Genomic DNA, 226,569 nt, shown 5'->3' with positions numbered 1-226,569 from the left:
TAACCTGATTCAGGCTCAGCGTGATTACTTTGGTGCGCACACCTATAAGCGCACTGATAAAGAAGGCATTTTCCACACTGAGTGGTTAGATTAATATTTATCTTATTAGGCCTCCAATAATTTATTGGGGGTCTGATGTTAAAGTACATATATAATCAAGTTCTATTCTGACAAATAGCGGAAAATTAAGACTTTCGCTATTTGTTTTTATAGTGTTCCTTCGATATTATCCCCATAAAATTACATCTCAAACATTTTAATATGGAGATGTATGCAATTATTTTCTTTTTGCATGAGTAATCAAAGGTAAATAAAATATGAAGATTCTTGTCACCGGTGGTGCAGGCTTTATCGGCTCTGCTGTGGTTCGTCATATCATTGAAAATACCCGGGATGAAGTCCGCGTGATGGACTGCCTGACTTACGCCGGCAACCTCGAATCCCTGGCGCCGGTGGCCGGGAGCGAACGCTACTCGTTTTCCCAAACCGATATCACGGATGCTGCTGCCGTGGCGGCCCAGTTCAGCGAGTTCCGTCCGGATATTGTGATGCACCTGGCGGCGGAAAGCCATGTGGACCGTTCCATTGATGGCCCGGCCGCCTTCATCCAGACCAACGTGATCGGCACCTTCACTCTGCTGGAGGCGGCCCGTCACTACTGGTCCGGCCTTGGGGAAGCGCAGAAACAGGCCTTCCGTTTCCACCACATCTCCACCGATGAAGTGTACGGCGACCTGCACGGCACCGATGACCTGTTCACCGAAGAAACCCCGTACGCGCCGAGCAGCCCGTACTCCGCTTCCAAAGCGGGCAGCGACCATCTGGTTCGCGCCTGGAACCGCACCTACGGCCTGCCGGTGGTGGTGACTAACTGCTCCAACAACTATGGTCCGTATCACTTCCCCGAAAAATTGATCCCGCTGACCATCCTCAACGCCCTGGCAGGTAAACCGCTGCCGGTGTATGGCAACGGGGAGCAGATCCGTGACTGGCTGTATGTTGAGGACCATGCCCGTGCGCTGTACAAAGTGGCGACCGAAGGCAAGAGCGGCGAGACCTACAACATCGGCGGTCATAACGAGCGTAAAAATATCGATGTGGTGCGCACCATCTGCGCCATTCTCGACAAGGTGGTGGCGCAGAAGCCGGGCAACATCACCCACTTTGCTGACCTGATCACTTTTGTCACCGACCGTCCGGGACATGACCTGCGTTATGCCATTGATGCCGCGAAAATTCAGCACGATCTGGGCTGGGTGCCGCAGGAAACGTTCGAGAGCGGGATTGAGAAAACCGTGCACTGGTACCTGAACAACCAGACCTGGTGGCAGCGCGTGCTGGACGGCTCCTATGCCGGCGAGCGTCTCGGCCTCAATAACTGATATCTGACTGATTAAGGAATAGATTTATGAAAGGTATTGTTCTGGCCGGCGGCTCCGGCACGCGTTTATATCCCATCACTCAGGGCGTCTCCAAGCAGCTGCTGCCAATCTATGACAAGCCGATGATCTTCTACCCGGTGTCTGTCCTGATGCTGGCGGGGATTCGTGACATCCTGATCATCTCCACCCCGGACGACATGCCTTCCTTCCAGCGCCTGCTGGGTGACGGGTCGCAGTTCGGGGTGAACTTCAGCTACGCTATCCAGCCGTCGCCGGACGGCCTGGCGCAGGCCTTTATCATTGGTGAGAAGTTTATTGGCAACGATGCCTGCGCCCTGGTGCTGGGGGATAATATCTACTTTGGCCAGAGCTTCGGTAAAAAGCTGGAGGCGGCAGCGGCGAAAACCTCCGGTGCCACGGTGTTTGGTTATCAGGTGCTGGATCCGGAGCGCTTCGGGGTGGTGGAGTTTGACGAGAACTTTAAGGCGCTGTCCATCGAGGAGAAACCGCTGAAGCCGAAATCCGACTGGGCGGTGACCGGGCTCTACTTCTACGACAACAACGTGGTGGAGATGGCGAAGGACGTGAAGCCTTCGGAGCGCGGTGAGCTGGAGATCACCACCCTGAACCAGATGTATCTCGAGCAAGGTGACCTGCATGTTGAACTGCTGGGGCGCGGTTTTGCCTGGCTGGACACGGGCACCCACGACAGCCTGATGGACGCATCACAGTTCATTCACACCATTGAGAAGCGCCAGGGGATGAAGGTGGCCTGCCTGGAAGAGATAGCCTACCGTAATCAGTGGCTGTCGGCGGAAGGGGTGGCGGCTCAGGCGGAACGCCTGAAGAAAACCGAGTACGGTGCTTATCTGAAGCGCCTGCTGAACGAGCGTTAATGCCTTCTTCGTCAACGACAGGATACAGAGAATGAAGATTTTACTGATTGGCAAGAATGGCCAGGTGGGCTGGGAGCTGCAGCGTTCCCTGTCCACCCTCGGCGACGTGGTCGCGGTGGACTATTTTGACAAAGAGCTGTGCGGCGACCTGACGAATCTGGAAGGCATCGCGCAGACCGTGCGTACCGTCCGCCCGGACGTGGTGGTGAATGCCGCCGCGCACACGGCCGTGGACAAGGCAGAAAGCGAGCGGGAGCTCTCCGACCTGCTGAACGACAAAGGGGTGGCGGTGCTGGCGGCAGAGTCGGCGAAGCTGGGTGCCCTGATGGTGCACTATTCCACGGACTATGTGTTCGACGGCGCCGGCAGCCATTATCGCCGGGAAGATGAAGCAACCGGCCCGCTGAACGTCTACGGTGAAACCAAACGCGCCGGTGAACTGGCCCTGGAGCAGGGCAACCCGCGTCACCTGATTTTCCGTACCAGCTGGGTGTACGCCACCCGCGGCGCCAACTTCGCCAAAACCATGCTCCGCCTGGCGGGGGAGAAAGAGACCCTCACCATCATTGACGACCAGCACGGGGCGCCCACCGGCGCTGAGCTGCTGGCAGACTGCACGGCGACGGCAATCCGTGAAACGCTGCGTAATCCGGCGCTGGCCGGCACCTATCATCTGGTGGCCAGCGGCGAGACCAGCTGGTGCGACTACGCCCGCTATGTTTTTGAGGTGGCGAGGGCGCACGGTGCAGAGCTGGCGATCCAGGAAGTGAAGGGCATTCCGACGACGGCCTATCCGACGCCGGCGAAGCGTCCGCTCAACTCACGCCTGTCGAATGAAAAATTCCAGCAGGCATTTGGGGTGACTCTCCCGGACTGGCGTCAGGGTGTGGCTCGCGTGGTAACGGAAGTCCTGGGCAAATAAACGGGTGACAAAAGATGAACATTATTAAAACAGATATTCCTGACGTGCTGATTTTTGAACCGCGCGTGTTTGGTGATGCGCGGGGCTTCTTCTTTGAGAGCTTCAGCAGCAAGGTGTTCAATGAGGCGGTGGGCCACCAGGTGGATTTCGTCCAGGACAACCACTCCCAGTCCCAGAAAGGCGTATTGCGCGGGCTGCACTATCAGCTGGATCCGCACGCCCAGGGCAAACTGGTCCGCTGTGTGGAAGGTGAGGTGTTTGACGTGGCGGTGGATATCCGTCGTTCATCGTCCACCTTTGGCAAATGGGTGGGCGCGGTGCTCAGCGCAGAGAATAAACGTCAGCTGTGGATCCCGGAAGGGTTCGCCCACGGGTTTATGGCGCTGAGCGATACGGTGCAGTTTGTCTACAAGGCGACGAACTACTACGCGCCGCAGTCAGAACGGAGCATCATCTGGAACGATCCGGAGATAGGGATTGACTGGCCGGCGCTGAACGATTGCGCGCTCTCGCTGTCGGAGAAAGATCTGCAGGCGCATACTCTGGCCACCGCAGAAGTATATAAATAATTAGGATGTTTTTTCCTAAAATGGCGGGTTCCGGATGGAGCTCGTCATTTTTATTGATTAATCAGTTGGGTACCCGGCTGACTTGACTTACCTTCCTTCTCAGCGTAAAACCGCCACCAGTATTATTGAAATTCGTGGCTATCCGCCATTACTCAGTTAACTGATTAAAGTGTAATCGAATGAAAATAGCTATTGCTGGTACCGGTTATGTGGGTTTATCGAACGGTGTCCTGATTGCGCAAAACCACGAAGTGGTTGCCCTGGATATCGTACAGGCCAAAGTGGATATGCTTAACCAGAAGATCTCTCCGATTGTGGATAAAGAGATTCAGGAATATCTGGCAGAAAAACCGTTAAATTTCCGTGCCACCACGGATAAGCACGACGCCTATCGTAATGCCGACTACGTGATCATTGCGACGCCGACCGATTATGATCCCAAAACCAACTACTTCAACACCTCTACAGTGGAAGCGGTTATTCGCGATGTTACAGAGATTAACCCGAACGCGGTGATGATCATTAAATCGACCATCCCGGTGGGGTTCACCCGCGACATCAAAGCACGTTTAGGGATTGATAATGTGATTTTCTCTCCTGAGTTCCTGCGTGAAGGCCGTGCGCTGTACGACAACCTGCATCCGTCGCGTATTGTCATCGGTGAGCGCTCTGCGCGTGCCGAACGTTTCGCAGACCTGCTGAAGGAAGGCGCGATCAAGCAGGATATCCCGACTCTGTTTACCGACTCCACCGAGGCGGAAGCGATCAAACTGTTCGCTAACACCTATCTGGCGCTGCGTGTTGCCTATTTCAACGAGCTCGACAGCTATGCTGAAAGCCAGGGGCTGAACAGCAAGCAGATTATCGAAGGGGTATGCCTGGATCCGCGTATCGGCAACCACTATAACAACCCGTCCTTTGGCTATGGCGGCTACTGCCTGCCGAAAGATACCAAGCAGTTGCTGGCGAACTACGAATCGGTCCCGAACAATATCATCGCGGCTATCGTAGATGCTAACCGTACCCGTAAAGACTTTATCGCGGATTCTATTCTTGCCCGTAAGCCGAAAGTGGTGGGTGTGTATCGCCTGATCATGAAGAGTGGTTCGGACAACTTCCGTGCCTCTTCTATTCAGGGCATTATGAAGCGCATCAAGGCAAAAGGTATTCCGGTTATTATCTATGAACCGGTGATGCAGGAAGATGAGTTCTTTAACTCCCGCGTAGTGCGCGACCTGGATGCCTTCAAACAAGAGGCGGATGTGATTATCTCTAACCGTATGGCGGAAGAGCTGGCGGATGTGGCGGACAAGGTATACACCCGCGATCTGTTTGGTAACGATTAATCCTGCCTGTCTGACACTGGCGGCTCCTCGCCGCCAGTATGCTTCTTTATCTCCCCGCTATATCCCTCACTGCATGTATTTCTCGCGCATCCAGATTAACCTCAATAAATTGTGATGGACATTACGATCCTGCTTAAAAGCCGTTGCGGGTTGAAAACAGGTCCGATAAGTTAAACTTACCTTGTGAAGAGCTACCGTCACTGTGATGTAGATGCCGGAGATAAGCGCCGGGAGGTAAAACAAAGCCTGCAACGCAGGCTTTTGTTATTTATGCCCTGGGGAAATACGAGGGACAGGGCGCGAGTAGCGTTATTTTTTCTTGCCTTAAGGCCACGCCAAAACGCAGAATGAACGGTCATTCTGTCATATCATTTTTTTATCTCTTAATATTATCTTAATCTAATTGCAATATGGAGCGGGCCTTACCACTTGCGTTTATTAAACGTCAGTTTCGTTTTCTTTCTGTCTTTTAAATAAGAAATCAAGAAATAAACGGAAACCGCAAGTAGTATGGCAGCCACCACTAAGAAAAATAGGTTTTCCATAATATCTACCACAGAGCGTATGTTGATTGAATTATTAGTTTGATAAGCCATGCACCAGTTTTGTTCTGTTGCATGGCTTGCTCTAACATATCCTGGATTTAGGAAGATTCCTACAGAGGGTAATGTTTTTGCTCAATCAGCATATAATTCTGTTTCCGCTCACCAAATTGGGATGGATGTCAGAAAAGTCTGAGTGACTGGCGCGCGGACATTTGCTTTTGTGAAATAGGCTGGATGAAACTGGTTTCAGGCAGGCGAGAAAAAAGGCAAAAAAACCATCTATAGCACAAAATATTATATATAAAACAATGAATGTGCATTCAGTCGACATATAGTCAGGATAACGGAGGTTCCGTAAAAAAGGTTGCCGCAACCTGAGGATTGCGGCAGGGCAGGGGATTAGATCTGATAGTAATCCTTATACCACTCGACGAAGTTCTTCACGCCTTCCTTCACTGACGTCTGCGGCTTGAAGCCCACCAGGTCATACAGCGGTTGGGTGTCTGCGCTAGTGTCCAGCACATCGCCCGGCTGGATCGGCATCATATTCTTCTTCGCTTCCATTCCCAGCGCCTCTTCCAGGGCGGTGATGTAGTCCATCAGTTCCACTGGCGAGCTGTTGCCAATGTTATAGACCCGATACGGCGCGGAACTGGTGGCCGGCGAACCACTCTCAACGGTCCAGTCGGCATTGGCCTTCGGGATCACATCCTGAACACGCACAACCGCCTCGACGATATCGTCGATGTAGGTGAAGTCGCGCTTCATTTTGCCGTAGTTGTAGACGTCAATACTTTTCCCTTCCAGCATCGCTTTCGTGAACTTGAACAGCGCCATATCCGGGCGTCCCCACGGACCATAGACCGTAAAGAAGCGCAGGCCGGTAGTCGGGATGCCGTACAAATGGGAATAGGTATGCGCCATCAGCTCATTGGCTTTCTTGGTGGCGGCGTACAGGGAGACCGGATGATCGACGGAATCCTCCGTGGAGAACGGCATTTTGCGGTTAAGGCCGTAAACCGAGCTGGAAGAGGCGTACACCAGGTGTTTCACTTTGGTATGACGGCAGCCTTCCAGAATGTTCAGATACCCCATCAGGTTAGCGTCCGCGTAGGCATAGGGGTTTTCCAGCGAATAGCGCACGCCCGCCTGGGCCGCCAGGTGGATCACGCGGTCAAACTGTTCTGCGGCGAACAGCGTCGCCATCCCCTCACGGTCGGCAAGATCCAACTGCTGGAAATGAAAGGCCGGAGATGACAGTCGATCCAGGCGAGCCTGCTTCAGGCTGACGTCGTAATAGTCGTTCATGTTGTCGATCCCGACAACAGCATGCCCTTCATTCAGCAGGCGTTGCGCGATATGAAAGCCGATAAAACCTGCGGCACCAGTGACTAAAAACTTCATATTTTTCCTCCGGGGTGTGGATATCCCGTTCTACATAAGTGCCGATTTTACACTGGCTTGCGGTTGGGATCACTTGCTTTACACTTGCAGAGTGTGCGTTGCCTTGAAGCGGGCCGGGAATATCAAATGCTTTAATGCAAATGATTTGCATTTGAAATCGAGTCAAACCATCACTATGGTTGCACTGTAAAAAACAGTTTGCAGGAATCAGCCCATTCAAGTTCGATATCGTGAAAAAACATGACATGTATTTCCGAATGAAGAGGTATTGTTGTTCGTGAAATACGAATTAATTAGTGTTGTTGTCACCAGAGATAACTTGTAATCAAAGGATGTATAGCAAGCTATTGAATGTTTTAACATTGTATCAAAAGTGTTCCATTCATACCTTGAATTAATTCATACCGCTTTTTGATTTTTATTCTGTATAACCAGCGCTATAATGCGGCGCTACCTTGTTGGGTACTAAGCTATGTTGAGTGTGCTGCACTTCGTAATGGTGATAGTGCGGCTTTGCCATGATATCAACGACCGAAGTGATGCTGAGAGGGATGATAGCCCGGCACTGAGCGCATCTCTCTGCTTCAGAGAGATTCCTTTAGCTGTTTGGGAAAGTCCTGATAGCGAAAGGACATAGAAGCAAGCAAAGTGACTGCTGTTTGGCCGATTTGCCGTTTCCAGCACAATGAGAGCGTGGTTCATGTTCCGCTAACTTTAGCTGATGACATATACAAATTACTGCAGGCACTACGCATTTTGGTTGCGAAAGCCAATGGCGGTAGCGTGCCTGCGGTTGTTTGCTACTTCAGAAAATTGTATGTAATTCATTGAAAAACGAGAGAGAGTATGAAGATTCTTGTCACCGGGGGTGCAGGCTTTATCGGTTCTGCCGTGGTTCGTCATATCATTGAAAATACCCTGGACGAAGTCCGTGTGATGGACTGCCTGACCTACGCCGGCAACCTTGAATCCCTGGCGCCGGTTGCCGGGAGCGAACGCTACTCGTTTTCCCAAACCGATATCACCGATGCCGCTGCCGTGGCGGCCCAGTTCAGCGAGTTCCATCCGGATATCGTGATGCACCTGGCTGCAGAAAGTCATGTGGACCGTTCCATTGATGGCCCGGCCGCCTTCATCCAGACCAACGTAATCGGCACCTTCACTCTGCTGGAGGCAGCCCGCCACTACTGGTCCGGGCTTGTAGAGGAACAGAAGCAGGCCTTCCGCTTCCATCATATCTCCACCGATGAAGTGTACGGCGACCTGCACGGCACCGATGACCTGTTCACCGAAGAGACTTCGTACGCCCCGAGCAGCCCGTACTCCGCCTCCAAAGCGGGCAGCGACCATCTGGTTCGCGCCTGGAACCGCACCTACGGCCTGCCGGTGGTGGTGACCAACTGCTCCAACAACTATGGTCCGTATCACTTCCCGGAAAAACTGATCCCGCTGACTATCCTTAATGCCCTGGCGGGTAAACCGCTGCCGGTATATGGCAACGGGGAGCAGATCCGTGACTGGCTGTATGTTGAGGACCATGCCCGTGCGCTGTACAAAGTGGCGACCGAAGGCAAGAGCGGCGAGACCTACAACATCGGCGGTCATAACGAGCGTAAAAATATCGATGTGGTGCGCACCATCTGCGCCATTCTCGACAAGGTGGTGGCGCAGAAGCCGGGCAACATCACCCACTTTGCTGACCTGATCACTTTTGTCACCGACCGTCCGGGACATGACCTGCGTTATGCCATTGATGCCGCGAAAATTCAGCACGATCTGGGCTGGGTGCCGCAGGAAACGTTCGAGAGCGGGATTGAGAAAACCGTGCACTGGTACCTGAACAACCAGACCTGGTGGCAGCGCGTGCTGGACGGCTCCTATGCCGGCGAGCGTCTCGGCCTCAATAACTGATATCTGACTGATTAAGGAATAGATTTATGAAAGGTATTGTTCTGGCCGGCGGCTCCGGCACGCGTTTATATCCCATCACTCAGGGCGTCTCCAAGCAGCTGCTGCCTATCTACGACAAGCCGATGATTTTCTACCCGGTGTCCGTCCTGATGCTGGCGGGGATTCGAGACATCCTGATCATCTCTACACCAGACGACATGCCTTCCTTCCAGCGCCTGCTGGGTGACGGGTCGCAGTTCGGGGTGAACTTCAGCTACGCCGTCCAGCCGTCGCCGGACGGCCTGGCACAGGCCTTTATCATTGGCGAGAAGTTTATCGGTAACGATGCCTGCGCCCTGGTGCTGGGGGATAATATCTACTTTGGCCAGAGCTTTGGTAAAAAACTGGAGGCGGCAGCGGCGAAGACTTCCGGTGCCACGGTGTTTGGTTATCAGGTGCTGGATCCGGAGCGCTTCGGGGTGGTGGAGTTCGACGAGAACTTTAAGGCACTGTCCATCGAGGAGAAACCGCTGAAGCCGAAATCGGACTGGGCGGTGACCGGGCTCTACTTCTACGACAACAACGTGGTGGAGATGGCGAAGGACGTGAAGCCTTCTGAGCGCGGCGAGCTGGAGATCACCACCCTGAACCAGATGTATCTGGAGCAAGGTGACCTGCATGTTGAACTGCTGGGGCGCGGTTTTGCCTGGCTGGACACGGGCACCCACGACAGCCTGATGGACGCATCACAGTTTATTCACACCATTGAGAAGCGCCAGGGGATGAAGGTCGCCTGCCTGGAAGAGATTGGTTACCGCAATCAGTGGCTGTCGGCGGAAGGGGTGGCGGCTCAGGCCGAACGCCTGAAGAAAACCGAGTACGGTGCTTACCTGAAGCGCCTGCTGAACGAGCGTTAATGCTTTCTCCGTCAACGACAGGATACAGAGAATGAAGATTTTACTGATTGGCAAGAATGGCCAGGTGGGCTGGGAGCTCCAGCGTTCACTGTCCACCCTCGGCGACGTGGTCGCGGTGGACTACTTTGATAAAGAGCTGTGCGGCGATCTGACGAATCTGGAAGGCATCGCGCAGACCGTGCGTACCGTCCGCCCGGACGTGGTGGTGAATGCCGCCGCGCACACGGCGGTGGACAAGGCCGAAAGCGAGCGGGAGCTCTCCGACCTGCTGAACGACAAAGGGGTGGCGGTGCTGGCGGCAGAGTCGGCGAAGCTGGGTGCCCTGATGGTGCACTATTCCACGGACTATGTGTTCGACGGCGCCGGCAGCCATTATCGCCGGGAAGATGAAGCGACCGGCCCGCTGAACGTTTATGGCGAAACCAAGCGTGCCGGTGAACTGGCGCTGGAGCAGGGCAACCCGCGTCATCTGATTTTCCGTACCAGCTGGGTATATGCCACCCGCGGCGCCAACTTTGCCAAAACCATGCTCCGCCTGGCGGGTGAGAAAGAGACGCTCTCCATCATTGACGACCAGCACGGGGCGCCCACCGGCGCTGAGCTGCTGGCAGACTGCACGGCGACGGCAATCCGTGAAACGATGCGTAATCCGGCGCTGGCCGGCACCTATCATCTGGTGGCCAGCGGCGAGACCAGCTGGTGCGACTACGCCCGCTATGTGTTTGAGGTGGCGAGGGCGCACGGTGCAGAGCTGGCGATCCAGGAAGTGAAGGGCATTCCGACGACGGCCTATCCGACGCCGGCGAAGCGTCCGCTCAACTCACGCCTGTCGAATGAAAAATTCCAGCAGGCATTTGGGGTGACTCTCCCGGACTGGCGTCAGGGTGTGGCTCGCGTGGTAACGGAAGTCCTGGGCAAATAAACGGGTAGCAAAAGATGAACATTATTAAAACAGATATTCCTGACGTGCTGATTTTTGAACCGCGCGTGTTTGGTGATGCGCGGGGCTTCTTCTTTGAGAGCTTCAGCAGCAAGGTATTTAATGAGGCGGTGGGCCACCAGGTGGATTTTGTTCAGGACAACCACTCCCAGTCCCAGAAAGGCGTATTGCGTGGGCTGCACTATCAGCTGGATCCACATGCCCAGGGCAAACTGGTCCGCTGTGTGGAAGGTGAGGTGTTTGACGTGGCGGTGGATATCCGTCGTTCATCGCCCACCTTTGGCAAATGGGTGGGCGCGGTGCTCAGCGCAGAGAATAAACGTCAGCTGTGGATCCCGGAAGGGTTCGCCCACGGGTTTATGGCGCTGAGCGACACGGTGCAGTTTGTCTACAAGGCGACGAACTACTACGCGCCGCAGTCAGAACGGAGCATCATCTGGAACGATCCGGAGATAGGGATTGACTGGCCGGCGCTGAACGATTGCGCGCTCTCGCTGTCGGAGAAAGATCTGCAGGCACATACTCTTGCCACAGCTGAAGTCTACGCATGAGTATAAATTTGCTTGTTAGATTATGGATATCACAAGTGGCTATTTAAAAATAATAATAAAAAATTTATCCTAAAGGTAATCGATTAATGACTTATAAAGCAATGAAGCCAAAAGTTATTGCTTCTATTGTATTATTTAATCATTCCTATGATGATATTAAAGATACGCTTCTCTCGTTATGCCATGAAGAGAGCGTTGAAAAAATTATCTTCGTTGATAATGGTGGTTGTCAGTGGGCTGCATCATTGAATGAACCAAAAGTGAGCTATATTAAGTCTCCTCGTAACTGTGGTTTTGGTGCCGGACATAATCTCGCCATCAAAGCAAGTTCAGAATTTGATGGCTATTTTTTAATATGTAATCCTGATATCAGTTTTGATAAGCAGTCTCTAGATAAATTAGTATCGTTTGCGTGGGTAAATGAATATAATTTTGTATCCCCGCAAATCATCTATAAGAATGGTGAGCGTCAATATAGTTGCCGCCTGTTGCCAACGCCCAGTAATCTCTTCTTAAGACGCTTTCTTCCTACCACTGCTATTAAGTATGATGCTACATACGAGTTAAAGGATGCCGAGTATGATAAGGTATTTTCACCTCCTTCGGTATCTGGCTGTTTTATGCTTTTGACGAATGTTCTATTACAAAAGTTGAATGGCTTTGATGAACGCTATTTTATGTACTTAGAAGATGTAGATCTATGTCGTCGTGCTTTACAACTTACGAAGATCTATTATTGCCCCGAAACAACAATTGTTCATGTTTTCAATAAGGGATCTTATAAAAGTAAATTGTTGCTTTGGTATCATGTTCGTTCTGCCATTACCTATTTTAATAAGTGGGGATGGTTTTTTGATAAAAAACGATATGCTTACAACGAATCAGCATTGCGTAATATCCCAAGAAAGCTAAGTTAATTTATTTGGTATTATTTCAGAGCTAAAAATGAAAAATCCACATCAGAAACCGTCATTATCTCCATTAGACATAGTTAAGAGTATATATACTCACCGTAGTATTATTTTGCAAATGACTAAACGAGATGTTATCGGCAGATATAAAGGTTCAGTAATGGGAGTTTTATGGTCATTTTTGAATCCTTTATTCATGTTGACTGTGTATACCTTTGTTTTTTCGGTAGTATTTAAAGCCAGATGGTCGACTGGTGGAGATGAAAGCAGAACACAATTTGCAATAATATTATTTGTCGGTATGATCGTCCATGGCTTTTTTGGTGAGGTAATCAATAGGGCACCACAGATAATATTAAATAATACAAACTATGTAAAAAAAGTCATTTTTCCTTTAGAGACGTTATCTGTCATATCCTTGGTTGCTGCGTTATTCCATACTACTATTAGTCTACTGGTTCTACTAACCGCTTTTGTTATATTTAATGGTTTTATACACTGGACAATAATATTTATTCCTTTAGTTTTTCTTCCTCTTGTTATTTTTAGTCTTGGCTTATCATGGATTTTGGCTTCATTAGGCGTATTTTTGAGGGACGTTAGCCAAACTACAGTCATCATCACGACGGTTTTGATGTTTTTATCGCCAGTATTTTTCCCTATCAGCGCGCTACCTGAAAAATATCATATTTGGATCATGCTAAATCCTGTGACATTTATAATTGAACAGGCTCGGACTGTGTTGATTTGGGGGGGGCTACCTAATTTTATGGGTATTTTGCTCTATACTGTTGGAGCATCCATTGTCGCCTGGCTTGGCTTTGTGTTTTTCCAGAAAACAAGAAAAGGATTTGCTGATGTCCTCTAATCAAATCGCGATAAAGGTAACTAATTTAAGCAAATGCTATCAAATATATTCCCAGCCATGGGACAGATTGAAGCAATTCTTTGCCCCAAAAATAAAAAGTGTAATTCGCCGTGAAAGTCGCAGCTATTTTAAAGAGTTTTGGGCACTACGAGATGTTTCATTTTCGATAAATCGTGGCGAAACCGTTGGTATCATTGGGCGAAATGGTGCTGGGAAGTCGACATTATTACAAATGATTTGCGGTACGCTTACTCCAACTGTCGGTGACATTGAAGTTAACGGCCGAGTGGCTGCGTTACTTGAGTTGGGCGCTGGTTTTAACCCAGAGTTTTCGGGCCGTGATAATGTATATCTAAATGGTAGTGTATTAGGTTTAAGTAAGTCGGAAATTGATAAGAAATTTCAAGAGATATTAGATTTTGCTGACATTGGTGATTTTATTGATCAACCGGTAAAGACCTATTCCAGTGGTATGTATGTACGTCTGGCATTTGCTGTTCAGGCATGTATTGATCCCGAAATACTGATTGTTGATGAAGCATTGGCTGTAGGTGATATTGGTTTTCAATATAAGTGCTTTAAGCGCATGGAAATGCTTAAACAAAAAGGAACAACCATCATTATGGTCACGCATTCCACAGGTAGCATATTAGAATATGCAGATCGCTGCCTTGTAATGAGTGATGGCATGTTAGTCGGTAATACGACTGATGTATTGGCTGCCGTTCTTGCCTATGAGAAAGGTATGCTGATGACAGAGCGCACTGATACAGCAGCGAAAAAAGAAGCTGTTTCCCCGACGGGTGAAATTGCATCTGCTGATGAATTATCCGCAATACAAAATACGCAAACCAATTCCGAAGTTGATGAAAAACGGTTTGGTAGTGGTCGAGCTATAATTGAAGACTTCTCAATTATGAAAGCAGATGGCACACCTCTCTCTGAAAAGCCACTTGTAAAACCAAATGAAGAAATTTATTTTTCTTTCAAGCTAAACTCATCAGAAAATATAAATGATGTAGTCTTAGGCGTTTCACTATCTCGGACCCAAGGCGGGGATATCTGGGGGGATAATAATATTTTTGCCGGGCATAAGATTGACTTGGCTCCAGGGCTTCGGAAGCTTAAATATAAAGTTAAGCTACCTATCAATACTGGTGACTATCTCGTTCATTGCGGTTTAGCTTGTTTTAATAATGGTGAGCGCGAGGAGCTTGATCAGCGACGTCCAATTGCAAAAGTAAAATTTTGGTCGTCCAGAGAACTTGGTGGTGTTATTCATTCTCCTGTAAATGTTATAGAAGGAGATGAACTATCATGATTGGCATTTATTTACCTGCCTTTCCGTTCCGGGGTGTAAAAGCTCCGTATTTGTGGTTTTTATATAAAGCCATGACGGCTATTAAAGAGCCGTTGGCATTGATTACGACACAAGATTATCTGTTACCCTGTACAAAGTGGCAGGAAGAGGGGCGCTGGGAGGTTACTGATGACGGTCAGAAACGGCTAGGTTACGAACTTCCTGATTTTTCAGCTCGTCAAGATGATAACGTCTATATTGTTAGTGAAGATTCATTATCTGAAGCGTTAACTGAGTGTGGCGGTAATAGTAATCTCCTTTTTAAAAAATTTCTGACGGAAATCATTCCTGATTTTAAAAATGCTTTAATCGCGACATTAAAAAAACAAAACGACATTGAATGTATTCTGACCATATGCAATTGTCCATCACTTAATGCTGCAGCAGAAAAATATAATATTCCAGTTGTAAATCTTGAATTAGGTCCTTTGCGTTCTCCGACGTATCTTTTTACTGGTTATTTTGATTTCTCTGGAGTCAATGGCAACACTGAAGCTGAAAAAAGATATTTTGCTGCTAAACAAAAAGATGTTGTCTTTAATAAAAATAATCATATATCAGCGTTACGTGATTTCTTTATTAACAGTCAAAACGATAAGCGCCAGATTGAACCAGAATATGATGTTGGTATAGTTTTACAAGTTGAGAATGATTCCAATATTCTTGCTTTTAGTAATAGTTTCGATAATCAAGCCTTATTGGACTATGCTGAAAGTACTTTTATTGGAAAGAAAATAGTGCGACCGCATCCAGGAAGTCATTTTAGATTGCATGAGAATCCTGCATATGAAATTGATAATAACAATTTGTCAATCATCAATTTCCTAAAAAAATGTCGCAAAATACTAACCATTAATTCCAGTGTCGGTCTGGAAGCAATGCTAATGAATATTCCTGTGAAGATTCTAGGAGATTGTTCGTATGCATTTTGTAATGTTGATGATGTTGATGAGCGACTTGAACGTTTAACCTTCTATTTATTTTCTTATTTAGTTCCATTTGATTTATTATTTAACGCTGAATATATCCGCTTTCGGTTGACCTCTCCATCCGAACATGAAATTTTAAGTAAGCATATTCTTTATTATATGTCATCACGAATAAAACAGAGCATTATTGATATGAAAACATCTACTACAGATGTCGTAGAACATGGAATATATGAGCGAGGTCTCCTGAAAGAGCTCGAAGAGTTGAAGCTTAAAAATCTAGAGTTGAATGATATCGTGAGCAGGCTAGAGTTAGAGTTACAGCAAGAGAAGATGTTGCAAGCTGAGAATGATAATAATGACATACTTGTTGATGTTATTGTACCTGTTTATGGTGGTTTACAGGAAACTCAGGAGTGTATAGAGTCAGCTATATCAACTCTCCCTTCATGGGCTGAATTAATTGTTATTAATGATGCTTCACCAGAACCTGAATTGACAGATTGGCTACGTAACCGTGCACAAGACAAAAGTTTTAAGCTGCTCGAGAATGAAAATAATTTAGGTTTTGTTGCAACCGTCAACCGTGGAATGAAATTGCATTCGAAGCGGGATGTTCTTCTCTTAAATAGCGATGTTGAAGTTGCTAATAAATGGCTGGAACGCATCTATGATGCAGCTTATAGTCGTGAGCGTGTAGGGAGTGTAACTCCCTTTTCAAATAATGCCACGATTTGTAGTTTTCCCAATTTCTGTGAAGATAATGAGTTATTTGCCGGAATGGATGTCCAGGCACTCGATGATGAATTTGAAACTTATGGCAAAGAAAATAATCTAGTGGAGATACCAACAGGTGTTGGTTTTTGTATGTACATTCGTCGTGACTGCTTAAACCAGGTTGGATATTTTGACGAAGAGACTTTTGGTCGTGGTTATGGTGAGGAAAATGACTGGTGTCAACGTGCGGCAAAAGCCGGTTGGCCGAACTTTCATCAATTGAATGTCTTTGTTTATCACAAAGGCGGAGTAAGTTTCGCTGGCGAGCAGAGCCCGCGTAAAATACGCGCGATGGAACTCCTCAATGAATTACATCCAAACTATACACGTGATGTTATGGAGTTTATTTCAAGAGATCCTGCTAAGCAAGCTCGCCAGCGAATGCTGCTGCGCATTCTGGCGAAAGCAAATCTTCAGAAAATACTGCTGGTTTCTCATCATATGGGAGGCGGGACAACTTACCATCTCGAAGAGTTGTCTGATTTTTACAAAGGAAAAGCGTGCTTCTTTATCTTAAAGCCTAATGCAGACAACAGTAGCGTAGTGGTCTCTTTGAGTGCTGACGGCCGCACATGCAAAGAAAGTATCTCAGTTGATATTGAAAACGGCTATGATGATCTGCTGAGGTTATTACGCTTTTTAGGCATATCGCATATTCATTTCCATCATTTGATGGGAATTCCTGAGAAGATCAGAAAACTGCATCTAGATTTAAAATGCTCCTATGACGTCACAATTCATGACTACTTCGCAATAAATGGAAACCCATCGCTAACTGACAAGAATGGTCTTTTTATTGGCGATAATACCACTAATATGGACGAATTATGCGCGGCGACATATCCATTGCCTGTTGGAATATCCGCCGCTACATGGCGTTCAAATATGAATGCATGGTTATTTGGGGCTGAGCGAGTTATTTTCCCGTCGGCAGATACTAAATTCCGGTTTACAAGATATTTTCCCGATATATCTGAGAAAGCTGTCATCGCATGGCACCCTGATTACGAAAAAAATGCTCCATATCCCGATGTCAGAAAAACTTACACAGGTGATCGGAAACTGAAAGTCCTTGTCCTTGGCGCGATCAGTCGTGAAAAAGGTGCTTTCATGCTGGATGAGGTGGCGCATGCACTTAAAAGAGAAAACATTGAGTTCCATCTTCTTGGCTACGCCTGTAATACGCTAAACGATGCGGTTATTTGCCATGGTGCGTATTCTAATCAGGATTTAGAGCAAAAACTCAATGATATTGCTCCGGATGTAATGTGGTTCCCTGCGCAATGGCCTGAGACATATAGTTATACGTTGAGTGCTGCACTTCAATATGGATTACCAGTTGTTGTACCAAATATTGGTGCCTTTGGCGAACGACTCATTGGACGAAAATTTACCCGGATTATTAATTGGGATATATCTTTCCAAAGAATGAGTGAGTTATGGCGACAAGCTATTGCAGATTTCGATGGATTTTTCCAGCAACAGAGTGTTGATCCAATGCCGGATGTTTCGTCAGAAACACGTGTTGATCATTTCTATCGAGATTACTATATTCGTGATTCATGGTGGCGTGAAAGCGAGCTTGGCAGAATTGATTTTAAAACTTTGATAGATAGTTTCTATTCGTCAGACAACATCACTATTGTTGAAGAAAAAATATCGCAACCTCAAGGAAGGAAGGAAAAATTATTGGCCATATTATGGATGTTGCGGCAAAATCCTGCATTATCCTGGGTAACCAAACTTATCCCCTACCGTTTGCAACGATATGTGAAACGACAATTATCGCGTCGTGCATTACATGAAATTGTTCGATAAGCATCAGAACCACTCATTAGGCCAGATAGTATAATATTGCCTGTCATGTTACTTTCTCTGTCAAAAGTAAATGGAGAAGAGAAGGCGCTATCGGGCAAGCATTTTGTGCTTGCCCAATACTATATGATTATTTTATCGATGCAACAGCGTTACACTCATTATTCTTTCATTATTTTCTTTAGGGCATGATAGAAACTTGATGAATAATAGTTTGTGTTATTTTCATTGATGCTGAATTTTTCGTGTTCTTTATCGACGCCAAAACTATCTGGCTTAATTTCTAAATAGTAAGGGCTAATGAATATTGCACCATTGTTATGATGATGTTCTAATGCATCATAGATGACTTCTTCGTTTTCAACCATAGGGTGCACTTCTGGGATTCCATAACGTTCAATTCCAGACGTCTTCAACCAGTTAAATAAATAGTCGCCATAAAATGCTGAACCATAGGTATTTAATCCAATATTGTAATGATTATTCTTTTTAAGTGAATCTTCAGCTGCAATTTTTTCCTCATTCCAGTCTGCATTAAACATTGGCGCTATTTGGTGAGAAAAGGTTCTTTCCCTCCCAATGCATGATGAGCTTACGATATCAGCATATTTTTGTATCTCACTTGCTACCTCTTTTTTTCTAAAGTTATAAAATTCCTCGGACAATGGATTGTAATACACTGGTTGTAATGACTCAGGATAATCATTCCAGAACTTCATGCTTTTCTCTTCGGGCAACTTTATGCCTTCTCCGACACGAACAAGTTTTGTTTGTTGTCGATCCATTACCGGCACATCTATACTTTTCATTAATGTCAATTTCCCTTTCTCGTCATGGACGATATCGACAACATGAATTCCTTTACTCATCTTTCTAAAATCAAGATAATATCGATAACCCACAGCAGAAGTGCCCAATGTTGGAATGGCCTGATATACATCCATTCGACTGAGCCCGCTTTCTGCATACCCTACATCTTTTCCATCTATATAAATCCTGATTTTTGCTGGACCTTGACCGTTTCCTGCTGCCCAGCCATATATTGCCAACCTTCCCGATGAGGCATAATCAAGGTGCTCAAAAAAGTTGTTCAGATGCAAAGCGTTTATATCTTTTGATGGTGGGTTGACATCATCAAATGATTTGTATTCTGAACCAAATTTATCATTGAGTGATTTTATATTTTTATATTTATCAAATAAGTAATTTCTGAATCTTTTAATGGATTTTTCTGAGTAATCGGTGAGTTGCATTTTACCACGATAACCCATTCCATTAAAAAAGTCGGGGAAGGTATAATGAACTTCACCAAGGACGGTCACTGCTCTAATTTTTTGCTGGTCTACTATATCTAAAGCACAGACTTGCGATAAAACCTCATTAATTGCGTCTTTGCGTATCTTATCAATTAATGAGTTGCTTGCATTAATTGCCCATGGATATGTTTTGCTGGAAAAATAGTTGTCGACTGGAACTATGCCATTGCTTAATTGCATCATGTTTTTGCCATCTATTTTAGAAATTAATTCTTCAGTTTTTGCACCCTCGGAAACGGAGAAGTGGTTCGAGAAAAGATAAATGACAGCTTGTCTTTTTGTGTCCTTGAGTAATTTTAAGCGATAGCGTATTTTTTCTTTGTCAATCTCATACGATCCATCGTTATGCATCTTAACATAAGATAATAAAGGAAAACTTAGCATGTAGCCCATCTGAAATTTTCCATCCTTACTTTTTTCAGGACCAAATTCAGATAGTTTTCTCTCGATAAGAGAGGACGAGGTTTCATTTATTGACTGGCAGTATTTTGCTGCTTCATATGTATTGGTAATTCCTTTTTTTATTGCGGATTGACAGATGTCAATACCTCCAATCATTGGTGATATCAGAGTGCTTTCAGAAAATACAGTAACAGGAAAAATACTCATAGCTAAAATGAAAATAGTTTGTTTCATATTTGTTTGCTGACCTTTATATATGATTGCTATGTATTTTAGCGGAGATTGGGCATGAGAGCATGAGCTACATATCAAAAAAGCTATGATTACGCTGAAAGTGTGTCGTAAATCAAAAATGCGTATTGAATGTATAATTTACTGTTGAAAACAGTTTATATGAATCTTGCTTATGGTAATGAGTATTTGAAAAGGGCATTCATAAATGACGAATGCCCTTTAAAGAAAAGATAATTATTAATTTACTGATATAAGGTAAATCAGAATCAGTTTCAGTTCAGAACAAAGCGTTTTCTCAGTGCCGACTCTTCAGATTATCAATCACTTCCCCGAGATCCAGCCCCTGGTCCTGCAGCAGCACCAGCAGGTGATACATCAGGTCCGACGCCTCATTCTTCAGCTCGAAGCGGTCGTTCACCGTGGCGGCCAGCGCGGTCTCTACGCCTTCTTCTCCCACTTTCTGCGCGATGCGCTTGGTGCCGCTGGCATACAGCTTCGCCGTGTAGGAGCTCTCCGGGTCGGCGTGCTTACGCTCGGCCAGCAGCTGCTCCAGCTGATACAGGAACAGCCACTGGTGTCCGGCGTCGCCGAAGCAGCTGGTGGTGCCTTTGTGGCAGGTCGGCCCGATCGGGTTCACCAGCACCAGCAGCGTATCGTTGTCGCAGTCCGGTGTGATGCTCACCACGTTGAGGACATTGCCCGAGGTTTCACCCTTGGTCCACAGCCGCTGTTTGGTGCGTGAGTAAAAGGTGACCTTGCCGGTGGCTTCGGTTTTCTCCAGCGCGTCCTTATTCATGTAGCCCAGCATCAGCACTTCGCCGGATACGGCGTGCTGCACGATGGCTGGCATCATGCCGTCCGTTTTTTCCCAGTCCAGCTGTTCAGTCAACATACCCTTATCTCCACGCCCTGTGCCGCCAGGTACGCTTTCAGTTCGCCAATATTAATAATCTGTTTGTGGAATACCGAGGCCGCCAGCGCGCCGTCAACGTCGGCGTCGCGGAAGGCTTCGAGGAAGTGTTCCATGGTGCCTGCGCCGCCGGAGGCGATCAGCGGCACATGGCACACCGCGCGGACCTTCGCCAGCTGCTGCAGGTCGTAGCCGTTGCGCACCCCGTCCTGGTTCATCATATTGAGGACGATCTCGCCCGCGCCGCGCTTCTGCACTTCCTCCACCCAGTCGAGGGTTTCCCACTGCGTCACCCGGGTGCGGCTCTCGTCGCCGGTGTACTGATTAACGTGATACTTGCCGGTCTGTGCATCAAACCAGGTATCGATCCCCACCACGATGCACTGCACGCCAAAGCGGTCGGCAAGGCGGGTGATTAGCGTCGGGTCGGCGAGAGCAGGGGAGTTAATCGAGATCTTATCGGCGCCGAAGGAGAGGATCTGCGCCGCGTCTTCCAGCGACTTGATCCCGCCCGCCACGCAGAAAGGAATATCGATTACTTCCGCCACCCGCGACACCCAGCTCTTGTCGACCACCCGGCCGTCGCTGGAGGCGGTGATATCATAGAACACCAGCTCGTCGGCGCCTTCGTCGGCATAGCGCTTAGCCAGCGGGACGATATCGCCGATGATCTCGTGATTACGGAACTGCACGCCTTTCACTACCTGGCCGTCGCGGACGTCGAGGCAGGGGATTATCCGTTTTGCCAGCATTGAATGGCCTCCGTTACGTTGAATTTGCCTTCCAGCAGCGCGCGACCGACAATCACGCCGCGCACCCCGGTGCCGCGCAGGGCGGCAATATCATTGAGATCGCCGATGCCGCCGGACGACTGAAACGCCACCTGCGGGTAGCGGGCGCAGACCTCCTCGTACAGCGAGACGTTGGAGCCCGCCAGCGTGCCGTCGCGGGAGATATCGGTGCACAGCACATGCTGCAGGCCGACCGGCAGATAGCTCTCCACCAGCTCCTCCAGGGTCACGCCGGAGTTTTCCTGCCAGCCGCTGACCGCCACCTGCTTATTGCCGTCGGCGTCGATACGCACGTCGAGGGCCAGCACCAGCCGCTCAGGGCCAAAGCGTTTAAACCAGCCTTTCACTTCCTCCGGGGATTTCACCGCAGTGGAACCGACCACCACGCGGGCGACGCCGGCTTCAAGCAGGGCCGCGACATCCGCCTCGGTCCGCACGCCGCCGCCGACCTGCACCGGGACGTCAACGCCGGCGACCAGCGATTTCAGCAGCGGGATCTGGCGCTTCGCCGGATCCTTCGCCCCGGTCAGGTCGACCAGGTGCAGGACTTCCGCTCCCTGAGCGGCATAGGACTGCAGGCGCGGCAGCGGATCGCTGCCATAGTCGCGCTGCTGGCCATAATCGCCCTGGTGGAGACGAACGACGGTGCCGTCGATTAAATCTAAAGCAGGAATAATCATCACATCTCCAGGAAGTTTTTCAGCAGCTGCGCCCCGGCGCTCCCGGAGCGCTCCGGGTGGAACTGCACGCCAAAGAAGTTATCTTTCTGCACCGCGGCGGTGAACGCCTCGCCGTAATTGCACTGGGCGATGGTGTACGGGTTGACCGGCATGGCGTAGCTGTGCACGAAGTAGAAGTAAGCCCCTTCTTCAATGCCGCGGAACAGACGATCGCCTGCTTTGGCATACACCCGGTTCCAGCCCATGTGCGGCAGCGGCAGGCCGTAGTCGGTCATCTTCGGCACCTCTTCCTCGATAATGCCCAGCAGATCGACGCCGTTGTTCTCTTCACTGCGCTTGCCGAGCAGCTGCATGCCCAGGCAAATCCCCAGCACCGGCTGGGTACAGGCTTTGATCAGGTCGATCAGTTCGCGGTCGCGCAGCTGGTCCATCGCCGCCTGGGCGGTGCCGACGCCGGGAAGAAACAGTTTATCGGCACGCAATACCACCTCCGGGTCGCGGCTGACCACCGGCTCATAGCCGTGGCGGCCAATCGCCGATTTCACCGAATTGAGGTTGGCGCACCCGGTATCAAGGATCACCACATTCATTACAGCACCCCTTTGGAAGACGGCAGGGCATCGCCCTGGACGCGGATCGCCTGGCGCAGCGTACGGCCAAAGGCTTTGAACAGGCTCTCCACGCGGTGGTGATCGTTCTTGCCCTTGGTTTTCAGGTGCAGCGTCACCGCCATGGTGTAAGAGAGCGAGCGGAAGAAGTGTTCCACCATCTCGGTGCTCAGATCGCCGACACGCTGATAGGTGAAGTCTGCCTTATACTCCAGGTGTGGACGGCCGGAGATATCCAGCGCGCAGCGGGCGAGACACTCGTCCATCGGCAGCACGAAGCCGAAACGGTTGATGCCGCGCTTGTCGCCAAGCGCCAGCTTCAGGGCTTCGCCGAGGGCCAGGCCGGTATCTTCCACCGTGTGGTGATCGTCGATGTACAGATCGCCGCCGACGTTGACCTCCATGCGGAAGCCGCCATGGGTGGCGATTTGGTCGAGCATATGGTCAAAAAAGCCGACGCCGGTGTGGATCTTGCTGCCGCCTTCGCGGTCCAGCCACACTTTCACATCCACCTGGGTCTCTTTGGTGATGCGCTCGACGTGGGCATAGCGGTCGCGGCGGGTCAGTTGCTCGCAGATGGTCGGCCAGTTCAGCGTCTCGCGGTCATAGCGCAGACCGATAATCCCCATGTTATCCGCCAGCTCAAGGTCGGTGGCCCGGTCTCCAATCACATAGCTGTGGGCTTTATCCAGTACGCCCTCTTCCAGCCACGGCAGCACCAGCTGGGTTTTCGGCTTGCGGCAGTCGCAGTTGTCGCCCGGGAAGTGCGGACAAATCAGCACTTCTTCAAAGTTAACGCCCTGCGAGGCGAAGATCTGCATCATCAGGTTGTGCGGGCCATCAAACGCCTCCTGCGGCAGGCTGTCGGTGCCCAGACCATCCTGGTTGGTGATCATCACCAGCTTATAGCCTTCCTGCTGCAGCTTCAGCAGCGCCGGGATCACCTGCGGCTCAAACGCCAGCTTGTCGAAACGGTCCACCTGGAAATCCACCGGCGGTTCGGAAATCAGGGTGCCGTCACGGTCAATAAAGAGATACTTCTGGGTCATACATTCTCCGCAGTCAAGGCGTCAATCACGCGCTGGCTCTCGGCACGGGTACCGATAGTGATACGCAAACAGCCGCTCAATGAAGGTTGTTTATTCTGGTCACGTAAGATAATGCCCTGATCCCACAAAGATTTAAACACTGCGCTGGAGGCGGTTATCCGCGCCAGGACGTAGTTGGTTTCGGAATCGAAGACCTGCTCCACGCAGGCGATGTCGCGCAGCTGTTCCACCAGGTAGCGGCGTTCGTCGAGGATCTGCACCACGCGCTGACGCATCGCGGCGATCCCTTCCGCGCTCAGCGCCTGGGCGGCGATATCGGCCACCGGCGTGGAGAGCGGGTACGGGGCGATCACTTTCAGCAGCACGTTGATCACCTCGGCGTTGGCGAGGGTGAAGCCGCAGCGCAGGCCGGCGAGGGCGAAGGCTTTAGACAGCGTGCGCAGCACCACCAGGTGCGGGTAGTCGCTGAGCCAGCCGGCGAGCGTCGCCTGCGGGCAGAATTCAATATAGGCTTCGTCGGCCACCACGATAGCTTTGCCGCGGGTCATCTCCAGCAGGTCGCGCATCGACTGCGGGTCGATAATTTGCCCGGTCGGGTTGTTCGGGCTGCAGACGAAGACCACCTTCACCCCGTCCAGCTGCGCCTCGATGCCCGGCAGGTCGAGCTGCCAGTCGGCCAGCGTCGGCACGGTGCGGCACTCGACGCCGATGGTCTCGGCGCTGACGCTGTACATGCCGTAGGTGGGCGGGCAGTAGAGCACGGCGTCTTCGCCTGGCTCGCAGAAGGCGCGGATCAGCAGCTCAATGCCTTCGTCGGCGCCGCGGCTGACCAGCACCTGCTCCGGTTTAACCTCGGCGTAGCGGGCGTAGCTCTCAATCACCGCCTTCGGCTGCGGCTCCGGATAGCGGTTCAGCGTCTGCTCGGTCAGCTGGAAGGCCACGGCGGTGGGGAATTCGTTGGCGTTGAGCCAGACGTCGCCTTTCCCGCCCAGGCGGCGAGCGGATTGATACGGGGTCAGCGCGCGAACGTTGGCGCGGGCTAAATCTTCAATGCTCATGCTTGCTCCTTCAGGGCGGCAACGCGCAGCGTTACGGCGTTTTTGTGGGCGTCAAGGCGCTCGGCGGCGGCCAGAATCTCAATCGTCGAGGCGAGGGCGGCAAAGCCGTCGCGCGACAGCTCCTGCACGGTCATCCGTTTCTGGAAATCGGCCAGGCCGAGGCTCGAGCAGGTGGCGGTATAGCCATAGGTCGGCAGGACGTGGTTGGTGCCCGAGGCATAGTCGCCCGCGGATTCCGGCGACCAGTCGCCAAGGAAAACCGAGCCGGCGCTGGTGATGCTGTCCACCAGCTCACGGGCCTGGCGGGTCTGAATGATCAGGTGCTCCGGGCCGTACTGGTTGGAGATGGCCACGCACTGCGCCAGGTCGCGGGCCACGATGATCCGGCTGGCGGAGAGCGCCACGCGGGCGGTTTCGGCGCGCGGCAGGGCGGCCAGCTGGCGCTCCACGGCCTCGGCGACGCGGTTGCCCATCCCGGCGTCCGGGGTCAGGAGGATCACCTGCGAGTCCGGGCCGTGTTCCGCCTGCGACAGCAGGTCGGAGGCGACGAAGTCCGGGTTGGCGCCGCTGTCGGCGATCACCAGCACTTCCGACGGGCCGGCCGGCATGTCGATGGCCGCGCCGTCCAGACGCTGGCTGACCTGGCGTTTGGCCTCCGTGACGTAAGCGTTACCCGGGCCAAAGATTTTATCCACCTTCGGCACCGACTCGGTTCCGAGGGCGAGGGCGGCGATGGCCTGCGCGCCGCCGACGTTAAAGATGGTTTTCACGCCGCACAGCTGCGCGGCGTAGAGGATCTCATCGGCAATCGGCGGCGGCGAGCAGAGCACCACCTGCTGACAGCCGGCGATGCGCGCCGGCGTCGCCAGCATCAGTACCGTGGAGAACAGCGGCGCCGAGCCGCCGGGAATGTACAGCCCGACGGAGGCGATAGGGCGGGTGACCTGCTGGCAGCGCACCCCCGGCAGCGTTTCGACATCCACCGCCTGCAGCTTTTGCGCGTTGTGGAAGGTCTCGATGTTTTGCACCGCCACCGCCATCGCCTGCTTCAGCTCGTCACTGAGGCGCTCGCCGGCGGCGGCGATCTCCGCCTCGCTCACCTGCAGCGCGGCGACGGTGGTTTTATCAAACTTCGCGCTGTATTCGCGCAGCGCCGCATCGCCATTGGCTTTGACGTTATCGAGGATCTCCGCCACCGTTTTACTGATGCTGTCGGAGGCGGAAATCGCCGGGCGCGTTAAGAGTTGTCGCTGTTGGTCAGCGCTACAGCCGTTCCAGTCGATGATTGTGTTGAAGCTCATGATTGTTTTCCCCTGTGTGTCCCGTGACCGGCTGGCCGATTACTCCATCATCTTCTCAATCGGCAGCACCAGAATGGAGCTGGCTCCCAGCGCCTTCAGTTTTTCCATGGTCTCCCAGAACAGGGTTTCGCTGCTGACCATGTGCATCGCCACGCGCTGCTTGTCGCCTGCCAGCGGCAGAATGGTCGGACGCTCGGCGCCCGGCAGCAGGGCAACCACTTCCTCAAGGCGTTCGGTCGGGGCGTGCATCATGATGTATTTCGACTCGCGGGCCTGGATCACCCCCTGAATACGGGTCAGCAGGCGGTCAATCAGCTGCTGTTTGGCGTCGGCCATTTCGCCGTCGCGCTGGATCAGGCAGGCTTTGGAGCGGTAGATCACTTCCACTTCGCGCAGGCCGTTGGCTTCCAGGGTGGCGCCGGTGGAGACGAGGTCGCAAATGGCGTCGGCGAGGCCGGCGCGCGGCGCCACTTCCACGGAGCCGTTCAGCAGACAGGATTTAAAGGAGATACCTTTTTGATCGAGGTAGCGCTTCAGCAGGTGCGGGTAAGAGGTGGCGATACGTTTGCCGTCCAGCGCCGCCGGGCCGTTCCAGGCTTCATCCACCGGGGTCGCCAGCGACAGGCGGCAGCCGCCGAAGTCCAGACGGCGCAGGGTGAAATAGCGCGGGTCTTCGCCCTGGGCGCGGCGGCTGAGCAGCTCTTCTTCCAGCACGTTTTCGCCGATAATGCCGAGGTCGACAACACCGTCCATCACCAGGCCCGGGATATCGTCATCACGCACGCGCAGAATGTCGATTGGCATATTTTCCGCCAGCGCAATCAGACGCTGGGTGTGCAAATTGACTTTAATGCCGCAGCGGCTGAGTAATTCGCGTGAATCTTCGCTTAAACGGCCTGATTTCTGAATAGCTATGCGTAAACGGGTGTTGTCTAACATTGTTCTTTTCCTCTGAATACCTGTCTGAATCTGTCCGAATTTGGTCCAAAAAAAAGCCCCCGGAAGTGAATCTTCCGGGGGCTCTCTGCGCGTTCATGCACCACTGGAAGATCCAAATGTCTTCCAGCACACATCGCCTGAAAGACTAGTCAGGATGATGGTGATGATGGTGGTGTTTAAATTGAACGCGGTTCATAAAATTCTCTGTGAATGACTATGCATTTGATGTCCTTTAACCTAAACCACTTCCGCCGCAGAAAGCAAGGGCTTTTTTCTATCATTAATTCATTTCACATTGAGCGAAGAAATTGTCAGTTGCCGCTGGCTGGCGTAGCCTGTAATCAGCACAGCGAAAGAGTCAGGAGCCTGGGATGAAAAAGGTCGCGATAGTCGGTTTGGGATGGCTGGGGATGCCGCTGGCGCTGTCGTTGACGGCGCGAGGCTGGCAGGTCACCGGCAGTAAAACCACGCAGGATGGCGTGGAGGCGGCGCGGATGTGCGGGATCGACAGCTATCCGCTGCGCCTGGAGCCGCAGCTGGTCTGTGATACCGAGGACCTCGACGCGCTGATGAACGTCGATGCGCTGGTGATCACGCTGCCGGCCCGGCGGACCGGCGCGGGGGAAGGGTTTTATCTGCAGGCGGTGCAGGAGATCGTCGATACCGCGCTGGCGTACCATATTCCGCGGATCGTCTTCACCAGCTCCACCTCGGTGTATGGCAACGTCAACGGCACGGTGAAAGAGAACTCCCCGCGCCTGCCGGAGACCGCCAGCGGGCAGGTGCTCAAGGAGCTGGAAGACTGGCTGCACAACCTGCCGGGGACGTCGGTGGATATTCTGCGCCTGGCCGGGCTGGTGGGGCCGTCCCGTCATCCGGGACGTTTTTTCGCCGGCAAGTCGGCGCCGGATGGCCAGCATGTGGTCAATCTGGTGCATTTGCAGGATGTGGTGGCCGCCATCGAACTGCTGCTGCAGGCTCCGAAGGGCGGGCACATCTATAATCTATGTGCGCCCCGCCATCCGGCACGCGGCCTCTTTTATCCGCAGATGGCCCGCGAGCTGGGGCTGCCGCCGCCGGTGTTCAGTGATAGCCCGGACGGCGGCCAGGGCAAGATTGTGGATGGCAATCGAATCTGCAATGAGCTGGGGTTTGAATACCAGTACCCCGATCCGCTGGTGATGCCGATGGAGTGATTCGCCAGCGGTGATTCGCATACCGTAAGGGGGTAGCGATGAAACCACTGCTGGATGTCCTCGTGATCCTCGACGCACTGGAAAAAGAGGGGAGCTTTGCCGCGGCGTCGGCAAGGCTCTTTAAAACGCCCTCGGCGCTGAGCTACACCATTCACCGGCTGGAAAGCGATCTCAATATTCAGCTGCTCGACCGCAGCGGTCACCGCGCGCGCTTTACCCCCACCGGACAGATGCTGCTGGAGAAAGGACGGGAAGTGCTGCATATCGCCCGCGAACTGGAGATCCGGGCGGTTAAGCTGCAGCAGGGGTGGGAGCATACCCTCCGCCTGGCGGTGGACAGCACTTTTCCCGTGGCGCAACTCTCGCCGCTGATCGCCGCATTTTATCAACAGCAGCCGCTGACCCGGCTGCACTTCACGCTGAACCCCTCGCTGCTGGACTGGCGGCCGCTGACTGAAGGGCAGGCCGATCTCCTGCTGGGGGCGCTCGGCGAGCCGCCGCCGCTGAGCGGCTATGATTATCTTCCCCTTGGCGAGCTGGATCTGGAGCTGGTGGTCTCCCCGCAGCATCCTCTGGCGGAGCGTCGCGCCCCGTTGAGCTGGCGAACTCTGCGCCGTTACCGCGCGGTCGCCACCGGCGAGGGCGGGGCGCTGCTCGGCGATCAGGAGACCCTGACGGTATGTGACGTTACGGCGCAGCTGGCGCTGCTGCGCATGGGGCTGGGGTGGGGCTGCCTGCCGCGTTACCAGGTGCAGGGGCTGCTGGAGAGCGGCGAACTGGTCAGCTTGACCGTGCGCGGGCAGTCGCCTCGTCAGCACGCGTGGATCGGCTGGAATGACGCTACCTGCGGTTTGGCTGGCAAATGGTGGCGGGAAACGCTATTAGCAAATAGTGCTATTTTTACAATTTATCATATGGAAACCGTATAGATATTAGCACGTTAAAAAATATGCTTACGCAATGAACTTCATAACATCTTGTCAACGCCGTTGAATTTGTTGCAAAATATGCGGCCTGAAAACCAGAGACTAGCCGACGCTTTTTTTTAAAGTGTCGGTTATTTTTTTGGTCGAAAGACACATCATTCAATACCAAGAGGCCGGGCTTCGTACCGGATAGATATTTACTAAAAACCGACAGTCGTTGTCGCTGAGGAATAGAAAGAAATGGGGCAATTTTTTGCTTACGCGCTGGCGTTCACCGTAAAAGGGGATAACTATGTCGCATAACGCTACTCCAAATACCTCTCGCGTGGAATTACGTAAAACACTTACGCTAGTTCCGGTTGTAATGATGGGCCTGGCCTATATGCAGCCGATGACGCTGTTCGATACGTTTGGTATCGTCTCTGGTATGACCGACGGTCACGTGCCGACGGCCTACGCCTTTGCGTTAATCGCTATCCTGTTTACTGCCCTGAGCTATGGCAAGCTGGTACGTCGTTACCCGTCCGCCGGCTCGGCGTATACCTATGCGCAGAAATCCATCAGCCCGACCGTTGGCTTTATGGTGGGTTGGTCCTCGCTGCTCGACTACCTGTTCGCGCCGATGATCAACATTCTGCTGGCGAAAATCTATTTTGAAGCGCTGGTGCCTTCGATTCCGTCGTGGGTGTTTGTTATCGCGCTGGTCGCCTTTATGACCGCCTTTAACTTGCGCAGCATTAAATCCGTGGCCAACTTCAACACCGTGATCGTGGTGCTGCAGGTGGTGCTGATTGCCGTCATTCTCGGCATGGTGATTTATGGCGTGTTTGAAGGCGAAGGCGCCGGTACGCTGGCCAGCAGCCGTCCGTTCTGGTCCGGTGACGCGCACGTGATCCCGATGATTACCGGGGCGACGATCCTGTGCTTCTCGTTTACCGGCTTCGACGGCATCAGCAACCTGTCTGAAGAGACCAAAGATGCAGAGCGCGTCATTCCGCGCGCGATCTTCCTGACCGCGCTGATCGGCGGCCTGATCTTCATCTTTGCCACCTACTTCCTGCAGCTGTACTTCCCGGATATCTCGCGCTTTAAAGATCCGGATGCGTCACAGCCGGAAATTATGCTCTACGTGGCAGGTAAAGCCTTCCAGGTGGGCGCGCTGATCTTCTCCACCATCACCGTACTGGCTTCCGGTATGGCGGCGCACGCTGGCGTGGCGCGTCTGATGTACGTGATGGGGCGTGACGGCGTGTTCCCGAAAAGCTTCTTCGGCTACGTCCACCCGACCTGGCGCACTCCGGCGATGAACATCATCCTGGTCGGCGCTATTGCCCTGCTGGCGATTAACTTCGACCTGGTGATGGCGACGGCGCTGATTAACTTTGGTGCGCTGGTGGCGTTTACCTTTGTTAACCTGTCGGTAATTTCGCAGTTCTGGATCCGTGAGAAACGCAACAAGACGCTGAAAGACCACTTCCAGTATCTGTTCCTGCCGATGTGCGGCGCCCTGACCGTCGGCGCGCTGTGGGTCAACCTGGAAGAGAGCTCGATGATTCTGGGCCTGATCTGGGCCGGTATCGGTCTGGTCTATCTGGCCTGCGTGACCAAAAGCTTCCGCAACCCGGTGCCGCAGTACGAAGACGTGGCGTAAGGCGTAGCGTGATCTGAATGAGAAAAGCCGGAGGGAAACCTCCGGCTTTTTTTCGTTTGGCCCGGTGCTATATCTTTTGCCCGGCGGCGCTGCGCTTGCCGGGTCTGGGGGATATAAGCTGACGGCAGGTCTTTGCAGGACGGGTCAGGCGCAGTGGCTACCCGGCACAAAAGCGGCTCCGTGCCCGCTGTCCTTGCCCGGCAATATGTTGGCCACGGAAACGACTGCCGGACGGTTCCCTCTCCCCCCGGGAGAGGTTAGGGTGAGGGAAAGCACTGCTGGGAAGTCTTTTATGTTATCTGTGGCTTCAGCGGGCATTGCGCTCCCGGTAAGTCTTCTGCGTTATGTCTCTCATGGCGCAGGGAGCGCACAGGGGGCGGCCAGTCGCCGCCGCCCCCTGTACCCCCGGGCTCCGGCCAGCAAAATCGCCGCTACGCGGTACCTTCGACTTATCCCTGCAGGCTTCGGGTCGGGCCGAGGCAGCGTCCATGCAAAACACGGCCCTCAGCCCGCATCCATGCGGGCTGCCCCGGCCTTCCGGGAACGTCTCAGCGATTTTGAGGCCGCCAGCACCGGCAGTTTCAGTCACGCAAGTGGGTAAATCAAGGACAGGTCGCACGAACCCTGTAGGCCGGGTAAGCGAAGCGCCACCCGGCAGATATTCGCGTAAAGCGGTAAAACAGAAGCAGTATTGGGTTAGCGGTCAGGACACCTGCGGGTTGTTTATTGCGGCGGCGGTTCGAAGCAGAGGCTGCGCTCCAGGCACTCGTCGCAGCTCGGCGAGCGGCAGACGATCTCCCCCTGCGACTGCAGGCAGCGCTGGCGATAAAAGAACTTTTTCCAGCGCATATGGTGGACGTTCTGCGCCACCAGCTGCGGAAAGCAGTCGCGCATCAGCCGGCCCAGTTCCGCCCGCGAATCCAGACCCAGATCCTCCCACAGATGATTAAACGCCAGCGCCGCCCCGGCGACGATCGGCGCCATCGGTTCGGCTCCCGGCGCCATCCACTCCGCCAGCCACCGCGCCAGCTGGCGGCGCTCTTCGTCGCGGGTGGCATTCAGCTCCGTCATCAGCCGGCGGCGGCTCAGCGCCTCGCTGTCCAGCGGCGTCGCCATCTCGCCCAACCGCTGCTGCAGGGCCAGCCACGCCTCGACGCTCAGACCCATCCGCAGCGGAAAGCAGCCTTTTCCGGCGTGATACAGTCGCCACAGGCGGGTCAACCAGTCAACCGGCGCCATCAGGCGACCCCCTGACGCAGACGCGATGCCGCCAGACTCTGTCGCCGCCGCTGCCACCAGGCGGGCAGCACCTCGGCGACCGACCGCCACGCGCCGTCCACCTGCGGCTCAATGCCCTGTCGCTCGAGCTGTTGCCATGGCGTATGGCCGATACGCACGCAGAACACCGCTTTCACGTCGGCGAGCAGCGCGATGAGCGCCGCCAGTCTGGCCTCGTTCTCCTGCGGCTCGCACTCCTCCGCGCCGCGGCAATATTTCGGCGTAAAGCGCTCGCCTACCAGCACCATGCCGGCGGCCGACAGGCTGTAGATCGAGAAGCGGTCGGCATGGCCAAAATGACAATCAATCACCTCGCCGCGGCTGGAGGCTACCGCCACCAGACAGGCGTCATCCGCCTCCGACTCTCCCCGGGTGGCGAGGCTGGCATGAAGTTCGGCGCGTTGGTGGAGGATGGGCAGCCAGTCGGGGAGGCTGTCCGGGTCCGGAAGCTGGGTAAACTGCTGGCTGCAATCTTCGCCCAGCATGCCGATGGCGTCGGCGCGGCACTGGTGGCAGTGGGTCATCTGCGGCATCGCGGCCCCGCACTGGCTGCGGATCGCGGCGAGCATCCCGGCGTCTGGCTCTGGCTGGCCGTTGAGGCCAAAGACCGTGCCGTGCTCCGGTCTGGCAATCAGCGGCATAATATTGTGAATAAACGCGCCGCTTTCCCGCAAACAACGGCTGACCTCGGCCATGCCGCTGTCGTTGATCCCCGGGATCAGCACCGAGTTTATCTTGACCAGCACCCCGGCGTTGGTTAGCCTGCGGACCCCCTCCAGCTGGCGGGCTATCAGGATCTCCCCGGCTTCCCGGCCGCTGTAGCGTTCGCCGTCGAGCCACAGCCAGGCGTAGATTTGCCCGGCGATCTCGGCATCCAGAGTGTTGATGGTCACCGTAACGTGATCCACGCCGACCTCCAGCAGGCGATCCACCGCGTCGGGCAGCATCAGCCCGTTGGTCGACAGGCATAATTTCAGGTCCGGAAGCTGGTCGCGGACCAGCTCCAGGGTGCGGAAGGTGCGGGTCATATTGGCCAGCGGATCGCCGGGCCCGGCAATGCCAACCACCGACAGCTGCGGGATGGCCTGGGCCACCTGGCGCACTTTCAGCACCGCCTGCTCGGGGGTCAGCAGCGTCGAAGACACCCCGGGGCGGGATTCATTGCTGCAGTCGAATTTACGGTTGCAGTAGTTGCACTGCAGATTGCAGGCCGGGGCGACCGGGAGATGCATCCGGGCGAAACGGTGGTGCCCGCTGCGGGAGTAGCAGGGGTGCGCGGCGACCTTGTCGGCCACCCGCGGCGCTAGCGCGCTGGCGTCCGCCGACTGACAGGCGTTGCCGCCGGAAAAAGAAGAGCAGGAAGTCATGGTCGTACCTTCTTGGTTGGGCGATACCTTCCTGCTGCAAAGGGCATACCAGAGAGGTTTTTTTTATCTTTCTGAAAAGAAAGGTGTTATTCCGCATCCCTGCGGCAAAATATTGTCGTGTTCCCGCCGCACGGGCGACAATGTCCTGAACCTGACACCGCGGCCTACAGACGCGGCAGGGTGATATCCATGATCTGGATCCGGTAGGCGACCTGGCGCGGCGTCATCCCCAGCAGCCGCGCCGCCTTGGCCTGCACCCAGCCGGCTTTTTCCAGCGCGGCGATCAGCCGCTGGCGTTCATCCAGGCTGTTGTCCAGCCAGCTGTCTTCCGCTGGCCCGCTGGCGGGCAGGGCTTTGGCCGGACGTTCCTGGTGGGTGAAGAGGATCACGTCGCGATCGATCAGGCCGCTCTCGGACATCACCGCCGATCGTTCGAGGCAGTTCTCCAGTTCGCGGACGTTGCCCGGCCAGCTGTACTCCATCAGCAGGCGGATCGCCCCCTCGCTGATCCGCAGCGTGCGCCCCTGATGCTGGCCAATTTTGCGCACCAGAAAGTGCGCCAGCTCGGCGATGTCCTCCTGACGCTCGCGCAGCGGGGGCAGGGCGATGGGCATCACGTTCAGGCGATAGTAAAGATCCTCGCGGAAGTGGCCCAGCCGGACCTCCTCCTCCAGGTGGCGGTTGGTGGCAGCGATGATGCGGACATTCACCCGCAGGGTCTCATCGCCGCCGACCCGCTCCATCTCCCCCTCCTGGAGGATGCGCAGCAGCTTAGCCTGGAATGAGGCGCTGCTTTCGCCAATCTCGTCGAGAAACAGGGTGCCGCCATCCGCCAGCTCAAAACGCCCCTTACGCTGGCGCATCGCCCCGGTAAAGGCGCCTTTTTCATGGCCGAACAGTTCGCTTTCCAGCAGGTTGTCCGGCAGCGCCGCGCAGTTAAATTTGACGAAGGCGGCGCCAGCCCGCGGCGAATGGTGGTGGATGGCATTGGCGATCAGCTCCTTCCCGGTGCCGCTTTCGCCGCGCACCAGCACGGTGGTGTCCCAGCGCGAAACCTGGCGGATCACCTCCACGATCTGGCGCATCGCCGGGCTCTTGCCGACCATATTGTCAAGGCCCACCCCGCGCGACGACGAGCAGGCCGGCGGCCGTTCCACCTTCGGCGGCTGGCGGCCCGGCAGGGTGGCGGAGGCCGGGAGGATCATCAACCGGATGGTCTGGGCGATGAGGTTGGCGACGGTTTCGAGAAAGCGGGTGCAGGCCGGCAGCCGCTCTTCCTGGCGCGCCATCGGCTGGGCCGCCAGCACTCCCATGGGCCGGGCGTTGGGCCCCATCAGCGGCACGGCGATAAACGGCAGGTCATAATCGTAGAGGCTCAGACGGTCGAGAAAACGCTGATCGTCGGCGACCCGCGGCAGCACCAGCGACTGCCCCTGGGCCAGCACCGTCCCCACCAGCCCCTCGCCGGGACGATAGCGGATCTGCGCGCTGCCGGGGAGGGTCTGCTGCTCGGTTTGCTGCAGCGCTTCGATACTGAGGATCTCCTGCTCGCTGTCGTACAGACAGATCATCCCGTGCTGCATAAAGGCATCGTTGTGCAATACGCTGAGCACCTCCTGCAGCGTTTTGCTGGCCTCGGTGGCGCGGCTCAGCACCACGCTTATCCGCTGCATGGCGGTGAACTGCTGAGAGAGGTCGAAGCGTCTGACGGTGGTGTCCGGGTCGGATTCGGGGATCATGCTTCACCTCCGTTCAGGGCGTTAAACAACGGGAAACGCAGGGTCAGGCAGGTGCCGCCCTGCGGCCGGGAAGCCAGCTCGATGGCCCCGCGATGGTGCGCCACCAGGGTCTGGATCAGCCGCAGCTCCATGCCTTTGCCCGGCGAATTCAGCGCGTCGGGGGAGTGGGCGTAGCGCACCTGCAGCAGCGGCACGTTGTCGGTCAGGTACAGCGCCAGCCAGCCGTCGTTTTCCTCGGCATAGAGCTGCATCGCCAGCGGGACGGAAGGCAGCTCGGCGGCGAGGGCCAGGGTGCGGTCGAGCCACAGGCTTAAGCACGCCAGCAGCTGAGTGCGCTGGCCAAAGCCGATCAGATGCGGTGAGGCCATGTCCAGCTGTAGCCCCTCGGGATCGAAGCGGGTGCGGTAGAGGGCGCACAGGTCGTCGAAAAAGGGCTGCAGCGGCCAGACGGCGGGGCTTTCGAGTTCCAGCGACGGGCGACAGCGCTGGAGCCGGGCCATCGCCTCTTCCCCTTCTCGCCAGGCGGCCTCCAGCGCCACGTTGCCGCTGCTCTCGCCGTTCAGCCGACGGGCCGCCGCCAGCATGTTAATCGGGCAGTTCAGCTGGATCAGCGCGGCGTCCAGCGACTCGCGGATCGCCGCCAGCAGCTTGCCGGCGGTCATTTGCTGCTTCAGCCGGTCGAGGCGGCCCTGCTCCTGCTGCTGGCGCTGCTGGGTACAGTCGGCGATCACCACCAGGCTTCGCGCCAGGGCGCTGTCGATAAAGTAGCGGCTGGCCTCTTCGCTGACGCCGGGCAGCGGCCAGCAGGTCACCGACAGCCAGCGCGCGGCCCCGCGGATCGCCACCGGCAGGATCTGTTCCACGCCGGGCGTCATTCGGCCAGGGGAGACCTGCAGCTCGGTGAGCAGCTCCCGGCCGCCGCAGTCGGCGCAGAAGGTTTTATAGGCGAGGTTGTCCATCACCACCCGATCCTGCTCGTCCACCACCACCACGGCGGCGGGAATATTATTCAGCACCGCCTCCATCAGGGTCATATGGTTGCGCAGCCGCTGCTCCAGGGTATAGCTGACGCTGATATCCCGCTGCATCGCCAGATAGTGCTCCAGTTCCCCCTGCGGACTGAGCACCGGAGTGATGTCAATCTCCACCAGGTACAGGCCGCCGTCACGCCGCTGGTTAATCAACTGGCCGCGCCACGGCTGACGCTGGAGCAGGGTGTGCCACATCTCCTGATAGATCTCGCGCGGCGTCTGGCTGCTGGCCAGCAGGCGCGGGTTCTGATTTAACAATTGCGCCAGCGAATAGCCGGTCTGGCGGCAAAACGCCGGGTTGGCGTAGATGATCCTGGCGCTGGCGTCGGTGAGGGAGATCGCCACCGAGGCCTGTTCCACCATGGTAAAAAACAGCCCCGGATGTTGTTGAGTCAGCGCGCCGGCGATGGCTTCCGGCGCGGCGTTATCGAGCATCATATTCAGGGTCATCGTAAACTCCTGTGTCGCAGTTATGACAAATTGTCCGACACCGTGCGCGGATCGCGGCGGGCTGAGCCGAACCCAGATAACCATGCAAACTGTGCGCCCTTATCGAAACGACCGAACGAAACATTGATCCGACAGGGGGAAAATCCGCTGATTTTTACCTTTAGGCCCGCCGGGGGCGCCTTTCGCGGGCGCTGCTGCGGCGGGAAGCGATCCTGATGGGGCAGGGATGGGCCGTCACGGTGCAGGGCAACCTGGCACAGCCTTCGCAATACCCCTGCGGTTATCCCTATTTCCGACACCATTCCGACAGGAGCGTACTATGGCGAACATTGGCATTTTCTTTGGCACCGATACCGGTAAAACCCGCAAAATCGCGAAAATGATCCACAAGCAATTAGGGGAGGCCGCCGCCGCCCCGGTCAATATTAACCGCGCCACGCTGGCGGACCTGCTGGCCTACCCGGCGCTGCTGCTGGGCACGCCGACGCTTGGCGACGGCCAGCTGCCGGGCCTTGAGGCCGGGGGCGAGAGCGAGTCGTGGGCGGAATTTCTTCAGACCCTCGGCGACGTCAGCCTGCAGGGGAAAACGGTGGCGCTGTTTGGCCTCGGCGATCAGCGCGGCTATCCCGATAACTTCGCCAGCGGGCTGCGGCCGCTGTACGACGCCCTGCGCGCCCGCGGGGCGACGATGATCGGCAGCTGGCCGAACGAGGGGTATGAGTTCAGCGCCTCATCGGCGCTGGAGGGGGAGCGGTTTGTCGGGCTGGTGCTGGACCAGGATAACCAGTTCGACGAAACCGAAACGCGCCTGGCGACCTGGCTTGAGGAGATTAAACCGCACCTGCTGTAAACGCTGGCGGGTGGCCTGTCGGCTACCCGCAAAGCCCCGGCTGGCGCGCTAACATCTCAGCCAGCCACTGGCGCTGGTGGCGGCGCTGGCTCTGTTGACTGAGGTAATCGCGGGCGCTTTCCAGCGCCTGCTCAGGCGTCATCGGCGCGGCGGGGCGGATGGCTTCGCACCATACCAGGTGCCAGCCCAGCTCGCTGGCCACCGGCGCGCTCAGCGCGTTTTCCGTCAGCGCGAACAGGGCCTCCTCCAGCTGCGGATAAAGCAACCCCCGGCCGATCCACCCCAGCAGTCCGCCGTCGAGGGCGCTTGGACAGTGGGAGTGTCGCTGGGCCAGCGGCGCAAACGCCTCGCGGGAGGCCGCGATTTGCCCATGAAGCGCCTGGATGCGCGAGTAAACCGCCTGGTCGTCGCCATCGACGGTGAGCAGCAGATGGCGGGTCAACCGCTGTTCCGGGCGGATAAACTGCGCCTGATGCCGCAGATACCAGGCCTGCACCGTGGCGGGATCCGGCTGCGGCGCCTGGCTGGCAATCCCGGCGAAGGCGGTTTCCAGCCGGGCATGATGCAGGACGATCGCCGCCCGCTCCGGCGGCGTAAACCCGCCCTCATCCAGCCAGGCGCCCAGCGAAGCGGCGAGGCCTTCCCGTAGCGCGGCGGGGATCGCCTCCGCCGCAATCTGGCCGACCAGCGCCTGCTCCACGCTGGCCTGACGCTGCCAGGCCGCCTCGAAGGCCTCCCGGTCCGCCGCGGCGATGGCCGCCGGTTCGCAGTTCCAGCGGCTCTGCGCCAGCCGCCGCCGGCCAAATCGTTGCCATGGCTGCATTATTCTTCCTCCTCTGCCAGGGCCAGCGCGGTCACCGGCACCTGGAACCAGCGGCCGCCGAAGTCGACGATATAGCCGTCGCCGCGCTCGCCCCGATCGGTGGCTTCAATGCGCCCCTGCTGACCGACGTTGACCACCACTTCGCCCTGCAACGTCAGCGCCGTCTGGCAGGTGACGTTATCGCCATACTGCAGATTCCCCGCCAGCCAGGGCCGATCGCCGGCAATCAGCTCCTGTTCGCGGCAGCCGACAACCCGGTCACAGTCCGGGAAGTGGATCTGGTAGATGATCTGGTCCTGCAAGAACACCCCCCAGTCGCGGACATAGCCGATGCTGCCCCGGCGCACCAGCAGGGCGCCGGATGGCAGGCCCGCATAGGTGCCATCGTTGCGGATGGCGCGCACGACGCGGACCGCTTCGCTAAAGGTGAATGTGGGTCTCATGGCCTGTTCTCCTCGAACTGTTGCTGATAACTCTCCGCCAGCAGCCGGCGCGCCAGCAGCCAGTGCGCGCGCGGGTTCTCCTCCAGCTGGTTGAGCAGAGGCACTTCCGCCTTCAGCTTACGGTGAAAGGCGGCCAGCACCGGCAGGCTGCAGTGGGCCAGACGCTCGGGCTGGTAGGGAACGGCGAAAAACTGAAAGAAGGCGTCGGCGGAGCGCAGGTCGTCTACGCCGGGGATCTGATAAAACCACTCCATGCTTACCCCCTGGCCTGCAGCGTTTCGGCGCCGCAGAGCGCGTGAAAGATTGCCGCCAGCTCATCATCCCGCGGGCTGCGTTTACCGGTTTCCGCAAAGTGGCGGAGCGCGGGCAGCAGCTGGTCAATTTGCGCTGACGTCAGGTGATAGCCCATCCGGTCGAAGACGCCGTTAACCGCCTGGCGACCAGAGTGTTTGCCCAGCACCAGCCGATAGCCGCGGCCCAGCAGGGCGGGGTCGATCGCCTGATAGCTCTCGCTGTCGCGCAGCAGCGCCGCGACGTGCACGCCGGATTCGTGGGTAAAGACCAGCTCACCCACCAGCGGCTGCTGGGGATCCACCGGGCGGCGGGTGGCGAGGGCCACCTGTTCGCACAGCGCCGGCAGGGCGGTGAAACGCACCCCGGTCTCGACGCCCAGGCAGCGCTCCAGCCCGAGCGCCACGGTCTCCAGCGCCGCGTTGCCCGCGCGTTCGCCCAGGCCCAGCACGGTGGTGTTCACGCTGGTGGCCCCGGCGCGGACCGCCGCCAGGGTGTTGGCGGTAGCCAGGCCCAGATCGTTATGGGCGTGCATCTCGAGTTCGCCGGGCCAGACGCGGCGCAGGGCGGCGATCTGCGCCGCGGTAGTGAACGGGTCGAGGATACCGAGGGTATCGGCATAGCGCAGACGGGTGGCTCCCGCCTCGCCGGCCTGCCGGGCAATGTCCTGCAGCGTCGCGTCGCTGGCTCGCGAGGCGTCCTCACAGCCAATGCAGACCTTCAGGCCAAGGGTGTGGGCGAGGTGGATCAGGGCCGCCAGCCGCTCCAGCAGCAGCGGTAAGCTCTCGCGCAGTTTGTACTGCCGCAGCTTGTCGGAGGCGGGAATGGAGATATCCACCCAGTCCATGCCCAGCTCGGCGCTCTGGCGAATTTCGCCGGCCTGCATTCGGCACCAGGTCATCAGCGTGGCGCCCGGGAGCTGACGGCGCACCAGCCGGATACGGGCGCACTCCTCCTCGCCCATCGCCGGGGTGCCGACCTCCAGCGCCTCGATCCCCGCCGCGTACAGCGCCTCGGCGATGGCGATTTTTTCGCTGGCCTGGAAGGCCACGCCGGGACTCTGTTCGCCATCGCGCAGGGTGGTGTCATTGATCAGTACGCGTCCCATTTTCGTCTCTCCGTCTTAACCGTAGACCGGCGTGAAGGCGCCATCCTGCAGGTGCGGCTGGCCGTTCCGCCAGTAGGGCGACAGGGCGCGCAGCCGGTCGATAATGGGCGGCAGGGCGGCGATGACGTAGTCGATCTCTTTTTCCCGGGTGTAGCGCGAGAGGGAGAAGCGAACGGTGCCGTGGGCCGCGGTGTAGGGGATATTCATCGCCCGCATGACGTGCGACGGCTCCAGCGAGCCGGAGGTGCAGGCGCTGCCGCTGGAGGCGGCGATCCCGGCCTGATTCATCAGCAGCAGGATCGCCTCGCCTTCAATGCACTCGAAGGCCAGATTAAGCGTGCCGGGCACCCGCGGCTGGCTGCCGCCCATCACCGTTACCGCCGGGATAGTGGCCTGGAGATGGTGTGCAAGGCGATCGCGCAGCTGGCTAATCTGCGCCATGCCCGGGAGATGGACCTGCGCCAGCTCGCTGGCGGCACCCATCCCGACAATGCCGCTGATATTTTCCGTACCGGCCCGCCGGCCATGCGCCTGGTGGCCGCCGCGCAGCAGCGGGCGAAACCGCGTTCCCCGCCGCAGCCAGAGGCAGCCCACCCCTTTGGGGCCGTGGAATTTATGCGCCGAGCAGGAGAGCATATCGATCCGCGTCTGGCTGAGCGCCATCGGGATTTTGCCCACCACCTGCACGGCGTCGCAGTGAAACAGCGCGCCCTGCTCATGGGCCAGCTCCGCCAGCTCGGGCACCGGGAACATGACGCCGGTTTCGTTATTGGCCCACATAATGCTGACCAGCGCCACGCGCGGGCTAAGCGCCGCCCGAAACTGCGCCATATCGAGGGCCCCCTGCCGATCCACGGCGATACGGTGGATCAGGTATCCCTGGCGCTCCAGCTGTTCGCACACCGCCAGGGTGGCGGGATGTTCGACCACGCTGGTGATGATCTCGCGCCGCTCCGGCATCAGGGCCACCGCCGAGGCGATGGCGGTGGTGGTGGCCTCGGTGGCGCAGGAGGTAAAGATGATCTCGCTGGGGTAGTCGGCTCCGAGCAGGGCGGCCACCTGTTGGTGCGCCCGTTCAAGGGCGGCCTGCGCCGGCAGACCAAAATCGTGTATCGACGAAGGGTTGCCGTAAAAGTCGGTCAAAAAGGGCATCATCGCGTCGAGAACCATCGGGTCGAGACGGGTGGTGGCGTTGTTATCGAGATAAACAGGTTTCATCGTATCCCCCTTGGGTTAGTTAACCGCGGCCGGGGCCGCCACCACGTCCATGTAACTTCCGGTACGCTCCATCAGCTTCTGCTGCAGCCAGGCGAGGGTCATGTCGGTCATCATGCAGCCGCTGCAGCTGCCGGAGAGGCTGACGGTCACCTGGCGCGGGGTGACGCTCACCAGCGTCATGTCGCCGCCGTCGGCCTGAATGTGCGGGCGCAGCTCGTTGATGGTATCGACCACGCTTTGCCAGTGCGCATCCTGGGTCGTCTCCGCCGGCAGGGGGGCGGGCGGCTGTTGGGCGAGGATCGCCGCCAGCGCCAGCTCAATTTTTTCATGGCAGGCGGTACAGCCCCCGCCGGCCTTGGTGTAGTTGATCACTTCCTCGAGGGTGGTCAGGCCGTTGTTCACCACGGCCCGGCGAATATGCCCTTCGTCGACGCCGAAGCATTTACAGATCAGCTTGCCCTCCTCATGCTCCTCCTCAAGGCTTTCGCCGCGAAAATGGGCGATGGCCGCACGCAGCGCCTCCTGGCCCATCACCGAGCAGTGCATTTTCTCCGGCGGCAGACCGTCGAGGTAGTCGGCGATCTGCTGGTTGGTGATCTGCCCGGCTTCGGTCAGGGTGTGGCCGATAATCAGCTCCGTCAGCGCGGAAGAGGAGGCGATGGCGCTGCCGCAACCGAAGGTCTGGAAGCCGGCCTCCTCGATGATCTCGGTGTGCGGATCAACCCGCAGCATCAGGCGCAGCGCATCGCCGCAGCTTAATGAACCCACATCGCCCACCGCGTTGGCGTTGTCGACCACGCGCGCGTTGCGGGGATGAAAAAAATGGTCTTTCACTTTCTCGGAGTAGTTCCACATGCTGTCAGCTCCAGGGATGATGACGAAAACGCCGGGGCGCGGTGCACCGCAGACTGGCGGTGGTACTGTTCCCCAAGCAATTGCAGTACCAACGCATAAAAACCTTATTTATTAATTACCTGGCTGAATCAGCTCCCCCGACAGAGCCGACACTGTTGTGGCGTTTTGTGGGCTTTGTCACATAAACGACAGGCTCAGGGCTGCGGGTCGGGCTCCTCCCGCCATGTCTGCTCCTCCAGCAGGCGGTTAAAGCGCTGCGGGTCGCGTTGCCGCGTGCTGCGGCGCTGCGCTTTTTCATACCAGGAGAGCTGGATCTCCTGCAGTAAGCCGAGGATGGTGGTCTGGTCGGGAACCCGTTCGGCGCGGACGCCCACCTGCAGCAGCTGGCGAAAAACCGCCTCGCCAATCGCCACGCAGAACAGGGTGACGCAATCCTCCAGGGCGTGGACACGCTCGGCTATCTTCTCGGTCTGATGGCCGCTGACGACCGGGAACTCCACCACCCGCAGCAGGGTGACCCGATCCGCCTTGACGCCGTAGACCACCAGCCGCGGCGTGGCGCCAAAATGCTGATCGACGTGGCGGTAATCGGAGCTGGCGAAGGCGACTTTCATCGACCACTCGTCGGCGTGGACCATCTCAAACTGTCGGTTAATGGGCGGCATAAGCGTCTCCTGAAGCCGGCTGGGGGTCGGCGCCCTGGCGAAGCGGCGAGCGGTAGAGGGCGGTGTGGTGATGGCGGTCGCGCAGCAGATTGGCCAGCTCAAACAGCGTGTCGCGCATGCCGGCGTACCCCTGGCGGACCCGGCGAAACTCGCCGAGTCGGTCGAAGATGGGAAAGCCGACGCGGATCAGCGGCAGGGCAAACTGCTCCGCCAGATCGCGGGCGTGCGAGTTAGCCACCAGCAGATCGGCGGGTTGGTGGCTCAGCAGCTGCTGGAGATCCTCAAGATCCCCCGGCACCACCTGCTCGACCGGCAGCTGGCGCAGGCTGGGGTGGCTGGTGGGGGCAACCAGCGGGCCGGGCTGGATCCCCTGGCTGCGGGCGAAATCACACCATGCCGCCAGCAGGTCGCCCTCCGCGGCCATCGCCATGCGCTGGCCCTGCAGCCACATATGACAATCGATCATCGCATCCTGCAGCTGGCCGCGCTGGCGCTCAATCCAGGCCGGTACGCGGCGTCCGGACAGCTTCGCCAGCTGATGGATAAAGGTATCGCAGTGGTCGAGAGTCATCAGGTGCGGCAGGGCGATCACGTCCCCCCGGCTGCGCTGGCTCAGGAGGGATGCCGCCCGCTGCATTGACACGCCGATGGCGAAGCTGCCCAGACTCTGGCCAATCTGCGCAATCTGGCGCAGCGAGGCGCCGCCCTGGGTCAGGGGCGTAAAATCCCCCTGACCGAGGTGGCCATCCATCGACAGCGAGAGGTCCGGCAGGACCACCGGCTGCAGGCCAAAGGCCTCCACGCAGCGGCTCAGCCATTCGATATCCCCTGGCGAACAGAGGTGGCTGACCAGCAGGTTGACCCGCCGGGGGCGCTGCCCCGGCCGCGGCGTCGGCGCCACCCACTGCTCGATGATGCTCTCGATCACCGCGCTGTAGCCGTTTTCCATAGAGCCAAAAAAATCCGGGGTGTTGACGGTGAGGATCGCCACCCCGTTATGGCGGGGATGCGCCTCGCGAAACTGGCGCACCACCCGGGCGATATCGCTGCCCTGCGCTTCCGCCAGACCGGTGCTGAGCAGCACGATGGCCTGCGGACTGTGGCGCTGGCAGAGGGTGTCGAGCGCGGTGAAGATATTGCCGTCGGCCCCCATGATCGTGGCGGTCGGATCCATGGCCGTCGACTGCAGCGGCACCGGGTCATGGAAATGCTGAATAAAGAAAACTTTGGCGAAGGCGCTGCAGCCCTGGGCGCCGTGGACCAGCGGGATGGCCTGGGCCAGCCCGAGGCTGGCGAGGATCGCCCCGAGCGGTTGCCCGGTTTTAATCGGGCTCACCGCCAGCGGTTTTTCGCTACGGATAAGGTCTGCCATGGTGTTCTCCTAGCGCCACGGGGCGCGGGCATGCGTTTGCGGCCAGACGGGGCTGGCGAGGGTCAGACAAAGCTGGCGGGCGAGGGTGATGATGCCCTGGTAGCCAGCGTAGGCGTGCTCCCGCTCCTGATTGATATCGAGAAACGGCAGCCGGGCTTTCCAGGCGGTGTACATATTGCGTCCGCCGGCGATCATCAGATCCGCCTGATAGCGGTACACCACGTCGAGCAGGGTGCGGGCGTTGCCCTCCTCAAGCATCACCGCCTCGTCGCCCATCAGCTCCCGGATCCGCTGTTTATCCTCCTCGGTGGATTTCCGCGTGCCGGTGGCCACCACGGTCATGCCGAGATCCTGCAGGGCCGAGACCACCGACCAGGATTTCACGCCGCCGGTGTAGAGCAGCACCTTGCGCCCGCGGAGCTGCTCGCGCCACGGCGCCAGCGCCTGCTCCGCCGCTCGCTCCTCGCGGGCGATCAGCGCCTCGGTGCGGCGGCACAGGTCGTCATCCCCCAGCAGCGCCGCCAGCTGGCGCAGGGCGTCGGAGGTGGCGCGGATCCCGTAGAAGCTGCCTTCAAACCACGGCGTGCCGTAGCGCAGCTCCAGCCCCCGGGCGACGTTGATCAGCGCCCGCGAGCAGACCAGCATATTGGCCTGCGCCCGGTGCAGGGTCTGGATCTCGGCAAAGCGGCCGTCGCCGGAGAGGCTGCCGAGGACGCGGATCCCCAGCTCGTCGAGCAGCGGCTGGACCTGCCAGAACTCGCCGGCGATATTGAATTCGCCAATCAGGCCGATATCGTGGCGCTGGGCCGGGGCAAAGGGCGTGTTGTCCGGCCACGGGGCGGGTTCGCGCTGGCCAATCACCTGCCTGAGCATCACGTCGCCCGCCATCCGGTTGCCAAGATTTTTGCTGCCGTAGAAGCCGGCGGCGTCAATGGCGATGACCGGGACGCCGGTGGCGGTCTGCGCGGCCTGGCATACCGCTTCGATGTCATCGCCCTCCATCGCCGGTACGCAGGTGTTGTAGATAAAGACCGCCGCCGGGCGATAGCGGTCGACGATGTGACGCACGGCGTGGAACAGACGGCGTTCGCCGCGGCCCATAATCACATCCTGTTCGTTGAGATCGGTGGTAAAGCCGAGCCGGTTGAGGGCCGGGCCGGCGCTGACGCTGCCACGGTTATCCCACGAGCTGCCCGCGCAGCCGATGGGGCCGTGCACCAGGTGCGCGACGTCGGCGATGGGCAGGAGCGTTATCTGCGCGCCGTCGAAGGCGCAGCCGCCGGCGGTGGCGCCGGGCTTAGGGGCGCTGCAGCCGGATTTTTGCTTCTGGTTGTGCTCGCAGGCGGGTTCGTCCAGCAGCGCCAGAATTTCCTTTCCCTTCATAGTGACCTCGTTGACGGTGGGAGACCGGAGAGGTGATGCAATTCGCGCTCCAGGGAGAGGGGGATTGATTTTTAAGGAAAAAGGGTTGTGGGTTTTGCGACAAAGGCAACAATCGGACAAGGGGGGGCATGATTTATCGCGCTGATAACTGGATTTACCGCGACAGTATTGCTGCAGACTGGTGAATGGCGGGAAGGGTCGATAAGGTGGAATATTCCGTTCACCGACCTTCCTCTCTATTTCATCGCGCCCTCTGCGGGTGAACGGCATGGGGGGCGTTTCGCCCGCCCCCCATGACCCCCCGCATGGCGCTGAAAATTGCCGCTGCGCGGTCCGCTCCACTCCGGCTTCATCTGGCGGAACGGGCGGACTCGACATCCCTGTCTCGACCGCCCTCTGGCCGCCGTCCTGGCGGCCAGTCCTGGATGCGCGCCTGCGTTCTCGCCAATTTTCCTGATGCGCCCAACCCCCCGCTGTCACTTTTGTCCCTGTCCTGCGGCGCTTGCCTTGCTGAAAGAAAGGATGTCCCTGCAGGGGTAAAAAAAGGCCCGCGGGGTCGGCGGGCAACAAGCACAACATTTCCTGATGCGCCTAACCCCCCGCTGTTACTTTTGTCCCTGTCCTGCGGCGCTTGCCTTGCTGAAAGAAAGGATGCCCCTGCGGGGGCAAAAATAAGCCCGCGGGGTCGGCGGGCAACAAGCACAACATTTCCTGATGCGCCCAACCCCCCGCTGTCACTTTTGTCCCTGTCCTGCGGCGCTTGCCTTGCTGAAAGAAAGGATGCCCCTGCAGGGGCAAAAAAAGGCCCGCGGGGTCGGCGGGCAACAAGCACAACACAACGATTAAAAAACACGTTCCTCCAGAGGGTTATCCCGGTTGAGGCGCTTCGCCAGCCACGGCGGCAGCCGACCGGCCAGCATCGCGCTCACCGCGGCGCACTGCGCCTGAATCGTCGTGCCCGGTGGCGCTTTCATCGGATGGATCTGATGGCGGATCAACCTCGCGGCGGCAGGCCCGCCAATCTCCTGACAAAACAGCAGATGGCAATCCTCCAGTAGCCTGGCGCGCATCTCGCTGGCGTCAGACGCCGCCGAAGGGGAGGCATAGCGGCGCAGATCTGCCAGCCAGCCGCCCTGGTCATCGAAGGCATAGATAAAAAACAGCCGGTTCTGGCCAAAATGACCATTGATGGTCAGGCCATCCTGCGAGCAAAAAGCGACCCGCAGCTGCGGCGTTCGCTGAGGGTGGCGGGCGATGCGTAAATGGCCGGGCAGCGCCCCCTGAAGGCAGGCGATGACCCGCGCCCAGCGGGCCGGGGACATCACCGCCGTCGCCGAAGGAAAGCTGGCGGCCAGCTGAGGCTGCGTCAGGGTGGTTAAGCGTGCCGGGGTCAAGGTCTCGCCGCACTCCTGCGCCAGCCAGTCGACGACTTGTACCGGCTGCAGCTCCGGCAGCGTCTGGAACAGCGCCAGCAGACGCCAGAAAAGGGTATCGTTATCGGACATTTCCAGCTCCTTATAGCAGCGTGCTGCGGGTGGCGCGCAGGCTTATCGGGAAGACCGGCCGCCCCGGCTGCGGATTGACGTAGTAGCGACGTCCCCCTTCAAGGGCAATCGCGCCGCCCCAGCGGTCGGTCTCGTCATGTTCGACCTGGAGCACCCGAGCCTCCAGATCCTGTTTGGCGATATAGGCATACAGCGCCTCGCCGCGCTCACGGAAAATCACGATGGGCATACTCCCTCCTGGCCCCGCCTGCGGCGGGGCGCCTGATGGTTAACGAACGAGGTCGAAGCTGTAATCGGTTTTGCCCAACTGGCTGGTGTCGTGGTCCAGTTTTTCCAGCACGGCGTTCACCAGCGTCGTGACGATGTTCATCGCGCCTTCATAGCCCCAGGTGGTCTGGCGGTGCAGATGATGGCGGTCGAACAGCGGAAAGCCGAGACGGATCAGCGGCACTTCGAAGGCTTTGCCCTTCGCCAGGGTATCGCGCTGGATAAACTTGCCGTAGGAGTTACCGATCATAAAGTCCGGCTGGCGGGTGAACATCAGCGACCGGAAGTGCCACAGGTCGCAGTTGATGAACACTTCGCTGTCCTGGCCGTACGGCGAGGCATCGAGCATTTTCTTCATCGCTTTTTGCCAGCGTTTATTGGCGTTATGGCTGAGGATCACCGTCGGCTCGCAGCCCAGCTCCAGCAGGAAGCGCGTCATGCCCATCACGAAATCCGGATCGCCATAGAGGCCGAATTTTTTGCCGTGCAGCCAGGTGTGGGAGTCCAGCATCATGTCCACCAGCCGGCCGCGCTCCAGGGTCAGGGCGTCGGCGATCGGTTTGCCGGTTAGCTGACTAACGGTCATCAGCAGCGCGTCGGTAGCGGCCAGACCCAACGGAACGGCCACCTCCGTCGCGGGCTGATTCCACATCTCCTGAACCACCTTTTTGCTTTTCACTAGCTGCCACGGCTGCAGCAGCAGGGTGTCAATGGCGTCCGGCGCGGTTTTGATCTCCTGCTGGCTGGTGCCGCCGGCGTACATCCGGTAATGGCCGTCGGCGGGGGTGTCGAGCACCTCGGATGGGTCGGAGAGCAGGCTGCACGGGACATCCATCTGCGCCATCATCCGCTTCAGCACGCGGAAGTTGCCGAGATAGGTCTCAAATCCGGTCACCAGATTGAGCTTTTGCAGTTTGCCCGGCTGCCCGGCGTAGTCAGCGGTAAAGGTCTTCGCGAACCCTTCGAACATATTGTCCCAGCCGGTGACATGGCTGCCGATAAAGCTGGGGGTATGGGCGTAAGGAATGGCGATGCTGTCGTCGACAAATCCCTCTTTTTTGGCATTGGCGATAAACGCCTGCAGATCGTCGCCGATCACCTCGGCCATGCAGGTGGTGGAGACGGCGATAATCTCGGGTTTATACAGCGCGCTGGCATTCTGCAGGCCCAGATTCATGTTGTTGTTGCCGCCGAACACCGCCGCGTCCTCGGTCATGGAGTCGGAGACGCAGGCCACCGGCTCTTTAAAATGGCGGTTAAAGTAGGTGCGAAAATAGGCGACGCAGCCCTGGGAGCCGTGCACGTAGGGCAGGGTGCCGGCGAACCCCAGCGCGCAGAGTACGGCGCCGAGCGGCTGGCAGGCTTTGGCCGGGTCGACGGTCAGTGCCTCGCGCTGGAAGTTCAGCGCTTCATACTCGGCGGTGGTGGTCCAGGCAAACACCTCCTGGACGCGCTGTGCGTCGTGCGCCTCTTCAAGGCTCTTTTTATTCTGGAACAGGGTCTGGTATTCATCCTGTTCAAACAGCGGATAACAGCTGTGAATTTTATCGATCGTTTGGCTCATGGTGTTCTCCTCCCGCGCCACAAATCGGTGGACTGACGGGACAGTGAAGGGGCAATCACGCAGACTTCAGCCACGGGGCAGTCAGTTCGTTCCACGCCGGATTGTTCAGGGTCATATCCATATCGCGGGCAAAGATGGCGAAGCCGTCATAGCCGTGATAGGGGCCGGAATAGTCCCAGGAGTGCATCTGGCGGAACGGCACCCCCATTTTCTGGAAGATATATTTCTCTTTGATCCCGGAGCCGATGAGGTCGGGCTTCAGCGCTTTGACGAAGGCCTCCAGCTCATAGCTGCTGGCATCGTCAAACAGCAGAGTGCCCTCTTTCAGGTCCGGCAGGGTGCGGTCGTAATCATCGTTATGGGCAAACTCGTAGCCGGCGGCGATGATCTCCATCCCGAGATCCTCATAGGCGCCGATGACGTGGCGCGGCCGCAGCCCCCCCATGTACAGCAGCACTTTGCGCCCCTCCAGCCGCGGGCGATATTTGGCGATGATGGCCGCCATCTGCCCCTCATATTTGGCGATCACCGCTTCCGCATTGGCGCGAATGGTGTCATCAAATTGATCGGCGATTTTGCGCAGTGATTCGGCGATTTTGGTCGGGCCGAAGAAGTTATATTCCATCCACGGGATCTGATGTTTCTCCTCCATATGGCGGGCGATATAGTTCATCGAGCGGTAGCAGTGGACGAGGTTGAGCTTAACGAACGGGGTGTTCTCCATCTCCACCAGGGTGCCGTCGCCGGACCACTGCGCCACTACGCGCAGCCCCATCTCTTCCAGCAGAATGCGCGAGGCCCAGGCGTCGCCGCCGATGTTGTAATCGCCAATGATGGCAACATCGTACGGGGTGCTGGCAAACGGCTGCCCTTCGCGATTGTTCAGCACCCAGTCGCGCACCACGTCGTTGGCGATATGGTGGCCCAGCGACTGCGATACGCCGCGAAAGCCTTCGCAGCGCACCGGGATCACCGGTTTATCCAGCGCCTTGCTGCTGGCGTTGGCCACGGCGCTGATGTCATCGCCGATGAGGCCCACCGGGCACTCCGACTGGATAGTGATCCCTTTGGTCAGCGGGAACAGCAGCTCCATCTCTTCGATCAGTTTGCTCAGCTTTTTATCGCCGCCGAAGACAATATCGCGCTCCTGAAAATCAGAGGTGAAGTTCAGGGTGCCGAAGCTGTCGACACCGCTGACGCCGGTATAGTAGTTGCGCCGTCCGGCGCGCGAGTACTGGCCGCAGCCGATGGGGCCGTGCGAGATATGGGCCATGTCTTTGATTGGCCCAAACACCACCCCTTTCGAGCCGGCGTAGGCGCAGCCGCGCACGGTCATCACCCCGGGCTGCGATTTACGGTTCGAGATAATGCACTTGCCGACGCTCTCCATCTGCGGATCGCTGATCATCATGTGCTTTCTGCGCTCTTTGCGCGCGGTTTCGGGAAACACCTCCAGGACTTCCTGGATGAGCGCAAGGTTACGTTCGCCTGTTGCGTTGGTCATGGTGAGGATCCTGTACTCAGGCCGCGTTTTCTTCAGCGGCGGTTTTACCAATGATGCTGGTGTCTTCTTCTTCCATGATGCCGAACTCCATCAGCAGCGACTCCAGCTCGTCCATGGTGCAGGGGGTCGGCACCACTTTTTTGGTGTTATTGACGATCTTCTGCGCCAGTTGACGATATTCGTTGGCCTGCTGACAGGTCGGGTCGTACTCGATCACCGTCATCCGGCGGATCTCCGCGCGCTGCACAATGTTGTCGCGGGGAACGAAGTGGATCATCTGGGTGCCAAGCTTCTCCGCCAGGGCGATGATCAGCTCATCTTCGCGGTCGGTTTTACGCGAGTTACAGATCAGGCCGCCGAGGCGTACCTTGCCGGATTTGGCGTACTTCACGATCCCTTTGGAGATATTGTTGGCGGCATACATCGCCATCATCTCGCCGGAGCAGACGATGTAGATCTCCTGGGCTTTGTTTTCGCGGATCGGCATAGCGAAGCCGCCGCAGACCACGTCGCCGAGGACGTCATAGAAGACGAAATCCAGATCTTCTTCATAGGCGCCTTCTTCTTCGAGGAAGTTGATGGCGGTGATCACCCCGCGTCCGGCACAGCCGACGCCTGGCTCCGGGCCGCCGGATTCGGCGCAACGGACATCGCCATAGCCGATTTGCAGCACGTCTTCGAGCTCCAGATCCTCGACCGAGCCCACTTCCGCCGCCATCTCCATGATGGTGTTCTGGGCTTTCGCATGGAGGATCAGACGGGTGGAGTCCGCCTTCGGATCGCAGCCGACGATCATCACTTTCTTACCCATCTCGGCGAGAGCCGCGACGAGATTCTGGGTGGTGGTGGATTTACCGATACCGCCTTTACCGTAGATAGCGCATTGACGCATGGTCATGGTGACTTCTCCTGTTGTTGAGTGTTTGCCAGCAGAGAAGTGCAGGGAACATACCAGCTGTGATTTTTTATTTAGGTGTTTGATAAATAAGTGTTTTATGTAAACCGGCCGCGCAGGGGGCCTGCGCAAACGGCACAATAACGCCACCAAATGTGCGAAACAGAACAATTTCCCGCCACCGGCCCGGCGCGGCGCTTTGTCGCCTGTTCAACAGCTTGTCGCGCCCTGTGTCTTATTCCCCGCAATTCCGCCGGACGGATCTGCGCCTTTCTTCCCTTAACCTGTTGAATTAATAAGCGACAGGCGGCAATTCGCGAGCTGGCACAGGCTGTGCTTGAAGAGGAAACAGGGTTTGCCGCGGGCTGTCGCGGTAAAGAGAACGCTCACCTTCGAGGATTGAACGATGTCCGGAAACATGAAAACAATGGATGGCAACGCGGCGGCGGCCTGGATCTCCTACGCCTTTACCGACGTGGCGGCCATCTATCCCATCACCCCCTCCACGCCGATGGCGGAAAATGTCGATGAATGGGCCGCTAAGGGGAAAAAGAACCTCTTTGGTCGACCGGTGCGCCTGATGGAGATGCAGTCTGAAGCCGGTGCAGCCGGGGCGGTGCACGGCGCGCTGCAGGCGGGGGCGCTCACCACCACCTACACCGCGTCGCAGGGGCTGCTGCTGATGATCCCCAATTTATACAAAATCGCCGGGGAGCTGCTGCCGGGCGTCTTTCACGTCAGCGCCCGGGCGCTGGCGACCAATTCGCTGAATATTTTTGGCGACCATCAGGACGTGATGGCGGTGCGCCAGACCGGCTGCGCCATGCTGGTGGAGAATAACGTTCAGCAGGTGATGGACCTGTCGGCGGTGGCTCACCTGGCGGCGATCGCCGGGCGGATACCGTTTATCAACTTCTTCGACGGCTTTCGTACTTCGCACGAAATACAGAAGATCGAGGTGCTGGCGTATGAGCAACTGGCGACGCTGCTGGACCGCCCGGCGCTGGAGCGCTTTCGTCGTCAGGCGCTGCACCCGGATCACCCGGTGATCCGCGGCACCGCGCAAAACCCGGATATCTACTTCCAGGAGCGGGAGGCCGGTAACCGCTTCTACCTCGCGCTGCCCGATCTGGTGGAAAGCTATATGGCGAAGATCACCGCGCTTACCGGGCGGGAATATCACCTGTTTAATTACCACGGCGCGCCGGACGCCGAGCGGGTGATTATCGCCATGGGCTCAGTGTGCGACACCGTCCAGGAGGTGGTGGAGACGCTCAATGCGGCGGGGGAGAAGGTGGGGCTGCTCAGCGTCCATCTCTATCGGCCGTTCTCGCTGGCGCACTTCTTCGCCCAACTGCCCGCCAGCGTGCAGCGCATTGCCGTCCTTGACCGCACCAAAGAGCCGGGAGCGCAGGCGGAACCGCTGTGCCTCGACGTCAAAAACGCCTTCTATCAGCGCGACGATGCGCCGCTGATCGTCGGCGGCCGCTACGCGCTCGGCGGTAAGGACGTGCTGCCCAACGATATCGCCGCGGTGTTTGACAACCTCAGGCAGCCGCTGCCGAAGGACGGCTTTACCCTGGGCATTGTCGATGATGTCACTTTTACCTCGCTGCCCGCCCGGCAGGAACCGCTGGCGGTCTCCCATGCCGGGATCACTGCCTGCAAATTCTGGGGCATGGGCTCGGATGGTACCGTCGGGGCGAACAAAAGCGCCATCAAGATCATCGGCGATAACACGCCGCTCTACGCTCAGGCCTACTTTTCCTACGACTCGAAAAAGTCCGGGGGGATCACCGTCTCACACCTGCGCTTTGGCGATCGGCCGATCACCTCGCCCTACCTGATCCACCGGGCCGATTTTATCGCCTGCTCTCAGCAATCCTATGTCGACCGCTACGACCTGCTGGAGGGGCTGAAGCCGGGGGGCACTTTTCTGCTCAATTGCAGCTGGTCCGAGGCGGAGCTGGAGCAGCACCTGCCGGTCAGCGTCCGGCGCTATCTGGCGCAGGAAAAGATCGACTTTTATACCCTCAACGCGGTGGACATCGCCCGCGAGCTGGGCCTCGGCGGGCGCTTTAACATGCTGATGCAGGCGGCGTTCTTTAAGCTGACGGCCATTATCGATCCGCAAACCGCGGCGGACTATCTCAAGCAGGCGGTGGAGAAAAGCTATGGCAGCAAAGGGGCGAGCGTCATTGAGATGAACCAGCGGGCTATCGAGCTGGGGATGGCGGCGCTGCGTCGGGTGACGGTTCCCGCCCACTGGGCGACCCTCGAGGCGCCGGCGCCGCAGGCGACAACCCTGATGCCGGACTTTATCCGCGATATTCTGCAGCCCATGAACCGCCAGCGCGGCGACCTGCTGCCGGTGAGCGCCTTCGCCGGGATGGAAGACGGCACCTTTCCCTCCGGCACCGCCGCCTGGGAGAAGCGCGGCATTGCCCTGGAGGTGCCGGTCTGGCAGCCCGACGGCTGCACCCAGTGTAACCAGTGCGCTTTCGTCTGCCCGCATGCGGCGATCCGCCCGGCGTTGCTGAGCGCTGAAGAGCAGGACGCGGCGCCCGCCGGGCTGCTGAGCAAACCGGCCCAGGGGGCCAAAGACTACCACTATCATCTGGCTATCTCGCCGCTGGACTGCTCCGGCTGCGGCAACTGTGTGGAGAGCTGCCCGTCGCGCGGCAAGGCGCTGCAGATGGTCTCCCTCGACAGCCAGCGCGCGATGGCCCCGGTCTGGGATTACGCCCTGGGGCTGGCGCCAAAAGACAACCCGTTTCGCAAAACGACGGTCAAAGGCAGCCAGTTCGAAACGCCGCTGCTGGAGTTTTCCGGCGCCTGCGCGGGCTGCGGCGAAACCCCTTATGCCCGGCTGATCACCCAGCTGTTTGGCGACCGGATGCTGATCGCCAACGCCACGGGCTGCTCTTCGATTTGGGGCGCCAGCGCGCCTTCGATGCCCTATACCACCAACCACCGCGGCCACGGGCCGGCCTGGGCAAACTCGCTGTTCGAGGATAACGCCGAGTTCGGGCTTGGCATGATGCTTGGCGGCCAGGCGATCCGCCAACAGATCGCCGAGGAGATGACCCGCGCCCTGGCCCTGCCGGTCAGCGACGCGCTTCACGCCGCGATGCGGCAGTGGCTGGCGCAGCAGGATGAGGGGGAGGGGACCCGCGAACGCGCGGACCGCCTCAGTGCGTTGCTGGCGGCGGAAAAAGAGGGGGTTCCGCTGCTGGAGCAGCTCTGGCAGAACCGTGACTATTTCGTCCGGCGTTCGCAGTGGATCTTCGGCGGCGATGGCTGGGCCTACGATATCGGCTTCGGCGGCCTCGATCATGTGCTGGCCAGCGGGGAAGACGTCAATATTCTGGTGTTTGATACCGAGGTCTACTCCAACACCGGCGGCCAGTCGTCCAAGTCGACCCCGGTGGCGGCGATCGCCAAATTTGCCGCGCAGGGGAAACGCACGCGGAAAAAAGATCTCGGCATGATGGCGATGAGCTACGGCAATGTTTACGTCGCCCAGATCGCCATGGGCGCCGATAAAGATCAGACCCTGCGGGCCATCGCCGAGGCCGAAGCCTGGCCGGGGCCGTCGCTGGTGATCGCCTACGCCGCCTGTATCAACCACGGTCTGAAAGCCGGGATGCGCTGCAGTCAGCGCGAGGCGAAGCGGGCGGTGGAGGCGGGATACTGGCACCTGTGGCGCTATCATCCGCAGCACGAAGCCGAGGGCAAAACGCCGTTTATACTGGACTCCGAAGAGCCGGAAGAGAGCTTCCGCGACTTTTTGCTCGGCGAGGTGCGCTATGCCGCGCTGCACAAAACCACACCGGATCTGGCGGACGCCCTGTTCCGGCAAACGGAGGACGATGCCCGGGCCCGTTTCAGACAGTATCAGCGGCTGGCGGGGGGGGAGTAGGCTGTCGGTTAGCGATTCACGGCTGCTGCATCACGTTCAGCAGCGTATCCAGCAGGCCGGGAAAACGGGCGTCCAGATCTTCCCGGCGCAGCGAAATCATATTCTCCCGTCCCTGAGGCCGCTGCCAGATCACACCGCTGTCGCGCAGGACGCGCCAGTGGTGGGTCATGGTGGACTTGGCCACCTCTTGCTGACGCAGCGCGTTGCAGCTCTGCTCGCTGCCGTCGGCCAGGGTGCGGATGATCTCCAGTCGCAGCGGGTTGCCGAGCGCGGAAAGGACATTTTCCAGGCGAATTTGTTCTCGTTCGGGGTGATTGGCGATCATAATAATCCTGTGTCGGCGGTGGCGCGGCGCATGGCGGTCGCAGCCCGTATCGGCGGCTGGCGGCTACTATACCCAAACTCCAGGTCTGATACCACGCGCGCCGCCGCAACCTGACCAATCATAATAATAGTCAAAATAGTTCGAATATACTCGTACAATTGTACTATCATAAGCGGCAGTGAAATGAACTGCGGATCATTCCGACCGCAGACTGACAGTCAAAACGACTAAGGACGCATCATGCCCCGACCCATCCCCCTCGAACGTTATCGCAACATCGGTATCTCCGCGCATATCGATGCCGGTAAAACCACCACCACCGAGCGCATCCTGTTTTACACCGGGATGAGCCATAAGCTGGGTGAAGTACACGATGGCGCGGCAACCACCGACTGGATGGCCCAGGAGCAGGAGCGCGGGATCACTATTACCTCGGCGGCGGTGAGCTGCTTCTGGCCGGGTATGGACCGCAGCTTCGAGCCGCACCGGATCAATATCATCGACACCCCGGGGCACGTGGACTTCACCATTGAGGTGGAACGTTCCATGCGCGTGCTCGACGCCGCAGTGATGGTGTACGACTCTGTCGGCGGAGTGCAGCCCCAGTCGGAGACCGTCTGGCGCCAGGCGAATAAATACCATGTCCCGCGGCTGGCCTTCGTCAACAAGATGGACCGCCCCGGGGCGGATTTCTTCCGCGTGGTGCAGATGATGATCGACCGCCTGAAGGCCAACCCGGTGCCGATTGTCATCCCTATTGGCGCCGAAGAGCACTTCACCGGCGTCGTCGACCTGGTCAAAATGCGCGCCATCCTGTGGGATGACGCCACTCAGGGCATGACCTTCAGCTACGGGCCGGTCCCTGACGATCTGCTGGCGACTGCCCGCGAGTGGCGGGAGAAAATGGTCTCGGCGGCGGCGGAGGCCAGCGACGCGCTGATGGATAAATACCTCGAAACCGGCGAGCTGGACGAGGCGGAGATCGTCGCCGGTCTGCGCCAGCGCACGGTGAAGGGTGAAATCCAGGCGGTGCTCTGCGGGAGCGCCTTTAAAAACAAAGGCGTGCAGCGCATGCTCGACGCGGTGGTGGAGCTGATGCCGTCGCCGCTGGATATTCCGGCGATACAGGGCGTGGATGAGAAAGGCCAGCCGGCGGAACGCCATCCGAGCGACGATGAGCCGCTGTCGGCGCTGGCATTCAAACTGATGACCGACCCCTACGTCGGCCAGCTGACCTTTATCCGCGTCTACTCCGGGACGCTGAAGAAAGGCGATGCGGTGTGGAACCCGGTGAAGGGCAAGAAAGAGCGCATCGGACGTATCGTGCTGATGCAGGCCAACGATCGCCATGAAGTTGACGAACTGCACGCCGGGGATATCGCGGCCTGCGTTGGGCTGAAGGATGTCACTACCGGCGATACGCTGTGCGATCCGGATGCGATCATTACCCTCGAACGGATGGAGTTTCCGGAGCCGGTGATTTCGCTGGCGATTGAGCCGAAGACCAAAGCGGACCAGGAGAAAATGGGCATCGCGCTGCAGCGGCTGGCGGCGGAAGATCCGTCGTTCCGTCTGCATACCGATGAAGAGTCCGGCCAGACGATTATCTCCGGCATGGGCGAGCTGCATCTGGAGATCATTGTCGACCGGATGAAGCGCGAGTTTGGCGTCGAGGCCAACATTGGTCGTCCGCAGGTCACCTACCGCGAAACCCTGCGCAAGAAAGTGACGGACGTGGAAGGCAAGTTTGTGCGCCAGTCCGGCGGTAAAGGGCAGTACGGGCACGTCGTGCTGACCCTGGAGCCGCTGGAGCCGGGCAGCGGATTCGTCTTCGAGGACGCCACCAAAGGCGGGGTAGTGCCGCGCGAGTACATCCCTTCCGTGGAGAAAGGGCTGCGCGAAGCGATGGGCACCGGCGTGCTGGCGGGCTATCCGGTGGTTGACGTGAAAGCGACCCTGACCTTCGGGTCGTACCACGACGTGGACTCCTCGGAAATGGCGTTCCGCATGGCGGCGATCTTTGGCTTCCGGGAAGGGGCGCGCAAAGCGGACCCGGTGATCCTTGAGCCGGTGATGCACGTGGAGGTGGAGACGCCGGAAGAGTACGCCGGGAATATCATGGGCGATCTCTCTTCCCGTCGCGGGATGGTGCAGGGGATGGAAGAGCGCTTCGGCAGCCAGATCATCCGCGCCGATGTGCCGCTGGCGGAGATGTTTGGTTATTCCACCACGCTGCGCTCGATGTCTCAGGGACGAGCAACCTACAGCATGGAGTTCCACCACTACGCGGAAGCGCCGCGCAACGTAGCGGATGAAATCATCGCCAGCCGTGCGAAAAGTTAAGCCAGTCATCCCGGGTAGCGGCTAGCGCCTTACCCGGGCTACTCTGGTACCAGCGTCCAGGCCCGGTAAGGCGAAGCCGCCACCGGGCAAAAAGGTAAGCACGAACTGGGGAGGCAATGCCCGGCGGCGCTGCGCTTGCGCGGGCCTACGGTCAGGCGTCCTCCCCGGTCATCGTTTGTAGCCCGGGTAAGGCGTTAGCCGCAACCCGGGCATGTCCGCCAATCAGACAATATCCTGCGCGTACTGCCACAACGCCTTCAGCTGCGCCAGCTTCTCTTTATCATCCGCATACTGCTGATACAGCATCTGCAGCTCATCGGCATAGGCCTGCAAAAACTCAGGCGTAAATACCTGACGACGGTGCTCTAACCAGCGCTGCTGCTCATGTTCATCGAGCGTGCCGGGGAAGTTGCGCGCCCGGTAGTTAAACAGCAGGCGTTCGATGCGCTTGTCGGCGAAGGTGATATCCAGCGCCGGCAGATTGCGCGGTTCGGTTTCCAGCACGATTTTCATCGCCGCGCGGTCGGCATCGCTAAAGAACCCATTGTAAAGCTGGGCGTCGACGTTTTCGGACGGCACGAACGGCTCGGCTTCGGCATACACCGCCACCACTTTCTCCCGCACCTGCGGATTCGCCCGCAGCAGCTGGGCATTCTCCAGACAGCGTTGAATAGAGATCCCCAGCCGGTCGGCATCCTGCGGGCGCAGGGTATTGGCCTGGGCCAGCACCGGACATTTGTTCAAATGCACCAGTTTAATCGGCGCCGCCGGCAGATCGCCAAGCTCGGCGCGCGGGGTGTAAAGCCGCTCGCGCAGGGCGTCGGCATCCAGTTCCAGCAGCGGCGCCATATCCCCCGCCAGATCGACCATGATCACCGCATTGCGGTTTTCCGGATGCCAGGCCAGGGGCGCCACCAGGCTGGTGTTGCCGCGCGCGGCGCCGAACATGCCGGAGACATGCACCAGCGGCTTCATTTGCGGCACGTCGATGAGCGTCGCCAGCTTGCGCTTATTGCGGTGGCTGTAGAGATAGTCAAACAGCCGCGGCTGCCGGGTTTTCACCAGCTTCGCCATGGCGATGGTGGCGTAAACGTCGGCCATCGCGTCATGGGCGTTCTGGTGTTCAATACCGTTGGCGACGGTCAGATGTTCAAGCCGGAAGCTCGGCAGACCCTCGTCATTCTCCGGCCAGACGATCCCTTCCGGACGCAGGGCATAGCAGGCGCGCATCACGTCGAGCAGATCCCAGCGCGAGTTATCGTGCTGCCAGCTCCAGGCATAAGGGTCATAGAAGTTGCGATAGAAGATATTCCGCGTCACTTCGTCGTCAAAGCGCACGTTGTTATAGCCGACGATGCAGGTCTGCGGCACCGTGAACAGATCGTGGATGCGGCGGGCAAACGCGGCCTCGTTATCCCCTTTGGCCAGCGCTTCCTGCGGGGTGATCCCGGTGATCATCACCGCCTGCGGCTGCGGCAGATAATCGTCAGCGGGCTTGCAGTAAAACACCTCGGGCTCGCCGAGCACGTTTAACTCCGCGTCGGTGCGGATGGCGGCGAACTGCGCCGGCCGGTCAAGGGAAGGGCTGGAGCCGAAGGTTTCATAATCGTGGAATAAAAATCCGGGCTGGTTGACGCTATCTTGCATAGTCTGTTCATTATCCGTGGTGGCGTGCGACCGGTATGGTAAACGATTTGCCCGGTCATCAGAAGGGTAACGGCAAGCAACTTCCTCTGCTGTGTCATATTTTCTTGCAATTAAACCCTGATATGAAACGCGAAGTTCCGTAAAAAGGACGGCGGATCTGTAAATCTAGAGGATATGCCGTTGAAAGGCCGTTTGTTTATTGCTGTATCTTTGCTCGCTTCGAGCGTTTCCTGCGCATTTGCCGTCGACTTACCTGCTACGGTCGCGCCGCCTTCCATTCAGGCTGGCTCCTGGGTGCTGATGGATTACACCACCGGTCAGGTGCTGACCGCGGGTAACGAACATCAGCAGCGTAATCCTGCCAGCCTGACCAAACTGATGACCGGCTACGTGGTCGATCGTGCCATCGACAGCCATCGTATCACCTTTGATGATATCGTCACCGTGGGTAAAGACGCCTGGGCGAAGGGCAACCCGGTGTTCGACGGGTCATCCCTGATGTTCTTAAAGCCAGGGGACCGCGTCAGCGTCCGCGACCTCAGCCGTGGGCTGATTGTCGACTCCGGCAACGACGCCTGCGTCGCGCTGGCCGACTATGTCGCCGGCGGTCAGCCGCAGTTTGTCGCCCTGATGAATCAGTATGTCGAAAAACTGCATCTGCAGGACACCCATTTCGAAACCGTCCACGGCCTTGATGCCCCGGGCCAGCACAGTTCGGCCTATGATCTGGCGGTGCTGTCGCGGGCGATTATCCATGGCGAGCCTGACGTCTACCACATGTACAGCCAGAAAAGCCTGACGTGGAACGGCATTACCCAGCAAAACCGGAACGGTCTGCTGTGGGATAAAACCATGAACGTCGATGGCCTGAAAACCGGCCACACATCGGGCGCCGGGTTCAACCTGATCGCCTCGGCGGTGGATGGCCAGCGCCGGCTGATCGCCGTGGTGATGGGGGCCGACAGCCCGAAAGGCCGCGAGCAGCAGGCCGCGAAACTGCTGCACTGGGGGCAGCAGAACTTCGACACCGTGCAGGTGCTGCAGAAGGGGCAGAAGGTCGGCACCGAGCGCATCTGGTACGGCGATAAAGAGCAGATTAAGCTCGGCACCGATCAAGATTTCTGGTTAGCGCTGCCGAAGGCGGAAGTATCGCGGATTAAGGCGAAATACGTGCTGGATAAAAAGGATCTGGAGGCGCCGATCGCCGCCAACCAGCGGGTCGGCGAGATTTCGCTGTATGACGGCGACAAGGTCGTGGGCCACTATCCGCTGGTCACCCTCGAAAGCATTAATAAAGGCGGGGTGTTCTCGCGAATGAGCGATTACCTGCACCACGAGCTGTAACCATGATAACCGCCTCTTTGCAGGCGGTTTTTTTTCGGCTGCCGCCCGGCAGACGCGGCGACAAAGTCGCCGTTTTTTTCATCAGCCGCAATGGCGACTCTGTGAATTCGCGCACATACTGAGGGGGTATCTCCTGCTAGATTAACTGTACATTTATACAGTAATTTGTTCACAAAGGAGGCAAGATGAACTACAGCGTCACCACCCTCGGCAAGAAAACCATTGCCGGTTTCCATCTGGTCGGGCCCTGGGATCAAACCGTCAAGCAGGGGTTTGAGCAACTGATGATGTGGGTTGAGGGCCAGCAGGTGCCCGCCCGCGAGTGGCTTGCCGTCTACTACGATAACCCGGAGGACGTGCCAGCGGAAAAACTACGCTGCGCCACCGTGGTCGCCGTTGACGAGGATTACGTCATTCCCGCCAACAGCGAAGGGGTGATACTGGCGGCGATTGCCGGCGGGGATTACGCCTGCGCCCGCGCTCGGGTGGTGGATTACGACTTCGCCACCCCGTGGAGACGGTTTTTCGACAGCCTGCAGCAGAGCACGGCGTATCGCATTGCCCCCCAGCCCTGCTTTGAGGTCTATCTTAACGACGGCAACCACGACGGCTACTGGGATATCGACATGTATGTCCCCGTTGAGCGCGTCGCGTCGTAGCGGTTTACCCCTGTTCCGGACAAGGATTTTTACATTCCCGGCACGCTCCGGGCGAAAAAGCAGTTACAATTGGCCTTTTCGTTTTGCCGGAGAGGGTTGTGCGCGCTGATAAATCACTCAAGCCATTTGAGATCCGCTTGTATCGCCATTATCGGGTGGTGCATGGTGTGCGGATTGCGCTGGCCTTTGTGCTCACCTTTTTGCTGGTGCGGCTGCTGAACGTGCCCGAGGGGACCTGGCCTCTTATCACCCTGGTGGTGGTGATGGGGCCGATCTCCTTCTGGGGCAACGTCGTGCCGCGGGCGTTTCAGCGCATCGGCGGCACGATCCTCGGCTCGGCGCTGGGGCTGGTGGCGCTGAAGCTTGAGCTTATCTCCCTGCCGCTGATGGTCCTCTGGTGCGCGGCGGCAATGTTCCTCTGCGGCTGGCTGGCGCTGGGCAAGAAACCCTATCAGGCGCTGCTGATCGGCATTACCCTGTCGGTGGTGGTCGGGGCGCCGCCCGGCGATATGCATACCGCGCTGTGGCGAAGCGGCGACGTGATCTTCGGCTCGCTGCTGGCAATGCTGTTTACCGGTATCTGGCCGCAGCGGGCGTTTATCCACTGGCGCATCCAGATGGCCAGCTACGTCACCAACTTCAACCGCCTCTACCAGGCCGGCTTCTCGCCAAATCTGGTGGATCGGCCGCGGCTGGAAAAACATCTTCAGCAGGCGCTCAACGACGTCGTCAAAATGCGCGGGCTGATCACTCCCGCCAGCAAAGAGACGCATATCCAGAAGGCGATCTTCGAGGCTATCCAGACCGTCAGCCGCAACCTCGTGTGCATGCTGGAGCTGCAGATTAACGCCTGGTGGGCAACCCGTCCGGGTCACTTCGTGATGCTCAATGCGCACACCCTGCGGGAGACGCAGCAGATGACCCAGCAGACGCTGTTGGCCATCGCCCACGCGCTGTACGAAGGAAACCCTCAGCCTGTGCGCGCCAACAATGAAAAGCTGAATGAGATTGTCCTCGAACTGCGCCAGCTGATGAAAGAGCAGGGGGACGACAGCCTGGCAGAAACCCCGATCCATGGCTATGTTTGGCTCTCTATTGAACTGGCACGCCAGCTGGAGCTGCTGTCGCATCTGATCTGCCGCGCATTGCGCAAATAAGCACCAGATGCGCCGGGTAACTGCATGGGTTGTTTCGATTCAGCAGCGTTTAGGGTTATGATAAACGCAAAGGAAAAAACATTGTCATCAGCGGCTGCTAGCAGTTATGTTAGCCCTATAACGCAGTCGCTTTACGAATCCGAATCTCAATTATTAGGGGTGTAAAAATGGAAACAACTAAGCCTTCTTTCCAGGACGTACTGGAGTTTGTTCGTCTGTACCGTCGTAAGAACAAACTGCAGCGTGAAATTCAGGACGTTGAGAAAAAGATCCGTGATAACCAGAAGCGCGTTCTGCTGCTGGACAATCTCAGCGACTACATCAAGCCGGGCATGAGCGTGGAAGCTATCCAGGGCATCATCGCCAGCATGAAGAGCGATTACGAAGACCGCGTTGATGACTACATCATCAAGAATGCCGAGCTGTCCAAAGAGCGTCGCGACATCTCCAAAAAACTGAAAGTGATGGGCGAAGCCAAAGTCGAAGGCTAATCCCTGCTGTCCGGCGGCGGTCAGCGTCGCCGGGCTGTTCTGCACTACCAGCTCCTCAACGCATATTTCTGCGAAAACTTTGTCCCGGCAACTGCCTCTCCTCGCCGACTCTTTGCTATACTGCCCCGCGAAAACGTATTGATATCGGAAAGGTTTCTCTCATCCTGGCCGGGCATCTGACGCAGCGGCGTCAGGGCGATATCTCAACACCTCTCACCTCTCCGACGATCGATTCGCCAGAAGACAAACTCAGGTGCTGACCGGGCGCGACAGAACTCTTCCGCTGCTTTCGCCGACAGGAGTCAACCCCACGTGATTAAGTCATTCTTTGCTGCACTCTCGTTTATCAGCCGTCTGCCGGTCCCGGCGCGGTTATCCCAGGGCCTGGAGATCGAACAGTACCAGCGCAGTATCGTTACCTTCCCGCTGGTCGGTTTACTGCTCGGCGCCATCGCCGGCGCGGTGGTGTACCTCCTGCAGCCATGGTGCGGCGTCCCGCTGGCGGCGCTGTTCGGCGCGCTGGCGCTGGCGCTGCTCACCGGCGGATTTCATCTTGACGGGCTGGCCGATACCTGCGACGGCATCTTCTCCGCCCGCACCCGCGATCGGATGCTGGAGATCATGCGCGACAGCCGGCTGGGGACCCACGGCGGTCTGGCGCTGATTTTTGTGCTGGTGGCCAAGGTGCTGGTGGTCGGCGAACTGCTGCTGCGCGATGTCAACCCCATCGCGGCGCTGGCGGCGGCCTGCGCCGTCGGTCGCGGGATGGCGGTACTGCTGATGTATCGCCATCGCTATGCGCGGGAAAAAGGGTTGGGCAATCTGTTTATTGGCAAGATTAGCCTGCAGCAGACGCTAACGACGTTGGCGATAGCGATCGCGCTGGCCACCGCCCTGCTGGGGCTGCAGGGGCTGCGCGCCGCGCTGATCGCCCTGGTGCTGATCGGGGGCCTGGGGTGGGCGCTGAAGCGCACCCTCGGCGGGCAGACCGGGGATACCCTCGGAGCGGCGATCGAGCTGGGCGAAGTATTCTTTTTACTGGCGCTACTGTAAGGCCTGGCATCCACGGTGAGGAACAGAATGGAAACACTTTCGGCGTTACTGGCTGCCATTCCGCAGCCCGATGTGGCGGGCATGGCGCGCGCGCAGCAGCATATTGACGGCCTGTTAAAGCCGCCCGGCAGCCTTGGCCGTCTGGAGAGCCTGGCGGTGCAGCTGGCCGGTCTGCCGGGGCTGCAGGGGCAGCTGGCGCTGAGCGATAAAGCCATCGTGGTCATGTGCGCCGACCATGGCGTCTGGCATGAAGGCGTGACCCCTTCGCCGCAGGCGGTGACGGCCATTCATGCCGGCAATATGGTACGGGGCAACACCGGCGTCTGCGTGCTGGCGGCGCAGGCTGGGGTGAGAGTGGAGGTGGTGGATGTCGGCATCGACGCCGAGCCGCTTCCGGGCCTGATCAACCTCAAGGTGGCCCGCGGTAGCGGGAATATCGCCCGGACGGCGGCGATGAGCCGTCAGCAGGCGGAGACGGTGCTGCTGGCCAGCATGCGTTTCACCCGCCAGCTTGCCGCCGACGGAGTGAAAGTCTTTGGCGTGGGAGAGCTGGGGATGGCCAATACCACCCCGGCGGCAGCGACGATCAGCGTCCTGACCGGCAGCGACCCCGACGCGGTGGTGGGCTGCGGGGCTAATCTGCCGCTGGCGCAGCGGGGCCATAAGGTGGCGGTGGTGCGCCAGGCGATCGCTCATAACCAGCCGAACCCGGCGGACGGGCTGGACGTGCTGGCGAAGGTGGGCGGTTTTGATCTGGTGGGCATGACCGGGGTGATCCTCGGGGCGGCTTCCTGCGGTCTGCCGGTGGTGCTGGATGGTTTCCTCTCCTACGCTTCGGCTCTGGCGGCCTGCCGCATGGCCCCGGCGGCGCACCCGTATCTTATCCCTTCGCACCTGTCGGCGGAGAAAGGGGCGCGGATCGCCCTCGACGCGCTGGGTCTGCGCCCGTATCTCGATATGGACATGCGCCTGGGGGAGGGCAGCGGCGCCGCGCTGGCCATGCACCTGCTGGATGCCGCCAGCGCGATGTACCATCAGATGGGGACCCTGGCGCAGAGCAACATTGTGCTGCCCGATAGCGCGCCAACGTCCTGAAGATAAAGCGCATCGTTTCGACGATGCGCCGGGTTTACAGCGCCTGCTGCCAGACCGCCTGCGGTAGCAGGTAAACCTGCGCCGGGGCGCGCATACCGTCGCTGACAATATGACCGATACCGCTGGCCATCACCGCCAGGGTGACGTCAAAGGCGTTCAGGCTGTCGCCGAAGCCGGCGGTCAGGTTGAGCATCGAGCCATTGGCCATCAGGTAGACGGTTTTGTCAGCCATGCGGTAGGCGTTGATATACGGCATCACCTCTTCCTGAGGATACTGGCGCAGGTATTCGCCATCGATCTCTTCCGCCACGTGGCCGACGTTAAGGATAAACACTCCCGCTTTCGCCCGGTCCAGCGCCTGGCGATTAACCACGTTTTTACCGCCTGTCGCCGTGGCGACCACGTCCGCCGAGGCGATAGCCTCCTGGAGATCGACCACGTGCCAGCCGTCATAGGCCGCCTGCAGTCGACGGGCAGGATCGATCTCCGCCACCATCACCTGGCCGCCAAAAGCTTTTGCCGCCGCCGCGACGCCCTGGCCAACCAGGCCGTAGCCGATGACCAGCACTTTTTTCTCATGCAGGGTGAGATGAGTGGTCTGGAAGAAGGTATGCCAGGCGGTGAGTCCGACCATATGGCGGTTATGCAGCCCCTCTTTGACCGGCAGATCGTCCCAGTTAAAGATCGGATAGCCGGGCTGAATATCCCCCAGCCGATTGACGCCGGAGCCGGTGGCTTCCAGACCCGCCACGATGTTGCCGAACTCGCCGCGCTGGTGGAGGAGGGTGGTGATATCGGCTCCCATTTCGCACAGGTGAGTCGGCTGCCAGGCGATCGCTTTTTCCCATGACTGTTGCCAGTCGGCATCGCTCATATTGCGCCAGGCGCAGGCCTCGGCGCCACGCTCCACCAGCCAGGCCACCACGTCGTCCTGCACGGTGGTGGGGTTACAGGTGGTTAAAAAGACCTGAGCGCCCTTGTCGAGGATCCCCTGCACCAGCGGGATCATTTTCATGTCGAGGTGCATACAGCAGGCCAGGCGGACGCCGCTGAGGTCGGGCAGGGCGGCGACCTGGCGCAGGGTACGCGGCATATTCTGGCTGGCCCATGCCACTTCTTTCGCTAAAGAGATTTTATTATTCACTGGGTTATGACCTTCAGTTCGCAAAGGGGTATCCCCCTGACAGAAAAGGGATTCTATCAGTCCGGGCGAGAATTCACAGCCCTGTGCCGCCTGGAAATCGCCGCCCGTGCGATCCCCTGCGAAATACAGGGTTGTTAATGTAAGGTTAAAAAAAGAAAATAAAATATAAGTTATTCCTATGATCTGAGCGATAAAGCGATGTTGAGTGTCATTCCCGCGGGCCTGTTTTCACGGCTGCGGATTTTCCTTGGGCGGTTGAAGCCGCATGCGCTGCCGGTGGCTCGACGGCATATTGTGCTGGGATCCATCGGCGCCGGCACCGGCCTGGCGGTGACCAGCATGTTCAGCCACTGGCTGCTGGGCGAAGTTAACCTGTGGTTTATTGCCCCCATGGGCGCCTCGGCGGTACTCCTGTTTGGCGTGCCGAGCAGTCTGCTGGCGCAGCCGTGGTCGATTGTCGGCGGCAATGTGCTGTCGGCGCTGATCGGCGTCACGGTGGGTATGCTGGTGCCCGACCCGGCGCTGGCCTGCGGGCTGGCGGCGGCGCTGGCCATCGCCGGAATGTATTTTCTGCGCTGCCTGCATCCTCCCGGCGGCGCGGTGGCCCTGACGGCGATCCTCGGCGGCGCCGGGGTGCACAGCGAAGGCTATCACTTTGTGCTGACGCCGGTGCTGCTCAACTCCCTGATGCTGGCGCTGCTGGCCATCGTGTTTAACAATCTGGTTGGCCGCCGCTACCCCCATCCGCTGGCGGCAGAGGAGGTAAAACCCCGGGCGGTGCCGCTGGGCATTTCGGTTACCCGGGAAGATATTCACGCCGCGCTGCTGGAAGGACAGTTCCTCGACATTGACGAAGACGATGTCCAGGAACTGCTGGAAAATATCGAACAGCAGGCGCGCCAGCGCATCGCGGCGGCTGGCCGCCGCTGACAGCACTCTCCCGGCCGCGGGTTAGAGATCGCCGGTAAGATACTGGGCGACCCCGCGGCCAAAGCTCCAGTCGCCTTTCTGGTTGCTGATAATCGACACCATCAGATCATCGCCGCTCAGGCCGCAGTGCTCCGCCAGCTCCTCCTGCAATATGGCGAAGAAGCGCTGCTTCTGCGCGTCGCTGCGCGGGCTGGTATAGACCCGCACCACCACCAGATCCCGCGTGCGGGTCAGTCCGAGGCCGGTATCTTCAATCACCATATGGTGGACTTTGTTTTCGTGAACAATCTGGTAGCGGTCGCGTTCCGGTACCTCGAAGGCGCGCAGCACGGCGCGATGAGCGGCATCCAGCAGGGTTCTGATCTCCTGTTCCGTACGGCCTTCTATCAGGTCAAATGTCAGTAATGGCATGCAGGTGTTCCTTATCGTTAGGCAATAATCGCGGTCTGATAAAGATGCTAGCCGATGCCGTCGCGGGCAAAAACCGCTATAGTTGAATACATTGTTTTTACTGGTGAACAATCAACATGAGCGAGAGTCGTCCGGAGGGTTACTGGGCCCATCTCTACTGGCTGACGGTGCTGGAAGAGCAGAAAAGCTATACCCGGGCCGCGGAAAAGCTGGGGATCAGCAAGTCGGCCATCAGCCAGAAAATCAGCGAGCTGGAGCGGGTGACCGGTAAAACGCTGGTCCATCGCACCACCCGCAGCGTCAGCCTCAGCGACGACGGGCTGCGGCTGGTGGCGGAGCTCAATGAGCCGTTTGGCCAGCTGCGGGATATTTTCACCGGCGCTTGCGATGAGGGCGGGCCGCTGCGGGGGACGCTGCGCCTGACCGCGCCGGTGGCTTTTTCCCGTCAACAGCTGGTGCCGGCGATCGCGCCGTTTTTGCATCAGCATCCCCAGCTGCATCTGCAGCTGGAGGTGACCGATCGGCTGGTCTCTCTCGGCAGCGAAGGGTTCGACCTCGCCATCCGCCACTGTCGGCGCGAGGCGCTCCCGGACACTCACGTCGCCTGGCCGCTGTGCCACACCGCGACGCTGATCGTCGCTTCCGCCGACTATATTCGCCGCCATGGCCGCCCGGAGACGCCTGACGATCTGCGTCATCACCAGTGCCTGACCTATCCCCGTGGGCCCCAGCGCCCGCAGTGGACGTTTGCCTCCCGCCAGACGCCCGATGAACGGGTGACCATCAACGTGCAGGGGCCGTTCGCCACCAACAACAGCGAGTCGCTGCGCGATGCGGTGCTGGCGGGGTTGGGGGTGGCGCTGCTGCCGGATTTTAGCGCCCGGGAGGCTATCGGCCGCGGGCAGGTGCAGGAGCTGCTGCCGGTGTGGCAGCCGGTGGAGGTGTTCGCCGATCGGCTGTACGTCATCCGGCCCTATACTCCGCGGGTGTCGCGCGCGGTGGAGACATTCAGCCGCTACCTGAAAGCGACCTTCAGCGAGCCGCGTCCAGCTCCCGCGCCAGCGCTTCGCTGAATCGGGGGAGCAGATGGCGCTCGCCGGGAAGCAACTGCGCCAGGGTGACGGTTTTGTCGGCGCGGTAGACCCGCTCGCTGCCGAGCTGCGCTTCGAAGGCGTTCGCCGCCTGATGCGCCGCGCTCAGGTCGGCGTCAATAAGGATCACCGCATGGGCCAGCACCACATGGCCGCCGCTCGCCGTCAGCGGCCGCCAGTACTGGGCGGTACCGACAATCTTACGCGCCGCCTCTCCCTCCCCGCAGGCGAGATTATAACGGCCATCGCAAAAGGAACCGCCCACCGCCCGGGGGTGGCTGGCAACGCCGAAGCGCGCGAGGGTGCGCTGCAGCACAGCGCACAGCGAGTGATAGATGGGTTCGGCGGCTTCGCCGAGCGGCTGCTGCACCGGCCAGGCGAGGCTGAGGTTGATAATCCCCGGCCCCTGGGGCACCAGACCGCCTCCGGAGCGGCGGAGCCATACCGGCCAGCCCCGCGCGGCAAAATGCGCGCTGACCGCCGGCAGGTCCGCAAACTGACGATAGCTCCCCGGCACCACGAATCCCTGCGGCGCCTGCCAGAGCTGGGCGACGGCCTCGCCGGCGCAGGCTTTGGCAAACAGCGGCTGTTCTGCCAGGGTGGGGTCCTCGCAAAACTGCAGCGCCAGCGAGGCGGGGGTAAAGCGGCGTGGCCAGCAGTCGGCCAGGGGCAATAAAGACATGCATTCTCCTTACCGGAGGGCGCGGGTCGCGCCCTCCGAAGGCTGGTCAGTCGACGGTATGTTTTTTCATCAGCAGCGCGGTGAGTGCTGACAGCAGGCATCCCGCGGTCAGATAGAGGGCCACGCTGTGCCAGGCTCCCCCGGAGAAGGTGACCAGCGCCGCGGCGATAAACGGCGTAAAGCCGCCGCCGACTACGCTCGCTACCTGGTAGCCGACGCCGGCGCCGCTATAGCGATAGCTGGCGCCGAACAGCTCGGTAAACATCGGCTGCTGGACGCAGACCACCATATCATGAGCGATATTGGCCAGCATCAGGGCGAAAAACAGGATCCAGAAAACGGACTGACTCTCCAGCGCCATAAAGAACGGGAAACCGCTCAGCGTGCCGATTAGCGCCCCGGTAATGTAGATCCGCCGACGGCCAAAGCGGTCTGCCAGCCAGGCGAAGCAGGGGATAGTCAGACAGCTGAGGCCGCCCACCAGCAGGCCGATGTTGAGAAACAGCTCACGCGGCAGGCCGAGGTTTTGCGTTGAGTAATTGAGGGCGAAGGCGGTAACGATATACATGGTCAGCAGTTCGCACAACCGCAGGGCAATAATCAGTAAAAACGCCCCGGGATGGCGAAGCAGGGCTTCCACCACCGGCAGCCGCTTTTTCACCTGCGGCGCGTTGGCCTGGCTCTGCTGGGCCTCAAACTCCTGCGATTCGGCCATACCGTTACGGATCCACAGCGCAATCAGGACCAGCGCCACGCTGAACAGGAAGGGTAAGCGCCAGCCCCAGCTGAGAAACTGCTCGTCGGTGGTCAGGCTGCTGATCAGCGATACCAGCCCGGTGGAGAGCAGCAGGCCGACGCCGTAGCCCACCTGCACGCCGCTGCTGTAAAAGGCTTTTTTTCCCTTCGGAGCGTTCTCCACCGAGAGCAGCGCCGCGCCGCCCCATTCGCCGCCGACGGCAAAGCCCTGAACCGCCCGCAGGAATACCAGCAGCACCGGCGCCCACCAGCCGATCTGGCTGAACGACGGGAGCAGGCCGATGCAGGCGGTGGCGATACCCATCATCCAGACGGTCATCATCAGCATCCGCTTGCGCCCGAGACGGTCGCCGAAGTGGCCAAAGATAATCCCGCCCAGCGGGCGGAAAAGAAACCCGACGCCGAAGGTGGCAAATGCGGCAAGGGTGCCCATCGCCGGGCTGATTTGCGGGAAAAATTCGCGGTTGAACACCAGCGCGGCGGTAATGCCATAGAGAAGAAAATCGTACCAGTCGACCACGGCGCCGGCAAAGCTGCCCCATGCCGCCCGCCGGGCCCGATGCAGCGAATCCGGCGCCTCGTCGGGCTGCACGCTTATTGTTGAATCCATACCCTGTCCTGTCAGTCACATATTCGTTGTTATTGGAATGAGACGCTTTTAGCATTGCGTCTGCTCTGAGACTACCGCGCGGCGGCCGTGGAGGAAAGTAGTTTGCCTGCTAAGCGGAGAACTGGTGCAAAAATAAGCGGCCGGAAAGGCGGGCGAAATCACACCCTTTACTAAACATTCTGGCAATTTGCCAGCCAGCTTATACTTTTAATTAAATCAACGGATAACAAAGAGGAGCACCTTTTAAGAATTGACGTAAATGGTTTACACTTAACATGTCTCCTTCTCTGGAATGGTGAGTTAAATGCGTCTACTTCTTGCAGTTTTATTTTGTTCTGTCATGTTGCCTTCTGCTTATGCTGAAAAACTGCCTGCGCCGACAGGAAAACCTGTACTGACCATTTCCGGGAAAATCGGAAATACGAACGTCGGTGACAAGGCGGTTTTTGATCTCGCGATGCTGGAAAAACTGGGCATGAAGACGGTGGAAACCACCACCCCCTGGTACACCGGGAAGGTCCGTTTTGATGGCATTCCCCTTAATAAACTCATGGATTTAGTCGGCGCTAAAGGCCAATCCGTCCGCGTGCTGGCGCTCAACGACTACACCACCCTTATCCCGATGGACGATTTTTATAAATTCCCGGTCATTATGGCGTTAAAAATGAACGGCGAATATATGCGCGTTCGGGATAAAGGCCCGTTATTTATCGTCTACCCTTACGACAGCAGTGCTGAATTACAGAACCAGATCTATTATTCCCGATCGGCCTGGCAAGTTTCTAAGATTATTATAGAGTAAGGGTTGGATCTTGAATCGAATACTCACGGCTATTATTTTGTCGTTGTTTATTGTTACTGGATATATTACTTATCTGGTGCATGAGCGACAAAGTGAGTTGCAAAAATTTACCCGCTATACGGACTCGTGGTCAATGTCGCAGATGGTATCGGAATATATGCGACTGGAGTCTCGTCTGGCGGGCATGGCGATTGGGGCCGAAGGGGCGGACCACGATGAGGTGCGCCTGCGCCTCGAGATCATGATGAGCCAGATCGAACTTCTGCAGCAGGGCGATCTGGGTCGCTTTATTAATAAAAGCGAACAGCGGAAGGCGGTGGTCGCCACGCTGATCCGCAATCTCCATTTGCTTGATAAACAAGTTGACACCATGACGCCGGCGCAGGTTAAAGCGATCCTGCCGGTGTTAAGCGAGCTGGATGGTCCTCTGACCTCAATGGCGGCCGCCACGCTGACGCAAGATATTAATATCGTTAATATCACCCATGATAAAATTCAGCATCTCTATTATATCTACTCGGTGATCTCCATTTTGCTGATCGCCATGTGTATTACCCTCGGGCTGCTGATGCTGCGGCAGAATAATAACCTGCGGCGCGCCCACGTTCATATGAAAACCCTGGCCAACGATCTGCAGGCCTCGAAAGAGAAGCTGCAGGTGCAGAACCGTCGTCTGCAGTACGATGCCTACCATGATTCGCTGACCGGTATGCCAAACCGTCTCTCTTTCTGGCAGCGTCTGCAGGAGATCGTCAATCAGGTGCGTCCCTATAACGGATGCGCCGTGGTGATGCTTTTTGACCTCGACAGCTTTAAGGATGTAAACGATACCCTCGGCCATGACGCCGGCGATAAGCTGCTGCAGGATCTGGCCAGCCGCCTCTCTTTTTTCCGTAAAACCTCTGAGACGCTGTATCGCCTCGGCGGCGATGAGTTCGCGATGCTCTCTTACGATCTGACCGAAGAGATGGCCCTCGAGCGGGCCAATGTTATCCGGGAGAAGATCAGCCAGCCCTATCAGATCTACGATGCGCAGATTAATATCGACGCCTGCATCGGGATCGTGATCTCTGATGGCGAAAGCCGGACCGATTATCTGTACAAGTGCGCCGACCTCGCGCTGTATGAGGCGAAAAAAGAGGGCAGCGGCCATGTACAAATCTTCCGGCCGGGGATGCTGCAGCGTCTGCAGGAGAATAAATCGTTTGAAGACGATCTGCTGCAGGCCCTGTCCCATGACGAATTCAAAGTCTACTACCAGCCGATCGCCGATACCGTCACGCGCGAAATCTACGGCTACGAAGCGCTGGTTCGCTGGTTCCATCCGGTGCGCGGCGCCGTGCCGCCGACGGTGTTTATCCCGGTGGCAGAGAAAATCGGCCTTATCAATGCCCTCGGCGAGTGGGTGCTGAAAACCGCCTGTGCCGAAGCGGCCAGCTGGGCGACGCCGCTCAAGGTCTCGGTCAACGTTTCGCCGATTCAGCTGATGAACACCTCGCTGACCGACACCATTATCAGCGTATTGCAGCAGACTGGCCTCGACCCGCGACGGTTGGATCTGGAGATCACCGAGTCGGACGTGTTCAATGAGAACACCCGTTCGCTGGAAATTCTCAGCCAGCTGCGAGAGCAGGGCATTCAAATCTCCATCGATGACTTCGGTACCGGCTATTCTTCGTTGTCACGTTTAAGCTACTTCCCGTTCGATAAAATCAAAATCGACCGCTCGTTTGTTATTAATATTCCGGAGCAAAAAGACGATCTGGATATCGTGCGCCTGATTATCAGCATGGGAAAGAGCCTGCATATGCGTATTGTGGCTGAAGGCGTGGAGACCGAAGAGCAGTTGGCCTCGCTACAGGCGCTGGGCTGCGACCTGGTGCAGGGCTATTTAATCGGCAAACCGAGTCCGCTGCGCTAATTTAAATGTAAACGGCTTAACATAATTATTGCGGGGCGATTTCAGGACACTGTAATCGCCTTTTTTATTTTATCAAAGCGTTAATCCCTGAGGGGTATAAAAAGGAGTAGAGGTAAAATTCACCAGCAAAATAATATCCTTCCCCTTTGAAAGAGGTATATGATATGCATCATATCGATTATTTCTGACCGTATCCTGTGCGACGGTAAAGTGAGGCGCAATCATGCAGCGAATTATTATTCCCACCCATTACGTTCATACCCGCAGCACGCCGCTGTGGACAAAGGAGACCGCGCCGGCCTCTATCTGGCGCCGCCATCTGGACGCTGGCACCCGCCAGGGGGTCTATCCCCGGCTGTCGGTGATGCAGGGGGCGATCCGCTATCTCGGCTATGCCGATGAGAGCAGCCCCGAGCCGGTTGAAACCCTGACCATTGAAGCCGGCCAGTTTGGCGTTTTTCCGCCGGAAAAATGGCACTGCATTGAGGCCCTGTCGGAGGACACGGTATTTAATGTCGACTTCTATGTTGATCCGAATATTCTTATCGAGGGCTAAAAGCATGAACAGTGAAAATAAAGGTTATACCTTAGCGGTAGAGAATGGCCGCCTTCAGCGGAAACAAGAAAAAATATTCCTCAAACCGATGGTATTGTATATTCCGCAGCAGGCGGTGGAGGCCGTTAATGGGCTGCTGAGCGATCTGCCGGACGACAATTTAGAGGGGGAGTTTGTGCTGACGGTCACCAATAACAATAACGGCGTCTCGGTCGATAAAAGCTTTTCCTCGCTGGCGGCGCTGCGCGATCCGCTCGCCGCGGCCGATGCAGTGAAGGAGCTGATCAATATCGTCCGCGGCTATGAGTCCGACGAAGAGACCAACGTTTGCGGCTGGTAAGGCCGCTATCCCGCTGCCGGCTGGCCGCTGTCGCCCGAGGCCATCTGCCCCACCAGCCACTCCCGCAGCGCGATAATATCCCCCCGCTGCGCTGCCGCCTCGGTGGTGACCAGGTAGTAGCTGGCGCCCGGTAACGCGCTGCTGAATGGCGCGGATAACACTCCGCGCTGCAGCAGATCCCGCGCCAGCAGTTCGCTGGCGATCACCGCCCCCTGGCCAGCCACCGCCGCCTGCAGGGCATGGGTTTCATCGCTAAATGTTAACCCCGCGTCAATATTCAGCGTCGGCGGTCCATAGCGGCGACGCCAGTTCTCCCAGCTCGGCGAATCCGCCGGTACGTGCCGGTTGGCGACGTGAAACAGTGTTACTTCCGCCAGATCGTCAGGCCGACTGAGGGCCAGCGTCGGGCTGGCGACCACGATAAAGCGATCCTCATGCAGCAGCGTACAGCACAGATCCGGCTCGGGCGTTTCGCGATAGCGAATCGCGGCGTCCACCGTGCCCAGATGCAGATCCACCCGTTCGACGCTGGTGTGCAGACGCAGGTCGATAGCCGGAAAGCGGGCGGTGAAGTCCGCCAGCCGTGGCACCAGCCAGTGGGTGAGAAAATTGGAGGTGGTGGTGACGGTTAAGGATGGCGGCTGGCGGGCCTGGGCAATCTGCACAACGGCCTGCTCCAGGGCGCTGAAGGCGCGCTGGGTGGCGGCGTAGAGGATCTCGCCGTCGGCGGTCAGGCTGACGCCCTGCGCGCTGCGCTCGCAGACCCGGCACTCCAGGACCGATTCCAGCAGTTTAATCTGATGGCTGACCGCCGTCGCGCTGACGCCGAGCGCCCCGGCGGCCAGTTTAAAACTACGCTGGCGGGCGACGGCGTGGAAGGCGCGCAGGGCGCCCAGCGGCGGCAGGCGGGGTGTTCTCATGGCTGAGTTTTTCTCATCTATGGCTGAAAACTATGCGTTTGTGTGTCCCTGTATATTGGCGATAGGCTACGGGCATGTAAAGACGATGGCATGAGTTATTTTCATGTCGTTTACAGTGTCAGGAGCTGAATATGCACGTTTTACACCACCATGCCGCCGCGGACGCGGCGGGAACCATCGACCCGCGCGGCCGCGCCATCGCTCTCAGCGTGCTCTTCGCCGCCGGGGCCTTGCTGTTAATCATGGCTCCCGTTATCGGGGCGAGCGGCACGCTGGGTCTGCTGGCGCTCCTGATCGCGGCCTTCGGCGCCGGATGGGGATTCGCGCGCGCGCAGCCCAGGCTCTATCGGGCGCCCCTGGCGGCAACGCGCTGGGCTTTCCTGCTGTCGGCGGCCGGCTGGCTGCTGGCGCTGGTGGCGTGGTATGGCGGCCAGGCCTGGCCGGCGCTGCTCCCCGGCGTGACGTTCGGCAGCGCGGGGGCGGCTGTCGCCTGGCGCGTTGCCGCGGGACGGGCGGCACTGTCGGGTAGCCGCGTCAGCGGCGCCACGGCGCTGAGCGTGGCTGTCGCCATCGCGGCGACGCTGCTGACCTGGCACACCGCCGGGGCAGGACGCGGCGGTGTGTGCTTTGCCTTCGCCGTGCTGCTGGACTGGGCGCTGCTCGGCGCGCTGATTGTGCGGATCCGCCAGCAGGAGAGTGCGGCGTAGCCGCTGGCGCTTGCTGGGCTTGAGCGAGCCGATCAAGCGAGACGGGATAAGTCGTCCGGCGGGGTGATAAATTTCTTCTACACTGTTACTGGCATCACATTCCTGCGCGGCTGGCATCTCAGCCGGCCGCCGTCGGCATTCAGCCCAGGCACGGGCCTGCAGGCTGGTTATCCTGAGAGAGGAGTCTGTAACATGGCATTTGTCACCACCCAAGACGGCGTCAATATTTACTTCAAAGACTGGGGTCCAAAGGAAGCTCAGCCGATTGTTTTCCATCACGGCTGGCCGTTAAGCGCCGACGACTGGGATAACCAGATGTTGTTTTTCCTTGCCGAAGGTTTTCGGGTCATCGCTATCGACCGCCGGGGCCATGGCCGCTCCGATCAGGTCAGCGAGGGGCATGATATGGACCATTATGCGGCAGACGTCTCGGCGGTAGTGGAGCATCTGGATCTGCACAATGCGGTCCATGTTGGACACTCTACCGGCGGTGGCCAGGTCGCCCGCTACGTGGCCCGCTACGGTCAGCCGCAGGGGCGGGTGGCGAAGGCGGTGCTCATCAGCGCCGTCCCGCCCCTGATGGTCAAGACCGAACAGAATCCTGGCGGCACGCCGATCGAGGTGTTTGACGGTTTCCGCAAAGCGCTGGCGGCTAACCGCGCCCAGTTCTATCTCGACGTCGCCTCTGGCCCGTTCTATGGCTTCAATCGTGACGGGGCGGAGGTGTCGCAGGGGACGATCCAGAACTGGTGGCGACAGGGTATGATCGGTAGCGCCAAAGCCCATTATGAAGGCATCAAGGCGTTTTCAGAAACCGACCAGACCGAAGATCTTAAGTCGATTACGCTGCCGGTGCTGGTTATGCAGGGGGATGACGATCAGGTGGTTCCCTATAAAAATGCCGCTATCCTGCAGGACCAGCTGCTGCCCAACAGCCAGCTGATCATTTATCCTGGCTTCCCGCACGGGATGCACACTTCTCACGCCGATACCATCAACGCCGACCTGCTGGCGTTTATCCGCGCCTGATCTTCCCTTTCGCCGGGCGGAAAGCCGTCAATGGCCTTCCGCCAGCGCCCTGGCCGCCAGTCGCCGGGGCGCGCCGGTTGACGAGCAGGGGAAATCTGCTTAACTCATGGGATACCTGACGACTATTTTTCCCCTGGCAGGATAAAACACCGGGTTTCCAGCGGGAATCCCGGTGGAATTCTGCGCAAGAGACAAGAGAGAGACAATGAAATTAGCCGGACTTCATCCCGACGAGCAGCGTCGCCTGCAATCGCTTCGCTCTTCCGGGCTGTTGAATAGCGGAAAAGAAGAACGCTTTGATCGCCTGACCAGGCTTGCCCGTTCGCTGTATAACCTGCCGGTGGCCTCCATCAGCCTGGTAGGGGAAGATCTGCTGCACATCAAATCCTGTGCCGGTCTGGATGTGGACACGGTGCCGAGAGATATTTCATTTTGCGCCCATACCATTTTGCAAACCGACCCGCTTATCGTTAACGACATGCAGCAGGACGAGCGTTTTCACGACAATCCGCTGGTGATTCAGGCGCCGTTTATCCGCTTTTACGCCGGGTACCCGGTTCAGCTGCCGGATGGCGCGACGGTGGGGTCTTTTTGTCTGATGGACCATCAGCCGCGTTCGTTCTCCGCGCATGAAATACAGATCTTAAGCGATCTGGCGGCGATCGTGGAGGATGAGTTCAAGGTGCTGGATGCGGCAACCTCCGATGAGCTGACGGGACTGTTTAACCGCCGGGGATTCCTCACCCTGGCCGAGTATGCCCTGCTGACGGCCCAGCGCCGCCATGAGCCGGTGAGCCTGGCGTTTGTCGACCTCGATCGCTTTAAGCATATCAACGATACCTGGGGGCATGAAGAGGGCGATCGCGCGCTGATCGCCATCGCCGATTTGATGAAAAGTGCCTTCCGTGAATCCGATATCCTCGCCAGGCAGGGAGGCGATGAGTTTATTATTCTGTTCGCCAATACCAGCCGCCACGATGCCGCGGCGGCAATGGAGACGCTCAGCCACAACGTAGCGCGTTTCAATCAACAGGCGGCTCACCCCTGGCAGCTGGCGTTCTCCTGGGGCTGCGTCGAGTACGATCCCGCCAGCCACCCCAGTCTCAACGCGCTGGTGGCCACCGCCGACCGCCTGATGTATCAGGCGAAGCAGAAACAGGGGCGTGAACGCCGTTAATCCTTTGCCGCGGCGGCATTGAGCAGGTACTGCTGCGCCTGCTGCCGCTTCTGTGCATAGTCACCGAGCAGCGCCTGCTGCGATTTCCCAGCGTTGTCGTAAAACAGGCCGCCTTCGTCGGCGATAAAGCGATAATGCTGTTCCAGCTGGCCTATCACCCAGTCGATACGTTGCAGGGTGAGCAAGGTGCAGGACTGGCCATGCAGGTCGTCTTCAATATCCAGCACATGGGAGCGGAAGGCTTCCAGGGCGAACAAGCGGCGCAGCGCGGCAGGGTCAGCCAGCGCCGTCTCCCAGCGCGTCGTTATCTGCTGAAAATGAGCCTGCACCTGCGGGGCTGCCCGCCGGGCGCGAAGCCAGACCAGCTTGCGCCGGTAGCTTTCGACGGCCAGCCGCTTCATCTCGCGATACTGCGCCAGCTGCTGTTCGGCATCGGGCACCCGGGTCATCAGCCAGCTAAAAAAGAAGCGGGTCTCAAAGCGCTCGACAAAGTGAAACAGGGGATCGGCCAGACCGTTGCTGTTGAATTCTCTCAGCGGGTCGAAGGGATACATATAGCCAAAATCGAACAGCCACAGCTGCTCCTCCCGGTCCACCAACAGGTTCCCGCTACAGAGATCCCACTCCATCAGCCCCTGCTCTTCGCAGGCTTCCAGCGTGGTGAACAGCTGGGCGATCAGCGGCGGGGTCAGCTGGTGAATCGGCTCGCCATCGATCCAGGGGGAGAGCAGGATGCCGAGGCGATAATCGGCATACAGCGTTGGGACGATGTGGGTGAAGCGCGGTGCGGTATTTGGGTCATCCTTCAGCCGTTGCAACGTCTGCCGGCGCTGTACCTCATTCAAAAACGACAGCTGGCCGTTAAGATTGGCAACGCCGGCGACGGCGCGTCGTTTCTTTAAATTATACTCCTTACCGGCGATGCGCAGCCGGTAAACCTCGCCGGTCAGACCCGAACCGTATACCTGCACCACATAGGGGGAATCCGGACCCAGCGCGGCGAGGGTCTCCGGCGGCAGTGGACAGTGGTTGACGTCGCCGACGATAAGCGGCTGACCGCTGCGGTCAAACGCCTGCTGCTGCTGTTGTCTGAGGTTCATGGCGCCTCCTTATAAGACATGGGACAGAGTGATTCATTCACGCTATCTCACCCGCAAGCGTCAGCAAAATCATCCTACCGCCGAGCGCTTTTTCAGGCTGAGCGGCGGCGTGTTCATGGAGGATACCTGGGGCGTAGGGCGGCGGTAGCGAAAGGCAAGCGTCTGAAACGCATACCTGTCGCCGTTGTCAATGAGGTGCTTGCCGGGCTGGATGCGATTCTGCGTTAAGGCCAGAGACGCAGAAAAGCAAAAAGCCTGCTCGAAAGCAGGCTTCTTAAATGTGGCTCCTCTGACTGGACTCGAACCAGTGACATACGGATTAACAGTCCGCCGTTCTACCGACTGAACTACAGAGGAATCGTGTGGAGTCGTATCTTAGCGGCGAAAAATCTTTTGTCAAACATCAATTCGCCCGTTCAGGTGCAACTGCCGCTTCCATCAACAATTTGTTGTCATTTCCGACAATTATTACGGAAAAATACTTTGCAGGATATCCATTTCTCGATCATCATTTGAAATGTTGTTTCAACATCTCTCACTAAGGTCTCTCTTGAACGTCACCTCCGCCGTACGCCAGGCCGTCGAACGGACATCCTGGTTTAAAAAACGTCAGCGTTATCGTGTGCTGTACTGGCGCGAAATCAGCCCCCTCGCTGTGCCCATTCTGCTGGAAAATGCCTGCGTATTGTTGATGGGGGTGTTGAGCACCTTCCTTGTCAGCTGGCTGGGAAAAGAGGCCATGGCCGGGGTGGGTCTGGCCGATAGCTTTAACATGGTGATCATGTCGTTCTTTGCCGCCATCGATCTGGGTACCACGGTGGTGGTGGCCTTTAGCCTCGGCAAGCGAGATCGGCGGCGAGCGAGAGCGGCCGCGCGCCAGTCGCTGGCCATTATGACCCTGTTTTCCATTGTGCTGGCGGGGGTGATCCACGCCTTTGGTCAGGAAATTATTAATTTTGTCGCCGGCGATGCCACCCCGCAGGTCAAGGACCTGGCGCTGACCTATCTCGAGCTGACGGTGCTGAGCTATCCGGCGGCGGCGATTGCGCTGATCGGCAGCGGGGCGCTGCGCGGGGCCGGTACCACTAAAATCCCGCTGTTGATCAACGGCGGGATGAACATCCTCAATATCCTAATCAGCAGCGTGCTCATCTATGGCCTCTTCTCATGGCCGGGGCTGGGCTTTGTCGGCGCCGGTCTCGGGCTGACCATTGCCCGCTATATTGGCGCCATCGCCACTATCTGGGTGCTGATGGTGGGCCTCAATCCCGCGCTGCGGCTGTCGCTGAAAGGCTACTTCAAACCCTTTAACTTCGCCATTATCTGGGAGGTGATGGGGATCGGCATCCCGGCCAGTATCGAATCGGTTCTGTTCAATGGCGGTAAGCTGCTGACCCAGATGTTCGTCGCCGGGATGGGCACCAACGTTATCGCCGGCAACTTCATTGCTTTTTCGGTGGCGTCGCTGATTAACCTGCCGGGCAACGCCCTCGGCTCCGCCTCGACGATCATCACCGGCAAGCGGTTGGGGAAAGGGCAGATTGGTCAGGCGGAATTCCAGGCCTGGCATGTGTTCTGGCTGTCGACCATTATTCTGACGCTGATTGCCTGGGGCAGCGCCCCGTTCGCGGGCTTTATCGCCTCTTTCTATACCCATGAAGAGGATGTAAAAGAGGTGGTGAAGCAGCTGCTGTGGCTCAACGCCCTGTTTATGCCGATCTGGTCGCTGTCGTGGACTTTACCCTGCGCCTTCAAAGGCGCCCGTGACGTACGCTATACCATGTGGGTGTCGATGCTCGGTATGTGGGGCTGCCGGGTGGTGGCGGGCTATACGCTGGGCATCGTGCTGGGGATGGGGGTGATCGGCGTCTGGTTAGGGATGGTGCTCGACTGGGCCGTGCGCGGCGTGCTGTTTTACTTCCGCATGGTGAGCGGTCGCTGGCTGTGGAAGTACCCGCGGGTTAAGGCCTCAACGCCGGAAACCTGATCCGTTTGCCGGATAAACGCCATTTTTTGCGCAAAGTGAGGAATAATTCGGCAAACGATTCATTTTATTAAAAACAGGCTTTACAGCGTCCGGCGTCATCGTTAATATTCGCCCCGTTCACACGATTCCTCTGTAGTTCAGTCGGTAGAACGGCGGACTGTTAATCCGTATGTCACTGGTTCGAGTCCAGTCAGAGGAGCCAAATTTAAAAAAGCCTGCTTTCGAGCAGGCTTTTTGCTTTTCTGTCTGCCTGTTTCCTTGCGGACGAAAAAACCGGAGTCACCGCCGGGACGTTTGTTTCGCCACCCGAGCGCTGACGCTCCCCAGCGGGGAACGCCAGCGTTTTCCTCTTTATTCCCACGTCACCGGTTAGCGGAACGGCGGTTCGTTGAAGGTGCGTAGCTTACGCGAGTGCATGTGATCCCCCTCGGCGCGCAGCAGGTCGATAGCCCGGATGCCGATCTGCAGATGCTCAGAGATGGCCCCCTCATAGAAGCGGTTGGCCTGACCGGGGAGCTTGATCTCACCGTGCAGCGGCTTGTCCGAGACGCAAAGCAGCGTGCCGTAGGGGACGCGAAAGCGATAGCCCTGGGCGGCGATGGTCGCACTCTCCATATCGATAGCCACCGCGCGGCTGAGGTTAAAGCGCAGCGCGGAAGCGGAATAGCGCAGCTCCCAGTTACGGTCGTCGGTGGTGACCACCGTCCCGGTACGCAGCCGCTGCTTCACCTCCTCGCCCGGCATCCCGCTCACCTGCTTGGTGGCGTCGTACAGGGCGCGCTGCACTTCGGCAATGCTGGGGATTGGAATATCCGGCGGCAGCACCGCATCCAGTACATGGTCGTCGCGCAGATAGGCGTGGGCCAGCACATAGTCGCCGATAGCCTGGCTTTCGCGCAGGCCGCCGCAGTGGCCGATCATCAGCCAGACATCCGGGCGCAGCACCGCCAGGTGGTCGCAGATGGTTTTGGCGTTGGCCGGGCCGACGCCAATATTAATCAGCGTGATCCCTTTGCCGTCGTGGGTGATCAAATGCCAGGCCGGCATCTGGTGCTTCTTCCACGCCAGATCGGAAATGGCCTGCTCCGGCGCTTCGGTTTCGGCGGTGATCCAGATCCCGCCGGCGCAGGAGAGAGCGATATAGGGGCTGTCGGGATCGAGGATCTGGCTGCAGCCCCAGCTGACGAACTCATCCACGTAGCGGGTATAGTTGGTGAACAGCACGTAGGGCTGGAAGTGTTCCGCCGGCGTGCCGGTATAGTGCCGCAGACGCGCCAGCGAAAAATCGACGCGGCGGGCGTCAAAGTGCGACAGCGGATAGAACTCGGTAGGATGGAACAGGCCGTCTGCGGTCTCATCGCCAATCTGCGACAGCTCGGTGGTAGGGAAATAGCGCGTCAGACCGGCGCTCATCGAGCGGTCGAGTGTCAGGGTGGAACCATCTATCACGTAAGGATAGGGGATCTCATGCTGCGACAGCTCGACGCTGATATGCGCGCCATAGTCCTGATACAGCAGCGTCAGCTGTTCCAGCAAATAGTGGCGGAACAGTTTCGGATTGGTGATGGTGGTGGTATAGCACCCTGCATGGGTGAAACGTCCCCAGGCGCGCGTTTTGAGGGCTTTATGATCGGCGCCGTCCCAGGAGACCGAGAGCTGCGGATAGACAAAAAGACCTTCCGCGCGGGCTTCGGTATCGGGGAGCGTATTATGGTCGATATAGTCGCCGATGGCTTTGCGTAATGCCGTGACCGAGGCTTCATAGCGCGCTTCCAGCTCGGCAAGCGCTTGTTCCGGGGTCAGACTGGCGGCCTTGTTATTCATGATTCGCTCCTTGTTTCAGGTCTGCTGACATTCCCGATAGTATGTCACAGCGTGAAAAGGGCGAAGGGGAATTTATCTGTCAGATGCGAAGAGACCCAGATCATCTCTGGCAAAGGGGTCGGACCCGATTTATTTGCCGGCGTTTGCCCAGCGCTCACTGCTATAATGGGTTGCTTTGAGGATCTTCAACGTCTGTGTCGGGTTATTATTCAGACAATAACGCGCATCGGCCAGCGGAGTAAGTTTATCGCCTTCCTGCAGGTGAAGGCGACAGGCTTCAATTTCAGCAATCATCGCTAATGTACCGCTCTGAAGCACGACGCAGCAGGGGCTGGTCATTGAATTTTTTCTCACTTTTTTTACCCACCACTCCATCTATATCTTCCTGTCCTGATCACATTCCTGCCGATAATTCATGTTTCCTGAAGGCCTGACAATAAGATTATCCCCTTGGTTTATACAGTGTTTAAAAATAGGCGACCTAACGTTGATCTCAGCGGTAGGCTTTTTTTCGCTGAACATGAATGATCTGCCGGGTTTAATTTGCCGGAGCCGATGGCTATGCTGAGAAGCAGACAGTGAAAATAGCCTGTCAGGAATAGGGCAGCTGAGTTCGGCTATGCGAAAAATAATAGAGAGAGCGTCATGAAGCATGTTTTACGCCACTGGCGAACGTCAGGCGCCGTTATTGGCTCACTGTTAAAAAAAGGGATCGTTGCGGTGCTGGCGCTGCTGGTGGTTTTTCTCGCCGGACGGATCTATGAGTCCCAGCGCGGCCCCGCGCTGCATTCCTGGCATACCTGGCATGGCAACGAGATGACGGCCAAAGAGATCGACCAGGCGACCTTTGCCCAGTATCTGGCGCGGGAGAAAACGATTTTCGCCGATCTTCAGCGTGAGGTGACAGAGGCCTTGCCGGAAGAAGATAAAACCCCAGTCAACCGCTTTTATCGCCACAGCCGGGTCTGGCCGGGACAGTTTACGCAGGACTGGAATCGCTCTTTTGTACTATTGCCGCAGGGCAAACCGCGCGGCAGCGTGGTGCTGCTCCATGGCCTGACCGATTCGCCCTACAGCGTGCGCTATCTGGCGCAACTCTGGCGGCAGCGGGGCTATGTGGCGGTGGCGCCGCGTTTGCCGGGCCATGGCACCGCGCCGGGGGCGTTAACCGCCGTTGACTGGGAGACCTGGCTGGCGGCAACGCGTCTGGCGGTGCGCGAAGCGACGCGGCTGGCAGGGGCGGACGTGCCGCTGCATCTGGTCGGCTACTCTAACGGCGGCGCGCTGGCGCTCAAGTATGCCCTCGATAGCCTGGAGGACAGCCATTTACGCCAGCCGCAGCAGATTATCCTACTGTCGCCGATGATCGGCGTGACGGCGTTTGCCCGTTTTGCCGGTCTCGCCGGGCTGCCGTCCATCTTCCCGGCGTTTGCCCGTGCGGCCTGGCTAAACGTGGCGCCTGAATTTAACCCGTTCAAGTACAACTCTTTTCCGGTAAAAGCGGCGAGACAGTCCTGGCTGTTAAGCCAGGCGCTGCAGCAGCAGATTATTCGCGCGTCCCGTCAGGGGGAGCTGAAAGCGCTGCCGCCAATCCTCACCTTTCAGTCGGTGATGGATTCCACCGTCAGCACCCGGGCGGTGGTGGAGTCCCTGTATCGCTACCTGCCGGACAACGGCAGTGAGCTGGTGGTGTTCGACATAAACCAGGCGGCGGATCTCCGGGTCCTGTTCCGTCCCGCGCTCTATGCGGCGGTGAATACGCTGCTACCGCCGGCGCCGAGGGCCTATACCACCACGGTGGTGACCAACGCGACGGCGCATACGCTGCAGACCGTCGCCCGCACTACGCTGGCGCAGGAACGGGAAGAGCATCGTTATCCTCTACACCTTGCCTGGCCGGCGGATATGTACTCCCTGTCGCATGTGGCGGTGCCGTTTCCCCTGAGCGACTCGCTGTATGGCCGCGAGCCGGACGAGAAGAACCGCTACGGCATTAGCCTGGGCACCATTTCACTGCGTGGAGAAACCGGAACGTTGAGCGTGGGGCTGGAGACGTTAATGCGCGTCACCTCTAATCCTTTCTTTCCGTGGATGCTGGCGCGCGTCGATGAGCATATCGCCTGCGGCGAACAGGCGGCGGTAGTGGCCTGCCTGAAGGCGCAGGCCAGCGCGCAGGCGTTAAAAGAGGCTCAGGTGCAGGACGGTGCGCAGCAGAATGCCGACGATCGCCGCGGGAACCACGAAGCGAAACAGGCGGACAAACCGTGAGCTGATGCCGAGGAAAATACCGATTCCGGGCAGATCGAAGGTCTGGATCAGCAGGCCTGCCGAGGCGTTGACCTGGCTGACGGTGACTTTGCCCTGCTGGATCAGCTCGGAAATGACGCCAAAGTAAGCGGTGCCTCCGGCGACGCACTTCACCAGCGCCGGCAGCACAAAGTTCTGCGGAATGTGCAGCCAGCCGAGCACCGGTTTCAGCAGCTGCTGCAGCAGGTCGATGGCGCCAGCGCCCTGAAGCAGTCCGACGATGGTTAACGACAGGATCAGCATCGGCACCGCGCCGAGCGCCAGGCGGATGGCGTCGGAGCCGGCGCTATTGATCACCGCCAGAATGCCCTGACTGTTCTGCTCGGCGTTGGGCAGCGCTTCCGCGCGAGGATTCTCGGCGACCGATAAGCGCCGTCCGGTGACGTGCCAGGCGACTGCCGCCGCGCACAGGCCGCCGACAACTGAGATAACGATCGAGGCCAGCCAGTGGAGGCCGAAAGGGGTGAGGGGATAGAAGACGTTGCCTTGCCCCATGGCGAAGACCATGGCCAGCGTGGCGGCCATTTGCCGGTCAGAAACGCCACGTTTGTCCATAATGGACAGCGTGGCCAGCGGGGCGGCGAAGCTGACAAAGTTAATCTGGATCAGGGCGAAGGCGCTCATCCCGGTTAAGCCGAAGGGCTTCAGCAATGGCGCAACCCAGCGCACAATCACATCGAGGATGCCGCGGATCTCCAGATATTTCATGATAATCAGCATGATCACCATGATCGGCAACAGCGTATACAGCGCGACGTCAACGGACGATTTGCCCGCCGCCATAATGATGCTTATGACATCCATTTACGTTCTTTACCACTCGCAAAGCCATTCGTTCGCGTCATCATAATCCCGTGGGGAAGGAAATGATATGTCAGGATCGCCCGGGGGACCGGCGCCATAGGGCGCCGGGAGGAGAGAATTACTGGCCGATGTTGACCAGCGTGCGGCCATGAATATTGTTGCTGAGGAAATCTGCGGCATACGCAGGCGCCTGCTCCAGCGTGATTTCGGTGGCTGCCTGCTGGTAGTAGCCCTCCGGCAGCAGCTGGGCCAGACGCTGCCAGACCGCGTCGCGTTCTGCGGTGGGCACCATCACCGAATCCACCCCCTGCAGACGCACATTGCGCAGAATAAACGGCATTACGGTGGTCGGCAGATCGAAGCCCCCGGCCAGACCGCAGGCGGCGACGCAGCCGCGATATTGCGTTTGCGCCAGCACTTTAGCCAGCATCGTGCCGCCAACGGTATCCACCGCGCCCGCCCACAGCTGTTTCTCCAGCGGGCGGGTCTCTGCGAAGTCGCTGCGTGGCAGGATGGCGTCGGCGCCGAGCTGGCGAAGGTAATCGTGCGTCGACTCGCGGCCCGATACGGCTGTCACCCGGTAGCCGAGCGCTTTCAGCAGTACCACGGCGGTGCTGCCGACCCCGCCGCTGGCGCCGGTGACCAGGATATCACCGCTTTCCGGGGTGATGCCCGCACTGACGAGGGCATCGACGCACAGCATTGCGGTAAAGCCGGCGGTGCCGATGATCATCGCCTGGCGCGCGCTGAGTGCCTCCGGCAGGGCAACCAGCCAGTCGCCTTTGACACAGGCCTCGGTGGCCAGACCGCCCCAGTGGTTTTCGCCCACGCCCCAGCCGGTGAGGATCACGGCCTGGCCGGGAACAAAGCGCGGATCGCGGCTTTCACTTACCCTGCCGGCAAAATCAATCCCCGGCACCATCGGGAACTGGCGGATGATTTTGCCTTTGCCGGTGATCGCCAGGGCATCTTTATAGTTGAGACTCGACCAGTCGATGGCGACCCGCACGTCGCCTTCGGCAAGGGCGGGCAGGTCAATCGCTTTGACGGCGGCCACGGTGCGGTTGTCAATCTGGTCCAGAACTAATGCTTTCATGACTGAGTATTCCTCGTCTGAAGGGAGTTATCGGCGCTATCGCCGTCCTGTGCAGGTGTTATTGTCATCATATTGTGCGCAAAGAAATCCCAGTACTGGTTAAGGGGAGCGGCGGACTGGACCAGCCTGGCGCGCATCACCGCGCCTTCCCAGCCGATCCAGAACACCTGGGCCAGCGCCTCCGGTGAGGTGTCGCTGGCAATCGCCCCGGCAGCCTGCGCCTCGTGCAGGCAGCGGGCCACGCGCTCCTCCCATGCCGCCAGGATGGCCTGCAACCGCTGGGTAAATGCCTCGGGCAACAGCGGAGCTTCCTGCAGCAGGTTGCCTACCAGACAGCCGCGACGAAACTGGTATTTCTCCATTCCCTGACCGGCATCTCGCACGAAGGCCGCCATCCGTTCCAGCGGCGGCACGGCGTCGTCCAGCAGGAATTTATCTAATTTATGCGCAAAGTAGTCGCCATAGGCGGCAAGCACGGCGAGGCCAAAGGCCTCCTTGCTTTTGAAACAGTGGTAAAACGACCCCTTTGGCACGGCGATATTCTTGATTACCGCATCAATCCCCGCCGCGAGATAGCCCGTTTCGGTCAGCACCTCCAGGCCCGAGCGAATCAGCGCCTGGCGGGTGTCGACAAACTGCCGATTGGCCTTTGGCGGTCGGCCGCGGCGGGGCTTCAGGTTGGCGGAGATAGCGGGATTCATCATTTAGACCGTGTGGTTTAATTGTTTGTCAGGGTACCCCCAATCCTGGTATGGGGCAAGCAATGTATGGCAGCGAAGGGCGGGATTTCGAGGCATTCGGCTTATGAAGGCGACGCGGATTATCCATAATGGCTAATGCATAGATATCGGCCGTTACGACAGAGAATATCAATCCGCTGAGGCTATTCCGCTGACCATATATCTCTCTGGTCGCCACGGAATGATAAGGATGAATGGTAGAGATTATATGGCCGGGCTGACGATGATTTGCAGACCATAGCGGATTGACAATGCCGGCATGATAAAACACATTGTCCCCCCTGAACGGGCGCCGGTTGCCACCTCAGTTTAAATAAACACGCCGCCAGACAGGAAAGCCTGTCCTTTATTATCGGCGTCTGGATAAATAACCCGCCGCTGAAACCACACCTGCGAAAAAGGAATAACAGCCTGATGTACAGAATGAATATTGCCGTCAAAGGAGGGGAGGAATGTCGCTAATCGCTATTGTGCTGGTCTTTATCATGGCCATCGTGGTGACGGTGTTCATTTCCCATCTTCTGCCCGTTAAAGTGCCGCTGCCGTTGATCCAGATTGCGGCGGGCGCCGCGCTGGCCGCCGGTGGTTTTCAGGTCGATTTCGATCCGCATATCTTTTTGCTGTTGTTTATCCCGCCGCTGCTTTTCCTCGATGGCTGGCGGATCCCGAAAGACGCGTTTTTCCGCGATATGAAGCCGATTCTGTCGCTGGCGATAGGCCTGGTGATGGTGACTATCCTCGGTATTGGCCTGTTTATTCACTGGCTTATTCCGGCGATTACCGTGGCGGCGGGGTTCGCCCTGGCGGCGATTCTGTCACCTACCGATCCGGTGGCGGTATCGGCAATGACCGCCAGCTCGCCGCTGCCTTCCCGGATGGCGCATATCCTCGAAGGGGAGTCGCTGTTAAACGATGCTTCGGGTCTCGTCGCTTTTAATTTTGCCATCGCCGCGGTGCTGACCGGCAGCTTCTCACCGGGAGAGGCGGTGATGAAGTTTTTCCTGATGGCGTTCGGGGGCATCCTCAGTGGGCTCGTGGTGGTGTGGGTCACCGGCAAATGTAATAACTTTCTGGTGCGGCGCACCCGCGAGGAGCCGGCCATCCAGATCCTGATCAGCCTGCTTATCCCCTTCGCCGCCTACCTGCTGGCCGAGGCGTTCCATGTCTCCGGCATTCTTGCCGCCGTCGCCGCCGGCATTGCGATGCACTATGAGCAGCTGTCGGGGCCACGGCTTCCCGCGACGCGCATGAAAAGCAGCGCGGTGTGGTCCATGCTGCAGACTACCCTCAATGGGATGATCTTCCTGATGCTGGGCGAGCAGTTGCCCCGCATGCTCAGGACGTTGCCGGCGGTAGCCAGCCAGGCCGGCGTCCCTTCGCCCTGGTATCTGCTGCTGTACGCCGTGGCCATCACTCTCGCGCTCGGTCTGATGCGTTTCGCCTGGGTATGGCTGTCGATGACGCTGACCATTTTTCGCCGTAAACGCCGGGGCAAGGCCATCACCGTCCGTCCGCGATTCAGCATCCTCGCCGTCATGGCGCTGGCGGGGGTTAAAGGCTCCGTGACGCTCGCCGGTATTCTGACGCTGCCGGCGGTGCTGGCGGATGGTTCACCATTCCCGGGCCGCGAACTGCTGATCTTTCTCTCAATGGCGGTGATCCTGATGTCGCTGGTGGTGGCGGCTATCGGTCTGCCGTTCATGACCCGCTATCTTGCCGATGATTTACCCCATGACACCGGCAAGGACGATATTGGCGCCGTCATGACCGAAGTGGCCATCAACCGGCTAAATGCGCTACTCGACGAGCCGGTGGAGGATCCCACTGAGCAGGCCCTGCGGGCGGATGCCGGTAATATGCTACTGGAAACCTACCAGCGTCGGCTTCACTATAACGACAATGACGAAGGGCAGGACGTCGGGCTGGAGCTGGCGAAGCGCGCCAGGCTGGAGAAACATATGCAAAGAGAGGTCATTATCGCCCAGCGTCAGGAGCTGTTCCGGCTGCGTCGCGCCCACAACATTAGCGATATCACCTTTTATGAGGTGCTGCGGGAGATAGACCTGAAGGAAGAGAGTTTGCGCTAGGGGCGCCATTGCTGGAGGGGGATCCTTCGCCCTCCGGCCGCGCAGCTGGCGCGGAAAAGCAAAAAGCCTGCTCGAAAGCAGGCTTTTTTAAATTTGGCTCCTCTGACTGGACTCGAACCAGTGACATACGGATTAACAGTCCGCCGTTCTACCGACTGAACTACAGAGGAATCGTGTGAACGGGGCGCATATTAACGATGCCACCCGGCCTTGTCAAAGCCTGATTCAAAGAATTGCGTTCGACTGCTGACAATTTCAGCAACCCTCACTCGTGCGCTGTTTTTTTCAGCAGATTGCACCGTTGTAGTGCGAATGTACCCCTAATGGGGCATACCACAATCTGCTTACCAGGCAAATAAAAACCGGATTGCTATCACTATCCCTTATAACACCGCCTGTGGCGGGCAGCGGCAGCGGAAATGAAAAGCTGGCAAGCAAATTGCAAAACCAGTTTCATCATACTTCCAGCGTTGACGCTGGCGTTCCTTACAGGAGGCAAAATGAACTTAAGACGACTGAAATATTTTGTGAAAATCGTCGATATCGGCAGTCTGACCCAGGCCGCTGAAGTCTTGCACATCGCCCAACCGGCCCTCAGCCAGCAGGTTGCGACCCTGGAAGGTGAAATGGACCAGCAGCTGCTGATACGCACTAAGCGAGGGGTCACGCCAACGGAAGCCGGTAAAATCCTGTATACCCATGCGCGGACCATCCTGCGCCAGTGTGAGCAGGCGCAGCTGGCGGTCAATAACGTCGGTCAGACGCTGCGTGGCCAGGTCTCGATCGGCCTGGCACCGGGCACGGCGGCCTCCGCCATTACTATGCCGTTGCTGCAGACGGTGCGTAATGAACTGCCCGAGGTGATGGTCTATCTGCAAGAGAGCAGCGGCACGGCGCTGAATGACAAGCTGCTGGCGGGCCAGCTGGATATGGCGGTGCTGTATGAGCGTTCGCCGGTGGCCGGCATCGTCAGCCAGCCGCTGCTGAAAGAAGATCTCTACCTGGTCGGTACCCGCGATTGCCCGGGGCAGAGCGTGGACCTCACGGCGGTGGCGGAGATGAACCTGTTTCTGCCGCGCGACTACAGCGCGGTACGGGCGCGGGTCACCGAAGCGTTCACCCTGCGTCGGCTGTCGGCGAAAATTATCGGCGAGATTGAATCCATTACCACCCTGACCGCGGCCATCGCCAGCGGCATGGGGGCGACGGTCCTGCCGGAATCCGCTGCCCGCTCCCTGTGCGGCGCGGCGAACGGCTGGATGGCGCGGATTAGCACGCCGTCAATGAGCCTGTCGCTGTCGCTGAACATGTCGGCGCGCGGCGGTTTGTCGCCGCAGGCGCAGGCGGTGAAGGAGATCCTGCTGTCTCTGGTGAGCCGTCCATCGCTGGAGAACCGCGAACTGCAGCTGGTGAGTTAGGCTATATTCTCTTAAGGAATAAGTTGCTGGTTTTTATTATTTGTTACCCGGGACAACAGACTTTAACAATAGCAGATACGTTAAGTCCATTGGCCCGGAGGAAAGGGTGAACTTCCAGCAACTGAAAATTATCCGTGAGGCGGCCCGTCAGGATTACAACCTGACGGAAGTCGCGAATATGCTCTATACCTCGCAGTCAGGCGTCAGCCGCCATATCCGGGAACTGGAAGAGGAGCTGGGGATTGAGATCTTTATTCGTCGCGGCAAACGCCTGTTAGGCATGACCGAGCCGGGTAAAGCGCTGTTATCCATTGCCGAGCGGATCCTCAATGAAGCCAGCAACGTCCGGCGGCTGGCGGATCTCTTTACTAATGATGCCTCCGGCGTCTTAACCATCGCCACCACTCACACCCAGGCGCGCTACAGCCTGCCCCCGGTGATTAAAGCCTTCCGCGAGCTGTTCTCCGACGTTCGCGTCGAGCTGGTGCAGGGCACCCCGCAGGAAATTGAAGCGCTGCTGCATAACGGTGGGGCGGATATCGGCATCGCCAGTGAGCGTCTGAGCAACGACCCGACGCTGGCGGCTTTCCCCTGGTTCCGCTGGCATCACAGCCTGCTGGTACCCAAAGACCATCCCCTGACCCAGGTGTCTCCTCTGACGCTGGAGGCGATTGCCCGCTGGCCGTTAATCACCTATCGCCAGGGGATCACCGGCCGTTCGCGGATCGATGAGGCCTTCAACCGTAAAGGGCTGATGCCGGATATTGTGCTGAGCGCCCAGGATTCCGATGTCATCAAGACCTACGTCGAGCTGGGGCTGGGCGTCGGGCTGGTCGCCGAGCAGTCCGGGGATGCCCGCGAAGCGGACACCTTTACGCGCCTCGATACCCGCCATCTGTTTGATGCCAATACCGTGTGGCTGGGACTGAAGCGGGGCCAGCTGCAGCGTAATTACGTCTGGCGCTTTATCGAATTGTGCAATGCCGGACTGTCGCTGGATGAGATCAAGCGCCAGGCGATGGAGCCGGAAGAGGCCGCTATCGACTATCAGATTTAAGGAAATGCTGGCCAGCGGATCGGGGAGAGGAAATACCGCTATAATTCACACACGAGAGTCGCGACTGAGGAAGGGAAAATGACGATGCGGCGTGTGAAATTACTTTGTTCGGCGCTGATGCTGCTCGCCAGCCACAGCGCGCTGGCCGTTAGCTATCCGCTGCCGCCGGAGGGGAGCCGTCTGGTGGGCAGCGCATTTACCATTGCCGTGCCGGAGAACAACACTCAACCACTGGAAAGTTTTGCCGCCCAGTACGGCCAGGGGTTGAGCAATATGCTGGAGGCTAACCCCGGCGTCGATGTCTATTTGCCGCACTCCGGTTCGACGCTGACCATTCCGCAACAGCTGATCCTGCCTGACACCGTGCGGGAGGGGATCGTCATCAACGTCGCCGAGATGCGTCTCTATTATTACCCGCCGCTGGGCAATAGCGTGGAAGTCCTGCCAATCGGCATTGGTCAGGCGGGACGCGAAACGCCGCGTAACTGGGTGACGGCGGTAGAGCGCAAGCAGGAAGGGCCCACCTGGGTACCGACCGCCAATACCCGCCGCGAGTATGCGAAAGAGGGCAAAACGCTGCCGGCTATGGTGCCGCCCGGGCCCGATAATCCGATGGGGCTGTATGCGATCTATATCGGCAGGCTGTATGCCATCCACGGCACCAATGCCAACTTTGGTATCGGGCTGCGCGTCAGCCAGGGATGCATCCGCCTGCGTAATGACGACATTAAATTCCTGTTTGATAACGTCCCGGTGGGAACGCGCGTCCAGCTCATCGATCAGCCGGTGAAGTACAGCGTGGAGCCGGACGGCAGCCACTGGCTAGAGGTGCACGAGCCGCTGTCGCGCAACCGCGCGGAGTTTGAATCCGACAGAAAAGTCCCCTTGCCGATGACCTCGGCGCTGCGCGAGTTTACTCAGGGGCCGGGAGTGAGTCCTTCGCAGGCCGAGCAAACCCTGCAGCGCCGCTCCGGCATGCCGGTGAATATCAGCGCCACAGCGGCGCAGGGAAGTTTGTAGCGGTGGAAAAAGTTAAGCCTTGATGCGGGATGGCGGCCCGGCGGGACCCGAAAAGCAAAAAGCCTGCTTAAAAGCAGGCTTTTTAAATTTGGCTCCTCTGACTGGACTCGAACCAGTGACATACGGATTAACAGTCCGCCGTTCTACCGACTGAACTACAGAGGAATCGTGTGAACGAGGCGCATACTACTGGCCCGGCATTTTTGTGTCAACACTAAAATTAACCTGCTGATTCAAATGGCTAAATTTAGCTCAACACGTTGTTTTAGTGAACAGTGCGCCGATCGTCTTCGTCCTGCAGGCCATTCTCCCGTCTGCGCGCCAGCGGATCCTGGCGGTAAAAATGGCAAAAACGCTGCCACAGGGCCGGGAAGCGGGGCGCGAACAGTTCAGGCGCGCTGAAAAAATATTCCGAAAGGACGGCGAAGCACTCCGCGGGATCGGTGGCGGCATAGGCGTCAATGCTGGCTGCGCTTTCCCCCACCAGATCTATCTCATCCTGAATGTTGTTCATCGCCGCGTGGAGATCGTGCTCCCAGCCGGCGACTTCGCGCAGTGGGATCAGCGGCACCCCGCTGGCCCGATCGCCATTCCGCGTATCGAGCTTATGCGCTACCTCATGCACCACAAGGTTAAAGCCTGACGCATCAAAGGAGTCCTGAATATCCAGCCAGTTTAGCACCACGGGACCCTGCTGCCAGCTTTGCCCCGATTGCACCACCCGCTGGTTGTGGACCAGGCCAATATCATCCTCCCATTCATCATCCACGACAAACGGGGCAGGGTAGATCAGCACTTCATGAAAACCGTCCAGCCACTCTATCCCCAGCTCAAGTACCGGCAGGCAAAAGAGCATAGCTATCCGCGCCTGATGCAGCGGAGTCAGCTCCAGTCCCTGAAGCGCTACCAGACGTTTTTGCTGTAGGAAACGGCCAGCCATCTGCGTCAGCTTATGCTGCTCAGCGGGCGAAAGGTGGGCTAAAACCGGAATGGCAAGCGCTTGCTCCCAGGGCATCTCTGCGTTGCCGGACTCATCATCTGCTTTCCAGGGCCATTTAAACATCATATTGCTCGCAAAGTCGTCACTTGAACACGATTACCGAAACGGGAGCTATTAAAATGCCAAAGATCCTGGCATTATAGCAACCACAACAGCGGAGAGATGCCGGAGCGGCTGAACGGACCGGTCTCGAAAACCGGAGTAGGGGCAACTCTACCGGGGGTTCAAATCCCCCTCTCTCCGCCACTATTCTTTCTCTGACCATTCCCCTTCAATAACACCGTTAGCTTCAGGTATAACGCCTGCGCTGGGGTATCGCCATCATCATCGTCCTGGTTTCAGCGTAAAGACGCGGTACTGTGCCTTGTCTTTTTGTGGTCTTACCGCCGCAATTTGCCCGAACGAGCTTAAACGCATCATAAAGAGGGAAGGTACGCCTGGAAAGCGGCAATGTCGAAAAGAGTGATCTCAACGGAGCGGGAACAAGAAAAAGCCCGCTGAGCGCGGGCTTAGATGGGGATCAGAACTGGTAAACCAGACCGAGGGCCACGATATCATCGGTCGAGATACCGTTGTTGCTGTAGAAGCGGTCGTCTTCATCCAGCAGGTTGATTTTATAATCCACATAGGTGGACATATTTTTATTGAAGTAGTAGGTCATGCCGATGTCGACATACTTGACCAGATCCTTGTCGCCGAAGCGAGAAGAGGAGTAGAGATCTTTACCCTTTGATTGCAGATAGGCCACAGACGGACGCAGCGGTAAATTATACTCATCGAACTGGTACTGGGCGACGACTTCAAAGTTCTGCGTCTTGTTGGCAATAGCGCCGTTACCGTAGAAGGTCATGTTGCGGGTTTCCGCATACATGGCGGCCAGATAGATGTTGTTGGCGTCATATTTGGCGCCGACGGTCCAGGCGTCGGCTTTATCACCGTTGGCATAAATATGGCTGCTACGTGCTGCCGCCAGCTGGTTATGGGTACGGTCAGAAGATGAGTAGGCGGCCCCGAAGCTGATGCCCATATCGAGATCGTAGTAGCTGGAGATACCAAACCCGTCGCCATTTTCCCGCGCCAGTTTACGAGCACCACCGTTGTTAGTGCCTTCGCCAGAACCGGCGTTTTCATTATTACCCTGATACTGCAGGGCGAAATGCAGGCCGTCGACGAGGCCGAAGAAATCGCTGTTACGGTAGGTGGCCACCCCGTTGGTGCGGCCGGTCATGTAGACGTCGGTCTGGGTGTAGGTATCGCCGCCGAATTCTGGCAGCATATCAGTCCAGGATTCGATGTCGTACACCACGCCGTAATTACGGCCATAGTCCAGTGAGCCATAGTCAGCAAACTTCAGACCGGCGAAGGCCAGACGGGTCCAGGAATTCGCTCCTTCATTTTCGCTGGTATTGGCCTTGATATTGTATTCCCACTGACCGTAGCCGGTTAACTCGGAAGCGATCTGCGTTTCGCCTTTGATGCCAAAGCGTGCATAGGTCTGATCGCCGTCCTCTGAAGTGTCGTCTGAGAAATAGTGCAGGCCGGCGACTTTCCCGTAAAGGTCCAGTTTGTTGCCGTTGTTGTTATAGATTTCCGCGGCATTAACGGCATTGGCCATTAATAATACCGGAACCATGAGAGCCAGTACTTTTCTTTTCATTATATATTCCCTTTTAATAATAATTTCTGTGAATTATGACAATCCCTCCGGAATGACTATCAGATACTAACGACCAGGTTCATTTTTATTTAAAATAAAATATGTAAATAAATAATGTAAGATATTGCAAAATATTTCCAAACGGTTCGTTATATTAAATTTAAATGAATCTTCTTTTATTATTATTTTATTATATAGCAATGGGTTATGTTGCTTTGTTGCGGCCTCGGTTAACCAAATGAAATTATTTGTATAAATTTACGGCGAGAGGGTTATTCAGCATTTAAATATAATTTATGAGTCAAACTCGCCGGGGGAGATAAGTACAATACGCGGCATGGTTGATGTCGTTAATATTTAATCCTGTGGGTAAGTAATAAAGAACAAACCCTTGGGTATTTCCATTGGCAGCATAAGAGATAAGTAGGTGCAGAAGACAAGGATGAAACTGCTGCCTGTGGCGCAGGTTGGCGCTATAATGTGATGCGTGTCACGTTTTGGGTGGCAGTAGTATGATTTGTCACGGAGAAGAATGAGATGGAAGAGCAGGCAAAACGCAGCCCGGGCGGCAAACTCGCGCTCTGGGCGTTGTATGCCTTTTGCGGATATTGTGTCTGGGTCATTGTGCGTTACTGGTGGGTGGTAGGGAAAATTCACAGCGTTCCCGGCGCCAGCGCGGAGGGCGACTTTGGCACAATGGCAGGGAAATGGCTTGGCGCCCTGTTGGGGATGCTGGTGCTCGCCGGCATTGGCGCGATCCTTGGTGCTGTCGTCTGGTATACACGGCCCGCCAGAAGCAGGCGGGATCATCGGTCGTAAAGTTGCTATGCTCGAGGCTGACCTTCAGATAAGGAACGCCTATGAACCTGGTAGACTGGCAGCAACGATTTGAGCACTGGATACTGACGCACCACGCCCAGGAGGATGCGGCGCACGATCTGTCCCATTTTCGTCGCGTCTGGGCCACCGCCACCCGGCTGGCCGCCGGGGAGGTGGAAGTCGACAGGCTGGTGCTTCTCACGGCCTGCTATTTTCATGACATTGTCAGTCTGCCTAAAAATCATCCGGAGCGAAGCCGCTCTTCGATGATGGCTGCCGAGAAAACCCTTGCGATTTTGCAGTCGTCGTTTACCGATTTTCCCGCAGACCGCTATGCGGCGGTCAGCCATGCTATTGAGGCGCACAGCTTTAGCGCGGCGATCCCGCCGCGCACGCTGGAGGCGAAAATCGTCCAGGACGCCGACCGTCTCGAGTCGCTTGGGGCGATTGGCCTGGCGCGGGTCTTCGCCGTCGCCGGCGCCCTGAACACCATTCTGTTTGATGCCGACGATCCTTTCGCCGACCGGCGAGCGCTGGATGACAGAAAATATGCCCTCGACCATTTCCAGTGCAAACTCCTGCGCCTGCCGGAAACCATGCAGACCGCCGCAGGAAGGGCTATGGCGCAGCATAATGCGCGCTTCCTCGTTGAGTTTATGGCCAAGATCAGCGCGGAGCTGAAGGGGGAGCCTATGGCGCTGGATGAGGCGGTTTTACGCCGCTTTGCACCGCAGCCGTCAACCGACCAGTGATTTATGGTACTCTCTGCAAAAATCGTCCGCGCTGGTTGAGGATATGCCACAAAAGTTAATCAAGGAAAACAGGTCGTTGTCATTGACGGAGCAGGCCGGTGAAGAGGCTCAGGCGCTGCTGCGTCAGCTGATGACGATCTACGATGTGAAAACGCTGGTCGCCGAGCTGGTTAGCGTCGGGGAGCAGCACTGGAGCGCGGCGATCCTCAAGCGCGTGGCGGCCCTCGGCCGCGCGGCGGGGCGTTTGCGTCCGCAGGAGGTCGCTCATCTGGCGACGCTGCTGCCGTCGCCGCCGGCCCATCATCCGCACTATGGGTTCCGCTTTGTCGATCTGTTTGCCGGTATCGGCGGGATCCGCAGTGGTTTTGAAGCCATCGGCGGGCAGTGCGTCTTTACCAGCGAGTGGAATAAGCATGCGGTGCGCACCTATAAGGCCAACTGGTATTGCGATCCGCAGCAACACCGTTTCAATGAAGATATCCGCGATATCACCCTCAGCCATCGCCCCGACGTTAGCGATGACGAGGCGGCGCAGCATATCCGCGAGACTATCCCGCAGCATGATGTGCTGCTGGCCGGCTTTCCCTGCCAGCCTTTCTCACTCGCCGGCGTATCGAAAAAAAATGCCATGGGTCGCGCCCACGGCTTTGCCTGCGAAACCCAGGGGACGCTGTTTTTTGATGTGGTGAGAATTATCGCCGCCCGTCAGCCGGCGTTCTTTGTGCTGGAGAATGTTAAAAATCTCAAAAGTCACGATCAGGGACGCACCTTCCGCATCATCATGCAGACACTGGATGAGCTGGGGTATGAGGTCGCTGACGCCGGGCATAGCGGGCCGGACGATCCGAAAGTGATCGACGGGCGCCATTTCTTACCACAGCACCGGGAGCGCATCGTGCTGGTAGGCTTCCGTCGCGATCTGCAGCTGCACGAAGGGTTTACGCTGCGCGATATCGCGGCGCTTTACCCGGCGGTTCGGCCAACGTTTGGCGAGCTGCTGGAGCCGACGGTGGATGCCAAATTTATCCTCACGCCGGTGCTGTGGAAATATCTTTATCGCTATGCGCGCAAGCATCAGGCGCGGGGCAATGGCTTTGGTTATGGCCTGGTGGACCCCGCGAATCCCCACAGTGTGGCCCGGACGCTCTCCGCCCGCTACTATAAAGATGGCGCCGAAATTCTCGTCGATCGCGGCTGGGACCGGCCGCTGGGCGAGACGCATTTTGACGATCCGCAGAATCAACAGCGGCGTCCTCGTCGGCTGACGCCGCGGGAGTGCGCCCGATTGATGGGCTTCGAATCGCCTCAGGGGGCGCGTTTCCGCATCCCGGTGTCGGATACCCAGGCCTATCGTCAGTTCGGCAACTCGGTAGTGGTTCCGGTCTTCGCCGCGGTGGCGAAGCTCCTGGCCCCGCGCATCGCTCAGGCGGTGGCGCGTCGCGAAGCGGATGATAACGATGGCGGATGTTCACGATAAAACCACACGCAGTAAAAATATGCGGGCTATCGCCACGCGCGATACGGCGATCGAAAAGCGGATAGCGGCGCTGTTGACTCAGGCGGGATTCACCTTTATTGCTCAGGATCGCGAGCTGCCGGGGCGCCCCGATTTCGCTTTACCCGACTACCGTTGCGTCATCTTTACCCACGGCTGTTTCTGGCACCACCATGACTGTTACCTGTTTAAGGTGCCGGCCACCCGGACGGCGTTCTGGCTGGACAAGATCGCCGGCAACGTAGCGCGCGATGCCCGTGACCGGCAAAAGCTGGCCGCGCAGGGCTGGCGGGTTCTTATCGTCTGGGAGTGCGCCCTGCGCGGTCGCCTGAAGCTGAATGACGAGGCGCTCACCGAGCGTCTGGAAGAGTGGATCTGCGGCGCCGGACACGACGCGCAGATCGACACCCAGGGGATCCGCGAACTGGCGCTTATTTCGACGCCTTACAAGGGGTAGCTTCGCTGCGAACCGGGAAGAGATATTTGCCCAGCGTCACCAGCACGACGGCGAAAATAATCACCGCCAGCGCCAGCCACTCGATCAGTGACAGGCTTTCGCCACCGAATCCGGTGCCAAGGAGAACCGCTACCACCGGGTTGACATAGGCGTAGCTGGTGGCCACCGCCGGGGTGACATTGCGGATCAAAAACATGTAGGCGTTGATGGCAATCAGCGAGCCAAAGATAGCCAGGTAGGCTACGGCGGCGATCCCGGACCACGACGGAACGCGGGTTAAGGTTTCACCGCTCAGCCATGAGGCGGCCAGCAGGACGATCCCGGCGGCGAGCATCTCGATTGCCCCCGCCATCATGCCGGTCGGCAGCACGATCCGCGAGCCGTAAACCGAGCCGAAGGCCCAGCTCAGAGAGCCAATCAGAATCAGCAGTGCGCCCCAGGGGTTGCCGTTCAGGTTGCCCCCGCTGTTAAGCATCACAATACCCGCGAGGCCAATGGCAATCCCCAGCCACTCCAGCTTCCGAGTGGCGATGCCGAAAAAGCGGCTGAAGCACAGGGTGAACAGCGGAACGGTGGCGACCATCACCGCGGCGATCCCGGAGGGAACGTGCTGATGTTCGGCCAGGGTGACAAAGCCGTTGCCGACGGCCAGCAGCAAAACCCCGATCAGCGCGGCATTAAGCAACGGCCTGCGGGCCGGCAGTTTATGGCCGGTGGCCAACAGCCATCCCAGCAGCAGCACGCCGGCAGAGAGAAAGCGAATTCCGGCCATCATCAGCGGCGGCCAGCTGGCGACGCCGACGGCGATGGCGAAATAGGTAGAGCCCCAAATGATATACAGCGCAAACAGCGCCCCGATAAGCGGTAACAGCTGACGGGTAGACATACTTCCTCACGACGGTGCAGAGATAGAAAGGGGACATATAGTAAACGTGAAAACTATCCTGCTGGCGAGCGCTTAATTTGCGCCAGGTTGTTAAATTTATATTGACTAATTGTACCTTGGGCAGCGGCCGTTTTTTAACGCATACTCGAGGGAGACATTGATGAAAAGAGAAGGAAAATCATTTTGGCAGGAAGTAGTCTTTTAACATTACTTGATGATATCGCCACGCTGCTGGACGATATCTCCATGATGGGCAAGCTGGCGGCGAAAAAAACGGCGGGGGTGCTGGGCGACGATCTTTCCCTGAATGCCCAACAGGTGACCGGCGTGCGGGCAAATCGTGAGCTGCCCGTGGTCTGGGGCGTGGCGAAAGGGTCGTTCGTCAATAAAATCATCCTCGTGCCGCTGGCCCTGCTGATCAGCGCCTTTATTCCCTGGGCGATCACGCCGCTGCTGATGGTGGGTGGCGCGTTTCTCTGTTTTGAAGGGGTGGAGAAGGTGCTCCACAGTCTGGAAGCGCGTAAGCACAAGGAGGACCCAGCGCAACGGCAGCAGCGTCTTCAGGCGTTGGCGGATCGTGACCCGCTGGCCTTTGAGCGTGACAAAGTAAAAGGCGCGATTCGCACCGACTTTATTTTGTCCGCGGAAATTGTCGCCATCACCCTCGGCATTGTCGCGGAAGCGCCGCTGCTGAATCAGATCCTCATTCTCTCAGGGATCGCGATTCTGGTCACCGTCGGGGTCTATGGCCTGGTGGGGGTGATCGTCAAGCTGGATGACATGGGTTACTGGCTGGCGGAGAAACGCAGTACGCTGGCGCAGTGGCTGGGCAAAGGGTTATTGGCCGTGGCTCCCTGGCTGATGAAACTGCTCTCTGTCGTCGGGACGCTGGCCATGTTCCTCGTTGGCGGCGGGATTGTGGTCCACGGTATTGCGCCGCTGCACCATGCCATTGAGCACTGGAGCGCGGGCCTGGGCGGCATGTTGGCCGCCTTGCTGCCGATGGTGGTCAATCTGGTGCTGGGTTTTATCATCGGTGCGGTGGTCCTGGCCGGCGTCAAGGCGGTGAGCCGCCTGCGTGGCGCGGCGAAGTAGTCAGGTGCGGCGCAGCGTATTGGCGCCGCGTGGTCTACGCTAAAAGCGCGTCCGGTATCGACAGAAACCGCGTGCGCTGACGACGTCAGGTTTGCGCAACGTACTACGAGAGAAAGATGGATAAGCCACTGCGGTTGAAGTTGAAAAAGCGCTACTTCCTGACTCGCCCGGCACATGTGGTTAACGTTTGTTTTATCGTGGTGCTATTTTTCTCCACGCTGCTGATCTGGCGTGAAATCAACGTCCTGGAAGAGGCCTACGTGGCGAACCAGCGCAATAATCTGGCTAATGTCGCGCATGAAATGGATGGGCTGCTGCAGTTTAACATCGACAGGATGATGTTTTTTCGCCACGGTATGCAGTCCGCACTTGAACGCCCCCTCGACGTCGATGTGTTGCACGAGGCCAGCCAGCGCTATCTGAACCAGCGCCATCAGGAGATTTGGCGGGTGGCGCTCCCGAACCGCCGGACGCTGCCGGTGTTTGGCGTCTCGGAGAGCGTCGTCAGGGAGCACCCGCTGCTCTTGCCGGACGATCCGCTGGTGGTCAATGAACTGATGGCGACGCTGGAGCTGGGTTATCTGTTAAATCTGACGCAGCATGACCGCGATTTTGCCGAGCGGATGCAATATATCTCCCGCAGCGGCTTTTTCACCTCGACCCTGCCGCTGCGCGATGAATCGCAGGTGAAGACGCACTATTCGCGCGCTATCAGCGCCCTCTGGTTTACCCGGCAGACCCAGCGGAACAATCCGTACCGCGGCGTTATCTGGCAAACCTTTCCTGACGATGACCCGCAGCTGGAAGAGCAGGTGGTTACCGCCTCGATACCGCTGGATTTTGCCGGTTACTGGCGCGGCGTGCTGGCGATGGATTTCTCAGTCAGCGAAATAAAAGCTTTTTTAATCAGCGCGATGAAGGGCGGGCAGGAGGGGGAATACCAGCTTTATGACAGCCATCTTAGCCTGCTGGCCTCCTCTGCGCCGGGGAATGTCCTGACGCTGCTGTCGCCGCGCGAGCAGGAGCTGCTCAGCCGCGCGTTTGCCCATGATAACCAGGGCGGCCTGCGTCTGCTGACGCGCTATATCAGTTGGGCCAAACTACGGAATTTTGACGGCGTGCTGCTGCGGATCCACACCCTGCGGGAAGGCGTACGCGGCAACTTTGGCACCATCACCATCGCCCTGACCCTGATGTGGATCCTCTTCACCTTGATGCTGCTGCTCTCCTGGCTGGTGATCCGCCGTATGGTCCGCAATATGAGCGTCCTCCAGACCTCTCTGGAGTGGCAGGCCTGGCACGATGCCTTAACCCGCCTGCTCAATCGCGGGGCGCTGTTTGAAAAGGCGATGGCGCTCGCCAGCGCCTGCCAGCGCAGCGGACTACCGCTGGCGGTGATCCAGCTCGATCTGGATCACTTTAAGAGCATTAACGATCGCTATGGTCATCAGGCGGGTGACAGGGTGCTGTCGATGGTGGCCAGTACCCTTGCCGGCACTGTGCGGGAAGGCGATTTGCTGGGCCGCGTGGGGGGAGAGGAGTTTTGTGTCGTGCTGCCGAATACCACGCTGCAGGAAGCGGCGGCGATAGCGGAGCGGCTACGCCTGCGTATTCATGGCCGGGAGGTCTTTTTGCATAACAACGTGACGCTGCGGGTCAGCGCGTCGTTAGGGGTAAGCGCCAGCGAAGAGCAGGGAGAGTATCACTTTGAAGCGCTGCAGTCGGTCGCCGATGGTCGACTGTATCTGGCCAAGCAGAATGGCCGCAACCAGGTCTGTTTTCGCAGCGAAGCGTGAGTAAAACGTTTCGCTCGCGCCAGCGGATTTGAGATTTATCTTAAAGTAATGTCTGGCGATCGTACTATCGGATGAAACCGGTTTGCGGCTAAGCCTTCTCGCATCAGCCTTGCAGCCCTTTCTGCTGCGAAGCGCCGACTTTCTCAATATTTTGCGTCATGAATATCTCTTGTCATGCAAAATAATTGAGGATAATGTTTCAACGCATCGGATTTCCCGGTGTAACGAATTTTCAAGTGCTTCTTGCATTAGCAAGTTTGATCCCGACTCCTGCGAGTCGGGATTTTTTTCGCCCATCACTAGCGGTTGGCTTCACTGGCGCTGAAATCATGAATATCGAGTTCAAATGCCTCCGCCAGTTCGCGCCAGGTATGCGCCCCGCGGCCATCGATACTGGCGCGCTGAGGGTCATCGAGGATGCGGTGGACTTCGCTTTCGCTGATCTCATTAATCGCCGCCAGTAGAGCATCAACGTTGACATCAACGTCGTTCCCGGTCTGGTCTGTCAATCGGTTCTTCATCATTACCCCCCTCGCTGAGCGTCGCTCAAGCCTTTTTAAGTATAGTCGGTCTAAAAAAACGCCAGTCACCGGCCGCGACGCTGCGAGCGGCGTGGTTTTGTTCTACACTGGCTGAAAATAGAGAGGAGATGGATTATGCAGGTGAACGATCGTGTCACGGTGAAGACCGACGGTGGCCCACGTCGATCGGGCGTAGTGCTGGCAATTGAGTCGTTTAGCGAAGGGACGATGTATCTGGTTTCGCTGGAAGACTATCCCCTGGGGATCTGGTTTTTCAATGAAATAGGGCACCCGGATGGGATCTTCGTGGAAAAAGAAATCTCGTAAAACCGAACTGGCGGGACCACCGCCAGTTTGTTTCAGCGTAGATTCACCTGAATACCACTGGTAATGTTTTCGGTCAGCCGAACGATGTGGTAAATCACCTGCTTATTATGCGTCTGTATTTTCTTTTTAATATTACCTTTGTGCGATGATACCGTTTTCGCTTTGATGTTCATTTGCGTTGAAATTTGCGAAGTACCATGCCCGGCCATCCACATTTGCAGCATATTTGATTCTGTTTTGCTTAGCGACAACGTCGGTAAATTCAACTGCCCCAGGCTCGTGTTCTTGTATTTAAGATAATTAACCAGAATGACATCAAGGTCTTTTGGGGTGATCGATTTTGAACTGATTAGCAGATTCTTACGTACCCGCAGATAGCGGTCAAAATGGATGTTCGCCAGCGACATAAAAATCACAAACAGCGTCGCCGGATTTTGCGTGATGATCTGGCGAATAATGTTATTACTTTCATCATCATGCACAAAGCAATCTTCATTCAGAAACACCACCGCCGGGCAACATGACGCACAGTGCCTGTGCAGATCCTCAGCGCAGTTGACCTCAACGATTTCCTGTTTTTTAATTCCCCGACTGGTCAGATATCCCGTAAGTCCTAACCGGGTATAACTGCACAAATCCATAATCATCGTTGACATGACCCATCCTCAATCAACACGTAACGATATACACTTCGCACTGGCTGTGCGAAGCAGTCCTTGCGGGCGGTAATAATAGTAGGTTTAAGAAAGAACCCATTAGTTCCATTAAACTATTCCGCATCTCTGCATATAATTTGCCAGGAAAACTCTTAAAGTAAAGTCGAGAACCGGTAGTGTGAGCGAATTAAAAACAAAAAGTGCCCGTGGCTGCTATGGTTAGGCGCCAAAGATTCTTTTACTTTCAGAATTTCCTTATTTCATATGAAGGTCCGATGCCTGGCCGTGTTTTACCCGGCTTCTCCGCCCGCAGCGGGGGTGGAAGGCTTAACGCTTTAATGCCACAATACTTTTTTATCAGCTTGTGGGATGAATGATGAAACAGTTAGTTTTTGCTGGCATGGTGGTGGCGCTGGCCGGATGCGTGCAGGTTGATCGTTACGAAGACGTTGTTAAAGCCCCCGCGCCGGCAGGCCTGGAAGGCTACTGGCAGACGAAAGGGCCGCAGAGTGAGATGATGAGTCCGGACGCCATCGCCAGCCTGATCGTCACCAAAGATGGGGACACCTTCGACTGCCGCCAGTGGCAGCGCGTGATCGCCCAGCCGGGGAAACTGATGAACCGCGATAGCGATATCTACAACGTGACCGCTTCCCTGGATATCTACCCGATCGAGCGCGAGGGCAACACCCTTTCCTACGATCGTATGACGTTGACCCGCGTTGAACGTCTCACCCCGGAGTGCGAGAAAGCGTGGGCTAAAGCGCGTGCCACCGCTCCAGTCAGCGCGCCGACCACCGCGCACTAAGATTCCGGCGGGCCACCGCTGGCCCGTCCGGCGTCAGATGACTACAGCACCGCCTCCAGCACCCACACGCTGACGCTTCCTCCGTTACAGGTAAAGGTGGCGCAGCCTTCGCCGTCGGTTTCGACAATCTCTTCCCGATTGCCCAGGAAATCCCGCCAGCGTTTGTTGCCATAATTCTCGCCCAGCGTCAGGGTCTTTTCTCCCTCATCACCATTGGACATCACCACCACGCAGCCGGGATCCTCGTCCGTGCCGCTGCGGCTGAAGGCAATGCAGTTGGGGTGATCGAACCAGAGAGTCTGCACGCCGTGGGCAAAACGCTGTCGGGCGTCGATCAGCTCGTGGAGTTGTTCGATAACGGGCATTTCTATGGCGTAGGTTTGTCCGTCGCCGCCGGTATCCTCATAGGAGGCGCCGAAGAGATCGGCATAGAAGACCGAGGGTACGCCATTTTCACGCAACAGGATCAGCGCATAGGCCAGCGGTTTAAACCATGGCTCAACAGGCGCCTCGAGCGCCTGCAGCGGCTGGGTATCATGGTTGGTGACCAGGGTGACGGCATGGAAGGGGTCGGCTTCCACCAGCGTCCCGCTGAAAATCTGGCTCATGTCGTAATCGCGCCCCTGGCGGGACGCTTCATGAAATTTCATCTGCAGCGGGGCGTCGAACAGCATCGTCTTGCCCTCGACCAGATCGATATACTGCTGGAGCTTTTCCACTTCATGGGACCAGTATTCCGCAACAATAAACAGCGGCTGCGGGGCTACCTCCTGAACATGCTCGATCCACGCTTTGTAAAACCATGCGGGGATATGCTTCACAGCGTCAAGACGAAAACCGTCGCAACCGGTTTGCTCCATCACCCAGCGCGCCCAGTATTTAATCTCTTCGGTGACGGCGTGATTACGAAAATCGATATTGGCGCCCATCAGGTAGTCGAAGTTGCCAAGCTCGTCATCGACCTGTTCATTCCAGCCTTCGCCGGTGTAGTCGTTGACGATTTTAAATACACCGTCTTCTGTCGGATTCTCGATGTGGTCAATGCCGCTAAAGCACTTGTAGTCCCAGACAAACTGCGAATACTGCCCGGCGCGCACCGGGAAGGTATAGCGAGTCCATGCCTCGCACTCGATAATCGTCTCGTCAATTTGCGTGCGATCCTGCTCATCGACGCGCTGCACGCGCAGGGCCTCTTTTTCATCGGCGCCCATTTTATGGTTCACCACCACGTCCAGCAGCACGGCGATGTCGTGCTCCTTCAGGGCGTTGATTGCCGCCAGCAGCTGGGTCTTATCGCCATATTTGGTGGCGACAGAGCCCTTTTGATCAAACTCGCCGAGGTCGAAGAGATCGTAGGTGTCATAGCCGACGGAATAGCCGCCCGAGGCGCCTTTGTAGGCGGGGGGCAACCAGACCATATTGATGCCGATTTCGTTAAGACTGGGGGCCAGCGCTTCGACTTCACGCCACAGTTCGCCGCCGGCGGGGTAGTACCAGTGAAAACATTGCAACAAGGTGGGGTTTTTCATCTTCCATGCTCCAGACGTCAACAGGCTGACCTTTGCAGTATGGGAGATATCCCGCAAAACGGGTGAGGAAAGCCCTGAATTTCGCTATACCCTAAAGCGGATCATATATAATAAATTTGCATAAGATGTAGCGTAACGATGTTGGTGTCGGGCCGTTAAGCGCTTTACACTACAGGAAAATCCTAACCTTCGGGGTATCTATGAAATTAGCACTTCTGGGTCGTCAGGCGCTGATGGGCGCGATGGCCGTTGTTTTGATGGCTGGCGTTAGCGTGAAAACTTTTGCGGCGGAAAACCTGCTCAATCAGATTAAAGAGCGCGGCACCCTGCGCGTGGGCCTCGAAGGCACCTATCCTCCTTTTAGCTTCCAGGGCGATGACGGTAAGCTGACCGGCTTTGAAGTGGAGTTCGCCAACGAGCTGGCGAAACATCTGGGCGTGAAGGCTGACCTCAAACCGACCAAGTGGGACGGTATGCTGGCCTCGCTGGATTCCAAGCGCATTGACGTGGTGATTAACCAGGTCACTATCTCTGATGAACGTAAGAAAAAATACGATTTCTCCACCCCGTACACGATCTCCGGTGTGCAGGCGCTGGTGAAGAAAGGCAACGAAGGCGCGATTAAAACCGCGGCGGATCTGAAAGGCAAGAAAGTGGGCGTCGGGCTGGGCACTAACTATGAAGAGTGGCTGCGTCAGAACGTCCAGGGCGTGGATGTCCGCACCTATGATGACGATCCGACCAAATACCAGGATCTGCGCGTAGGCCGTATTGACGCGATTCTGGTTGACCGTCTGGCGGCGCTGGATCTGGTGAAGAAAACTAACAACACGCTGGCGGTAACCGGCGAAGCGTTCTCCCGTCAGGAAGCTGGCGTTGCACTGCGCAAAGGCAACGATGACCTGCTGAAAGCGGTAGATGGCGCGATCGCGGATATGCAGAAAGATGGCAGCCTGAAGGCCCTGTCAGAGAAATGGTTTGGCGCTGACGTGACAAAATAAAGGCCAGCGGTGAAAAAAGGCGCTCCTGGAAGCGCCTTTTTTTATTTAGCGCGTAACTGTGTGCATAATGAAGCATAACTGAGTCAGGAGGGGCCATGTCACTGCAAAATTTAACCCGCTTTCCGCGTCTGGAATTGATCGGCGCGCCGACGCCGCTGGAGTATCTGCCGCGTCTGTCCGATCACCTCGGGCGCGAAATTTTTATCAAACATGATGATACGACGCCGCTGGCGATGGGGGGAAACAAACTGCGCAAGCTGGAGTTTCTCGCCGCCGATGCGCTGCGCGAAGGGGCGGATACTTTAATTACCGCCGGCGCGATCCAGTCAAACCATGTGCGCCAGACGGCGGCGGTCGCCGCCAAACTGGGCCTGCACTGCGTGGCGCTGCTGGAAAATCCCATCGGCACCCGTGCGGAGAATTATCTGAGCAATGGCAACCGCCTGCTGCTGGATCTGTTTAATACCCAGGTTGAGATGTGCGATGCCCTGACCGATCCCGCTGCGCAGCTCGACGAGCTGGCGACCCGTATCGAAGCGCAGGGGTACCGCCCGTATGTCATTCCGGTCGGCGGTTCAAACGCCCTTGGGGCGCTAGGCTATGTGGAAAGCGCGCTGGAAATCGCCCAGCAGTGCGAAGACGCGGTGGAGATTTCGTCGGTGGTGGTGGCCTCCGGGAGCGCCGGCACCCATGCCGGACTGGCGGTCGGCCTTGAACAGCTGATGCCGCAGGCGGAACTGATTGGGGTGACGGTGTCGCGCGCGGTTGCCGACCAGCTGCCGAAAGTGGTAGCGCTGCAGCAGGCCGTGGCCAACAGCCTTGAGCTGCAGGCGAAAGCCGACATCATCCTGTGGGACGATTACTTTGCCCCAGGCTACGGGACGCCAAATGAGGAAGGAATGGCCGCCGTGAAGCTGCTGGCGCAACTGGAAGGTATTTTGCTCGACCCGGTTTATACCGGCAAAGCGATGGCCGGACTTATCGATGGCATTACGCAGAAACGCTTTAAGGATGAAGGGCCGATTTTGTTCGTCCATACCGGCGGAGCGCCGGCGCTGTTTGCCTATCATCCTCACCTCTAATACAGAAACCACAGCATGCAAGAAAGTATTCAACTGGTCATCGATTCTGCGCCTTTTCTGCTGAAAGGCGCCGTCTTTACGCTGCAGCTGAGCATTGGCGGGATGTTTTTCGGCCTGGTGCTGGGCTTTATCCTGGCGCTGATGCGCATGTCGACCCTCTGGCCGGTAAAATGGCTGGCGCGCATGTATATCTCCATTTTTCGCGGGACACCGCTTATCGCTCAGCTGTTTATGATCTACTACGGTTTGCCGCAGTTTGGCATTGAGCTTGACCCGATCCCGGCGGCGATGATCGGCTTATCGCTGAACACGGCGGCCTACGCGGCGGAAACCCTGCGCGCGGCCATCGCCTCGATTGACAAAGGGCAATGGGAAGCGGCGGCCAGTATCGGTATGACCCCCTGGCAGACGATGCGTCGGGCTATTTTACCCCAGGCGGCGCGGGTCGCTTTGCCGCCGCTCTCTAACAGTTTTATCAGCCTGGTAAAAGATACCTCGCTGGCGGCGACGATCCAGGTGCCGGAGCTGTTCCGTCAGGCGCAGCTTATCACCTCGCGTACGCTGGAGGTCTTCACCATGTATCTGGCCGCCTCTCTGATCTACTGGGTGATGGCGACGGTACTCTCCTCGCTGCAGAACTATTTTGAAAACCAGCTGAACCGCCAGGAGCGTGATCCGAAATGAGTGCGATTGAAGTAAAAAGCCTGGTGAAAAAATTCCATGGCCAGACGGTGCTCCACGGTATCGACCTCGAGGTGCAGGAAGGCGAAGTGGTGGCAATCATCGGCCCCAGCGGCTCGGGTAAAACCACCCTGCTGCGCAGCATTAATCTGCTGGAGCAACCGGAGAGCGGCACTATCCGCGTCGGCGATGTGACGATAGACGCTGGTCGCAGCCTCGGGCCGCAAAAAGGGCTTATCCGTCGGCTGCGCCAGCACGTTGGCTTTGTCTTCCAGAACTTCAACCTGTTTCCCCACCGGACGGTGCTGGAGAACATCATTGAAGGGCCGGTCATCGTAAAAGGTGAAGACAAGCAGGAGTCGATGGCGCGGGCGCGCGATCTGCTGGCGAAAGTGGGCCTCAGCGGCAAAGAGAACAGCTATCCGCGCCGCCTCTCTGGCGGGCAGCAGCAGCGGGTCGCCATTGCCCGCGCGCTGGCCATGCGTCCGGACGTGATCCTGTTTGATGAACCGACCTCGGCTCTCGATCCCGAGCTGGTAGGGGAGGTGCTCAATACCATCCGCCAGCTGGCGCAGGAGAAACGTACCATGGTTATCGTGACCCATGAAATGAGCTTCGCTCGCGACGTTGCCGATCGGGCGATTTTTATGGATCAGGGACGCATCGTTGAACAAGGCGAGGCCAAAGCGCTGTTCGCCTCGCCTCAGCAGCCGCGTACCCGCCAGTTCCTCGAAAAATTCCTGATGCAATAGAGCAGGCGCAGGCGCGGCGGCTCGCCTTCGTGTGAGCCGCCGCAATGAGCCCAATTCCACGCTGGGGTAACACCCCATCGTCACGTCTTTGTGCTATTTACTCCCCTGGCCGTATACACCGCTTCCCATCCCCCCTTGTAGGGTGTAGAAAATGAAGGGAGGGGCCTTAGTTTCAGCGCAGCGAACTGGGAAAAGGCAAGTCTTCAGGCTAATAAATGCGACAGCTACGATATTTTATACATATAAATAAGATTTATGTGTTAGTTTTCTGTATTTATAATAATGATTATCAATCAGGAGTTATTTGCACAGCTATGAGGGACAATGATTTTTTCAGCTGGCGGCGGGATATGCTGCATCAATTTCAGTCCATGGCCGCCGCTCAGGAGGTTTATAATCTCCTGCAACGAGAAACAGAAACGCTGGAATATGATTTCTATACGCTTTGTGTGCGTCACCCGGTGCCTTTCACCCGCCCCCGCGTCACGTTTCAGTCGACCTATCCCCGCGCATGGATGTCTCATTACCAGGCAGAGAATTATTTCGCCATAGATCCCGTATTACGCCCGGAGAATTTTATGCGTGGCCATCTGCCGTGGGAGGATGGGCTGTTTCGCGATGCGCAGGCGTTATGGGACGGCGCGCGCGACCATGGTCTGCAAAAAGGGGTGACACAGTGCCTGACGTTGCCGAATCATGCTCAGGGTTTTCTCTCCGTCTCCGCGAACAACCGTTTGCCGAACGCTTATGCTGAAGATGAGCTGGAGCTGCGCTTGCGAACGCTGACGGAGCTGAGCCTGCTGACGCTCTTGCGTCTTGAAGATGAGATGGTGATGCCGCCGGAGATGAAATTCAGCCGGCGCGAACTGGAGATCCTCAAATGGACCGCGGAAGGAAAGACCTCTGCGGAGGTGGCGATGATTCTCTCGATTTCGGAAAATACGGTCAATTTCCATCAGAAGAATATGCAACGGAAATTTAACGCGCCGAATAAAACGCAAATTGCCTGTTACGCTGTGGCGACAGGGTTAATCTGAAGGCGCCTGCCGTTCTGCGTGCCAGACGTGATACCGGCTGTCAGTCATACTTTCAGCCGGTACAGGATTACTGCCGATAAGCTTGTTTAATTTGCTTAACGGTGCTGGAGAATACGGCGGCCTGAGCCTCATCTTCCATCTGCGCGATCTGCTTTTCCATTTTAATAATCACGCGACCCGCATCTGCCTGGCCCATCGCCTGCAGCATCAGCGTCATCATCGCTTTCAGGCAGGAGACTTCCTGCGCCAGTTCCTGATTATTTTCTGCAGTGGAAAAATCTGGTGTGCTCATCGATATCCTCGTTTACTCGCTGCGCTATTGCGCTCTACTCAATGTGAAGGCCGCGCAGTATACCACAAGCGACAGAAAAAAAAGGAGTGCTTAATTTCTGTTCTCTCATCTGAGCTGTGAATGGTTTTATGCTTCAGATAAGACGTAATAGCCATCGTCAGGCCAATAATTGCCACTATCTATTTAGTACGTTAATAATTGTTACATATTTAGCTTCGTATTTATGCGCTACGTAATCTGTTGTGTTTTTTGTGCCTTCTGTATGGGGATTGTTAAAAAATAAGACTCGTGCAACCGACTGTTCGCAATGACTTTCCACTGAGTGTGCACAGACATTGCCATAAATGAGAGCCAAATCGAGGCGAGGGCATTTTTTTGCCTTTTAAAATAGCAATAAAACCCGGTAATATGTGGGAGATAAAGTATCAGTAGCGTTATCCCTCATTCTGGAGATTATTCCTTTGATCAACGTTCTTCTTGTTGATGACCACGAACTGGTGCGCGCAGGGATACGACGCATTCTGGAAGATATAAAAGGGATTAAAGTCGCTGGCGAAGCCTGCTGCGGCGAAGACGCCGTCAAGTGGTGCCGGGCTAATTCCGCCGATGTCGTCCTGATGGACATGAACATGCCCGGGATCGGGGGTCTGGAAGCGACGCGCAAAATTGCGCGCTCGGTAGCGGGCACGAAAGTGATCATGTTGACCGTGCATACTGAGAATCCCTTACCTGCCAAGGTCATGCAGGCGGGGGCGGCAGGCTATCTCAGTAAGGGCGCCGCGCCACAGGAAGTGGTGAATGCGATTCGCTGCGTCGCGTCAGGGCAACGTTATATTGCCTCTGATATTGCTCAGCAAATGGCGTTAAGTCAGATTGAACCGGAAAAAACAGAATCGCCGTTTGCCAGTTTGTCTGAACGCGAATTGCAGATTATGCTGATGATCACCAAAGGTCAGAAGGTGAATGAGATCTCAGAGCAGCTGAATCTGAGTCCTAAAACGGTTAACAGCTATCGCTATCGGATGTTCAGCAAATTGAACATTCATGGCGATGTCGAGCTGACCCACCTGGCAATTCGCCATGGCCTGTGTAATGCGGAGTCGTTAGCAAGCCAGTGAGTGATGTTTTTGACGCAAAAGCTTTCCTGAAAACGGTAACTAGCCAGCCCGGTGTGTATCGGATGTATGATGCTGGCGGAACCGTCATCTATGTTGGCAAAGCCAAAGATTTGAAAAAGCGGCTCAGCAGCTACTTCCGCAGCAACCTCGCGTCGCGTAAAACGGAAGCGCTGGTGGCGCTGATCGCGCAAATCGACGTGACCGTCACCCATACCGAGACGGAAGCGCTGCTGCTTGAGCACAACTATATCAAGCTGTACCAGCCGCGGTACAACGTGCTGTTGCGCGACGATAAGTCGTATCCTTTTATTTTCCTCAGTGGCGATACCCATCCGCGTCTGGCGATGCATCGTGGCGCCAAACATGCGAAGGGCGAGTATTTTGGTCCTTTTCCCAACGGCTATGCCGTGCGCGAGACCCTGGCGCTGCTGCAGAAGATCTTTCCCATCCGTCAGTGTGAAAACAGCGTCTACCGCAATCGCTCCCGTCCCTGTCTACAGTATCAGATTGGCCGCTGCCTCGGGCCGTGCGTGGCGGGGCTGGTCAGTGAAGACGAGTATGCTCAGCAGGTGGAGTATGTGCGGCTGTTTCTTGCCGGCAAAGATGACCAGGTGCTGACTCAGCTCATCGCGCGGATGGAGAAGGCGAGCCAGAACCTTGAGTTTGAAGAGGCGGCGCGCATTCGCGACCAGATTCAGGCCGTCCGCCGCGTGACGGAGAAACAGTTTGTCTCTAACACCGGCGACGATCTTGACGTGATCGGGGTTGCCTTCGATGCCGGCATGGCTTGCGTCCATGTACTGTTTATCCGCCAGGGTAAAGTACTGGGCAGCCGCAGCTACTTCCCGAAAGTGCCGGGCGGTACCGAGCTGGGCGAGGTCGTCGAGACCTTTGTCGGCCAGTTCTATCTGCAGGGCAGCCAGATGCGCACGCTGCCGGGGGAAATTTTGCTCGACTTTAACCTCGGAGATAAGACGCTGCTGGCCGAGTCGCTGTCAGAACTGGCGGGGCGTCGAATCCATGTGCAGACCAGGCCGCGCGGCGACCGGGCGCGTTATCTTAAGCTGGCGCGCACCAATGCCGCGACGGCGTTAACCACCAAATTGTCTCAGCAATCGACCATTCATCAGCGTCTGCAGGCGCTGGCCTCCGTGCTGGAGCTGCCGGCGGTGAAGCGGATGGAGTGCTTTGATATCAGCCACACCATGGGCGAACAGACCGTCGCCTCCTGCGTGGTATTTGACAGCAATGGTCCGCTGCGCGCGGAGTACCGGCGATATAATATCGCCGGCATCACCCCGGGCGATGACTACGCGGCGATGAATCAGGTCCTGCGCCGTCGCTATGGCAAAGCGATTGATGACAACAAGATTCCGGATGTGATCCTGATAGACGGCGGCAAGGGGCAGCTGGCGCAGGCGAAAGCGGTGTTTGCGGAGCTGGACGTCCCCTGGGATAAACATCATCCGCTGCTGCTGGGCGTGGCGAAAGGTAGCGATCGTAAAGCCGGCCTGGAAACGTTATTCTTTGAGCCGGAAGGCGAGGGGTTTAGCCTGCCGCCGGATTCGCCGGCTCTGCACGTGATCCAGCATATCCGCGATGAATCGCATGATCATGCAATCTCCGGCCATCGCAAAAAACGGGCGAAAGTGAAGAACACCAGCTCGCTTGAGACTATCGAGGGGGTGGGGCCGAAGCGTCGCCAGATGCTGCTGAAGTACATGGGGGGACTGCAGGGGCTGCAGCAGGCCAGCGTCGAAGAAATTGCCAAAGTACCGGGCATCTCTCACGCTCTGGCAGAAAAGATCTTCTACTCGTTGAAACATTAGGGGCTCTGTAGCAACATAGGGCTAATTTTTACTTACAACAGATAGTTACCCGTCACTATGCAATTTAATATCCCTACGTTGCTTACTCTGTTCCGCGTCATCCTGATCCCGTTCTTTGTGCTGGCGTTTTATCTGCCCTTTAGCTGGGCGCCGTTTGCCTGTGCGCTGATTTTCTTTGTTGCCGCTGTGACCGACTGGTTTGATGGTTTCCTCGCCCGTCGCTGGAACCAGAGTACCCGGTTCGGCGCCTTCCTCGATCCGGTGGCCGATAAAGTCATGGTGGCTATCGCCATGGTGCTGGTCGCTGAGCACTATCACACCTGGTGGGTTACGCTGCCGGCGGCGACGATGATTGCCCGGGAAATTATTATCTCCGCGCTGCGCGAGTGGATGGCGGAGTTGGGAAAACGCAGCAGCGTGGCGGTCTCGTGGATTGGCAAAGTAAAAACCACCGCGCAGATGACCGCCCTGGTGTGGATGCTGTGGCGTCCTTATCCGTGGGTGGAATGGGCAGGGATCGCGCTTTTCCTCGTGGCGGCGGTGCTGACGTTGTGGTCGATGCTGCAATATTTGAACGCGGCGCGCGGCGATTTGCTTGATCAGTGATCGTTTCGCCGTTATTTTCAGCAAACGATGCAAAGTTGCGAAAAATACCGTTGACTCACCGCGAGAGATAAGTAGAATGCAACGCATCGAACGGCGGCACAGTCTTCCAGACGATAACAAAATCAAGTGATTAGCAAATAACTTGATGATGCGGGAATAGCTCAGTTGGTAGAGCACGACCTTGCCAAGGTCGGGGTCGCGAGTTCGAGTCTCGTTTCCCGCTCCAAATTAATAGCATCGGCATAGGCGGGTGCTTCAGTATCAAAGGCGCGTTAGCAAAGCGGTTATGTAGCGGATTGCAAATCCGTCTAGTCCGGTTCGACTCCGGAACGCGCCTCCACTTTATATCCCGAGCCCGGATGGTGGAATCGGTAGACACAAGGGATTTAAAATCCCTCGGCGTTCGCGCTGTGTGGGTTCAAGTCCCACTCCGGGTACCATTGGGATAAAAGCAGAATAATCAAAGCAATAAGCAGTGTCGTGAAACCACCTACGGGTGGTTTTTTTGTTTTTAAATCCCTCTTCATCACGACATGTCATCCTGTTTCTCTTGTCCATCTTGCGCTACACCCGAATTATTGTCACTGGCTAAGCCTGCGCCTGATGATACGGGATGGCGTTCTGACTCCGGGCAAGGAGAAGCTTGAAGTCAAGGTCTGTGACCGGCACAGACTTCTGGCGTAAAGGCTTACCGTAGCGAAGCAGGTCCGAGTCGCGGTGGTTAATCGGCTTAACGGGTGGGTGATAAGGCGTTCGGGACGATCTCGCTCCCCCAGGCCAGCAGGGAGGAAGCGAGTGGGTACAAGACGAGACAGCGGACCGGCGTTGAAACCGTCTCTATAGTTCGAGGTTGAAAGAAAGTACTGTCGATATAAATACCATCTCATCCGTAAGCGAGGGGAATTTGCCGGTAAATATTTCTTCAGACTCCGGGGTAAAACGATATAGCGAATAATTGTCCCCAGGAGCGATGCTCTCCAGTTGAATATGAGAGGGTTTCCGCAGTGAAAAAGCTAACAGATAGAAGTTCGTCGTATGCTGAGCAAGTTCGGCGACTAATGCCGGGGGCACCTTTACAAGATTGATCTCTTCTCTGCAGCAAATGACAAAAAGCTTGCCATCCGCGCTTTTTAATATGTTCCTGAACCTCTTTACTGCCCGGACGTAATACGCCTAAACGGTTCGAGGGATCGCGATGGGTGAAAATCGTCCCACAGGCAATCGATGACCATCGCGGGGCAGGAAAAAATCCAGTCAAAAGGCAGAGAGGTGTTTTCAGATTGAATTTTTTCAGTGTCCGCGATGTTAAACAATGGCTTCCTGGCGACACAATGTGCTTTACAGCCAACCGCTCTTGAGTCTCCGTCCCTGATACACAATGTGGCGGGAGACACATATTCTCGAATGCCATTCTGGATGTTGTTAATCCCATGAACTCGTCACTGTTTATCAGCGATGCGTTAAGAAGTTGCGCTGATTCTGCAAGCGGCTTGTCAGAAGTTGCGTGATAATAGTTTTCAGGACCGTCAGGATCTCCAGGTCGACCCAGTAATATTTTATACGTTGACTTTATTAATCATATTTTTAGATATTTTTCCTGGTTGTCATCTGCCATTTTTTATCCATTTGAAGCCGTAGTGGTACCTTATTTAATTGCTGCTTATATATAACAACATCAATCATGCGGTCTTATGGCAAATTGATTTAAGATTGGCAATGCAGCAAAAATAGCGACTGCAGGGAACGGCGTCGTTGAATATCCTCGGCAGAAACTGGTGGCTATCGATGCCTGGGCTGACAGCGGCAATATCGCGAATAGGATCGCCACGTAGTGGAGAACCACTCCATTGTCACCGGCAATCGCTCATTTGTCCCAGGACAAAACGATCTCTCCCTGCTACTATCGTCCGGACACTTCTCCCAGCCTGCCGGAGGTATCATGTTCACAGGGCTTTGCGCATTTCCGTTAACGCCGCTGCATAAGCAAAATATCGATGAAAAAGCGTTTATTCGTATTCTTGCTCGTCTTACCGATGCGGGAGTCGACTCCCTGGGCATCTTAGGTTCAACCGGCAGCTACGCTTATCTCAGTCGTGAGCAGCGCAAGCGGGTCGTGCAGGTGGCGAAGGCGCATGCCGGGTCGACCCCGATGATGGTCGGCGTCGGCGCCATCGCCACCAGCGAGGTGCTGCGGCTGGTGGAAGATGCCCAGCAGGCCGGGGCGGATGCATTGCTCCTGCCGATGATGTCCTATCAGCCGCTGTTTGCGGAGGAGATCTATGCTTTTTACGAGGAGGTCTGCCGGCATGCCTCGGTGCCGGTTTGCCTGTATGACAATCCCCGTACCACCCATGTGACGTTATCGGATGAGCTGCAGGGGCGCATTGCCGCCTTACCGGCCATCGCCTCGATTAAAATTCCCGGTCTGCCCGCGCCACAGGCCAGCGAACGGGTGGCGGCGCTGCGTCGTCATCTGCCTTGCGGCGTCACGCTTGGCGTGAGCGGTGACGTCCGGGCGACAGCGGGCTTGCAGGCCGGCTGTGAGGTCTGGTACTCGGTCTGCGGCGGACTCTTTCCCCAGATCTCACTGGCGCTGGTAAAAGCCATCCGTCACGGCGACGCGGAACAGGTGGCGGCGCTGAATAAGCAACTGGCGCCCCTCTGGCGGTGCTTTGACCGCTACGGCGGCAGCCTGCGGGTGATCGCCGCCGCTGCGGCCATCCTGGGATTGTGCGACCCTGACTCGCTTCCCCGCCCCTTGCTGCCGTTAGGGGAGGAGGCCTGTCGCGACGTGGCGGCGGCGCTACAAGGGCTGGCCTGATTGTGTCGGGTCGGCGCAGGCGCAATGGGCGCAGCCGGGTGGCTTTCTGCCGGCATTTCGGCTACTGTAGGCCCGATTTTTACCATGCGAGCCTGTGAATGAATACCGGACCCTTAAACGAAAACGAACTGGAATGGCTGGACGAGACGCTGGCGAAATACGCCACCGAAGGCGCTATTCTGGATGTCTCTGAACTGGATGGCCTGCTGACGGCGATCCTCTCGGCGCCCACCGCTATTGAACCCGCCCAGTGGCTGTTGGCGATCTGGGGTGGCGCAGATAACGTGCCACGCTGGGCCAACGACCGCGAGCGCGATCGCTTTGTCAATCTGACGCTGCAGCATATGAGCGATATCGCCGAACGACTTGAGTCTTATCCCGATCAGTTCGAACCGCTGTTCGGCACCCGCGAAGCGGAAGGTCAGGAGCTGACCATCGTTGAAGAGTGGTGTTTTGGCTATCTGCGCGGCGTGGCGCTGAGCGACTGGTCGACGCTGCCCGCTGAACTTCAGCCTGAGCTGGAGGCGATTGCGCTTCACGGTAGCGAAGAACAGTTTTCCGCGCTGGATAATCTGACGGCGGATGAATTTATCGCCAGTATCGAGCGTATCACCCCGGCGGCGCTGGCGCTTTACCAGTACTGGATGGCGAATCCGCAGCCGGAGGTGGTCCCGCAGCCGGTAAGAAATGAGACGAAAGTCGGACGTAACGATCCCTGCCCGTGCGGCAGCGGTAAAAAGTATAAGCAGTGTTGCTTAGCGAAATGAAAAAGGGGCCGGCTGGCCCCTTCTTTTATCCCACCGCCGGTAACAGCCCGGCGACGATGCAGAACTGGATCGCCACGATGCCGATCCCGCACAGCAGGACCAGCCACAGCGCCGGGGCGCCGCCGGCCACCCGCCAGGCGGCCTGCGGATGCAGTCGGCGACTCTTCATGACCAGCATGGCCGGTAACATCAGGGCCAGAACGGCCAACGCCACCCCGGCGTAGCCCAGGGCCATGACGAAGCCGCGGGGATAGAACAGGGCGAACGCCAGCGGCGGCAAAAAGGTGATCATCCCGCTCTGCAGACGCCCGCTGACGTTGTTTTTGCGCTGAAACATATCGGCCAGATAATCAAACAGCCCGAGCGAGACGCCGAGGAAGGAGGTCGCCAGCGCAAGGTCGGCAAACAGGTGTACTGCCAGCTCCACGTGCGGTGACGCTACCACTTCGCGGATCGCCTCCAGCAGACCGTTCAGACCGGCATGTTGCGCCAGCAGGGCGGTAAAGGCCGGGGCGTCGATACTGCCCAGCGTCGCCAGCTGCCAGAAAATATAGGCCACCAGCGGAATAAAACTGCCGATAATAAACACCCGGCGCAGTTTACGGATATCGCCCCCCAGATAGCTGACGATGCTCGGCACGCTGCCGTGAAAGCCGAAGGAGGTAAAGATCACCGGAATGGCCGACAGCGCCAGGCCTTGCTCAACCGGCAGCGTGAGGAGATTCACCTGATGAATGTGCGGCATCAGCAGGGCCAGCATAATCACCAGGAAGACGATTTTGGCGCTAAACAGGAAGCGATTGAACAGGTCGACCAGCGCGGTGCCAATGCACACCACCGCCCCGCCGAGCAGGGTGAAGATCAGTACGCCTGCGGCCGGCGGCAGCTGCCAGTCCAGCCACTGGTTGAGGCTGGAAGCGAGTAATTCGCCGGCGCCACTGATGTAGGCCGCCGTGAGGGCGTATAACAGAAACAGCATGCACAACCCGGTGATCCACTGTCCGTAACGGCCCAGATAGCGCGCCGCCAGAGAACCGAGCCCCATATCGGCAGGGACATGCTGGTAGACTTCCAGCAGCAAAAGGGCGGTATAGCACATCAATGCCCACAGGGTGAAAAGTAAACCCAGCGTGACGGTAAACCCGACGCCTGCGGCGGCCAATGGCATTGCCAACATTCCTGCACCGATTGTGGTGCCGGCTACGATTAAAATACTGCCCAGAGTGCGGTTCTTCACGCTTTTCGCTATCCCTACAGCAAATCACAATAATTTATGCCGCGCAGAGTAGGGGATATTGCGTCTTTCGTCAAATCAGGGTTACAAGCAGTGTAATCAAAACTTTACGAATTCGAAAGGGCGAAAGCCTGCGCTGGCGCAAGGCGCGGGCCGCCGGTCTGGCCTAAGCTGACGTTTTTTTCCGGAGGGGTTATGTCTTCTATACATGGTCATGAAGTGCTGCAGATGATGCTGGCGTCGGGGGAGTGCTGGACGGCAGCTTCGCTGGAGGCGGCCATACACCGTCGCTTTGGCGCAGAGGCGCGCTTTCACACCTGTTCGGCGGAAAATCTGAGCGCTGCGGAGCTGGTGGCGTTTTTAGAGCAAAAAGGTAAATTTATTGCCAGAGCGACAGGGTTTACCACCGCAGAAAATAAGATTTGCCAGCATTAAAAATGCCGCGACGGAGAAGCGTCGCGGCGCGAGCAATTAATTCTGCGTATCGAGAGTGGCCAGCTCTTTGTCGATAAAGTACAGACCTTCACCGCTTTTCCCGGCGAGGGTCAGTTTGTCAATTACCGATTTAAATAATTTCTCTTCTTCATGCTGTTCGGCGACATACCACTGCAGGAAATTAAAGGTCGGGTAATCCTGACTGATCATAGCCGCGTGCGCCAGTTCATTAATTTTTTGCGTGATCAGCTGCTCGTGCTCATAGGTCTGGCGGAACAGTTCATCCAGTGACGCATACTCGGCAAACGGGGAGGCGATGGCGTTGATGCGCGGCAGGCTGCCGGTGTCGGTCAGGTAGTCGAACAGGCGCTGCATATGGGTCATCTCTTCCTGGGCATGGCGGCGCAGGAAGGCCGCAGCCCCTTCAAAACTATGGTAACTGCACCAGGCGCTCATTTGCTGATAAAGAAGAGAAGAATAAAGTTCAAGATTCATCTGTTCATTCAGTTTGTCGATCATTTCCGTTTTCAGCATCGTCGCGCTCCTGGAATTAAAAAATAGATGTTATCGGCTGCCACTATAATTTGTTATTTAATTATTTGCAAAAAGTAAATTTAAAAAGGATTTATTTAAAATGCTAATGGGAATAACACGCATTGGCAATTTAATAATAAATGAGAATGGTTTTAATTTATTATTAGTTTTTTGCGGAGGCGAAACGACGCCCTCTGCGGGTTGCCTGGTGGGGAGCGCCATGCGGAGTGGTCCTGATGAGGGGCGACACGGTAACCTGAGCGGCAGAGGCGGTGAAAGTGTGAAGCGCTGCGTAATTTTTAAAACAACTTTTCATAAAATTTGAAAGTTTGTTTTCCAGGTAGTAGAGTGCAGTCAACGCCAATGACATTCTGCGGGCAGGCCCGCACAGCATTCAGGAGAGTAAACCATGAAGATTGCACTGATGATGGAGAACAGCCAGGCGAACAAAAACGCCATCATCCTCAAGGAGCTTAACGCGGTTGCCGACGAAAAAGGATTTCCGGTCTTTAACGTCGGTATGAGCGATGAGAACGATCATCATCTGACCTATATTCACCTCGGGATCATGGCCAGCATCCTGCTGAATTCGAAGGCGGTTGACTTCGTGGTCACCGGCTGCGGTACCGGCCAGGGAGCGCTGATGTCGCTGAACATCCATCCTGGCGTGGTCTGCGGCTACTGTATCGACCCGGCGGACGCGTTCCTGTTTGCCCAGATCAACAACGGTAACGCGCTGTCGCTGCCGTTTGCCAAAGGTTTCGGGTGGGGCGCCGAGCTGAATGTGCGCTTTATCTTTGAAAAAGCCTTTACCGGTCGTAACGGGGAAGGCTACCCGCCGGAGCGCAAAGAACCGCAGGTGCGTAATGCCGGGATCCTCAACCAGGTCAAAGCGGCGGTAGTCAAAGAAAATTATCTCGACACCCTGCGCGCCATCGATCCGGAGCTGGTGAAAACTGCGGTCTCTGGCCCTCGCTTCCAGCAATGCTTCTTCGAAAACTGCCAGGATAAAGCGATCGAAGCGTTCGTCCGTCAGATCGTCGGGTAATCGTTATCAGGGCCAGCGCCGCTGGCCCTTCCATCATTCAGGTTTTCTTCGCCGACACGCTGCTGCCTGCCGTTTTAGCCAGATGCAGGCTGTCGATCATCCCCACCAAACAGATCACCGCGATAAACACAAATGCCAGGCGAAAGCTGATCCCCGGCACGGCGGAAAGGTGCAGCCAGTCGCCGACCTGTTCCCCCAGGCGAATGCCGATCGCCCCAAGCGTGATCCCCAGCCCAACCGCCAGCTGCGACGCGGTACTGAACAGGGTATTGGCATCGCTCATCTGCGCGGCGGGGACATCGGCAAAGGCCAGCGTGCTCACGCCCGTGAACTGAACAGAGCGAAACACCCCGCCGAGATAAAGGATCAGCATGATCGCCCAGACCGGGGTTTGCGGCGTGAGCAGCGCGCATGCCAGCAGCGAACAGACGTTCAGCGCGCCGTTGATCAACAGCAGGCGACGAAAGCCCAGCCAGCGGATCAGCGGCGTGGTGGCGGGTTTAATGGTTAAATTGCCGACAAATACCGCCAGCACCAGCAGGCCGGAGTGAAAGGGATCCATACCGAACCCCACCTGGAACAGCAGGGGGAGCAGAAAGGGCACCGCGCTGATGGAGGCCCGGAACAGCGAGCCGCCGTACATCGTCACCCGGAACGTCGGCACCTGCAGGGCGTCGAGACGAACCATAGGCGCCGCCGCCCGGCGGAAATGACGAATGGAATATAACAGACAGCCGAAGCCCAGCGCCGCGAGGGCCAGCGTGGGCCAGATCTCCGGCTGGCGAGCGCCGAGCCGTTCCATCGCGGTGACCAGGCTAACCATCGCCACCGCGGTCGTGATAAATCCTGTCATATCGAAGGCGCGCCGCTCCGTTTCGCGGATATCAGGAATGATGCGCAGCGACAGGATAATCGCCGCAACGCCCAGCGGGACATTGATAAAGAAGATCCAGTGCCAGCTGGCGTAGCGGGTAATAAAGCCTCCCAAAGGCGGGCCGATAATGGGGGCCACCAGCGCAGGCCAGGTGAGGGTGGCGATGGCTTTAATCAGCAGGTGTTTCGGCGTGGTGCGCAGTACCGCCAGACGGCCGACGGGGACCATCAGCGCGCCGCCAATTCCCTGCAGGATACGCATGGCGACAAAGGTATGCACGTCGCTGGAGAGGCCGCAAAAGATCGAGGCAAGGGTAAAAATGGCCAGAGCGAGGGTGAAGATAGCCCGGGCGCCGAAGCGATCGGCGATCCAGCCGCTGGCCGGGATCAGCACCGCGAGGGTTATCAGATAGGCGCTGATGCCGATATTAAGCTCGACGGCGGTGACGCCAAAATCTCTCGCCATGTCGGGCAGGGCGGTAGCGATCACCGTCCCGTCGAGAAACTCCATAAAAAAGGCGCCAGCCACCAGCAGCGCCGGGGCTGAAAAGGCACGTTCGTTACCGGAAGAGATCGCGGTGTTCATGTTGTCGCTGCCATCAAGAGGATCCTCGGCAAAGCGGCAGCAGAGGCGCCGCCAGCCACTCGGGTGGTGAAAAAAACCTGCCGCGGCAGGTTTTATTATCGTTATCGATTTAGGGTACTATTACGCTCCTGAAAAAAGGAGTAATTAATGTCTCAACATCTTACCGAACACGACGAGCTGGTTTCCGATGTGGTTGCCTGCCAGCTGGTTATCAAGCAGATCCTCGACGTGATTGACGTCATCGCGCCGGTGGAAGTGCGTGAAAAAATGACCAGTCAGCTGAAAGCCATCGACTTCGCCAGTCACCCGGCTTCTGCCGACCCGGTGACGCTTCGCGCGGTGCAAAAAGCGATTGCCCTGATTGAGCTGAAGTTTACCCCGCAGGAAGAAACGCATTAATAACCGGCCCCGCGGATTACCGCCGGGGCCTTTTTCTTTAATGAGAAACCACGGTCTGCACTGGCGCAGGCTCAGCGGTTTTAAACAATTTGCTGTTGCCCCAGCACTCTTCGTAGCGATGGCCAACCAGATCCTCAACGATTGCCCGCACCTCCGGCGCAATATCACTGATTTTACCGCCAGCTTTAATCCGCGCGACTTCCTGCAGAACCACCAGATGGGCTTTACGGTCCAGTTTCATCTGCTTACTGAAGACGATGGCGGCCAGGGCTAAGGCGACGACACCGACGCAGAATACCACCGCGATGGCGGTCACGGCGCTTTCCGGTTGGCTGTGCGCTTTTGACTGGAAACCGTAAAAGCTCAGGATGGCCCCCATCGAAAACACCACAATCGAGCGCAGAATTTTCCCTGAGAAGGTCATGGCGCCAGCATAGATGCCTTCCCGGCGGCGTCCGGTGTAGATTTCGTCGACATCGGCGAGGAAGGTGTAAACGGTCCAGGGAATATAGTAAACCCCGCCGGTCCCCAGGCCGAACAGCACGGTAATACCGAACATCAGCACTGTCGCCAGGCCTGACGGCAGATGGAAGAACCACAGCGAGGTATACAGCAGGACTGCGAAAATCACGATCCCCAGCGCGAGGATATAGGGTTTGCTAAAGCCCTTTTTCACACACAGGCCGATAAACAGCGCGGTGGAGATCAGCTGCAGAATCGAGTTCAGGCTGTTCAGCCCGGCCACCATTGCCGGATCGTGCTGCAGAACGAATATCACGAAATAGGTGAAGATGGAGGCAAACAGCCATTCCGCGCCAAACCCGCACAGGTACATACCGAGATGTTTGCGGAACACGCGCAGATAAAAGGTGGAACGCATGTCTTTCGCCAGCGACAGCAGGGTGCTCAGCAGCCCCTTTTTCGCGCTGGTATCCACGGCTTCCGCACGCTCGCGCTCCCAGCTGCACAGCCACAGGCAGGTAATCGCGACGATCAGGATCGCGCCATAGGTCAGCCCGGTGAGGAAGAAAGGGGTGGCGGAATCTTTGCCGTACAGCAGAATGAACTGTCCGGGAATAAACGCGGCGAGGAAGTTGGCCAGCTTGCCGAAGATGGCTTTATAGCCGGTGAGCTTTGAGCGTAGCGAGAAATCATCGGTCATCTCTGTCGCCAGCGTCTCATAGGGCACCATGATGGAGGTATAGATGATCTCAAACACCACATAGGTACACAGGTAGTACCAGAAACTCAGGCCCTCTACCCATAGCAGCGGGTAGAACAGCATCAGAGGAATGCCGATCAGCAAAAAGAAGCGCCGACGGCCAAAGCGCTTGCCTAACCGCGTTTTGCCAAAATTATCCGTCAGATAGCCCATCAGCGGGTTGCTGATGGCGTCGATGATGCTGGCGACGGAGAAGATAAATGAGGCCTCGATCAGCGTCAGGCCGCAAAAGGTCGTATAAAAATAGAGTAGCCATGCTCCGCTTATCGCCAGTGCGCCACTCCCTAACAGGTTACCGCCGCCGTAGGCTAACTGATGGCGTAACAAGATCGGTCTTCCCTGCAGCCCTTCAGAGGCTGAAGCCGTGTATCTAGCCATAAAAAATAAACCTCGTGTTTTATATTTTTGAAACAGTGTTTTTATATTTCTTTATGACTCAACAAAAAGTGACCGCGCTCACTAATCCCCCCTAAGGGGTAACGGTGACGAGGGAATGGGATCGAGTTAAAACTTTTTTATTCGTTTGAGGAATAAATAGCAGGGGAGAATAGCAAGAACGGATTAATAAACAGGGCGGGGCAGCGCGAACGCGCTCCCCCTGACCGGGCGAGAAAGGCCCGGCGCGTCTGATTAGTGGGGTTTCTGTGACGCGCCGACGAGGGCCATCAGACGGCGATCGGTCTGTTCCATACCTATCCCGGCTTTGTCGGCATTGCGAATTTCCTCGAGCACGCTTTGCAGCAGCAGCCCATCCTGCTGCTGCTCTTCCGCCAGGCGGGTCAGAAAACGCCAGGTGTTGTCATCGCTCTGCGCTTTGGCTTCCTCGGCGAGACCGCTCAGCATACTGCTCCGCTGGCGGTAATCGACCAGGGTTTGGGTAAAGAGATCTTCCAGCGAGGTACATTCGGGATTACAGGCGCGGTCGGGATTGACTATCGGCCAGCTGCCGGCTTTTTTCAGATAGTCAAATACGCGCATGGTGAGGGTGATGCTGCATTGCGCGCGGTTGCGCAGAAATGTCGCGGCGCCGTCGAAGCGATGCCGGGCACACCACTCGCTTAAGTTCAGGTAAACGTTAGAGGCGTGGAACTCAAGGTTCATCTGGGTGTTTAGCTTTTGTGCCATTCCTGGAACTGCCATAAAAATATCCTTATTAACCGGGAAGGGGTTACTGGTGCGCGTCAACGGTTCCTGGAGCAAACAACAGGATAAAAGAGTGACGCGCTGCACTGTTGCAGAATAATAAAACTCTACACATTCCGTATGAGTCGGGTAATTTTTCCACTTGCCGACAATTTAAGAATACTCGCTGAATGCGATTAAGAAAACTCTCAAGATGGATAATTTACGTTTTGTTACACCATTATTCCTGCATGACGACATGCAGTGGGATTGCGGCTCAGGCTGGGGCGTGGGTGCGGTGTGTCAGGTATAAGTTATAGATATTTGACTACGAGATTCATCGTATAACTCAAAGCTATAAGTTATTTCAGAGGGCAATGTTTCGTTGTGATGATAATTATTTTTATTTTTTGTTGCAGGCTTTTCTATGCAGCGGGAATATCTTTTATCAATTCGGAATAAATTACGCAAAAGATCCGTTTTATCGCGATATAAAACGGCCGACGCTGGACTGGCGGCGCGCGTCCGTTGCTCAACAGCGCCGGCGGGCAGTCGACCGCCGCTGCGACCCCCTTAGCCGCTGGTTATAACAGTGCCGTAACCCTCTGTTAAACACCCACTGACATCACAAGGATAAGCCTGCTGGTGGTATAGATGATCCTGCTATTCACTGGTTAAATTGTATGACAATTATGTCTTTTTTTATGTCTTTTTTTGCTAAATCTATGTACGCAATTACTGTAATTCCGCGATGTGATAATGCTCTCGTATGGAGAAATAATTTCCGGGTATTACTACTCTAACAACGGCAGTAGGGGATGCGATTTTTCTAATGCCTTGTTTTGATGCTGATAAAAAAGTTAATTCCGATTTTTCCCTACATGAAAGCGAATTAAAGCTGGAGTTTACCATGCACAAATTTACTAAAGCGCTGGCGGCCATTGGTCTCGCAGCGGTTATGTCACAATCAGCTATGGCGGAAAACCTTAAATTGGGTTTTCTGGTGAAACAGCCGGAAGAGCCATGGTTCCAGACCGAGTGGAAATTTGCTGATAAAGCAGGAAAAGATTTAGGCTTTGATGTCATTAAAATAGCGGTACCGGATGGTGAGAAAACCCTGAACGCCATCGATAGCCTGGCGGCCAGCGGCGCGAAGGGCTTTGTCATCTGTACCCCCGATCCTAAGCTCGGCTCGGCGATAGTCGCTAAAGCACGCGGCTATGACATGAAGGTGATTACCGTCGATGACCAGTTCGTCAACGCCAAAGGTAAACCGATGGAGAGCGTGCCGCTGGTGATGATGGCGGCCAGCGAAATTGGCGCCCGCCAGGGACAGGAGCTGTATAAAGAAATGCAGAAACGCGGCTGGGATGTCAAAGACACTGCGGTGATGGCCATCACCGCCGATGAGCTGGACACCGCCCGTCGTCGCACCACCGGCTCCATCGATGCCATGAAGGCGGCCGGCTTCCCGGAAGCGCAAATCTACCGCGTTCCGACAAAATCTAACGATATCCCGGGGGCGTTTGACGCCGGTAACTCAATGCTGGTCCAGCACCCGCAGGTGAAACACTGGCTGATCGTTGGGATGAACGATAACACTGTGCTTGGCGGCGTGCGTGCCACAGAAGGGCAGGGCTTTAAAGCGCCGGATGTGATTGGTATTGGCATCAACGGCGTGGATGCCGTCAACGAACTGTCGAAGGCGCAGCCGACCGGCTTCTATGGCTCCCTGCTGCCAAGCCCGGACATCCATGGCTATAAAACCAGTGAAATGCTCTACAACTGGGTTACCAAGGGCGTTGAGCCGCCGAAGTTCACTGCGGTGACCGATGTGGTGCTGATTACCCGCGATAACTTCAAAGAAGAGCTGGCGAAAAAAGGGCTGTAACAGCCCGGTTGAACTGGCCCCCGCCGCGGCGGGGGCTGAGTGCAGAAGAGCGGAGTCGTTATGCAACAGTCTACCCCTTATCTCTCATTTCGCGGCATCACCATGACGTTCCCTGGCGTAAAGGCCTTGTCCGATATCAGTTTTGACTGCTACCCAGGACAGATCCACGCGCTGATGGGCGAAAATGGCGCAGGCAAATCGACGCTGTTGAAAATTCTCAGCGGTAACTACACCCCCACCGCTGGCCACCTGCAGATCGGCGGCCAGCAGATGGCGTTCACTAATACGATGGCGGCGCTCAACGCCGGCGTGGCGATTATCTATCAGGAGCTGCATCTGATCCCGGAGATGACCGTCGCCGAAAATATCTATCTTGGCCAGCTGCCGCACAAAGGCGGCATCGTCAACCGCTCGCTGCTCAACTATGAGGCCCGTCTGCAGCTGGAGCATCTGGGGCTGGATATCGACCCGGAGACGCCGCTGAAGTATCTCTCTATAGGCCAGTGGCAGATGGTGGAGATTGCCAAAGCGCTGGCGCGTAATGCCAAGATTATCGCCTTCGATGAACCGACCAGCTCGCTCTCCGCCCGGGAGATCGACAATCTGTTTCGCGTTATCCGCGAGCTACGGGAGGAGGGGCGGGTCATCATCTATGTCTCACACCGGATGGAAGAAATTTTTGCCCTCAGCGATGCCATCACCGTCTTTAAGGATGGTCGCTACGTCTGCACCTTTGACGATATGTCGAGCGTCAGCCACGACGCGCTGGTCCAGGCGATGGTCGGGCGCAATCTGGGTGATATTTACGGCTGGAAACCTCGTCCCTATGGCGAAGAGCGGCTGCGTCTGGAGGAGGTCAAAGCCCCGGGCGTGCGCACGCCGGTCAGCCTCTCGGTGCGCAGTGGCGAAATCGTCGGCCTGTTCGGGCTGGTGGGCGCCGGGCGCAGCGAACTGATGAAAGGTCTGTTCGGCGGGACGCGGATCACCGGCGGTCAGGTGTATATCGATGGCCAGCCCGTCGACATCCGCAAACCGGCCCAGGCCATCCAGGCCGGGATGATGCTGTGTCCGGAAGATCGTAAAGCGGAGGGGATTATTCCGGTTCACTCCGTGCGCGACAATATCAATATCAGCGCCCGGCGCAAGCATATCCACGCCGGCTGCCTGATCAACAACGCCTGGGAGGCGGACAACGCCGATCAGCATATCCAGTCGCTGAACATTAAAACGCCGGGCCCGGAACAGCTGATCATGAACCTGTCTGGCGGCAACCAGCAGAAAGCGATCCTTGGCCGCTGGCTGTCGGAAGAGATGAAGGTGATCCTGCTTGATGAGCCCACCCGCGGCATCGATGTCGGCGCCAAACATGAAATTTACAACGTGATATATGGCCTCGCCGCCACCGGTGTCGCCGTGGTATTTGCCTCCAGCGACCTGCCGGAAGTGCTGGGCGTCGCCGACCGCATCGTGGTGATGCGTGAAGGGCAAGTCGCCGGCGAACTGCTGCATGAAGAAGCCAATGAACAGCAGGCGTTAAGCCTTGCGATGCCAAAAGTGAGTCAGGCTGTCGCCTGAGTAAGGAGTAAATGATGTCATCAGTGACTACGTCCGGCGCTACCCGCTCTGCCTTTAGCTTCGCCCGTATCTGGGATCAGTTTGGCATGTTGGTGGTGTTTGCGGTGCTGTTTATCGGCTGCGTAATTTTTGTGCCTAACTTTGCCTCATTCGTCAACATGAAGGGGTTGGGGCTGGCGATCTCGATGTCCGGGATGGTGGCCTGCGGCATGCTCTTCTGCCTGGCCTCCGGCGATTTCGACCTGTCGGTGGCGTCGGTTATCGCCTGTGCCGGGGTCACTACCGCGGTGGTGATTAACCTGAGCGAAAGCCTGTGGCTGGGGATTGCCGCCGGTCTGCTGCTGGGGGCGGTCAGTGGCCTGGTCAACGGCTTTGTCATTGCCCGTCTGAAGATAAACGCCCTGATCACCACGCTGGCCACTATGCAGATTGTCCGCGGCCTGGCCTACATTATCTCCGACGGTAAAGCGGTGGGGATCGAAGATGAGCGCTTCTTCACCCTCGGTTACGCCAACTGGTTTGGTCTGCCGGCACCGATCTGGCTGACGGTCGCTTGCCTGGTGGTTTTCGGATTATTACTAAACAAAACCACCTTTGGCCGTAATACGCTGGCTATAGGCGGCAATGAAGAGGCGGCGCGTCTGGCCGGTGTTCCGGTGGTGCGCACCAAGATTATTATCTTTGTGCTCTCCGGTCTGGTGTCGGCCGCGGCGGGGATTATCCTGGCGTCGCGAATGACAAGCGGCCAGCCGATGACTTCGATTGGCTATGAGCTGATTGTTATTTCGGCCTGTGTGCTGGGCGGGGTGTCGCTGAAGGGCGGGATCGGCAAGATCTCCTACGTGGTGGCCGGGATCCTGATCCTCGGGACCGTGGAAAATGCGATGAACCTGCTTAACATCTCGCCGTTCTCGCAATACGTCGTGCGCGGGGTCATCCTGCTGGCGGCGGTGATCTTTGACCGTTACAAACAAAAAGCCAAACGTGCGGCCTGATTTCAGGCATAACTTTTAAGTCTACAGAGTAATTGCCGCCAGCGCCCGTTTCGCTGGCGGTATCTATCAAAAATGGCGAGGTTGGTCACACTGTCTATACTTACATGGCTAACATATAATTAACAACCAGCTTCGGCTGGCCATGATAAGGAGGAAACAGGGTGGATAACCAGATATCTGTACCGCCTGCGCTAACCGGAAACTACGCTTTTTTCTTTGACCTCGACGGTACTCTTGCCGATATCCAGCCGCACCCCGATCAGGTGGTGATACCCGACAACACGCTGCAGGCGCTCAACGCGCTGGCCCGGCAGCAGGGCGGGGCGGTGGCATTGATTTCAGGGCGCTCAATGGCTGAACTTGACGCGCTGACCCATCCCTGGCGGCTACCGCTGGCCGGCGTTCACGGGGCCGAGCGCCGTGATATCAATGGTAAAACCTATATTGTCTCTCTGCCGTCGGCCCTGCGGGATGAAATCGCGGCTGAGCTGAGCTCGGCACTGCAGGCGCTCCCCGGGTGCGAGCTGGAGAGTAAAGAGATGGCCTTCGCGCTGCACTACCGTCAGGCCCCGCAGCAGCAGACCGCGGTGCTGGAGCTGGCGCAGCGCATTGTTCAGCGCTACCCGCTGCTGGCGCTGCAGCTTGGCAAGTGCGTGGTGGAGATTAAACCCCGCGGTGTCAACAAAGGGGAGGCGATCACTGCCTTCATGCAGGAAGCGCCGTTTGCCGGTCGCGAACCGGTTTTTGTCGGCGATGATTTGACCGACGAGGCGGGATTCAGCGTGGTGAATCAACTGCAGGGAATGTCGATAAAAGTTGGCGCCGGGGAAACTCAGGCGCACTGGCGGTTGGCGGATGCCGCCGCCGTAAGGACGTGGTTGCAACATCTGGCGTATGACGCGCAAACCGAAAGGAGGGATGACCATGAGTCGTTTAGTCGTAGTCTCTAACCGTATCGCCTTACCGGACGATAAAAAATCGAGCGCTGGCGGTCTGGCCGTCGGCATCCTGGGGGCACTGAAAGCGGCAGGGGGTCTGTGGTTTGGCTGGAGCGGCGAAATTGGCGATGACCAGCAGCCGCTGAAGCAGGTCTCCCGAGGAAATATTTCATGGGCATCGTTCAACCTTAACGAACGTGACCATGATGAATACTACAACCAGTTCTCTAACGCCGTGCTGTGGCCGGCCTTCCACTATCGTCTTGATCTGGTCAGCTTCCAGCGCGAAGCCTGGGAGGGATATCAGCGAGTTAACGCCATGCTGGCGGACAAGCTTCTACCGCTGATCGAGCCAGATGATACGTTGTGGATCCATGATTACCATCTGCTGCCCTTCGCCAGCGAACTGCGCAAGCGCGGGGTCAACAACCGCATCGGCTTCTTCTTGCATATTCCTTTCCCGACGCCGGAGATTTTTAATGCGCTACCGCCGCACGCTGAGCTGCTGGAGCAACTGTGCGACTACGATCTGTTGGGCTTCCAGACTGAAAGCGACAGAACCGCCTTTCTCGACAGCATTGCCATGCAGACCCGACTCTCCGACCTCGGAGACAAACGCTATCAGGCGTGGGGTAAAGCGTTTAGCACCGAGGTTTATCCGATAGGGATCGATCCGGACGAGATTACGCGCAACGCCAAAGGTCCGCTGCCGCCGAAGCTGGTCCAGCTGAAAAACGAGCTCAAAAACGTGAAGAATATCTTCTCAGTGGAGCGCCTTGACTACTCGAAAGGGTTGCCGGAGCGGTTCCTCGCCTATGAGACGCTGCTCGAAAAGTATCCTCAGCATCACGGTAAGATCCGTTATACCCAGATCGCGCCGACGTCCCGCGGCGATGTGCAGGCCTATCAGGATATCCGCCACCAGCTGGAAACCGCAGCCGGACGCATCAATGGCCAGTTCGGCCAGCTTGGCTGGACTCCGCTTTACTATCTGAACCAGCATTTTGACCGTAAGCTGCTGATGAAGGTCTTCCGCTACTCTGACGTTGGGCTGGTGACGCCGCTGCGCGATGGCATGAACCTGGTGGCGAAGGAATACGTGGCGGCGCAAGATCCGGATAACCCTGGCGTACTGGTCCTGTCGCAGTTTGCCGGCGCGGCGCAAGAGCTGAACAGCGCCCTGATCGTCAATCCCTACGATCGCGACGAGGTTGCTGCCGCGCTGGATCGCGCCCTAAGCATGCCGCTGGCGGAACGTATTGCCCGTCATTCCGCGATGCTGGATGTGATCAGAGAGAATGATATTCATAACTGGCAGGCGCGCTTTGTCGACGATCTGCAGCATATTTCGCCGCGCAGCGAGGAGAGCCGCCTGCGGGGGAAGATAGCCACGTTCCCTAAACTGGCCTAGTTCAGGAAAAGGGCTAACCGGCGTTAGCCCTTTTCAAGGGAAACCAGCAGGACATCGACGCCGCAGCTGCCGACGATATTTTTCGCCGAGCAGGTGGCGCGCGAAAAAAGGGAATGATTATGATTGCCGCAGATCACCAGATCGACCTGGTGTGACCGGCAGAAGTCCTTAATATGATGGCCCAGTTCGCCGCAGGCGATGGTCATTTTTTCTATCGGGTAGTCCGCGTGACGCGCCAGCTCGTTGAGAAAATCACGCGTCTCTTCCTGCATCACCTCGCGCAGATTTTCCATCATCGGCGCGGCGAACTGGTTATACAGCTCCGGATCCGTGGCGAGGGTGATAAAGCTCACTTTCGCGTTCACGGGGCGGGCAATTGACACCGCTTTTTTAATTAATACCTGACTCTCCGGCGTTGGCGCGACGGCAACCAGCAGATGTGAATAAGGCATCTGGCCTCCTTGAGATACGCGGAATAACCCTTTCTTTCTTTACTCCTGTTTACCCTGCTACGCAAGGGCCGCTCCCGTGATTTGCGACGCTCTTCGCCAGTCCGTGTTTCCCCGACAAGATCACATAAATGAACCTAATTTTTTATTTAAAAGAAATGCTGTTTTATAAATGAGTGAAGTTGAGACATCGTCTCTTTGTCATTTTGCCATCGGCGGTTCTTCCGTGGCAAAAACACAAAGGTAACGTCGTTTCACTGCTTTTAGTGTAGCCAGGTACCCACTCCCTTCCGGTGGCAAATCCGGAAAGATTGTCGGCGTTCTCTTAAAAAAAGACACAGGATCACGGCGATGAAAACACGAAAGATTGGACTGGCTAACTACCTGGCCTACGGCGCGGGCGATTTTCTCGGCGCCGGCACCACGGCGCTAACCGCCGCATGGCTGCTCTACTTTTACACCACCTTCTGCGGACTCTCCCCGATAGAAGCCACGCTTATATTCGCTTCCGCCCGCGTACTGGATGCGGTGGTGAGCCCGCTGATGGGCTTTCTCACCGATAACTTCGGCACCACCTGGCTCGGCAAGCGCTTCGGCCGCAGAAAATTCTTTATTCTGCTCGGCATCCCCTGCGTATTCAGCTACTCGGCGATGTGGGTCGGCGAGATGGGATTCTGGTACTACCTGGTCACCTATCTGCTGTTTGATATGGTCTACACCATGATTCTGGTGCCCTACGAGACGCTGGTGCCGGAGATGACCGATGACTTTAAACAGAAAACCAAATTCTCCGGCGCGCGCATCTCAATGGCGCAAATGTCGGCGATTTTAGCCTCCTTTCTGCCGGGGATCCTCCTTACCTGGCTCGGCAAAGACAATGCCAGCTCGTTCTTTTATGCCAGTCTGGTGTTCTCGGTCCTGTGCGCGGTGATGCTGACCTTCGTCTGGTGTTTCACCTGGGAGCGGCCGCGTGAGGCCTGGTCAGAGGCGGCGCTGCGGGCGGAAGCGGAAAAACAGAACCTCACTCTCGCCCAGAGCCTCAATCGCCTGGTGATTGAGCTGAGCTCTACGCTGCGGATAAAAATTTTCCGCCAGCACCTCGGCATGTATCTGGGGGGCTATATCGCCCAGGACGTCTTCAATGCCGTGTTTACCTACTACGTGGTCTTTGTTCTGATGCAGGAAGCTTCTGTCGCCTCGAATCTGCTGGGGACGATGGCGATTTTCCAGTTTATTGCCGTGATCGCCATGATCCCGCTGTGCATTCGCTTTGGCCCCGCGCCGTCGTACCGCATGGTGGTGGTCCTCTTTGGCCTGAGTTCGCTCTCCTATGCGCTGCTCTATTACGCCGGACTGAGCGACGTCTATTCATTATTGTTGCTCATCTCTGCTGTCGCCGGACTGGGACGCGGCGGGATTAACTACGTGCCGTGGAATACCTACACCTATATTGCCGACGTCGACGAAGCGATCACCGGCCAGCGCCGGGAGGGGATTTTTGCCGGCATCATGACCCTGACCCGCAAAGCCTCGCAGGCGGGGGCGGTGATGCTGGTGGGCATCATTATGCAACTGTCGGGGTTTGTCTCCGGGCAAAAAATACAGCCTGAAGGGGTCAGCCATACCATTCTGCTGATCCTCAGCGTCGGTACATTGGTGGTGTTAGCCTGCGGCTTCCTCGTTTCACTGCGCTTCAAACTCAATCTGCACACCCACAGCGTCCTGCGCAGCGAAACCCTCAGAATGCGCGAAAGCGGTCACGCCCGGCCGGAGCTGACCAGTGCGGAACACCGCGCGGTGGTCGAGATGCTGGCGGGGATGCCCTACGACTGCCTGTGGGGGAATAACAATATTGGCTATCTGAATCGTCATAAACCTGCTGCCCCGGCGCTCACCCAGGGCGGCGCTTTGAATTCGACATATACCCGAGGTTAACAACATGAAAGTTTGGCCGGTCAAACATAGCCCATTACTCTGTCAGCCTGAGCGTTTTATCGCCCGCAGCGAACTGCAGGCGCTGATCCGCAATGTGACGCAAAACCTGGTGAATATTAAGGATGAGAGCGGGCAATTTTTACTGCGCCTGGATGACGGGCGCGTTATTGATACCAAAGGCTGGGCCGGCTGGGAGTGGACCCACGGCGTCGGACTGTACGGCATCTATCAGTATTATCAGCAAACCGGCGATATCGAGATGCGCGATATCATCGACCGCTGGTTTGCCGACCGCTTCGCCGAGGGGGCCACGACCAAAAACGTCAACACCATGGCGCCGTTTCTGACCCTGGCTTATCGCTTTGAAGAGACCGGATGTAAGGCGTATCTGCCGTGGCTGGAGAGCTGGGCGGAGTGGGCGATGTATGAGATGCCGCGTACCGAGCAGGGCGGTATGCAGCACATCACCCTGGCGGAAGAGAACCACCAGCAAATGTGGGATGACACGCTGATGATGACCGTGTTGCCGTTAGCCAAAATAGGCAAGCTGCTTCACCGTCCGCATTATGTGGAGGAGGCGACCTATCAGTTCCTGCTTCATGTGCAAAACCTGATGGACCGGGAAACCGGACTGTGGTTTCACGGCTGGAGCTATGACGGTCGGCATAACTTTGCCCGGGCGCGCTGGGCACGGGGCAACAGCTGGCTAACCATGGTGATCCCGGATTTTCTTGAGTTAGTGGATCTTCCAGAAGGGAATGCGGTACGGCGCTATCTGACCGAGGTGCTGAACGCGCAAATTGCCGCTTTAGCGAAATGCCAGGATGACAGCGGCCTGTGGCATACCCTGCTGGACGACCCGCACTCTTATCCTGAGGCTTCGGCGACCGCCGGCTTTGCCTACGGCATACTTAAAGCGGTGCGCAAGCGATATGTCGGGCAGCACTATGCCGGGGTGGCAGAAAAAGCGATTCGCGGAATTGTGCAGAATATATCGCCGCAGGGGGAGCTGCTGCAGACTTCCTTTGGCACCGGAATGGGGTCAGACCTCGATTTCTATCGCCAGATCCCACTCACCTCGATGCCCTACGGCCAGGCGATGGCGATCCTCTGTCTGACCGAGTATCTGCGCAAGTATTTCTGAGCAAGAGAGCCCGCTGGCGCGGCGCCTGAAAAAATTAACCCGGCTTTCGCCGGGTTGGTTTTACATACGCTCGACGGTTTCGATACCGAGGGTATCAAGACCCAGCTTGAGGGTTTTCGCCGTCAGCAGCGCCAGCTTCAGGCGGCTGTTGCGGGTCGCTTCGCTCTCCGCGCTGAGGATCGGGCAGTGCTCGTAGAAACCGGAGAACAGGCCCGCCAGATCGTAGAGGTAGGCGCACATCACGTGCGGCGTCCCTTCGCGAGCGACCACGGAGAGGGTCTCTTCAAACTGCAGCAGGCGCGCGGCCAGCTGGGCTTCGCGATCTTCCGCAATTACCACCGGCGCGTCGGTGAGGGCGTTTTCATCAATGCCGGCTTTACGGAACACGGAGAGCACGCGGGTATAGGCATACTGCATATACGGCGCGGTGTTGCCTTCGAACGCCAGCATATTATCCCAGTCGAAAACGTAGTCGGTGGTGCGGTTTTTCGACAGGTCGGCATATTTCACCGCGCCGATACCCACCACTTTCGCCAGATTTTCCAGCTCATCAGCGGACATCTCCGGGTTCTTCTCGGCCACCAGGCGACGCGCGCGCTCCAGCGCTTCGTCCAGCAGATCCGCCAGCTTCACGGTGCCGCCGGCGCGGGTTTTAAACGGCTTGCCGTCTTTACCCAGCATCATGCCGAACATATGGTGCTCCAGCGGCACGGAGTCCGGCACATAGCCTGCCTTGCGCACGATGGTCCACGCCTGCATCAGGTGCTGGTGCTGACGGGAGTCGATGTAGTAGAGCACGCGGTCGGCGTGCAGCGTTTCATAGCGATACTTCGCACAGGCGATATCGGTGGTGGTATAGAGGTAGCCGCCATCCTTTTTCTGGATGATGACGCCCATCGGTTCGCCTTCCTTGTTTTTATACTCATCAAGGAACACCACGGTGGCGCCTTCGCTCTCAACGGCCAGCCCTTTGGCTTTCAGATCGGCGACGATCCCCGGCAGCATCGGGTTGTACAGGCTTTCGCCCATCACGTCATCGCGGGTCAGCGTCACATTCAGGCGATCGTAGGTGATCTGGTTCTGCGACATGGTGATGTCGACCAGCTTACGCCACATCTGCAGGAAGTACTCATCGCCGCCCTGCAGCTTAACCACGTAGCTGCGCGCGCGCTCGGCGAAGGCTTCGTCTTCGTCGTAGTGTTTTTTCGCTTCGCGATAGAAACCTTCGAGGTCGGCCAGGGCCATCTCACCGGCGTTTTCCTGCTGCTGTTTTTCCAGATACGCGATCAGCATGCCGAACTGGGTGCCCCAGTCGCCGACGTGGTTGGCGCGGATCACCTTATGGCCAAGAAACTCCAGGGTACGGACCGAGGCATCGCCAATGATGGTCGAACGCAGATGGCCGACGTGCATCTCTTTCGCCACGTTCGGCGCCGAGTAGTCGACGACGATGGTCTGTACCTGCGGCGTGGCGACGCCCAGGCGTTCGGACTGCAGCGCGCGGTTGACGTTGTCCGCCAGGAACGCGGGGTCAAGGAAAATATTGATAAAGCCCGGCCCGGCGATTTCAACCTTGCTGGCAATGCCGTTGAGGTCAAGATGAGACAGTACCTGCTCTGCAAGTTGTCGCGGCGCCATGCCCAGTTTTTTGGCGACAGCCATCACGCCGTTGGCCTGATAGTCACCGAACTGAACTTTTGCTGACTGGCGGACCTGAGGTTCGCAATCGGCAGGCGCGCCTGCCGCGATCAGGGCCTGGCTGACTTTTTCTGAGAGAAGAGCCTGAATATTCACCGGAATACCTTACGTGTAATGCGCCAGCCCCCGAGGGAGGCGGCGCCGGAATGTGGACAAATTAGGGCGGGAGTATACTGCATTTGTCCCCGTCCGTCAGCATCGCGCGCGGCCCGGCGGCGTGGGCAATCCATCGCCGGTCAGTCACGCATCGGCAGGGTGGTGGTTGGTCCGCGGCCGGAAACACGGTAGATTAGCCTTTTTATTATTGACGAACCTAATTGACGAGCAAACCCATGGCGAACTGGCAGCAGATTGAACAACTGGCCGATATTACGGCGGATCTCCCGCGATTTTCCGATGCGCTGCAGCGCTTCGCTGCGCGAGTGGGACTGGAGATCGGCGGACTCGACGCCGACCATATCTCCCTGCGCTGTCATCAGAACGCTACCGCGGAGCGCTGGCGCAGCGGTCTGGCGCAGTGCGGCACTCTGCTGTCGGAGAATATAATCAACGGCCGGCCTATCTGCCTGTTTAAACTGGCGGAGCCGGTCTGCGTGGCGCACTGGCGCTTCCATATCGTTGAGCTGCCGTGGCCGGGTGAAAAGCGCTATCCCCATGAAGGCTGGGAGCATATCGAAATTGTCCTGCCCGGCGATCCGGCTACCTTAAATGCCCGCGCACTGGCGCTGCTGGCCGATGACGGACTCAGCCAGCCGGGGATCGTTGTCAAAACCAGCTCGCCGAAAGGGGAACACGAGCGCCTGCCGAATCCCACCCTGGCGGTCACCGACGGCAGCGTGACGGTCAAATTTCATCCGTGGTCTATTGAACAAATCGTCGCCAGCGAGCAAGCCGATACGTAACAGTGTGAAGCTGCGCGGCGTCTGCCGCGTGAAATCATGACATGCTAAGAAAATTGTCTGGATCAGGGAGTGAGGAATGGCGGTACTGGAAGTTTGTTGTTACAGCATGGCGTGCGCCCGGGAAGCTGAGCGCAGCGGCGCCGATCGTATTGAACTCTGCGCCGCGCCGCAGGAAGGGGGATTAACACCCTCTTATGGGGTGCTGGTCTCGGTCCGCGAGGCGATTACTCTCCCGGTGCATCCGATTATCCGCCCGCGTGGCGGCGACTTCTGCTATACCGAAGAGGAGTTCGCCGCGATGCTTAGCGACATCCGCATGGTGCGGGAGCTCGGCTTTCCCGGGCTGGTGACCGGCGTACTGGATGTCGATGGTCAGGTCGATATCCCGCGGATGAAAAAAATAATGGCTGCGGCCGGGCCGCTGGCGGTGACCTTTCATCGCGCGTTCGATCTGTGCGCCGACCCGCGTCAGGCCTGGAAGACGCTGGGTGAGCTGGGGGTTAAACGTATCCTGACTTCCGGTCAGCAATCCTCGGCGGAGAAAGGTATTTCATTAATTACGGAACTTATTGCCGCAGGGGATACTCCAATCATTATGGCCGGTGCGGGAGTGCGCGCCGCGAACCTGCCGCTGTTTCTGCAGGCGGGGGTGAAAGAGGTTCATAGCTCTGCAGGCCAGTGGTTGCCATCGGAAATGCGCTTTCGTCATCCAGGCGTTTCGATGTCAGCCGATCCCGATGCGGACGAATACAGGCGCTACGCCGTGAATGGCGCAGCGGTGGCGGAGATGAAAAAGATAATTTCCGCTAACAGAAGTTAAACGGTTTTTGCTGCACATCATGTCGCCCAATATGATGATTGCCCGTACCAGGCCCCTGCCCATTAAACAGGGGCCTTTTTTTATCTCGCTTTTTTTGCCAGCGACTGCTGGGTTTCCGGTTTAGTGGCAATGATCACAGCCCGTAATGGCGCCGGATAGCCTTCCACGGTTTTGCGCTGATCCCGCGGGTCGAGGAAATCGGCCAGCGATTCGCTGGTCATCCATTCTGTGCGCCGCTGCTCCTCCGTCGAGGTGACGCAGGCGTCGACGATGCGCACATCGATAAATCCGCACTTCTCCAGCCACATTTTCAGGGCCGCCGCCGAGGGGATAAAATAGACGTTGCGCATCTGCGCATAACGGTCGCCCGGAACCAGCACCGTATTTTCATCCCCTTCGACCACCAGCGTCTCCAGCACCAGCTCACCTCCCGGCGCCAGCTGATCTTTCAGCTGCCACAGATGATCCAGCGGCGAGCGGCGGTGGTAGAGCACGCCCATCGAGAACACGGTGTCGAAGGCCTCCAGCGCCGGCAACTGCTCGATGCCCAGCGGCAGGAGATGCGCCCGCTGGTCGTTGCCGAGGAGCTTACGTACCGCTTCAAACTGACACAGGAACAGCTGGGTGGGATCGATGCCGACCGCCAGATGCGCGCCGGCGCCGATCATCCGCCACATGTGATAGCCGCTGCCGCAGCCCACGTCGAGGATGGTTCGTCCGCTAAGATCGGACAGGTGCGGCAGGACGCGCTCCCATTTCCAGTCGGAGCGCCATTCGGTATCGATGTTGATGCCGTACAGCGAATAAGGCCCTTTGCGCCATGGCATCAGGTTTTTCAGCAGATTTTCTATCCGCAGCCGATGGCCTTCGCTGAGCGGCGTTTCGCTTTCGGCGGTGACGCTGTGCAGGAGGTCCAGACGCCAGGGCGTTAATTCCGGAAGAAACTCAACGGCGCGCTCCCATTCGCGAAACTTGCCGTGCAGGGCCTCGCGCTGCCAGGCGGCTACCTGGGCAGGCAGCGTCTCCAGCCAGTGAGACAGCGGGCTTTTGGCGATCAGCTGATAGAAGTTACTGAAGTCGATCATGCCTGCTCCCCGGATTTTACTGCCACCAGCGAGCCAAAGTTAAAGCACTGGAACCACAGTTCGGCATGTTCGAACCCAGCCTGACGCAGGCGTTTTTTATGGGTTTCCACAGAGTCGGTCAGCATTACATTTTCCAGCATGCTGCGTTTTTGACTGATCTCCAGCTCGCTGTAGCCGTTCGCGCGCTTAAAGTCATGATGCATATTGAACAGCAGCTCGCCGACGTGGGCGTCTTCGAAGCTAAATTTCTCCGAGAGCACCAGCGCGCCGCCGGGATTCAGCCCCTGATAGACTTTATTGAGGATCGCCTGGCGATCGCCCGGCTCAAGGAACTGAATGGTAAAGTTCAGGATCACCAGCGAGGCGTTTTCAATGGTCACATCGCGGATATCTCCTTCAATCACCTCGACCGGCGTCGGTGCTTTATAGGCGTCAATATGGCGACGGCAGCGCTCCACCATCGCCGGGGAGTTATCGATGGCGATAATGCGGCAGCCCGGGTGGCTAATATTGCGGCGCACGGAAAGAGTGGCGGCGCCCAGCGAACAGCCAAGATCGTAAACCTGGGTGTGGGGCTGAACGAAGCGCTCAGCCAGCATGCCGATCATCGAGATGATATTGGAGTAGCCAGGCACAGAACGCTGGATCATATCGGGGAAGACTTCAGCAACCCGTTCATCAAAGGTCCAGTCGCCGAGGCTGGCAATCGGCGCGGAAAAAAGCGTATCGCGGTGAGACATAACGTTAAACCCGAAAAAACGAAAACGGCGTATTGTGCGCTAACGGAGGGAGAAAACCAACTCCCAGGGCATATACCAGAGATTGGCCAGCACCATCAGCAACAACGCGCACCAGGTGGCGCTCATGCCGGAGCGGCGCCAGTGGTAGACACGGTGATGAAAACCCCAGGAGTGCATCAGTCGTCCGAGGATCAATAAAATGCCGCAAACGTGCACCATCCAGGTCTGGGCGCCGTTCATCTCCATAAATAACAGCAAAATGAGGCCAATCGGCACATATTCAACGGCATTGCCGTGAACGCGGATGGCGACCTGCAGCTCGCTGAAGCCGCCGTCGCCATAGCCTACATGGTATTGGGTGCGCAAACGCACCACGTCAAATGAGAACTTCACTAACAATAACGCACCTAAAACGGCATACAGCGCGCTGACCATACGAAAACTCCCTTTAACTCTGGCAGATGGCTCCGGATATGATAGCAGGATATCAGAAAAGAGAAGATTGCTGCGGAATCGACGGCGCATTTCCTAGCGCCGGCAGAGCAGCGCGCAGATCGCCCCACAGGGTATCCACCAGCGCCGGCGCGTAGGCAATGTCGGGGGTATGGAGGAACAGCCACGGCGTCCCCGACTGATGCCATTTCGGCAGCGTCTGCAGCCAGACGCGAAACAGTTCCCGATTATGGACCATATCGTCGCCGCCAATAAAGCGCACCATTGGCTGCCGGGCGGTCATCACTGCATGCACCGGCACCTTCGGTTTCTTTTGTTGCGCGTCGATCATCGCCGGACTGGTGGCCGCGGCGCTGTGGACCGGGCGGCTGTCGAGGATCACGCGGTTGACGTTGCGCTGGTGCAGCCCGCGGTTGAGCTGCTGTTCCGCTTCCCCTTTGGCGAAGAACTCGGGGTGACGAACTTCGACGCCGTAGGTGAAATCCTTCGGCAGCCCATCGAGAAAGTGCCATAGCGCGGGGAGATCGCGAGGACCAAAGGTCGCCGGCAGCTGCAGCCAGTACTGGCCGATGCGCGAGGCCAGCGGCGCCAGGCGGGTGAAGAATTCACTACTTAAATCGTCGCAATGGCGCAGGGCGGCCTGGTGCGAGATAGTCGCCGGGAATTTAAAGCAGAAGCGGAAGTCATCGTGGGTCTGCTCGTACCAGCGGGCGACAATCTCCGGCTTGGGCAGCGCATACAGGGTGGTGTTGCCCTCGACGCAATTGAAGTGGCGGGCGTACTCTTCAAGGCTGGTGATGCCAAGGCGCACCCATTTCGGGTGCGACCACTGGGGAAGCCCAATATAAATCATAACGCGGCGAGGATCTCCTCGGTGCTGCGCACGCGGCCGATGCGCGGGAAAATATGCGTCATGCTGCCCTGATGCTGTTCGGCGGAGGCGGCGCTGCAGGCATCTTCGGCGATGACCAGGTTAAAGCCCAGCTCCCAGGCGTTGCGGGCGGTGGATTCGACACCGATGTTGGTGGAGATGCCGCAGAGAATAATGGTGTCGATACCGCGGCGGCGCAGCTGAAGCTCAAGGTCGGTGCCATAGAACGCGCCCCACTGGCGTTTGGTCACTTCGATATCGCGCTCTTGTTTACCCAGCGCGGCCGGATAGGCCCACCAGTTCTCAGGCAGCGTATGCGCCCCGGCCTGAGCGTCGACAGGCTGTTTCAGCGCTTCGGCGAAATCGGCCGACCAGCCGACGCGGACCATGATCACCGGCGAACCCTGTTGCCGGCATTTGTCTGCCAGGCGAGCGGCGCGCGCCACCACCTCGTCAGCCCGATGTGGGCCGCCGGCGAAAGGCAGAATGCCTTCCTGCAGATCGATCACCACCAGCGCCGTGTTTTTCGCATTGAGTTCTAACATGGTATCCCCGTATCTTCATCTGTTGTCAGGCGGCTACAATACCTTTGCGGCTTCAGCAAAAGGGTAACAAATTTTGTTAATTTATGTGAGTGTGGACGTTAAGCGCGCAGCAAAGCAGCGTACATCGTGCGTCGGACTTATCGAACGACAGAATTTCCAGTATAATAGCCGCCTTTTTTCATTCAGTTGTGACATCAGCTAAAGCTGCGACCTCGTCGCCTGCAGGGCAGACGACAATCCGCCGACGGCTAAGTTAAGGGATATCTCATGCGTACAGAATATTGCGGACAGCTTCGACAGTCCCACGTTGGGCAGCAGGTGACTCTGTGTGGTTGGGTCAACCGCCGTCGCGATCTCGGTAGCCTCATTTTTATCGATATGCGCGACCGCGAAGGCATCGTTCAGGTGTTTTTCGATCCGGATCGTGCGGATGCGTTGAAGTTAGCCTCTGAACTGCGTAATGAGTTCTGCATTCAGGTCACTGGCACCGTTCGCGCGCGTGAAGAGAAAAACATCAACGCGGACATGGCCACCGGCGCTATCGAAGTGCTGGCTTCCGATCTGACGATCATTAACCGCTCAGAATCGCTGCCGCTGGACTCCAATCACGTCAACACCGAAGAAGCGCGTCTGAAATACCGCTACCTCGACCTGCGTCGTCCGGAAATGGCGCAGCGTCTGAAGACCCGCGCGAAAATCACCAGCTTTGTGCGCCGCTTTATGGATGACCATGGCTTCCTCGACATCGAAACCCCGATGCTGACCAAAGCTACCCCGGAAGGCGCCCGCGATTACCTCGTGCCTTCCCGCGTGCATAAAGGCAAATTCTACGCGCTGCCGCAGTCGCCGCAGCTGTTTAAACAGCTGCTGATGATGTCCGGCTTCGACCGCTACTATCAGATCGTCAAATGCTTCCGCGATGAAGACCTGCGTGCCGACCGTCAGCCTGAATTTACCCAGATCGACGTGGAAACCTCCTTTATGACCGCGCCGCAGGTGCGTGAGATCATGGAAGCGATGGTGCGTCAGCTGTGGCTGGAGATTAAAGGCGTCGACCTGGGCGATTTCCCGATCATGACCTTCGCCGAAGCCGAACGTCGCTACGGTTCCGATAAACCGGATCTGCGTAACCCGATGGAGCTGGTGGACGTCGCCGACCTGCTGAAATCGGTGGAGTTCGCGGTCTTTGCCGGCCCGGCCAACGATCCGAAAGGGCGCGTGGCGGCGCTGCGCGTTCCGGGCGGGGCTTCTCTGACCCGCAAGCTGATTGACGAATACGGCAACTTTGTGAAGATCTACGGCGCGAAGGGGCTGGCCTATATTAAAGTGACCGAGCGTGCCAAAGGCATGGACGGGATCAACAGCCCGGTGGCCAAATTCCTCACCGCTGAAATCGTGGAAGCGATCCTTGACCGCACCGGTGCGCAGGACGGAGACATGATCTTCTTCGGCGCCGATAATAAGAAAGTGGTGGCCGACGCGCTGGGCGCGCTGCGTCTGAAGCTGGGTAAAGACCTGAGCCTGACTGACGAGAGCAAATGGGCGCCGCTGTGGGTGATCGACTTCCCGATGTTCGAAGACGACGGCGAAGGCGGCCTGACGGCGATGCACCATCCGTTCACCTCGCCGAAAGATATGACGGCGGACGAGCTGAAAGCCGCGCCGGAAGAGGCCGTGGCCAACGCCTACGATATGGTGATTAACGGTTATGAAGTCGGCGGCGGTTCGGTGCGTATCCACCGCGGCGACATGCAGCAGACGGTATTTGGTATTCTGGGCATTAACGAGCAAGAGCAGCGTGAGAAATTCGGCTTCCTGCTCGATGCGCTGAAATACGGTACCCCGCCGCATGCGGGCCTGGCGTTCGGTCTTGACCGTCTGACCATGCTGCTGACCGGTACCGATAACATCCGCGACGTTATCGCTTTCCCGAAAACCACCGCGGCCGCCTGCCTGATGACCGAAGCGCCAAGCTTCGCCAATCCGGCGGCGCTCGGTGAACTGGGTATTCAGGTTGTGGAGAAAGAGGCAAAAGCGTCTCTGGAGAACAAGTAATATGTCATTTAAGCTGCCCGTTTCGGTGCTGGTGGTGATTTACGCCGAAGATACGAAACGGGTGCTGATGTTGCAGCGGCGCGACGATCCCGCGTTCTGGCAGTCGGTCACCGGCAGCCTGGAAGCAGGAGAGACCGCGCTGCAGGCTGCCGCGCGTGAAGTAAAGGAAGAGGTCGCCATTGACGTTGCCTGCGAGCAACTGACCTTAATCGACTGTCAGCGCACGGTGGAGTTTGAGATCTTTTCTCATTTGCGTCATCGCTATGCGCCGGGAGTGGAGCGAAATACGGAATTCTGGTTCTGTCTTGCGCTGCCTCATGAGCGGGAAATTACCTTTACCGAACATCTGGCCTACCGCTGGGTCAGCGCGACGGAAGCCGCTGCGCTGACCAAGTCGTGGAGCAACCGGCAGGCGATTGAAGAATTTGTAATTAACGCCGCCTGAAAGGGCGCGCTTTTTGGAGAGTTTTTTATGGCAGGTCATAGTAAATGGGCCAACACCAAACACCGCAAAGCGGCACAGGATGCCAAGCGCGGTAAAATCTTTACGAAAATCATTCGCGAACTGGTTACCGCAGCGCGTCTGGGCGGCGGCGATCCGGCGTCCAACCCGCGTCTGCGTGCGGCGGTGGATAAAGCGCTGTCTAACAACATGACCCGCGACACTCTGAACCGCGCCATCGCGCGCGGCGTCGGCGGCGATGAAGACGCGAACATGGAAACCATCATTTACGAAGGCTATGGCCCTGGCGGCACCGCGGTGATGGTGGAATGTCTGTCCGACAACCGTAACCGTACCGTTGCGGAAGTGCGTCACGCCTTCACTAAAACCGGTGGTAATCTCGGCACCGACGGTTCTGTCTCCTACCTGTTCAGCAAAAAAGGCGTCATCTCCTTCGAGAAAGGCGATGAAGACACTATCATGGAAGCGGCGCTGGAAGCTGGCGCTGAAGACGTGGTGACCTATGACGACGGCGCGATCGACGTCTACACCGCATGGGAAGAGATGGGCGCCGTGCGCGACGCGCTGGAAGCTGCTGGCCTGAAAGCCGACGCTGCTGAAGTCTCGATGATCCCGTCCACCAAAGCGGATATGGATGCTGAGACGGCGCCGAAGCTGCTGCGTCTGATCGATATGCTCGAAGACTGCGACGACGTGCAGGAAGTGTACCATAACGGCGAGATCTCCGACGAGGTCGCAGCCACCCTGTGATGCAGCCGCATCCACGGTTCACCGGAGGCGCGTGATGGCTATTATTCTCGGCATTGACCCGGGGTCGCGCGTTACCGGTTATGGCGTAATCCGTCAGGTCGGCCGGCAGCTGAGCTACCTTGGCAGCGGCTGTATCCGCACCAAAGTGGACGATCTGCCGTCGCGCCTGAAGCTGATCTACGCCGGGGTGACGGAGATCATCACCCAGTTCCAGCCCGACTTTTTCGCCATTGAGCAGGTCTTTATGGCCAAGAATGCCGACTCGGCGTTAAAGCTCGGGCAGGCGCGCGGGGTGGCGATCGTGGCGGCAACCAATCAGTCGCTACCGGTGTTTGAATACGCCGCCCGCCAGGTTAAGCAGACGGTTGTCGGCATTGGCAGCGCTGAAAAGAGTCAGGTCCAGCATATGGTGCGCACTTTGCTCAAGCTGCCTGCCAATCCGCAGGCGGATGCGGCGGATGCGCTGGCGATCGCCATCACCCATTGCCATGTCAGCCAGAATGCCGCTCAGATCAGCGAGACCCGGCTCAATCTGGCGCGAGGGCGCTTACGATAATCGCAAATCAGGCTGGATATCTATCCAGCCTTTTTTTATGATACCGCCAGATACTTAGACCATAACGCAGGAGCCCCACGTGATAGGCAGACTCAGAGGCATCATTCTCGAAAAACAACCCCCGCTGGTGTTGCTGGAAACGGCGGGCGTCGGCTATGAAGTGCACATGCCAATGACCTGCTTTTATGAGCTGCCGGAGGCCGGGCAGGAGGCGATTGTCTTCACCCACTTTGTGGTGCGTGAAGATGCCCAGCTGCTGTATGGGTTTAACAATAAACAGGAGCGTACCCTGTTTAAAGAGTTGATTAAAACCAACGGCGTAGGGCCAAAGCTGGCGCTGGCGATCCTCTCCGGCATGTCGGCGCAGCAGTTCGTCAACGCCGTTGAGCGGGAAGAGGTCGCCTCGCTGGTGAAGCTGCCGGGGATTGGTAAAAAAACCGCTGAACGCCTGATCGTCGAGATGAAAGACCGCTTCAAAGGGCTTCACGGCGATCTGTTCACCCCGGCGGCCGATCTGGTGCTAACCTCGCCGGCAGGCCCGACGGCGGACGATGCCGAGCAGGAAGCGGTTGCCGCGCTGGTCGCGCTGGGCTATAAACCGCAGGAGGCCAGCCGGATGGTCAGCAAGATCGCGCGTCCGGACGCCAACAGTGAAACGCTAATCCGCGAAGCGCTGCGCGCCGCGTTGTGAGGTAAGGGATGATTGAAGCAGACCGGCTGGTATCGGCAGACAGCAGCGGCTTCGAAGAGGCCGCTGACCGCGCCATCCGCCCAAAATTGCTGGCAGAGTATGTCGGCCAGCCGCAGGTGCGTTCGCAGATGGAGATCTTTATCCAGGCGGCGAAGCTGCGCGGCGACGCCCTCGATCACCTGCTGATTTTTGGCCCGCCAGGGTTGGGGAAAACCACCCTGGCCAATATCGTCGCCAATGAAATGGGGGTGAATCTGCGTACCACCTCCGGCCCGGTGCTGGAGAAAGCGGGCGATCTCGCCGCGATGCTCACCAACCTCGAACCGCACGATGTGCTGTTTATCGATGAGATCCATCGCCTCTCGCCGGTGGTGGAAGAGGTGCTCTATCCGGCAATGGAAGACTACCAGCTGGATATCATGATTGGCGAAGGTCCGGCGGCGCGCTCGATTAAAATCGACCTGCCGCCGTTTACCCTGATTGGCGCCACCACCCGGGCCGGTTCGTTGACCTCGCCGCTGCGCGACCGCTTTGGCATCGTGCAGCGTCTGGAGTTCTATCAGATCCCCGATCTGCAGCATATTGTCAGCCGCAGCGCCCGCCATATGGGGCTGGAGATGAGCGACGAGGGCGCGCTGGAAGTGGCCCGCCGTTCACGCGGCACGCCGCGTATTGCCAACCGTCTGCTGCGCCGGGTGCGTGACTTCGCGGAAGTGCGCCACGACGGCACCATCTCCGCCGACATTGCCGCCCAGGCGCTGGATATGCTCAACGTCGATGCGGAAGGGTTCGACTATATGGACCGCAAGCTGCTGCTGGCGGTGATAGATAAGTTCTTCGGCGGGCCGGTGGGGCTGGATAACCTCGCCGCCGCGATTGGCGAAGAGCGGGAAACCATTGAAGATGTGCTGGAGCCCTACTTAATTCAGCAGGGTTTTCTACAGCGTACGCCGCGGGGAAGAATGGCGACGGTGCGTGCCTGGAACCATTTCGGGATTACGCCGCCGGAAATGCCGTAGCGCGTTGTGGTTGAGCCGTTCATGGTGAAGCCCGGTCAGCAGCGCGACCGGGCTTTTTCACTTTTAGCTGGCGGCTTTTTTCGTCATGCTGAGAATAAACAGCACCGCAGCGCTCAGCACCACCGACGGCCCGGCCGGCGTGTCGTAGAAAGCCGAGAAGGTTAACCCGCCGGTGACGGCCAGCATGCCCACGCCCACCGCCACGGCGGCCATCTGCTCCGGCGTGCGGGCAAAACGGCGGGCGGTAGCGGCCGGGATAATCAGCAGAGAAGTGATGATCAGCGCCCCGACGAACTTCATCGCCACGCCGATAGTCAGGGCGGTGACCAGCATCAACAGCAACTTGACCCGCTGCAGCTTCACGCCATCGACAAACGCCAGGTCCGGACTGATGGTCATCGCCAGCAGATTCCGCCACTGCCAGAGCAGAATGCCAATCACAATCACCACGCCAATAGCAATGGCGATCAGATCCTGCGGCGTGACCGCCAGCAGATCGCCGAACAGGTACGCCATCAAATCGACGCGGACGTTAGACATCAGACTGACCACCACCAGCCCAAGGGACAGCGCGCTGTGCGCCATGATGCCCAGCAGGGTATCAATCGCCAGATGCGGCCGTTTTTCCAGCCATACCAGCCCGCCGGCCAGCAGCAGGGTCACGGCGATCACCGCATAAAACGGATTGACGTTAAGCAGTAAACCGAAAGCGACGCCGAGTAGCGACGCATGCGCCAGCGTATCGCCGAAATAGGACATGCGGCGCCAGACCACAAAGGAGCCCAGCGGGCCGGCGGCGCAGGCCAGCATCATCCCGGCCAGCCAGCCAGGTAAGAGAAGTTCAATCATTAGCGGCTGTTTCCCCGACGCAATACAATTCGCCCCTGAAGATCGTGGCGGTGATTATGGTGATGGCGGTAGATCCCCAGCTGTTCCGCGCCGCGCGGGCCGAACATGGAGATAAACTCCGGATGCATCGAGACGACTTCCGGTGCGCCAGAGCAGCAGATATGCTGGTTCAGGCACAATACCTCGTCGGTTTTGGCCATCACCAGATGCAGGTCGTGGGAGACCATCAGCACCGCGCAGTCCAGCTCATGGCGCAGCTGGTCGATAAGATCGTAGAGCGCCACCTGGCCATTGACGTCGACGCCCTGGGTCGGTTCATCCAGCACCAGCAGCTGCGGACGATTGAGCAGGGCGCGGGCCAGCAGCACGCGCTGGGTTTCGCCGCCGGAAAGTTTTTGCATCGGCGCGTCGATCAGATGCCCGGCCTGCACGCGCTTCAGCGCCGGCAGAATGTCGTCTTTGCGGGTACCCGGACGTAAACGCAGGAAGCGGCTGACGGTCAGCGGCAGCGTGGCGTCCAGATGCAGTTTCTGCGGTACATAGCCGATCCGCAGGCGTTCTTCGCGCTTGATAACACCCTCTGTCGGTGCTACCAGCCCGAGAACCACCCGCACGAGCGTCGATTTACCGGCGCCGTTGGGCCCCAGCAGGGTTAATATTTTGCCTGGCGTGAGAGCCAGCGAGATGTCAGACAGCACGCGGCGTTGGCCAAAGGCCACCGAGACATTTTCCAGCGTTACAAGGTTTGTCATAATCATTTAGGGGTTGCACAAGCTAGTGAATGTTATAATATCACATCACACTCACTCGTTTCGATGACTAGACGCATTATGTTACATAAAAATACGCTTCTTTGCGCTGGACTTGGCGCTGTTTTTTTGTTCGCACAGGTACCGCAGGCCAGCGCCGCCGTGGTGACTTCCATGAAACCGCTGGGCTTTATCGCAGCAGCCATCGCCGATGGGGTCACCGACACCCAGGTGCTCCTGCCCGATGGTGCCTCTGAGCATGATTATTCCCTGCGTCCTTCCGATGTAAAACGCTTACAGAACGCAGACTTAGTGGTGTGGATCGGTCCGGAAATGGAAGCCTTTATGGATAAGTCGACGCAAAGCATTACGGCGAAGAAAAAGGTGACCATCGCAGAGCTGGATGGGGTCAAAGCGCTGCTGATCGCCGGCGCTGACGATGATGACGATCATCATGGTCATGACCATGGCGCAGCGGAAAAAAGTGACGGCGATCACCATCACGGTATCTACAATATGCATCTGTGGTTATCCCCAGAGATAGCACGGCTTTCGGCGGTTGCAATCCACGATAAATTATTGGAACTTATGCCGCAGAGTCGAGCCAAACTCGACAGCAACCTGCAGCAGTTCGAGGCCGCGCTGGCGGCGACCGACAAGCAGGTTAGCAATGAGCTGGCACCGCTGAAAGGAAAGGGCTATTTCGTTTTTCATGACGCCTACGGTTACTTTGAAAAACACTACGGTTTAACCTCGCTGGGGCATTTTACCGTCAACCCTGAAATACAGCCTGGTGCGCAGCGTTTACACGAAATCAGAACACAACTGGTTGAGCAGAAAGCCACTTGCGTTTTTGCTGAGCCACAGTTCAGGCCAGCGGTTATCGAAGCTGTTGCCCGGGGCACGTCTGTGCGCATGGGGACCCTGGATCCACTGGGTAGCGGAATTAAGCTGGGTAAAGCGAGTTACCCGCAATTCCTCACCCAACTGGCGAATCAGTATTCGAGCTGCCTGAAAGGAGATTAACGAGGAAGTGAATACGTGCAACAGATAGCCCGCGCTGTCACTCAGGCATTTAACAATCTGCCACGACCTCATCGCGTTATGCTGGGGTCGCTTAGCGTTCTTACCTTAGCGGTCGCCGTCTGGCGACCCTACATTTACCACCCGGAATCCGCCCCCATCGTCAGAACCATTGAGCTGGAAAAAAGCGAGATCCGCTCCCTGCTGCCGGAAGCCTCCGAGCCGATCGATCAGGCCCCGCAGGAAGAAGAAGCCATTCCTCAGGATGAACTCGACGAAAAAGCCGATAGCGATGCCGGCGGGCACGAATACGTGGTGTCGACCGGCGATACCCTCAGCAGCATCCTGAATCAGTACGGTATCGATATGGGTGATATCGCCCAGCTCTCCTCCGCCGATAAAGAGCTGCGTAATCTGAAGATTGGCCAGCAGCTCTCCTGGACCCTGACCGCCGACGGCGATCTGCAGAGTCTGACCTGGGAGATGTCCCGCCGCGAAACCCGCACCTACACCCGCGTGGATAACGGCTTTAAAATGAGCAGCGAGCTGCAGAAAGGCGACTGGGTCAACAGCGTGCTGAAGGGCACCGTCGGCGCCAGCTTTGTCTCAAGCGCGCGCGATGCCGGGCTGACCAGCACGGAAATCAGCGCGGTGATCAAGGCCATGCAGTGGCAGATGGATTTCCGTAAGCTGAAGAAAGGCGATGAGTTCTCGGTATTGATGTCCCGCGAAATGCTTGACGGCAAACGCGAGCAAAGCCAGCTGCTCGGCGTGCGTCTGCGCTCCGACGGTAAGGACTACTTTGCCATCCGTGCCGAAGACGGTAAATTCTACGACCGCAACGGGACAGGGCTGGCGAAAGGCTTTATGCGCTTCCCGACAGCGCGTCAGTTCCGCGTCTCCTCTAATTTTAACCCGCGTCGTCTGAATCCGGTCACCGGGCGCGTCGCGCCGCACCGTGGCGTCGATTTTGCGATGCCGCAGGGAACGCCGGTGCTGGCAGTGGGCGATGGCGAAGTGGTGGTGGCCAAGCGCAGCGGCGCCGCCGGGTATTACGTGGCGATCCGCCACGGCCGTACCTATACCACTCGCTACATGCACCTGCGTAAACTGCTGGTGAAGCCGGGGCAGAAAGTGAAGCGCGGCGATCGTATTGCGCTATCGGGGAATACCGGACGCTCTACCGGGCCGCACCTGCACTACGAAGTGTGGATCAACCAGCAGGCGGTCAACCCGCTGACGGCGAAACTGCCGCGTACCGAAGGGCTGAGCGGTTCCGACCGTACCGATTATCTGGCGCAGGTCAAAGAGGTCGTTCCGCAGCTGCGGTTTGACTAACCACCGGTCAGTGGAAAGCCGGTGCCCCAGGGCGCCGGCTTTTTCTTTTGTAGGATACCCAACGTCTCGCTACACTATCCCATTATCTTGATTAAGCAGTCGATCTGCGGATTGGGCATGGAAACGAAAAAAAATAATATTGAGTTTATCCCTAAGTTTGAAAAATCTTTTTTACTGCCGCGCTACTGGGGCGCCTGGCTGGGTGTTTTTGCCTTCGCCGGTATTGCGCTGACGCCGCCATCCTTCCGCGATCCGCTCCTCGGCAAACTCGGTCGTCTGGTCGGGCGTCTGGCGAAAAGCTCGCGCCGCCGGGCGCAGATTAATTTGCTGTATTGCTTCCCGGAAAAAAGCGAGCACGAGCGGGAAGCGATCATCGACGCCATGTACGCCTCGGCGCCGCAGGCGATGGTGATGATGGCCGAGCTGGGCCTGCGCGATCCGCAGAAAATTCACGCCCGCGTCGACTGGCAGGGTAAAGCGATCATCGACGAGCTGCAGCGCAATAACGAGAAGGTGATTTTCCTCGTCCCGCATGCATGGGGTGTGGATATCCCGGCGATGCTGATGGCCTCCGGCGGGCAGAAGATGGCGGCGATGTTCCACAACCAGGGCAACCCGGTCTTCGATTACGTGTGGAATACCGTGCGTCGTCGTTTTGGCGGACGGATGCATGCGCGCAACGACGGGATCAAACCGTTTATTCAGTCGGTGCGCCAGGGCTACTGGGGCTACTATTTGCCCGATCAGGATCACGGCGCCGAGCACAGCGAGTTTGTGGATTTCTTCGCTACTTATAAGGCCACCCTGCCGGCGATTGGCCGCTTAATGAAGGTATGCCGCGCCCGCGTCGTTCCGCTGTTCCCGGTCTACGATGGCAAGACGCATCGCCTGACGGTGCTGGTGCGCCCGCCGATGGACGATCTGCTGGACGCTGACGATACAACAATCGCCCGGCGGATGAACGAAGAGGTGGAGGTGTTTGTTACGCCGCACACCGAGCAGTACACCTGGATCCTGAAGCTGCTGAAGACGCGCAAGCCGGGTGAAATCGAGCCCTACAAACGCAAAGAGCTGTACCCTAAGAAGTAGACTGCAAGCGCGCCAGTGGGCATTCCAGGCTCACTGGCTATATTGCGTCAGCAACATCACGCTCTCGGCCACAAGCCGGTAGCGATACTCCGGGCGGCCGGTGATGCCGTAGTGATTGCTGGTGAAGAGCACGTTGATCTGCTCCAGCCAGATCAGGTATTTGCGGCACGATACTCGGGAGATCTGCAGCGCCGCCGCCAGCTCATTGGTTGAAAAATCCCGCGCCTGATGCGCGATTATCCACCGGCACACCAGGCGAAGCGTTTGCGGCGTCAGCCCTTTCGGCAAGCGGCGGGGACCGTCCTGTTGCAGAACCCCGCGGCGTAGCAGGGTGTCGATATCCGCCTGGGCGTAGCAGGATTTCGCTTGCTTCGCATCGCGTTTATTGCGCCAGGTCCGCAGCGCCTCCTCAAAGCGCGACAACTGAAACGGTTTAATCAGGTAATCAACCACGCCATAGCGCAGTGCCGTCTGGACGGTGAGCGCATCGGCAGCGGACGTCATCATGATGACGTCAATATTCCGCCCATCAGCGCGAAGCGCTGGCAGCAGGTCCAGGCCACTCTCCTGGTGCATATAGACATCCAGCAGCAGCAGATCGACCTGCGCCAGATGGCTTAGCATCGCTTTGGCGTCGGCGATCGTCGCCGCTACTCCACAGCAGTGAAAATCAGCTACCCGGCTGATAAATAACTGGTTCAGTTCGGCCACCATGGGATCATCATCGACAATCAGCACATTGAACATGAGTGGTTCCCCCGAGTGGCGGGAAGCCTGCCGGCTTCCCGCGAGATGAGCGATCACAATGACGAACGTTTATACGCGGTGTAGCGCGCTCGCCAGAAGGTTTTATCGATATTCGCCGCCAGTTGCACCTCGTCAATCTGCGGCGCTACGCCGTCCTGCTGAGCCGCGCGGGCGACATCAGCGGCAATGGCCCGGGAAATCATTTCGATCTCTTCTACCGGCGGCAGCAACCCGCCGGTTTCGCGGGTCGCCAGAGGCGAGTGGGCGGCCAGCGTTTTACTGCAGGTGATAAGCATTGCTTCGGTGACGCGCTCGGCTTTACTGGCAAGGATCCCCAGCCCCAGACCGGGGAAAATATAGGCGTTATTGCACTGGGCGATGTCGTAGGTTTTGCCGTCATAGAAGACGGGGTCGAACGGGCTGCCGGTGGCGATAAGCGCGCTACCCCGAGTCCACTCCAGCAGATCCTTCGGCTGGGCCTCGGCCCGGGAAGTGGGGTTAGAGAGCGGCATAATAATCGGACGCGGGCAGTGCCGATGCATCTCTTTCACTATCTCTTCGCTAAACAGCCCCGGCTGGCCTGACACGCCGATCAGAACGGTAGGGTGGACGTTGCGTACGACATCCATCAGCGACAGCTGGGCCGCCTCGGTATCCCAGTGGGCGATACTGGCTCGGGGGGTGACCAGCTCGCGCTGAAAATCGAGCAGATTAGGCATCTGATCAGTCAGCAGACCAAAGCGGTCAACCATAAAGATGCGGCGGCGTGCTTCCGTCTCTGAGAGCCCATCATCCACCATCAGCGCAATGATTTTTTCCGCAATGCCGCATCCGGCCGAACCGCCGCCAAGGAAAACCACCCGCTGATCGTGGAGCGGCGTTCCGGCGGCGGCAGCGGCGGCGATCAGCGTCCCCGATGTCACGGCGGCGGTTCCCTGAATATCATCGTTAAAACAGCACAGCTGGTGTCGATAGCGGTTGAGCAGTCGCGTGGCATTTTTTTGGGCAAAATCTTCAAACTGGAGCAAGACATTCGGCCAGCGCTGTTGAACGGCATGGACAAACATGTCCATAAACTCCAGGTATTGCTCGTCGCTGATGCGCGGATGTCGCCAGCCCATATACAGCGGATCTTCCAGATGCTGCGGATTGTTGGTACCGACATCTAACATAATGGGCAGCGTTGATGCCGGATGAATACCCCCGCAGGCGGTATATAACGAGAGTTTGCCGATGGGGATCCCCATCCCGCCAATCCCCTGGTCGCCCAGCCCCAGAATACGCTCGCCATCGGTCACCACGATGACTTTGATATCGTTGCGGGAAAATCCCTGCAGCATCTCGTCAATATGGTGACGATTGGGCCAGGAGATGAACAGGCCGCGTCCTCGGCGATATATTTCTGAAAAATGTTCGCATGCTTCACCCACCGTCGGGGTATAAATAATCGGCAGCGTCTCTTTCATATGGCTGCGCAGCAGGTTATAGAATAACGTCTCGTTGGTGTCCTGAATATTTCTGAGATAAATATGGCGCGAAATACTTTTTTTGAACTGGCAAAACTGGCCCCATGCGCGCTCGGTTTGTTCTTCAATGGTTTCCACATTGTGCGGTAACAGTCCCTGAAGATTAAACGCTGTGCGTTCGCTTTCCGTAAACGCGAGGCCTTTATTTAATAACGGGTTTTCCAGCAGGACGGCACCATTATAGGGGGTGTATAAGGTTTCTGTGGCTAACATGACATGACTCCTGAATATCAAATTAAAACATTGCCTGATGTCTAGGTATTTTATTTCCGTGATTACGAAATGAGATAACTCATGACGCCTTCGGTGACCACGCCGATGGCGGTGCCCAGCAAAATAGAAGATGAGGCGGGTTCAATATAGGTATCGCTGCGCAGGGCAAACATCCCTGCCGCGATAGCGGAAGGCGTCGCGCCGATGATAATAACCTGTTGCATCAGGGTATGACTGAGCCCAAAGGCCAGCCCGGCCAGCGCCATCATGGCCGGCTGGATCAGGTTTTTAATACTGATGTTGGTGCAGGTTTGAATATTGACCGTCGGACGTTCACCGTAAAACAGCAGCCCAAGGGCGAAGAGTGACAGACCGCCGGCGATTTTACCCACCATTTCAACGGGTACGCTGAGCAGATGCGGCAGCTGGATCCCGGCCAGGCTGAGCAGTACGCCGGAAATGGGGATCCAGACAATGGGGTTTCTCACGGCTTTCAGCAGGTTTTGCAGGATCAACTGCCCGGCGTGGAGCTGGGGAGCCCCAGCGTCTCCGGGCTGGTCTCCCATGCGGATCAGGATGATGGTCAGAGGGATCATCAACACGCTGGTCACCAGGTTTCCGATAAGCACCCCGAGAAAGCCCTCCGGACCTATCAGCACCGCCAGCACGGGAGCGCCGAAGTAGGCCATATCGGGGAAGGCGCAAACCAGCGACTGAATCGCGCTAGTTTTAATATCATGACGAAAAACATAGCGCGAGATCAGTAGCGTAAGAAAATACGACCCCATCAGACCGATAACCAGCACCGCCATAAAGGTGAAGTTTTTTATTTTATCCGGGCTGGTATGTAATGCGCCGATAAAAAGATGAAAAGGAAGCGCAAAGCGGATAACTACCGTGGCGAGAACGGAGGCGTCCTCACGGCGAGTATAGCCGAGTTTGCCGCTAAGCCATCCGAGCAGCATGATAAATACCAACGGGAAAAGAGATTGCAAGAGCAGTGAAGGCATAAAAGGTCCTGACATATATTATCGGTTTGTTGTGCTGCCAATCTAACGATCCCCTAACATTTAAAAGGTGATAGCCATCACAGTCATCTGGATTTAAATAATTTCGCCTTGGCTACTTTACTTACAAATAGGGAAAAGAGGATTAAATCATAGGGTTGCATTAACAGGATTTATTATTTTAGCGGACGATAACTTTAGCTTCGTGATAATAAATTAAATTACTTAAAATAAACTTTATGGCTCAGTCACAAAGCCGACAGCGTTAATACAGTTGTCGTTTTTAGTTTTAAAGTCCTGTGTTACCGTTTCGGTGTATTTAGTTGATACGGCGTTTAGCGCTTTTGAATTCATAGTGCTGCGCAATTTTAATATTGCATCCTGACCCTACGTGACCTCTTTATTATTCAGGTAAAAATATGAAAAATAATTCACTCAACCAACCGATAGATAAAACATTGCCGAACGGGCAAGCGACTCGACTTTTCACCAATATCGAAGTCGGCGCTGTGCCGTTAACGCTGTTTATCGGTATCGCCGCGATAGTGGCGCTCTCCGCGGGCGCGGGGTTGTTGCCAAAAAACATGATTGGCGGACTGGCGGTCATCATGACCCTGGGGTTCGCGCTGGCGAAAATTGGCCGCATGGTGCCGGTGTTAAAAGATATTGGCGGTCCGGCGATTTTGTGTTTGATGATGCCCTCAGTGCTGGTCTACTTTGGCGTGTTTGAAGCGCATACGCTCGATACCGTGCATTTGCTGATGAAGGAGGCCAATCTCCTCTATTTCGTCATCGCCTGCCTGGTGGTCGGCAGTATCCTGGGAATGAACCGCACGATTCTGATCCAGGGGATGGTGCGCATGTTTGTCCCGCTGGTGGTTGGGTCCGGCGCGGCAATCGCCACCGGCCTGCTGGTGGGCAGCTTATTCGGCTACAGTCTGTATCACACCTTCTTCTTTATCATTGTGCCGATTATCGGCGGCGGCATTGGCGAAGGGATCCTGCCGTTGTCGCTGGCTTATTCGGCGATCCTCGGGCAGACGCCTGATGTCTACGTGGCCCAGCTGGCGCCGGCGGCGGTGGTGGGTAACATCTTCGCCATTATCTGCGCCGGCTTTCTGGCCCGCATGGGCGCCCGTCGCCCGGCGCTGTCCGGCAACGGGCTACTGATCCGCAGCCATGAAGATAACAGCGTCTTTGCGCAGAATCAGAGTACGCAGCCGACCGATTTTCAGCTCATGGGCGCCGGGTTGCTGATGATTTGTGCCTTTTTTATTGTCGGCGGCCTGCTGGAGAAGGTGGTGCATATTCCGGGGCCGGTGCTGATGATTCTGGCGGCGGTATTCTGCAAATATACCAAAGTTATCCCGGCGGCGATGGAGCTGGGGGCGCACAGCTGCTACAAGTTCGTCTCCGCCGCGCTGGTGTGGCCGCTGATGATCGGCCTGGGCATGCTGTATGTACCGCTGGAGAGCGTGGTATCGGTCTTCTCCGTTGGCTACGTCGTGGTGTGCGGCTCAATTGTCATTGCCATGGCGCTGAGCGGGTTCTTTATCGCTTCACGTCTAAATATGTATCCTGTGGAAGCCGCCATTGTCACCAGCTGCCACAGCGGGTTAGGCGGAACGGGGGATGTGGCCATTCTCTCGGCCTCAAACCGCATGGGATTGATGCCGTTTGCACAGATTGCGACGCGTATCGGCGGGGCGTCGACGGTGATCGCCGCGACGCTATTACTGAGCTGGATGGTGTAGCCTGCCGGAGGGCAAAAAAACCTGCCAGCCGTATCGCTGGCAGGTAGACACCGAGGCTTACTCGACGGTGAGGATACGCGTGGTGTTGGTGCTGCCGATGGTGCTCATCACGTCACCCTGGGTAACAACCACCAGATCGCCGGAGACCAGGTAGCCTTTGTCCCGCAGCAGATTGACGGCATCGTGCGCAGCGGCCACCCCGTCATTCTGGCTGTCGAAGAACACCGGCGTCACCCCGCGGTAGAGGGCGGTCAGGTTCAGGGTGCGCTCGTGGCGGGACAGAGCGAAAATTGGCAGACCGGAGCTGATGCGCGAGGTCATCAGCGCGGTGCGGCCTGATTCGGTCATGGTGATGATAGCCGTGATGCCTTTCAGGTGGTTGGCGGCATACATCGCCGACATGGCAATCGCTTCTTCCACGTTGTCGAACTGGACGTCCAGACGGTGTTTGGAGACGTTGAGGCTCGGGATTTTTTCGGCGCCCAGACACACGCGCGCCATCGCGGCCACGGTTTCCGACGGGTATTGACCGGCAGCGGTTTCCGCGGAGAGCATCACGGCATCGGTACCATCCAGCACGGCGTTGGCCACGTCCATGACTTCCGCACGGGTCGGCATCGGGTTGGTGATCATCGACTCCATCATCTGGGTGGCGGTAATGACGGAACGGTTCAGCTGACGCGCACGACGAATCAGCGCTTTCTGGATGCCCACCAGCTCCGGATCGCCGATTTCGACGCCAAGGTCACCGCGGGCAACCATCACCACATCGGAGGCGAGGATCACGTCGTCCATGGCGTCCTGATCGCAGACGGCTTCCGCACGCTCGACTTTGGCGACGATTTTCGCATCACAGCCGGCATCGCGCGCCAGGCGACGGGCGTAGTTCAGGTCTTCGCCGCAGCGCGGGAAGGAGACGGCGAGATAGTCGACGCCGATTTTAGCGGCGGTGACGATATCGGCCTTGTCTTTGTCGGTCAGCGCTTCGGCAGACAGGCCGCCGCCGAGCTTGTTGATCCCTTTGTTATTGGACAACGGGCCGCCAACGGTCACTTCAGTGAAGACTTTCATCCCCTGAACTTCGAGGACTTTCAGCTGCACACGACCATCGTCGAGCAGCAGGATATCGCCAGGCACGACGTCCGCCGGCAGGCCTTTATAGTCGATTCCGACTTTCTCTTTATCGCCTTCGCCCTTGCCGAGGTTGGCGTCCAGCAGGAATTTATCGCCGACGTTGAGGAAAATTTTGCCTTCTTTGAAGGTCGATACGCGAATTTTTGGTCCCTGGAGGTCGCCGAGGATGGCCACGTGACGGCCCAGTTTTGCCGCGATCTCACGCACTTTATCGGCACGGAGCTGATGATCTTCCGGGGTGCCGTGAGAGAAGTTCATACGCACTACGTTTGCGCCCGCGGCGATAACTTTTTCCAGGTTGTTATCGCGGTCAGTTGCCGGGCCTAAGGTAGTAACGATTTTGGTTCTGCGAAGCCTTCTGGACATGTAATACTCCGTTGACTGATACAACTTTGGTGTTGCGTGAACATGGATTCGGTAGCGCCAGCCTGCAACGTCGCACAGCCGGATCGTTATCGAAGGTGTAATGGGGTACTGCTTGTTATCAACTTTTATTGATTATCACTGGGTACGAACGGTTCTTTATCAAAACGCGATTCCTTCAGCGCTTCCTTGACCCTCTTCAAGTTATCTCTGAATTTTGCCCCCCGGCGCAGGGTAAAGCCTGTCGCCAGCACGTCAATGACGGTCAACTGGGCCAGACGCGAGACCATCGGCATATAGATGTCGGTATCTTCCGGCACATCCAGGGTAATGGCCAGCGTGGCTTCCCGGGCCAGCGGCGAGCCGGGGGAGGTGAGAGCGATCACCATGGCATCGTTTTCACGCGCCAGCTGCGCCAGCTCTACCAGGCTCTTGGTTCTTCCGGTATGTGAGATAATCACCACCACATCATCGTCATCGCAATTCATACAACTCATGCGTTGCAGGACAATGTCGTCGGAATAGATGACCGGCACGTTAAAGCGGAAAAATTTGTTCATCGCGTCATGAGCGACCGCCGCCGAGGAGCCGAGGCCGAAAAAGGCGATTTTTTTTGCCTGAGTCAGCAGATCCACCGCGCGATTCACCGCCGACATGTCGAGAGAATGATGGACCTGATCTAAACTCGCCATGGCCGATTCAAATATTTTTCCCGTGTATGACTCAACGCTGTCGTCTTCATCAACATTGCGGTTAACATAGAGCGTGCCGTGCGCAAGGCTCTGGGCGAGATGCAGTTTGAAGTCAGGAAAGCCGCGGGTTTCGAGACTACGGCAGAAGCGATTGACGGTCGGTTCGCTCACTCCGGCCTCAAGGGCGAGGGCGGCGATGCTCGAATGAATGGCCTGCGCGGGGGTGGCAAGGATCACTTCCGCCACTTTGCGTTCAGATTTGCTAAGGTGTTCCAGTCGGGACTGGATTTTTTCCAGCATGTTCATTAGTAACAGGGCGCTCATCAATGGAAACGATTTCATTAATGGGTGAAATCATCGGGCGTTTTAGCAAGAATATACCCCTCCGCAAGCGCAAGCGGTGAGGAATGACGGGAAAAAATGTTGTTTTTTTTCATTACATGATCAGAGTCGTATTTTACTGACCTGAAACAGGTACAAACAACGAACAATATCAGCCAGATGCCTAAATCATCGCCGAATGTTTTCACCCTGTGCGGTTTTCCCGCTGCAAACGGAGGGGAAGGCTTTCGGGAAACAGGTAAACACAGTACAGTGCAGTGTAAGAAAATTACAAATATAGCCTGGCAAAAGCACCAGACTATCAACTGAGGAGAATGACATGGCGGTAACGCAAACGGCCCAGGCATGCGACCTGGTCATTTTCGGCGCGAAGGGCGACCTGGCGCGGCGTAAATTGTTGCCTTCCCTGTATCAGCTTGAAAAGGCGGGCCAGATCCACGCCGACACCCGGATCATTGGCGTCGGCCGTGCCGACTGGGATAAAGCGGCTTACACCAAAGTGGTGCGCGAAGCGCTGGAAACCTTCATGAAGGAAAAAATTGATGAAGGTTTGTGGGATTCCCTGAGCGGCCGCCTGGAGTTCTGTAATCTTGACGTCAATGACACCAGCGGCTTCACCCGCCTAGGTGACATGCTGGACCAAAAGAATCGCGTCACCATCAACTATTTCGCCATGCCGCCGAGCACCTTTGGCGCCATCTGTAAAGGTCTGGGCGAAGCGAAGCTCAATGCCAAGCCTGCGCGCGTGGTTATGGAAAAACCGCTGGGCACCTCGCTGGAAACCTCGCGGGAAATCAACGATCAGGTCGGCGAGTTTTTTGAAGAGTGCCAGGTCTACCGTATCGATCACTACCTCGGAAAAGAGACAGTCCTCAACCTGCTGGCGCTGCGCTTTGCCAACTCTCTGTTCGTCAATAACTGGGACTGCCGTACCATCGATCATGTGGAAATCACCGTCGCGGAAGAGGTAGGCATTGAAGGGCGCTGGGGGTACTTCGACCAGGCCGGACAGATGCGCGACATGATCCAGAACCACCTGCTGCAGATCCTGTGCATGATTGCCATGTCGCCGCCGTCCGATCTCAGCGCCGACAGCATCCGTGATGAAAAGGTCAAGGTGCTGAAATCCCTGCGCCGTATTGACCGCTCCAATGTGCGCGAGAAAACCGTTCGCGGCCAGTACACCGCCGGCTTTGCCCAGGGCAAAAAAGTGCCAGGCTACCTCGAGGAAGAGGGGGCGAACAAAACCAGCAACACCGAAACCTTCGTGGCGATCCGCGTTGATATCGATAACTGGCGCTGGGCTGGCGTACCGTTCTATCTGCGTACCGGCAAACGTCTGCCGACCAAATGTTCCGAAGTGGTGGTTTACTTCAAAACGCCGGAGCTGAACCTGTTTAAAGAGACCTGGCAGGAGCTGCCGCAGAACAAGCTGACCATTCGTCTGCAGCCGGACGAAGGGGTGGATATCCAGGTCCTGAACAAAGTGCCGGGCCTTGACCATAAGCACAACCTGCAGATCACCAAGCTGGATCTGAGCTACTCCGAAACCTTCAACCAGACGCATCTGGCCGATGCCTATGAACGTCTGCTGCTGGAGACCATGCGCGGTATCCAGGCGCTGTTCGTCCGCCGCGATGAAGTGGAAGAGGCATGGAAGTGGGTGGACTCCATCACTGAAGCCTGGGCGGCCGACCGCGATGCGCCGAAACCGTATCAGGCCGGGACCTGGGGACCGGTGGCCTCGGTGGCCATGATCACCCGCGATGGACGCTCGTGGAACGAGTTTGAGTAAGCTCGCGATCTTATCCGTCAGGGTTATTTTACCGGTAACATGATCTGACGCAGAAAGTCGCACGCTTTTTAATCTTTTAAGCCCCGTGAGGATTCACCCACGGGGCTTTTTTTATTACACTGCCTTCAGATATTTTGCCCCTGAGCGCTGGTGTTGGTGGCTTCGGGCACCAAAACACGTCATCTCGCAGCGGCCGGACAGATAAAATTTTGAGGAGCCTTTATGAATTCGACAATGTTACGGGTAACAAATCGCATTATCGAACGGTCGCGTGATACCCGCGCGGCTTACCTCGCAAGGATTAACCAGGCCAAAACCGACACCGTGCATCGTGCGCAACTGGCCTGCGGCAATCTGGCTCACGGTTTCGCGGCCTGTCAGGCCGACGACAAAGCCTCTCTGAAAAGCATGTTGCGCAACAACATCGCCATCATCACCTCCTACAACGATATGTTGTCCGCGCACCAGCCCTATGAACACTACCCGGATATCATTCGCAAAGCGCTGCACAGCGCCAATGCGGTCGGTCAGGTGGCCGGCGGCGTGCCGGCGATGTGCGATGGCGTGACCCAGGGACAGGACGGCATGGAACTCTCTCTCCTGAGTCGCGAAGTGATCGCCATGTCCGCGGCCATCGGCCTGTCGCATAACATGTTCGATGGCGCTCTGTACCTCGGCGTGTGTGATAAAATTGTGCCCGGACTGACCATGGCGGCGCTCTCATTCGGCCACCTGCCGTCGGTCTTTATTCCCTCCGGTCCGATGGCCAGCGGCCTGCCTAATAAAGAAAAGGTTCGCATTCGCCAGCTGTACGCGGAGGGCAAAGTTGACCGCATGGCGCTGCTGGAGTCCGAAGCCGCTTCTTACCACGCGCCGGGAACCTGTACGTTCTACGGTACGGCGAACACCAACCAGATGGTGGTGGAGTTTATGGGCATGCAGTTGCCGGGCTCGTCCTTTGTCCATCCGGATGCTCCGCTGCGGGAAGCGCTGACCGCCGCCGCCGCGCGCCAGGTCACCCGCATGACCGGCAATGGCAACGAGTGGATGCCGTTGGGCAAAATGTTTGACGAAAAAGTGGTGGTCAACGGCATTGTGGCGCTGCTGGCGACCGGCGGCTCCACCAACCACACTATGCACCTGGTGGCGATGGCCCGCGCGGCGGGCATTATCATTAACTGGGATGATTTCTCCGACCTGTCAGACGTGGTACCGCTGCTGGCGCGCCTCTACCCCAACGGTCCGGCGGATATCAACCATTTCCAGGCAGCGGGCGGCGTTCCGGTTCTGGTGCGCGAGCTGCTGAAAGGCGGCCTGCTACATGAGGACGTTCACACCGTCGCTGGCTTCGGTCTGTCGCGCTACACCCTCGAGCCGTGGCTCAACAACGGCGAGCTGGACTGGCGGGAAGGGGCGACGGCGCCGCTTGACGATCAGGTCATCGCGACATTCGAGAAACCGTTCTCACGTCACGGCGGCACCAAGGTGCTGAGCGGTAACCTGGGACGCGCGGTCATGAAAACCTCGGCAGTCCCGGCTGAGAACCAGGTGATCGAAGCGCCGGCGGTGGTGTTCGAGAGCCAGCACGACGTGTTGCCGGCCTTCGAAGCGGGTCTGCTGGACAAAGACTGCGTGGTGGTGGTCCGTCATCAGGGGCCAAAAGCGAACGGGATGCCAGAATTACATAAACTTATGCCGCCACTTGGTGTATTATTGGACCGCCGTTTCAAAATAGCGCTGGTGACCGATGGCCGACTCTCTGGCGCCTCCGGTAAAGTCCCGTCAGCCATCCACGTCACGCCTGAAGCCTATGACGGCGGGTTGCTGGCGAAAGTGCGCGATGGCGACCTTATTCGCGTGAACGGGCAGACGGGGGAACTGACGCTGCTGGTGGACGATGCCGAACTGGCGGCGCGTCAGCCGCATATCCCTGACCTCAGCGCGTCGCGCGTAGGAACCGGTCGGGAGATGTTTGGGGCGCTGCGTGAGAAGCTCTCTGGCGCGGAGCAGGGCGCAACCTGCATCACTTTTTAAGACGATTTAATTTGTAGATCTGGCGAGAGAAAATCCTGATGAAAAACTGGAAAACAACAGCAGAAGCAATCCTCACCTCCGGTCCGGTTGTCCCGGTTATCGTAGTGAAAAAGCTGGAACACGCGGTACCGATGGCGAAAGCGCTGGTCGCGGGCGGCGTGCGCGTCCTGGAAGTGACTCTGCGCACCGAGTGCGCCCTGGAGGCGATCCGCGCGATTGCTAAAGAAGTGCCGGATGCGATTGTCGGCGCGGGCACGGTGACCAACGTCGAGCAGCTGAAAGCGGTAACGGAAGCCGGCGCGCAGTTCGCTATCAGCCCGGGGCTGACCGAATCTCTGCTGAAAGCGGCGACCGAAGACGGCACTATTCCGCTGATCCCGGGGATCAGCACCGTCTCCGAGCTGATGCTGGGCATGCAGTACGGTCTGAAAGAGTTTAAATTCTTCCCGGCAGAAGCCAACGGCGGCGTGAAAGCGCTGCAGGCGATTGCGGGTCCGTTCGGTCACATTCGTTTCTGCCCGACCGGCGGTATCTCCCCGGCTAACTACCGTGATTACCTGGCGCTGAACAGCGTGCTGTGCATCGGGGGCTCCTGGCTGGTGCCGGCAGACGCCCTGGAAGCTGGCGACTACGATCGCATCACCACCCTGGCGCGTGAAGCGGTGGAAGGCGCGAAGTAAACCGCGCCTCAAGGTCAACAACCCGGTCAGCGGCAACGCGACCGGGTTTTTTTTGTCTTTACCCTTCGACGATAACCGCCGCGGCGGCGGTTTTAGCCCGCGCCACAGCCTCTTCCACCGAATCGGCGACGGCGAGAGTCACCCCCAGACGACGGGTGCCGTCAATCTCCGGCTTGCCGAACAGACGCAGCTGCAGGCCAGCTCCGACGGCTGACTGCAGCTGGCCGAAGCTGACGTTCTGACTGGTCAGCTGCGGAAGGATCACTGCGGAAGCGGCCGGACCATACTGGCGGATAGCGCCGACGGGCAGCCCAAGAAAGGCGCGAACGTGCAGGGCGAATTCCGAGAGATCCTGCGAGATAAGCGTTACCATTCCGGTGTCGTGCGGGCGCGGGGAGACTTCGCTGAAGATCACCTCGTCGCCGCAAACGAACAGCTCCACGCCGAACAGGCCATAACCTCCCAGCGCCAGCACCACCTTGCGGGCGATATCCTGCGCGCGTTCAAGGGCCAGGTCGCTCATCTGCTGCGGCTGCCAGGACTCGCGGTAGTCGCCGTCTTCCTGACGATGGCCGACCGGGGCGCAGAAATGCACGCCATCGACGGCGCTGACGGTGAGCAGGGTGATTTCAAAGTCGAAATTTACCACCCCCTCGACGATCACCCGCCCGGCGCCGGCGCGGCCGCCCTGCTGGGCGTAGCGCCAGGCTTCGCTGAGCTGGTCAGCCGAGCGGATAAAGCTCTGACCTTTACCGGAGGAGCTCATCACCGGCTTGACGATGCATGGCAAACCGATCTCGGTAACCGCCGCGCGGAAGGCTTCTTCACTGTCGGCGAAACGGTAGCTGGAGGTGGGGAGCTGCAGCTCTTCGGCCGCCAGACGGCGTATGCCTTCGCGGTTCATGGTGAGCTTCGCTGCCCGCGCCGTGGGAACCACTTTCTGCCCGGCCTGCTCCAGTTCGACCAGGGTATCGGTGGCGATAGCTTCGATCTCCGGCACGATGTAATCGGGTTTTTCCTGTTCGATCAGCGCGCGCAGGCTCTCGCCGTGCAGCATATTGATGACGTGGGCGCGGTGGGCGACCTGCATCGCCGGGGCATCGGGGTATCGGTCGACGGCGATAGTTTCAATGCCCAGACGCTGACATTCGATGGCGACTTCTTTACCCAGCTCGCCGGAGCCTAACAGCATAACTTTGGTGGCTGCCGGGCGCAGCGCGGTGCCTAATACAGTCATAACTCTCTTCCGCAGTAAAAAAAGATGCGGTCGATTATAAACGAAAACGTTTGCGTCTGTCTTTATGCGCGTGAGTTGAGTCCGGAAGGGAAATTTGCTATACTGTATAAAAATACAGTACTAAGAGGCTGCAGCATGGCGGTTGAAATTAAATATGTAGTGATCCGCGAAGGTGAGGAAAAAATGTCTTTTGCCAGCAAAAAAGAGGCCGACGCTTACGACAAAATGCTCGATCTGGCAGAGGTGCTGAATGACTGGCTGGTAGCATCGCCGCTGGAAATGGACGATGCCCAGCGCGATACCATGGCGATGTGGCTGGCGGAGCGTAAAGAGGCGCTGCAGCATATTCTGCGCGCCGGCAGACTGCCGGAGCAGGATGCGACTGCGCACGATGCGCCCGCGCCGTCAACGAACGCTGAGGCTTCCCCGGCGGAAGAGGCCGCCGCGCCGGCTGCCAAAACGCGGAAAGCCAAAGCGGCCTGATGGCTGGCGGTCAGTCGCTGATGGGCTGATGGGCTGATGGGCTGATGGGCTGATGGGCTGATGGGCTGATGGGCTGGTCTGTCGGTCGGCAGGACCCGGTGCCGCCGCCGCGCGCACCTTTGCGCATCTTTAGCCATGTCTAACATTTCCTGACATCGCGTCGTTTAGGCTGATAACAGTGTTTGTCACCTGAGAGGAAAACCATGGCTAACTGGCTAAATCAACTGCAGTCGCTGCTCGGACAGCAGGGCGCGTCGCCGTCCGGCGAGTCGTCAAAAGGGAGCGCCCTGCTGCCCGGCGCCATCGGCGGGCTGGCGGGGCTGCTGGTGGCCAGCAAATCGTCACGCAAGCTGCTGGCGAAATATGGCACCAGCGCGCTGCTGGCTGGCGGTGGGGCGGTGGCGGGTACCGTATTGTGGAACAAGTATCAGCAGAAAATGCGCGCTCAGAACACGCCCGCTCCGACACCCGAGACGGCTGCGGCGCCGACGGAGGTCGATCCGCGCAGCGTGCGGTTGATCACCGCCCTGGTGTTTGCCGCCAAAAGCGATGGGCATATCGACGATCACGAGCGGGCGAGGATTGAAGCCCAGCTTCGGGAGGCCAATATTGACGTGCAGGCCCGGGTGCTGATTGACCAGGCGCTGGCTCAGCCGCTGGATCCGCAGCGTCTCGCCGAGGGCATCGTTGACCCGCAGGAGGCGCTGGAGATCTACTACGTCAGCTGCGCGGTGATTGATATCGACCACTTTATGGAGCGCAGCTATCTCAACGCCCTGGGTGAGGCTCTGGCGTTGCCAAAAGATGTCCGGGCCGACATCGAACAGGACATCCAGTCACAAAAACAGGCGCTAAGCGTTTAAATTATCACGTTTCGCTTGCATCGCCCGCGTCTTTTGCCACCCTTATAGACACGTCATCATTCAGGCGCCACCCTGCGGCCTGAATGCTCTTGTGTCACGAAAAAGCAGCAGAAGAATAACATGCCACCTAAAGCCAAACGGATCCCTCACGCCATGACCTTGCATGGCGATACACGCATTGATAACTATTACTGGCTGCGCGACGATGAACGCGCGCGGCCTGATGTGCTGGAATATCTGCACGCGGAAAACGCCTACGGCAAGCAAGTGATGGATTCGCAGCTCAGCCTGCAGGAGCGTCTGCTGAAAGAGATTATCGACCGCATTCCGCAGCGGGAAGTCTCTGCCCCCTATAGTAAAAACGGCTTTCGCTACCGGCAGGTGTATGAGCCGGGCTGCGAATACGCTATCTACCAGCGACAGTCGGTGCTGAAAGAAGAGTGGGACGAGTGGGAGATCCTGCTTGATGCCAACCAGCGGGCGGCAAAGAGCGAGTTTTACACCCTGGGCGGGCTGGGTATTGCGCCCAACAACCAGTTGATGGCGGTGGCGGAAGATTATCTCTCCCGTCGCCAGTACGGTCTGCGTTTTTGCGACCTCAGCAACGGCGAGTGGTATCCGGAGACCCTGGAAAATGTCACCTCCGGCTTTGCCTGGAGCAACGATTCACGCTTTGTGTGGTACGTGCGTAAACATCCCACCACGCTGCTTCCTTATCAGGTCTGGCGCCACACCGTCGGGACGCCGGCGCAGAGCGACGTGCTGGTCTACGAGGAAAAAGATGAGACCTTCTACGTCAGCGTGCATAAAACCACATCCCAGCAGTTCGTGGTGATCTATCTCTCCAGCGCCACCACCAGCGAAGTACTGCTGCTCAACGCCGAACTGCCAGACGCTGAGCCGGTCTGCTTCCTGCCGCGGCGTAAAGATCATGAATATAGCCTCGATCACTATCAGCACGCCTTCTATCTGCGATCCAACCGGGACGGGAAGAATTTTGGTCTCTATCGTACCGTGCTACGCGATGAAGATCAGTGGACCACGCTGATCCCGCCGCGTCACGACGTGATGCTTGAAGGATTTACCCTGTTTACCGACTGGCTGGTCGTCGAGGAGCGTCAGCGCGGCCTGACCAGTCTGCGGCAGATTAACCGCAAGACCCGGGAGGTGGTGGGGATCGCCTTTGACGATCCGGCCTATGTCACCTGGCTTGCCTATAATCCGGAGCCCGAAACGTCGCGCCTGCGCTACGGCTACTCCTCGATGACGACGCCCGACACCCTGTTTGAACTGGATATGGATACCGGCGAACGACGGGTGATCAAGCAGCAGGAGGTGAAGGGGCTGGACACCCGCTGCTATCAGAGCGAGCACCTGTGGGTGACCGCCCGCGATGGCGTCGAAGTCCCGGTCTCGCTGGTCTACCATCGCGATCATTTTCGTAAAGGGAGCAATCCGCTGCTGGTCTATGGCTATGGCTCGTATGGCGACAGTATCGATGCCGATTTCAGCGCCAGTCGGCTGAGCCTGCTCAACCGCGGCTTTGTCTACGCCATCGCCCACGTCCGCGGCGGCGGCGAGCTGGGTCAGCAGTGGTATGAGGACGGTAAATTCCTGTGTAAGAAAAATACCTTTAACGACTATCTCGACGTCTGCGACGCGCTGCTGGCTCAGGGGTACGGCGACCCGCGGCTCTGCTATGGCATGGGCGGCAGCGCCGGCGGGATGCTGATGGGGGTGGCCGTTAACGAGCGTCCAGAGCTGTTCCACGGCGTGATAGCCCAGGTGCCGTTCGTCGACGTGGTAACCACGATGCTGGATGAGACCATTCCGCTGACGACCGGCGAATTTGAAGAGTGGGGGAACCCGCAGGATGAAACCTATTACCACTACATGAAAAGCTACAGCCCCTACGACGGCGTGAAGGCGCAGGCGTATCCGCATATGCTGGTGACCACCGGGCTGCACGATTCCCAGGTGCAATACTGGGAGCCGGCGAAGTGGGTGGCAAAACTGCGTGAACTGAAAACCGACGATAACCTGCTGCTGCTTTGCACCGATATGGACTCCGGGCATGGCGGAAAATCCGGGCGCTTTAAAAGCTATGAGGGGGTGGCGCTGGAGTACGCCTTTTTCATCGCCCTGGCGCAAGGGACACTGCCGGGGAAAGCGGCAGTGTAGGGGCTATTCCCCAAGGTAATGCTTGAGCGTGAGGCGCAGTTCGGGGCTCATGCGGTCGAGATTGTTGAATAACCAGCGCAGATAGCCTGGATCGTTTTCAGCAATCTCGGCGACGGCTTTACCGCGATATTTGCCGAAGGTAAAGGTGGTAAGCAGCGCCGGCCGACCGGTGATATCGGCCATTTCGTCAGGCGTCCAGCCGGAAACGTTGATGATATCCAGCAGCAGCGCAGCGGTGATATAGCAGTCATACAGCGCCCGGTGGTGATGCAGCCCCGGCGGCGTGGCCACGTTCAGCTTGCGTGATTTATAGAGCCCCATATTACTGTATTTGATCCCCGGCCACAGCCGGCGGGCCAGCTTCATCGTACAGATCCACTCGCCATGCATCTCCGGTAGCACCCGACGATCGAAGCTGGCGTTATGCGCGACGTACCACGGGCTGCCATGATAGTGCGGAATAATCTCCTCAATCCACGGCTTATCGGCGACCATCTCTTCGGTAATCCGGTGGATAGCCATCGCCTGCGGGCTGATGGGGCGGTCAGGACGCACCAGATGACTCATGGGATTGGTGATTTGCCCGTCGACAATGTCGACCGAGGCGATTTCAACGATGCCCCCCTGCAGTCCGCAGGTTTCGGTATCAATGACGCGCAGCATGGCTCGCTCCAGAGCAAAACAATAAGCGTAAAGTAATTGGTCGGGCTTGCCAACCGACGGCGAGGGGGCAAGTAGGCATTATTTCTGTTTCGGCTCCCAGGGCAGGCGGGACAGTGAAACGGAGGCCAGCCGATGGGCGATCAGCCGTTCGCGGAACCAGTCGCGCAGATGGGCGGGCTGTTCACGCTCGACCAAATCAGCGACCACCGGCATATTATACCGCTCTTTAAAGGCGACGCCGGCGGCGGCGAGATCGACGTTAACTTTATCCATCTCATCTTGCGAAATTTTGGCCAGATTTCTTTCCATCATACACTCCACTCTGCTTGTAAGCCCGGTCAGGGCCTGACGCCCGGCTCGACTCTGCCATTATACAGGGTTATTCTCTGTGCTACAGACATAACAAAAGGGAATGACGAATATGCGACTTCTTGCTGGACGCGCATTGCGCCTCTCCGTTGCGTTTGCCGGGCTATTAACCGCGGCGGGCGCGCTCGCCCACGCTCACCTGCAGCAGCAGATCCCCGCCGCCGGGGCGCAGCTGGCGGCCTCCCCGCAGACGTTGACGCTCAGTTTCTCCGAAGGCATTGAACCCGCGTTCAGCGGCGTGACCGTCACCGGTCCACAGCAGCATGCGGTGGCCACCGGCAAACTGACCCGCAGCGCCGACAACCCCGCCCAGGTCACCGTGCCTGTAGCGGAAACCTTGCCGCCGGGAGAATACACGGTGGCTTGGCATGTGGTCTCAGTGGATGGCCATAAAACCAAAGGGCAATACACCTTTAGCGTGAAGTAAGCGATGCTGACCGGGCTCTACATTACTCTGCGCTTTGGGCACTTTATCACCCTGATGCTGGCTTTTGGCTGCGTGCTGTATGGCGCCTGGTGGGCGCCGGTGCCGCTGCGACGCGTACTGATGCTGCGCTTCTATCCGCTGCTGCGCCCGCTGCTGCTGATCGGCGCCCTCTCTACCCTGGTGCTGTATCTGCTGCAGGGGGGATTGATGGGCGACGGCTGGGCAGATGTCTGGCAACCCGCCGTCTGGCAGGCGATGGCGGGCACCCGCTTCGGCGGGGTGTGGATCTGGCAGATCCTGCTGGCGTGGATCGCCCTCGCCGTAGTGTGGATCCGTCCCCGACATGGCGCTCGCCAGCTGGTGGCCCTGCTGGCGGCCCAGCTGCTGCTTTCCGCTGGGGTAGGGCATGCCGCCATGCATGATGGTTTACTCGGCGCCCTGCAGCGGACTAATCATGCTGTCCACCTCTTCTGCGTTGCCAGCTGGTTCGGCGGCCTGTTGCCCTTTATCTATTGCCTGCGCCTGGCGCAGGGGCGCTGGCGGCAGGCCGCGGTCTATACCATGGCGCGCTTTTCACGTTACGGGCATCTGGCCGTCGCCGGCACCCTTGCCAGCGGGGCGATCAATGCGCTGTTGATCCAGGGAGGGATGATTGGCGCATCGCCCTGGGGACGTCTGCTGTTGATCAAATGTGCGCTGGTGGCCGGGATGGTGGTAATTGCGTTAGTGAACAGGTATGTTCTGGTACCGCGCATGTCGGCAAGCGGTTCGCGGGCGGAAAGTCTGATCCTGCGAACCACGCAGGCTGAGATAGGGCTGGGCGCGCTGGCGCTGCTGGCCGTCAGTCTGTTTGCCACCTGGGAACCTTATTGAATTAACTGGCAAAATCATGAAAAAAATTGTTCTGACCATGTTGTTACTGGCAAGCTCCGGCGCTGCACTGGCGGCGCCGCAAATTATCACCGTGAGCCGCTTTGAGGTAGGGAAGGAGAGCTGGGCGTTCAACCGTGAAGAGGTGATGTTGACCTGTCGTCCGGGCAATGCCCTTTACGCTATCAACCCGAGCACCCTGGTCCAGTATCCGCTCAATGAGGTGGCTGAGCAGCAGGTCAAAGCCGGCAAAACCACCGCCCAGCCGATCTCAGTGATCCAGATCGACGATCCGCAGCATCCTGGGCAAAAAATGAGCCTCGCGCCGTTTATCGAGCGCGCGCAGAAGCTCTGCTAGATTTTCGCGCTATCTCGCTGTAATGGCATAAAAAAAACCGCCCTTGCCGGACAACGGCAGTGGCGGTTTTTTTGCTGGCAGCGCCCACTTTTCCAGGAATTATTCGGCCACATTGGCCGCAGACTGGAAAAGCTGACGCGTTAAACTATTCTTATAGTGCAAGGCGACTTAGCCTGCATTAATGCCAACTTTTAGCGCACGGCTCTCTCCCAAGAGCCATTTCCCTGGACCGAATACAGGAATCGTATTCGGTCTCTTTTTATCTTAATCTGTCTGCTTTCGCGATCACCAGCGACATCCTGTCAGTCAATTCAGTCAATCACCAGGCTGGCCTCTGGATGTCCCGTTATAGCACACCGTTTTTAGCATACACAATTCATTTACACACAAATTGCATCCTGCGGAAGAACGGTATGGGGAAGGCGGAACCGTAAGCGAGGGGAGAGGAAAAGAAAAAACCTGCACCTAAACAGGCCCGGCGTGCAGGTTAACTGGCGGGCCAACATCGGAAGGCTGCTAGTATACATATTTGTATGATAAATAGAATAAACAAAACCTTATTGATTTGGCAATTCATGCGATTAGCCGTCCGCGCCCCACGAAAGGGCGGGAAATAATATTGAGGGGCGTAGTTCCGAGCGTCCGGTATTATTCCGGAACGCTGAAGGTGGGAAATATCTGACTTTCCAGATAGCAGAGTAAAAGCCAAATTTCATCGCTGAAAATAAACCATATGCTGCCCAGCAGGACGACCGCGAGAATAATCAGCAGGAAAATTTCGGTTTTACTCATCATGCTAACGACTATCCAGTGGTCTGCGGGGACCATGATAGTAGCGAAATAAGAACATAATAAGCAAACGCCGCGTGACGGGGCGAGTTCACTGGTCGTGAAATTACTCGCCCGGCAGTGGCTGCGTCAATATTGCCACCTGCTCCGCCAGCTGATCCAGCAGCTGGAATCGACGCCGGTATTCGGCCCGTTTTTTACTGGCGATGCTCTCCAGCGGTTTTCTTTCCAGACGCAGCGGTAGCTGCCAGCGCCAGGGGCTTTCCGGCTTGCCGTCGATGGATTGCCAGAATTCGTCGTAGCTGGCGTGGAAATGGCGCCCCTTGCTCAGGCGATAGCGCAGGGCGCGAAACACATGGCCATTATCGCTAACGCCGTAAATCGCTGCGATATGGCTGCGAGCGGCCAGCAGCCAGATAAACTCCAGCAGCAGGCGCTTCGGGAACAGACCGTAGCAGGCGCGGGTCGCCTGCTTGATCACCTCGTGAGAAACGTGGCGTCGCGGTCCCTGCAAGCCGCCGATGATCAGCTGCCAGGCTTCGCCATCCCAGGTCACGCTGAAGGTGGCGCTGGCCAGCAGGGTATGATCGCTGTCGCGCAGCCACAGGGTGGTTTCACCCTCACGCTCGGCCTTCCCGGCCGAAGAGGCCGAGAGGGAAAACTGGCGCTCATCCTTTCCATTGAGCGTCAGTAACGGGACCTCGCACACTGCGGTCATGGCATGCGCCAGCCGGGAACCGCGCAGGGTATCGACATAGCGATAATGGCTTATTACCGCCATCGCCCGCTGCCAGGCGTTGAGATCGCGCGTTAGATATTGACGGTGCACTTTCCCTGGCAGCGTCGCCTGCGCCGCCAGCAGCTGGTTAAAATCGTCACGAGCGCTCAGCGCCTCCAGCATCGCTTTAGTCGGGCTATAAAATAATGCCGTGCGCAGTAGAAATTTAAAGCGGTAATTTTTCTGCCGCCATATAGGTGCGGGTGTTAATCTACCCATCACCAGATCGGCAATGAGATGCGAGCGCGGCGTAAGCACGCTGGATGAATGCAGGCTATTGTCTGTCACGATAAACACCTCGTTGTTATTTCCTGCTATTTTAAAACGAGGCGCTGATAAGCTTAATCCTCTGGCCGACTATATTTGCCGTTTGTTTAAAATCGATTGAGGTGTAAATAAAAAACAGCGGCTATAAGCTGGAATTACCTATAATTACAGCAGAGAGGTAATTATATGTATCAGCGTATTAATGGCAGAGACTGGCGTAATATCTGGCTGATGGGCGATCTGCATGGCTGCTTTGCGCTGCTGATGGCGCGCCTGCGCCGACTGCGCTTTGATCCCTGGGCCGATCTGCTGATCTCGGTGGGCGATCTGATCGATCGCGGGCCGCAAAGCGCTGACTGTCTCGGCCTGTTGCGCAGCCGCTGGTTCCGGGCCGTGCGCGGGAATCATGAGCAGATGGCGCTCGAGGCGCTGGAGAGCGGAGATATGACGCTCTGGCAGATGAACGGCGGCGACTGGTACGCCCGGAGCAACGTGCGGCAGCGGGATGACGTCGATCGCCTGCTGGCGCGCTGTCAGCGGCTGCCGTTGATTATTGAAGTGGAGTGCGCAAAAGCGCGGCATGTGATCGCCCATGCCGATTATCCGGCGCCGGTCTATCGCTGGCAGCAGCCGGTGGATCCCCAGCGGGTCCTGTGGAGCCGCCATCGTCTGAGTGAACATCTGGCGGGGCGTCATGGCGCTATCGCCGGGGCTGACCATTTCTGGTTTGGCCATACGCCGCTTCGCGCGCGTTATGACTACGACAATCAACACTATATTGACACCGGCGCTGTGTTCGGCGGCACGCTGACGCTGGTGGCGCTGCAGTCGGCAGACTAAAAGTCACTGTATTCGCTGGCGGGTTGCCAGAAGCCGTCAATAAAATCTTCTATCGGGTAGCAGCCGCCGTGGCGGATCCGCTGATCTTCCATCGCCACCAGGCACTGCGTTTCCTCGCGGTAGACGTCAACCACAATGTCCTCGCAGCCGCCATCCAGATAGCAAATAAACAACACTAAGGCAAACATCCTGGCCTCATGTTCGGGGGGACATACTGTTTAGTGTAGGGGATGACGGCGGGACGGGGAAATAAATAACCCGTCTCAGGCGACGGGTTCATTGGCGTCAGGCAAGGCGCATGACCCAGGCATCGGACTGGCGGTCGTAATGTTTACGGTAGAGGACGGAATGTTCACCATTGAGAATCGCGGGAACGCTGGTGTCGGCATCCCAGGCGTCAAGCTGCATACATAAATCTGGATCGGATTTGCAGGGAATGCTTAACGTTCGCTCACCCTGATGTTCACCATGCAGTTCGGCATCGTCTATCTCAAACGCGCCGATGCGGACATTGGTTTTACTCATCGCTTCACCCCATTTTTTCAGCTGAGTTGTGGTACGACCAGTTGCGGCCGTCATTTTTCAGCGTAGTCAATGGGGGGAAAACCGCCAGTCAAAAAGTGCGTATTTTTTGCGCGGCGTCACACCTTGCCGGCAAAAAGTTTCCCATCGCGTACCAGCTCGCGCGGGTAACTGTTCTTCAGACGGGAGCCGACGCGCTTGGCCAGGCCCAGCGGCACGCCCTGGAAGGTGACAATGACTTCATCCTGCGCTGGCGGGGTTTGCGGATAGACGTCGCGTCCGCGATACCATTCCTCCGCTTCCTCCAGCGTCAGCTCGAAGGCGCGCTGCGGCGCGGCAAAGGCAATAACCGCCTCATGCTGCCAGCGGTAACCCTTATTGTGCAGTTCCGCCAGACGCACGCCAATGCGCGAAAACCGCACCTGACCAAACAGAGGCTCCATAGACTGCGGAAACAGCCACAGCTCTTTATCCCGTTGCCACAGCGTGTGGCTCGCGTCCCATTCCAGCCCGACAGCGCGGGCGGCGGCGGTCGCCGCGGCGGCCTCCCGGCCCTTCAGCGGCGCAAACGGGAACTTGCCGACCTTGTAGCCCGGCGCCGGGAGCGGATCGATCGACGCCGTCTTGCGCAAGCGGGCGACAAAGAAGCCTTCACAATCGAAGATCTGCGGGAAGACATGCAGAAATCCCTCGGCGGTTAAGGCATCGGCCGCGCCGGGAAACAGCTCTCCCAGCGGCTGGATCGCCACCGCCTGCGGGTAGCGGGACAGCAGCCAGTGAATGACGGACTGATTTTCTTCGCGGTTAAGGGTGCAGGTCGAATAGACCAGCGTCCCGCCGGGGCGCAGGGCATGGAAAGCGCTGTCGATAAGCTCGCGCTGGGTGGCGGCGATGTCGAGGTTGCTCTCCGGCGACCAGTTTTTCAGCGCGTCCGCATCTTTGCGTACCACCCCTTCGCCGGAGCAGGGGGCATCAAGCAGAACGGCGTCGAAGGCTTCGGGCAATGCCGCGCCGAACACCCGGCCGTCGAAATGGGTCAGGGCGACGTTGCTGATGCCGCAGCGGCTGATGTTGGCATGCAGCACTTTCACCCGGCTGGCGGAGAACTCATTCGCCAGGATGCCGCCCGCATTGCCCATCCGGGCGGCGATCTGGGTGGTTTTCGACCCCGGAGCGGCAGCAACGTCCATGACCCGTTCAGGCTGCGGGTTATCGGCGAACAGGGCGGCGACCGGCAGCATTGAGCTTGCTTCCTGTATATAGAACAGACCGCTGAGATGTTCGGCGGTGCTGCCCAGCGGCAGCGCGTCGTCGTCGTCCCGCTCGATCCAGAATCCCTCCTCGCACCAGGGGACCGGCGTCAGCTGCCAACCATAGGGGGCGACCAGAGAGAGAAAATCATCGACGCTGATTTTCAGCGTATTGACGCGAATACTTCGGCGTAGCGGGCGCTGACAGGCGGCGATAAAGTCGTCGAAAGAGAGGTGCGCCGGCATCGCCGCGCGCATTTGAGCGAGAAACGCTTCAGGGAAATAGACAGTATTTTCGGCCACAGGCAGCGCACCACAGAAAAAAAGGGTGCGCAGTTTAGCACAAACGCCCCGGTGCAGGACACCGGGGCGTGAGGTTTGTGTCTGCCCGCGCCCGGCGTTTGCCGGGGCGGGAGAAGGGGAGGCGAGGATTACTGCGGCAGGGCGGTGCCCCACTCCCGCCACTCTTTCGGCTCGCTCTCCAGCAGCAGGAAGTGCTTGCCGTCCTGGGCCTTCGGCGCCAGCGGCGTACCCGGCGGCGTGGCAAAGGCGATCCCGCCGCGGATAAACTGATTGAAGGTCCCGGTTTTCACCACGCCGCCAACCAGGCCGAAGTCGAGGCTGTAACCCGAGGCCAGCCAGAACACCGAGTTATTGCGCACCAGGTACTGGTAGCGCTTGCTGATGCGCATCTTAACCATGACCCGGTCAGACATCGATCCCAGCGACAGACCGGTCACCGTCCCGACTTCCAGGCCGCGGAACAGCACCGGCGTACCGATGCCGAGCGATCCGGCCTCCGGCGCTTCCACCACGATATTCAGGCCGTCGATATAGCGCGAGTCGCTGATCGTCGTATCCTGGATCTCAAAGTCGCGGCGCGCCGGGCCGCGTCCGGGCTCAACGTTAATATAGGACTGGAACAGGGTGTCGAGATGCTCCACGCCCGCGGCGGAGATCTGCGGGGTGATCACCGAGAAGCGGGTCCCGGCGCGGGCAAACGTGCCGACGTATTCCGGATAAAGCACGGCTTTCGCCTGCACCTCGTTTTTGGCGGTGATCAGCTCCAGCGACTGGATCTGACCGATATCGATGCCGAGATAGCGAATCGGCATCCCGGCCGCCATCTTCCCGGCGTCGAACGCATGCAGGGTGATCTGGCCGCCCACGGCGCGCGCCGCCGTTTCAGAAGCGTAAAGGATACGTTTGTTATTCAGCCGCGCATTGGCGCTGCTGCCGTTGAGGTTATCGAAACTGATCGCCCCTTTTATGGCGCGGGCCAGCGGCGAGGCCTGAACGGTGAGTCCGTTGCCGTCAAGTTTAACCTTCGCACCCCCTTCCGCCCAGAAGACGCTGTTGTTGGTCAGCAGGTAGCGGTATTCCGGCTTGATATGCAGATCGATATCGAAAGCGTCTTTGCGCGGTTTCACGGCGATGATCTCGCCGACGGCGAATTTACGATACAGCACCACCGAGCCAGCCTGAACGTCAGGCAGCGTCTCAGCGGAGAGGCTCAGGGTGGTGGTCGGCACTTCGCTCAGGCTGTTTTCCTGCGCCTTTTCGAGGTTGGCGTACAGCGGATAGCTGCTCTGCATTTCGCCTTTTTCACCCGGGATCACCCGGATCCCGCCGTTCACCCATTCGCTGGCGCTGGCGCCCAGCACCTGCACGCCATCAAGTCCCACTTTGACGTCCAGACGACTGTTCACCACAAACTTGCTGTCGCCGCGAATCAGATCGCGGTATTCCGGGGCAATCGCCACCTGGAAGGTTACCCCTTTGGCCGTCAGCTTGCGCTCCAGCACCTGGCCGACTTTCACTCCGTGAAGCACCAGCGGCTGGCCGCCGTCGATCCCGTAGCTCTCCGGCGCCGAAAGGGTGACGGTGGCGACATTGGGCTCCTCCAGCAGCGCTTTATCCGCTGGCATGACGGAGAAGTGATTACGCGGCTCGCCTTCGCCGGGCACCAGTTCAAAGGTATTGCCGGTGAGCAGGGCGCTGACGCTGGGGTTATCGAGGGAGATCTTCGGCTTCTTCATCTGAATCAACGTTTTCTCCCGCAGCAGGGTCACCACGCTCGGATCGACGGTCATCTCGCCAGTGACTTTGCCGCCGGGGTTAAGATTCAGTTTGCTTAACTGGCCCACTTCCAGCCCCTGATACATCAGCGGCGTCGAGCCCGCTTTCAGGCCGTCGCCGTCAGGCAGGTCAAGGGTCACCACTACCCCGCGCTGGCTGTGCGCCAGGTCTTCATACAGATGATAGTCATCGTTTTGCGACGCGACCTGCGAATCGGCAGGGGAGTCAAAGGCGATGGCACCGTTCACCAGCGCGGAAAGGTTCTCCAGCTGCACTTTGGCCCCGCTCAGGCCGACATCGGCTTTGATCCCCGAGACGTTCCAGAAACGGCTGCCTTTTTTCACCAGGTTGGTGAACCGGCGCTCGATCAGCACATCAATGGTGACCCCCTGATTATTATCATTCAGCGTGAAGTCATACACCCGCCCGACCGGGATCTTACGGAAGTAGACCAGCGAGCCGCTGCTCAGAGAGCCAAGGTCGGGCGCCTGCAGGTGGATCATCAGCTCGCCGTTGTTGATACGGTATTTTGGCTGAGTGTCGAGGGCGACGAAGTGATCTTCGGGTTCGCCCTTGCCCGGCATCATGCCGATATAGTTCCCGCCCACCAGCGCATCGAGGCCCGACACGCCGGCCAGAGAGGCTTTCGGCGTGACCAGCCAGAACTGCGTATCTTTGCGCAGCGCCTCTTTCATATCGCGCTTGATGCTGGCGGAAACTTCAATCTTGCTCAGGTCTTTACTGAGACTAATATCCTGGACGGTACCGACTTCCACCCCCTGATAGCGGATAGGCGTCCGCCCCGGCACGATGCCGTTAGCAGACTGGAAATCGATAGTAATCGTCGATCCGCGGTCGTCAAAGCTGGTCCAAATGAGCCAGGCGGCAATCAGCAGCGCGATGACCGGCAACAGCCAGAATGGCGAGATACGACGTTTGGTTTTTATTCTGGCTTCAGTCTGCGAAGCGGGCGTTTCCTGACTCATGTGCGTCCCAAAGTAAGCGGCTGTCCAGCCATTCAACTGCAAGAATAGTTAAAATTACCGCGCCGCCAAAGTAAACCGCGGCCGGCCCCATCGTAAAGGCGAGGAGCTGATCGCGGTTAATGAGCGACATGGTGAGTGAGATAACAAACAGATCCAGCATCGACCAGCGGCCAATCCAGGTTATCAGCCGCAGCAGCAGGATGCGGGTGCGCAGCCCCTGCTCGCACTTGAATTGTATGCTGAGCAGCAGGGTAAATAACACTATAACTTTGGTGAATGGCACCAAAATACTGGCGATAAACACCACGCCGGCGATGGCGATATTGCTGCTGGCGAGGGAGATGATCCCGGAGAGGATGGTGTCTTCCTGGCGCGCGCCGTTGACGTAGATGATAGAGATCGGCAGCAGGTTGGCCGGTAGGAGGAAAACCAGCGAGGCAATCAGCGCCGCCCAGCTGCGCTGCAGGCTCTGCGGCCGGCGATGGTGCAGCGGCGTGTGGCAGCGTCGGCAGCGGCCGCGGGCGTCGCGGTAGCCGGTGTAGTGGCAGCCGGTGCACACCTGCAGATTGTTATCGGCGCGGGTCGCCGGCCGTTCGGGATAGAAGCGCTCCCATAGCTCTTCGACGTTCATATGGATAAGCGTCAGGATACTCAGCAGCGTCAGGGAGATAAACGCCACCAGGCCGATGCCGGGCTGCAGAAAGGCGTAATCCTGCACCTTGATGGAGGCGACGCCGATGCCCACCAGATAGATATCCAGCATCACCCACTCCTTGAGCTTATCGAGCATTAGCAGCACCGGGCGCAGGTTCATCCCCAGCACGTTGCCCAGCCACAGATAGCTAATCGAGACCACCAGCAGTACCGGGGCGACCACCGCGCAAAACAGCACCATCGCGGCGGTAAGCGGGTCGCCCTGCGCGGTCATCTGCCAAATCCCCTGCAGGACGTTGGCGTCAATGCGAACCCCCAGCAGGTGAAGGCGCAGTAGGGGTTCGGACCAGGCAAAGGGCATTAACAGCAGAATGGCCAGGGCCATGCTGCCCAGACGGGTCAGCGACCAGTCGCGGCCATCGCGCACCTTCGCGTTACAGCGTGGACACCAGGCGCTTTGGTTGCGTTTGAGCACCGGTAAGCGGAACAGCATGTCACACTGCGTACAGCGCTGATAATGCGCATAGGGAAGCGGCGTGCTGACGGCATGCACGACCATCTTATTCGCAGGCTTAAGGGTGGGTGTTTTTATTGGCATTTATTACGTACAGGAATGAATGTATCTCACTATCTTAACCCATGAATGAATTCATCTTGAGCCCAAGCGCATTTAATGCTTATTTTAGTAGGCTGTACGTATCAGGCAGTAAGACAACCAAGTGAAGATATAATGAGCAAAACAGAATTTTACGCGGATTTGAACCGCGATTTCCAGGCATTAATGGCAGGTGAAACCAGTTTTCTGGCGATGATCGCTAATACCAGCGCGCTGCTGTTTGAACGACTGGGCGAGGTCAACTGGGCCGGTTTCTATCTTCTGGAAGGCGATACCCTGGTGCTGGGGCCGTTCCAGGGCAAACTGGCCTGCGTCCGGATCCCGGTTGGGCGCGGCGTATGCGGCGCGGCGGTGGCGCAAGCCCAGGTGCAGCGCGTCGAGGACGTCCACGCCTTTGACGGCCACATTGCCTGCGATGCCGCCAGTAATTCGGAAATTGTCTTCCCCCTGCGCGTGAACGACCAGATTATCGGCGTGCTGGATATCGACAGTCCGGCTTACGGCCGCTTCACTGCTGAAGATGAGCAGGGGTTGCGCACACTGGTCGAGCATCTGGAAAAACTTATCGCGGCCACTGATTATCAAAAAATCTTTACCCGTGTCGTGGGATAATCAACGGATAACGTAGCATTTAGCGAGGACGTCATTATAATGTCGCCTGTTCATGCCTGCGGCTTGTTGGCTACGTCCGTTGTAATCAGGAAATTTCATGGAAAATCAACCTAAGTTGAATAGCAGTAAAGAAGTTATCGCCTTTCTGGCCGAACGTTTCCCTCAGTGCTTCAGCGCTGAAGGCGAAGCGCGCCCCCTGAAAATCGGAATTTTTCAGGATCTCGTTGAGCGAGTGGGTGGTGAGATGAATCTCAGCAAAACCCAGCTTCGCGCTGCATTACGTCTTTACACCTCGAGCTGGCGCTATCTCTACGGCGTAAAAGCCGGCGCTATCCGCGTTGACCTGGACGGCAACCCGTGCGGCGAACTGGAAGAGCAGCACATTGCCCATGCGCGTCAGCAGCTGGAAGAAGCGAAAGCTCGCGTTCAGGCGCAGCGCGCTGCCCAGCAGGCGAAAAAACGCGAGGCCGCTGCCGCTGCAGGCCAGCCGGATGAAGGCGTTCGCCGCGAGCGTAAACCGCGTCCTCAGCAGCCGCGTCGTAAAGAGGGCGCTGAACAGCGTAAACCGCGTCCTGTTGCGGCCAAAGCTCCGCGGGAAGAGCGTCTCACTCCGGTATCGGATGTTTCCGTTCTGACCGTCGGCCAGGCGCTGAAGGTAAAAGCAGGCAATAACGCAATGGACGCCACCGTTCTGGAAATCACCAAAGATGGCGTTCGTGTACAGCTGACTTCTGGTATGTCAATGATTGTACGCGCAGAACACCTGGTGTTCTGAAACGGAGGCCGGGCCAGGCATGAACACATTTTTTAAAATCACCGCGCTTGCGGGCCTGCTGGCAATAGCAGGCCATGCTTTCGCTGTTGATGAAATAACCCGTGCAGATCAAATCCCCGTGCTGAAAGAAGAGCCGCAGCACGCGACGGTGAGCGAGCGCGTGACGTCGCGCTTTACCCGCTCTCACTACCGTCAGTTCGATCTCGACAACGCCTTCTCGGCAAAAATTTTTGACCGTTATCTGAACCTGCTGGACTACAGCCATAATGTGCTGCTGGCCAGCGATGTGGCGAAGTTCGCGGCGAAAAAAGACCAAATCGGCGACGAACTGCGCACCGGGAAACTGGACGTCTTCTACGACCTCTACAACCTGGCGCAGCAGCGCCGCTTCGAGCGCTATCAGTATGCTTTGAAGGTGCTGGAACGTCCGATGGACTTTACCGGCAACGACAATTTCAACCTTGACCGCTCCAAAGCGCCGTGGCCGAAAGACGAGGCCGAGCTGAACAAGCTGTGGGACGCCAAGGTTAAATTTGACCAGTTAAGCCTGAAGCTGGCGGGAAAAGACGATAAAGAGATCCGCGACACCTTAACCCGTCGCTACAAGTTCGCTATCCGTCGTCTGGCGCAAACCAACAGCGAGGATGTCTTCTCGCTGGCGATGACCGCCTTCGCCCGCGAAATCGACCCGCACACCAACTATCTGTCGCCGCGCAATACCGAGCAGTTCAACACCGAGATGAGTCTCTCACTCGAAGGGATCGGCGCTGTGCTGCAGATGGATGATGACTACACGGTGATTAATTCGCTGGTGGCCGGTGGTCCGGCTGCGAAGAGCAAAGCGATCAGCGTCGGCGACCGCATCGTCGGCGTCGGCCAGACCGGGAAGTCGATGGTCGATGTCATTGGCTGGCGTCTGGATGACGTCGTGGCGCTAATTAAAGGGCCGAAGGGCAGCAAGGTTCGCCTTGAGATCCTGCCGGCCGGCAAAGGGGCCAAGACGCGTATCGTCACCCTGACCCGCGAGCGCATCCGTCTGGAAGATCGCGCGGTCAAGATGTCGGTGAAAACCGTTGGTAAAGAAAAAGTCGGCGTGCTGGATATCCCGGGTTTTTACGTTGGCCTGACCGATGACGTGAAGGTGCAGCTGCAGAAGCTGGAAAAACAGAACGTCAGTAGCATCGTTATCGATCTGCGCAGCAACGGCGGCGGGGCGCTGACCGAAGCGGTATCGCTGTCGGGGCTGTTTATTCCGTCCGGCCCGGTGGTGCAGGTGCGGGATAACAATGGCAAGGTGCGCGAAGACAGCGATAACGATGGCGTAGTCTATTACAAAGGGCCGCTGGTGGTGCTGGTTGACCGCTTTAGCGCCTCGGCGTCTGAGATCTTTGCCGCCGCAATGCAGGATTATGGCCGCGCGCTGATCGTTGGCGAGCCGACCTTCGGTAAAGGTACCGTACAGCAGTATCGCTCGTTGAATCGTATCTACGATCAGATGCTGCGTCCGGACTGGCCGGCGTTAGGTTCCGTGCAGTACACTATCCAGAAGTTCTACCGCATTAACGGCGGCAGTACTCAGCGCAAAGGCGTTACGCCGGATATCATGATGCCAACCGGCAATGAAGATCGCGAAACCGGCGAGCAGTATGAAGACAACGCGCTGCCGTGGGATAGCATCAACGCGGCCACCTATGTGAAGTCCGGGGATCTGACCCCATTTGGACCGGAACTGCTCAAGCGCCACGACGAGCGTATTGCCCAGGATCCTGAGTTCCAGTACATCATGAAGGATATTGCCCGTTATAACGCGATGAAGGACAAACGTAACATCGTCTCTCTGAACTACGCTCAGCGTGAAAAAGAGAACGAAGAGGATGATGCGATTCGTCTGGCGCGGATTAACGATCGCCTGAAACGCGAAGGCAAACCGCCGCTGAAAAAACTGGACGATTTGCCGAAGGATTACCAGGAGCCGGATCCGTATCTTGATGAGACGGTCCATATCGCGGTAGACCTCGCCCATCTCGAAAAAGCGCGCCCGGCGGTGGAACCGCCGGCCAGCCAATAAGTCGCCAACGGGCACCCTGAGAGGTGCCCGTTTTTTTTATGCCCTTTGTCATCGCCATTCAGCTCATCTAACAAAATGTCAACCTGCTCTGCCGCTGTCAGCAAGATGCTACAAAGTGTAAAGTTGTGTTTTTATCGTGACTTAGCGGGGGGTGATGGTTGAAAATTGCAGCCTGACCCATACGATGTGGGTAATCGCATAGTGCGTTTTGTTAAATTGAGGTAAAAAGAAAATTATGATGCGAATCGCGCTTTTCCTGCTGACGAACCTGGCAGTGATGGTCGTGTTCGGGCTGGTGTTAAGCCTCACGGGGATCCAATCCAGCAGCATGACCGGTCTGTTGATTATGGCCCTGCTGTTCGGCTTCGGTGGTTCTATCGTTTCGCTGATGATGTCGAAATGGATGGCGCTGAAGTCTGTGGGTGGGGAAGTGATCGAGCAGCCGCGCAACGAAACGGAACGCTGGCTGATGAACACCGTTGCGCAGCAGGCGCAGCAGGCGGGCATTGCCATGCCGCAGGTGGCTATCTATCATGCCCCTGACATCAACGCCTTCGCTACCGGTGCGCGTCGCGACGCCTCGCTGGTCGCTGTCAGTACCGGGCTGTTGCAAAACATGAGCCGTGATGAAGCGGAAGCGGTCATCGCCCATGAAATCAGCCACATCGCCAATGGCGATATGGTCACCATGACTCTGATTCAGGGGGTGGTGAACACCTTCGTTATCTTTATCTCCCGCGTTATCGCGCAGATTGCGGCCGGCTTCCTTGGCGGCAACCGGGAAGATGAAGGCGAGAGCAGCAATGGCAACCCGCTGATCTACTTCGCCGTCGCCACGGTGCTGGAGCTGGTGTTCGGTATTCTGGCCAGCATTATCACCATGTGGTTCTCTCGTTATCGCGAATTCCATGCTGATGCCGGCTCGGCGCGTCTGGTGGGCCGCGAGAAGATGATTGCCGCCCTGCAGCGCCTGAAAACCAGCTATGAGCCGCAGGAAGCCAGCAGCATGATGGCGTTCTGCATCAACGGTAAAGCGAAGTCCATGAGCGAGCTGTTTATGACCCACCCGCCGCTGGACAAGCGTATTGAAGCGCTGCGTAGCGGAGAATATCTGAAATAGTCCGTCAATCTGACGCTGAAAATAAAAATCCGCAGCCCGAAGGCTGCGGATTTTTTTTATCCTTAATCGTCAGGCTGCGCGCGGCTGAGTGACGCGCAGACCGCTAATCAGCGCAGCGACGGTCGCCAGGATGCCGGCCAGCAGCAGGGCGGTGTGGGTGCCGCTGTTGCCGAGCAGGTTGAATAAAAGGGCCACCAGCGCGGCGCCGGTGCTCTGGCCGAGCAGGCGAGCGGTACCCAGCATGCCGCTGGCGCCGCCGCTGCGATGGCTCGGGGCCGAGGCGACAATGGTGTGGTTGTTTGGCGACTGGAACAGCCCGAAGCCGGCGCCGCACAGCGCCATACGCCAGATAATATCCAGATCGCTGGGCGACGCCGGAAGCAGCGCCAGGCCGAACAGGCCGCAGGCCATAACCAGCAGCCCAATGGCCCCCAGCAACCCCGCATGGCATTTTTCAATTAAATAACCGGCCAGCGGCGCCATCACCATCGTTGCCAGCGGCCACGGCGTCAGCAGCAGGCCGGTCTCCACTTCGCTGCGCCCGATCATTGTTTGCAGGAAGAAGGGCAGAGAGACCATCGCCAGCATCTGCGCACAGAAAGAGCAGATGGAGGTGCAGATAGAGAGGGAGAAGAGTGGGATGCGCAGCAGATCGACCGGCAGCAGCGGGACGGGCATCGTGAGCTGACGGCGAACGAAGAAAAAGCCCACCACCAGCATAGCGGCGACCTCCGCCAGCACCAGCTGAGTGGACTGGCCCTGTGCGAAACCGCTCAGGGCGGTGATCAACAGCCCGAAGGTCAGCGCGTTCATGATGGCGCTCGGCAAATCGAAGCGGACGATTTTGCTGCGCGCGCTGTTGGGCGGCAGAAAGCGCATCGCCAGGAGTAAGGCGACGATGCCGAGAGGCACGTTAATTAAAAACAGCCATTGCCAGGAGGCAAGGGAGAGGATCGCAGCGGCGATCGTCGGGCCTGCTGCTGAAGAGACGGCGACGACAAAGGAGTTGATACCCATGCCGCGACCGAGAAAGCGTTGCGGATAAATCAGGCGGATCAAGGCGGTGTTAACGCTCATCAGCGCGGCGCCGCCCAGCCCCTGGGCGACGCGAGCGAAAGTCAGCATTTCGAGGCTGCGCGAGAGGGCGCAGGCTAGTGAGGTAAAGATAAACACCACCAGGCCTATCTTATAGATACGGCGATAGCCGACCATGTCGCCGAGGAAAGAGAGCGGCAGCAGGGCGATAACAATGGCGATTTGGTAGGCGTTAACGATCCAGATTGAAGCCGCCGGGGAGGCGTTAAGATCGCTGGCGATGGTCGGCAGCGCGACGTTGGCGATGGCCCCGTCGAGCACGGCCATGGTCAGCCCAAGCACAATGGTCAGAATGGCGCCATAGCGCTGCGGCAGCGGCACGCCATCGGAAGAGTTTTTATCCATGGTGAAAATGAGTCTTAAATGAAACGGTTTTTTGAATGATGAGTTTAGCATTGATTATTCCGCAGTATGTCGCAGATTTGTAACGAAGTGGCAGAAGAATGATTGCGGCGCAGAGGCGGCGAATTTATAATAAAAACCGGTTCTAAATTTTATAAAACAGTTACGACGAGGTGATAAATGGCAGGTGCAGATTTGGATAAACAGCCAGATTCTGTCTCTTCGGTATTGAAGGTTTTCGGCATCCTGCAGGCGCTGGGTGAAGAGCGTGAAATTGGCATTACCGAACTGTCCCAGCGCGTCATGATGTCGAAAAGCACCGTTTATCGCTTTTTACAGACCATGAAATCACTGGGCTATGTGGCGCAGGAGGGAGAGTCTGAGAAATACTCCCTCACGCTCAAACTGTTCGAGCTGGGGGCGCGCGCGCTGCAGAACGTCGACCTGGTGCGCAGCGCCGATATTCAGATGCGGGAACTCTCCCGACTGACGAAAGAGACTATCCATCTCGGCGCGCTGGATGAAGACAGTATTGTTTACATTCACAAGATTGATTCGATGTATAACCTGCGGATGTACTCTCGTATCGGCCGTCGCAATCCGTTGTACAGCACCGCGATTGGCAAAGTACTGCTGGCGTGGCGCGATCGCAGCGAAGTGGAGCAGATCCTTCACGGCGTGGAGTATAAACGCAGCACCGAGCGGACCATCACCAGTACCGCTGAGTTGCTGAAGGTGCTGGATGGCGTTCGCGAGCAGGGATACGGCGAAGATAATGAAGAGCAGGAAGAGGGGCTGCGCTGCATTGGGGTACCGGTATTCGACCGTTTCGGCGTAGTCATCGCCGGGTTGAGCATCTCTTTCCCGACCTTACGGTTCTCTGAAGAACGTTTGCATGAATATGTGGCGATGCTGCACCAGGCAGCGCGCAAGATTTCTGAACAGATGGGCTACAACGACTACCCCTTCTGACCGCGCTGAAGCATTCGGCGACCGCGGCGCTATCGTCGCGGTCGCCGGTTGGATCTTAGCCGTTATCCACGACGGTTGCGCTTTTACGCAGCAGCGGGCAGCTGCTGACGCCGATCACGCCGCTATCGGAATGCACATAAAGTGCGGTACTGACCCCACGGGCGGTGAGATATTGACACTTCAGGCCCAGGCCGCCGACGTTTTCTTCACTGTGGAATAATACCCCGTAGCCGCTTAATAATACGCCAATCCATAAGATAGCCACGACCACAATAGTACGAATGATTAATCGCATTGATGCCTCATTATTTGTATGATCCTTGCCGTGATTTTGACACGAACACGTTTTGAAACAAGTCGATGATTCCTAAACTTGCCTTTCGTATTACAGTTAGCCGCGGTTTAAGAAGGCCGTGTTATCCTGGCGACATAAAGTACTGATGCGGAGAGTGGAGTGAAAAAATTACGGTGGGTTTTACTGATAGTCATCATAGCAGGCTGCCTGTTGCTGTGGACTCAGATGCTTAACGTAATGTGCGACCAGGATGTTCAGTTTTTCAGCGGCATTTGCACTATCAATAAATTTATCCCGTGGTAAGACATTTTTCTGACGACTGATTTCCTTCTGCGCCGCGGGTGGTAGAATGAACGCCTTCTCTTTGAGGTGGTGAAATGAGTGAGTTACTAAATCCTGGGATCTTAAATCTGGCATCGCTGGCCGTGTCTGTGGCGCTGCTGCTTGTCGGTCTGTTGTTATGGTTCTTCGTCAACCGCGCCAGCTCGCGGGCGAATGAGCAGATAGAACTGCTGCAGGCGCTGCTGGATCAGCAAAAGCGGCAGAATGCGCTGCTACGTCGCTTGTGCGAAGCCAGTGCGCCGGAAAAAGAGGACGTGGTCGAGCCGACCGTCGCCGGTAAGGCGAAAGGGGAGGATGAGTTTATCCGCCTGGTGGCAGAGCGCTAAGTACCTCGACAGGTGTGCATCATATGATGCGCACCTGCATGATAGCGGTCGGTAATATCTTATTCTTATTCCATTATTCCTTTCTCAATGCACTATCCTCTTTTATACACGCTGTAAATAAAGTGATCCCCGCCGCGTTTATTGTCGGATAACGTGACGCTGTCATCTTTTTTTCATTATTAAGGTGCAGAATTAGCACTATTTTTAGCGAGACGACTGAAAGGATTTATTATCACTACACTGGCCTGGCTTTAGCGATTTTTCGTCTGGGGTTATAACGAATTTTGCGCATCAATATTCATCACGGCTCGTCAGTCGCCCGTATACTGGCAGTTCGTATACGGACATACCTGGACGAAGCGAAGTTGTTGAGCTATGGTAAAAAAGTTGCAGTTACAAGGCAGCGTTCCGGCGTTATTGATAAACGCCATAGCGCCTTGCCAGGGGCGGCAAAGACGCATAAATGTGCAGGCGATCAAAGGATTACCTTATAATTTGTGCGAACGATCGAGACACGTTTAAAAATGGCTTGCCATTATTTACGTAGTGTGTGATAACACCTTTCGGGTTAAACGAGGTACAGTTCTGTTTATGTGTGGCATTTTCAGTAAAGAAGTCCTGAGTAAACACGTTGTCGTTGAATACCGCTTCTCTGCCGAACCTTAAATTAGTGCCTCATGCAGTTATGTGTCAGTTTTATCTATGTAAACGCCAGCAGGCGAAGAAAACAGTCTAAGGAATTTTGCAAATGGCAAAGATTAAAGGTCAAGTTAAGTGGTTCAACGAGTCTAAAGGTTTTGGTTTCATTACTCCGGCTGATGGCAGCAAAGACGTGTTCGTACACTTCTCCGCTATCCAGGGTAACGGCTTCAAAACTCTGGCTGAAGGCCAGAACGTTGAGTTCGAAATTCAGGACGGCCAGAAAGGTCCGGCTGCAGTTAACGTAACTGCTATCTGATACAAGACCACTCTTCTTGTATAAAAGCCTCGCCTGTGCGGGGCTTTTGCGTTTTTATTGCAAAGCATGTCATTTTTCCCCCTCTCGTCGCGTCTTGTTGCAAATACTCAACTTTATTAGCATTGTGTAGCAGTCTGTTTTGCTAATTTTCTGTTAAATCAGTTGGTTGCAAAACAATGCCGGAGCTATGGTGCTAAACAAAAAAATGAAGTCCGCCGCCAGCTTTACCCCGATTCGCTTCGGGTTACTCTGTGTGGCCATACTCGGTTGTCTGGGACTGCTATTGGCCCGCGTGGGCTGGCTGCAGATTGTTTCCCCCGATAATCTGGTAAAACAAGAGGATATGCGTTCTCTGCGCGAAGAGCCCGTTGCGGTTGAGCGGGGGATGATCACCGATCGGGAAGGACGACCGCTGGCGGTGAGCGTTCCGGTTAGCGCGATCTGGATCGATCCGCAGACCACCATGGAGAAAGGCGGCGTCGGCTACGGGCCCCGATGGCAGGCGATGGCCGAAGCGCTGCATCTCAACCTCGGGGAACTGGCCCAGCGGGTACAGAGCCATCCTCACGCCCGCTTTCTCTATCTGGCGCGGCAGATCAATCCCGAGCAGGCGGAGTGGATTGATAAACTGCATCTGCCTGGCGTCTACCTGCGTGATGAATCGCGGCGTTTCTATCCGGCAGGCCACGTGGCTGCCAATCTGCTGGGCTTTACCAATGTCGATAATCAGGGCATCGAAGGGGTGGAGAAAAGCTTCAACGCCCAGTTGACCGGTAAACCCGGGCGACGTCTGGTGCGTAAAGATAAACATGGCAATGTGATTGAGAATATTACCGAAGTACCGCCGGTGCCGGCGCATAATCTGCAGTTGAGTATCGATGAGCGCCTGCAGACGGTAACGGAAGATGCCCTCGACAACGCTGTTCGCTGGAATAAAGCCGAATCCGGAGCGGCGGTGCTGATCAAAATCGATACCGGCGAGATCCTGGCGATGGCCAGCTATCCCGACTTCAATCCAAACAATCGCGATGCCGCAACGCTGGATGATTTTCGCAACCGGGCCATCAGCGATACCTTCGAGCCGGGGTCGACCGTCAAACCGCTGGTGATCATGACCGCGCTGCAGCAGGGGATTGTCCAGCCGGACAGCGTGGTGGACACCCATCCGTTTGTCCTTGACGGCCACCGTATCCGCGATGTCGGCTATTATCCGGAGCTGAGCCTGACCGGGATCCTGCAGAAATCCAGCGATACCGGCGTGTCGCATCTTTCGCTGGCCATGCCGGTGCAGCATCTGATTGACACCTATACGGCTTTCGGTTTCGGCGAGCCGACGGGGCTGGGGTTGACCGGCGAAAGCGCTGGGCTGATGCCGCATCGTCGCTACTGGGGGCAACTGGATCGCGCCACCTTCGCTTTCGGCTATGGTTTGATGGTGACCCCGCTCCAGCTGGCGCATGTTTATGCCACCATCGGTGGCTTCGGCATTGAACGACCGTTGTCGATCACCCGCATCGACCCGCCAGTGATTGGCACGCGCGTAATGCCGGAGAATATTGTCCACAGCGTGGAGCATATGATGGAGAGTGTGGCGCTCCCGGGCGGAGGCGGCACTAAGGCGGCGGTGCGCGACTATCGGGTGGCGGTAAAAACGGGGACGGCGAAGAAGATCGGCCCGGACGGCAAATATATCGATAAATATGTGGCCTATACCGCCGGCGTGGCGCCCGCCAGCCGTCCGCAGTTCGCGCTGGTGGTAGTGATGAACGATCCGAGCAATGGATCGTATTACGGCGGGGCCGTTTCCGCCCCGGTATTCAGCCAGATTATGGGCGACGTCCTGCGGCTGGAGAACGTCATGCCGGACGGTATGCCGCAAGGCGCGGAGAATCTGATCGTCATGCACGACAGCCACCCGCTGGCGCCGGCGCTGTAACAGTGGTCTGCAAGGGCGAATAGCGCTACACTTTCGCCCTTTCAGCGACACCGGAGCCGTCATGTCATACAGTTGCCCCCTTTGCCACGCGCCGCTCAGCCGTAGCGACAACCACTATTCCTGCCCGCAGCGGCACCAGTTCGATCTGGCGAAAGAGGGGTACGTCAATCTGCTACCGGTGCAGTTCAAACGGTCGCGCGATCCCGGCGACAGCGCTGAGATGATGCAGGCCCGTCGGGTGTTCCTCGACGCCGGGCATTATCAGCCGCTGCGGGACGCTATCGCTGAGCGATTGCGGCACGCTGCCCCTCAGGCGTTACTGGATATCGGCTGTGGCGAAGGATATTACACCCACGCGTTTGCCGCCATCGCCAGCCGCAGCTGGGGGCTGGACGTATCGAAGCCGGCAATCCGCGCGGCGGCAAAACGCTATCCGCAGGTGAATTTTTGCGTCGCCTCCAGCCAGCGTCTGCCGTTCTCCGATAACAGCTTCGATGCGGTAGTGCGCATTTACGCCCCCTGCAACGCCGGTGAGCTGGCGCGAGTGGTGCGGCCTGGCGGGTGGGTGATCACCGCCACGCCGGGACCCCGCCATTTGCTGGAGCTGAAAGGGCTGATTTACGATGAGATCCGCCTGCATGAGCTGAAGACGGAAGCGATGCCGGGGTTCCGCCTGGCTGCTCAGCAGCAGCTGGCTTATCCGATGACCCTGACGGGCAGTGAAGCGCAGGCTCTGCTGCAGATGACGCCGTTCGCGTGGCGGGCCAAGGCCGACGTGCATGACGCGCTGCGTCAGCAGGCAACCTTTGGCTGCCAGACCGATTTTATGATCCATTGCTGGCAGCGCGAGGAGTAAAGCTTAACCGGCGAAATGGCTCCAGAGGATTTCGCTGCCGATGCCAATCAGCACGATACCGCCGAGAATTTCGGCCCGTTTGCCCAGCAGCGGGCCGATAAAGCGACCTACCATGATCCCCAGCGTCGACATGATAAAGGTGGCGCAGCCGATCGCCAGCGCGGTGGTGACAATGCTGACCTGCAGGAAGGCCAGGCCGACGCCAACCGCCATGGCGTCAAGGCTGGTGGCGAAGGCGGTGGTGACCAGCAGCCAGAAGCCATGCCGGCGAGGCGCCTCGCACGCCTCGTCGCTGTCGCCGCGAAACCCCTCGATGATCATCCGCCCGCCGAGAAACACCAGCAGAATAAAGGCAATCCAGTGGTTCCATTCGAGAACAAACTGGCTGGCCAGCATGCCCAGTCCCCAGCCGACCAGCGGCGTCAGGGTTTCAATAGCGCCAAAAATCAGCCCGGTGCGCACTGCTTCTGAGAATTTGGGTTTGTGCAGGGTGGCGCCTTTGCCAATAGAGGCCGCGAAGGCGTCCATAGACATGCCGAAAGCGAGAAGAAGGGTTGCGGATAAATTCATGTGCCTGTCCTGACCGGGGATAATCCATATGACACATCGCTGCCCCCAGTAAATATACGCGGAGCCGCTCAATGGCTGAGCAATACGTACAGCAGTGATGTATCTATGGTCTCGCCTGATTGAATCACTTCAACCCGTACGTGCCACGTTTTGCAACGAGTATGTTGACACGTACATTTCCTGGCGGGCAGGAAATCGGCTACTCCCCAACGACGGGCGCAACCTTAACATATTTTTAGAATATAAAACAATAACAGAAGAGGGCTATTTTAATAACCAAATGATAACGATTTTCATTTGAATTTATAAGTAAATAAATAGTTAATGAAAAACAGAAGAGCAGGTGGGGAAATATAGCCATGGCTATATAATCCCCCAGACGAAATCGGAAAAAACATAGCGCTGGCTATATTTATAACTCATTGAGTTGAAACAAGAAGTTTGTATATCTTCTCCAGATCGTCGATATTTCGTACGCGAATCAGCAGCCGCCGTTGCTCTAATTGCATCACCAGCACGCCGTCTTCGGATAAATTCATCTCTTTAATTCGCTGATATTCTATCCACACGTTGGCGAAGAAAAAGCCGCGCGGTTTGAAAATGATTTTCGGCGTACGGATCCAGAATAAATAGAGTCCCATCAGCGCCAGCGCAGACAATAGCCAGGTGGTGATCGGGGTGCCGTGCTGGGTGATGTTGTTATAGATCAGAATGGCGATGAGGCAGACAAAGATCAGGCCGTCAACGCGGCTGCGGCGAAGCAGGGGAATGGCCAGCAGCACCGGGCCGTTGCGCCTCGGCATAATAAACTGGTCATACACCGCGTAGGCCAGTAGCGAAAGGATGAACAGGATGATCACCAGGTCCGTGAATGTCATTGCTTTGCGTTCCTCCTGATAAAAAAAAGCCGGGGGCTAGCCCCCGGCTACAACCTGGAAATTACAGACCCAGCAGGCCGACAGCGTAGCCTGCGATACCGATGACGAAGAAGCCAACGATGATCCACAGCGGGTTAACTTTCTTACGCAGCAGCCACATACAGGCGAAGGTCAGCAGCAGCGGTACCAGGCCCGGCATCAGCTGGTCGAGGATCGTCTGCACCGTGGTGACATGAACCTGTCCGTCAGAGCCGGTGATTTTTGACACCACCATCGGAATGTTCACGTGCGTCCACTTGTTAACCAGCGCCCCCATGACAAACAGGCCGAGGATTGACGCCCCCTCAGTCAGTTTCTGCAGGAAGCCGCCGCCCATATCTTTCACGATGTCCACGCCTTTGCGGTAGCCGTAGGCGACGCCATAGTAGCGGGTCAGCAGTCGCACTGCGTTGAACAGGATAAAGAACAGCAGAGGGCCGAGCAGGCTTCCGCTCATCGCGATCCCGGCGCCTAAGGCCGCGAACACCGGACGCACAGTGCCCCAGAAGATTGGGTCGCCGACACCGGCCAGCGGCCCCATCAGACCGACTTTGATGCCGTTGATAGCGCCATCGTCAATCTCTGCGCCATTGGCGCGCTGCTCTTCCATCGCCAGGGTTACGCCCAGTACCGGAGCGGCAACGTAAGGATGGGTATTGAAGAACTCAAGGTGACGCTTAATCGCCTGCTTACGCGCATCGTTATTCTCCGGGTACAGACGACGAATCGCCGGAACCATAGAGAAGCAGAAGCCCAGCGCCTGCATACGTTCGAAGTTCCATGAACCCTGGAACAGGTTAGAACGAATGAACACGCCACGAATATCACTCTGAGTGAGTTTTTTCTCGGTGGTATTTTTAGTCATATCAACCATTTCGCTCACCTGTTAGTCCAGTTCGTTATCGAGATCGTTGTTACCAGCCGCCTGAGCCGGGGCACCGGCGACGCGGTTATATTTCGGGCTCAGCTGGATGTAGAGGATTGCCATGACCGCGCCAATCACGCCCAGGGCCACCAGGTTGAAGTTGGTGAAGGCGGCGGTGACGAAGCCGAGGTAGAAGAACGGCATCAGGTAGCCCGCGCGCATCATATTGATGACCATCGCGTAACCAACCACCACGATCATGCCGCCGGCAATGTTCAGGCCGCTGGTGACCACTTCAGGGATTGCGTTCAGCAGGCCCTGGACTTCGCTGGTACCGACGGAAATGGCCACGATGACGGCCGGGATAGCGATACGCATCGCCTGCAGGAACAGGGACGAGACGTGCAGCCACGACAGGGCGGTCAGGTTGCCATTCTCCGCCGCTTTATCCGCCGCGTGCTGGAAGGCTACGGTGATAGTACGCACGATGATGGTCAGCACCTGGCCTGCAGCCGCCAGCGGGATAGCCAGCGCGATGCCGGCGCCGATGCTCTGATGGCCGGCAATAACCAGAACGGTGGAAATAATGGACGCCAGCGCGGCATCAGGGGCAACCGCCGCACCGATGTTCATCCAGCCCAGGGCGATCATTTCCAGCGTACCGCCGATAATAATACCGGTTTTCATATCGCCGAGAACGGCGCCGATCAGCGTACAGGCGACCAGAGGACGGTGGAACTGAAATTCATCAAGCACCGACTCCATACCCGCAATACACGCGACGATGAACACCAGCACAATCTGAAGAAGGGTAATCTCCATTGTACTTCTCCTGTTGATTAAGTCTTAAAGTGAAAACTGGGGCGCGATCGTCCGGGTTATTTATCGACCTTGGCGATCAGATCCATCATTTTCAGTTTCGGGTCGGTGGACACTTTACGTGCCTCCAGCTCGATACCGCGTGCGTTCAGCTTGTTAAACGCCTCAATATCTTTGGCATCGACCGAAATCGCGTTGTTAACCTGGGTTTTGCCCTGGCGGAACGCCATACCGCCGATGTTGACGCTGGTGATTTTCACGCCGCCCTCGACGACGCGCTCAACGTCGGTCGGGTTAGTAAACAGCAGCATGACGCGCTGTCCGGCGTACATCGGGTTGTTGTAGACGCGGATCATTTTGGCGACGTCCACCACGTGGGCGGTGACGCCCGGCGGCGCAACCTGGGTCAACAGGGTTTTGCGCACGGTATCTGCGGCGACTTCGTCGCTGACGACGATGATGCGGGTGACGTTGGTCTCTTTGGTCCAACGGGTGGCGACCTGACCATGGATCAGGCGATCGTCGATACGCGCGAGGCCAATCACCATGTAGTCATTCGGACCCATCGGTTTGGCCGGTGCTGCGGCTTTAGGCGCCGCGGCTGGAGCGGGCGCAGGGGCCGCTTTTTCCACCGGTTTGGCCTTCAGCGCTTTCACGCCTTCGCTGCCGGTCTCTACCGCTAAGGCGACCAGCTCATCAAAGGAAGGATCGTCATCGCGGGCCATGAAGGTTTCCACCAGCATCGGGATGTTGACGCCGGCGATAACTTCGTAGTGCTCTTTATCGACGACAATGCGGCTCGCAGCGTTGAACGGGCTGCCTCCCCATGTATCGACGAGAAACAGCACGCCTTTACTGGTATCCAGTTTTGCCAACTGGGCATTGTATTTCTCGATCAGCGTTTCGGCGTTTTCACCCGGAACGAAATCGATCCAGCCAACGTTTTCCTGCTCGCCCAACAGCATCTCTGCTGTTTTCAGCAGCTGTTCTGCAGCCCAACCATGTGTGCCTATTACAATAGCAATCGTCACTTGCTACCTCCTTTATTATCGTGAATGCATCATCTGCTTTGATACATCCTGAATCACTCTTGAGGACAAAATCGATTCAGTTAGGGTGTAAGATAGAAAATAGTTACTACCGCGAATTATTTTAGACAGTGAAAAAATAATTAATGTGATGAAGATCCGTTAATCAGGCATCGCCTGCTAATAATTTTGCAGCGCAAAAAATAGCCTTAGTTATTGCAAATTCAGGTAAATCTTTTCCAATTTCGCTCTATATTTTGCTATGTTTAACTTCCGTTTAATTACTCAGGAGTATAGGGCATAGCCCGCAGTATGGACCGTCATCGACGTCTTTTCACTTTCTGGCACCTGGTTGCCACCTCCACGCATCACGCTTATCTTTCAGCATCTATTGTCGCGTCCGTGCATGACATGGCGATGACTGACCTTGCCGCTAACCGGAGTCGCACATGGAATTGTTAATGGATCCCTCAATCTGGGCCGGCCTGTTGACGCTTATCGTTCTGGAAATTGTGCTCGGTATTGATAACCTGGTGTTTATTGCCATCCTGGCGGACAAACTGCCGCCGAAGCAGCGTGATAAAGCGCGACTGATCGGCCTGTCGCTGGCGCTGGTGATGCGCCTGGGGCTGCTGTCGGTGATCTCCTGGATGGTGACGCTGACGAAGCCGCTGATTACTATCGCCGATTTCTCCTTTTCCGGGCGTGACCTCATCATGCTGCTTGGCGGGATCTTCTTGCTGTTCAAGGCGACAACTGAGCTGCATGAACGGCTGGAAAACCGCCAGCACGATGCCGGTCACGGGAAAGGCTATGCCAGTTTCTGGGTGGTGGTACTGCAGATCGTAGTGCTGGATGCCGTCTTCTCACTGGACGCGGTGATCACCGCGGTCGGGATGGTGAACCATCTGCCGGTGATGATGGCAGCGGTCGTGATCGCGATGATCATGATGCTGCTGGCCTCCAAGCCGTTGACGCGCTTTGTCAACCAGCACCCGACGGTGGTGGTGCTCTGTCTGAGCTTCCTGTTGATGATCGGCCTGAGTCTGGTGGCGGAAGGGTTTGGCTTCCATATTCCGAAAGGGTACCTTTACGCGGCGATCGGTTTCTCGATCATCATTGAGTTCTTTAACCAGGTGGCGCGCCGCAACTTTGTACGTCACCAGTCGACGTTGCCGCTGCGCGCCCGTACCGCGGATGCGATCTTGCGTCTGATGGGCGGCCGTAATAAACAGGCCTCCGTCAACCACGACGCTGACAGCCCGGCGGCGGTGCCGGTACCGGAAGGCGCCTTTGCGGAAGAAGAGCGCTACATGATTAACGGCGTGCTGACCCTGGCTCAGCGCTCTCTGCGCAGCATCATGACGCCGCGCGGGGAAATCAGCTGGGTCGACGCCGAGCAGAGTGAAGATGAAATTCGCCGTCAGCTGCTTTCGTCGCCGCACAGTCTGTTCCCGGTCTGCCGCGGAGAACTGGATGAAATCATTGGTATCGTGCGGGCGAAGGAGATGCTGGTGGCTCTGGAGTCGGGCGAAAACGTCGCGGCGCTGGCCTCCGCCTCCCCGGCGATCGTGGTACCTGAAACGCTGGACCCGATCAATCTGCTCGGCGTCCTGCGCCGCGCCCGCGGCAGTTTCGTCATCGTGACCAATGAATTTGGCGTGGTGCAGGGATTAGTGACCCCGCTGGACGTTCTGGAAGCGATCGCTGGAGAATTCCCGGACGCCGATGAGACGCCGGAGATCGTTATCGATGGCGACGGCTGGCTTATTAAGGGGTCGACCGACCTGCATGCGTTGCAGCAGGCGCTGGGGCTGGATCCGCTGATCAATGACGATGAGGATATTGCTACGGTTGCTGGTCTGGTGATCTCCGCCAATGGCCATATCCCGCGCATTGGCGACGTGGTGTCATTGCCGCCGCTGCATTTCACCGTGGTGGAAGCGAATGACTACCGGGTCGATCTGGTTCGCGCGGTGGTCACCCGTCCGCCGAGCGACGAAGAAGAGTAATCGTCCTGCGCGCCGGTCCCCTTGGGGACCGGCGCGTTATTCTGTTGCCTCTCGGCTGGCCAGCCACGCCGGGAATGCCTCCACCGGCATCGGCCGGGCATAATAAAACCCCTGCAGCACATCGACACCGTGGTCTCTGAGGTAGCTTTCCTGTTCCTGCGTCTCCACTCCTTCGGCAACGGTAATAATATTCAGCCGGTTGGCGAGGGCGATAATGATATCGGTCACCGTGGCATTGACGCTGTCTATCCCCACCGAGCTGGTAAACGAGCGGTCAATCTTCAGCACGTCCGGGCGCAGTGTTTCCAGCCACGACAGGGAGCTGTTGCCGGTGCCAAAGTCATCGATCGCCAGCTGGACGCCTTTCTGGTGCAGATCTTCGGCCATGTGCTGGTCGCCATCCTGCAGGACATCGCGTTCGGTCAACTCGACCACCAGCTGCTGTACCGGGTTCATGCTGAACCAGTAATTATGCAGGTCATGCAGCAGTAAGCCGTTGGCAAAGTGGCGGGCAGCGACGTTAATCGCGATATGAAACTGGCGGTCGCGGGGAAAAGCATCCAGACGGCGGGCGGTTTCGGCAATCACATAGCGGGTGAGGGGGATGATCAGATTGTCCCCTTCGGCGATGGGAATAAACACCTCCGGCGAAATCGCACCGCGGCGAGGGTTGTTCCAGCGCAGCAGGATCTCCACCCCGCAGCAGCGGCCGCTGCGCGCATCCTGCAGCGGCTGGCACCAGAGGGCAAACTCCCGGGCGGAAATACCGAGGCTTATCTCCCGCGAGAAGCTCATTCTGCCGGCGGTGGCCAGCCAGGCGATGCCGGTCATCAACAGGCTGAAGATCAGCGCCAGCGGCAGCTCGCCGGGCAGCTCCTCAAGCGCAATCGCAGAGGCGCCAGGGCCATTGATATTGACGATAAACGGAAACTCGGTAGAGCGCTGGCGATAAATCACCGTTCCCGGCGGGGTATGCGCTTTCTCGAGAAGCCCATGGCTGCTGCTAAAATAACGATCGCCAACCTGCAGGCTGACGTCGCTTATCAGGGATGATTTTTCGTTGAGAATTAAGGTCCCCAGCAGCTCGATATTGACAATCAGCATCACGCCATCCACGCCTCTCTCCGAGGCTGGATACCACTGTATCAGCACCGGTGTGCCTTTGAGCAAGGAGCTGTCGTTCGAAAAGAGCAGCAGAGGACGGGGTGCAGGAAGCGCAGGCTGCAGGCGATGTAAATCCGCCTGTCGCGGCCCAAAAATACTCGAACAGTAAACGATACCTGACGTCACGAGCGCGACGGAACGAACGGTCTGCAACGAGGCCGCGATTTTACGCAGCGACAAATGGATATCCGGGCAGGGGTGGCCCACCAGAGGAAGCAGGGTGGGTCGCTGCGCGCTCAGCGGACGCAGGATGTTATCCAGCGCCGCCACCCGTTGGCTGGCGGCCATGCGAATATAGCCTTCATTTTCGCTACGCTGCGAAATAAATCGGATAGCTAAGGTGGCGCCCAGGGTCACCAGGGCTACCAGCAGGCAGACAATAATGCGTTTGCGACGATAGGCCGTAATGACTTTTTGTGCAGTCTGCATGTGCGACACCCTGTCGACAGGACGAGTGGTTAAGCGTGGCTTATTTAATAGAGCAATTGTAGTGGCAGAATATCGTCAGGTATAGAAAAAAGAAATGCGCCACAGAGGGCGCATCAGGAAGGCAGGGGGCTTTCAGTTCCCCTCGCTTTACGCCTGCGCACCGGGAGGGGGCAGGCGAAAGCCAACACTTTAGTCACACTGAACTTTAATCGCCAGTCCGCCGCGCGAAGTTTCGCGGTACTTGGCGTTCATGTCTTTGCCGGTTTCGTACATGGTCTCGATCACTTTATCGAGCGAGACGCGCGGTTCGCTGGTGCGGCGCATTGCCATCCGCGCGGCGTTGATCGCTTTCACGGAGGCGATGGCGTTACGTTCAATGCACGGCACCTGTACCTGGCCGGCGACCGGGTCGCAGGTCAGTCCGAGGTTATGTTCCATGCCGATCTCCGCCGCCACGCAGACCTGTTCCGGGCTGGCGCCGAGCAGTTCGGCCAGACCCGCCGCCGCCATCGAGCAGGCGACGCCCACTTCGCCCTGACAGCCGACTTCGGCGCCGGAAATGGAGGCATTCATCTTGTACAGCGCGCCGATCGCACCGCAGGCCATAAAGTAGCGGATATAGATCTCCGGGCTGACGGATTCGATAAAGTGATCGTAATAAGCGAGTACCGCCGGAACGATGCCGCAGGCGCCGTTGGTCGGCGCGGTCACCACGCGACCGCCGGCGGCGTTCTCTTCATTGACCGCCAGCGCGAACATGTTGACCCAGTCAACGACGTTCATCGGATCGCTGGAGAGCTTATCGCTGGCCACCAGCAGACGACGCAGCGCCGACGCGCGACGCGGTACGCGCAGCGGGCCAGGCAGCACGCCTTCGGTGTTCATGCCGCGGTCGATACAGGCGCGCATGGTCTGCCAGACATTAGCGAAATAGTCCTCGATCTCTTTTTTGCTGTGCAGCGCCAGCTCGTTCTGCATCACCATCCCGGAGAGCGACAGGCCGGTCTCTTTGCAGTAGGCCAGCATTTCCTGCGCCGATTTAAACGGGTAGGGCACCTGCAGTTCGTTGGCGTTCTCTTTGCCGAAGTGCTCTTCATCGACGATAAAGCCGCCGCCAATCGAGTAATAGGTCTTGCAGTAGATCTCTTTCTCGCCGGCCCAGGCATGAATGGTCATGCCGTTTTCGTGCAGCGGCAGATTGTCGCTGCGAAAACGCATGCCGTCATCCGCCGGGAAGTCCACTTCGTGCTGACCGTTGGCCAGCAGCAGACGGCCGCGTGTCTCGACGTCACGGATAAATGCCGGTATCGCGTCTATATCGACCGTATCGGGCTGATTGCCCGCCAGTCCCATGATAATGGCGATGTCCGTATGGTGGCCTTTGCCGGTTAATGACAGCGAACCGTAGACGTCAACCGCCACGCGGGTCACTGCATTAAGCAATCCTTTTTCGACCAGGTCATCGACGAACTGTTTACCGGCCTTCATCGGGCCAACAGTGTGGGAAGATGAGGGACCAATCCCCACCTTAAACATGTCGAATAGACTAATCACGATAATACTCCTGACAGGGTTACCGCGGGTGCGGTAACGATGTAATAACTGCGCATAGTGTAAGAGGGAAGCGCCCTGTCAGTTCAACTATTCACATGAATTAAACTAATGGATAACCGCGATTTTACTAATAGTGAGAGCGCCCTCTCATAATCAGTATAGCTAAGGGCGCGCGCCTATCTGCAGCGCCAGCTCGCGAATGATCCCGGCGGTCATTCCCCAGACAAAATAATGCTGGTACCAGGAGAGCCAGACGCGGTGGTCGTTGCCCCGGCGGTGGATATCGAGCGGATGGTAGCGCCCGAGGCGCAGGGCTTCGGCGAGCGGCATTTCAAATACCGCGGAGACCTCGTCCTGGCTGGCGTGATAGTGCAGATCCGGTGGAATAATGCCCACCACCGGCGTCACCTGGAAGCCGGTGACACTGTCCACCGGCGGCAGAACGCCAATCACCTCAACCTTCTCTGGCGGGATCGCCACCTCTTCCTGGGCTTCGCGCAGAGCGGCGGCGATAAGCGTCGCATCGGTATTATCTACCGCCCCACCGGGAAAGGCGACCTGGCCGGCGTGCTTGCGCAGCAACGGCGAACGCTGGGTCAACAGCAGACCAGGCTGCGGCCGGCGTACGATCGGTACCAGCACCGCCGCCTGCCGCTGGTTTAGCGCCTGTGGCGAAGGCTGTGGACGCAGCAGCTGAAAGCGGGACAGAAAGTCATCCAGATTGAGGGCGCGGTCCGCCATGGTCTAGTTCTCCAGTTGGTGCAGGATACGATTAACTTTATCAAAAGTTTCCTGATATTCTGCGGCTTCCTCACTATCCGCCACAATCCCGCCGCCGGCGGAACAGTACAGTTGCCCCTGCCAGGCCGTTAGGGTGCGAATGGTGATGCTGGTATCCATATTGCCGCAATAGCTCAGATAGCCGATGCTCCCGCACCAGGCGTTACGTCGCTGGGGTTCCAGTTCATCAATAATCTCCATCGCCCGGACCTTCGGCGCGCCGGTGATCGACCCTCCCGGGAAGGCGGCGCGCAGCAGATCGCTGGCGTGCAGCGTCGCCGGCAGGCGGGCGGTGATGGTACTGACCAGATGATGGACCGCCGGGAAGGGCTCCACCACGAACAGCTCGGGGACCCGCACGCTGCCCGGGACGGCGACGCGGCCGATGTCGTTGCGCATCAGGTCGACAATCATTAAATTCTCGGCGCGATCTTTCGGCGAGTTCGCCAGCTTCTCCGCCTGCTGCGCATCCGCCAGCGGCGAATCGAGCCGCGGCAGGGTGCCCTTAATCGGGCGCGTCTGGATTTCCCCCTGGCGGAGCTGAATAAATCGCTCCGGCGACAGGCTTAAAATCGCCCCTTCCGCAAGGCGGATGAAGGCGCTAAAGGGGGCGCGGTTGGCGGCGTTCAACTGGCGGAAAGCCTGCCATTCATTCCCGACGTAGCGTGCCTGAAAACGCTGGGCGAGATTGACCTGATAGCAGTCACCGCTGCGCAGATAGGCCTGCACCTGACGAAATTTCTCGCCGTATTGCTGGCGGCTCATATTTGACTGCCAGGCAGAGGTCAGGGTGAAGGTTTCACCTGGCGCCGACGTTTGCGCCTCCAGCCACTGCAGACGCTGCTGCGGGTCGTCATAGCTGAGCAGCGACACCTGCTGGCGCTGATGGTCGACGATTAGCGCCCAGTCATAAATCCCCACCGCCAGATCCGGCAGCGCGATATCGGCCTGCGCCACAGTGGGAAGTCGCTCAAAACGGCGGCCCAGATCGTAACCGAACAGCCCCAGCGCGCCGCCAAGAAACGGCAAATCCTCATGGGGCTGCGGCGTGAACGGCTGACGATCCAGCTGCTGCTGGAGTAGTTGCAGCGGATCGTCCGCCGAGACAAAAGTGGTCTCGCCGTCATCGACCCAGGTCTCTTCACCGCGCGTCAGCAGCGTGGCGCGCGGGGCCGCCACCAGGATATCAAAACGGTTATGCGGATGGTCGGCAAAGCCGGAATGTAGCAGCATCGCCCAGGGCAGGGCGCTTAACGGCGTAAAATAGTGTTCGGCGGCATCCGGGCGCCAGGGCAGGGTAATAATCGCGGGGGACAACATCTTTCTCGATCCTGAACGTTACCGTCCCTCTGGCGTAGGCGGGGACGGCGTGAAATAATTACGCCCCACAATGTAGCAGGAGTACAAGATGTTTGCAGGTTTACCTTCGCTGAGCCACGAGCAACAGCAAAAAGCGGTCGAACGTATCCAGGAACTGATGGCCCAGGGGATGAGCAGCGGCCAGGCGATTGCCCTGGTGGCGGAAGAGCTACGCGCGACGCATACCGGCGAACGGATCGTCGCGCGCTTTGAAGATGAAGACGAAGACGAGTAATTACACCGCGGCGATAATTTTGATTTCAACCTTATACTGCGGGTTCATCAGCGTTGCTTCCACCGTGCAGCGCACCGGGGCGTGACCGGCTACCACCCAGGCGTCCCACGCTTTATTCATCGCCGCAAAGTCGCTTTTGTCGGCGAGGAAAATGGTGGCGTCAAGAATGCGCGACTTGTCGCTGCCCTGTTTTTCCAGCACCGCGTCAATCTGCGCCAGGGTGTTGGCGGTCTGCTCGAAGGCATCGGCATCAAGATTCGCCGGCACGCCGGTGTAGTAAAGGGTCTGATTGTGGATCACTACATCTGACCAGCGGGCTTCGGCATCAATACGCGTAATTGTCATTTCACATTCCTCTCTGAGCATTCCATTTAGCTGCGGCAAGACTGCCATAATGTTCCGCTCGCGTCACTACCCGGACTGGCGAAACGCCGCCCTCCCTGACATAATCACTGTCCAAATAACCAGGGGGCAATGTGATCGACGATTTTGCAGCAGACGGCCAGCTAGCCAAAGCCATACCGGGATTTAAACCGCGCGAGCCGCAGCGCCAGATGGCGGTGGCGGTCAGCGAAGCGATTGAGGCCTCCCGGCCGCTGGTGGTGGAAGCGGGGACCGGAACCGGTAAAACCTACGCTTACCTGGCGCCAGCGCTGCGGGCGAAAAAAAAGGTGATTATCTCCACAGGGTCGAAAGCGCTGCAGGATCAGCTCTACAGCCGCGATCTGCCCACCGTCGCCAAAGCGCTCAAATTCACCGGCAAACTGGCGCTGCTCAAAGGGCGCTCCAACTACCTGTGCCTCGAACGCCTGGAACAGCAGGCGCTGGCGGGCGGCGATCTGCCGGTGCAAACCCTCAGCGACGTGATCCTCCTGCGCTCCTGGTCGAACCAAACTCAGGATGGCGATATCAGCACCTGCGCCAGCGTGGCGGAAGATTCCCAGGCCTGGCCGCTGGTCACCAGTACCAACGATAACTGCCTCGGCAGCGACTGCCCGCTGTATAAAGATTGCTTCGTGGTGAAGGCGCGTAAAAAAGCGATGGACGCCGACGTAGTGGTCGTCAACCATCACCTGTTCCTTGCCGATATGGTGGTCAAAGAGAGCGGCTTTGCCGAACTGATCCCCGAGGCGGAGGTGATGATCTTCGACGAAGCCCATCAGCTGCCGGATATCGCCAGCCAGTACTTTGGCCAGTCGCTCTCCAGCCGCCAGCTGCTGGATCTGGCGAAAGACATCACTATTGCCTATCGCACCGAACTGAAAGACACTCAACAGCTGCAAAAATGCGCCGACCGCCTGGCGCAAAGCGCCCAGGATTTCCGCCTGCAGCTGGGGGACCCTGGCTACCGCGGAAACCTGCGGGAACTGCTGGCGGACAGCCACATTCAGCGGGCGCTGCTGCTGCTCGATGATGCGCTTGAACTGTGTTACGACGTCGCCAAACTCTCGCTGGGGCGCTCGGCGCTGCTCGATGCCGCCTTTGAGCGCGCCACCAATTATCGCGGGCGCCTGAAGCGGCTGAAAGAGATCAATCAGCCGGGCTACAGTTACTGGTATGAGTGCACCTCGCGCCACTTTACCCTTGCGCTGACGCCGTTGACCGTGGCCGAGAAGTTTAAAGAGGTGATGGCGCAGAAGTCGGGGAGCTGGATCTTTACCTCGGCGACACTGTCGGTAAACGACGATCTGCACCATTTCACCGCCCGGCTGGGGATCGACGAGGCGCAGACACTGTTGCTGCCGAGCCCCTTTGACTATCAGCATCAGGCGCTGCTCTGCGTGCCGCGTAACCTACCGCTGCCGAACCAGCCCGGCGCGGCGCGCCATCTGGCGGCGATGCTCAAGCCGCTGATCGAGGCTAACGACGGTCGCTGCTTTATGCTGTGCACTTCGCACGCCATGATGCGCGATCTGGCGGAGCAGTTCCGCGCCACCATGACTCTGCCGGTGCTGCTGCAGGGCGAGACCAGTAAAGGCCAGCTTCTGCAGCAGTTCGTCAGCGCCGGCAATGCCCTGCTGGTGGCCACCAGCAGCTTCTGGGAAGGGGTCGACGTGCGTGGCGACGCGCTGTCGCTGGTGATCATTGATAAGCTGCCGTTTACCTCGCCGGACGATCCGTTGCTGAAAGCGCGGATGGAAGATTGCCGGCTGCGCGGCGGCGATCCGTTCGATGAAGTGCAGCTCCCGGACGCGGTGATCACCCTTAAGCAGGGGGTGGGCCGCCTGATCCGCGATATCGACGATCGCGGGGTGCTGGTGATCTGCGACAACCGGCTGGTGATGCGCCCCTACGGCGCGGTCTTTCTGGCCAGTCTGCCGCCGGCGCCGCGAACCCGCGATATCCGCCGGGCGGTGCGCTTCCTCGCCGTGCCGCCGGCGAGGTAATCCGCCCTGAAATGTGTTAAGCTGCGCGCCATTTTGTTAATTAGCGGTTCCCACTAGACTTCGGGCGGTGTGGCGACGGGTTGTCCGTCTGCCGGAAAACAGGCTGCCTGAAGGCCTGAACTATGTAACGAGAGCGTGACCACCCATGCGAATTTTGGCTATCGATACCGCCACAGAAGCCTGCTCCGCAGCGCTGTGGAATGATGGCACCCTTAGTGCTCATTTCGAAATTTGTCCCCGCGAACATACCCAACGTATCCTGCCGCTGGTGCAGGAGGTCCTCGCCGAGAGCGGCACCACCCTGACCGAGCTGGACGCGCTGGCCTTTGGCCGCGGTCCTGGCAGCTTTACCGGCGTACGCATTGGCATCGGTATCGCTCAGGGGCTGGCGCTGGGCGCGGAGCTGCCAATGATCGGTGTTTCCACACTGGCCACCATGGCGCAGGGCGCGTGGCGCAAAACCGGCGCCACCCGCGTGCTGGCGGCGATTGACGCCCGGATGGGGGAAGTCTACTGGGCCGAGTATCAGCGCGACGAGCAGGGCGTCTGGCACGGCGAAGAGACGGAAGCGGTGCTCAAACCGGACGCGGTGGCCGAACGGCTGGCACAGCTTTCCGGCGAATGGGCCACTGTCGGTACCGGCTGGCAGGCGTGGCCGGATCTGGCGAAAGAGAGCGGACTGACCTTAAGCAGCGGCGAAATTGAACTGCCGGCGGCAGAGGATATGCTGCCGTTAGCCTGTTATCTGCTGGCGGCAGGGAAAACCGTGGCCGTGGAGAAAGCGGAGCCGGTTTATTTGCGTAACGAGGTGGCGTGGAAGAAACTTCCGGGCCGCGAGTGAATCTCAGTAACAAGAAGACTGAGAAAAGGAGTCGCATCATGGCGGGTCAAAAACAGGGCGTTCGCTGGCTGCTGGCCGCGGCGGTTGCCGTTGCGCTGAGCGGCTGCGTATCGGTGCCGGATGCCATCAAAGGCACCAGCCCCACGCCGCAGCAGGATTTAGTGCGGGTGATGAATGCCCCGCAGCTGTACGTCGGTCAGGAAGCGCGCTTTGGCGGCAAGGTGGTCAACGTGCAGAACCAGCAGGGGAAAACCCGCTTAGAAATCGCTACCGTGCCGCTGGACAGCGGTGCGCGACCGGAACTGGGCGAACCCTCGCGCGGGCGGATCTATGCCGATGTTAACGGCTTCCTCGATCCGGTGGACTTCCGCGGTCAGCTGGTGACCGTGGTCGGGCCGATTGCCGGGGTGGTCGAAGGCAAAGTAGGCAGCACGCCCTACAAATTTATGCTGATGAACGCCACCGGCTACAAACGCTGGAACGTGGTGCAGCAGGTGGTGATGCCCCCGCAGCCGATCGACCCGTGGATGCTGGGTCCGCGCCCCTGGGGTTACGGCTATGGCGGATGGGGTTGGTACAACCCCGGCCCAGCAGAGGTCAGAAACGTTGTAACCGAATGATTTTGTTGTTTTTGTTAGTTCAAAGAAACAGCGGCCGGTCCGCTGTTTCTTTGTTTTCAGTCGAATAAGAAAAAAAATAGTGACGCGCTTCGCAACCTGCTCATTGCCTAATTAATAAACTGGTACGCTGAGTTAATATAATGTTAACAAAATGTATTTTCCAGGGGCTGTGATGACGACGAATAACTATTTCAGAGGTGATGCAGTGAAAAAGGTTTGGCTAAACCGTTATCCCGCAGATGTTCCGGCGGAGATAAATCCTGACCGCTATCAATCCCTGGTTGAACTGTTTGAACATGCCACCACCCGCTACGCCGACCAACCGGCGTTTATCAATATGGGTGAAGTGATGACCTATCGTAAGCTGGAAGAGCGCAGTCGCGCCTTCGCCGCTTACCTTCAGGAGGGCTTAGGACTACAGAAGGGCGACCGGGTGGCCCTGATGATGCCTAACCTGCTGCAGTATCCGGTGGCCCTGTTTGGCATCCTGCGCGCCGGGATGATCGTGGTTAACGTCAACCCCTTATATACCCCGCGTGAACTGGAGCATCAGCTCAACGACAGCGGCGCGGCGGCGATCGTCATCGTCTCCAACTTTGCCCATACCCTGGAAAAAGTGGTGGCGAAGACCCAGGTGAAACACGTGATCCTGACGCGCATGGGCGACCAGCTCTCCACCGCCAAAGGCACGCTGGTGAACTTTGTGGTTAAGTACATCAAGCGGCTGGTGCCGAAGTACCATCTACCGGATGCCATCTCGTTTCGCAGCGCGCTGCAGCACGGCTATCGCATGCAGTACGTGAAGCCGGAGATCGTTGCGGAAGATCTGGCGTTTCTACAGTACACCGGGGGCACCACCGGGGTGGCTAAAGGGGCGATGCTGACCCACCGCAACATGCTGGCCAACCTTGAGCAGGTCAATGCCACCTACGGCCCGCTGCTGCATCGCGGCAAAGAGTTTGTGGTCACCGCGCTGCCGCTGTATCACATTTTCGCCCTCACCATGAACTGCCTGCTGTTTATCGAGCTGGGCGGGCAGAATCTGCTGATCACCAACCCGCGCGATATCCCCGGGCTGGTGAAGGAGCTGGCGAAATATCCGTTTACCGCCATGACCGGGGTCAACACCCTGTTCAACGCCTTGCTGAACAACAAAGAGTTCCAGCAGCTTGATTTCTCCTCGCTGCACCTCTCCGCCGGCGGCGGTATGCCGGTGCAGCAGGCGGTGGCTGAGCGCTGGGTGAAACTGACCGGACAATATCTGCTGGAGGGCTACGGCCTGACCGAGTGTTCGCCGCTGGTCAGCGTCAACCCGCACGACATCGACTACCACAGCGGCAGCATTGGCCTGCCGGTGCCCTCCACTGAAGCCAAACTGGTGGACGACGACGATAACGAAGTGGCGCCGGGTCAGCCGGGCGAGCTCTGTATCAAGGGGCCGCAGGTGATGCTGGGCTACTGGCAGCGTCCTGACGCGACGGATGAGATTATTAAAGACGGCTGGTTGCACACCGGGGACATCGCGGTGATGGATGAAGAGGGATTCCTGCGCATCGTTGACCGGAAAAAAGATATGATCCTGGTGTCGGGTTTTAACGTCTATCCGAATGAAATCGAAGATGTGGTCATGCAGCACAGCGGCGTGCTTGAGGTGGCGGCCATCGGCGTGCCGTCCGGCAGCAGCGGCGAAGCGGTGAAGATCTTCGTGGTGAAGAAAGATGCCGCGTTAACCGAAGAAGCGCTGATTACGTTCTGCCGTCGCCATTTGACCGGTTACAAGGTACCGAAGCTGGTGGAATTCCGTGACGAACTGCCGAAATCCAACGTCGGGAAAATTTTGCGGCGAGAACTGCGTGACGAAGCGCGCGCTAAAGTGGACAATAAAGGCTAAGTAACGAATGAGTCGCCAGACGCCGGCTACGCCGGCGTTTTTTATGGGCGCAAGTTAAGAGAGTATGCTTTGAACTATCAGATGATCACCACCGACGATGGCCTGCGCGCTGTCTGCGAAGCGGCAAGCGCCGCCTCCGCCGTCGCTCTGGATACGGAATTTGTCCGTACCCGTACCTATTACCCGCAGCTGGGCCTGCTGCAGCTGTTCGACGGCCGCCAGGTCTCTCTGATCGATCCCTTAACGATTACCGACTGGGCGCCGATGCGCGACCTGCTGCTCAACCCGGATGTGACCAAATACCTGCATGCCGGCAGCGAAGATTTAGAAGTCTTTCTCAACGCGTTCAACCTGATGCCGCAGCCGCTGATCGACACCCAGATCCTGGCAGCCTTCTGCGGTCGGCCGATGTCCTGGGGCTTCGCCTCGATGGTGGAAGAGTATTCCGGGGTTGCGCTGGACAAAAGCGAATCCCGCACCGACTGGCTGGCGCGTCCGCTAACCGAGCGTCAGTGTGAATATGCCGCGGCCGACGTCTGGTACCTGTTGCCGATCGCCAGCCAATTAATGGCGGAGACCGATCGCGCGGGCTGGCTATCGGCGGCACTGGACGAATGCCGCCTGATGCAGCAGCGTCGCCAGGAGGTGGTCGACCCGGCCGAGGCCTGGCGCGATATCGGCAACGCCTGGCAGTTGCGTACCCGCCAGCTGGGCTGCCTGCAGCTGCTGGCGGAGTGGCGCCTGCGCAAAGCGCGGGAGCGCGACCTGGCGGTGAACTTTGTGGTGCGGGAAGAGCATCTGTGGAGCGTGGCGCGCTATATGCCCACCAGCCTCGGCGAGCTCGACAGCCTCGGGTTGTCCGGTAGCGAAATTCGCTTTCATGGCAAAACGCTGATTAGCCTGGTCGAGAAAGCACAGGCGCTGCCGGAGTCGGCCCTGCCGGCGCCGCTGCAGAATCTGATCGACATGCCGGGCTACCGCAAAGCCTTTAAAGATATTAAAGCGCTGGTGCAGGAAGTGAGCGCTGAGAAGGGCGTAAGCGCGGAGCTGCTGGCGTCGCGTCGGCAGATCAACCAGCTGTTGAACTGGCACTGGCAGCTGAAAACGCAGGCCGCTGAGCCTGAGCTGATTTCCGGTTGGCGTGGTGAGCTGATGGCCGAACGGCTGAAGAGGCTGTTAAGCGACTATCCGCGCTAGCGGACGGTCTGGTTCAGGCCATAAAAAAACCGGCGGCGCGTGGCGTAGCCGGTTTTTTTTCGGGATGGAACAGCAGGTCAGGGTTTCGACTCTTCCGTTTCGGGTAGGGTCACGTTCAGCTCAAGAATGGAAATATCACCGTCCCGCTGCTCCAGTTGCACGCTGACCATCTCCGGGTCGATCTGCACGTATTTACAGATCACTTCCAGGATATCTTTGCGCAACTGCGGCAGGTAATGCGGCTCCGCGTCCCCGCGGCGGCGCTCGGCGACGATGATTTGCAGGCGTTCTTTCGCAATATTAGCCGTGTTCTTTTTTCGCGAGAGAAAAAAGTCGAGTAAAGCCATAATTTATCCTCCGAACAGGCGTTTGAGGAATCCTTTCTTCTCTTCTTCAATGAAGCGGAAAGGGCGTTCTTCTCCGAGCAGACGTTCAACGGTATCGGCATAGGCTTTGCCTGCGTCCGACGCGGCATCGAGGATCACAGGCTCACCCTGGTTGGATGCGCGCAGGACTGACTGGTCTTCCGGGATCACGCCCACCAGGTTGATGCGCAGAATCTCCAGCACGTCTTCCATGCTCAGCATATCGCCTTTATTGACGCGGCCTGGATTGTAGCGGGTCAGTAGCAGGTGCTCTTTGATCGGCTCTTCGCCATTTTCCGCACGACGGGATTTGGAGGCGAGAATGCCAAGGATACGGTCGGAGTCGCGAACGGAGGAGACTTCCGGGTTGGTAGTGATAATGGCTTCGTCAGCGAAATAGAGCGCCATCAGCGCACCGGTCTCAATGCCTGCCGGGGAGTCACAGACGATGAAATCGAACTCCATCTTCTTCAGTTCTTCGAGAACTTTGTCGACGCCTTCGCGGGTCAGGGCGTCTTTATCCCGGGTCTGGGACGCCGGAAGAATGTAGAGGTTTTCCGTGCGCTTATCTTTGATCAGCGCCTGGTTCAATGTGGCATCGCCCTGGATGACGTTGACGAAATCATAAACGACGCGACGTTCGCAGCCCATAATCAGGTCGAGGTTACGCAGGCCGATGTCGAAGTCGATAACGACGGTTTTCTTTCCCTTCTGGGCCAAACCTGTAGCGATGGCCGCGCTGGAGGTGGTCTTGCCAACGCCCCCTTTACCCGAAGTCACAACAATAATGCGTGCCATAGAAATTCCTTGTTAAAAAGGGATTAATTTAACGGTTGAATTGTCAGAGCGCTTTCGCCTAAACGCAGGCGTGCCGCTTTGCCATAAAATTCGGCCGGGATGTTATCGCTCAGCCAATATTCCCCGGCGATGGAGACCAGCTCCGCCGCAAGGTGGGTACAAAATATCTGGGCGTCTCTGTCGCCACCGGCGCCTGCCAATGCGCGTCCTCGCATCATGCCATATACATGGATATTGCCGTCAGCGATAAGTTCCGCACCGGCACTCACATGATTTGTAACAATAAGATCACAGTGTGGCGCATAAATGCGCTGACCGGAACGTACCGGCTGATCAATCAAACGCGTTTTTGTGATCTGACTAGCAACTGGCGGCGGCGGGGCGGGTTCGGACGGTGCCGGACGAGGGGCTTTTTCTTTCCCTTCGGTTAATAACGGGATCCCGGCGCGGTCGATTTCGGTTTTCAGGCGCGGGATTTTGCATCCGCTGACGCCCATAATGCGTAAACCGGTCGCGGCGATAGCCTCGTTGACGGCGCGCCATTCGACACTCTCCTCGACGCTGGCGATATTCACCACCACCGGAGCATGGCGTAAAAAGGCGGGAGCCTGGGCGATTTTGTCTTCTAACGCCTGACGAATAACCTCGGGATTTGCATCGTGCAAATGAACGACAGATAACGTGAAGCTACTGCCTTTAAGTTCGATTGGCGTATTTGACATCCTGGCCTTACTCAATTTGCTGTTTATCGACCGCCGAAGTGCGGTGATATTCCGAAGACTAAAAGGCATGTTATAGTCACTGATATATTGAGGCAAGTGACCACGGGTCTAATTCCGAGTAAAACTATGTTTTGTGTGATCTATCGAAGTACTAAACGTGAACAAACCTATTTATACGTCGAAAAAAAGGACGATTTCTCACGCGTTCCTGACGAGCTCATGCGCGGTTTCGGCACGCCGCAAATGGCGATGCTGCTGCCGCTGGATGGGCGCAAAAAACTGGTTAACGCCGACCTTGAAAAAGTGAAACAGGCGCTAAGCGAACAGGGCTATTACCTGCAACTTCCTCCGCCATCTGAAAATCTACTAAAGAAACACCTGGCGGAACAGGGGAAACAATCCGATTAACCCACGAGGGAAAATAATGTACCAACATCATAACTGGCAGGGAGCGCTCCTGGATTATCCGGTGAGCAAAGTGGTTTGCGTCGGCAGCAATTATGAAAAGCACATCAAGGAAATGGGCAGTGCGACGCCGGAAGAGCCGGTGCTGTTTATTAAACCTGAGAGCGCACTGTGCGATCTCCGTCAGCCGTTGGTGCTTCCTGAGGGGCTGGGTTCGGTGCATCATGAAGTGGAGCTGGCGGTGCTGATCGGCGGTACGCTGCGTCAGGCGACGGAAGAGCATGTGCTGAAAGGGATTGCCGGCTATGGCGTCGCGCTGGATCTCACCCTGCGCGACCTGCAAGCTAAAATGAAAAAGGCCGGGCAGCCGTGGGAGAAGGCCAAAGGCTTCGATAACGCCTGTCCGATCTCCGGCTTTATTCCGGCGGCCGAGTTCCACGGCGACCCGCAGAATACGCCGTTAAGTCTGAAGATTAACGGCGAAGTGCGCCAGCAGGGCACTACCGCCGACATGATCCATAAGATTGTGCCGCTGATCGCCTATATGTCGCGCTTCTTTACCCTCAAAGCCGGCGACGTGATCCTCACCGGCACCCCGGAAGGGGTGGGACCGCTGCACAGCGGCGACGAGCTGGAGGTCGATTTCAACGGCCTGTCGCTCACCACCCGCGTACTGTAAGCGCGGTTTGCCGCCTTTTGGGGCGGCAAAACTTGCATCGTCGTGCCAGACTGGTTATAAGGTGCACCCTTAACTGGCAACGACGGACATTCCGATGAGCGAACAACCTTTCTGGCAACAAAAAACCCTGGATGACATGACCGACGCGGAGTGGGAATCGCTGTGCGACGGCTGCGGCCAGTGCTGCCTGCATAAGCTGATGGATGAAGATACCGATGAGATCTACTTCACCAACGTCGCCTGCCGTCAGCTCAATATCAAAACCTGCCAGTGCCGTAACTACGAGCGTCGCTTCGAATATGAGCCGGACTGCATCAAGCTCACTCGTGAAAATCTGCCGACCTTCGAATGGCTGCCGCCGACCTGCGCCTATCGCCTGCTGGCGGAAGGTAAACCTCTGCCGGCCTGGCACCCGCTGCTGACCGGCTCAAAAGCGGCGATGCACGGCGAACGCATCTCCGTCCGCCATATAGCGGTGCCCGAGTCTACCGTTGTCGACTGGCAGGACCATATCCTCAATCTGCCTGACAGGGCGCGGTAAGCGCCGTCACGCTTTCTTCGCGTGAAACAGCCCGTTTTCACCGTCGGTTTCTTCCGCCACCCAGAAGTGAATATTGAAGCGGGCATCGTCGCTGAGTTCGACGCGGTGCCAGTACTGCGGCGGACTGGTGGCAAACTGCCCGGCATGAATCACGACTTTTTTCTCCGGCTCCGTCGCCTGTTCATTGGCAAAACCGTAATAGGTGACCGTACCTTCCATGACGCACAACTGACCGAAGACACCGGCCGCGGTGTTGTGGTGACTCAGCAGGGCGGCGGGGACGTTCTCTTTGGTAAAGAACGGGGTGGAGCGTTTAACTTTCCAGTCTGCGGGGATCAGTAAAGATGACATGTGAGCTCCTGTGGGGTTATAAAAGATGCATTTAATATGCACCTTTTGGTGTCTGTGGTCAACCACGGACAGGAAACGATTCAGTGATGAACGGCAGGCACAAAAAAACGCCCCGTAGGGCGTTTCAGTGTGCGGTACTCGCTGCGGCTTAGCGGCCAAACAGATCGCGCTTTTTGGCTTTAAAAGGCTGAGCAACGATCACCAGGATAGCGACCACCAGATAAGCCGCGAAAATTCCCACCAGCCATTGCGGCATCTCCAGCGACAGGAACTGCCACTGGCGTACCGAACAGTCGCCGGACGCGACAAACACCTGCGGCAACCATTTATCCAGCGGCAGCCAGCTCGGGAAACGGGCGGCGAAATCGCAGGTCTGGAACGGCGATGGGTGCAGCTGAATCATCGTATGTTCCCACGCCAGCTGTAGCCCACGTACCGCGCTGTACAGCCAAATCAGCATGGCGACATAGCGCAGCGGCGTTTTAGGGGCGATAGCGCCCACCAGCCCCGCGCCCATGATGCCAAACAGGGCGCAGCGTTCATAAATGCACATCACGCACGGCTGCAGCAGCATCACGTGCTGGAACCACAGCGCGACGAGTTCGAGAATGAACGCGGTCAAGGCCATCAGCAGCCAGGCGCCGCGTCCCCGCGAGCACTGGTTTAAATATTGCAACATAATCATTTCCCTGGAAGATGCTAAATCATGGCAGTGTAAACGAAAACCGTACCGACGCCAGCGGCCCGGCGGAAAATATTACGTAACTGGTTATTGAATCGCCCGGGCGAACCCGGGCGACGCGTGGATCACGGCAGGGTGGGGGTAACCAGCCAGCCGCGAGCCAGCAACCATTCGGTGACCGGCATCAGGGTGAACTCGACGCACAGCAGGCCGACCAGCGTCAGTACGAGGGTGTAGGGCAGGGCCATCCACACCATGCGGCCATAGGAGAGTCGGATAAGCGGCGCCAGCGCGGAAGTCAGCAGGAACAGGAATGCCGCCTGGCCGTTCGGGGTGGCCACTGACGGCAGGTTGGTGCCGGTGTTGATTGCCACCGCCAGCATCTCAAACTGCTTCAGGCTGATGGCGCCATGCTCGAGGGCGGTTTTCGCTTCGTTGATGTAGACCGTGCCGACAAAAACGTTATCCGAGATGGACGACAGCAGGCCGTTAAACAGATAAAACAGCGACAGCTGCGCGTGCGGAGAGGCCTGCAGAACAAACTCGATGACCGGCGTGAACAGCTGCTGGTCGATGATCACCGCCACTACGGCAAAGAACACCGTGAGCAGCGCGGTGAAGGGCAACGCCTCGGTGAACGCTTTGCCAATCGCGTGCTCATCGGTCACCCCGGTAAAGGTGGTGGCGAGGATGATCACCGACAGGCCAATCAGGCCGACCTCAGCCAGGTGAAAAGCGAGGGCGACGATCAGCCAAACGCCAATGAGCGCCTGGGCAATCAGCCGTAGCCGCTCCTGACGACTGCGCTGGGCGCGGCTGCGATCGTCAAACTCCTGCAGCACCTTGCGCACCGTCGGCGGCAGCGGTTCGCCGTAGCCAAACAGGCGATACTTTTCCACCAGCAGACAGGTTAACAGACCGCAGACCATCACCGGCAGGGTGACGGGCGCCATGCGGAGAAAGAACTCGCCAAAATGCCAGCCCGCCGCTTTGGCGATAATCAGGTTTTGCGGTTCGCCGACCATGGTCATGACGCCGCCGAGCGCGGTCCCGACGCCGGCGTGCATCATCAGGCTGCGTAGAAAGCCGCGGAACTGCTCCAGCACCTCGCGGTAGTGTTGCTCGATATGGCTGTCGTCGAGCAGGTCGCTATCGTCCGGGCGCGCCGAGGCGACGCGGTGATAGATGCCGTAGAACCCGACGGCGACGCTTATCACCACCGCCACCACCGTCAGCGCATCGAGAAAGGCGGAGAGGAAGGCAGCGGCCAGGCAGAAGGCCAGCGACAGCAGCATCTTGCTGCGGATCCCTAACAGCAGGCGCGTAAAGACAAACAGCAGCAGCTGCTTCATAAAGTAGATGCCCGCCACCATAAACATCAGCAGAAGCAGCACTTCCAGGTTGCTGGCGATCTCTTCCCGCACGTGCGCTGGGCTGGTCATACCGATCAGCAGCGCCTCGATAGCCAGCAGGCCACCCGGCAGCAGCGGATAGCACTTCAGCGCCATGGCGAGGGTAAAGATAAACTCAACCACCAGCAGCCAGCCGGCGACAAATGGCGCCACGGCGAACACCAGCGGATTGATGATTAAGAAAATGATTAATGCCAGCTTGTACCAGTCAGGCGACTGGCCAAGAAAATTGCGCCACAGCGCGCGGCCATAAGAAATTTCCACGACAGAATCCTTCCCCGTCAATTAGTGCATGATTTTGTGCGTAACTATTGGCAAGAGTACCAGTTGAGCAAAATGAGAAGCAACTTTCTTCGCAGCGCGGCGGCGGTTACGGGAGATAAGGAAAAGCGTAAAGTAAAAACGGAAAATGAAACGGCGATCCCTTTTTAATTCACTTGCGATGCTATCTGCGCTATAGCGGCTCTGGTATGATGAGTGCAATTGCAACAATGTGTAATGGAAATATTATTATGGTCATTAAGGCGCAGAGCCCTGCGGGTTTCGCGGAAGAGTATATCATTGAGAGCATCTGGAATAACCGCTTCCCACCTGGATCGATTCTCCCCGCTGAACGCGAGCTTTCTGAGCTGATCGGTGTCACCCGCACCACGCTGCGCGAAGTGTTGCAGCGTCTGGCGCGTGACGGCTGGTTGACCATTCAGCACGGCAAACCCACCAAAGTGAACAACTTCTGGGAGACCTCCGGGCTGAATATCCTTGAAACGCTGGCGCGTCTCGATCACGACAGCGTCCCGCAGTTGATTGATAACCTGCTCTCCGTGCGCACCAATATTTCCACGATTTTTATTCGCACCGCGTTTCGTCAGCATCCGGATAAAGCGCTGGCGGTGCTGGACAGCGCCCGGGAAGTGGAAGATCACGCCGACGCCTTCGCCGATCTCGATTACAACATTTTCCGCGGTCTGGCTTTCGCCTCCGGCAACCCGATTTATGGCCTGATCCTCAACGGCATGAAGGGGCTATATACCCGCATCGGCCGTCACTACTTCTCCAGCCCGGAAGCGCGCAGCCTGGCGCTGGGCTTTTATCATCAGCTGGCGAAGGTGTGCGAAGGCGGCCTGCACGATCAGGTGTATGAGCTGGTTCGTCGCTATGGCCATGACAGCGGCGAGATCTGGCACCGGATGCAGAAATCGCTGCCCGGCGATTTAGCCATGAATGTGCGTTAAGCCGGCTATTCGCGATCGATAAACAAAATAAGGGGGCCGATGGCCCCCTTCGTCGTTTTAACGTCCCGCAATGCTATAGCGCGTTTGGCCGCGCCGGGCAGCGGTCCAGCAGCTCAATGCTGCCGTCAGCGTTCTGCTGCTCCAGCAGCACATCGAATCCCCACAGACGATGCACATGTTTCAGCACTTCGCGCCGCCCTTTGTCCAGCGGGACGCGGTTGTGCGGCACATAGCGCAACGTCAGCGAGCGGTCGCCGCGCAGGTCAACGTTCCACACCTGGATATTCGGCTCGAGATTGCTGAGGTTATATTGCGCCGAGAGCTTGTTGCGGATTTCGCGATAGCCCTCTTCGTTGTGGATCGCCGAGATCTCGAGATAATTGTTGTGATCGTCGTCGAGCACGGTAAAGAAGCGGAAATCGCGCATGATCTTCGGCGACAGGAACTGGCTGATAAAGCTCTCATCCTTGAAGTCGCGCATGGCGAAATGCAGCGTTTCCAGCCAGTCGGAACCAGCGATATCCGGGAACCAGTACTTGTCCTCTTCGGTAGGCGACTGGCAGATGCGCTTGATGTCCTGGAACATGGCGAACCCCAGCGCGTAGGGGTTAATCCCGCTGTACCACGGACTGTTGTACGGCGGCTGGAACACCACGTTCGTGTGGCTGTGGAGAAACTCCAGCATAAAGCGTTCGGTCACTTTCCCTTCATCATAGAGATGGTTGAGGATGGTATAGTGCCAGAAGGTGGCCCACCCCTCGTTCATCACCTGGGTCTGTTTCTGCGGGTAGAAATACTGGCTGACTTTACGCACGATGCGCAGGATCTCGCGCTGCCACGATTCCAGCAGCGGGGCGTTCTTCTCCATAAAGTACAGCAGGTTCTCCTGCGGTTCGGAAGGGTAGCGGCGGGCGGACTCAATCGCCTTCTCCTCTTCGCGCTTCGGCAGGGTACGCCACAGCATATTCACCTGGCTCTGCAGATACTCTTCCCGGCTTTTCTGCCGCGCCTTCTCCTCCTGCAGCGAGATTTTTTGCGGACGTTTATAGCGGTCGACGCCGTAGTTCATCAGCGCGTGGCAGGAGTCGAGCAGTTTCTCCACTTCGTCGACGCCATAGCGCTCTTCGCACTCGGTAATGTATTTGCGGGCGAAAATCAGGTAGTCGATGATTGAGCTGGCGTCGGTCCAGCTGCGAAACAGGTAATTGTTTTTGAAGAACGAGTTATGCCCGTAGCAGGCGTGCGCCATCACCAGCGCCTGCATGGTGATGGTATTTTCTTCCATCAGATAGGCGATACAGGGATTGGAATTGATGACGATCTCATACGCCAGGCCCTGCTGGCCGTGCTTATAGGCCTGCTCGGTCTCAATGAATTTTTTGCCGAACGACCAGTGCGGATAGTTGATGGGCATGCCGACGCTGGAGTAGGCATCCATCATCTGTTCGGAAGTAATGACTTCGATCTGGTGCGGGTAGGTGTCAAGACGATAGAGCTTAGCGACCCGGTCCACTTCGGCCAGGTAGGTCTCCAGTAACTCGAACGTCCAGTCGGGTCCATCGCTTAAACGGGTGGTGTCCCTGTTCATGGAGTCAATCGTAGCCATTAGCGCGCCCTCGTTGTTGTTGGTTTTCTCTGAACGGAAAACCTCTAAACAAGCATAGAACACCGCACAGCAAACTGTGTTGTCAGCCAATCGCTTTTCTTCGCGATTTCCCCATCTCAAAGCCGTTTTTTGCGCTTATTTGCAGAATTAAATGCTGGGTAAAAATAAAGCGCAGCATGAGATCGTAAATCTTACAGCTCAGGACTGGTGCGGTTTGCTGTGAGTTAAGTCACCATAAATAAAGCGTATGTTGAATAATATTTTCAACTGAGTTATCAATTTGTAATTAGATGATTGTTCTTTAACTGTTACGGAGTTGCTATGCGTGTCGTCATACTGGGAAGTGGGGTGGTTGGGGTAGCCAGCGCGTGGTATTTGAGTCAGGCGGGTCATGAGGTGACGGTCATCGACCGTCAGCCCGGTCCGGCAGAGGAGACCAGCGCGGCCAACGCCGGGCAGATATCTCCCGGCTATGCGGCGCCGTGGGCGGCGCCGGGAGTGCCGCTGAAGGCGATCAAATGGATGTTCCAGCGCCATGCGCCGCTGGCGATCGGTCTTGACGGCACATCGTTCCAGCTGAAGTGGATGTGGCAGATGCTGCGCAACTGCGACACCCGCCACTATATGGAGAACAAAGGCCGGATGGTGCGCCTGGCGGAGTACAGCCGCGACTGCCTGAAGGCGCTGCGCGACACCACCGGCATTCAGTATGAAGGGCGTCAGGGCGGGACGCTGCAGCTGTTCCGTACCGCCAAACAGTATGAAAACGCCACCCGCGACATCGCGGTGCTGGAGGACGCCGGCGTGCCCTATCAGTTGCTGGAGGCGAAGCGGCTGGCGGAAGTGGAGCCCGCGCTGGCGGAGGTTAGCCACAAACTGACCGGCGGTCTGCGTCTGCCAAACGATGAAACCGGCGACTGCCAGCTGTTTACCACCCGTCTGGCGGCGATGGCGGAACAGGCCGGGGTCACCTTCCGCTTTAACACCGCGGTGGACGCCCTGCTGCAGGAGGGCGATCGCATTGCCGGGGTGAAATGCGGCGATGAGATTATCAAGGGCGACGCCTATGTCATGGCCTTTGGCTCTTACTCGACGGCGATGCTCAAGGGGCTGGTGGATATTCCTGTCTACCCGCTGAAAGGCTATTCGTTAACCATCCCGATTGCCCAGGAAGACGGCGCGCCGGTTTCCACTATCCTTGATGAGACCTATAAAATCGCCATCACCCGTTTCGATCAGCGCATTCGCGTCGGCGGTATGGCCGAGATCGTCGGTTTTAATAAAGCGCTGCTGCAGCCGCGTCGCGAAACCCTGGAGATGGTGGTGCGCGATCTGTTCCCGCGCGGCGGCCACGTTGAGCAGGCCACCTTCTGGACCGGCCTGCGGCCGATGACGCCGGACGGCACGCCGGTGGTCGGGCGCACGGCGTTTAAAAACCTGTGGCTCAACACCGGCCACGGCACGCTTGGCTGGACCATGGCCTGCGGCTCCGGGCAGCTTATCAGCGATCTGATCTCCGGCCGCACGCCGGCGATCCCTTACGACGATCTGGCTGTCGCCCGCTATAGCCCCGGGTTTACCCCGGCGCGTCCGCAGCATCTGCATGGCGCACACAACTAAGGAGCTTGCATGACCCGTCCGGTAGTGGCCAGTATCGATTTGCTGGCCTTGCGGCAGAATTTACAGATAGTGCGTCGCGCGGCCCCCGGGTCGCGCCTGTGGGCGGTGGTCAAAGCAAATGCTTATGGCCATGGCGTGGCGCGGGTATGGAGTGCGTTAAGCGCGGCGGATGGTTTCGCCTTGCTCAACCTGGAAGAGGCGATCCTGCTGCGCGAGCAGGGCTGGAAAGGGCCGATCCTGTTGCTGGAGGGCTTCTTCCATGCCGATGAGCTGGCGGTGCTGGATCAATATCGCTTAACCACCAGCGTCCACAGCAACTGGCAGATTAAGGCGCTGCAGCAGGCGAAGCTGCGCGCGCCGCTGGATATCTATCTCAAGGTGAACAGCGGTATGAACCGGCTGGGCTTTATGCCGGAGCGGGTGCATACCGTCTGGCAGCAGCTGCGGGCGATAAGCAACGTCGGCGAGATGACGCTGATGTCGCACTTCGCGGAGGCGGAGAACCCGCAGGGGATTGTTGAGCCGATGCGCCGGATCGAACAGGCGGCGGAGGGGCTGGATTGCCCACGCTCGCTGGCCAACTCGGCGGCGACGCTCTGGCATCCGGAAGCGCATTTTGACTGGGTTCGTCCCGGCATCGTGCTGTATGGCGCATCGCCCTCCGGGCAGTGGCAGGATATCGCGAACACCGGCCTGAAGCCGGTGATGACCCTGCGCAGCGAAATCATCGCCGTGCAGAACCTGCGCCCCGGCGAAGCGATTGGCTATGGCGGCCTGTATCGCACCACCCAGGAGCAGCGGATCGGCATCGTCGCCTGCGGCTATGCCGACGGCTACCCACGGGTAGCGCCGAGCGGCACGCCGGTGCTGGTGGACGGCGTACGCACCACCACCGTCGGGCGCGTGTCGATGGATATGTTGGCGGTCGATTTAACGCCCTGTCCGCAGGCCGGGATCGGCGCGCCGGTCGAACTGTGGGGCAAAGAGATTAAAATCGACGACGTGGCGGCCAGCTGCGGCACCGTCGGCTATGAGCTGATGTGCGCCCTGGCGCCGCGGGTGCCGGTTGTGACCCTGTAACCTGTTCCGGGGCGGATCACTCCGCCTCGTCTTCCGCGACCCGTACCCCTACCTTCAGCACGTGATCGTTCTCTTTTTCCGCGACTGTCCATACCATCCCGGCGAACTCCACCTGGTCGCCCACCACCGGCGCGGCGCCCAGCAGCTGCTGCACCACTTCCCCCAGCGACTGCTGATGTTCGCGGAACTCCTCTCCGCCGTCGAGGCCGTAGATTTGCGCCACATCGGCGAAGCGGGCCTCGGCATCAAGTATAAAGTCGCCGAAAAAACGCTGATCGAGCGCCACCGGCGGCGACTGGCTGAACATTTTGCCCAGCGCCGGCAGGTCGTGCTCGCGGCCAATGACGCACAGGATATCGCCTTCCCGCAGGCGGGTGCTGCCGGTGGGGTGCAGCAGGGCATTGTTGCGAAACAGGGCGGCAATCCGCGTCTCCGGCGGCATATGCAGGTCGCGCAGCGCCGCGCCGATGCACCATTTATCGGCGCCCAGCTGGTAGACAAACTGCTCCCACGGGTTTTCCGGGTGAATATCCAGCCCGACGCGGGAGATGGGCCAGCTGACGGGCGGCACCACCACTTTGGCTTTTTTCGCCGCCCACGATAGCGATGTGCCCTGGAGCAGAAGCGACACCAGCACCACGAAGAAGGCGACATTGAAGAACAGGCGGGCGTTGTCCA

215 protein-coding genes, 8 tRNA genes, 6 pseudogenes and 1 other annotated feature (2 of these 230 running past the window's edge) are annotated in these 226,569 nt (G+C 57.7%); of the genes and pseudogenes, 125 read left to right on the top strand and 104 right to left on the bottom strand.

The window, feature by feature from the left end; genetic code table 11:
- From gndA to ugd, 6 genes are all read left to right on the top strand, one after another.
- Positions 1–94 carry the 3' portion of an NADP-dependent phosphogluconate dehydrogenase gene (gene gndA / locus ACQUTP_RS05865; RefSeq protein WP_080847758.1) on the top strand. The gene continues 1,313 nt to the left of window position 1, outside the view, so the window shows 94 of its 1,407 coding nt (coding positions 1,314–1,407); its start codon lies beyond the left edge, outside the window; its stop codon occupies positions 92–94.
- A 223-nt stretch (positions 95–317) separates the two neighbouring features.
- Positions 318–1,382 carry a dTDP-glucose 4,6-dehydratase gene (gene rfbB / locus ACQUTP_RS05860; RefSeq protein ID WP_080847760.1) on the top strand — a complete coding sequence of 355 codons (1,065 nt, stop codon included), beginning with the start codon at positions 318–320 and terminating at the stop codon, positions 1,380–1,382.
- A 26-nt stretch (positions 1,383–1,408) separates the two neighbouring features.
- Positions 1,409–2,278 carry a glucose-1-phosphate thymidylyltransferase RfbA gene (rfbA, locus tag ACQUTP_RS05855; protein ID WP_060619944.1) on the top strand — a complete coding sequence of 290 codons (870 nt, stop codon included), beginning with the start codon at positions 1,409–1,411 and terminating at the stop codon, positions 2,276–2,278.
- Between the two features lie 31 nt (positions 2,279–2,309).
- Positions 2,310–3,200: a dTDP-4-dehydrorhamnose reductase gene (gene rfbD / locus ACQUTP_RS05850; RefSeq protein ID WP_080847761.1), complete on the top strand. Its 891-nt coding sequence runs from the start codon at positions 2,310–2,312 to the stop codon at positions 3,198–3,200.
- A 14-nt stretch (positions 3,201–3,214) separates the two neighbouring features.
- Positions 3,215–3,769, top strand: a complete 555-nt coding sequence (gene rfbC / locus ACQUTP_RS05845; protein ID WP_080847763.1) for a dTDP-4-dehydrorhamnose 3,5-epimerase — start codon at positions 3,215–3,217, stop codon at positions 3,767–3,769.
- A 179-nt stretch (positions 3,770–3,948) separates the two neighbouring features.
- The gene (gene ugd, locus ACQUTP_RS05840) at positions 3,949–5,115 is read left to right on the top strand and encodes a UDP-glucose 6-dehydrogenase (RefSeq protein WP_080847765.1); all 1,167 of its coding nucleotides are present in this window, start codon (positions 3,949–3,951) and stop codon (positions 5,113–5,115) included.
- A gap of 422 nt (positions 5,116–5,537) precedes the next feature.
- Here ugd and ACQUTP_RS05835 read toward each other — a convergent pair whose 3' ends face one another.
- Both ACQUTP_RS05835 and ACQUTP_RS05830 read right to left on the bottom strand, forming a co-directional pair.
- Positions 5,538–5,660, bottom strand: coding sequence for a small membrane protein (locus ACQUTP_RS05835; RefSeq protein ID WP_004144151.1), 123 nt, complete (start codon positions 5,658–5,660; stop codon positions 5,538–5,540).
- Between the two features lie 399 nt (positions 5,661–6,059).
- The gene (locus tag ACQUTP_RS05830) at positions 6,060–7,064 is read right to left on the bottom strand and encodes an NAD-dependent epimerase (RefSeq protein ID WP_080847768.1); all 1,005 of its coding nucleotides are present in this window, start codon (positions 7,062–7,064) and stop codon (positions 6,060–6,062) included.
- Positions 7,065–7,910: 846 nt separating this feature from the next.
- On the opposite strand from ACQUTP_RS05830, the gene rfbB (ACQUTP_RS05825) reads away from it, so the two are divergent.
- The 8 genes from rfbB (ACQUTP_RS05825) (at position 7,911) to ACQUTP_RS05790 (ending at position 18,025) form a co-directional block, all read left to right on the top strand.
- Positions 7,911–8,975 (top strand): dTDP-glucose 4,6-dehydratase, encoded by a 1,065-nt coding sequence (rfbB, locus tag ACQUTP_RS05825; RefSeq protein WP_428902354.1) that lies wholly within the window; start codon positions 7,911–7,913, stop codon positions 8,973–8,975.
- Between the two features lie 26 nt (positions 8,976–9,001).
- Positions 9,002–9,871 carry a glucose-1-phosphate thymidylyltransferase RfbA gene (gene rfbA, locus ACQUTP_RS05820; RefSeq protein WP_000676431.1) on the top strand — a complete coding sequence of 290 codons (870 nt, stop codon included), beginning with the start codon at positions 9,002–9,004 and terminating at the stop codon, positions 9,869–9,871.
- 31 nt (positions 9,872–9,902) lie between these two features.
- On the top strand, positions 9,903–10,793 hold the full coding sequence (rfbD, locus tag ACQUTP_RS05815) for a dTDP-4-dehydrorhamnose reductase (protein ID WP_032456361.1): 891 nt from the start codon (positions 9,903–9,905) through the stop codon (positions 10,791–10,793).
- Between the two features lie 14 nt (positions 10,794–10,807).
- The gene (gene rfbC, locus ACQUTP_RS05810) at positions 10,808–11,362 is read left to right on the top strand and encodes a dTDP-4-dehydrorhamnose 3,5-epimerase (protein ID WP_080838028.1); all 555 of its coding nucleotides are present in this window, start codon (positions 10,808–10,810) and stop codon (positions 11,360–11,362) included.
- Between the two features lie 86 nt (positions 11,363–11,448).
- Positions 11,449–12,279 carry a glycosyltransferase family 2 protein gene (locus ACQUTP_RS05805; protein ID WP_080838025.1) on the top strand — a complete coding sequence of 277 codons (831 nt, stop codon included), beginning with the start codon at positions 11,449–11,451 and terminating at the stop codon, positions 12,277–12,279.
- A 28-nt stretch (positions 12,280–12,307) separates the two neighbouring features.
- Positions 12,308–13,141, top strand: a complete 834-nt coding sequence (locus ACQUTP_RS05800; protein ID WP_080838022.1) for an ABC transporter permease — start codon at positions 12,308–12,310, stop codon at positions 13,139–13,141.
- Complete coding sequence (locus tag ACQUTP_RS05795; protein ID WP_080847771.1) at positions 13,131–14,462, top strand: ABC transporter ATP-binding protein; 1,332 nt, start codon at positions 13,131–13,133, stop codon at positions 14,460–14,462. Before ACQUTP_RS05800 ends, ACQUTP_RS05795 begins: the two co-directional genes overlap by 11 nt.
- Positions 14,459–18,025, top strand: coding sequence for a GT99 family glycosyltransferase N-terminal domain-containing protein (locus ACQUTP_RS05790; RefSeq protein WP_080838016.1), 3,567 nt, complete (start codon positions 14,459–14,461; stop codon positions 18,023–18,025). Before ACQUTP_RS05795 ends, ACQUTP_RS05790 begins: the two co-directional genes overlap by 4 nt.
- 158 nt (positions 18,026–18,183) lie before the next feature.
- Here ACQUTP_RS05790 and ACQUTP_RS05785 read toward each other — a convergent pair whose 3' ends face one another.
- The 10 genes from ACQUTP_RS05785 to hisL all read right to left on the bottom strand — a co-directional run bounded on the left by ACQUTP_RS05785 (position 18,184) and on the right by hisL (position 27,506).
- Positions 18,184–19,974 carry a beta-galactosidase gene (locus ACQUTP_RS05785; RefSeq protein WP_142256708.1) on the bottom strand — a complete coding sequence of 597 codons (1,791 nt, stop codon included), beginning with the start codon at positions 19,972–19,974 and terminating at the stop codon, positions 18,184–18,186.
- A 295-nt stretch (positions 19,975–20,269) separates the two neighbouring features.
- On the bottom strand, positions 20,270–20,866 hold the full coding sequence (hisIE, locus tag ACQUTP_RS05780; protein ID WP_004203593.1) for a bifunctional phosphoribosyl-AMP cyclohydrolase/phosphoribosyl-ATP diphosphatase HisIE: 597 nt from the start codon (positions 20,864–20,866) through the stop codon (positions 20,270–20,272).
- Positions 20,860–21,636, bottom strand: a complete 777-nt coding sequence (gene hisF, locus ACQUTP_RS05775; RefSeq protein ID WP_017899707.1) for an imidazole glycerol phosphate synthase subunit HisF — start codon at positions 21,634–21,636, stop codon at positions 20,860–20,862. The genes hisIE and hisF overlap by 7 nt, the downstream gene beginning before the upstream one ends.
- Positions 21,618–22,355, bottom strand: coding sequence for a 1-(5-phosphoribosyl)-5-[(5-phosphoribosylamino)methylideneamino]imidazole-4-carboxamide isomerase (gene hisA / locus ACQUTP_RS05770; protein WP_004200373.1), 738 nt, complete (start codon positions 22,353–22,355; stop codon positions 21,618–21,620). Before hisA ends, hisF begins: the two co-directional genes overlap by 19 nt.
- Positions 22,355–22,945 (bottom strand): imidazole glycerol phosphate synthase subunit HisH, encoded by a 591-nt coding sequence (hisH, locus tag ACQUTP_RS05765; protein WP_032456356.1) that lies wholly within the window; start codon positions 22,943–22,945, stop codon positions 22,355–22,357. The genes hisA and hisH overlap by 1 nt, the downstream gene beginning before the upstream one ends.
- Positions 22,945–24,012, bottom strand: a complete 1,068-nt coding sequence (gene hisB, locus ACQUTP_RS05760; protein ID WP_043520635.1) for a bifunctional histidinol-phosphatase/imidazoleglycerol-phosphate dehydratase HisB — start codon at positions 24,010–24,012, stop codon at positions 22,945–22,947. Before hisB ends, hisH begins: the two co-directional genes overlap by 1 nt.
- Entirely contained in the window at positions 24,009–25,070 is a 1,062-nt protein-coding gene (gene hisC / locus ACQUTP_RS05755; RefSeq protein ID WP_080847773.1) for a histidinol-phosphate transaminase, read from the bottom strand. Before hisC ends, hisB begins: the two co-directional genes overlap by 4 nt.
- Positions 25,067–26,371 (bottom strand): histidinol dehydrogenase, encoded by a 1,305-nt coding sequence (hisD, locus tag ACQUTP_RS05750; protein WP_004203587.1) that lies wholly within the window; start codon positions 26,369–26,371, stop codon positions 25,067–25,069. The genes hisC and hisD overlap by 4 nt, the downstream gene beginning before the upstream one ends.
- A gap of 39 nt (positions 26,372–26,410) precedes the next feature.
- Complete coding sequence (gene hisG, locus ACQUTP_RS05745) at positions 26,411–27,310, bottom strand: ATP phosphoribosyltransferase (RefSeq protein WP_002912152.1); 900 nt, start codon at positions 27,308–27,310, stop codon at positions 26,411–26,413.
- 47 nt (positions 27,311–27,357) lie between these two features.
- Positions 27,358–27,480 (bottom strand) — a sequence feature (His leader region).
- The gene (gene hisL / locus ACQUTP_RS05740; RefSeq protein ID WP_004899375.1) at positions 27,456–27,506 is read right to left on the bottom strand and encodes a his operon leader peptide; all 51 of its coding nucleotides are present in this window, start codon (positions 27,504–27,506) and stop codon (positions 27,456–27,458) included. It overlaps the preceding feature by 25 nt.
- Positions 27,507–27,681: 175 nt before the next feature.
- Here hisL and ACQUTP_RS05735 point away from each other — a divergent pair, with 175 nt between their 5' ends.
- From ACQUTP_RS05735 to plaP, 4 genes are all read left to right on the top strand, one after another.
- Positions 27,682–28,506: an SDR family oxidoreductase gene (locus ACQUTP_RS05735; RefSeq protein ID WP_004203585.1), complete on the top strand. Its 825-nt coding sequence runs from the start codon at positions 27,682–27,684 to the stop codon at positions 28,504–28,506.
- A 38-nt stretch (positions 28,507–28,544) separates the two neighbouring features.
- Entirely contained in the window at positions 28,545–29,435 is an 891-nt protein-coding gene (locus tag ACQUTP_RS05730) for a LysR family transcriptional regulator (RefSeq protein ID WP_017899703.1), read from the top strand.
- A gap of 237 nt (positions 29,436–29,672) precedes the next feature.
- On the top strand, positions 29,673–29,735 hold the full coding sequence (yoeI, locus tag ACQUTP_RS05725) for a membrane protein YoeI (RefSeq protein ID WP_096335043.1): 63 nt from the start codon (positions 29,673–29,675) through the stop codon (positions 29,733–29,735).
- Complete coding sequence (plaP, locus tag ACQUTP_RS05720; RefSeq protein WP_004148994.1) at positions 29,725–31,083, top strand: putrescine/proton symporter PlaP; 1,359 nt, start codon at positions 29,725–29,727, stop codon at positions 31,081–31,083. The genes yoeI and plaP overlap by 11 nt, the downstream gene beginning before the upstream one ends.
- Before the next feature lie 723 nt (positions 31,084–31,806).
- On the opposite strand, the gene ACQUTP_RS05715 is transcribed toward plaP, so the two are convergent.
- From ACQUTP_RS05715 to nifL, 4 genes are all read right to left on the bottom strand, one after another.
- On the bottom strand, positions 31,807–32,322 hold the full coding sequence (locus tag ACQUTP_RS05715) for a nitrogen fixation protein NifQ (protein WP_004203576.1): 516 nt from the start codon (positions 32,320–32,322) through the stop codon (positions 31,807–31,809).
- Positions 32,322–33,728 carry a nitrogenase cofactor biosynthesis protein NifB gene (gene nifB / locus ACQUTP_RS05710; protein WP_135722235.1) on the bottom strand — a complete coding sequence of 469 codons (1,407 nt, stop codon included), beginning with the start codon at positions 33,726–33,728 and terminating at the stop codon, positions 32,322–32,324. The genes ACQUTP_RS05715 and nifB overlap by 1 nt, the downstream gene beginning before the upstream one ends.
- A 164-nt stretch (positions 33,729–33,892) precedes the next feature.
- Positions 33,893–35,467 (bottom strand): nif-specific transcriptional activator NifA, encoded by a 1,575-nt coding sequence (gene nifA, locus ACQUTP_RS05705; protein ID WP_032456837.1) that lies wholly within the window; start codon positions 35,465–35,467, stop codon positions 33,893–33,895.
- Positions 35,464–36,948 (bottom strand): nitrogen fixation negative regulator NifL, encoded by a 1,485-nt coding sequence (nifL, locus tag ACQUTP_RS05700; protein WP_285755039.1) that lies wholly within the window; start codon positions 36,946–36,948, stop codon positions 35,464–35,466. Before nifL ends, nifA begins: the two co-directional genes overlap by 4 nt.
- A 319-nt stretch (positions 36,949–37,267) precedes the next feature.
- On the opposite strand from nifL, the gene ACQUTP_RS05695 reads away from it, so the two are divergent.
- Positions 37,268–37,798 carry a flavodoxin gene (locus ACQUTP_RS05695; RefSeq protein WP_032456835.1) on the top strand — a complete coding sequence of 177 codons (531 nt, stop codon included), beginning with the start codon at positions 37,268–37,270 and terminating at the stop codon, positions 37,796–37,798.
- Between the two features lie 22 nt (positions 37,799–37,820).
- Here the strand turns inward: ACQUTP_RS05695 and nifM are convergent, their stop codons facing one another.
- The 14 genes from nifM to nifH form a co-directional block, all read right to left on the bottom strand.
- Positions 37,821–38,621, bottom strand: coding sequence for a nitrogen fixation protein NifM (gene nifM, locus ACQUTP_RS05690; RefSeq protein WP_065877372.1), 801 nt, complete (start codon positions 38,619–38,621; stop codon positions 37,821–37,823).
- On the bottom strand, positions 38,621–39,064 hold the full coding sequence (locus tag ACQUTP_RS05685; RefSeq protein WP_004203569.1) for a nitrogen fixation protein NifZ: 444 nt from the start codon (positions 39,062–39,064) through the stop codon (positions 38,621–38,623). The genes nifM and ACQUTP_RS05685 overlap by 1 nt, the downstream gene beginning before the upstream one ends.
- Positions 39,061–39,318, bottom strand: a complete 258-nt coding sequence (locus tag ACQUTP_RS05680) for a nitrogenase-stabilizing/protective protein NifW (protein ID WP_004203568.1) — start codon at positions 39,316–39,318, stop codon at positions 39,061–39,063. Before ACQUTP_RS05680 ends, ACQUTP_RS05685 begins: the two co-directional genes overlap by 4 nt.
- A 2-nt stretch (positions 39,319–39,320) precedes the next feature.
- Entirely contained in the window at positions 39,321–40,463 is a 1,143-nt protein-coding gene (gene nifV / locus ACQUTP_RS05675) for a homocitrate synthase (protein WP_032456840.1), read from the bottom strand.
- A 15-nt stretch (positions 40,464–40,478) separates the two neighbouring features.
- A complete protein-coding gene (nifS, locus tag ACQUTP_RS05670; protein WP_032456832.1) occupies positions 40,479–41,681 on the bottom strand; it encodes a cysteine desulfurase NifS in 1,203 nt (400 codons plus the stop codon).
- A 15-nt stretch (positions 41,682–41,696) separates the two neighbouring features.
- Positions 41,697–42,536 carry a Fe-S cluster assembly protein NifU gene (gene nifU / locus ACQUTP_RS05665; RefSeq protein ID WP_004203564.1) on the bottom strand — a complete coding sequence of 280 codons (840 nt, stop codon included), beginning with the start codon at positions 42,534–42,536 and terminating at the stop codon, positions 41,697–41,699.
- A 194-nt stretch (positions 42,537–42,730) separates the two neighbouring features.
- Positions 42,731–43,201, bottom strand: coding sequence for a NifB/NifX family molybdenum-iron cluster-binding protein (locus ACQUTP_RS05660; protein WP_004203562.1), 471 nt, complete (start codon positions 43,199–43,201; stop codon positions 42,731–42,733).
- On the bottom strand, positions 43,188–44,573 hold the full coding sequence (gene nifN / locus ACQUTP_RS05655) for a nitrogenase iron-molybdenum cofactor biosynthesis protein NifN (RefSeq protein ID WP_285755031.1): 1,386 nt from the start codon (positions 44,571–44,573) through the stop codon (positions 43,188–43,190). Before nifN ends, ACQUTP_RS05660 begins: the two co-directional genes overlap by 14 nt.
- Before the next feature lie 9 nt (positions 44,574–44,582).
- The gene (gene nifE / locus ACQUTP_RS05650; RefSeq protein ID WP_032454924.1) at positions 44,583–45,956 is read right to left on the bottom strand and encodes a nitrogenase iron-molybdenum cofactor biosynthesis protein NifE; all 1,374 of its coding nucleotides are present in this window, start codon (positions 45,954–45,956) and stop codon (positions 44,583–44,585) included.
- Between the two features lie 842 nt (positions 45,957–46,798).
- Entirely contained in the window at positions 46,799–47,461 is a 663-nt protein-coding gene (locus ACQUTP_RS05645) for a NifB/NifX family molybdenum-iron cluster-binding protein (protein ID WP_004203559.1), read from the bottom strand.
- 10 nt (positions 47,462–47,471) lie between these two features.
- Positions 47,472–47,690 (bottom strand): putative nitrogen fixation protein NifT, encoded by a 219-nt coding sequence (nifT, locus tag ACQUTP_RS05640; protein WP_004203557.1) that lies wholly within the window; start codon positions 47,688–47,690, stop codon positions 47,472–47,474.
- A 39-nt stretch (positions 47,691–47,729) separates the two neighbouring features.
- Positions 47,730–49,292, bottom strand: a complete 1,563-nt coding sequence (gene nifK / locus ACQUTP_RS05635) for a nitrogenase molybdenum-iron protein subunit beta (protein ID WP_182971837.1) — start codon at positions 49,290–49,292, stop codon at positions 47,730–47,732.
- 55 nt (positions 49,293–49,347) lie between these two features.
- Positions 49,348–50,796 carry a nitrogenase molybdenum-iron protein alpha chain gene (gene nifD / locus ACQUTP_RS05630; RefSeq protein WP_032456353.1) on the bottom strand — a complete coding sequence of 483 codons (1,449 nt, stop codon included), beginning with the start codon at positions 50,794–50,796 and terminating at the stop codon, positions 49,348–49,350.
- A 16-nt stretch (positions 50,797–50,812) separates the two neighbouring features.
- Positions 50,813–51,694 carry a nitrogenase iron protein gene (gene nifH, locus ACQUTP_RS05625; protein ID WP_004203553.1) on the bottom strand — a complete coding sequence of 294 codons (882 nt, stop codon included), beginning with the start codon at positions 51,692–51,694 and terminating at the stop codon, positions 50,813–50,815.
- Between the two features lie 403 nt (positions 51,695–52,097).
- On the opposite strand from nifH, the gene nifJ reads away from it, so the two are divergent.
- Positions 52,098–55,613, top strand: a complete 3,516-nt coding sequence (gene nifJ, locus ACQUTP_RS05620; protein WP_285755028.1) for a pyruvate:ferredoxin (flavodoxin) oxidoreductase — start codon at positions 52,098–52,100, stop codon at positions 55,611–55,613.
- A gap of 16 nt (positions 55,614–55,629) precedes the next feature.
- Here nifJ and ACQUTP_RS05615 read toward each other — a convergent pair whose 3' ends face one another.
- Positions 55,630–55,938 carry an ArsR/SmtB family transcription factor gene (locus tag ACQUTP_RS05615; protein WP_065877387.1) on the bottom strand — a complete coding sequence of 103 codons (309 nt, stop codon included), beginning with the start codon at positions 55,936–55,938 and terminating at the stop codon, positions 55,630–55,632.
- A 240-nt stretch (positions 55,939–56,178) separates the two neighbouring features.
- Between ACQUTP_RS05615 and fusA the strand changes: the two genes are divergently transcribed.
- A complete protein-coding gene (gene fusA, locus ACQUTP_RS05610; protein WP_285755026.1) occupies positions 56,179–58,281 on the top strand; it encodes an elongation factor G in 2,103 nt (700 codons plus the stop codon).
- A 222-nt stretch (positions 58,282–58,503) separates the two neighbouring features.
- Here fusA and sbcB read toward each other — a convergent pair whose 3' ends face one another.
- Positions 58,504–59,928: an exodeoxyribonuclease I gene (sbcB, locus tag ACQUTP_RS05605; RefSeq protein WP_064187759.1), complete on the bottom strand. Its 1,425-nt coding sequence runs from the start codon at positions 59,926–59,928 to the stop codon at positions 58,504–58,506.
- A 180-nt stretch (positions 59,929–60,108) separates the two neighbouring features.
- Between sbcB and dacD the strand changes: the two genes are divergently transcribed.
- From dacD to cobT, 6 genes are all read left to right on the top strand, one after another.
- Entirely contained in the window at positions 60,109–61,272 is a 1,164-nt protein-coding gene (dacD, locus tag ACQUTP_RS05600; protein WP_004203546.1) for a serine-type D-Ala-D-Ala carboxypeptidase DacD, read from the top strand.
- A gap of 185 nt (positions 61,273–61,457) precedes the next feature.
- Positions 61,458–61,931, top strand: coding sequence for a DNA gyrase inhibitor SbmC (gene sbmC, locus ACQUTP_RS05595; RefSeq protein WP_117131175.1), 474 nt, complete (start codon positions 61,458–61,460; stop codon positions 61,929–61,931).
- A gap of 98 nt (positions 61,932–62,029) precedes the next feature.
- Entirely contained in the window at positions 62,030–63,088 is a 1,059-nt protein-coding gene (locus ACQUTP_RS05590; RefSeq protein ID WP_004203544.1) for an FUSC family protein, read from the top strand.
- Positions 63,089–63,255: 167 nt separating this feature from the next.
- Positions 63,256–63,579, top strand: coding sequence for a DUF496 family protein (locus ACQUTP_RS05585; protein ID WP_002911883.1), 324 nt, complete (start codon positions 63,256–63,258; stop codon positions 63,577–63,579).
- Between the two features lie 312 nt (positions 63,580–63,891).
- A complete protein-coding gene (cobS, locus tag ACQUTP_RS05580; RefSeq protein ID WP_004203543.1) occupies positions 63,892–64,632 on the top strand; it encodes an adenosylcobinamide-GDP ribazoletransferase in 741 nt (246 codons plus the stop codon).
- 27 nt (positions 64,633–64,659) lie between these two features.
- Positions 64,660–65,727, top strand: coding sequence for a nicotinate-nucleotide--dimethylbenzimidazole phosphoribosyltransferase (cobT, locus tag ACQUTP_RS05575; RefSeq protein ID WP_101993215.1), 1,068 nt, complete (start codon positions 64,660–64,662; stop codon positions 65,725–65,727).
- Between the two features lie 34 nt (positions 65,728–65,761).
- Here cobT and ACQUTP_RS05570 read toward each other — a convergent pair whose 3' ends face one another.
- Positions 65,762–66,871: an adenosylhomocysteinase gene (locus ACQUTP_RS05570; protein WP_004203536.1), complete on the bottom strand. Its 1,110-nt coding sequence runs from the start codon at positions 66,869–66,871 to the stop codon at positions 65,762–65,764.
- Between the two features lie 198 nt (positions 66,872–67,069).
- Between ACQUTP_RS05570 and ACQUTP_RS05565 the strand changes: the two genes are divergently transcribed.
- The gene (locus ACQUTP_RS05565; protein ID WP_285755018.1) at positions 67,070–67,801 is read left to right on the top strand and encodes an HPP family protein; all 732 of its coding nucleotides are present in this window, start codon (positions 67,070–67,072) and stop codon (positions 67,799–67,801) included.
- A 21-nt stretch (positions 67,802–67,822) separates the two neighbouring features.
- Here ACQUTP_RS05565 and ACQUTP_RS05560 read toward each other — a convergent pair whose 3' ends face one another.
- Positions 67,823–68,212 carry a tautomerase family protein gene (locus ACQUTP_RS05560; protein WP_023318664.1) on the bottom strand — a complete coding sequence of 130 codons (390 nt, stop codon included), beginning with the start codon at positions 68,210–68,212 and terminating at the stop codon, positions 67,823–67,825.
- A gap of 116 nt (positions 68,213–68,328) precedes the next feature.
- Here ACQUTP_RS05560 and ACQUTP_RS05555 point away from each other — a divergent pair, with 116 nt between their 5' ends.
- A complete protein-coding gene (locus ACQUTP_RS05555; protein WP_285755015.1) occupies positions 68,329–69,285 on the top strand; it encodes a LysR family transcriptional regulator in 957 nt (318 codons plus the stop codon).
- Here the strand turns inward: ACQUTP_RS05555 and ACQUTP_RS05550 are convergent.
- Positions 69,245–69,985 (bottom strand): lipoyl protein ligase domain-containing protein, encoded by a 741-nt coding sequence (locus ACQUTP_RS05550; RefSeq protein WP_306738558.1) that lies wholly within the window; start codon positions 69,983–69,985, stop codon positions 69,245–69,247. The genes ACQUTP_RS05555 and ACQUTP_RS05550 overlap by 41 nt on opposite strands.
- A gap of 46 nt (positions 69,986–70,031) precedes the next feature.
- Positions 70,032–71,351 carry a shikimate transporter gene (shiA, locus tag ACQUTP_RS05545; RefSeq protein ID WP_080841673.1) on the bottom strand — a complete coding sequence of 440 codons (1,320 nt, stop codon included), beginning with the start codon at positions 71,349–71,351 and terminating at the stop codon, positions 70,032–70,034.
- A 304-nt stretch (positions 71,352–71,655) separates the two neighbouring features.
- Between shiA and ACQUTP_RS05540 the strand changes: the two genes are divergently transcribed.
- Together ACQUTP_RS05540 and ACQUTP_RS05535 are read left to right on the top strand one after the other, a co-directional pair.
- Entirely contained in the window at positions 71,656–72,153 is a 498-nt protein-coding gene (locus ACQUTP_RS05540) for a molybdopterin-dependent oxidoreductase (RefSeq protein ID WP_017899688.1), read from the top strand.
- A 10-nt stretch (positions 72,154–72,163) separates the two neighbouring features.
- The gene (locus ACQUTP_RS05535) at positions 72,164–74,074 is read left to right on the top strand and encodes a putative bifunctional diguanylate cyclase/phosphodiesterase (protein ID WP_032425933.1); all 1,911 of its coding nucleotides are present in this window, start codon (positions 72,164–72,166) and stop codon (positions 74,072–74,074) included.
- On the opposite strand, the pseudogene ACQUTP_RS05530 reads toward ACQUTP_RS05535, so the two are convergent.
- Positions 74,045–74,299 (bottom strand): annotated as a pseudogene (locus ACQUTP_RS05530) (hypothetical protein). The gene ACQUTP_RS05535 and the pseudogene ACQUTP_RS05530 sit on opposite strands and share 30 nt — an antisense overlap.
- Between ACQUTP_RS05530 and ACQUTP_RS05525 the strand changes: the two are divergent.
- Both ACQUTP_RS05525 and ACQUTP_RS05520 read left to right on the top strand, forming a co-directional pair.
- Positions 74,298–74,630 carry a DUF1971 domain-containing protein gene (locus tag ACQUTP_RS05525; protein ID WP_004203524.1) on the top strand — a complete coding sequence of 111 codons (333 nt, stop codon included), beginning with the start codon at positions 74,298–74,300 and terminating at the stop codon, positions 74,628–74,630. The pseudogene ACQUTP_RS05530 and the gene ACQUTP_RS05525 overlap by 2 nt on opposite strands.
- 4 nt (positions 74,631–74,634) lie before the next feature.
- The gene (locus ACQUTP_RS05520; protein WP_004203520.1) at positions 74,635–74,970 is read left to right on the top strand and encodes a DUF1869 domain-containing protein; all 336 of its coding nucleotides are present in this window, start codon (positions 74,635–74,637) and stop codon (positions 74,968–74,970) included.
- A gap of 5 nt (positions 74,971–74,975) precedes the next feature.
- On the opposite strand, the gene ACQUTP_RS05515 is transcribed toward ACQUTP_RS05520, so the two are convergent.
- On the bottom strand, positions 74,976–75,890 hold the full coding sequence (locus tag ACQUTP_RS05515) for a LysR substrate-binding domain-containing protein (protein WP_004203519.1): 915 nt from the start codon (positions 75,888–75,890) through the stop codon (positions 74,976–74,978).
- 131 nt (positions 75,891–76,021) lie between these two features.
- On the opposite strand from ACQUTP_RS05515, the gene ACQUTP_RS05510 reads away from it, so the two are divergent.
- The 3 genes from ACQUTP_RS05510 (at position 76,022) to ACQUTP_RS05500 (ending at position 78,803) form a co-directional block, all read left to right on the top strand.
- Positions 76,022–76,597: a hypothetical protein gene (locus ACQUTP_RS05510; protein ID WP_032456345.1), complete on the top strand. Its 576-nt coding sequence runs from the start codon at positions 76,022–76,024 to the stop codon at positions 76,595–76,597.
- A 192-nt stretch (positions 76,598–76,789) separates the two neighbouring features.
- Entirely contained in the window at positions 76,790–77,626 is an 837-nt protein-coding gene (locus ACQUTP_RS05505) for an alpha/beta fold hydrolase (RefSeq protein WP_004203515.1), read from the top strand.
- A 205-nt stretch (positions 77,627–77,831) separates the two neighbouring features.
- Complete coding sequence (locus ACQUTP_RS05500) at positions 77,832–78,803, top strand: sensor domain-containing diguanylate cyclase (protein WP_004203513.1); 972 nt, start codon at positions 77,832–77,834, stop codon at positions 78,801–78,803.
- Here the strand turns inward: ACQUTP_RS05500 and ACQUTP_RS05495 are convergent.
- Both ACQUTP_RS05495 and ACQUTP_RS05490 read right to left on the bottom strand, forming a co-directional pair.
- Positions 78,800–79,903 carry an AarF/UbiB family protein gene (locus tag ACQUTP_RS05495; RefSeq protein WP_285209986.1) on the bottom strand — a complete coding sequence of 368 codons (1,104 nt, stop codon included), beginning with the start codon at positions 79,901–79,903 and terminating at the stop codon, positions 78,800–78,802. The two genes, ACQUTP_RS05500 and ACQUTP_RS05495, sit on opposite strands and share 4 nt — an antisense overlap.
- Before the next feature lie 281 nt (positions 79,904–80,184).
- Positions 80,185–80,260: transfer RNA gene (locus ACQUTP_RS05490), tRNA-Asn, on the bottom strand.
- A gap of 5 nt (positions 80,261–80,265) precedes the next feature.
- Between ACQUTP_RS05490 and ACQUTP_RS05485 the strand changes: the two genes are divergently transcribed.
- From ACQUTP_RS05485 to ACQUTP_RS05475, 3 genes are all read left to right on the top strand, one after another.
- Complete coding sequence (locus ACQUTP_RS05485) at positions 80,266–80,445, top strand: DUF5951 family protein (protein ID WP_219619312.1); 180 nt, start codon at positions 80,266–80,268, stop codon at positions 80,443–80,445.
- 8 nt (positions 80,446–80,453) lie between these two features.
- The gene (locus ACQUTP_RS05480; protein ID WP_004203508.1) at positions 80,454–81,890 is read left to right on the top strand and encodes an EmmdR/YeeO family multidrug/toxin efflux MATE transporter; all 1,437 of its coding nucleotides are present in this window, start codon (positions 80,454–80,456) and stop codon (positions 81,888–81,890) included.
- A 126-nt stretch (positions 81,891–82,016) separates the two neighbouring features.
- A tRNA-Asn gene (locus tag ACQUTP_RS05475) sits at positions 82,017–82,092 on the top strand.
- A 167-nt stretch (positions 82,093–82,259) separates the two neighbouring features.
- On the opposite strand, the gene ACQUTP_RS05470 is transcribed toward ACQUTP_RS05475, so the two are convergent.
- On the bottom strand, positions 82,260–83,714 hold the full coding sequence (locus ACQUTP_RS05470) for an AMP nucleosidase (protein ID WP_004203506.1): 1,455 nt from the start codon (positions 83,712–83,714) through the stop codon (positions 82,260–82,262).
- Positions 83,715–83,843: 129 nt separating this feature from the next.
- Positions 83,844–84,089 (bottom strand): signal transduction protein PmrD, encoded by a 246-nt coding sequence (gene pmrD, locus ACQUTP_RS05465; RefSeq protein ID WP_004203504.1) that lies wholly within the window; start codon positions 84,087–84,089, stop codon positions 83,844–83,846.
- Between the two features lie 270 nt (positions 84,090–84,359).
- Between pmrD and ACQUTP_RS05460 the strand changes: the two genes are divergently transcribed.
- Positions 84,360–85,982, top strand: a complete 1,623-nt coding sequence (locus ACQUTP_RS05460; RefSeq protein ID WP_428902353.1) for an alpha/beta hydrolase — start codon at positions 84,360–84,362, stop codon at positions 85,980–85,982.
- Here ACQUTP_RS05460 and ACQUTP_RS05455 read toward each other — a convergent pair.
- The 3 genes and pseudogenes from ACQUTP_RS05455 to ACQUTP_RS05445 form a co-directional block, all read right to left on the bottom strand.
- Positions 85,893–86,825: a nucleoside recognition domain-containing protein gene (locus ACQUTP_RS05455; RefSeq protein WP_285755010.1), complete on the bottom strand. Its 933-nt coding sequence runs from the start codon at positions 86,823–86,825 to the stop codon at positions 85,893–85,895. The genes ACQUTP_RS05460 and ACQUTP_RS05455 overlap by 90 nt on opposite strands.
- Positions 86,826–86,943: 118 nt before the next feature.
- Positions 86,944–87,858 (bottom strand): MDR family oxidoreductase, encoded by a 915-nt coding sequence (locus tag ACQUTP_RS05450; RefSeq protein ID WP_223171745.1) that lies wholly within the window; start codon positions 87,856–87,858, stop codon positions 86,944–86,946.
- A pseudogene (locus ACQUTP_RS05445) lies at positions 87,797–88,622 on the bottom strand (TetR/AcrR family transcriptional regulator). Before ACQUTP_RS05445 ends, ACQUTP_RS05450 begins: the two are co-directional and overlap by 62 nt.
- A gap of 491 nt (positions 88,623–89,113) precedes the next feature.
- On the opposite strand from ACQUTP_RS05445, the gene ACQUTP_RS05440 reads away from it, so the two are divergent.
- Positions 89,114–90,748, top strand: a complete 1,635-nt coding sequence (locus ACQUTP_RS05440; RefSeq protein WP_053810173.1) for a Na+/H+ antiporter — start codon at positions 89,114–89,116, stop codon at positions 90,746–90,748.
- A 94-nt stretch (positions 90,749–90,842) separates the two neighbouring features.
- Here the strand turns inward: ACQUTP_RS05440 and ACQUTP_RS05435 are convergent.
- Positions 90,843–90,918 (bottom strand) — tRNA-Asn (locus ACQUTP_RS05435).
- Positions 90,919–91,248: 330 nt separating this feature from the next.
- Here ACQUTP_RS05435 and nac point away from each other — a divergent pair.
- The 3 genes from nac (at position 91,249) to ldtA (ending at position 94,243) form a co-directional block, all read left to right on the top strand.
- A complete protein-coding gene (gene nac / locus ACQUTP_RS05430; protein ID WP_004203498.1) occupies positions 91,249–92,166 on the top strand; it encodes a nitrogen assimilation transcriptional regulator NAC in 918 nt (305 codons plus the stop codon).
- 106 nt (positions 92,167–92,272) lie between these two features.
- The gene (cbl, locus tag ACQUTP_RS05425; protein ID WP_004180456.1) at positions 92,273–93,223 is read left to right on the top strand and encodes an HTH-type transcriptional regulator Cbl; all 951 of its coding nucleotides are present in this window, start codon (positions 92,273–92,275) and stop codon (positions 93,221–93,223) included.
- A 78-nt stretch (positions 93,224–93,301) separates the two neighbouring features.
- Complete coding sequence (ldtA, locus tag ACQUTP_RS05420; protein WP_064757110.1) at positions 93,302–94,243, top strand: L,D-transpeptidase; 942 nt, start codon at positions 93,302–93,304, stop codon at positions 94,241–94,243.
- A gap of 89 nt (positions 94,244–94,332) precedes the next feature.
- Here the strand turns inward: ldtA and ACQUTP_RS05415 are convergent.
- Positions 94,333–94,408, bottom strand: a tRNA-Asn gene (locus tag ACQUTP_RS05415).
- A 100-nt stretch (positions 94,409–94,508) separates the two neighbouring features.
- On the bottom strand, positions 94,509–95,309 hold the full coding sequence (gene mtfA, locus ACQUTP_RS05410) for a DgsA anti-repressor MtfA (RefSeq protein WP_072140495.1): 801 nt from the start codon (positions 95,307–95,309) through the stop codon (positions 94,509–94,511).
- A gap of 90 nt (positions 95,310–95,399) precedes the next feature.
- On the opposite strand from mtfA, the gene ACQUTP_RS05405 reads away from it, so the two are divergent.
- Positions 95,400–95,489, top strand: a tRNA-Ser gene (locus ACQUTP_RS05405).
- A 274-nt stretch (positions 95,490–95,763) separates the two neighbouring features.
- On the opposite strand, the gene ompC is transcribed toward ACQUTP_RS05405, so the two are convergent.
- Positions 95,764–96,900 (bottom strand): porin OmpC, encoded by a 1,137-nt coding sequence (gene ompC, locus ACQUTP_RS05400; protein WP_080846957.1) that lies wholly within the window; start codon positions 96,898–96,900, stop codon positions 95,764–95,766.
- Between the two features lie 537 nt (positions 96,901–97,437).
- Between ompC and drpB the strand changes: the two genes are divergently transcribed.
- From drpB to ACQUTP_RS05380, 4 genes are all read left to right on the top strand, one after another.
- Positions 97,438–97,719, top strand: a complete 282-nt coding sequence (drpB, locus tag ACQUTP_RS05395; protein ID WP_004203489.1) for a cell division protein DrpB — start codon at positions 97,438–97,440, stop codon at positions 97,717–97,719.
- Between the two features lie 41 nt (positions 97,720–97,760).
- On the top strand, positions 97,761–98,471 hold the full coding sequence (locus ACQUTP_RS05390) for a phosphohydrolase (protein WP_004203487.1): 711 nt from the start codon (positions 97,761–97,763) through the stop codon (positions 98,469–98,471).
- Between the two features lie 76 nt (positions 98,472–98,547).
- Positions 98,548–99,948, top strand: coding sequence for a DNA cytosine methyltransferase (locus ACQUTP_RS05385; RefSeq protein WP_285755187.1), 1,401 nt, complete (start codon positions 98,548–98,550; stop codon positions 99,946–99,948).
- The gene (locus ACQUTP_RS05380) at positions 99,929–100,423 is read left to right on the top strand and encodes a very short patch repair endonuclease (RefSeq protein WP_285755006.1); all 495 of its coding nucleotides are present in this window, start codon (positions 99,929–99,931) and stop codon (positions 100,421–100,423) included. The genes ACQUTP_RS05385 and ACQUTP_RS05380 overlap by 20 nt, the downstream gene beginning before the upstream one ends.
- On the opposite strand, the gene yedA is transcribed toward ACQUTP_RS05380, so the two are convergent.
- The gene (yedA, locus tag ACQUTP_RS05375; RefSeq protein ID WP_004203484.1) at positions 100,398–101,309 is read right to left on the bottom strand and encodes a drug/metabolite exporter YedA; all 912 of its coding nucleotides are present in this window, start codon (positions 101,307–101,309) and stop codon (positions 100,398–100,400) included. The two genes, ACQUTP_RS05380 and yedA, sit on opposite strands and share 26 nt — an antisense overlap.
- Before the next feature lie 183 nt (positions 101,310–101,492).
- Here yedA and ACQUTP_RS05370 point away from each other — a divergent pair, with 183 nt between their 5' ends.
- Positions 101,493–102,404, top strand: coding sequence for a DUF808 domain-containing protein (locus ACQUTP_RS05370; protein ID WP_023318643.1), 912 nt, complete (start codon positions 101,493–101,495; stop codon positions 102,402–102,404).
- A gap of 116 nt (positions 102,405–102,520) precedes the next feature.
- The gene (gene dgcQ, locus ACQUTP_RS05365) at positions 102,521–104,200 is read left to right on the top strand and encodes a cellulose biosynthesis regulator diguanylate cyclase DgcQ (protein WP_004203479.1); all 1,680 of its coding nucleotides are present in this window, start codon (positions 102,521–102,523) and stop codon (positions 104,198–104,200) included.
- A gap of 299 nt (positions 104,201–104,499) precedes the next feature.
- On the opposite strand, the gene yodD is transcribed toward dgcQ, so the two are convergent.
- Positions 104,500–104,721 (bottom strand): YodD family peroxide/acid resistance protein, encoded by a 222-nt coding sequence (gene yodD, locus ACQUTP_RS05360; RefSeq protein ID WP_004203478.1) that lies wholly within the window; start codon positions 104,719–104,721, stop codon positions 104,500–104,502.
- A 135-nt stretch (positions 104,722–104,856) separates the two neighbouring features.
- Between yodD and dsrB the strand changes: the two genes are divergently transcribed.
- Positions 104,857–105,048 (top strand): protein DsrB, encoded by a 192-nt coding sequence (dsrB, locus tag ACQUTP_RS05355; protein WP_004203477.1) that lies wholly within the window; start codon positions 104,857–104,859, stop codon positions 105,046–105,048.
- 32 nt (positions 105,049–105,080) lie between these two features.
- Here dsrB and rcsA read toward each other — a convergent pair whose 3' ends face one another.
- Positions 105,081–105,704, bottom strand: coding sequence for a transcriptional regulator RcsA (gene rcsA, locus ACQUTP_RS05350; protein WP_004203475.1), 624 nt, complete (start codon positions 105,702–105,704; stop codon positions 105,081–105,083).
- A gap of 373 nt (positions 105,705–106,077) precedes the next feature.
- Between rcsA and yedD the strand changes: the two genes are divergently transcribed.
- Entirely contained in the window at positions 106,078–106,512 is a 435-nt protein-coding gene (gene yedD / locus ACQUTP_RS05345; protein WP_072140493.1) for a lipoprotein YedD, read from the top strand.
- Between the two features lie 41 nt (positions 106,513–106,553).
- On the opposite strand, the gene amyA is transcribed toward yedD, so the two are convergent.
- Positions 106,554–108,041, bottom strand: a complete 1,488-nt coding sequence (gene amyA / locus ACQUTP_RS05340; RefSeq protein ID WP_004203469.1) for an alpha-amylase — start codon at positions 108,039–108,041, stop codon at positions 106,554–106,556.
- A gap of 200 nt (positions 108,042–108,241) precedes the next feature.
- Here amyA and tcyJ point away from each other — a divergent pair, with 200 nt between their 5' ends.
- From tcyJ to sdiA, 5 genes are all read left to right on the top strand, one after another.
- Positions 108,242–109,042, top strand: coding sequence for a cystine ABC transporter substrate-binding protein (gene tcyJ / locus ACQUTP_RS05335; protein WP_004203468.1), 801 nt, complete (start codon positions 108,242–108,244; stop codon positions 109,040–109,042).
- Positions 109,043–109,137: 95 nt separating this feature from the next.
- Entirely contained in the window at positions 109,138–110,124 is a 987-nt protein-coding gene (dcyD, locus tag ACQUTP_RS05330; protein WP_428902352.1) for a D-cysteine desulfhydrase, read from the top strand.
- A 15-nt stretch (positions 110,125–110,139) separates the two neighbouring features.
- Positions 110,140–110,808, top strand: a complete 669-nt coding sequence (tcyL, locus tag ACQUTP_RS05325; protein ID WP_004203466.1) for a cystine ABC transporter permease — start codon at positions 110,140–110,142, stop codon at positions 110,806–110,808.
- The gene (gene tcyN / locus ACQUTP_RS05320) at positions 110,805–111,557 is read left to right on the top strand and encodes an L-cystine ABC transporter ATP-binding protein TcyN (RefSeq protein WP_004203465.1); all 753 of its coding nucleotides are present in this window, start codon (positions 110,805–110,807) and stop codon (positions 111,555–111,557) included. Before tcyL ends, tcyN begins: the two co-directional genes overlap by 4 nt.
- A gap of 314 nt (positions 111,558–111,871) precedes the next feature.
- Positions 111,872–112,594, top strand: coding sequence for a transcriptional regulator SdiA (sdiA, locus tag ACQUTP_RS05315; protein ID WP_004203458.1), 723 nt, complete (start codon positions 111,872–111,874; stop codon positions 112,592–112,594).
- A gap of 67 nt (positions 112,595–112,661) precedes the next feature.
- Here the strand turns inward: sdiA and ACQUTP_RS05310 are convergent, their stop codons facing one another.
- Complete coding sequence (locus ACQUTP_RS05310) at positions 112,662–112,886, bottom strand: DUF2594 family protein (RefSeq protein WP_004203457.1); 225 nt, start codon at positions 112,884–112,886, stop codon at positions 112,662–112,664.
- Positions 112,887–113,347: 461 nt separating this feature from the next.
- Between ACQUTP_RS05310 and uvrY the strand changes: the two genes are divergently transcribed.
- From uvrY to ACQUTP_RS05270, 8 genes are all read left to right on the top strand, one after another.
- Entirely contained in the window at positions 113,348–114,004 is a 657-nt protein-coding gene (gene uvrY, locus ACQUTP_RS05305; RefSeq protein ID WP_002911539.1) for a UvrY/SirA/GacA family response regulator transcription factor, read from the top strand.
- Positions 114,001–115,833: an excinuclease ABC subunit UvrC gene (gene uvrC, locus ACQUTP_RS05300; protein WP_004203456.1), complete on the top strand. Its 1,833-nt coding sequence runs from the start codon at positions 114,001–114,003 to the stop codon at positions 115,831–115,833. The genes uvrY and uvrC overlap by 4 nt, the downstream gene beginning before the upstream one ends.
- Positions 115,834–115,890: 57 nt before the next feature.
- On the top strand, positions 115,891–116,439 hold the full coding sequence (gene pgsA / locus ACQUTP_RS05295; protein ID WP_004141115.1) for a CDP-diacylglycerol--glycerol-3-phosphate 3-phosphatidyltransferase: 549 nt from the start codon (positions 115,891–115,893) through the stop codon (positions 116,437–116,439).
- A gap of 150 nt (positions 116,440–116,589) precedes the next feature.
- Positions 116,590–116,665 (top strand) — tRNA-Gly (locus ACQUTP_RS05290).
- A gap of 40 nt (positions 116,666–116,705) precedes the next feature.
- Positions 116,706–116,779 (top strand) — tRNA-Cys (locus ACQUTP_RS05285).
- A gap of 13 nt (positions 116,780–116,792) precedes the next feature.
- A tRNA-Leu gene (locus ACQUTP_RS05280) sits at positions 116,793–116,879 on the top strand.
- A gap of 1,499 nt (positions 116,880–118,378) precedes the next feature.
- Positions 118,379–119,260, top strand: coding sequence for a dihydrodipicolinate synthase family protein (locus ACQUTP_RS05275; RefSeq protein ID WP_285755005.1), 882 nt, complete (start codon positions 118,379–118,381; stop codon positions 119,258–119,260).
- A 98-nt stretch (positions 119,261–119,358) separates the two neighbouring features.
- The gene (locus ACQUTP_RS05270; protein WP_004203454.1) at positions 119,359–120,027 is read left to right on the top strand and encodes a YecA family protein; all 669 of its coding nucleotides are present in this window, start codon (positions 119,359–119,361) and stop codon (positions 120,025–120,027) included.
- A gap of 25 nt (positions 120,028–120,052) precedes the next feature.
- Here the strand turns inward: ACQUTP_RS05270 and tyrP are convergent, their stop codons facing one another.
- Positions 120,053–121,264 carry a tyrosine transporter TyrP gene (tyrP, locus tag ACQUTP_RS05265; RefSeq protein WP_004203453.1) on the bottom strand — a complete coding sequence of 404 codons (1,212 nt, stop codon included), beginning with the start codon at positions 121,262–121,264 and terminating at the stop codon, positions 120,053–120,055.
- Positions 121,265–121,456: 192 nt separating this feature from the next.
- Between tyrP and ACQUTP_RS05260 the strand changes: the two genes are divergently transcribed.
- Complete coding sequence (locus ACQUTP_RS05260; protein WP_004203452.1) at positions 121,457–121,696, top strand: YecH family metal-binding protein; 240 nt, start codon at positions 121,457–121,459, stop codon at positions 121,694–121,696.
- 36 nt (positions 121,697–121,732) lie between these two features.
- Here ACQUTP_RS05260 and ftnA read toward each other — a convergent pair whose 3' ends face one another.
- Both ftnA and ACQUTP_RS05250 read right to left on the bottom strand, forming a co-directional pair.
- A complete protein-coding gene (ftnA, locus tag ACQUTP_RS05255) occupies positions 121,733–122,230 on the bottom strand; it encodes a non-heme ferritin (protein WP_205437261.1) in 498 nt (165 codons plus the stop codon).
- A 57-nt stretch (positions 122,231–122,287) separates the two neighbouring features.
- A complete protein-coding gene (locus tag ACQUTP_RS05250) occupies positions 122,288–122,452 on the bottom strand; it encodes a hypothetical protein (protein WP_032447041.1) in 165 nt (54 codons plus the stop codon).
- A 187-nt stretch (positions 122,453–122,639) separates the two neighbouring features.
- Here ACQUTP_RS05250 and ACQUTP_RS05245 point away from each other — a divergent pair, with 187 nt between their 5' ends.
- Entirely contained in the window at positions 122,640–123,278 is a 639-nt protein-coding gene (locus tag ACQUTP_RS05245; protein ID WP_004203450.1) for an RpiB/LacA/LacB family sugar-phosphate isomerase, read from the top strand.
- A 37-nt stretch (positions 123,279–123,315) separates the two neighbouring features.
- Here ACQUTP_RS05245 and ACQUTP_RS05240 read toward each other — a convergent pair whose 3' ends face one another.
- A complete protein-coding gene (locus tag ACQUTP_RS05240) occupies positions 123,316–124,737 on the bottom strand; it encodes an MFS transporter (protein WP_017900231.1) in 1,422 nt (473 codons plus the stop codon).
- Positions 124,738–124,884: 147 nt separating this feature from the next.
- Here ACQUTP_RS05240 and ACQUTP_RS05235 point away from each other — a divergent pair, with 147 nt between their 5' ends.
- Positions 124,885–125,136 (top strand): DUF2766 family protein, encoded by a 252-nt coding sequence (locus ACQUTP_RS05235; protein WP_004203448.1) that lies wholly within the window; start codon positions 124,885–124,887, stop codon positions 125,134–125,136.
- 37 nt (positions 125,137–125,173) lie between these two features.
- Here the strand turns inward: ACQUTP_RS05235 and ACQUTP_RS05230 are convergent, their stop codons facing one another.
- Positions 125,174–126,685 (bottom strand): MFS transporter, encoded by a 1,512-nt coding sequence (locus ACQUTP_RS05230; RefSeq protein ID WP_004203444.1) that lies wholly within the window; start codon positions 126,683–126,685, stop codon positions 125,174–125,176.
- Between the two features lie 65 nt (positions 126,686–126,750).
- Between ACQUTP_RS05230 and ACQUTP_RS05225 the strand changes: the two are divergent.
- A pseudogene (locus ACQUTP_RS05225) lies at positions 126,751–126,828 on the top strand (succinate dehydrogenase); the annotation flags it as partial.
- 160 nt (positions 126,829–126,988) lie between these two features.
- Here ACQUTP_RS05225 and ACQUTP_RS05220 read toward each other — a convergent pair.
- Positions 126,989–127,498 (bottom strand): non-heme ferritin-like protein, encoded by a 510-nt coding sequence (locus ACQUTP_RS05220; protein WP_032453399.1) that lies wholly within the window; start codon positions 127,496–127,498, stop codon positions 126,989–126,991.
- Between the two features lie 892 nt (positions 127,499–128,390).
- Between ACQUTP_RS05220 and ACQUTP_RS05215 the strand changes: the two genes are divergently transcribed.
- The 5 genes from ACQUTP_RS05215 (at position 128,391) to otsA (ending at position 134,290) form a co-directional block, all read left to right on the top strand.
- Entirely contained in the window at positions 128,391–129,371 is a 981-nt protein-coding gene (locus tag ACQUTP_RS05215) for an arabinose ABC transporter substrate-binding protein (protein WP_285755004.1), read from the top strand.
- Positions 129,372–129,431: 60 nt separating this feature from the next.
- The gene (gene araG / locus ACQUTP_RS05210; RefSeq protein WP_205608470.1) at positions 129,432–130,946 is read left to right on the top strand and encodes an L-arabinose ABC transporter ATP-binding protein AraG; all 1,515 of its coding nucleotides are present in this window, start codon (positions 129,432–129,434) and stop codon (positions 130,944–130,946) included.
- A gap of 14 nt (positions 130,947–130,960) precedes the next feature.
- Positions 130,961–131,941: an L-arabinose ABC transporter permease AraH gene (gene araH / locus ACQUTP_RS05205; RefSeq protein WP_004203438.1), complete on the top strand. Its 981-nt coding sequence runs from the start codon at positions 130,961–130,963 to the stop codon at positions 131,939–131,941.
- A 161-nt stretch (positions 131,942–132,102) separates the two neighbouring features.
- The gene (gene otsB, locus ACQUTP_RS05200; protein ID WP_004203436.1) at positions 132,103–132,891 is read left to right on the top strand and encodes a trehalose-phosphatase; all 789 of its coding nucleotides are present in this window, start codon (positions 132,103–132,105) and stop codon (positions 132,889–132,891) included.
- The gene (gene otsA / locus ACQUTP_RS05195) at positions 132,866–134,290 is read left to right on the top strand and encodes an alpha,alpha-trehalose-phosphate synthase (RefSeq protein WP_004203435.1); all 1,425 of its coding nucleotides are present in this window, start codon (positions 132,866–132,868) and stop codon (positions 134,288–134,290) included. The genes otsB and otsA overlap by 26 nt, the downstream gene beginning before the upstream one ends.
- A 23-nt stretch (positions 134,291–134,313) precedes the next feature.
- Here the strand turns inward: otsA and uspC are convergent, their stop codons facing one another.
- Positions 134,314–134,742 carry a universal stress protein UspC gene (gene uspC / locus ACQUTP_RS05190; RefSeq protein WP_004203433.1) on the bottom strand — a complete coding sequence of 143 codons (429 nt, stop codon included), beginning with the start codon at positions 134,740–134,742 and terminating at the stop codon, positions 134,314–134,316.
- A gap of 348 nt (positions 134,743–135,090) precedes the next feature.
- Here uspC and ACQUTP_RS05185 point away from each other — a divergent pair, with 348 nt between their 5' ends.
- Positions 135,091–136,674, top strand: coding sequence for an MFS transporter (locus ACQUTP_RS05185; protein ID WP_017900226.1), 1,584 nt, complete (start codon positions 135,091–135,093; stop codon positions 136,672–136,674).
- A gap of 4 nt (positions 136,675–136,678) precedes the next feature.
- Positions 136,679–137,818, top strand: a complete 1,140-nt coding sequence (locus ACQUTP_RS05180) for a glycoside hydrolase family 88/105 protein (protein ID WP_004203430.1) — start codon at positions 136,679–136,681, stop codon at positions 137,816–137,818.
- Between the two features lie 60 nt (positions 137,819–137,878).
- Here the strand turns inward: ACQUTP_RS05180 and argS are convergent, their stop codons facing one another.
- Complete coding sequence (gene argS / locus ACQUTP_RS05175; RefSeq protein WP_004203428.1) at positions 137,879–139,612, bottom strand: arginine--tRNA ligase; 1,734 nt, start codon at positions 139,610–139,612, stop codon at positions 137,879–137,881.
- Between the two features lie 236 nt (positions 139,613–139,848).
- Here argS and ACQUTP_RS05170 point away from each other — a divergent pair, with 236 nt between their 5' ends.
- Entirely contained in the window at positions 139,849–140,418 is a 570-nt protein-coding gene (locus ACQUTP_RS05170; RefSeq protein ID WP_017900224.1) for a VOC family protein, read from the top strand.
- A gap of 76 nt (positions 140,419–140,494) precedes the next feature.
- Positions 140,495–141,238 carry a copper homeostasis protein CutC gene (gene cutC / locus ACQUTP_RS05165; RefSeq protein ID WP_080935541.1) on the top strand — a complete coding sequence of 248 codons (744 nt, stop codon included), beginning with the start codon at positions 140,495–140,497 and terminating at the stop codon, positions 141,236–141,238.
- An 80-nt stretch (positions 141,239–141,318) separates the two neighbouring features.
- Here cutC and cmoB read toward each other — a convergent pair whose 3' ends face one another.
- From cmoB to ACQUTP_RS05140, 5 genes are read right to left on the bottom strand one after another with little or no spacing between them, the layout of a single operon-like run.
- Positions 141,319–142,323: a tRNA 5-methoxyuridine(34)/uridine 5-oxyacetic acid(34) synthase CmoB gene (gene cmoB / locus ACQUTP_RS05160; protein WP_017900222.1), complete on the bottom strand. Its 1,005-nt coding sequence runs from the start codon at positions 142,321–142,323 to the stop codon at positions 141,319–141,321.
- Complete coding sequence (gene cmoA / locus ACQUTP_RS05155) at positions 142,320–143,063, bottom strand: carboxy-S-adenosyl-L-methionine synthase CmoA (protein WP_057216066.1); 744 nt, start codon at positions 143,061–143,063, stop codon at positions 142,320–142,322. Before cmoA ends, cmoB begins: the two co-directional genes overlap by 4 nt.
- A gap of 39 nt (positions 143,064–143,102) precedes the next feature.
- Positions 143,103–143,498: an MAPEG family protein gene (locus ACQUTP_RS05150; RefSeq protein ID WP_004203421.1), complete on the bottom strand. Its 396-nt coding sequence runs from the start codon at positions 143,496–143,498 to the stop codon at positions 143,103–143,105.
- Positions 143,499–143,550: 52 nt separating this feature from the next.
- On the bottom strand, positions 143,551–144,369 hold the full coding sequence (locus ACQUTP_RS05145) for a DUF72 domain-containing protein (protein ID WP_205426200.1): 819 nt from the start codon (positions 144,367–144,369) through the stop codon (positions 143,551–143,553).
- Positions 144,366–144,932: a hydrolase gene (locus tag ACQUTP_RS05140; protein WP_017900220.1), complete on the bottom strand. Its 567-nt coding sequence runs from the start codon at positions 144,930–144,932 to the stop codon at positions 144,366–144,368. The genes ACQUTP_RS05145 and ACQUTP_RS05140 overlap by 4 nt, the downstream gene beginning before the upstream one ends.
- A 267-nt stretch (positions 144,933–145,199) precedes the next feature.
- Between ACQUTP_RS05140 and aspS the strand changes: the two genes are divergently transcribed.
- From aspS to ruvB, 6 genes are all read left to right on the top strand, one after another.
- Positions 145,200–146,987, top strand: coding sequence for an aspartate--tRNA ligase (aspS, locus tag ACQUTP_RS05135; RefSeq protein ID WP_004203416.1), 1,788 nt, complete (start codon positions 145,200–145,202; stop codon positions 146,985–146,987).
- Between the two features lies 1 nt (position 146,988).
- Positions 146,989–147,432 carry a dihydroneopterin triphosphate diphosphatase gene (gene nudB / locus ACQUTP_RS05130; protein ID WP_002911477.1) on the top strand — a complete coding sequence of 148 codons (444 nt, stop codon included), beginning with the start codon at positions 146,989–146,991 and terminating at the stop codon, positions 147,430–147,432.
- A 27-nt stretch (positions 147,433–147,459) separates the two neighbouring features.
- A complete protein-coding gene (locus tag ACQUTP_RS05125) occupies positions 147,460–148,200 on the top strand; it encodes a YebC/PmpR family DNA-binding transcriptional regulator (protein WP_002911459.1) in 741 nt (246 codons plus the stop codon).
- A 34-nt stretch (positions 148,201–148,234) separates the two neighbouring features.
- Complete coding sequence (gene ruvC / locus ACQUTP_RS05120) at positions 148,235–148,756, top strand: crossover junction endodeoxyribonuclease RuvC (RefSeq protein WP_004203412.1); 522 nt, start codon at positions 148,235–148,237, stop codon at positions 148,754–148,756.
- Between the two features lie 79 nt (positions 148,757–148,835).
- Positions 148,836–149,447: a Holliday junction branch migration protein RuvA gene (gene ruvA / locus ACQUTP_RS05115; RefSeq protein WP_002911454.1), complete on the top strand. Its 612-nt coding sequence runs from the start codon at positions 148,836–148,838 to the stop codon at positions 149,445–149,447.
- 8 nt (positions 149,448–149,455) lie between these two features.
- Positions 149,456–150,466: a Holliday junction branch migration DNA helicase RuvB gene (gene ruvB, locus ACQUTP_RS05110; protein WP_004148860.1), complete on the top strand. Its 1,011-nt coding sequence runs from the start codon at positions 149,456–149,458 to the stop codon at positions 150,464–150,466.
- A gap of 63 nt (positions 150,467–150,529) precedes the next feature.
- On the opposite strand, the gene znuB is transcribed toward ruvB, so the two are convergent.
- Positions 150,530–151,315: a zinc ABC transporter permease subunit ZnuB gene (znuB, locus tag ACQUTP_RS05105; protein ID WP_004203408.1), complete on the bottom strand. Its 786-nt coding sequence runs from the start codon at positions 151,313–151,315 to the stop codon at positions 150,530–150,532.
- Positions 151,315–152,034 carry a zinc ABC transporter ATP-binding protein ZnuC gene (znuC, locus tag ACQUTP_RS05100; RefSeq protein ID WP_228958578.1) on the bottom strand — a complete coding sequence of 240 codons (720 nt, stop codon included), beginning with the start codon at positions 152,032–152,034 and terminating at the stop codon, positions 151,315–151,317. The genes znuB and znuC overlap by 1 nt, the downstream gene beginning before the upstream one ends.
- 111 nt (positions 152,035–152,145) lie before the next feature.
- Here znuC and znuA point away from each other — a divergent pair, with 111 nt between their 5' ends.
- The 3 genes from znuA to lpxM all read left to right on the top strand — a co-directional run bounded on the left by znuA (position 152,146) and on the right by lpxM (position 155,514).
- Positions 152,146–153,090, top strand: a complete 945-nt coding sequence (gene znuA / locus ACQUTP_RS05095; RefSeq protein ID WP_285755003.1) for a zinc ABC transporter substrate-binding protein ZnuA — start codon at positions 152,146–152,148, stop codon at positions 153,088–153,090.
- A gap of 15 nt (positions 153,091–153,105) precedes the next feature.
- A complete protein-coding gene (gene mepM, locus ACQUTP_RS05090) occupies positions 153,106–154,425 on the top strand; it encodes a murein DD-endopeptidase MepM (RefSeq protein ID WP_004203403.1) in 1,320 nt (439 codons plus the stop codon).
- Positions 154,426–154,542: 117 nt separating this feature from the next.
- Positions 154,543–155,514, top strand: a complete 972-nt coding sequence (gene lpxM, locus ACQUTP_RS05085) for a lauroyl-Kdo(2)-lipid IV(A) myristoyltransferase (protein ID WP_285755002.1) — start codon at positions 154,543–154,545, stop codon at positions 155,512–155,514.
- A 30-nt stretch (positions 155,515–155,544) separates the two neighbouring features.
- Here the strand turns inward: lpxM and dcuR are convergent, their stop codons facing one another.
- The 3 genes from dcuR to ACQUTP_RS05070 form a co-directional block, all read right to left on the bottom strand.
- Positions 155,545–156,261: a two-component system response regulator DcuR gene (dcuR, locus tag ACQUTP_RS05080; RefSeq protein ID WP_017900216.1), complete on the bottom strand. Its 717-nt coding sequence runs from the start codon at positions 156,259–156,261 to the stop codon at positions 155,545–155,547.
- A 53-nt stretch (positions 156,262–156,314) separates the two neighbouring features.
- Positions 156,315–158,000, bottom strand: coding sequence for an NAD-dependent malic enzyme (locus ACQUTP_RS05075; RefSeq protein WP_065877421.1), 1,686 nt, complete (start codon positions 157,998–158,000; stop codon positions 156,315–156,317).
- Between the two features lie 62 nt (positions 158,001–158,062).
- On the bottom strand, positions 158,063–159,010 hold the full coding sequence (locus tag ACQUTP_RS05070; RefSeq protein WP_285755000.1) for an AEC family transporter: 948 nt from the start codon (positions 159,008–159,010) through the stop codon (positions 158,063–158,065).
- Positions 159,011–159,426: 416 nt separating this feature from the next.
- Between ACQUTP_RS05070 and ACQUTP_RS05065 the strand changes: the two genes are divergently transcribed.
- A complete protein-coding gene (locus ACQUTP_RS05065; RefSeq protein ID WP_285754998.1) occupies positions 159,427–160,761 on the top strand; it encodes a 2-hydroxycarboxylate transporter family protein in 1,335 nt (444 codons plus the stop codon).
- Between the two features lie 57 nt (positions 160,762–160,818).
- Here the strand turns inward: ACQUTP_RS05065 and pyk are convergent, their stop codons facing one another.
- Positions 160,819–162,261: a pyruvate kinase gene (pyk, locus tag ACQUTP_RS05060; RefSeq protein ID WP_002911440.1), complete on the bottom strand. Its 1,443-nt coding sequence runs from the start codon at positions 162,259–162,261 to the stop codon at positions 160,819–160,821.
- A gap of 125 nt (positions 162,262–162,386) precedes the next feature.
- Positions 162,387–163,292 carry a MurR/RpiR family transcriptional regulator gene (locus ACQUTP_RS05055; RefSeq protein ID WP_072096624.1) on the bottom strand — a complete coding sequence of 302 codons (906 nt, stop codon included), beginning with the start codon at positions 163,290–163,292 and terminating at the stop codon, positions 162,387–162,389.
- A 159-nt stretch (positions 163,293–163,451) separates the two neighbouring features.
- Between ACQUTP_RS05055 and ACQUTP_RS05050 the strand changes: the two genes are divergently transcribed.
- The 4 genes from ACQUTP_RS05050 (at position 163,452) to ACQUTP_RS05035 (ending at position 167,801) form a co-directional block, all read left to right on the top strand.
- Positions 163,452–163,601 (top strand): hypothetical protein, encoded by a 150-nt coding sequence (locus tag ACQUTP_RS05050; protein WP_032425929.1) that lies wholly within the window; start codon positions 163,452–163,454, stop codon positions 163,599–163,601.
- A 10-nt stretch (positions 163,602–163,611) separates the two neighbouring features.
- The gene (gene zwf, locus ACQUTP_RS05045) at positions 163,612–165,087 is read left to right on the top strand and encodes a glucose-6-phosphate dehydrogenase (protein WP_004203394.1); all 1,476 of its coding nucleotides are present in this window, start codon (positions 163,612–163,614) and stop codon (positions 165,085–165,087) included.
- 222 nt (positions 165,088–165,309) lie between these two features.
- Positions 165,310–167,121 (top strand): phosphogluconate dehydratase, encoded by a 1,812-nt coding sequence (gene edd / locus ACQUTP_RS05040; RefSeq protein ID WP_004203393.1) that lies wholly within the window; start codon positions 165,310–165,312, stop codon positions 167,119–167,121.
- Positions 167,122–167,159: 38 nt separating this feature from the next.
- Positions 167,160–167,801 (top strand): bifunctional 4-hydroxy-2-oxoglutarate aldolase/2-dehydro-3-deoxy-phosphogluconate aldolase, encoded by a 642-nt coding sequence (locus tag ACQUTP_RS05035; protein WP_002911423.1) that lies wholly within the window; start codon positions 167,160–167,162, stop codon positions 167,799–167,801.
- A 58-nt stretch (positions 167,802–167,859) separates the two neighbouring features.
- Here ACQUTP_RS05035 and purT read toward each other — a convergent pair whose 3' ends face one another.
- Positions 167,860–169,038 carry a formate-dependent phosphoribosylglycinamide formyltransferase gene (purT, locus tag ACQUTP_RS05030; RefSeq protein ID WP_117263258.1) on the bottom strand — a complete coding sequence of 393 codons (1,179 nt, stop codon included), beginning with the start codon at positions 169,036–169,038 and terminating at the stop codon, positions 167,860–167,862.
- Between the two features lie 135 nt (positions 169,039–169,173).
- Here purT and ACQUTP_RS05025 point away from each other — a divergent pair, with 135 nt between their 5' ends.
- The 3 genes from ACQUTP_RS05025 (at position 169,174) to ptrB (ending at position 172,565) form a co-directional block, all read left to right on the top strand.
- Positions 169,174–169,521 (top strand): YebG family protein, encoded by a 348-nt coding sequence (locus tag ACQUTP_RS05025; RefSeq protein ID WP_117263257.1) that lies wholly within the window; start codon positions 169,174–169,176, stop codon positions 169,519–169,521.
- Between the two features lie 203 nt (positions 169,522–169,724).
- Positions 169,725–170,384: a tellurite resistance TerB family protein gene (locus ACQUTP_RS05020; protein WP_004203389.1), complete on the top strand. Its 660-nt coding sequence runs from the start codon at positions 169,725–169,727 to the stop codon at positions 170,382–170,384.
- A gap of 120 nt (positions 170,385–170,504) precedes the next feature.
- Positions 170,505–172,565 carry an oligopeptidase B gene (gene ptrB / locus ACQUTP_RS05015; protein WP_004203388.1) on the top strand — a complete coding sequence of 687 codons (2,061 nt, stop codon included), beginning with the start codon at positions 170,505–170,507 and terminating at the stop codon, positions 172,563–172,565.
- A gap of 3 nt (positions 172,566–172,568) precedes the next feature.
- On the opposite strand, the gene exoX is transcribed toward ptrB, so the two are convergent.
- Together exoX and ACQUTP_RS05005 are read right to left on the bottom strand one after the other, a co-directional pair.
- Positions 172,569–173,228 carry an exodeoxyribonuclease X gene (gene exoX, locus ACQUTP_RS05010; RefSeq protein WP_004203387.1) on the bottom strand — a complete coding sequence of 220 codons (660 nt, stop codon included), beginning with the start codon at positions 173,226–173,228 and terminating at the stop codon, positions 172,569–172,571.
- Between the two features lie 78 nt (positions 173,229–173,306).
- Positions 173,307–173,537 carry a DNA polymerase III subunit theta gene (locus ACQUTP_RS05005; protein WP_002911406.1) on the bottom strand — a complete coding sequence of 77 codons (231 nt, stop codon included), beginning with the start codon at positions 173,535–173,537 and terminating at the stop codon, positions 173,307–173,309.
- A 112-nt stretch (positions 173,538–173,649) separates the two neighbouring features.
- Between ACQUTP_RS05005 and yobA the strand changes: the two genes are divergently transcribed.
- The 3 genes from yobA to ACQUTP_RS04990 are packed head-to-tail and all read left to right on the top strand — an operon-like array spanning position 173,650 to position 175,252.
- Positions 173,650–174,024, top strand: coding sequence for a CopC domain-containing protein YobA (gene yobA / locus ACQUTP_RS05000; protein ID WP_004203386.1), 375 nt, complete (start codon positions 173,650–173,652; stop codon positions 174,022–174,024).
- A 3-nt stretch (positions 174,025–174,027) separates the two neighbouring features.
- Positions 174,028–174,897 carry a copper homeostasis membrane protein CopD gene (gene copD / locus ACQUTP_RS04995; RefSeq protein WP_264975325.1) on the top strand — a complete coding sequence of 290 codons (870 nt, stop codon included), beginning with the start codon at positions 174,028–174,030 and terminating at the stop codon, positions 174,895–174,897.
- A 16-nt stretch (positions 174,898–174,913) separates the two neighbouring features.
- Positions 174,914–175,252: a YebY family protein gene (locus tag ACQUTP_RS04990; RefSeq protein ID WP_002911404.1), complete on the top strand. Its 339-nt coding sequence runs from the start codon at positions 174,914–174,916 to the stop codon at positions 175,250–175,252.
- Positions 175,253–175,900: 648 nt separating this feature from the next.
- On the opposite strand, the gene ACQUTP_RS04985 is transcribed toward ACQUTP_RS04990, so the two are convergent.
- Together ACQUTP_RS04985 and ACQUTP_RS04980 are read right to left on the bottom strand one after the other, a co-directional pair.
- Complete coding sequence (locus ACQUTP_RS04985; protein WP_032425946.1) at positions 175,901–176,044, bottom strand: Ecr family regulatory small membrane protein; 144 nt, start codon at positions 176,042–176,044, stop codon at positions 175,901–175,903.
- Between the two features lie 103 nt (positions 176,045–176,147).
- On the bottom strand, positions 176,148–177,116 hold the full coding sequence (locus ACQUTP_RS04980) for a VirK/YbjX family protein (RefSeq protein WP_004203383.1): 969 nt from the start codon (positions 177,114–177,116) through the stop codon (positions 176,148–176,150).
- 156 nt (positions 177,117–177,272) lie between these two features.
- Here ACQUTP_RS04980 and pphA point away from each other — a divergent pair, with 156 nt between their 5' ends.
- Positions 177,273–177,926, top strand: coding sequence for a protein-serine/threonine phosphatase (gene pphA, locus ACQUTP_RS04975; RefSeq protein WP_023318613.1), 654 nt, complete (start codon positions 177,273–177,275; stop codon positions 177,924–177,926).
- Here pphA and ACQUTP_RS04970 read toward each other — a convergent pair.
- From ACQUTP_RS04970 to yebS, 5 genes are all read right to left on the bottom strand, one after another.
- Positions 177,923–178,114: a YebW family protein gene (locus ACQUTP_RS04970; RefSeq protein WP_002911395.1), complete on the bottom strand. Its 192-nt coding sequence runs from the start codon at positions 178,112–178,114 to the stop codon at positions 177,923–177,925. The two genes, pphA and ACQUTP_RS04970, sit on opposite strands and share 4 nt — an antisense overlap.
- Before the next feature lie 97 nt (positions 178,115–178,211).
- On the bottom strand, positions 178,212–178,451 hold the full coding sequence (locus ACQUTP_RS04965; protein WP_002911393.1) for a YebV family protein: 240 nt from the start codon (positions 178,449–178,451) through the stop codon (positions 178,212–178,214).
- 116 nt (positions 178,452–178,567) lie between these two features.
- Complete coding sequence (gene rsmF / locus ACQUTP_RS04960; RefSeq protein ID WP_117129925.1) at positions 178,568–180,001, bottom strand: 16S rRNA (cytosine(1407)-C(5))-methyltransferase RsmF; 1,434 nt, start codon at positions 179,999–180,001, stop codon at positions 178,568–178,570.
- A gap of 128 nt (positions 180,002–180,129) precedes the next feature.
- Positions 180,130–182,763 (bottom strand): PqiB family protein, encoded by a 2,634-nt coding sequence (locus ACQUTP_RS04955; RefSeq protein ID WP_017900210.1) that lies wholly within the window; start codon positions 182,761–182,763, stop codon positions 180,130–180,132.
- On the bottom strand, positions 182,732–184,015 hold the full coding sequence (yebS, locus tag ACQUTP_RS04950) for a membrane integrity lipid transport subunit YebS (protein WP_285754996.1): 1,284 nt from the start codon (positions 184,013–184,015) through the stop codon (positions 182,732–182,734). Before yebS ends, ACQUTP_RS04955 begins: the two co-directional genes overlap by 32 nt.
- Before the next feature lie 132 nt (positions 184,016–184,147).
- Between yebS and ACQUTP_RS04945 the strand changes: the two are divergent.
- The 4 genes and pseudogenes from ACQUTP_RS04945 (at position 184,148) to htpX (ending at position 188,608) form a co-directional block, all read left to right on the top strand.
- Positions 184,148–184,661: pseudogene (locus ACQUTP_RS04945) on the top strand (GAF domain-containing protein).
- Between the two features lie 81 nt (positions 184,662–184,742).
- Positions 184,743–185,420 (top strand): RNA chaperone ProQ, encoded by a 678-nt coding sequence (gene proQ / locus ACQUTP_RS04940; protein WP_004203375.1) that lies wholly within the window; start codon positions 184,743–184,745, stop codon positions 185,418–185,420.
- Positions 185,421–185,439: 19 nt separating this feature from the next.
- The gene (gene prc / locus ACQUTP_RS04935) at positions 185,440–187,488 is read left to right on the top strand and encodes a carboxy terminal-processing peptidase (RefSeq protein WP_004203373.1); all 2,049 of its coding nucleotides are present in this window, start codon (positions 185,440–185,442) and stop codon (positions 187,486–187,488) included.
- Positions 187,489–187,723: 235 nt separating this feature from the next.
- Entirely contained in the window at positions 187,724–188,608 is an 885-nt protein-coding gene (gene htpX, locus ACQUTP_RS04930) for a protease HtpX (protein ID WP_004203371.1), read from the top strand.
- Between the two features lie 69 nt (positions 188,609–188,677).
- Here the strand turns inward: htpX and ACQUTP_RS04925 are convergent, their stop codons facing one another.
- Positions 188,678–190,048: an MFS transporter gene (locus tag ACQUTP_RS04925; protein ID WP_004203370.1), complete on the bottom strand. Its 1,371-nt coding sequence runs from the start codon at positions 190,046–190,048 to the stop codon at positions 188,678–188,680.
- A gap of 177 nt (positions 190,049–190,225) precedes the next feature.
- On the opposite strand from ACQUTP_RS04925, the gene kdgR reads away from it, so the two are divergent.
- Positions 190,226–191,017, top strand: coding sequence for a DNA-binding transcriptional regulator KdgR (gene kdgR / locus ACQUTP_RS04920; RefSeq protein ID WP_285754993.1), 792 nt, complete (start codon positions 190,226–190,228; stop codon positions 191,015–191,017).
- A gap of 55 nt (positions 191,018–191,072) precedes the next feature.
- On the opposite strand, the gene ACQUTP_RS04915 is transcribed toward kdgR, so the two are convergent.
- Positions 191,073–191,312: a YobH family protein gene (locus ACQUTP_RS04915; RefSeq protein WP_004203368.1), complete on the bottom strand. Its 240-nt coding sequence runs from the start codon at positions 191,310–191,312 to the stop codon at positions 191,073–191,075.
- 159 nt (positions 191,313–191,471) lie between these two features.
- Here ACQUTP_RS04915 and mgrB point away from each other — a divergent pair, with 159 nt between their 5' ends.
- The 6 genes and pseudogenes from mgrB to rlmA all read left to right on the top strand — a co-directional run bounded on the left by mgrB (position 191,472) and on the right by rlmA (position 195,730).
- Positions 191,472–191,615, top strand: coding sequence for a PhoP/PhoQ regulator MgrB (mgrB, locus tag ACQUTP_RS04910; protein WP_002911375.1), 144 nt, complete (start codon positions 191,472–191,474; stop codon positions 191,613–191,615).
- Positions 191,616–191,689: 74 nt separating this feature from the next.
- Positions 191,690–191,980 carry a YebO family protein gene (locus ACQUTP_RS04905; RefSeq protein WP_004203366.1) on the top strand — a complete coding sequence of 97 codons (291 nt, stop codon included), beginning with the start codon at positions 191,690–191,692 and terminating at the stop codon, positions 191,978–191,980.
- 591 nt (positions 191,981–192,571) lie between these two features.
- Positions 192,572–192,643 (top strand): annotated as a pseudogene (locus ACQUTP_RS04900) (DUF2627 domain-containing protein); the annotation flags it as partial.
- An 85-nt stretch (positions 192,644–192,728) separates the two neighbouring features.
- Positions 192,729–192,938, top strand: a complete 210-nt coding sequence (gene cspE / locus ACQUTP_RS04895; protein ID WP_001062678.1) for a transcription antiterminator/RNA stability regulator CspE — start codon at positions 192,729–192,731, stop codon at positions 192,936–192,938.
- A 187-nt stretch (positions 192,939–193,125) separates the two neighbouring features.
- On the top strand, positions 193,126–194,874 hold the full coding sequence (gene ftsI / locus ACQUTP_RS04890) for a peptidoglycan glycosyltransferase FtsI (RefSeq protein ID WP_004203364.1): 1,749 nt from the start codon (positions 193,126–193,128) through the stop codon (positions 194,872–194,874).
- Positions 194,875–194,935: 61 nt separating this feature from the next.
- Positions 194,936–195,730, top strand: coding sequence for a 23S rRNA (guanine(745)-N(1))-methyltransferase (rlmA, locus tag ACQUTP_RS04885; RefSeq protein WP_285754991.1), 795 nt, complete (start codon positions 194,936–194,938; stop codon positions 195,728–195,730).
- A gap of 3 nt (positions 195,731–195,733) precedes the next feature.
- Here rlmA and mntP read toward each other — a convergent pair whose 3' ends face one another.
- From mntP to manX, 5 genes are all read right to left on the bottom strand, one after another.
- Positions 195,734–196,300 carry a manganese efflux pump MntP gene (gene mntP, locus ACQUTP_RS04880; RefSeq protein ID WP_017900206.1) on the bottom strand — a complete coding sequence of 189 codons (567 nt, stop codon included), beginning with the start codon at positions 196,298–196,300 and terminating at the stop codon, positions 195,734–195,736.
- Positions 196,301–196,719: 419 nt separating this feature from the next.
- A complete protein-coding gene (locus tag ACQUTP_RS04875; RefSeq protein WP_285754989.1) occupies positions 196,720–197,178 on the bottom strand; it encodes a DUF986 family protein in 459 nt (152 codons plus the stop codon).
- A gap of 61 nt (positions 197,179–197,239) precedes the next feature.
- Complete coding sequence (locus ACQUTP_RS04870; protein ID WP_004145526.1) at positions 197,240–198,091, bottom strand: PTS mannose transporter subunit IID; 852 nt, start codon at positions 198,089–198,091, stop codon at positions 197,240–197,242.
- A 12-nt stretch (positions 198,092–198,103) separates the two neighbouring features.
- Positions 198,104–198,904 (bottom strand): PTS mannose/fructose/sorbose transporter subunit IIC, encoded by an 801-nt coding sequence (locus ACQUTP_RS04865; protein ID WP_004203359.1) that lies wholly within the window; start codon positions 198,902–198,904, stop codon positions 198,104–198,106.
- 56 nt (positions 198,905–198,960) lie between these two features.
- Positions 198,961–199,932: a PTS mannose transporter subunit IIAB gene (gene manX, locus ACQUTP_RS04860; protein ID WP_004203357.1), complete on the bottom strand. Its 972-nt coding sequence runs from the start codon at positions 199,930–199,932 to the stop codon at positions 198,961–198,963.
- Between the two features lie 446 nt (positions 199,933–200,378).
- On the opposite strand from manX, the gene yoaE reads away from it, so the two are divergent.
- Positions 200,379–201,941 (top strand): CNNM family cation transport protein YoaE, encoded by a 1,563-nt coding sequence (gene yoaE, locus ACQUTP_RS04855; protein ID WP_004203354.1) that lies wholly within the window; start codon positions 200,379–200,381, stop codon positions 201,939–201,941.
- Between the two features lie 36 nt (positions 201,942–201,977).
- Here yoaE and ACQUTP_RS04850 read toward each other — a convergent pair whose 3' ends face one another.
- From ACQUTP_RS04850 to pabB, 4 genes are all read right to left on the bottom strand, one after another.
- Positions 201,978–203,534, bottom strand: coding sequence for an EAL domain-containing protein (locus ACQUTP_RS04850; protein ID WP_080846932.1), 1,557 nt, complete (start codon positions 203,532–203,534; stop codon positions 201,978–201,980).
- 189 nt (positions 203,535–203,723) lie between these two features.
- Positions 203,724–205,088 carry an L-serine ammonia-lyase gene (gene sdaA / locus ACQUTP_RS04845; RefSeq protein ID WP_004203344.1) on the bottom strand — a complete coding sequence of 455 codons (1,365 nt, stop codon included), beginning with the start codon at positions 205,086–205,088 and terminating at the stop codon, positions 203,724–203,726.
- Positions 205,089–205,250: 162 nt separating this feature from the next.
- Complete coding sequence (locus ACQUTP_RS04840) at positions 205,251–205,829, bottom strand: CoA pyrophosphatase (RefSeq protein WP_004203342.1); 579 nt, start codon at positions 205,827–205,829, stop codon at positions 205,251–205,253.
- Between the two features lie 3 nt (positions 205,830–205,832).
- Positions 205,833–207,188: an aminodeoxychorismate synthase component 1 gene (pabB, locus tag ACQUTP_RS04835; protein WP_109938454.1), complete on the bottom strand. Its 1,356-nt coding sequence runs from the start codon at positions 207,186–207,188 to the stop codon at positions 205,833–205,835.
- 88 nt (positions 207,189–207,276) lie between these two features.
- Here pabB and ACQUTP_RS04830 point away from each other — a divergent pair, with 88 nt between their 5' ends.
- Positions 207,277–207,462: a YoaH family protein gene (locus ACQUTP_RS04830; protein WP_004203339.1), complete on the top strand. Its 186-nt coding sequence runs from the start codon at positions 207,277–207,279 to the stop codon at positions 207,460–207,462.
- Here ACQUTP_RS04830 and ACQUTP_RS04825 read toward each other — a convergent pair whose 3' ends face one another.
- Positions 207,463–207,807 carry a RidA family protein gene (locus tag ACQUTP_RS04825; protein WP_002910910.1) on the bottom strand — a complete coding sequence of 115 codons (345 nt, stop codon included), beginning with the start codon at positions 207,805–207,807 and terminating at the stop codon, positions 207,463–207,465.
- Between the two features lie 131 nt (positions 207,808–207,938).
- On the opposite strand from ACQUTP_RS04825, the gene ACQUTP_RS04820 reads away from it, so the two are divergent.
- From ACQUTP_RS04820 to rnd, 5 genes are all read left to right on the top strand, one after another.
- Positions 207,939–209,849: an ATP-dependent DNA helicase gene (locus ACQUTP_RS04820; protein ID WP_428902351.1), complete on the top strand. Its 1,911-nt coding sequence runs from the start codon at positions 207,939–207,941 to the stop codon at positions 209,847–209,849.
- A gap of 145 nt (positions 209,850–209,994) precedes the next feature.
- Positions 209,995–210,690: a tRNA (adenosine(37)-N6)-threonylcarbamoyltransferase complex dimerization subunit type 1 TsaB gene (gene tsaB, locus ACQUTP_RS04815; RefSeq protein ID WP_017900203.1), complete on the top strand. Its 696-nt coding sequence runs from the start codon at positions 209,995–209,997 to the stop codon at positions 210,688–210,690.
- A gap of 38 nt (positions 210,691–210,728) precedes the next feature.
- Positions 210,729–211,310 (top strand): Slp family lipoprotein, encoded by a 582-nt coding sequence (locus ACQUTP_RS04810; RefSeq protein WP_032456304.1) that lies wholly within the window; start codon positions 210,729–210,731, stop codon positions 211,308–211,310.
- A gap of 205 nt (positions 211,311–211,515) precedes the next feature.
- Entirely contained in the window at positions 211,516–213,201 is a 1,686-nt protein-coding gene (fadD, locus tag ACQUTP_RS04805; RefSeq protein ID WP_025999236.1) for a long-chain-fatty-acid--CoA ligase FadD, read from the top strand.
- Positions 213,202–213,282: 81 nt separating this feature from the next.
- The gene (gene rnd / locus ACQUTP_RS04800; RefSeq protein ID WP_072140568.1) at positions 213,283–214,398 is read left to right on the top strand and encodes a ribonuclease D; all 1,116 of its coding nucleotides are present in this window, start codon (positions 213,283–213,285) and stop codon (positions 214,396–214,398) included.
- 77 nt (positions 214,399–214,475) lie between these two features.
- Here the strand turns inward: rnd and minE are convergent, their stop codons facing one another.
- From minE to minC, 3 genes are read right to left on the bottom strand one after another with little or no spacing between them, the layout of a single operon-like run.
- A complete protein-coding gene (gene minE / locus ACQUTP_RS04795; protein ID WP_004103270.1) occupies positions 214,476–214,745 on the bottom strand; it encodes a cell division topological specificity factor MinE in 270 nt (89 codons plus the stop codon).
- 3 nt (positions 214,746–214,748) lie between these two features.
- Entirely contained in the window at positions 214,749–215,561 is an 813-nt protein-coding gene (gene minD / locus ACQUTP_RS04790; RefSeq protein ID WP_002910900.1) for a septum site-determining protein MinD, read from the bottom strand.
- 23 nt (positions 215,562–215,584) lie between these two features.
- The gene (minC, locus tag ACQUTP_RS04785) at positions 215,585–216,283 is read right to left on the bottom strand and encodes a septum site-determining protein MinC (protein WP_004203323.1); all 699 of its coding nucleotides are present in this window, start codon (positions 216,281–216,283) and stop codon (positions 215,585–215,587) included.
- Positions 216,284–216,409: 126 nt separating this feature from the next.
- Between minC and ACQUTP_RS04780 the strand changes: the two genes are divergently transcribed.
- The 3 genes from ACQUTP_RS04780 to ACQUTP_RS04770 all read left to right on the top strand — a co-directional run bounded on the left by ACQUTP_RS04780 (position 216,410) and on the right by ACQUTP_RS04770 (position 217,908).
- Positions 216,410–216,691, top strand: coding sequence for a YcgL domain-containing protein (locus ACQUTP_RS04780; protein ID WP_004203320.1), 282 nt, complete (start codon positions 216,410–216,412; stop codon positions 216,689–216,691).
- Between the two features lie 16 nt (positions 216,692–216,707).
- Positions 216,708–217,367: a fumarylacetoacetate hydrolase family protein gene (locus ACQUTP_RS04775; RefSeq protein WP_428902350.1), complete on the top strand. Its 660-nt coding sequence runs from the start codon at positions 216,708–216,710 to the stop codon at positions 217,365–217,367.
- 94 nt (positions 217,368–217,461) lie between these two features.
- Positions 217,462–217,908, top strand: coding sequence for a YcgN family cysteine cluster protein (locus ACQUTP_RS04770; RefSeq protein WP_017900197.1), 447 nt, complete (start codon positions 217,462–217,464; stop codon positions 217,906–217,908).
- 6 nt (positions 217,909–217,914) lie between these two features.
- On the opposite strand, the gene ACQUTP_RS04765 is transcribed toward ACQUTP_RS04770, so the two are convergent.
- The 3 genes from ACQUTP_RS04765 to nhaB all read right to left on the bottom strand — a co-directional run bounded on the left by ACQUTP_RS04765 (position 217,915) and on the right by nhaB (position 220,617).
- On the bottom strand, positions 217,915–218,259 hold the full coding sequence (locus tag ACQUTP_RS04765; protein ID WP_002910895.1) for a DUF1971 domain-containing protein: 345 nt from the start codon (positions 218,257–218,259) through the stop codon (positions 217,915–217,917).
- 148 nt (positions 218,260–218,407) lie between these two features.
- The gene (gene dsbB / locus ACQUTP_RS04760; protein ID WP_004203315.1) at positions 218,408–218,938 is read right to left on the bottom strand and encodes a disulfide bond formation protein DsbB; all 531 of its coding nucleotides are present in this window, start codon (positions 218,936–218,938) and stop codon (positions 218,408–218,410) included.
- A 128-nt stretch (positions 218,939–219,066) separates the two neighbouring features.
- Positions 219,067–220,617, bottom strand: coding sequence for a sodium/proton antiporter NhaB (nhaB, locus tag ACQUTP_RS04755; protein WP_135711986.1), 1,551 nt, complete (start codon positions 220,615–220,617; stop codon positions 219,067–219,069).
- Between the two features lie 248 nt (positions 220,618–220,865).
- Between nhaB and fadR the strand changes: the two genes are divergently transcribed.
- Positions 220,866–221,585 (top strand): fatty acid metabolism transcriptional regulator FadR, encoded by a 720-nt coding sequence (gene fadR / locus ACQUTP_RS04750; RefSeq protein WP_004203311.1) that lies wholly within the window; start codon positions 220,866–220,868, stop codon positions 221,583–221,585.
- A gap of 73 nt (positions 221,586–221,658) precedes the next feature.
- On the opposite strand, the gene ACQUTP_RS04745 is transcribed toward fadR, so the two are convergent.
- Positions 221,659–223,191 (bottom strand): SpoVR family protein, encoded by a 1,533-nt coding sequence (locus tag ACQUTP_RS04745; protein WP_004203310.1) that lies wholly within the window; start codon positions 223,189–223,191, stop codon positions 221,659–221,661.
- Between the two features lie 76 nt (positions 223,192–223,267).
- On the opposite strand from ACQUTP_RS04745, the pseudogene ACQUTP_RS04740 reads away from it, so the two are divergent.
- The 3 genes and pseudogenes from ACQUTP_RS04740 (at position 223,268) to dadX (ending at position 225,891) form a co-directional block, all read left to right on the top strand.
- Positions 223,268–223,414 (top strand): annotated as a pseudogene (locus ACQUTP_RS04740) (hypothetical protein).
- Positions 223,415–223,512: 98 nt separating this feature from the next.
- Entirely contained in the window at positions 223,513–224,811 is a 1,299-nt protein-coding gene (locus ACQUTP_RS04735; protein ID WP_023318600.1) for a D-amino acid dehydrogenase, read from the top strand.
- Positions 224,812–224,820: 9 nt separating this feature from the next.
- The gene (gene dadX / locus ACQUTP_RS04730) at positions 224,821–225,891 is read left to right on the top strand and encodes a catabolic alanine racemase DadX (RefSeq protein WP_004203306.1); all 1,071 of its coding nucleotides are present in this window, start codon (positions 224,821–224,823) and stop codon (positions 225,889–225,891) included.
- Positions 225,892–225,907: 16 nt separating this feature from the next.
- On the opposite strand, the gene ACQUTP_RS04725 is transcribed toward dadX, so the two are convergent.
- Positions 225,908–226,569 carry the 3' end of a potassium/proton antiporter gene (locus ACQUTP_RS04725; RefSeq protein ID WP_004203303.1) on the bottom strand. The gene runs 1,072 nt beyond the window's last position, so the window shows 662 of its 1,734 coding nt (coding positions 1,073–1,734); its start codon lies beyond the right edge, outside the window; it ends in the stop codon at positions 225,908–225,910.

The sequence above is a fragment of the Klebsiella sp. 2-CIP_Kleb. genome (assembly GCF_050378715.1).
In the GTDB taxonomy this organism is placed as follows: Bacteria; Pseudomonadota; Gammaproteobacteria; order Enterobacterales; family Enterobacteriaceae; genus Klebsiella; species Klebsiella quasipneumoniae.
This window is presented reverse-complemented; position numbering and strand designations above follow the sequence as displayed.

Bases quoted from the DNA above. Each gene is read 5' to 3' on its own strand.
- rfbB (WP_080847760.1), top strand. From the start codon at position 318: ATGAAGATTCTTGTCACCGGTGGTGCAGGCTTTATCGGCTCTGCTGTG.
- rfbA (WP_060619944.1), top strand. From the start codon at position 1,409: ATGAAAGGTATTGTTCTGGCCGGCGGCTCCGGCACGCGTTTATATCCC.
- rfbD (WP_080847761.1), top strand. From the start codon at position 2,310: ATGAAGATTTTACTGATTGGCAAGAATGGCCAGGTGGGCTGGGAGCTG.
- rfbC (WP_080847763.1), top strand. From the start codon at position 3,215: ATGAACATTATTAAAACAGATATTCCTGACGTGCTGATTTTTGAACCG.
- ugd (WP_080847765.1), top strand. From the start codon at position 3,949: ATGAAAATAGCTATTGCTGGTACCGGTTATGTGGGTTTATCGAACGGT.
- ACQUTP_RS05835 (WP_004144151.1), bottom strand. From the start codon at position 5,660: ATGGAAAACCTATTTTTCTTAGTGGTGGCTGCCATACTACTTGCGGTT.
- ACQUTP_RS05830 (WP_080847768.1), bottom strand. From the start codon at position 7,064: ATGAAGTTTTTAGTCACTGGTGCCGCAGGTTTTATCGGCTTTCATATC.
- rfbB (WP_428902354.1), top strand. From the start codon at position 7,911: ATGAAGATTCTTGTCACCGGGGGTGCAGGCTTTATCGGTTCTGCCGTG.
- rfbA (WP_000676431.1), top strand. From the start codon at position 9,002: ATGAAAGGTATTGTTCTGGCCGGCGGCTCCGGCACGCGTTTATATCCC.
- rfbD (WP_032456361.1), top strand. From the start codon at position 9,903: ATGAAGATTTTACTGATTGGCAAGAATGGCCAGGTGGGCTGGGAGCTC.
- rfbC (WP_080838028.1), top strand. From the start codon at position 10,808: ATGAACATTATTAAAACAGATATTCCTGACGTGCTGATTTTTGAACCG.
- ACQUTP_RS05805 (WP_080838025.1), top strand. From the start codon at position 11,449: ATGACTTATAAAGCAATGAAGCCAAAAGTTATTGCTTCTATTGTATTA.
- ACQUTP_RS05800 (WP_080838022.1), top strand. From the start codon at position 12,308: ATGAAAAATCCACATCAGAAACCGTCATTATCTCCATTAGACATAGTT.
- ACQUTP_RS05795 (WP_080847771.1), top strand. From the start codon at position 13,131: ATGTCCTCTAATCAAATCGCGATAAAGGTAACTAATTTAAGCAAATGC.
- ACQUTP_RS05790 (WP_080838016.1), top strand. From the start codon at position 14,459: ATGATTGGCATTTATTTACCTGCCTTTCCGTTCCGGGGTGTAAAAGCT.
- ACQUTP_RS05785 (WP_142256708.1), bottom strand. From the start codon at position 19,974: ATGAAACAAACTATTTTCATTTTAGCTATGAGTATTTTTCCTGTTACT.
- hisIE (WP_004203593.1), bottom strand. From the start codon at position 20,866: ATGTTGACTGAACAGCTGGACTGGGAAAAAACGGACGGCATGATGCCA.
- hisF (WP_017899707.1), bottom strand. From the start codon at position 21,636: ATGCTGGCAAAACGGATAATCCCCTGCCTCGACGTCCGCGACGGCCAG.
- hisA (WP_004200373.1), bottom strand. From the start codon at position 22,355: ATGATTATTCCTGCTTTAGATTTAATCGACGGCACCGTCGTTCGTCTC.
- hisH (WP_032456356.1), bottom strand. From the start codon at position 22,945: ATGAATGTGGTGATCCTTGATACCGGGTGCGCCAACCTCAATTCGGTG.
- hisB (WP_043520635.1), bottom strand. From the start codon at position 24,012: ATGACCCAGAAGTATCTCTTTATTGACCGTGACGGCACCCTGATTTCC.
- hisC (WP_080847773.1), bottom strand. From the start codon at position 25,070: ATGAGCATTGAAGATTTAGCCCGCGCCAACGTTCGCGCGCTGACCCCG.
- hisD (WP_004203587.1), bottom strand. From the start codon at position 26,371: ATGAGCTTCAACACAATCATCGACTGGAACGGCTGTAGCGCTGACCAA.
- hisG (WP_002912152.1), bottom strand. From the start codon at position 27,310: ATGTTAGACAACACCCGTTTACGCATAGCTATTCAGAAATCAGGCCGT.
- ACQUTP_RS05735 (WP_004203585.1), top strand. From the start codon at position 27,682: ATGAAAAAGGTCGCGATAGTCGGTTTGGGATGGCTGGGGATGCCGCTG.
- ACQUTP_RS05730 (WP_017899703.1), top strand. From the start codon at position 28,545: ATGAAACCACTGCTGGATGTCCTCGTGATCCTCGACGCACTGGAAAAA.
- plaP (WP_004148994.1), top strand. From the start codon at position 29,725: ATGTCGCATAACGCTACTCCAAATACCTCTCGCGTGGAATTACGTAAA.
- ACQUTP_RS05715 (WP_004203576.1), bottom strand. From the start codon at position 32,322: ATGGCGCCGGTTGACTGGTTGACCCGCCTGTGGCGACTGTATCACGCC.
- nifB (WP_135722235.1), bottom strand. From the start codon at position 33,728: ATGACTTCCTGCTCTTCTTTTTCCGGCGGCAACGCCTGTCAGTCGGCG.
- nifA (WP_032456837.1), bottom strand. From the start codon at position 35,467: ATGATCCCCGAATCCGACCCGGACACCACCGTCAGACGCTTCGACCTC.
- nifL (WP_285755039.1), bottom strand. From the start codon at position 36,948: ATGACCCTGAATATGATGCTCGATAACGCCGCGCCGGAAGCCATCGCC.
- ACQUTP_RS05695 (WP_032456835.1), top strand. From the start codon at position 37,268: ATGGCGAACATTGGCATTTTCTTTGGCACCGATACCGGTAAAACCCGC.
- nifM (WP_065877372.1), bottom strand. From the start codon at position 38,621: ATGCAGCCATGGCAACGATTTGGCCGGCGGCGGCTGGCGCAGAGCCGC.
- ACQUTP_RS05685 (WP_004203569.1), bottom strand. From the start codon at position 39,064: ATGAGACCCACATTCACCTTTAGCGAAGCGGTCCGCGTCGTGCGCGCC.
- ACQUTP_RS05680 (WP_004203568.1), bottom strand. From the start codon at position 39,318: ATGGAGTGGTTTTATCAGATCCCCGGCGTAGACGACCTGCGCTCCGCC.
- nifV (WP_032456840.1), bottom strand. From the start codon at position 40,463: ATGGGACGCGTACTGATCAATGACACCACCCTGCGCGATGGCGAACAG.
- nifS (WP_032456832.1), bottom strand. From the start codon at position 41,681: ATGAAACCTGTTTATCTCGATAACAACGCCACCACCCGTCTCGACCCG.
- nifU (WP_004203564.1), bottom strand. From the start codon at position 42,536: ATGTGGAACTACTCCGAGAAAGTGAAAGACCATTTTTTTCATCCCCGC.
- ACQUTP_RS05660 (WP_004203562.1), bottom strand. From the start codon at position 43,201: ATGCCGCCCATTAACCGACAGTTTGAGATGGTCCACGCCGACGAGTGG.
- nifN (WP_285755031.1), bottom strand. From the start codon at position 44,573: ATGGCAGACCTTATCCGTAGCGAAAAACCGCTGGCGGTGAGCCCGATT.
- nifE (WP_032454924.1), bottom strand. From the start codon at position 45,956: ATGAAGGGAAAGGAAATTCTGGCGCTGCTGGACGAACCCGCCTGCGAG.
- ACQUTP_RS05645 (WP_004203559.1), bottom strand. From the start codon at position 47,461: ATGTCCGATAACGATACCCTTTTCTGGCGTCTGCTGGCGCTGTTCCAG.
- nifT (WP_004203557.1), bottom strand. From the start codon at position 47,690: ATGCCCATCGTGATTTTCCGTGAGCGCGGCGAGGCGCTGTATGCCTAT.
- nifK (WP_182971837.1), bottom strand. From the start codon at position 49,292: ATGAGCCAAACGATCGATAAAATTCACAGCTGTTATCCGCTGTTTGAA.
- nifD (WP_032456353.1), bottom strand. From the start codon at position 50,796: ATGACCAACGCAACAGGCGAACGTAACCTTGCGCTCATCCAGGAAGTC.
- nifH (WP_004203553.1), bottom strand. From the start codon at position 51,694: ATGACCATGCGTCAATGCGCTATCTACGGTAAAGGCGGTATCGGTAAA.
- nifJ (WP_285755028.1), top strand. From the start codon at position 52,098: ATGTCCGGAAACATGAAAACAATGGATGGCAACGCGGCGGCGGCCTGG.
- ACQUTP_RS05615 (WP_065877387.1), bottom strand. From the start codon at position 55,938: ATGATCGCCAATCACCCCGAACGAGAACAAATTCGCCTGGAAAATGTC.
- fusA (WP_285755026.1), top strand. From the start codon at position 56,179: ATGCCCCGACCCATCCCCCTCGAACGTTATCGCAACATCGGTATCTCC.
- sbcB (WP_064187759.1), bottom strand. From the start codon at position 59,928: ATGCAAGATAGCGTCAACCAGCCCGGATTTTTATTCCACGATTATGAA.
- sbmC (WP_117131175.1), top strand. From the start codon at position 61,458: ATGAACTACAGCGTCACCACCCTCGGCAAGAAAACCATTGCCGGTTTC.
- ACQUTP_RS05585 (WP_002911883.1), top strand. From the start codon at position 63,256: ATGGAAACAACTAAGCCTTCTTTCCAGGACGTACTGGAGTTTGTTCGT.
- cobT (WP_101993215.1), top strand. From the start codon at position 64,660: ATGGAAACACTTTCGGCGTTACTGGCTGCCATTCCGCAGCCCGATGTG.
- ACQUTP_RS05565 (WP_285755018.1), top strand. From the start codon at position 67,070: ATGTTGAGTGTCATTCCCGCGGGCCTGTTTTCACGGCTGCGGATTTTC.
- ACQUTP_RS05560 (WP_023318664.1), bottom strand. From the start codon at position 68,212: ATGCCATTACTGACATTTGACCTGATAGAAGGCCGTACGGAACAGGAG.
- ACQUTP_RS05555 (WP_285755015.1), top strand. From the start codon at position 68,329: ATGAGCGAGAGTCGTCCGGAGGGTTACTGGGCCCATCTCTACTGGCTG.
- ACQUTP_RS05550 (WP_306738558.1), bottom strand. From the start codon at position 69,985: ATGTCTTTATTGCCCCTGGCCGACTGCTGGCCACGCCGCTTTACCCCC.
- shiA (WP_080841673.1), bottom strand. From the start codon at position 71,351: ATGGATTCAACAATAAGCGTGCAGCCCGACGAGGCGCCGGATTCGCTG.
- ACQUTP_RS05540 (WP_017899688.1), top strand. From the start codon at position 71,656: ATGCGTCTACTTCTTGCAGTTTTATTTTGTTCTGTCATGTTGCCTTCT.
- ACQUTP_RS05525 (WP_004203524.1), top strand. From the start codon at position 74,298: ATGCAGCGAATTATTATTCCCACCCATTACGTTCATACCCGCAGCACG.
- ACQUTP_RS05520 (WP_004203520.1), top strand. From the start codon at position 74,635: ATGAACAGTGAAAATAAAGGTTATACCTTAGCGGTAGAGAATGGCCGC.
- ACQUTP_RS05515 (WP_004203519.1), bottom strand. From the start codon at position 75,890: ATGAGAACACCCCGCCTGCCGCCGCTGGGCGCCCTGCGCGCCTTCCAC.
- ACQUTP_RS05510 (WP_032456345.1), top strand. From the start codon at position 76,022: ATGCACGTTTTACACCACCATGCCGCCGCGGACGCGGCGGGAACCATC.
- ACQUTP_RS05505 (WP_004203515.1), top strand. From the start codon at position 76,790: ATGGCATTTGTCACCACCCAAGACGGCGTCAATATTTACTTCAAAGAC.
- ACQUTP_RS05500 (WP_004203513.1), top strand. From the start codon at position 77,832: ATGAAATTAGCCGGACTTCATCCCGACGAGCAGCGTCGCCTGCAATCG.
- ACQUTP_RS05495 (WP_285209986.1), bottom strand. From the start codon at position 79,903: ATGAACCTCAGACAACAGCAGCAGCAGGCGTTTGACCGCAGCGGTCAG.
- ACQUTP_RS05470 (WP_004203506.1), bottom strand. From the start codon at position 83,714: ATGAATAACAAGGCCGCCAGTCTGACCCCGGAACAAGCGCTTGCCGAG.
- pmrD (WP_004203504.1), bottom strand. From the start codon at position 84,089: ATGGAGTGGTGGGTAAAAAAAGTGAGAAAAAATTCAATGACCAGCCCC.
- ACQUTP_RS05460 (WP_428902353.1), top strand. From the start codon at position 84,360: ATGAAGCATGTTTTACGCCACTGGCGAACGTCAGGCGCCGTTATTGGC.
- ACQUTP_RS05455 (WP_285755010.1), bottom strand. From the start codon at position 86,825: ATGGATGTCATAAGCATCATTATGGCGGCGGGCAAATCGTCCGTTGAC.
- ACQUTP_RS05440 (WP_053810173.1), top strand. From the start codon at position 89,114: ATGTCGCTAATCGCTATTGTGCTGGTCTTTATCATGGCCATCGTGGTG.
- nac (WP_004203498.1), top strand. From the start codon at position 91,249: ATGAACTTAAGACGACTGAAATATTTTGTGAAAATCGTCGATATCGGC.
- ldtA (WP_064757110.1), top strand. From the start codon at position 93,302: ATGACGATGCGGCGTGTGAAATTACTTTGTTCGGCGCTGATGCTGCTC.
- mtfA (WP_072140495.1), bottom strand. From the start codon at position 95,309: ATGATGTTTAAATGGCCCTGGAAAGCAGATGATGAGTCCGGCAACGCA.
- ompC (WP_080846957.1), bottom strand. From the start codon at position 96,900: ATGAAAAGAAAAGTACTGGCTCTCATGGTTCCGGTATTATTAATGGCC.
- drpB (WP_004203489.1), top strand. From the start codon at position 97,438: ATGGAAGAGCAGGCAAAACGCAGCCCGGGCGGCAAACTCGCGCTCTGG.
- ACQUTP_RS05390 (WP_004203487.1), top strand. From the start codon at position 97,761: ATGAACCTGGTAGACTGGCAGCAACGATTTGAGCACTGGATACTGACG.
- ACQUTP_RS05380 (WP_285755006.1), top strand. From the start codon at position 99,929: ATGGCGGATGTTCACGATAAAACCACACGCAGTAAAAATATGCGGGCT.
- yedA (WP_004203484.1), bottom strand. From the start codon at position 101,309: ATGTCTACCCGTCAGCTGTTACCGCTTATCGGGGCGCTGTTTGCGCTG.
- dgcQ (WP_004203479.1), top strand. From the start codon at position 102,521: ATGGATAAGCCACTGCGGTTGAAGTTGAAAAAGCGCTACTTCCTGACT.
- yodD (WP_004203478.1), bottom strand. From the start codon at position 104,721: ATGAAGAACCGATTGACAGACCAGACCGGGAACGACGTTGATGTCAAC.
- dsrB (WP_004203477.1), top strand. From the start codon at position 104,857: ATGCAGGTGAACGATCGTGTCACGGTGAAGACCGACGGTGGCCCACGT.
- rcsA (WP_004203475.1), bottom strand. From the start codon at position 105,704: ATGTCAACGATGATTATGGATTTGTGCAGTTATACCCGGTTAGGACTT.
- yedD (WP_072140493.1), top strand. From the start codon at position 106,078: ATGATGAAACAGTTAGTTTTTGCTGGCATGGTGGTGGCGCTGGCCGGA.
- amyA (WP_004203469.1), bottom strand. From the start codon at position 108,041: ATGAAAAACCCCACCTTGTTGCAATGTTTTCACTGGTACTACCCCGCC.
- tcyJ (WP_004203468.1), top strand. From the start codon at position 108,242: ATGAAATTAGCACTTCTGGGTCGTCAGGCGCTGATGGGCGCGATGGCC.
- dcyD (WP_428902352.1), top strand. From the start codon at position 109,138: ATGTCACTGCAAAATTTAACCCGCTTTCCGCGTCTGGAATTGATCGGC.
- tcyL (WP_004203466.1), top strand. From the start codon at position 110,140: ATGCAAGAAAGTATTCAACTGGTCATCGATTCTGCGCCTTTTCTGCTG.
- tcyN (WP_004203465.1), top strand. From the start codon at position 110,805: ATGAGTGCGATTGAAGTAAAAAGCCTGGTGAAAAAATTCCATGGCCAG.
- sdiA (WP_004203458.1), top strand. From the start codon at position 111,872: ATGAGGGACAATGATTTTTTCAGCTGGCGGCGGGATATGCTGCATCAA.
- ACQUTP_RS05310 (WP_004203457.1), bottom strand. From the start codon at position 112,886: ATGAGCACACCAGATTTTTCCACTGCAGAAAATAATCAGGAACTGGCG.
- pgsA (WP_004141115.1), top strand. From the start codon at position 115,891: ATGCAATTTAATATCCCTACGTTGCTTACTCTGTTCCGCGTCATCCTG.
- ACQUTP_RS05275 (WP_285755005.1), top strand. From the start codon at position 118,379: ATGTTCACAGGGCTTTGCGCATTTCCGTTAACGCCGCTGCATAAGCAA.
- ACQUTP_RS05270 (WP_004203454.1), top strand. From the start codon at position 119,359: ATGAATACCGGACCCTTAAACGAAAACGAACTGGAATGGCTGGACGAG.
- ACQUTP_RS05260 (WP_004203452.1), top strand. From the start codon at position 121,457: ATGTCTTCTATACATGGTCATGAAGTGCTGCAGATGATGCTGGCGTCG.
- ftnA (WP_205437261.1), bottom strand. From the start codon at position 122,230: ATGCTGAAAACGGAAATGATCGACAAACTGAATGAACAGATGAATCTT.
- ACQUTP_RS05250 (WP_032447041.1), bottom strand. From the start codon at position 122,452: ATGGCGCTCCCCACCAGGCAACCCGCAGAGGGCGTCGTTTCGCCTCCG.
- ACQUTP_RS05245 (WP_004203450.1), top strand. From the start codon at position 122,640: ATGAAGATTGCACTGATGATGGAGAACAGCCAGGCGAACAAAAACGCC.
- ACQUTP_RS05240 (WP_017900231.1), bottom strand. From the start codon at position 124,737: ATGAACACCGCGATCTCTTCCGGTAACGAACGTGCCTTTTCAGCCCCG.
- ACQUTP_RS05235 (WP_004203448.1), top strand. From the start codon at position 124,885: ATGTCTCAACATCTTACCGAACACGACGAGCTGGTTTCCGATGTGGTT.
- ACQUTP_RS05220 (WP_032453399.1), bottom strand. From the start codon at position 127,498: ATGGCAGTTCCAGGAATGGCACAAAAGCTAAACACCCAGATGAACCTT.
- ACQUTP_RS05215 (WP_285755004.1), top strand. From the start codon at position 128,391: ATGCACAAATTTACTAAAGCGCTGGCGGCCATTGGTCTCGCAGCGGTT.
- araG (WP_205608470.1), top strand. From the start codon at position 129,432: ATGCAACAGTCTACCCCTTATCTCTCATTTCGCGGCATCACCATGACG.
- araH (WP_004203438.1), top strand. From the start codon at position 130,961: ATGTCATCAGTGACTACGTCCGGCGCTACCCGCTCTGCCTTTAGCTTC.
- otsA (WP_004203435.1), top strand. From the start codon at position 132,866: ATGAGTCGTTTAGTCGTAGTCTCTAACCGTATCGCCTTACCGGACGAT.
- uspC (WP_004203433.1), bottom strand. From the start codon at position 134,742: ATGCCTTATTCACATCTGCTGGTTGCCGTCGCGCCAACGCCGGAGAGT.
- ACQUTP_RS05185 (WP_017900226.1), top strand. From the start codon at position 135,091: ATGAAAACACGAAAGATTGGACTGGCTAACTACCTGGCCTACGGCGCG.
- ACQUTP_RS05180 (WP_004203430.1), top strand. From the start codon at position 136,679: ATGAAAGTTTGGCCGGTCAAACATAGCCCATTACTCTGTCAGCCTGAG.
- ACQUTP_RS05170 (WP_017900224.1), top strand. From the start codon at position 139,849: ATGGCGAACTGGCAGCAGATTGAACAACTGGCCGATATTACGGCGGAT.
- cutC (WP_080935541.1), top strand. From the start codon at position 140,495: ATGGCGGTACTGGAAGTTTGTTGTTACAGCATGGCGTGCGCCCGGGAA.
- cmoB (WP_017900222.1), bottom strand. From the start codon at position 142,323: ATGATCGACTTCAGTAACTTCTATCAGCTGATCGCCAAAAGCCCGCTG.
- cmoA (WP_057216066.1), bottom strand. From the start codon at position 143,063: ATGTCTCACCGCGATACGCTTTTTTCCGCGCCGATTGCCAGCCTCGGC.
- ACQUTP_RS05150 (WP_004203421.1), bottom strand. From the start codon at position 143,498: ATGGTCAGCGCGCTGTATGCCGTTTTAGGTGCGTTATTGTTAGTGAAG.
- ACQUTP_RS05145 (WP_205426200.1), bottom strand. From the start codon at position 144,369: ATGATTTATATTGGGCTTCCCCAGTGGTCGCACCCGAAATGGGTGCGC.
- ACQUTP_RS05140 (WP_017900220.1), bottom strand. From the start codon at position 144,932: ATGTTAGAACTCAATGCGAAAAACACGGCGCTGGTGGTGATCGATCTG.
- aspS (WP_004203416.1), top strand. From the start codon at position 145,200: ATGCGTACAGAATATTGCGGACAGCTTCGACAGTCCCACGTTGGGCAG.
- nudB (WP_002911477.1), top strand. From the start codon at position 146,989: ATGTCATTTAAGCTGCCCGTTTCGGTGCTGGTGGTGATTTACGCCGAA.
- ACQUTP_RS05125 (WP_002911459.1), top strand. From the start codon at position 147,460: ATGGCAGGTCATAGTAAATGGGCCAACACCAAACACCGCAAAGCGGCA.
- ruvC (WP_004203412.1), top strand. From the start codon at position 148,235: ATGGCTATTATTCTCGGCATTGACCCGGGGTCGCGCGTTACCGGTTAT.
- ruvB (WP_004148860.1), top strand. From the start codon at position 149,456: ATGATTGAAGCAGACCGGCTGGTATCGGCAGACAGCAGCGGCTTCGAA.
- znuB (WP_004203408.1), bottom strand. From the start codon at position 151,315: ATGATTGAACTTCTCTTACCTGGCTGGCTGGCCGGGATGATGCTGGCC.
- znuA (WP_285755003.1), top strand. From the start codon at position 152,146: ATGTTACATAAAAATACGCTTCTTTGCGCTGGACTTGGCGCTGTTTTT.
- lpxM (WP_285755002.1), top strand. From the start codon at position 154,543: ATGGAAACGAAAAAAAATAATATTGAGTTTATCCCTAAGTTTGAAAAA.
- dcuR (WP_017900216.1), bottom strand. From the start codon at position 156,261: ATGTTCAATGTGCTGATTGTCGATGATGATCCCATGGTGGCCGAACTG.
- ACQUTP_RS05075 (WP_065877421.1), bottom strand. From the start codon at position 158,000: ATGTTAGCCACAGAAACCTTATACACCCCCTATAATGGTGCCGTCCTG.
- ACQUTP_RS05070 (WP_285755000.1), bottom strand. From the start codon at position 159,010: ATGCCTTCACTGCTCTTGCAATCTCTTTTCCCGTTGGTATTTATCATG.
- ACQUTP_RS05065 (WP_285754998.1), top strand. From the start codon at position 159,427: ATGAAAAATAATTCACTCAACCAACCGATAGATAAAACATTGCCGAAC.
- pyk (WP_002911440.1), bottom strand. From the start codon at position 162,261: ATGTCCAGAAGGCTTCGCAGAACCAAAATCGTTACTACCTTAGGCCCG.
- ACQUTP_RS05055 (WP_072096624.1), bottom strand. From the start codon at position 163,292: ATGAAATCGTTTCCATTGATGAGCGCCCTGTTACTAATGAACATGCTG.
- ACQUTP_RS05050 (WP_032425929.1), top strand. From the start codon at position 163,452: ATGCCTAAATCATCGCCGAATGTTTTCACCCTGTGCGGTTTTCCCGCT.
- zwf (WP_004203394.1), top strand. From the start codon at position 163,612: ATGGCGGTAACGCAAACGGCCCAGGCATGCGACCTGGTCATTTTCGGC.
- edd (WP_004203393.1), top strand. From the start codon at position 165,310: ATGAATTCGACAATGTTACGGGTAACAAATCGCATTATCGAACGGTCG.
- ACQUTP_RS05035 (WP_002911423.1), top strand. From the start codon at position 167,160: ATGAAAAACTGGAAAACAACAGCAGAAGCAATCCTCACCTCCGGTCCG.
- purT (WP_117263258.1), bottom strand. From the start codon at position 169,038: ATGACTGTATTAGGCACCGCGCTGCGCCCGGCAGCCACCAAAGTTATG.
- ACQUTP_RS05025 (WP_117263257.1), top strand. From the start codon at position 169,174: ATGGCGGTTGAAATTAAATATGTAGTGATCCGCGAAGGTGAGGAAAAA.
- ACQUTP_RS05020 (WP_004203389.1), top strand. From the start codon at position 169,725: ATGGCTAACTGGCTAAATCAACTGCAGTCGCTGCTCGGACAGCAGGGC.
- ptrB (WP_004203388.1), top strand. From the start codon at position 170,505: ATGCCACCTAAAGCCAAACGGATCCCTCACGCCATGACCTTGCATGGC.
- exoX (WP_004203387.1), bottom strand. From the start codon at position 173,228: ATGCTGCGCGTCATTGATACCGAAACCTGCGGACTGCAGGGGGGCATC.
- ACQUTP_RS05005 (WP_002911406.1), bottom strand. From the start codon at position 173,537: ATGGAAAGAAATCTGGCCAAAATTTCGCAAGATGAGATGGATAAAGTT.
- yobA (WP_004203386.1), top strand. From the start codon at position 173,650: ATGCGACTTCTTGCTGGACGCGCATTGCGCCTCTCCGTTGCGTTTGCC.
- copD (WP_264975325.1), top strand. From the start codon at position 174,028: ATGCTGACCGGGCTCTACATTACTCTGCGCTTTGGGCACTTTATCACC.
- ACQUTP_RS04990 (WP_002911404.1), top strand. From the start codon at position 174,914: ATGAAAAAAATTGTTCTGACCATGTTGTTACTGGCAAGCTCCGGCGCT.
- ACQUTP_RS04985 (WP_032425946.1), bottom strand. From the start codon at position 176,044: ATGAGTAAAACCGAAATTTTCCTGCTGATTATTCTCGCGGTCGTCCTG.
- pphA (WP_023318613.1), top strand. From the start codon at position 177,273: ATGTATCAGCGTATTAATGGCAGAGACTGGCGTAATATCTGGCTGATG.
- ACQUTP_RS04970 (WP_002911395.1), bottom strand. From the start codon at position 178,114: ATGTTTGCCTTAGTGTTGTTTATTTGCTATCTGGATGGCGGCTGCGAG.
- ACQUTP_RS04965 (WP_002911393.1), bottom strand. From the start codon at position 178,451: ATGAGTAAAACCAATGTCCGCATCGGCGCGTTTGAGATAGACGATGCC.
- ACQUTP_RS04955 (WP_017900210.1), bottom strand. From the start codon at position 182,763: ATGAGTCAGGAAACGCCCGCTTCGCAGACTGAAGCCAGAATAAAAACC.
- yebS (WP_285754996.1), bottom strand. From the start codon at position 184,015: ATGCCAATAAAAACACCCACCCTTAAGCCTGCGAATAAGATGGTCGTG.
- proQ (WP_004203375.1), top strand. From the start codon at position 184,743: ATGGAAAATCAACCTAAGTTGAATAGCAGTAAAGAAGTTATCGCCTTT.
- prc (WP_004203373.1), top strand. From the start codon at position 185,440: ATGAACACATTTTTTAAAATCACCGCGCTTGCGGGCCTGCTGGCAATA.
- htpX (WP_004203371.1), top strand. From the start codon at position 187,724: ATGATGCGAATCGCGCTTTTCCTGCTGACGAACCTGGCAGTGATGGTC.
- ACQUTP_RS04925 (WP_004203370.1), bottom strand. From the start codon at position 190,048: ATGGATAAAAACTCTTCCGATGGCGTGCCGCTGCCGCAGCGCTATGGC.
- kdgR (WP_285754993.1), top strand. From the start codon at position 190,226: ATGGCAGGTGCAGATTTGGATAAACAGCCAGATTCTGTCTCTTCGGTA.
- ACQUTP_RS04915 (WP_004203368.1), bottom strand. From the start codon at position 191,312: ATGCGATTAATCATTCGTACTATTGTGGTCGTGGCTATCTTATGGATT.
- ACQUTP_RS04905 (WP_004203366.1), top strand. From the start codon at position 191,690: ATGAGTGAGTTACTAAATCCTGGGATCTTAAATCTGGCATCGCTGGCC.
- cspE (WP_001062678.1), top strand. From the start codon at position 192,729: ATGGCAAAGATTAAAGGTCAAGTTAAGTGGTTCAACGAGTCTAAAGGT.
- ftsI (WP_004203364.1), top strand. From the start codon at position 193,126: ATGGTGCTAAACAAAAAAATGAAGTCCGCCGCCAGCTTTACCCCGATT.
- rlmA (WP_285754991.1), top strand. From the start codon at position 194,936: ATGTCATACAGTTGCCCCCTTTGCCACGCGCCGCTCAGCCGTAGCGAC.
- mntP (WP_017900206.1), bottom strand. From the start codon at position 196,300: ATGAATTTATCCGCAACCCTTCTTCTCGCTTTCGGCATGTCTATGGAC.
- ACQUTP_RS04875 (WP_285754989.1), bottom strand. From the start codon at position 197,178: ATGACATTCACGGACCTGGTGATCATCCTGTTCATCCTTTCGCTACTG.
- ACQUTP_RS04870 (WP_004145526.1), bottom strand. From the start codon at position 198,091: ATGGTTGATATGACTAAAAATACCACCGAGAAAAAACTCACTCAGAGT.
- ACQUTP_RS04865 (WP_004203359.1), bottom strand. From the start codon at position 198,904: ATGGAGATTACCCTTCTTCAGATTGTGCTGGTGTTCATCGTCGCGTGT.
- yoaE (WP_004203354.1), top strand. From the start codon at position 200,379: ATGGAATTGTTAATGGATCCCTCAATCTGGGCCGGCCTGTTGACGCTT.
- ACQUTP_RS04850 (WP_080846932.1), bottom strand. From the start codon at position 203,534: ATGCAGACTGCACAAAAAGTCATTACGGCCTATCGTCGCAAACGCATT.
- ACQUTP_RS04840 (WP_004203342.1), bottom strand. From the start codon at position 205,829: ATGGCGGACCGCGCCCTCAATCTGGATGACTTTCTGTCCCGCTTTCAG.
- pabB (WP_109938454.1), bottom strand. From the start codon at position 207,188: ATGTTGTCCCCCGCGATTATTACCCTGCCCTGGCGCCCGGATGCCGCC.
- ACQUTP_RS04830 (WP_004203339.1), top strand. From the start codon at position 207,277: ATGTTTGCAGGTTTACCTTCGCTGAGCCACGAGCAACAGCAAAAAGCG.
- ACQUTP_RS04825 (WP_002910910.1), bottom strand. From the start codon at position 207,807: ATGACAATTACGCGTATTGATGCCGAAGCCCGCTGGTCAGATGTAGTG.
- tsaB (WP_017900203.1), top strand. From the start codon at position 209,995: ATGCGAATTTTGGCTATCGATACCGCCACAGAAGCCTGCTCCGCAGCG.
- ACQUTP_RS04810 (WP_032456304.1), top strand. From the start codon at position 210,729: ATGGCGGGTCAAAAACAGGGCGTTCGCTGGCTGCTGGCCGCGGCGGTT.
- rnd (WP_072140568.1), top strand. From the start codon at position 213,283: ATGATCACCACCGACGATGGCCTGCGCGCTGTCTGCGAAGCGGCAAGC.
- minE (WP_004103270.1), bottom strand. From the start codon at position 214,745: ATGGCTTTACTCGACTTTTTTCTCTCGCGAAAAAAGAACACGGCTAAT.
- minD (WP_002910900.1), bottom strand. From the start codon at position 215,561: ATGGCACGCATTATTGTTGTGACTTCGGGTAAAGGGGGCGTTGGCAAG.
- minC (WP_004203323.1), bottom strand. From the start codon at position 216,283: ATGTCAAATACGCCAATCGAACTTAAAGGCAGTAGCTTCACGTTATCT.
- ACQUTP_RS04780 (WP_004203320.1), top strand. From the start codon at position 216,410: ATGTTTTGTGTGATCTATCGAAGTACTAAACGTGAACAAACCTATTTA.
- ACQUTP_RS04775 (WP_428902350.1), top strand. From the start codon at position 216,708: ATGTACCAACATCATAACTGGCAGGGAGCGCTCCTGGATTATCCGGTG.
- ACQUTP_RS04770 (WP_017900197.1), top strand. From the start codon at position 217,462: ATGAGCGAACAACCTTTCTGGCAACAAAAAACCCTGGATGACATGACC.
- ACQUTP_RS04765 (WP_002910895.1), bottom strand. From the start codon at position 218,259: ATGTCATCTTTACTGATCCCCGCAGACTGGAAAGTTAAACGCTCCACC.
- dsbB (WP_004203315.1), bottom strand. From the start codon at position 218,938: ATGTTGCAATATTTAAACCAGTGCTCGCGGGGACGCGGCGCCTGGCTG.
- fadR (WP_004203311.1), top strand. From the start codon at position 220,866: ATGGTCATTAAGGCGCAGAGCCCTGCGGGTTTCGCGGAAGAGTATATC.
- ACQUTP_RS04745 (WP_004203310.1), bottom strand. From the start codon at position 223,191: ATGGCTACGATTGACTCCATGAACAGGGACACCACCCGTTTAAGCGAT.
- ACQUTP_RS04735 (WP_023318600.1), top strand. From the start codon at position 223,513: ATGCGTGTCGTCATACTGGGAAGTGGGGTGGTTGGGGTAGCCAGCGCG.
- dadX (WP_004203306.1), top strand. From the start codon at position 224,821: ATGACCCGTCCGGTAGTGGCCAGTATCGATTTGCTGGCCTTGCGGCAG.